This window comes from Burkholderia stagnalis (assembly GCF_039848545.1).
GTDB lineage: Bacteria > Pseudomonadota > Gammaproteobacteria > Burkholderiales > Burkholderiaceae > Burkholderia > Burkholderia stagnalis.
In genome coordinates this window covers 1349308-1573601 of record NZ_CP156685.1, presented here as the reverse complement: position 1 = coordinate 1573601, position 224294 = coordinate 1349308, and the positions used below count along the sequence as shown (strand labels likewise).

Here is a 224294-nt window from a genome sequence, read left to right as displayed (position 1 = left end):
GCGATGCAGCATGCGGTGAAGATCGACCTGCCGCACGCAAGCAGCCAGCCGGTCGAAGACAAGCCGCAAACAGTCGATGTCGCGATCCAGGGCGACGGCTCGATCCTGTGGGACGATCACGCGGTCACGCGCGAACAGCTGCAGGCACGCATCGCCGAGGCCGCGCAACGCAAGCCGCAACCCGAGTTGCACCTGCGCGCGGACCGCAAGGTGGCGTACGAGCGGGTTGCCGAAGTGATGTCGGATGCGCAGGCCGGCGGCCTGACGAAGCTCGGCTTCGTGACTGAGCCGAAGGCGAAAGCGAAGTAACGCGCGCCAGAACGCACACAAAGTAAAAGGCCTTCATCGCCAGATGAAGGCCTTTTTTCATGCGCACGCGGGCGCCTTCGGGCGGCGGGCTCTTCGGCGGTATCGGTTGCGCCTCGAGCAACGCAAATGCGGCTACCGTGGTCTGCACGGACTGCGCTTTCTGCCCTATCTGGCTCGCAACATATGCGGCCACCGTACTCCGCTCAGAACATCCTTCGCGAAATGGGATTCCAATATAGGCCCGCCCGCCCGCGCATTCAAGGCTTCCCCGATTGAAACTTGCGATTGCAGGCGACGCTTCAATGACAAAACAAATTTGCAGTACTTGAAGGTCCGTGATCAGTCGGCCGATGCGCCTTCGGCCGCCTCTTTCTTCGCGCGTTCCGGGCAGCCCGGCTGCTGGTATTCGCCATGGTCGAGCTTCTCGACCAGATAGTCGACGAACGCACGCACCGCCGGCGGCATCCCCTGGCGCGACACGAACACCGCATACAGTTGCGGCACCGGCAGCGTCCAGCCCGGCATCACCGGCGACAGCTGCCCGGCGCGCAGCGCGTTGCCGTACATCATCTCCGGCAGCGCGGCGATCCCGAGGCCGTCGAGCACCGCCTCGCGGATCGTCATCAGGTCGGCGGTCACGAGGCGCGGATCGTGTTCGTGCACATGGCGCGTGCCGTCCGGTGCGATCAGGTTGAACACGTGGCGGCCGTCGACGCTCGGCGTGTCGAGCGTCTCGAAATGGGCGAGGTCGTCCGGCACGAGCGGCGGCGCATTCTGGCTCAGCAGGCTCGGCGCGCCGACCAGCATCTGCTCGGTGCGCCACAGCGGCCGCACGACGATGTTCGCGTTTTGCGGCGGCTCGGAGCGCACGCGCAGCGCGACGTCGATCGAGTCCTCGAACAGGTCGATCACACGGTTCGTCACACGAATGTGGACCTTCACTTCCGGGTAGCGGTGCAGGAATTCGGGCAGGATGCGCGACAGCATCGTCTGCGACAGCGTGACCGGCACGCTGACCCGCACGGAGCCGCGCGGCGATGCGCGCAGTTGCTGCACCGCGTTCATCGCGGCCTGCGCTTCGGCCAGCATCGCCTGGCAATGCTGGTAGAACAGTTCCCCCGCCTCGGTCAGCGCGAGCTTGCGGGTCGAGCGCTGCAGCAGCCGCACGCCGAGCGCCGCCTCGAGCTCCGTCAGGCGCCGCGACAGGCGCGATTTCGAGATCCCCAGCACGCGTTCGGCAGCCGAGAAGCCGCCATGCTCGACGACCTGCGAGAAGTACATCAGGTCGTTCAGGTTATGTGCATCGATATTCATGTCATCGTTCCATCTGCAGAACAATCCATTGCGAACTGCAGCGAATTAATCGGTAAATCGCCCAATATAATAGCCGCATGTTTCAAAAATGACGCTATTCCAATTTTTCGAGGGCCCCCGCATGACGATCGCTCGCTCGCTTGACCGCACGTATCCCGCGCTTCGCACGACCGAAGGCGGCGGTTTCGTGGTCCATCGTCCGTTTCCGACCCGACTGCTGATGGACTTCGATCCGTTCCTGCTGCTCGACGAGATGGGCCCGGTCGACTACGGCCCGGGCGAAGCCAAGGGCGCCCCCGATCATCCGCACCGCGGCTTCGAGACCGTGACCTACGTGCTCGACGGGCGCTTTCGGCACCGCGATTCCGCCGGTCATGCAGGCGCGCTGGGCCCCGGCGACGTGCAATGGATGACGGCCGGCGCCGGCGTCGTGCACAGCGAGATGCCGGATCCGGCCTTCGCGCGCACCGGCGGCCGCTCGCACGGCTTCCAGCTATGGGTCAACCTGCCGCGCCGCGACAAGATGATCGCGCCGCGCTACCAGGAGATCACCGCCGATCGCATCCCGACCGCGACGTCGCCGGACGGCCGTGCACGCGTCCGGGTGATCGCCGGCGAGGCATTCGGCGTCAAGGCGGCCATCGAGACGCGCACGCCGATCCTCTACCAGCATTTCACGCTCGAGCCGGGCGCGACGGTCACGCAGCCGGTGCCGGCCGGCTATCGCGTATTCGCGTATCCGATCGCGGGCACCGGCCTCTACGGACCGGACCGGCAGGCGATCGACGCGCGCCACATGGTCATCTATCGGTGCGACGGCGACACAGTCGCGTTCTCCGCCGGCGCGGACCCGCTCGACCTGCTGCTGATTGGCGGCGTGCCGCTCAACGAGCCGGTCGTGCGCTACGGCCCCTTCGTGATGAGCACCGAGGACGAGATCCGGCAGGCCGTGGCCGACTACCAGAGCGGACGCATGGGCCGCATTGCATCCTGACCGTGTCGATTCGGGTGCACGGGTGCCGCGAACGCGCCGGATTTACGTCACAATAAGTTCTTGAACCATGTGGCACCCGCCACCACCAGGAACCCGTCCCCTTGAACTTCGAACACCTGATCCAGATCAACGCCGACGATCCGGCCGTGCCAACCCTGACCCGCGAGCAGCTCTGGGAAGGTCTTGTGCTGCGCGCCGAGCAGCCGCAGCTGTTCGTGATCGGCCTCGACAGCTGCGTCGTCCACGAGCGCACCGACACCACGCTCGAGCGCGAACTGCACTACGGCAGCGCAACCGTGCGCGACCGCGTGACGTTCACGCCGAACCACCAGGTCCGCTACGACATTCACGCGGCGGACGGCGAAATCGGCGGCACGCTGACGATGACGATCGAGGAACGCGACGACCAAGAGCTGTTCCTGCGCTTCGAGTACCGCACGACGCTCGCCGTCAGCAACGACACCGAGGATGCGCGACAGACCCACGAGATCGTCAAGGAAGCGTATCGCACGTCGGATATCGATACCGTGAGGCTGATCCGCGAATACGCGCAAGGCCGCAAGGATCCCGATCCGCTGCACTGACGGCAACGGCGGCCGGCCTCGGCCGCCATTTGATTCAAGCTATCGGTATGTCGATTTCGATCGATAAAGAGTCTTAGTAAATGGGAATGGTTATCATTTAGAATTCATTCCATCGTATCGACATTGACCGATCAACCGAATGACCGACATCACGCGCCAGACCACGCTGACCTTGCGCCGTAGCACCGGCGCCCCAGGCGTCAGCCGCCAGAAAACGGCAGCGGTCACGACGCCGGCGAAGCCCGCCAGCGCAAGCCGCGACTCAGGCACGCGCGTCGTCAGCAGCGATGCGTTGTTGCAGGGCCGTAGCCACGTCAGCATCGCGCACAATGGGGAAACCTATCAGTTGCGCGCCACGCGGCTCGGCAAGTTGATTCTGACGAAGTAGTCCGTTGTACAGGGTATTGTGGGGACCACCTCCCTGAGAGGTGTTGGGCATTAGCCAGCGTAACGGCTTGCACGCGAGATCTAGACCCCTTCGTGCAAACACACTCAAGCAGCCGTTGCAGCAAGCCAAGCCACTTTTTTGGTTCTCGCAGCAAGAAAAAAAGCGACACGTCGAATGACGTGTCGCTTTTTCATTTCATCGATCCGCTCATTCGCGAAGGTTCATCGCGAGAGCCGGAACAGCGTCAGGCCCTCGCCCGCTTCAGAAGCCCCAGAACATCAGCCACCACGCGCTGTCGATGACGGCCAGCCCCGCGACGAACCACGCGAATGCCGCCATGCGACGCGGCCAGCCCGCATAACGGCCGGCCACCTGCCACGCGAGCCAGGCGCTCCATGCATTCGCGCCGATCAGGATCGCAATGCGCACGCCTGCGACCCAGCCGAGCGGTACATGCTCCGCGCGCAACAGCGACACCGTGGTCGCCGACAGGCCGAGAAACACGCCCGCGCCGGCGATCGGGATCAACGACTGCGCGAGATGGTGCAGACGGACGCGATCGAAGCGGCCGAGCATCAGCGTCGCGCCGGCCAGCAGCACGAGCAGCGCCGTGCCGTACACGAGCCCGGTGCCGACGATGTAGCTGACGATCAGCCCGCCGTCGAGCCACGAGAACACGTCGTTGCGGTCCGGATAATGTGTGAGCAGGATCCACGGCGCATTGGTCTCGAGCGGCCACGTGATGTCGCGATCGATCAGCCAGCCCGCGAGCCATTGCTTGATCTGCACGAACCACGGGCTGACGGTCCAGTGGAACGCGCCGATCGCGACGCCGAGCAGGCCGTACAGGATCAGCGCGGTGTCCCACGGGTTCGCCTTCTGCGCGCCGAGCGTCACGACTTCGTCGGACGGCGAGCGCCACGACAGCGAGATCGCGTCGCGATGCCCGCTGCAGCGGCCGCACATATGGCAGTCCGCCGCGCCCTTCATGTTGCGCAACGGCACGAGCGGCGCGCAGTTGATCGGAATCACGCGATGGCCGTGCTCGCCGTTCTTGTACGAACGGCGCCACGCGTCCTCGTCGACCTTGTAGCGCATCGGCGCGAGCCGCGCGAGCAGCCCGAACACCCCATTGACCGGGCACAGGTACTTGCACCACACGCGCTTCTCGCGGCCGTACAGCACGCCGATCACGATCGCGCCGACGGTCGAGCCGCCGAGCACGAACAGCACCGCGAGCGGGTACTGGTACACGCTGACCATCTGCCCGTAGATCGTCGTGATCCCGAACGCGACGAACGGCCAGCCGCCCCACCGTATCCAGCGCGGGATCGCGCCGCCGCGGCCGAACTTGCTCGCGTATTCGGTGAGCGCGCCTTCCGGACACAGCACGCCGCACCAGACGCGGCCGAGCATCACCATCGACAGCAGCACGAACGGCCACCAGATGCCCCAGAACGCGAACTGCGCGATGAGCGTGAGGTTGCTCCACAGATGGGCGGAATCGTCCGGCAGCGGCAGGATCGCCGGCACGAGAATCAGAAACGCATAAACGGCCACGACGCCCCACTGGATGCCGCGAATCAGCCCGCCGTGGCGCTGCATCCATTGGCCGGCCTGGGCGAGCCAGCCCGCTTTTGCGCCGGCGACGGTACTCATGCGGCGCGCCCTGCGGCAACGGCCGGGCGCCGGCTCGCGCGCTTGAGCAGCAGCCAGACCACCGCCCAGTACACCGCGTACGCGATCAGGTTCATCAGCGCCGGATGCGCGCGATAGCCGGTGAGCGTCGCGACGAGCGAACCGAAGGTGCCGGAGTCGTCGAGGATCGCCGACGTATCCCACACCTGCGAGATGCCGAGCGGCAGGATTTCCTTGTCGATCAGCTTGTCGACGCCCGTCTGGAACAGGCCCGCGCCGAGAAACAGCAGCATCACTTCGGTGACGCGGAAGAAATGCCGCCACGAGAAGTACTTGCCGCCGAGCTGCAGCAGATAGAACGTCAGGAACGCGAGGCCGAGGCCGATGATGACGGCGAGCATCTGGCCGCCGTCCACATGGCCCGACTGGCCGAAGCCGAGACCGTACAGGAAAATCACCGTCTCGCTGCCCTCGCGCGCGATCGCGAGCGCGACCAGCACCGCGACGCCCCACCAGTTCGAATCGCGCGTGCTCTGCTGCAGCGACTGTTCCATGTCGCGCTTCAGCGTGCGTCCGTGCTGGCGCATCCACAGCACCATCTGCACGATCAGCACGCACGCGATCAACACCATCGCCGTCTGGAAATAATCCTGCGCGTCGCCGGACAGCACTTCGGTGAACCCGACGAGCGCGGCGCCGAGCCCGACGGCCATCAGCAACCCGGCCGCGACGCCGGTCCACAGATAGGGAATGCCGCGACGGGCGTCGTCGTCGCCGTTCTTCAGCCACGCATAGAGAATGCCGACGACGAGCAGCGCCTCGACGCTCTCCCGCCAGACGATGAACAAGATCTGACCCATTGAACCCTCCTGACGCGCGGGACATCAGCCCCCGCACGCAGACAAAACCGCATTACTTCGCGACGATCACGCCCTGCGCCTGCTGGTGGAAATCGTCGAAAAACTTGTATTCACCCGGCGAAAGCGGCGCGACCACGACGAACGAGTCGGCGCCCGGTGCGAGCACCTTCTCCTTGCGCAGCTGCACGCTCTCGAATTCGGCGGCACCCTTGCCGGTGTTCCTGATCTCGATCTTGAAGCGCTGGCCGGCCGGCACCTCGATACGGGCGGGATTCAGCTTGCCGTCCGCCATCTCGAGCTTGAACGTCGGCAGATCGGCGGCCTGCGCGGCGCCGGCGAGCAGCAGCGCGGCGGCCGCGGCGACGAATTTCTGGGGGAATTTCATTCTTGGTTCTCTACGACGACGGCGCGCCCGAGGCGCGCCGTCCGTTATGCCACCGATCAGTAACCGCCCTTCTTGCCGATGCCGGCGAACGGGAAGTCGTACTCGAGCGTGACGGGCTTGAACCACGCGCCCACGCCGGTTTCCTTGTCGACGTGACGGCCGAACGCCATGTGGCCCGTCTGCATCGGCTGCTTGACCGTCATCGTCAGGTGGTACTTGCCCGGGCCGTTCAGCTTCACGTTGTCGCCGTAGTGCGGGCCGTCGCTCGCGACCATGCCCATCAGGTCGCCTTCCGCCTTCCACTTCGCGTCGCCCTGCTTCGTCAGCTTGTAGGTGACCTGCAGGTACGGCATCCAGTCGCCTTCGGCGAAGCCGGTCGGGTTGTTCTTGACCGCGTGGATGTCGGCTTCGAGGTGGATGTCCGAATCCGATGCCTTGCGCATCATCCCTTCCGGTTCCATCGTGATCGGCTGCAGGTACACCGCGCCGATTTCCATTCCGCCCTGGATCTGCTGCTTGCCGATCGGATATTCGGCGGCGGATGCCGACATGGCGGCCAGCGCCGCCGCTACCGCAACCGACGTGCGGATGAACGAAGAACCCAACATGGACACTCCTTGTTTTTCTCTGACAGAAGCACGGCCGTCCCACGGAACGGTCGCCGATGAACACTAACGCGACGAAGAACGTTAATGCGAACTATTCTCAATTCTCGCGAAGTGTAGCACCGAACGCGCCACCGGACAAACCGGCAACGGTGCAAAACCCTGATCCGACAAGGCTTACAGGCCGATTACCGGGTGCCTTTGCTCACACTTGGAAAGATTTACCGGCCGCCGCTGATGTGGTCGCCGACGTTCGCACCGAACACGCGCTCGCGCAGCAGCGCGAGCTGGTCGCGCGTCTGGGCCGCCTTCTCGAACTCGAGGTTCTTCGCGTAATCGGCCATCTGCTTCTCGAGGCGCTTGATTTCCTTTGCGAGCTGCTTCTCGGACATGTCCTCGAACTTCGCGCGCTGCTGCGCTTCCTTCAGCTCCGCGCGCGCCTCGTCGGCGTTGTAGACGCCGTCGATGATGTCCTTGATGCGCTTCACCACGCCGCGCGGCGTAATGCCCATCTGCTCGTTGTACGCGATCTGCTTCGCGCGGCGCCGCTCGGTTTCGCCGATCGCACGCTTCATCGACTCGGTCATGTTGTCCGCGTAGAGGATCGCCTTGCCGTTCACGTTGCGCGCCGCGCGGCCGATCGTCTGGATCAGCGAGCGCTCGGCGCGCAGGAAGCCTTCCTTGTCCGCGTCGAGGATCGCGACGAGCGACACTTCGGGGATGTCGAGCCCTTCGCGCAGCAGGTTGATCCCGACCAGCACGTCGAAGGTGCCGAGCCGCAGGTCGCGGATGATCTCGACGCGCTCGACGGTGTCGATGTCGCTGTGCAGGTAGCGCACCTTCACGCCGTGATCGGCGAGAAACTCGGTGAGCTGCTCGGCCATCCGCTTCGTCAGCACGGTGATCAGCACGCGCTCCCCGGCCTTCACGCGCGCGTTGATCTCGGTCAGCACGTCGTCGACCTGCGAGCTGGCCGGCCGCACTTCGATTTCCGGATCGACGAGCCCGGTCGGGCGCACGACCTGCTCCGCGATCTGTCCGGTCACGCGCTTTTCGTAGTCGGCCGGCGTGGCCGACACGAAGATCACCTGGCGCATCTTGCGCTCGAATTCGTGGAACTTGAGCGGCCGGTTGTCCAGCGCCGACGGCAGCCGGAAGCCGTAGTTGACGAGGTTCTCCTTGCGCGCGCGGTCGCCGTTGTACATGCCGTTCAGCTGGCCGATCAGCACGTGCGACTCGTCGAGCAGCATCAGCGCGTCGGGCGGCAGGTAATCGACGAGGGTCGGCGGCGGCTCGCCCGGCGCCGCGCCGGAAAAGTGCCGCGAGTAGTTCTCGATGCCCTTGCAGAAACCGAGCTCCTGCAGCATCTCGAGATCGAAGCGGGTGCGCTGCTCGAGGCGCTGCGCCTCGACGAGCTTGCTGTCGCCGTAGAAGAACTCGAGGCGCTCGCGCAGCTCGTCCTTGATCGTCTCGACCGCGCGCATCACGGTGTCGCGCGGCGTCACGTAGTGCGACGACGGATACACGGTGAAGCGCGGGATCTTCTGCCGTACGCGGCCCGTCAGCGGGTCGAACAGCTGCAGCGTGTCGACTTCGTCGTCGAACAGCTCGACGCGCACCGCCATCTCCGCATGCTCGGCCGGGAAGATGTCGATCGTGTCGCCGCGCACGCGGAACGTGCCGCGCTGGAAATCCTGCTCGTTGCGCGTGTACTGCATCGCGATCAGCCGCGCGATCACGTCGCGCTGGCCGAGCTTGTCGCCCGTGCGCAGCGTCAGGATCATCTGGTGGTATTCGGACGGGTTGCCGATACCGTAGATCGCCGACACCGTCGCGACGATCACCACGTCGCGGCGCTCCATCAGGCTCTTCGTCGCCGACAGCCGCATCTGCTCGATGTGCTCGTTGATCGACGAGTCCTTCTCGATGAACAGGTCGCGCTGCGGCACGTAAGCCTCGGGCTGGTAGTAGTCGTAGTACGAGACGAAGTACTCGACCGCATTGCGCGGGAAGAACTCGCGGAATTCGGCGTAGAGCTGCGCGGCGAGCGTCTTGTTCGGCGCGAACACGATGGCCGGGCGGCCGAGCCGCGCGATCGTGTTCGCCATCGTGTAGGTCTTGCCCGAGCCGGTCACGCCGAGCAGCGTCTGGAACGCGAGGCCGTCCTCGATGCCCTCGACGAGCGTCGCGATCGCGGTCGGCTGGTCGCCGGCGGGTGGATACGGCTGGTACAGCTGGAAAGGCGACCCTTCGAAGGTCACGAATTTCGATTCGTCGAGCGCGTCGCCGACTGCGGCGTGATGTTCGGACATGGAATGCGGCCGGGGCGAAAACAAAAGGCCATTCTAGCGCTTCGCGGCCGCCCGGACTGCTGTCCGCTCCTGACGCCCGGTCGCCGCCGGAAATCGTGGCGCGGCACATCGCCATGCGAAAAACTCGCGCGGATTCGCTACAATGACGAACTGCTGCGCTTTCGGCGTCATGCCTGTCCGCGCGCGGCCTGCCGCGCCCGCCCCGCCTGAAGAAAGCCTGACCCTCTTTTCACTACTGCCGAACCATCATGTCGCTCTTCTCCGCTGTCCAGCTTGCTCCCCGCGACCCGATCCTGGGCCTGAACGAAGCCTTCAACGCCGATACCCGTCCGACCAAGGTCAATCTCGGCGTCGGCGTGTACACGAACGAGGAAGGCAAGATTCCGCTGCTGCGCGCGGTCCGTGAGGCGGAGAAAGTGCGTGTCGACGCGGGCCTGCCGCGCGGCTACCTGCCGATCGACGGCATCGCCGCATACGACGCCGCCGTGCAGAAGCTGCTGCTCGGCAACGATTCGCCGCTGATCGCGGCGGGCCGCGTGGTCACGGCCCAGGCGCTGGGCGGCACGGGCGCGCTGAAGATCGGCGCGGATTTCCTGCGCACGGTGAACCCGAACGTGAAGGTCGCGATCAGCGATCCGAGCTGGGAAAACCACCGCGCGCTGTTCGAAGCGGCCGGCTTCGAAGTCGTCGCGTACCCGTACTACGACGCGCAGACCAACGGCGTGAACTTCGAAGGCATGCTGTCGGCGCTGAACGGCTATGAGCCGGGCACGATCGTCGTGCTGCACGCGTGCTGCCACAACCCGACCGGCGTGGATCTCACGGACGCGCAATGGCAGCAGGTCGTCGACGTCGTCAAGGCGCGCAACCTCGTGCCGTTCCTCGACATCGCATACCAGGGCTTCGGCGAAAACATCGAGGCCGATGCGGCCGCCGTGCGCCTGTTCGCCGCAGCGGACCTGAATGCATTCGTGTCGTCGTCGTTCTCGAAGTCGTTCTCGCTGTACGGCGAGCGCGTCGGCGCGCTGTCGATCATCACGTCGAGCAAGGACGAAGCCACGCGCGTGCTGTCGCAGCTCAAGCGCGTGATCCGTACGAACTACTCGAACCCGCCGACGCATGGCGGCGCCGTGGTCGCGGCCGTGCTCGCATCGCCGGAACTGCACGCCTCGTGGGTGCAGGAACTCGGCGAAATGCGCGATCGCATCCGCGCGATGCGCAACGGCCTCGTCGAGCGCCTGAAGGCGAGCGGCGTCGATCGCGACTTCAGCTTCATCAATGCACAGCGCGGGATGTTCTCGTACTCGGGCCTGACGTCGGCGCAAGTCGACCGCCTGCGCGACGAGTTCGGCATCTACGCGGTCGGCACGGGCCGGATCTGCGTCGCCGCGCTGAACACGCGCAACCTCGACGTGGTCGCCAACGCGGTCGCCGCCGTCCTGAAGTAATGGGTCGGCATGGGGGCGGCATCGCCTGGTGCTCCCCCGCCGATGTGAAAAACGCGCTCCGTGGAGCGCGTTTTTTTATGTCGCCAATGCAGCGCGTCTCGGCAACGGGCACGGCTTCACTGCATGAACCAGCCGTGGCTGACGACGAACGACTGGCCGGTCAGCGCGGCGCTCGGGAACGCGGACAGGAACAGCACCGTCTGCGCGACGTCCTCGACGGTCGTGAACACGCCGTCGACGGTGTTGCCGAGCATCACCTTCTTCACCACGTCCTCTTCGCTGATGCCGAGCTCCTTCGCCTGCTCCGGAATCTGCTTGTCCACCAGCGGCGTGCGCACGAAGCCCGGACACACGACGTGCGAGCGCACGTTGTGCTTCGCGCCTTCCTTCGCCAGCACGCGCGCGAGGCCCAGCAGCCCGTGCTTCGCCGTCACGTACGCGGACTTCAGCGGCGACGCCTCGTGCGAGTGCACCGAGCCCATGTAGATCACGACGCCGCCGCGATCGTCCTTGTACATGTGCTTGAGCGCGGCCTTCGTCGTCAGGAACGCGCCGTCGACGTGGATCGCCTGCATCTTCTTCCAGTCCGAGAACGCATAGTTCTCGATCGGGTTCACGATCTGGATGCCCGCGTTCGACACGAGGATGTCGACCGAGCCGAACGTTTCGGCGACCTTGTCGATGCCGCTGTTGACGGCTTCCTCGCTGGTCACGTCCATCGCGACGCCGATCGCCTTGCCGCCTGCCTGCTTGATCGCTTCTGCGACGGCGTTCGCGCCCTCCTGGTTCAGGTCGGCGATCGCGACCGCCGCGCCCGCCTTTGCCAGTACCAGCGCGATTTCCTTGCCGATGCCGCTTGCGGCGCCCGTCACCACCGCCACCTTGCCGTTCAAATCCGTTGCCATGCACGTCTCCTTCGATCTCTGGTCAATTGAGCGCCGGTCCGCCGCGTGGGCGCGCGATCTCCGGCGGGCAAGCCGCTATTGTGCATGATCCGCTTGCGCCATTCGCTCCTGAAACGTCTAAGCTTAAGGTCGAACCAGCCACGCGGGAGACATGCATGCACTATCGACGGCTCGGCCGCTCCGGCCTGCAGATCAGCGAGCTCTCGCTCGGGTCATGGGTTACGTACGGCAACCAGGTCGACCGGCGCGTGGCGCGCGAATGTCTCGCGGCCGCGCGCGACGCCGGCGTCAATTTCTTCGACAATGCCGAAGTCTATGCGGGCGGCAAGTCCGAGGACATCATGGGACACGCGATCAAGTCGCTCGGCTGGCCGCGCGTCAGCTATATCGTGTCGACCAAGTTCTTCTGGGGGCTTGCCGAAGCGCCGAACCAGTACCACACGCTGAACCGGAAATACCTGCTCAACGCGATCGACGGGTCGCTGCAGCGGCTGCAACTCGAGTATGTCGACCTCGTCTATTGCCATCGCCCCGATCCGCACACGCCGATCGAAGAGACCGTGTGGGCGATGAGCGACATGATCGCGCGCGGCAAGGCGCTGTACTGGGGCACGTCGGAATGGAGCGCGGACGAGATCCGTGCTGCATGCGAAATCGCCGAGCGGCACCACCTGCGCAAACCGGTCGTCGAGCAGCCGCAATACAACCTGTTTCACCGCACGCGGGTCGAACAGGAATACGCGCGGCTCTACGACGACTACGGCCTCGGCCTGACGACGTGGAGCCCGCTGGCGTCGGGCCTGCTGACCGGCAAGTACCGGCACGGCGTCCCGCCCGGCAGCCGCGCCGAAGTCCAGGGCTACGACTGGCTGCGCGAGCGACTGACCGACCCGGTCCGAAACGATATCGTCGACAAGCTCGGCGGGATTGCCGCCGAACTCGGCTGCACCGTCGGCCAGCTGGCGATTGCATGGGTGCTGACCAATCCTCGCGTGAGTTCGGTCATCACCGGTGCGTCCCGGATCGAGCAGATCGACGACAACATGCGTGCCCTCGATGTCGTCGCGAAGTTGTCGCCGGACGTCAAACAGCATATCGAGGATCTGGTCGGCACCGCGTACGAATAGGGCGATTGCCGGCCACTCGCGTACAATACGCGGCCGCGTCGGCGCCCGGCTTGCCGGCCGCGCCCGCCCGACAGGCTTTCACCGATTCACCCTCCGTTCCAGGCAGCCCGCCATGCTCAGTTATCGTCACGGTTTTCACGCAGGCAACCACGCGGACGTGCTCAAGCACGCCGTCGTCGTCCAGCTGCTTCGCTACCTGAACAAGAAAGACAAGTCGTACTGGTATATCGACACGCATGCGGGCGCCGGCGTGTATTCGCTGCGCGAAGGCTATGCGGCGAAAACCTCGGAGTTCGACACGGGCATCGGCAAACTGTGGAATGCCGAGAAGCTGCCGTCGGTGCTGGCCGACTATCTCGACGAAGTCCGCGCACTGAACGACGACGGCGAATTGCGCTACTACCCGGGCTCGCCGTATCTCGCATGGCGGTTGATGCGCGAACAGGACCGGATGCGGCTGTTCGAGATGCACAGCACCGAAATCGATGTGCTGCGCCACAATTTCCGCGACGCCGGCCGGCGCGCGATGATCTTTTCGGGCGACGGATTCGAGGGCATCAAGGCGCTGCTGCCACCGGCGCCCCGACGCGCGCTCGTGCTGATCGACCCTTCCTACGAGGACAAGAAGGATTACGCGCGGACGGTGACATGCGTGACGGAATGCCTGAAGCGTTTCGCGACCGGCTGCTATGCGATCTGGTATCCGCAGGTGGCGCGCGCGGAATCGGAGCGGTTTCCCGAGCAGTTGAAACGGCTGCAACCGGGCAACTGGCTGCACCTGACGCTAACCGTGTCGAATCCGCCGGCAGACGGACTCGGTCTCTATGGCAGCGGGATGTTCATTCTGAATCCGCCCTACACGCTGGCGCAGGACATGAGGGAGACGCTGCCCTACCTCGTGGAAGCGCTCGGTCAGGACGGCGGCGCCCGATGCGGAATCGAGCACCGCGGAAACTGAGGATCGCCCCGATCGCTTAGGGCTGCCGCGGCTGCAACAGCGGGCGCGGCTGACCGGCCGGTGGTGCCGGCCATGTCGGAACCTGGATGTAAGGCGCGACAAACACCGGCACGGACGAATTCGGCGTCTGCTCGACCGGCGTTCGCATGGTTGCCGGCGCGACGATCGGTTCGCGCGACAATGGCGCGGTCTGCAGGAGCAGCCCGCCCTTTCCGTCCTGGATGCCTCGCTGTGTGTCGAGAATCAACGGCTGAGATGCCGTCGCCGCGTAGCCGGCCAGCGCGTGAACGAGCAACGCTCCGGCCAAACCCGCACGCATGCGTGAAACGCCCTGCACATCGATACGCAAGCGCATGATTTTGCCCTTCTGGTAAAAAATCAGGCCCATACCATAACGCCAAGTGGCCGGCTCTGCCAGAGCCCGACGCGCAAAAAACAAAGCCCCGTCAATACGGGGCTTGCTTTTTTTATCGGCGCCATCGGCGCCTGCCGGCGCTGCCGGTTACAGCGAGTAGCCGTTGGTCTCGAGCGAGCGGATGCGCTGCTCGAGCTGGACGACGTCCGACGACGTCGCGAGGTAGGCTTCACGGCGCTCACGCTCTGCGGATTCGAACCAGGTGCTCAGCTTTTCAACGATATAGGCGATCATGATGTTCTCCAAGGAAGGGGCGACCCCTGGCGAAACGGTGTTCAGGGATTTCCCGTATAGGGTTATCCCGAATTATAGCGATGCCCCATCAAGATGCCAGTGAAATGCTTGCATGGATGCCATTCCAAATTGGAATAGTTCATCAGACAGCTCACGCAACCCTCTGATTTCATTGACATCTCGAAATCTCGTCCGTTGACCCACTCGAAGGTGCGCACTATTCTGGTTCGGAGACGGGGTCGGCAAGACGCGCCAAGATCGGGCATTCCGGCCGGCCGTCGCCGTGACAATGTGCAGCCAGGTCTGCGAGGGTATCGCGCATGTCGGTCAATTCGGCGATGCGCTTATCAAGTTCGGCCACATGCTCGAGCGCGATCGACTTCACTTCCGCGCTGGCGCGGGACCGGTCCTGCCAGAGCATCAGCAGCTTGCGAATATCTTCGACAAGAAAGCCGAGGCGCCGGGCCTGGCGGATGAAGCGCAGCACATGAATTTCGTCTGCGCCGTAGATCCGGTAGCCGGCGTCGCTACGTTTGGCCGGCGTCAGCAGTCCAACCTGTTCGTAGTACCGGATCATTTTCGTGCTGACTCCGGATTCGCGCGAGGCATCACCAATGTTCATTCAACGCCCTCTCGTCGAGTACTGATTTCCGATGTACGGACTGCCGTGCGGGACGTTCTTCGACCGCATGTCGATCGTATCAAATCGTGCCCGCGCGTTCCGGACTCGATCACGTTTCCGTGCCGCAAATGCAAAAACCCCCGCCGGTTAGGCGGGGGTTTCTGGCTTAGGGAGCCTGACGATTACCTACTTTCACACGGGAATCCGCACTATCATCGGCGTAGAGTCGTTTCACGGTCCTGTTCGGGATGGGAAGGGGTGGGACCGACTCGCTATGGTCATCAGGCAAAGAGGGTTGTCGCGCGGCTTCGCAGCGCGACCAATCCGGGAAGAAGCAGTAATCTTGGTTGGGTTGTGAGTTGTACTCACACACATACGCGGTACTTCAACCGCAGTACGTCGAGTGCCTCGCACTCGACGCTCGATATCCGTAAGCGCTGAAGCGCTAACGGCTATCGAGACAGACTTGTTATAGGATCAAGCCTTACGGGCAATTAGTATCAGTTAGCTGAACGCATTACTGCGCTTACACACCTGACCTATCAACGTCCTGGTCTCGAACGACCCTTCAAGGAGGTCAAGCCTCCAGGGATATCTCATCTTAAGGCGAGTTTCCCGCTTAGATGCTTTCAGCGGTTATCTCTTCCGAACATAGCTACCCGGCGATGCGACTGGCGTCACAACCGGTACACCAGAGGTTCGTCCACTCCGGTCCTCTCGTACTAGGAGCAGCCCCCTTCAAATATCCAACGCCCACGGCAGATAGGGACCAAACTGTCTCACGACGTTTTAAACCCAGCTCACGTACCTCTTTAAATGGCGAACAGCCATACCCTTGGGACCGGCTACAGCCCCAGGATGAGATGAGCCGACATCGAGGTGTGCCAAACACCGCCGTCGATATGAACTCTTGGGCGGTATCAGCCTGTTATCCCCAGAGTACCTTTTATCCGTTGAGCGATGGCCCTTCCATACAGAACCACCGGATCACTATGACCTGCTTTCGCACCTGCTCGACTTGTCGGTCTCGCAGTTAAGCACGCTTATGCCATTGCACTATCAGCACGATTTCCGACCGTACCTAGCGTACCTTCGTACTCCTCCGTTACGCTTTGGGAGGAGACCGCCCCAGTCAAACTGCCTACCATGCACTGTCCCCGACCCGGATCACGGGCCAAGGTTAGAACCTCAAACAAACCAGGGTGGTATTTCAAGGACGGCTCCACCGAAACTAGCGTTCCGGTTTCATAGCCTCCCACCTATCCTACACAGATCGGTTCAAAGTCCAATGCAAAGCTACAGTAAAGGTTCATGGGGTCTTTCCGTCTAGCCGCGGGTAGATTGCATCATCACAAACACTTCAACTTCGCTGAAGGAGATCACTTCAACTTCGCTGGTCTCGGGAGGAGACAGTGTGGCCATCGTTACGCCATTCGTGCAGGTCGGAACTTACCCGACAAGGAATTTCGCTACCTTAGGACCGTTATAGTTACGGCCGCCGTTTACCGGGACTTCAATCAAGAGCTTGCACCCCATCATTTAATCTTCCGGCACCGGGCAGGCGTCACACCCTATACGTCCACTTTCGTGTTTGCAGAGTGCTGTGTTTTTATTAAACAGTCGCAGCCACCAGTTTATTGCAACCCCTTCACCCTCCTGGCGCAGGCCAGTCAAGCTACAAGGGCGTACCTTATCCCGAAGTTACGGTACCAATTTGCCGAGTTCCTTCTCCCGAGTTCTCTCAAGCGCCTTAGAATACTCATCTCGCCCACCTGTGTCGGTTTGCGGTACGGTCACTGTTAAACTGAAGCTTAGAGGCTTTTCTTGGAACCACTTCCAATTGCTTCGCTTCCTAAGAAGCTCGCGCCACACCCTTGAATCCTGCGCCCGGATTTGCCTAAGCGCCTTCTCCAATGCAGCGACCGGGACTTCCAACACCCGGACAACCTTCCGCGATCCGTCCCCCCCATCGCATTTAACAATGGTGCAGGAATATTGACCTGCTTCCCATCAGCTACGCATTTCTGCCTCGCCTTAGGGGCCGACTCACCCTACGCCGATGAACGTTGCGTAGGAAACCTTGGGCTTACGGCGAGGGGGCCTTTCACCCCCTTTATCGCTACTCATGTCAGCATTCGCACTTCCGATACCTCCAGCACCCTTTACAAGGCACCTTCGCAGGCTTACGGAACGCTCTCCTACCATGCGTGCAAGCACGCATCCGCAGCTTCGGTATATAGCTTAGCCCCGTTACATCTTCCGCGCAGGACGACTCGATCAGTGAGCTATTACGCTTTCTTTAAAGGGTGGCTGCTTCTAAGCCAACCTCCTGACTGTTTTAGCCTTCCCACTTCGTTTCCCACTTAGCTATATTTGGGGACCTTAGCTGGCGGTCTGGGTTGTTTCCCTCTTGACACCGGACGTTAGCACCCGATGTCTGTCTCCCGTGATTGCACTCTTCGGTATTCGGAGTTTGCTATGGCGGGGTAATCTGCAATAGACCCCCCAACCATGACAGTGCTCTACCCCCGAAGGTGAGACACGAGGCACTACCTAAATAGTTTTCGGAGAGAACCAGCTATTTCCAGGTTTGTTTAGCCTTTCACCCCTATCCACAGCTCATCCCCTAACTTTTCAACGTTAGTGGGTTCGGACCTCCAGTACGTGTTACCGCACCTTCATCCTGGCCATGGATAGATCACCTGGTTTCGGGTCTACGCCCAGCAACTGAACGCCCTATTCGGACTCGCTTTCGCTACGCCTGCCCTATATGGTTAAGCTTGCTACTGAACGTAAGTCGCTGACCCATTATACAAAAGGTACGCCGTCACCCCTTACGAGGCTCCGACTGTTTGTATGCATGCGGTTTCAGGATCTATTTCACTCCCCTCCCGGGGTTCTTTTCGCCTTTCCCTCACGGTACTGGTTCACTATCGGTCGATCACGAGTATTTAGCCTTGGAGGATGGTCCCCCCATCTTCAGACAGGATTTCACGTGTCCCGCCCTACTTGTCGTACACCTAGTTCTTTCATACTGTTTTCGCCTACAGGGCTATCACCTGCTATGGCCGCACTTTCCAGAGCGTTCGGCTAACAATACAAATAAAGAGTACAAGGCTCATCCCATTTCGCTCGCCACTACTTTGGGAATCTCGGTTGATTTCTTTTCCTGCGGTTACTTAGATGTTTCAGTTCACCGCGTTCGCTTCACTAGACCTATGTATTCAGTCTAGGATGACCCAAAAGGGCCGGGTTTCCCCATTCGGACATCTACGGATCAAAGCTCGTTTGCCAGCTCCCCGTAGCTTTTCGCAGGCTACCGCGTCCTTCATCGCCTGTGATCGCCAAGGCATCCACCACATGCACTTGTTCGCTTGACCCTATAACGAGTCTGTCTCATCGACAGCCGCTACAGGTTGAGTTCTCGCGTTGTGCCGTATTCCAATTGAGCCGAACGTTAAGTTCGAATCATCTTGAGATACATCGATACAATCACAACCCGGATAGTTTCCACGTCCATCTCAAGACGCTTCCGCTATCCAAATTACTTACTTCTTCCAGATTGTTAAAGAACGACAGCCGATATGGTGTTACTCATATCACTCTGACTGGCTCAATCGCCAATGCGTAATATTCGATTTTGTTCTCTCGAACCCCATCAAACATTATCCATTGGGCTCCCTTCGGGAGTGAGATGCTCGTAAGCGCTGAAGCGCTAACGATCATCGCAATTGGTGGAGGCAGACGGGATCGAACCGACGACCCCCTGCTTGCAAAGCAGGTGCTCTCCCAGCTGAGCTATGCCCCCATGTACAGAGACTTCCTCAGGTATGTTCCGCCAGACAATTGGTGGGTCTGGTTGGATTCGAACCAACGACCCCCGCCTTATCAAGACGGTGCTCTAACCGACTGAGCTACAGACCCCTGAGTCTGTCTTAATTTACAGCCGATAAGCGTGAGCGCTCAACTTTGCGAATAGCTCTGGAAAGGAGGTGATCCAGCCGCACCTTCCGATACGGCTACCTTGTTACGACTTCACCCCAGTCATGAATCCTACCGTGGTGACCGTCCTCCTTGCGGTTAGACTAGCCACTTCTGGTAAAACCCACTCCCATGGTGTGACGGGCGGTGTGTACAAGACCCGGGAACGTATTCACCGCGGCATGCTGATCCGCGATTACTAGCGATTCCAGCTTCATGCACTCGAGTTGCAGAGTGCAATCCGGACTACGATCGGTTTTCTGGGATTAGCTCCCCCTCGCGGGTTGGCAACCCTCTGTTCCGACCATTGTATGACGTGTGAAGCCCTACCCATAAGGGCCATGAGGACTTGACGTCATCCCCACCTTCCTCCGGTTTGTCACCGGCAGTCTCCCTAGAGTGCTCTTGCGTAGCAACTAAGGACAAGGGTTGCGCTCGTTGCGGGACTTAACCCAACATCTCACGACACGAGCTGACGACAGCCATGCAGCACCTGTGTATCGGTTCTCTTTCGAGCACTCCCGCCTCTCGGCAGGATTCCGACCATGTCAAGGGTAGGTAAGGTTTTTCGCGTTGCATCGAATTAATCCACATCATCCACCGCTTGTGCGGGTCCCCGTCAATTCCTTTGAGTTTTAATCTTGCGACCGTACTCCCCAGGCGGTCAACTTCACGCGTTAGCTACGTTACTAAGGAAATGAATCCCCAACAACTAGTTGACATCGTTTAGGGCGTGGACTACCAGGGTATCTAATCCTGTTTGCTCCCCACGCTTTCGTGCATGAGCGTCAGTATTGGCCCAGGGGGCTGCCTTCGCCATCGGTATTCCTCCACATCTCTACGCATTTCACTGCTACACGTGGAATTCTACCCCCCTCTGCCATACTCTAGCCTGCCAGTCACCAATGCAGTTCCCAGGTTGAGCCGGGGATTTCACATCGGTCTTAGCAAACCGCCTGCGCACGCTTTACGCCCAGTAATTCCGATTAACGCTCGCACCCTACGTATTACCGCGGCTGCTGGCACGTAGTTAGCCGGCGCTTATTCTTCCGGTACCGTCATCCCCCGGCCATATTAGGACCAAGGATTTCTTTCCGGACAAAAGTGCTTTACAACCCGAAGGCCTTCTTCACACACGCGGCATTGCTGGATCAGGCTTTCGCCCATTGTCCAAAATTCCCCACTGCTGCCTCCCGTAGGAGTCTGGGCCGTGTCTCAGTCCCAGTGTGGCTGGTCGTCCTCTCAGACCAGCTACTGATCGTCGCCTTGGTAGGCCTTTACCCCACCAACTAGCTAATCAGCCATCGGCCAACCCTATAGCGCGAGGCCCGAAGGTCCCCCGCTTTCATCCTTAGATCGTATGCGGTATTAATCCGGCTTTCGCCGGGCTATCCCCCACTACAGGACATGTTCCGATGTATTACTCACCCGTTCGCCACTCGCCACCAGGTGCAAGCACCCGTGCTGCCGTTCGACTTGCATGTGTAAGGCATGCCGCCAGCGTTCAATCTGAGCCAGGATCAAACTCTTCAGTTCAAACCTGTTACTGTTTTCGGTTCCGTTAAGAACCGGTCGCTCACTCAAAGCTGACAGGTATATGAATTGCTTCATAAACCTGACTTACTTTAGTGTGAGACTCTTGATACTTTTGCTATCCGATCCGAGGATCGGTTCGCTGCCATCAAGCGCCCACACTTATCGGCTGTTAATTTTTAAAGAACGTTTCTGCGAGAAATTCTTCTTTCTCAGCAGCGCTGCGTTGTCAGCAGCAGAGAAACGAGATTATGAACACTGTTTCGCAGTTCGTCAACAACTTTTTTAACTACTTCGTTGCGACTGCGGGGTTCATCTTCCTGCGCCGGCCGGGCGCCCTACAGGCATCCGACCAACTCCGCTTCCCCCTTCCGCGCTGCGTTGCCGTTAGCGCGAAAGAGGCGTGATTCTAGGCACCTCCCACGAGATGCGCAAGGGGTTTGATGCACTTTTTTTCCTGCCCATCGATTCCACCGTGCAACCCTACCGCGCAGCGAGGCCGCTTATGGCGCAAAGAACGGACTAGAATGTGAGGTTCTTCGCCCCTTTCTATACGAATTTAATATGCGCCAGCGAATCGCCAAACGTCTCCCCCCTGATGCCGACAAACTGGTCGGCCTGTCGCTTGCGCTCTTCGCCTCCGGCAGCCGCATCGAGGATCGCTTCTGGGAAGCGAAGCTCGACGCGCTGCTCGCCAAGATCGTTCGCAATGGCAACCAGACCACGCTCGACGCGGCACTCGATCATCTTCAGCAAAACCATCCCGACGCGTACGGTGCGCTCGCCGACATGGCCGAGACCCACAGCGAGTCGATGGTGATCGAACACGACGGCAAGCCCTATGACGCGCTGCTGATCGCCGTGCCCGTGCTGGCCTGGACGCGCTACATGATCCCGTCGGGCCCACTGAAGACCGACACCGCCGACGCGCTGCGCGCGCATCTGCAGGCGCACGTGCTCGCGAACGACACGCTCGTCGGGCTGGCGCCGTTCCTCTATAGCATCGACCAGTTGCCGCGGCATCACGTCGAAACCTATCGGCTCGCCCAGCAGCTCGCGCACGCCGCGCTCGGCCAGCATGCCGCCAAGCTCAGCTTCGGCGACCTGCCCGAGACTTCGCCGATCCTGGCCGATCCGCGCTTCCTGCTGGCCGTCGTGGCCGCACCGGCAGGCGCCCCGCTGTTCCGCTGGCAGGAAGAAGAACACGGATCCCGGATCGAGCGCGGCCAGTGCCTCGAACAATGGACTGCGCAAGGCGGCCCGAACCTCGCCATCGCGCTGCCAGGCTGCGAATTCGAGTGCCTGCTTCCGGACGCGTACTATTCCGCATGCCGCGATGCCGACGAACGCATTCGCCCGCACACCGTCCGAACGGCCATCCGTTATCTATTCGACACACTTGGTGCAGCGCCGCAGGAACTGCGCGCCGTGGTCGCGGGCTTCGGCGAACGCCGCATCGACGAGTACCGCGTCGGCTTCACGCGGCGCGGCAACAACGACGTGATTTACGGCGTCGTCTGGCCGCTCTACGGCCGCGAAAACGGCGACGTGGCAATCGACAATGCCGCGCTCGAAGGCGACTTGCCGATCGAGGGGCCGCTCGAGGAAATCGTCAGTCTGCTCAAGGAATGCGGCGTGACGGACATCCGCCGGCACGCGGGCCGCTTCGAACCGGAATACTGCGACGACTGCGGTGTACCGCTGTATGCAGACCCGCTCGGCGAGATCGTCCACGCCGAAATGCCGGAGGATGCGTCGCCCTCACAACCGCACTTCCACTGACGAATATCGGCCGAATAACCGTTCGTCGAAAGCCGCTCCCGGTTGCCGCCGGGGCGGCTTTTTTTACGTCCCAAAAACTTTCTGACTTTTCCTAAGCCTTTCGGCCAAGCAGACATCGTGTAAGGTATTTGTCATGATCTGGCTCAAGGCATAACGCCGGTAGCTCATTGTGCAACCCCCTTACGGAGGAAGATTATGCGGTTCCTGGTGTTAAGTTCAGACGCGGAGCGGCGTGACGGGCTGAAGGCTTTGTTGCGACAGATCGATCGCCACGCCGGGTACAACGATGCGCCCGACAGCTTCCAGGCCCGCCAGTTGCTGCGCAGCGAGCATTTCGACCTGATCGCGATCGACTGGCAGGACGTCGGTCGGCTCAGCGAGCTCCAGGCGCTTTGCAGCGCCTGTGCGCCGTCACCGGCCGCGGTCCTGATCGACGAGGCCACGCCGGAGGTGGTCCGTCGGCTCTTCAATTACGGCGTCGCTGGCGTAATCCCCCGCGCCACGCGGCCACATTTGATCGTCCGCGCGCTCGAACTGGTGCTGCTCGGCGGGCACTACGTCCCTCCGATCGCCCTCAACCTGCAGCCGGCGCCGGTCACGGCTCGGCAAGACGCTCACTTCCAGGCCCTCGCCGGCAAGATCCCCCGCCGCCCGGCAGCCCGGCTCCTGTCACCGCGACAGGCGCAGATCATGCGCTTCGTTCACATGGGCAGCACCAACAAGATGATCGCGCGCACGCTCGGCATCAGCGAAGGCACGGTGAAGATCCATCTCGCCAGCATCTTCCAGCAACTCGGGGCAGCCAATCGCGCCGCCGCGGTCGCGATCTACAACGGCTGGCTGTCGCCACACCTCGAAGTCCTGCTGGCGCCGCGCGACAGCGCGCGCAAGCCGGCGCTGGGCGAGCGCGGGCCGCTCCCGCTACGCGCCGTGCGCGACGACCGCAAATACCCGCCGCCGGCCGCCAACGACGGCTTGCGCAACACACTGCACGCCGCCGAACCGCCTGCCCGCTACCGGCGCGATCGCTAGCCGGACAGTCTCGCAATCGCGACGATCGGCGCGTACGGATTCCCACCTTTGATGTTCAACGAGTAATATGAACGCATGGGTTTTCTCTTCACACCGCTTCCGCTATGGGTTGGCGTCGGTGGCTGGATCGCCGCCGCGATCCTGCTCGCGCTGGCGATCTGGAAGCGGCCGTTCGTCCGGCTTCAGGACGCGACACTCCAGCACGTCTGGCTCGCGCTCGTCACGGCGATCACGGTGCTGTGGGCATCGAACGCATGGCTCGAAGACGGGCTCGTCATGCACCTGCTCGGCGCGACCTTGCTCGTCACATTATTCGACTGGACTCTCGCGCTGATCGCGATGGGCGCCGTGACGGTGGTGGCCGCGATCATCTTCGACGCGCCGTGGCACGGCATCGGGCTGACCTATCTGGTCTATGGCGCGTTGCCCGTCGCCGTGTCGTCGCTGCTGCAGCGCGCCGCGATCGCGTGGCTGCCGCACAATCTGTCGTCGTTCATCATCGGCCAGGGCTTCATTTCGCCGGCGATCGCGATCGTCACGGTCGCCGCGGCCGCGGCCGGCGTGCAGCTCGCACTTGCGGACGGCATGCCCGTCGTCATCCCGTCCGGCTATCTGTGGAACACGGCCCTGCTCGCGCTCGGCGAAGCGTGGTTCACCGGCATGGCGACGGCGTTGATCGCCGTCTATCGCCCGGCCTGGGTCACGACCTTTGACGTCCGCCGTTACCGCCTCGGCGGACCGCGCGCGTGAGTGCGCCGGTTGCACTGTCCCGCGCGTGCGTCGCCACTTCGCATCTGCGACGCAGGAGAGGGCGCCGTCTACTGTCGCGCAACTTTTTTGCGCTAAGATTGAACTCCTGATCTTCATCGGGCATCTATACGTGCCCGATGTCTCATTCGCTCCTCACCAATAACCAGATGGACAGCTCACCCGCCTCGCTCCGGATTCTCAGAGCGTTCGGCAAGCTGGCAGCCTGTGTCACGGGTCTGTCGCTTGCGCTTCCGGCGCCGGTTCTCGCGGACCTCCTCGACCAGCGCTCCGAACTGATCAGCAAATTCGTCAACGACATGCACGCCGACCCGCTTGTCGCGGACTGCGCGGCGCACGGCAGTTTCATCGCCAGCACATCGAGCGCGTTCGATCGCGTCGACTTCCCGCCCAACGCGTTCGAAAGCGGCAATGCAGTGGTCACGCCGTGGAACGACGCGTTCGACCAGGGCAAGCAGCGCGTCAAGGTCGACAACATCGTCACCGTCGAAGGGCTCGGCATCCGCAACGGCGGCGGCGAACCGGCGCCGCTGAAATTCCGCTGCGGCTACGTCGGCCAGCAGATGCTCGCGTTCAGCTGGAACGATCCGGTCCCGCCGCTGAAGCCGCGTGTCGAGCGGCCCGCGCCGACGACGAAGAAATTCAAGGGCAAGACGTCCGCGAAAGGCAAGGCCAAGGCGAAATCTTCGAGCCGCACCGGCAAGAAAGCCGTCGCAACGAAGAAATCCACGACCCAGAAGAAGGCCGTGAAGAAGAAATCGACGGCGAAGAAGTCCTGACGCGCCGCGCGACGACGCCAGACGCAAAAAAGCCGGGGCATCCAGCGATGGCCCGGCTTTTTCTTTCCCCGCGGATCCGTGCTTACGCGAACGTCTCGACGTGCCGCAGGATCGCCGCCAGCATCGCCGCGCCGAGCGCAGCACTGCGTTCGCCGCTCCAGCCGACGCGCTCGTCGGGCAGGTTCGCGTTGTCCTTGAACGGCATCTCGAGCGTCAGCGACAGGCAGCCGAACCGATGCCCGATGTACTTGGACGCAAGCTTGAGCGCGTCCTCCTTGTACTTGCTCGCCGCGTAGCCGTGCTCGTCCTGGAAGTCGGGGCTCGCCACCTTGAACGCGTCGATGAACGCCGCCTGCTCCTTGCCCTGCTGCTCGGTGAAGCTCGGCAGCATTTCCGAGCCCGCGACGAATACGTACGGCAAATCCTCGTCGCCGTGGACGTCGAAGAACAGGTCGCAGCCGATCGCATGGATCGCGTCACGCACGACCAGCACCTCGGGGCTGCGCGCGGCATCCGGCTCCATCCATTCGCGATTCAGGTTCGCGCCGGCGGCATTGGTCCGAAGGTTGCCGTGCACGCTGCCGTCCGGATTCATGTTCGGCACGATGTAGAACGTTGCGTGGTCGTAGAGCTTGCGCGCGACCGGATCGCCGGCCCAGTCGCCCCATCCGGCAAGGCGCTTGACGAGCCCTTCGACGAACCACTCGGCCATCGTCTCGCCCGGATGCTGGCGCGCGATGATCCACACCTTCTTCTTCGGCGCATCGTCCGTGTCGGGCGCACCGAGCGTCAGCAGCGACATCGGCCGCCCTTCGACGGTCCGGCCGAGCTCGGTCACGCTCGCCTGCGGCAATTGCTGAACCGCACCAAGGAACGCCGCATGACGCTCCTCCGAATACGGCTCGAAATACGCGTAGTAGATGCTGTCGAACTCGGGCGTATGGTCGATCGTCATCGTCTTGCCGTCGAAAGTCGTCGGCACGCGGAACCAGTCGACCCGGTCGTAGCTCGCGACCGCATGGTAGTTGCGCCAGCCCGACGGGTATGCGCACTCGGCCGCGTTCTCGAACGTCATCACGCACCGCTCGCCGCGCGCGCCCGTCACGCGGTAGTAGAACCACTGAGCGAATTCGGCCTGGTTGTCGCCGCGCACGCGCAGACGGATCGCGTCCGGCTGCTCGCACGACACGACGTCGATCGCGCCGGCGTCGAAATTACTGGTGATCGAAAGGGTCATCGTTTCTCCTGTCCCATGCAAAGCCACGCCGTCGGTCTCGTGAACCGCAGGCCGGTCACTCGCCGATTCGCCGGCGATATACGTAGGTCGAATCGTTCGACGCTGCTTCGTCGAACGCATAGCCTTCCACCGCAAACGCCTTCAGCGCCAGCGGCTCGGCGACGCGGTGCTCCACGATATAGCGCGCCATCAGGCCGCGTGCGCGCTTCGCGTGGAAGCTGATGATCTTGTAGCGGCCGCCCTTCCAGTCCTCGAACACCGGCGTGACGACCGGGGCAGCCAGTTGCTTCGGCCTGACCGACTTGAAATACTCGGTCGACGCGCAATTGATCAACACGCGCGACGCGCCGCTGCGTGCTTCCAGCTGTTCGTTCAGCGCGCGGGTGATCCGGTCGCCCCAGAACGCATACAGATCCTTGCCGCGGGCGTTCGCGAAACGCGTGCCCATCTCGAGCCGGTACGGCTGCAGCAGGTCGAGCGGACGCAGCAGCCCGTACAGGCCCGACAGCACGCGCACATGCTGCTGCGCGTAATCGAGATCCGCCGCCGACAGCGACTTCGCGTCGAATCCCTCGTAGACGTCGCCGTTGAATGCGAGCACCGCCTGCTTCGCGTTCGCCGGCGAAAAGGTGCGCGACCAGTCGGCGTAACGCTGGAAGTTCAGGCGCGCGAGCGGATCGGAAATGTCCATCAGCGTCGCGATGTCCTGCGGCGACAACCTGCGCAGGCCGTCGATCAATTCCGACGCATCGTCGACGAACGCCGGCTCGGTATAAGCCTGGACATGAGCGGGGGTGTCGTAGTCGAGGGATTTCGCGGGGGAGAGAACGATTATCATAGAGGCTCGCTGGCACGCCGTGCCGAGCGGTCAGACGAAAACCACCGATTGTAACGAATGCCCAGCTCCCTCGCCCCGCGTGCAGAATGCCGCGTCGTGCTCGATTCGAATGTCTGGATCGACATTCTCGTCTTCGACGATCCCGCCACACGCCCGATCCGCGCCGCACTGGAACGCGGCGCCCTCGTCGCGCTGATCGACGGGCGCTGCCTGACCGAGCTCGAACACGTGCTCGACTATCCGCAATTCCAGGCGCGCGCGGTCGACAAGGCCGCCGCACTCGAAATCGTCGCGCGCCTCACGCAACGGGTCGAACCACCGCCTGTCGCGGCCGACGCGCCGCCGCTGCCGAAATGCAAGGATCGCGACGACCAGAAATTTCTCGAACTGGCGCGCGCCGCGCAGGCCGAATGGCTCGTGTCGAAGGACCGGGCGCTGCTGAAGCTCGCCAAACGCACCGCACGCGACTTCGGCTTCCGGATCGCCCAGCCCGCGCCGTTCACCGAAGCCTGCGCGCTCGACGCCACGCCGGCCTGACGCGCGCCGCGCCCTTCACTCTCGACAGCCACACCGATGAACGCTCCCTTTGACATGCCTACGACTCCCGCTTTCCCCTCGCGTCTGCCGAACGTCGGCACGACGATCTTCACGGTCATGAGCGCGCTCGCCGCCGAGAAAGGCGCGGTCAACCTCGGCCAGGGCTTTCCGGATTTCGATTGCGATCCGCGCATCGTCGACGCGGTGGCCGCCGCGATGCGCGACGGCCACAACCAGTATCCGCCGATGGCGGGCGTCGCGCCGCTGCGCGATGCGATCGCCGACAAGATCGCGCAGGTGTACGGGCGCCGCTACGATCCGGCGACCGAAATCACGGTGACGGCCGGCGCGACGCAGGCGCTGCTGACCGCGATCCTGTGCGCGGTGCACCCGGGCGACGAGGTGATCGTCGTCGAGCCGACCTACGACAGCTACCTGCCGTCGATCGAACTCGCCGGCGGCAAGCCGGTGTTCGTCACGCTGGAAGCGCCCGACTATGCAATCCCGTTCGATCGCCTCGCGGCTGCGATCACGCCGAAGACGCGCATGATCCTGATCAACACGCCGCACAACCCGACCGGCACCGTGTGGCGCGAGGCGGACATGCGCAAGCTCGAGGAGATCGTGCGCGGCACCAACCTGCTGATCCTGTCGGACGAGGTGTACGAGCACATGGTGTATGACGGCGCGCGCCACGAGAGCGTCGCCCGCTATCCGGAGCTGGCCGCGCGCAGCTTCATCGTGTCGAGCTTCGGCAAGACCTATCACGTGACGGGCTGGAAAGTCGGCTACGTCGCCGCGCCGGCCGCGCTCAGCGCCGAGTTCCGCAAGGTTCACCAATTCAATGTGTTCACGGTGAACACGCCGATGCAGTTCGGGCTTGCCGACTACCTGCGCGACCCGGCGCCGTACCTGACGCTCGCCGGCTTCTACCAGCAGAAGCGCGACTTCTTCCGCGCCGGCCTCGAACGCACGCGCTTCAAGCTGCTGCCTTGCTCCGGCACGTATTTCCAGTGCGTCGACTATTCGGCGATCAGCGACCTGCCTGAGGCGGAATTCTCGAAGTGGCTGACGGCGGAAATCGGCGTCGCGGCGATTCCGGTATCGGCGTTCTATCACGAGCCGCACGAATCGGGCGTCGTGCGCTTCTGCTTTGCGAAGCAGGAAAGCACGCTCGCCACCGCGCTCGAACGGCTCGCGAAGCTGTAAAGGCCACAGCGGGCGGCGTGGCACATCAAGCACGCCGCCGCTCGCTCCCCGCGCACCGCGGGGCCGGCAATGCGCACGCGCGACGGCGCTTATGCTCGCTTGCCGTTCGCCGCAGCCATATATGCCTTGCAGTCCTCCGTGACACGCTTCGCGGCCGGACGCTCCCCGACCAGCTGCGCATGCGCCTTCCAGTCGATGCCCGCGTCGAGCAGGAAATCGTGGCCGAAAATCCTCTTCGTTGCCGAGCCGATGATCGGCAGGTGGATCGATGCGGCGATGTCCGCGAGACCGAACGAATCGCCGAGCACGTAAGGCGAGAAGCGCGTCATCCGCTTGAATGCGCCGATCGCGCGCGGCAGGCGCTTCTCGACGTGCGCCTTCATCCCGTCGCTGACTTTCCCGCCGAAGAACGCCTCGGTGTAGATCTCGCGCGCGGTCCATTCGAGATACAGCTCGAGCGTCTCGACGAGTTCGCGCACCTTCGCGGCCGCGAACGGGTCGGACGGGAAGATCGGTTTCTCGGGATAGCGCGCCGCCAGATATTCGATAATCACCTGCGACTCGAACAGCGCACCCTGCTCGGTCTTCAGAAACGGAATCTTGCCGAGCGGCGTATCGGCGAGCACGGCCGGATCGGTGACCGGCAGGTCGCACGTCGATTCCTCGAAAGGAATGCCGTGCTCGAGCAGGACGAACTTGACCTTGTTGTAATAGTTGGACAACGGAATACCGCACAGCTGTAGCATCGGAGTCTCCTTCCTCGCTTGGACGCGGCCGGAACTACGCCCGGCTCACGGGGATGCGTCGCGCTGAAAAGCACGTTCGTGCTAGTCTAAAACAGTTTCGCGTCCGTCACGACATCCATGCATCCGCAATGACAGCATAGTCCGCCGTCGCTGCAACGGATGCGGGATCGCGGCCGCGCCATCCAATGGAGACACGCTCGCATGAGTGCCGAACTGCTGGCATCCCGCCCGTCCGAGAGCGAATCGACGCTCGTCCTCACGTTGTCCAATCCCGGCGCACGCAACGCGCTGCACCCCGACATGTATGCAGCCGGCATCGAGGCGCTCGCCACCGCCGATCGCGACCCCGCGATTCGCGCCGTGGTGCTCGCCGGTGCGGACCGCTTCTTCTGCGCGGGCGGCAACCTGAACCGGCTGCTCGAGAACCGCGCGAAGGATCCGTCCTACCAGGCCGACAGCGTCGACCTGCTCGGCGCGTGGATCACCGCGATCCGCGCGTCGACGAAGCCGGTCATCGCGGCGGTCGAAGGCGCCGCAGCCGGCGCCGGCTTCTCGCTCGCGCTCGCATGCGACCTGATCGTCGCCGCGCACGACGCGAAGTTCGTGATGTCGTACGCGCGCGTCGGCCTGACGCCGGACGGCGGCGCATCGTGGTTCCTCGCCCGCGCGCTGCCGCGCGCGCTGGCCGCCGAGCTGCTGTTCGACGGCAAGCCCGTGACGGCCGAGCGCCTGCATGCGCTCGGCGTCGTCAACCGGCTCGCCGCGCCCGGCAGCGCGCTCGGCGATGCGCTCGCGTGGGCGGATGCGCTCGCCGGCATCTCGCCGAATGCGCTGACGCGCATCAAGTCGCTGCTCGACGACGCCGTCGCGCAACCGCTCGACGCGCATCTCGTCACCGAACGCAATCACTTCGTCGCCTCGCTGCATCATCCGGATGCGCTCGAAGGGATCACCGCGTTTCTCGAGAAGCGCCCGGCCCATTACAAACGCTAACCCCGCCATGTCACGTTTCGAACTGCCTCGACGCCGCCGCATCTACCTGATGCGGCACGGCGACGTCACCTATTTCGACGATTCGGGACGCGCGATCGATCCCGACCGCGTGCCGCTCAATGCCCGCGGCCGCGACCAGGCGAGCGCCGCCGGGCGCGTGTTCGCCGAGCAGCGCATCCGCTTCGACCGCGTGATCGCGAGCGGCCTGCCTCGCACGCTCGAGACCGCGCAACGCGTGCTCGCGGAAACCGGCCAGCGCATCGACATCGAAGTCGAACCCGCGTGGCGCGAAATCCGCGGCGGGCATCTGTCGGACATTCCGCCCGAGCAGCATCGCGACGCGTTCCTGCGCGTGCTCGACGGCATCGTGCCCGAACACACGCGCTTTCTCGGCGGCGAGACGATCGGCGAACTGATCGACCGCGTGCTGCCGCCGCTCGACGCGCTGCGCGCCGACCGCTCGTGGGACACCGCGCTGCTCGTGCTGCACGGCGGCGTGAACTGCGCGCTGCTGTCGCATGCGACGGTGCCCGGCCAGCGAATCTTCATCGGCCATCTGTCGCAATCGACCGGCTGCATCAACGCGCTCGACGTCGGCGACGATCCGCACGACTGGGTGATCCGCCTGCTCAACTATTCGCCGCCCGAAGCGCTGCACCGGGACACGCGCAACACGACGATGGAAGTGCTGTACCAGCAATACCTGCAGTTCGCGCAACCCTGATCGCCGCAACGGCGCGGAGCAGACACGATGGCGCAACCGAACGATCCCGCGGCACCCCGCACCGACTACGCCGCGTTCGAAGGCACCGCGCCGGTCGGCGAGCGGCAGCGCTTCGATGTCGATGTGCTGTCGCGCTGGCTCGCGGCGCACGTCGACGGCTTCGCGGGCCCGCTCGCCGTCGAGCAGTTCAAGGGCGGCCAGTCGAATCCGACCTTCAAGCTCGTCACACCGTCGCGCAGCTACGTGATGCGCGCGAAGCCCGCGCCCGCCGCGAAGCTGCTGCCGTCCGCGCATGCGATCGAACGCGAATACCGCGTGATGGACGCGCTGGCCGGCACCGACGTCCCGGTCGCGCGGATGCATGCGCTGTGCGACGACGAAAGCGTGATCGGCCGCGCGTTCTACGTGATGGCGTTCGTCGACGGGCGCGTGCTGTGGGATCCGTCGCTGCCCGGCATGTCGCCCGACGCGCGCGCCGCGCACTACGACGAGATGAACCGCGTGATCGCGGCGCTGCACGCGCTCGATCCGGCGGCGATCGGCCTCGCGGACTACGGCAAGCCCGGCAATTACTTCGCACGGCAGATCGGCCGCTGGAGCAAGCAGTATCTCGCGTCGGAAACCGAACCGATCGACGCGATGCATCGGCTGATCGACTGGCTTCCGCAGCACGTGCCGCCCGATAGCGCCGGCGACGGCCGTCCTGCATCGATCGTGCACGGCGACTTCCGCCTCGACAACCTGATCTTCCATCCGGACGAGCCGCGCGTGCTCGCAGTGCTCGACTGGGAACTGTCGACGCTCGGCGATCCGCTCGCGGACTTCGCGTACCACTGCATGACGTGGCACGTCGACCCGCGCCAGTTCCGCGGCATCGCCGGCCTCGACTGGCGCGCGCTCGGCATCCCCGACGAAACGCGTTACGTCGCGCGCTACTGCGAGCGCACGGGCCTGTCGATCCGCGCCGACTGGAATGTCTACCTGGCCTACAACATGTTCCGCATCGCGGCGATCCTGCAGGGCATCATGAAGCGCGTCGTCGACGGCACGGCCTCGAGCGCGCAGGCACTGGATGCGGGCCGGCGCGCCCGGCCGATGGCGGAGCTGGCCTGGCAGTATGCGCAGAAGGTGCGCTGACGCGCGCCCATGCCACCCGACGGCGGCCGCCGGCAGCCTGCGTCGATCCATGCTCTAATGACCGCCTGTCGCGGCGCCCCGGCGGCGCCGCTATCGCGGACGCATTGAAGGAGTTGACGATGATCGACGTCTACAGCTGGGCGACCCCGAACGGTCACAAGGTGCATATCCTGCTCGAGGAAACCGGCCTCGACTATCGCGTGCATCCGATCGATATCGGCGCGGGCGACCAGTTCGAGCCGGACTTCCTGAAGATCAGCCCGAACAACAAGATCCCCGCGATCGTCGATCCGGACGGCCCCGGCGGCAAGCCGATCGCGCTGTTCGAATCGGGCGCGATCCTGATCTATCTCGCGGAGAAAGCCGGCCGGTTCCTGCCGGAAGATCCGGCCGCACGCTATGCGACGCTGCAATGGCTGATGTTCCAGATGGGCGGCATCGGCCCGATGCTCGGGCAGGCGCATCACTTCCGCCTCTATGCGCCGGAGAAGATCGACTATGCGGTCAACCGCTACACGAACGAGGCGCATCGCCTGTACAACGTGATGGACAAGCGGCTTGGCGAAACCGCGTATCTGGCCGGCGACGAGTACACGATCGCGGACATTGCGACGTTCCCGTGGACGCGCTCGTGGCAAAACCAGGGGATCGTGCTCGACGAATTCCCGAACGTGAAACGCTGGCACGAGGCGATCGCCGCGCGGCCGGCGGTGCAGCGCGGCGTCGAGGTGCTGGCGTCGCTGCGCAAGGCGCTGCAGGACGACCGCGCGCGCGAGGTGCTGTTCGGCGCGACGCAGTACGCGAAACATTGAGCGCCCCGCGCGTAGGGCGCTACGTCACGTAACGCCCCGCGCGCCAGCCTGCAACGAACGTCAGAAGTAGTGTCGCGTAATGAATTCCGCTGCGCAGACCGGCAGCGGCTCGCCGGGACGTTCGACCTGCAGCGTCACCGACCACGTCGCCTGCACGCCGCCCTGCCCCGCCGCCGCGGTTTCCTTCACGGCGAACAGCGCGCGCACGCGCGCGCCGACCGGCACCGGCTTCAGGAAACGCACGCGGTTCAGCCCGTAATTCACCCCCATCTTCTGCTCGAAGCGCAACGCATCGCCCATCAGCACGGGAATCAGCGACAGCGTCAGGAAGCCGTGCGCGATCGGGCCGCCGAACGGCGATTCGCGGCGCGCGCGTTCCGGATCGACATGAATCCACTGGTCATCGCCGGTCGCGTCGGCGAACCTGTCGACGCGCGTCTGATCGACGTCGATCCACCCGCTCGCGAGCGGCGCGTCGCCGACGCGCGCCATCAGCGCCTCGGCCGACGCGATCACCGGCAGTGTCGTCTCGCTCACGCGTTGCCTCCGGCCGGATCGCGCAACCCGAAGATCACCTTCGAACGCACCGTGATCACCGTCTCGCCGCCGCCGTTCACGCCGATCCACTCGGTCGTCACGATGCCGCGATCGGGCTTGCTCGCCGACACGCGCTTGTCGTGGATCTTCTGGTACATCGTGATCGTGTCGCCGACGCGCACCGGCTTCAGCCAGCGGATTTCGTCGATGCCCGGCGAGCCCATGCTGGTCGAGCCCGGCAGCACGTTGCGCACCAGCATGCCCATGAACACCGAACAGGTATGCCAGCCGCTCGCGACGAGCCCGCCGAACGGCGACGCTTGCCCCGCCGCCTCATCCAGATGGAACGGCTGCGGGTCGTAGCGCTCCGCAAACGTCTTGATGTCGTCCGCCTCGAACGTGTAGCGGCCGACTTCGGTGGTACTGCCGACTTCCAGATCCTCGTAACTGATGCCCACTCTGTCTCTCCTTGGTATGCGCGTGTGTGCGCGAGTCGCCGCTACGCCGCGTCGGCCTGCATGAAGTCAGGCAGCGCGGCGATGCGGGCGAGATGGTGATCGGTGTCGCCGAGCGTCGTCTCGATGATCGACAGGCGCTTGAACAGATGCGCGGCCGCGACCTCGTTGGTCACGCCCATGCCGCCGTGCAACTGTACCGCCTGCTGGCCGACGAAGCGCGCGGCCTGCCCGACGCGCGCCTTCGCCGCCGACACGGCCTTGCGCCGCGCGTCGGCATCGGGGCTCGCGTAACGCACCGCCGCGAGATAGGTGAGCGAACGCGCCTGCTCCGCGTGGATCAGCATGTCGACCATCCGGTGCTGCAGCGCCTGGAAGCGCGCAATCGGCACGCCGAACTGTTCGCGCGTCTTCGTGTATTCGACGGTCGCGCGGTTCAGTTCGTCGAGCGCGCCGACCGCTTCCGCGCACAGCAGCACGGTCGCGTAATCGGCGATCCGCTCGAGCGCCGCCGCATCGCGCTCGCCGCCCGTCAGCAGGCGCGCGGGCGTGTCGTCGAGCCGGATCGTCGCGGCGCGCTGCCCGTCGATCGTCCGGTAGTCGGCAACCGTCGCGCCCGCCGCGCCGCGTTCGACCGCGAACAGCCCCACCGCGCCGTCGTCGAGCCGCGCGGGCACGATCCACACCTGCGCCTGCGCGCCGTGCTGCACGATCGACTTGACGCCGCTCAGGCGATACGCGCCATCCCGCGCGACGGCGCGTGTGTCGAGCGCGAACAGGTCGTAGCGCGCGTGCGGCTCGTGGAACGCGACCGCCAGGCGCGTGCGCCCCTGCGCGATGCCTTCCAGCAGCGCCGCATCGTCGCCCGTGCCGGAACCGGCCACGCGCAGCGCTTCGACACCGACTGCCGTCGCCCAGTACGGCTCGACGACGAGCGCGCGGCCGAGCGCCTGCAACGCGACCAGCATGTCGACCGCGCCTGCGCCGAAACCGCCCTGCGCTTCCGGCACCGGCAGCGCGGTCAGCCCGAGCTCCGTGAATGCCTGCCATTGCGCGTCCGACACGCCGGCATCGCTGCGCACGATCGCCTGGCGTGTTTCGAAGCCGTACTGCTCGCCGAGATAGCGACCCAGCGCGTCGGCGAACTGCTGCTGCTCATCGGTAAAGGTGAAATCCATCGTTGTCTCCTGTCCCATGCTTCGCGTTCGGATCCCGCGCCACGCTCACAGTCCGAGAATCATCTGCGCGATGATGTTCTTCTGGATCTCGTTCGAGCCGCCGTAGATCGACGTCTTGCGGAAGTTGAAGTAGTACGCGGCGAGCGGCGCGGCATCGTCGTCGCCGGCCACGCTGTGCTCGCGCGCACCTTCGAGGAACGGCACGTCGAACGGCGCCGCGAGCGGGCCGATCGCCTCGAACATCAGCTCGGTCAGCATCTGCTGCACCTCCGTCCCCTTGATCTTCAGCATCGACGCTTCCGGGCCCGGCCCCTTGCCGCTCGTCTCGCGGCTGACGACGCGCAGCACCGTCACCTCGAGCGCCATCAGCTCGACCTCGAGCGCCGCGACCTTCGCGGCGAACACCGGATCGGCGAGCAGCGGCTTGCCGTTCTTCCGCTGGTCGAGCGCGACGCGCTTCAGGAACGCGAGCTCGCGTTTCGAGTTGCCGACGCGCGCAATGCCCGTGCGTTCATGGCCGAGCAGATATTTCGCGTAGGTCCAGCCGCGGTTCTCGTCGCCGACGAGGTTCTCGACCGGCACCTTCACATCCTCGAAGAACACCTCGTTGACTTCGTGATCCTCGTCGAGCGTGATGATCGGCCGCACGGTGATGCCGGGCGTCTTCATGTCGATCAGCAGGAACGAGATGCCCTCCTGCTTCTTCGCGGCGGGATCGGTGCGCACGAGGCAGAACATCATGTCGGCGTGCTGGCCGAGTGTGGTCCAGGTCTTCTGCCCGTTGACGACGTAGTGGTCGCCGTGGCGCTCGGCCCGCGTGCGCAGCGACGCGAGGTCGGAGCCCGAGCCCGGTTCCGAGTAGCCCTGGCACCACCAGTCGGAACCGTCGAGGATGCGCGGGAGGTAGCGGCGCTTTTGCGCGTCGCTGCCGAATTTCATCAGCACCGGCGCGACCATCGACACGCCGAACGGCAGCACGGTCGGCGCGCCGATCCGTGCGCATTCCTCGTCCCAGATGTGCCGCTGCGTTGCGTCCCAGCCCGGGCCGCCGTATTCGACCGGCCAGGCAGGCGCGGACCACCCGCGCTGGCCGAGAATCCGGTGCCAGCTCGCGTAGTCTTCGCGATTCAGTCGTTTGTGATCGAGAACCTTGGCGCGCAGCGCGTGAGGCAGGTTGGCCTCGAGCCAGGCGCGAATGTCGGCGCGGAATGCGTCGTCGGCGGGGGAATAATCCAGATCCATGCGCAGTGTCTCCTGTCGACCAGAGTCAGTGCTTCAGCACTTATTTTGGTCCCATGCAGGGCTCGCCGCGGCCGACCGGCCGGGCGAGGAACACACTGCGCAAGGTTATTGCAGCGGTTCTTTCAGCGCGGCAGGAATCGGCAGCGGCATCACCTCGATGCCTTCTTCGACCAAGGCTTGCGCATCCTCCGGGGTCGTGACGCCCCGAATGCTGCGCGCCGGCGCTTCGTTGTAGTGGATGCGCCGCGCTTCCTCGGCGAAGCGCTCGCCCACGTTCTCGGTCTTCTCCAGCACCTCGCGCAACGCGCGCATCACCTGCGCCTGCAGCGCGCGCGGATCGGCCGGCTTCGCCTGCGTCGCACCCGACAGGTTCAGGCGTGGCGCGGACGGCATGCGGCTGATCTCGGTCGTCCCGCACACTGGGCATTCGACCAGCTTGCGGGACAACTGCGCTTCGAATTCATCCGCGGAAGCGAACCAGCCTTCGAACCGATGACCGTGCGGGCACTGTAAGTCGAGAACCTTCATGCTGAATCAGGGCGTTTGGCGAGTGTAGCGCAAAAAGCGATTTTGTGAACGGTCGTGCTAAAACGAACGCCGGCAGCGTCGCTGTCGTGTCATCGAATTGTAGCGCGGCGTTCCCGCTACCGCTGACGCCCTGCCCTCAGGGCGTCACGACCGGGCCGAGCGGCCACGCGCCGGACAGCGCCTTTTCGAGCCACATCGTGCCGATGATCGTCTTCACGTCGGTGATCTGGCCGGTGCGCACCCATTCGAGCACGTCGGGCAGCGTCGCGGTGAAGGTCTCGAGGAATTCGCCGTCGTCGAGCTTGCGCTCGCCGGCCGTCAGGCCGCGCGCGAGATACAGGTCGATGAATTCGGTCGAATAGGAAATGATCGGATGGATGCGCGTGAGGAACACGTATTCGCGCGCGGTGTAGCCCGTTTCCTCGCGCAGTTCGCGCACCGCGCAGGCGAGTGCGCCCTCTTGCGGATCGAGCTTGCCGGCCGGGTATTCGGCCATCACCTTGCCGATCGGGTAGCGGAACTGGCTTTCCATCAGCACGCGGCCATCGTCGAACAGCGGGATCACCATCACCGCGCCCGGATGCTTCACGTATTCGCGCGTCGCGTGCTTGCCGTCGGGCAGACGCACGGTGTCGCGCTTGAGCTTGAGGAATGCGCCGTCGTAGATCGCCTCGCTTTCGAGGCAGGTTTCGGTCAGTGCGGCGTCGTGATTGGGCAATTCGGCCATCGGCGGCTCCCAGGTTGAGCGCGACGGCCACGGGGTCGGCCCCGAGCCGTCAGCGTCGTTTGACGAGATACTGGAACGTGAAGCCGGGAAACGCGAACACCACGAACAAACTGAACGTGATCGCGTAGAACTGCCAGCCTTGTTCGAAGCGGTTGCCGGCGCGCGATTCGAGCCAGAAACCGAGCGCGCCGACGATGAAGTACAGCACGATCAATTCGCCGATCCGCACCCAGCCGCTCTTCTTCGCCGCACCGAGCGGCACGACGGCGAAGAGCCGCTGGTTGAGGAACGGCAGGTTGGCGCCCGCGAGCGCCAACAGCACGATGAACCAGCCTGCTGCCGACATTACAACGGCAGCGTGTGACGAATTGCCTGCAGGCAGGCCGTCAGCAGCGGGCTCGGGATCAGGCCGAGCACGACCACCGCGACGCCGTTCAGCGCCAGGATCGTGCGCTTGCAGAAATCGCCGGTGATCGGGGTCGTGTCCTGCGGTGCGTCGAAGTACATCAGCTTGACGATGCGCAGGTAGTAGAACGCGCCGAACAGCGACGTGATCACGGCCAGCACGGCCAGCCACGTGAGGCCCGCGTTGACGGTCGCCTCGAGCACCGCGAGCTTCGCGTAGAAGCCGACGGTCGGCGGGATGCCGGCGAGCGAGAACATCATCACCATCATCACGAACGCGAACACCGGGCTGCGCTTGTTGAGGCCCTTGAAGTCGTCGATCGTTTCCGCTTCGAAATCGCGGCGCGCGAGCAGCATCACCACGCCGAACGAACCGAGCGTCGTGATCAGGTAGACGATCGCGTAGAACATCGCCGAGCTGTACGCGCTGGCCGGCGCCGTCGCGTCGCCCTTCACGATGCCCGCGAGCAGGCCGAGCAGCACGAAGCCCATGTTCGAGATCGCCGAATACGCGAGCATCCGCTTGATGTTGCGCTGGACGATACCGGTGATGTTGCCGACGATCAGCGACAGCGCGGCGAGGATCACGAGCGCCGTCTGCCAGTTCTGCGCGAGCGGCAGCAGGCCCATCACCAGGAAGCGCAGGCCCCAGCCGAATGCCGCCACCTTCGGGCCGCCGCCGACGAACAGCGTCATCGCGGTCGGTGCGCCCTGGTAGACGTCCGGCACCCACATGTGGAACGGCACGGCGCCGAGCTTGAATGCGATGCCGGCGACGATGAAGATCACGCCGAACATCAGCACGGCCGCGTCGGTGTTGCCGCCGACCGCCTTGTACACCTCGGCCAGCTCGAGCGAGCCGGTCGCGCCGTAGAGCATCGAGATGCCGTACAGCACGAAGCCCGACGCGAGCGCGCCCAGCACGTAGTACTTCATCGCGGCTTCGCTCGACTGCGACCCGTCGCGGCGCAGCGCGATGATCGCGTACAGCGACAGCGACATCAGCTCGAGGCCGAGGTACAGCGTCAGGAAGTTGTTGCCCGACACCATCACCAGCTGGCCGAGCAGCGAGAACATGCCGAGCAGGAACACGTCGCCGCGGAACAGGTCGCGATCCTCGAGGTACTTGCGCGAATAGACGAGCGAGACCGCGAAGCCGAACGACACGACCGCCTTCATCGTGCTTGCGAACGAATCGACGACGACCATCCGCGAGAAGAAGTAGTACTGCTGCGGGTCGAGCGCCTGCACCGAGAACCACACGCCGGCGATCACCGACGACACCACCGCGATCAGATAGGTCAGGCGGCGGCCGGCGGCGCCGGCGAAAGTGTCGTTCAGCCACGCGATGACGATGGCGGCCATCACCAGCGCATCAGGCAACAGGACATTCATAGGAGCGTTTTGCATGATCTTGATTTCCTCCGCTCGCGATTACTGGGCCAGCGGCAGCTTCGACTGCGCGACGTGGGAGAGGAGGTTTTCCACGGAAACGTGCATCACGTCGGTGAAGGGCTTCGGATACAGGCCCATCAGCATCGTGAACGCGGCCAGCACGGCCAGCATCACGAACTCGCGGCGGTTGATGTCCGAGAGTTTCGCGACGTGATCGTTCGCGACCGCGCCGAAGTACACGCGCTTGTACATCCACAGCGTGTAGGCCGCGCCGAGGATCAGCGTGAACGCCGCGCCGAACGCGATCCAGAAGTTGTACTGGACGGCCGCGAGAATCACCATGAACTCGCCGACGAAACCCGACGTACCCGGCAGGCCGCAGTTGGCCATCGAGAACAGCATCGCGAATGCCGCGAACTTCGGCATCACGTTCACGACGCCGCCGTAATCGGCGATCTCGCGCGAGTGCACGCGGTCGTACAGCACGCCGATGCACAGGAACATCGCGCCCGACACGAAGCCGTGCGAGATCATCTGGATGATCGCGCCTTCGACGCCGAGCTGGTTGAAGATGAAGAAACCGAGCGTGACGAAGCCCATGTGCGCGATCGACGAATACGCGACCAGCTTCTTCATGTCGGCCTGCACCATCGCGACCAGGCCGATGTAGATCACCGCGATCAGCGACAGCGTGATCACGACCGGCGCCAGGAAGTGGCTCGCATCAGGCGTGATCGGCAGCGAGAAGCGCAGGAAACCGTATGCGCCGAGCTTCAGCATGATTGCCGCCAGCACGACCGAGCCTCCCGTCGGCGCTTCCACGTGCGCGTCCGGCAGCCAGGTATGCACCGGCCACATCGGCACCTTCACCGCGAATGCGAGGAAGAAGGCGATGAACAGCAGTATCTGCGGCGTCATCGCGATCTTCGCGTTCTGCCACGTCGCGAGGTCGAACGAATGCGTTTCCGTGTACAGGTAGATCAGCGCGACCAGCATCAGCAGCGAGCCGGCGAGCGTGTACAGGAAGAACTTGAATGCCGCGTACACGCGGTTCGGGCCGCCCCACACGCCGATGATGATGTACATCGGGATCAGGGTCGCCTCGAAGAACACGTAGAACAGCAGGCCGTCGGCCGCCGAGAACACGCCGACCATGATCCCCGACAGGATCAGGAATGCCGCGAGGTACTGCGACACGTGCTCGGTGATCACTTCCCAGCCCGCGATCACGACGATCACGGTGATGAGCGCGGTCAGCACGACGAACCACATCGAGATGCCGTCGACGCCGAGGTGATACGAGATGTTGAAGCGCTCGATCCAGGTCGACTGTTCGACGAACTGCAGCGCGGCCGTGCTCGCGTCGAAGCCGGTGACGAGCGGAATCGTCACGGCCAGGCCGAGCAGCGAGCCGATCAGCGCGAGCCAGCGCGCCGGCCCCGGATTTTTGTCGTTACCGACCGCAAGCACGAGGAGGCCGAAAACGATCGGCAGCCAGATCGCGGTACTGAGAATCGGAAAAGCGTGCATTGTTCTTTGTCCCCCGCCTTATTTGCCGCCGAGCGTTACAAACAGGGTCAGGAGCCCCAGCATGCCGATGATCATGGCGAACGCGTAGTGATAGATGTAACCGGATTGGAGGAAGCGGATCACGCCGGCGAACCATGCGACGAACCGGGCGCTGCCGTTGACGAGGCCGTCGATCACCACGACATCGCCCTCTTTCCACAGGCCGCGGCCGATCGCCACCGAACCGCGGGCAAACACCACCTCGTTGATCTTGTCCATGTAGTACTTGTTGTCGAGCAGCGTGTAGATCGGGCCGAACGCGCGGCGGATCACGGCAGGCAGCTCAGGACGCTTCAGGTACAGGAACCACGCGGTTGCAACGCCGGCGATCGCGAGCCACAACGGCAGCGTCGTCAGCGAGTGCAGGCCCATCGCGGCCCAGCCATGGAATTCCTTGCCCAGCTCTTCGAGGCCCGGGTGGTTTTCACCGATGAAGATCACCTTGTCGAATGCCACGCCATGTTCGAAGAAGCTGCCGTACAGCATCGGGCCGATCGCGATCGCACCGATGATGACCGACGGAATCGCAAGCAGCACGAGCGGCAGCCACACGACCCACGGGGTCTCGTGCGGTTCGTGCGCGTGGTCGTCGTGACCATGGCCGTGGCCGTGATCGTCGTGACCGTGCGCGGCCGCCATGCCCATCGGCGATTCAGGATGCTTCGGCTTGCGGAAACGCTCTTCGCCGTGGAACACGAGGAAGTACATGCGGAACGAGTACAGCGCCGTCACGAACACGCTCGCGACCACTGCGAAGTACGCGAAGCCCGAACCCGCGAGATGCGATTCCTTCACGGCCTCGATGATCGAATCCTTCGAGTAGAAGCCCGAGAAGAACGGCGTGCCGATCAGCGCGAGCGAGCCGAGCAGCGACGTGATCCACGTGATCGGCATGTACTTGCGCAGGCCGCCCATGTTGCGGATGTCCTGGTCGTGGTGCATGCCGATGATCACCGAGCCCGCGCCGAGGAACAGCAGCGCCTTGAAGAACGCGTGCGTCATCAGGTGGAACAGCGCGACCGGGTATGCGGACACGCCGAGCGCGACCGTCATGTAGCCGAGTTGCGACAGCGTCGAATACGCGACCACGCGCTTGATGTCGTTCTGGATGATGCCGAGGAAGCCCATGAACAGCGCCGTGATCGCGCCGATCACCGTGACGAACGACAGCGCGGTGTCCGACAGCTCGAACAGCGGCGACATGCGCGACACCATGAAGATGCCGGCCGTCACCATCGTCGCCGCGTGGATCAGCGCCGAGATCGGGGTCGGGCCTTCCATCGAGTCAGGCAGCCACACGTGCAGCGGGAACTGCGCCGACTTGCCCATCGCGCCGATGAACAGGCAGATGCAGGCCACCGTCAGCAGGCCCCAGTCGGTGCCCGGGAAGTGCAGGCTCGCGAGTTCCGCGCGCTTGGCGAACACTTCGCCGTAGTTCATCGAGCCGGCGAACGCGAGCAGCAGGCCGATGCCGAGCAGGAAGCCGAAGTCACCCACGCGGTTCACGAGGAACGCCTTCATGTTCGCGTAGATCGCGCTCTCACGCGTGAAGTAGAAGCCGATCAGCAGGTACGACACGAGACCCACCGCTTCCCAGCCGAAGAACAGCTGCAGGAAGTTGTTGCTCATCACGAGCATCAGCATCGAGAACGTGAACAGCGAGATGTACGAGAAGAAGCGCTGGTAGCCGTCTTCCTCCGACATGTAGCCGATCGTGTAGATGTGCACCATCAGCGACACGAAGGTCACGACGACCATCATCATCGCCGTCATCGAATCGACGAGGAAGCCGACTTCGAGCTTCAGCGAGCCGACCCGCATCCATTCGTAGATGGTCGCGTTGAAGCTCGCGCCACCCATCACGTCGACGAAGACTTTCGCGGACAGGAGGAACGCGATCATGACGCCGAGGATCGTGATCCGGTGTGCGCCCTTGCGCCCGACTGCGTTCCCGAACAGCCCCGCAATCAGCGAGCCGGCCAGCGGAGCGAGCGGAATCGCCAGCAGCAGGTTTTCATTGAGTGTCGTTGACATAACAGCGTTGCCTGAAATTAACCTTTGAGCTGATCGAGATCCTCGACATTGATCGTGTCGAGCTTACGGAACAGGGTCACCAGAATCGCGAGGCCGATCGCGGCTTCCGCTGCGGCGACCGTCAGCACGAAGAACACGAAGATCTGGCCGTGGATGTCGCCGAGGTAGTGCGAGAACGCGACGAAGTTGGTGTTCACCGCGAGCAGCATCAGTTCGATCGCCATCAGGATGATGATGATGTTGCGACGGTTCAGGAAAATCCCGACGATCGCGATCGCGAACAGGATCGCGCCGAGCACGAGGTAATGAGCAAGACTCAACATGGTTTCCTATCCTCCGCTTAGCCGTTGGCGCCCGTGCCGGATTCGGACTGGGCCGTTTCGGGCTGCGGCTTCTCCGCTTCCATCTTCACGAGGCGCACGCGGTCGTTGCGACGCACCTTGACCTGATCCGACACGCGCTGGCGCTTGCTGTCCTTGCCCTTGCGCTCGGTCAGCGCCACCGCGGCGATGATCGCGACGAGCAGCACGAGGCCCGCGATTTCGAATGCGAAGATGTAATCGGTGTAGATGACCTTGCCGATCAGGCGGGTGTTCGGCCAGGTCGCCATCGCGCCCTGCGCCATCGCGCGCACCGGCGATTCGGTCGCGCCGTAGCCGTGCCACAGCACCAGCGCCGTCTCGACCACGATGATCGCGCCGACGACGGTCGCCATCGGCACGAACTTCTTGAAGTCGCGTCGCAGGAAGTCGATGTTGATGTCCAGCATCATCACGACGAACAGGAACAGCACCATCACGGCGCCCACGTAGACCAGCACCAGCAGGATCGCGAGGAATTCCGCTTCCAGCAGCATCCAGATCGCGGCGGCGTTGAAGAACGCCAGCACAAGGAAAAGCGCAGACGCCACCGGGTTGCGCGAAGTGATCACCTTCAGCCCTGATACCACCAGGAGCAGCGCGAAGATGTAGAAGAGTACGGTCGTGAATTCCATGATTACCGGTTCATCGTTAGGCCATAGTCAGGCGCGGCTTGCGGAACGCTCTCGCGAGCCGCACCCGTCGCGGCGGCGCGGCCCGTTCCTGCCGGGCCGGCACTGCAAACACAATCAACGATACGGCGCGTCGGCAGCCTTCGCCGCGGCGATGTCCTTCTCGTAGCGATCGCCCACCGCGAGCAGCATTTCCTTCGTGAAATACAGGTCGCCGCGCTTCTCGCCGTGGTACTCGAGAATCTGCGTCTCGACGATCGAATCGACCGGGCAGCTCTCTTCGCAGAAACCGCAGAAGATGCACTTCGTCAGGTCGATGTCGTAGCGCGTCGTGCGGCGCGTGTTGTCCGCGCGCGTTTCCGATTCGATCGTGATCGCCATCGCCGGGCACACCGCTTCGCACAGCTTGCATGCGATGCAGCGCTCTTCGCCGTTCTCGTAGCGGCGCAGCGCGTGCAGCCCGCGGAAGCGCGGCGAGATCGGCGTCTTCTCTTCCGGGAACTGCACCGTGAACTTGCGGCGGAACGCGTAACGCCCGGTCAGCGCAAGCCCCTTCAGCAGCTCGGTCAGGAAGAAGGTCTTAAAGAAATGTTGGATTGCCGTCATGATTTCGTCCGACCTTTATTTCCAGATGTTGAGCGGCGACACGATCCAGAAACCGACGACGACCACCCAGATCACGGTCACCGGCAGGAACACCTTCCAGCCCAGACGCATGATCTGGTCGTAGCGGTAACGCGGGAACGTCGCGCGAACCCAGATGAACACCGACAGCAGCGCGAAGACTTTCAGCACGAGCCAGAAGATGCCCGGGATGAACGACAGGAATTCGAACGGTGCATCCCAGCCGCCGAGGAACAGCGTCGCGGCAAGTGCCGAGATCACGATCATGTTGATGTACTCGGCGAGGAAGAACAGCGCGAACGCCATGCCCGAGTAATCGATCATGTGGCCGGCAACGATTTCCGACTCCCCTTCCACCACGTCGAACGGGTGGCGGTTCGTTTCGGCGATGCCCGAGATGAAGTAGACGACGAACGCCGGCAAGAGCGGCAGCCAGTTCCACGACAGGAAGTTGACGCCGTGGCCCGCGAAGAAGCCGTGCTGCTGCGAGCCGACGATTTCCGACAGGTTCAGGCTGCCGGCCGTCATCAGCACGAGCACCAGCGCGAAGCCCATCGAGATTTCGTACGAGACCATCTGTGCCGCCGCGCGCATCGCGCCGAGGAACGCGTACTTCGAGTTCGACGCCCAGCCGGCGAGGATCACCGCGTACACGCCGATCGACGAGATCGCCATCGCGTACAGCAGGCCCGCGTTGACGTTCGCGAGCACCGCTTCAGCCTGGAACGGGATCACCGCCCACACCGCGAACGCCGGCACCACCGTCATGACCGGTGCGATCAGGTACATCCAGCGGCTTGCCGCGGTCGGCTGGATCACTTCCTTGAGCAGCAGCTTCAGCACGTCGGCGATCGGCTGCAGCAGGCCGGCGGGGCCGACGCGGTTCGGGCCGAGACGCACGTGGATCCAGCCGATCAGCTTGCGTTCCCACAGAATCAGGTACGCCACGCACAGCAGGATCACGACGGCGACGACGAGGATGCGCACGAGCGCCCACACCGTCGGCCATGCGACGCCGAGAAGCTGGGCTCCGCCCGAGTTGATCGTATCGAACAAGCTCATTTACGCCTTCTCCACCACCAGTTCACCGGACAGGCTGCCGAGCGCTGCGCCGGCAGGCGTCGCCGCCGACACGCGAACGACCGTCTCCGCAAGATTCTCGTCACGCACGGCCGGCAACTGCACCGCACGCTCGCCCTGGCGCACGCGCACCGCGTCGCCTTCCTTCAAGCCCAGCTTGTCGAACAGCGCGGCAGGCAGGCCGGCGGCGTTCGCCGCCTTCGCCGCGGCCGTCAGGTGCAGCGCACCCGCGCGGCGCACCAGCGCGTCGGCGTGATAGATCGGCACATCGGCGAGACGCTCGAAGCCGCCGTTCGCGGCCGGCGCCGCGCCGCGCACGGGCGCAACCGACGTCTTGTTCGACAGGCGGCCCGCCACGCCGGCTTCGCCGAGCGCCGCGATGCGCACTTCTTCCGCCGTCTCGTATTCGAAGTTCGGCAGGCCGAGCAGGCTGCCCAGCACGCGCAGCACCTTCCAGGCCGGGCGCGTGTCGCCGAGCGGACGCACGACGCCGTTGAAACCCTGCACCGAGCCTTCCGCGTTGACGAACGTGCCGGACGTTTCCGTGAACGGCGCGATCGGCAGCAGCACGTCGGCGTAATCGAGGCCGTGCTTGAACGGCGACATCACGACGACCATCTCCGCCTGGTTCAGCGCGGCCAGCGCCTGCGCCGGCTCGGCGGTGTCGAATTCCGGCTCGACGTTCAGCAGCACGTAGCCCTTGCGCGGCTGCGCGAACGCTTCGCGTGCATTCAGGCCGCCCTCGCCCGGCAGCGCGTCGACGACGTGCGCGCCGACCGTGTTCGCCGCTTCGGTCAGGAAGCCGAACGTCGCGCCGGTGTTGTCGGCGATCCACTGCGCGAGCGCATGCAGCTTCGCGAATTCCGGATGACGGACCGCTGCGTTGCCGAGCAGCACCGCGCGGCGTTCACCGTTCGCGAGCGACTGCGCAACCTGCTGGGCCGCCGGCGATGCGGTAGCGCCTGCCAGCGCGTCCGGCAGCGCGACGCCGCGCAGTTGCGCGACGGCCGCAGCCACGCCGGCCAGCGCGTCGAGCCATGCCGACGGTGCCGCCACGATGCGTTGCGCGGTCGGAATCAGCGCGTCGTCGCCGGTCGCGTGCAGGAAATGGAGCTTCGCGCCGGCCTTCGCGGCCTGGCGCAGGCGTGCGGCGAACAGCGGATGGTCGCGGCGCAGGAACGAGCCCACCACGAACGCGGCGTTCACGTTCGACAGTTCGGCGATCGGCATGCCGAGCCACGGCGCGCCCTGGAGCGGCGCCGAGAAATCGAGCTGACGCAGGCGGAAGTCGACGTTCGGCGTCTTCAGCTCCTTCGCGAGCTGCTTCACCAGGAACAGCTCTTCAGCGGTGCTGTGCGCGCTCGCGAGCATCGCCAGCGCGTTCGCGCCGTGATCCGCGCTGATGCCCTTCAGGCCCTTCGCGACGTATTCGAGCGCGGTCTGCCAGTCGGTTTCGATCCACTGGCCGCCCTGCTTCAGCATCGGCTTGGTCAGGCGCTCGTCGCTGTTGAGGCCTTCGTACGAGAAGCGGTCCTTGTCCGAGATCCAGCATTCGTTGATCGCTTCGTTCTCGAACGGCAGCACGCGCATCACGCGGTTGTTCTTGACCTGCACCACGAGGTTCGCGCCGACGGAATCATGCGGGCTCACCGACTTGCGGCGCGACAGTTCCCACGTGCGGGCGCTGTAGCGGAACGGCTTGCTGGTCAGCGCGCCGACCGGGCACAGGTCGATCATGTTGCCCGACAGCTCGGAATCGACCGTCTTGCCGACGAACGTCGTGATTTCCGAGTGCTCGCCGCGGCCCAGCATGCCGAACTCCATCACGCCGGCGATTTCCTGGCCGAAGCGGACGCAGCGCGTGCAGTGGATGCAGCGCGACATTTCTTCCATCGAGATCAGCGGGCCCACGTTCTTGTGGAACACCACGCGCTTCTCTTCGGAATAGCGCGACGACGACTTGCCGTAGCCGACCGCGAGATCCTGCAGCTGGCATTCGCCGCCCTGATCGCAGATCGGGCAGTCGAGCGGGTGGTTGATGAGGAGGAATTCCATCACCGACTGCTGCGCCTTCACCGCCTTGTCGGACTGGGTGTGGACGATCATGCCGGCCGACACGGGCGTCGCGCAGGCAGGCACGGCCTTCGGCATCTTCTCGACTTCCACGAGACACATCCGGCAGTTGGCCGCAACCGACAGTTTCTTGTGATAGCAGAAGTGAGGAATGTACGTATCCGCCTTGTGCGCAGCCTGGATCACCATGCTGCCTTCGGGCACCTCGACCTTCTTGCCGTCTATTTCAAGTTCAACCATGATGGTGAATGGTCCTTAACCTATTTCCGCTCGTTCGCGCATTCGCCCGACCGTGCGCTCAAATTCCGCAACCGGGTGCTTCGCGTCAGGCCGCCGCCGCGTGCGCGTGGCCGCCGACCATGCAGTGCTTGTGCTCGACGTGGTACGCGAATTCGTCCCAGTAGTGCTTGAGCATCCCCCGCACCGGCATCGCCGCCGCATCGCCGAGCGCGCAGATCGTGCGGCCCATGATGTTCTCGGCAACCGAGTTCAGCAGGTCCAGGTCTTCCTGGCGGCCTTCGCCGTGCTCGATGCGATTCACGACGCGATACAGCCAGCCGGTGCCTTCGCGGCACGGCGTGCACTGGCCGCACGATTCCTCGTAATAGAAGTACGACAGGCGCAGCAGCGAACGCACCATGCAGCGCGTCTCGTCCATCACGATCACCGCGCCGGAGCCGAGCATCGAGCCCGCCTTCGCGATCGAGTCGTAATCGAGATCGGTCTGCATCATGATGTCGCCCGGGATCACCGGCGCCGACGACCCGCCCGGAATCACGGCCTTGATCTTCTTGCCGCCGCGCATTCCGCCGGCGAGCTCCATCAGCGTCGCGAACGGCGTGCCGAGCGGCACTTCATAGTTGCCCGGACGCTCGACGTCGCCCGACACCGAGAAGATCTTCGTGCCGCCGTTGTTCGGCTTGCCGATCTCGAGGTAGTTCTGCGGCCCGATGGACAGCAGGAACGGCACCGCGGCGAACGTCTCGGTGTTGTTGATCGTGGTCGGCTTGCCGTACACGCCGAAGCTCGCCGGGAACGGCGGCTTGAAGCGCGGCTGGCCCTTCTTGCCTTCGAGCGACTCGAGCAGCGCCGTTTCCTCGCCGCAGATGTACGCGCCGTAACCGTGGTGCGCATGCAGCTGGAACGAGAATTCCGAGCCCATGATGTTGTCGCCGAGGAAACCGGCCGCGCGCGCTTCATCCAGCGCTGCCTCGAAGCGTCGATACACTTCGAAGATCTCGCCGTGGATGTAGTTGTAGCCGACGGTGATGCCCATCGCGTAGGCGCCGATGGCCATGCCTTCGATCAGCGCGTGCGGATTCCAGCGCAGGATGTCGCGATCCTTGAACGTGCCCGGCTCGCCTTCGTCCGAGTTGCAGACGAGGTACTTCTGCCCCGGGAACTGGCGCGGCATGAAGCTCCACTTCAGGCCGGTCGGGAAGCCCGCACCGCCGCGGCCACGCAGGCCCGACGCCTTCACGTCGGCGATCACCTGCTCGGGCGGGATCTTTTCTTCGAGAATGCGGCGCAGCTGCTTGTAGCCGCCGCGCGCAACGTAGTCTTCGAGATGCCAGTTCTCGCCGTTCAGACCAGCGAGGATCAGCGGTTTGATGTGACGGTCGTGGAGGGACGTCATTTCGAGAGCTCCTCAAGCAGCTGGTCGATCTTCTCGCGGCTCATGAAGCTGCACATTCTGTGATTGTTCACCAGCAGCACCGGCGCATCGCCGCACGAGCCCATGCATTCGCCTTCCTTCAGCGTGAACTTGCCGTCGGGCGTGGTCTCGCCGAAGCCGATGCCGAGCTTCTGTTTCAGGTAGTCGGCGGTCGCTTCCGCGCCGCCGTGCGGGCCAAGCTGGCACGGCAGGTTCGTGCAGAGCGTGATCTTGTGCTTGCCGACGGGCTTGAGCTCATACATCGTGTAGAACGTCGCGACTTCCTGCACGGCGACGGCCGGCATGCCGAGATAGTCCGCGACGAACTGCATCAGTTCGGGCGACAGCCAGCCGTGCTCTTCCTGAGCGACGGCCAACGCCGACATCACGGCGGACTGTTTCTGATCGGCGGGATACTTCGTCAACGCTCGATCGATTTCCTTCAGGCCTTCAGCTGAGATCATTTTCAGACACGACTCTTTCAATTCCTACCGAACGAACAACCTGCCGCACTGGGGTGCATGACGGCAGACCTGGCGCTCACTGTTGACAGCTTGCGAAGCCGCGCCGGTTCGGCGCGCATCGCGTGTGACTTACGGCTCGCCGCCCGAAGCAAACGGGCGGCGCAACCATCAGCGATCGATTTCGCCGAACACGATGTCCTGCGTACCGATGATCGTGACGGCGTCGGCAATCATGTGGCCGCGCGCCATCTCGTCGAGCGACGCCAGATGCGCGAAGCCCGGTGCGCGGATCTTCAGGCGATACGGCTTGTTCGCGCCGTCCGACACGAGATAGATGCCGAACTCGCCCTTCGGATGTTCGACGGCCGCGTATGCCTCGCCTTCCGGCACGTGAAAACCTTCGGTGAAGAGCTTGAAATGGTGGATCAAGTCCTCCATGTTGGTCTTCATGCCGACGCGCGAAGGAGGCGCAACCTTGTGATTGTCCGTCATCACGGGGCCCGGATTCTTCCGGAGCCACTCAATACATTGTTTCGCGATACGCACGGACTGACGCATTTCCTCGACGCGCACCAGGTAGCGGTCGTAGCAGTCGCCGTTCACGCCGACCGGCACGTCGAAATCCATGCGGTCGTACACTTCGTACGGCTGCTTCTTGCGCAAGTCCCACGCGATGCCCGAGCCGCGCAGCATCGGGCCCGTCAGGCCCATCTGCAGCGCACGCTCCGGGCTGACGACGCCGATCCCGACGAGACGCTGCTTCCAGATCCGGTTGTCGGTCAGCAGCGTTTCGTATTCGTCGACGCACTTCGGGAAGCGCGTGAAGAAATCGTCGATGAAGTCGAGCACCGAGCCGCTGCGCGCTTCGTTCATCCTCGCGAGCGCCTTCTCGTTGCGAATCTTCGACGCCTTGTATTGCGGCATTGCGTCAGGCAGGTCGCGATAGACGCCGCCCGGACGGTAGTACGCCGCGTGCATCCGGGCGCCGGACACCGCTTCGTACACGTCCATCAGGTCTTCGCGCTCGCGGAACGCGTACAGGAACACCGCCATCGCGCCGACGTCGAGCGCATGCGCGCCGATCCACATCAGGTGGTTCAGCACGCGCGTGATTTCGTCGAACAGCACGCGGATGTACTGCGCGCGCTCCGGCACGTCGATGCCGAGCAGCTTCTCGATCGCGAGCACGTAGCCGTGCTCGTTGACCATCATCGACACGTAGTCGAGACGGTCCATGTACGGCACGGACTGGATGAAGGTCTTGGATTCCGCGAGCTTTTCGGTCGCGCGGTGCAGCAGGCCGATGTGCGGATCGGCGCGCTGGATGACTTCGCCGTCGAGCTCGAGCACGAGGCGCAGCACGCCGTGCGCTGCCGGGTGCTGCGGGCCGAAGTTGAGCGTGTAGTTCTTGATGTCTGCCATGACGCCCTCTTAATGTTTCAGACCGCCATAGCGATCCTCGCGGATCACGCGCGGCGTGATTTCGCGCGGCTCGATGGTCACCGGCTGGTAGACGACCCGCTTCTCTTCCGGGTCGTAACGCATTTCGACGTAGCCCGACACCGGGAAGTCCTTGCGGAACGGATGGCCGATGAAGCCGTAGTCGGTCAGGATGCGGCGCAGGTCCGGGTGGCCTTCGAAGACGATGCCGTACAGGTCGAACGCTTCGCGCTCGTACCAGTTCGCGGAGGTCCAGAGGTCGACGACCGACGGCACGATCGGCAGATCGTCGTCCGGCGCGAACACGCGCACGCGCAGGCGCCAGTTGTTCGTCACCGACAGCAGGTGCGACACGGCCGCGAAGCGCGGGCCGTCGTACGCACCGTCGCCGTACGTCTGGTAGTCGATGCCGCACAGGTCGATCAGCTGCTCGAAGCCGAGCGTGCGATCGTCGCGCAGCGTCTTCGCGACTTCGAGGTAATCGCTCGCCTTCACGACGAGCGTCAGTTCACCGATTGCTTCGGTGAGGCTCACCACGCGCGCGCCGAGCGCGGCTTCGAGGTTCGCCTTGAGGGTCTCGATTTTGCTTGCCATATTGAGGGGACGCTCGGGGCTTTATTGACGGGCGATGGTGTTGGTGCGGCGGATCTTCGCCTGCAGCTGGATCACGCCGTAGACCAGCGCCTCGGCTGTCGGCGGACAGCCCGGCACGTAGACGTCGACCGGCACGATCCGGTCGCAGCCGCGGACCACCGAATACGAATAGTGGTAGTAACCGCCGCCGTTCGCGCACGACCCCATCGAGATCACCCAGCGCGGCTCGGCCATCTGGTCGTAGACGCGGCGCAGCGCGGGCGCCATCTTGTTGCACAGCGTGCCGGCGACGATCATCACGTCCGACTGGCGCGGGCTAGGACGGAACACGACCCCGAACCGGTCCAGATCGTAGCGGGCAGCGCCCGCATGCATCATCTCGACGGCGCAACACGCGAGCCCGAACGTCATCGGCCACAGGGAGCCGGTGCGCGTCCAGTTGATCAGCTTGTCAGCCGTGGTGGTGACAAACCCTTCCTTCAAGACCCCTTCGATACTCATTTGCTTTCCACTCCAGACAGGCGGCGAAGCGTGGCCGCCTATGCAAACCGGCGATTAACCCATCACTCCCAGTCGAGGCCGCCTTTCTTCCAGATGTAGGCGAAGCCCAGCAGGAATTCGAGCAGAAAAATCATCATTGCGATGAAACCGGGCCAGCCGATGTCGCGCAGGGCGACGCCCCACGGGAACAGGAACGCGGTCTCGAGATCGAAGATGATGAACAGGATGGCGACGAGGTAGTAGCGCACATCGAACTTCATCCGCGCATCTTCGAAGGCTTCGAAGCCGCACTCGTACGGCGCGTTCTTTTCGACGTCAGGCTTGTTGGGACCGAGAAGCTTGCCGATGCTGACCAGCGCTATACCTAAACCAGTGCCCACGAGGAGGAACAACAAGACGGGGTAATAGGCTGCGAGGTTCAAGGCTATCCTCTATCGGTTGGTTCTGAGCGTCCGGAGAATAACACCATCCGGCGGAAGAGATCATTTCGGACTACCGGCGATCGCAAGACAACCGCAAGCGTACCCCTGAAATGAAAAATGCCAGCCACGTGAAGCGGCTGGCATTGAGTAACTTTGGTGCCGACGGCGAGACTCGAACTCGCACAGCTTTCGCCACTACCCCCTCAAGATAGCGTGTCTACCAATTTCACCACGTCGGCACTGCATGCAACCGGGGTTGTAACTGCTTGTTTCCCGCGAATCGCTTCAAGAATTAAATTCTAACCCGGCCGCAAGATTTGTTCAACGCACAATCGCAAATTTTTTAACTTTTTATTTCGGCACGTCCTGGCCCGGGGCGCTCGCCGCCGAGCCCGCAGCCGCGGAGGCCGCAACGGCCGGCGCGGACGCAGCCGGCGCCGATGCCGGGGCAGTCGCCGCGGCGCCGAGCACGCCGGCGGACGGCTGCGACTTGTACGAACCGAGGTACGTCAGCGCGAGCGTCGCGACGAAGAAGATCGTCGCCAGTATGCCGGTCGTACGCGACAGGAAGTTCGCCGAGCCGGTCGCACCAAACAGGCTGCCCGACGCACCGCTGCCGAATGCCGCGCCCATGTCGGCGCCCTTGCCGTGCTGCAGCAGCACCAGACCAATCACACCGAGCGCAGACAGCACCTGCACCACAATAATCAGCGTTTTCAAATACAGCATCACACTCACCCGAGCTTGTATCGGGCGACCGGCTTGCGCCGGCCGCCGTCATGGTTCAATTCGATCCCGGCCCGCTCAGCGCGCGGCCCGGCAGATCGCCAGAAAGTCTTCTGCCTTCAACGACGCGCCGCCGATCAGGCCGCCGTCGATGTCCGGCTGCGCGAACAGTTCTTCCGCGTTGTCCGGCTTCACGCTGCCGCCGTACAGCACCGACACGTCCGCCGCACCCTTCGCCGCCAGGCGCGCACGCAGGAACGCATGCACGTCCTGCGCCTGCGCCGACGTCGCGCTCCTGCCGGTGCCGATCGCCCAGACGGGCTCGTACGCCACGACGATGCGCGCGGCCTCGTCGGCCGACAGCACGGCCAGCACGGCGTCGAGCTGCGCGCCGACGACCTGCTCGGTCGCGCCCGCCTCACGCTCGTCGAGCGTCTCGCCGACACACACGACCGGCGTCAGGCCGGCAGCCAGCGCACGCTGCGCCTTCGCGGCGACCGTCTCGCTGCTCTCGCCGTGATACGCGCGACGCTCCGAATGGCCGACGAGCGCATAGCGCGCGCCGAACTCGGCCACCATCGCCGCCGCCACTTCGCCGGTGAACGCGCCCTGTTCGTGCGCGGACACATCCTGCGCGCCCCACGCGACCCGGCCGCCGTCGAGCTGACCCTGAACCTGCGCGAGATACGGGAACGGCACGCACACGCCGATCGCCGTTTCCGCCGGCACCGCGCTTGCACCTTGCACCACTTCGTTCAGCAACGCCTGGTTGCCGGCCAGCCGGCCGTGCATCTTCCAGTTGCCGATCACCCGCTTTGTTCTCTGTTTCGACATCGTGTCTGTCTCGTCATCGACGGGCCGAAAACCGGCCGTCAGGTTGGATCTGGCGAAGCAAACCCGCGATTTTACTGCGCACCGCTTGAACCGGTCAAACCGCGCATGTCAAGCACGACCGCATGGCCGCTCACGCGTTTGCGCCCCAATCGAGCACGATCTTGCCGATATGCTCGCCGCTTTCCATCAGCGCATGCGCCTGCGCGGCCTCGGCGGCCGGCAGCACGCGGTAGATCACCGGCCTGATGCGCCCGTCGCCGAGCAGCGGCCACACGCGCGCCTTCAGTTGCGCGGCGATGCGCGCCTTGAACTCGACCGGGCGCGGCCGCAGCGTCGAGCCCGTGACGGTCAGCCGGCGGCGCAGGATCTCGTTCAGGTTGATCTCGGCCTTCGCGCCGCCGAGCAGCGCGATCAGCACGAGGCGGCCGCCGTCGGCGAGCGCGGACAGCTCGCGCGGCACGTACGAACCCGCGACCATGTCGAGGATCACGTCGACGCCGCGATCGTGCGTCAGCGACTTCACGACCTCGACAAAATCCTCCGTCTTGTAGTTGATGGCGCGTTCGGCGCCCAGCGCCTCGCACGCGCGGCACTTGTCGGCATTGCCCGCGGTCGCGAACACGCGATAGCCGAGCGCATGCGCGATCTGGATCGCCGTCACGCCGATGCCGCTCGAACCGCCCTGCACGAGCAGCGTCTCCTGCTCGCCACCCTCGCCCGCGCCGAGCTGCGCGCGGTCGAACACGTTGCTCCACACCGTGAAGAACGTCTCCGGCAGCGACGCGGCCTCGATATCGGTCAGGCCCGCCGGCACCGGCAGGCATTGCGGCAGCGGCGCCACCGCATATTCGGCATAGCCGCCGCCCGCGAGCAGCGCACACACGCGATCGCCGAGCTTCAGGCCGAACGGATTGAGCGCGGGATCCGACAGGTCGCCGCCGACGATCTCGCCCGCGACCTCGAGGCCCGGCAGATCCGATGCGCCCGGCGGCGGCGCATACGCGCCCTTGCGCTGGAACACGTCGGGGCGGTTGACGCCCGATGCCGCCACCTTGATCAGCACTTCGCCGCGCTGCGGCTCGGGGCGCGGGCGTTCCGCGAGCTTCAGCACGTCGGGGGCGCCGAATTCGGTGATTTCGATGGCTTTCATGAGCGTCACTCCAGGATCGGGATGGGATTGCGCGCCCCAGCCCGGTGCATGGGGCGCAGCGCGGGCAGCGCGCGCCCGCTGGTGCGCAACGATCCTACAGAAAAAACGGCCGGCGTGCTGTTCGCAACGCCGGCCGTTCGTACGCCCGTCCGCTTATTGCTGCGGCGGCGTATCCGTGTGCGACGCTGCCGCCGCTTCATTCAGGAGCGCCTTGGCCGACAGGCGCACGCGACCCTTCTCGTCCGTCTGGATCACCTTGACCTTGACCTGCTGGCCTTCCTTCAGGTAGTCGTTGATGTCCTTCACACGCTCGTTGACGATTTCCGAGATGTGCAGCAGGCCGTCCTTGCCCGGCAGCAGGTTCACGATCGCGCCGAAATCGAGCAGCTTCAGCACCGTGCCTTCGTACACCTGGCCGACTTCGATCTCGGCCGTGATGTTCTCGATGCGCTTCTTCGCTTCGGCCATGCCTTCGCTGTTCGTGCTCGCGATCGTCACGACGCCGTCATCCGAGATGTCGATGGTCGTGCCGGTTTCTTCCGTCAGCGCGCGGATCACCGAACCGCCCTTGCCGATCACGTCGCGGATCTTTTCCGGGTTGATCTTGATCGTGATCATGCGCGGCGCGAATTCGGACAGCTGCGTGTTCGCACCCGCGACCGCCGACGTCATCTTGCCGAGGATGTGCATGCGGCCTTCCTTCGCCTGCGCGAGCGCGACCTGCATGATTTCCTTCGTGATGCCCTGGATCTTGATGTCCATCTGCAGCGCGGTCACGCCCTGCTCGGTGCCCGCGACCTTGAAGTCCATGTCGCCGAGGTGATCTTCGTCGCCGAGGATGTCGGTCAGCACCGCGAACTTGTTGCCTTCGAGGATCAGACCCATCGCGATGCCCGCGACGTGCGCCTTCATCGGCACGCCGGCGTCCATCAGCGCGAGGCAGCCGCCGCACACCGATGCCATCGACGACGAACCGTTCGACTCGGTGATTTCCGACACGACGCGGATCGAGTAGCCGAATTCGTCAGCGCTCGGCAGGCACTTGACCAGCGCGCGCTTCGCAAGGCGGCCGTGACCGATTTCGCGGCGCTTCGGCGAGCCGACGCGGCCCGTTTCGCCGGTCGCGAACGGGGGCATGTTGTAGTGGAGCATGAAGCGCTCGCGATATTCGCCTTCGAGAGCGTCGATGATCTGCTCGTCACCCTTGGTGCCGAGCGTCGCGACGACGAGCGCCTGCGTCTCGCCGCGCGTGAACAGCGCCGAGCCGTGGGTGCGCGGCAGCACGCCGGTGCGGATCTCGATCGGGCGCACGGTGCGCGTGTCGCGGCCGTCGATGCGCGGCTCGCCGTTCAGGATCTGCGAACGGACGATCTTCGCCTCGATGTCGAACAGGACGTTGCCGACGGTGGCCTTGTCGGCTGCGACCGTGCCGGCCGCCTGCGCGTCTTCCTCGAGCTTCGCCGAGGTCACCGCGTAGACTTCCTTCAGCTTCGTCGAGCGAGCCTGCTTGTCGCGGAGCTGGTAAGCGGCGAGCAGTTCGTTCTGCGCCAGCTCGGTCACGCGCGCGATCAGCGCCTCGTTCTTCGGCGCCGGCTGCCAGTCCCACTCGGGCTTGCCGCCTTCGCGCACCAGTTCGTGGATCGCGTCGATCGCGACCTGCATCTGCTCGTGGCCGAACACGACCGCGCCCAGCATCACTTCTTCCGACAGCTGGTCCGCTTCCGACTCGACCATCAGCACCGCGCGCTCCGTACCCGCGACGACGAGGTCGAGGCTCGATGCCTTGATCTGGTCACGCGTCGGGTTCAGCACGTAGGCGTTGTCGATGTAGGCCACGCGCGCGGCACCGACCGGGCCGTTGAACGGCAGGCCCGACACGGCGAGCGCAGCCGACGCGCCGATCAGCGCCGGGATGTCCGCCGGGACTTCCGGGTTCACGGACAGCACGTGGATCACGACCTGCACTTCGTTGTAGAAGCCTTCCGGGAACAGCGGGCGCAGCGGACGGTCGATCAGGCGCGACGTCAGCGTCTCGTGCTCCGACGGACGGCCTTCGCGGCGGAAGAAGCCGCCCGGGATCTTGCCGGCCGAGTAGGTCTTCTCGATGTAGTCGACGGTCAGCGGGAAGAAGTCCTGGCCCGGCTTCGCCGACTTCGCGCCGACGACGGTCGCGAGCACGACGGTGTCCTCGACGTCGACGATCACGGCGCCGCTGGCCTGGCGTGCGATTTCACCGGTTTCGAGGCGCACCTTGTGCTGGCCCCACTGGAATTCCTTCACGACCTTGTTGAACATGGACATGGTTGCTCCTTTCGATTCGTTCATAACATTCGCCGCGCCGGCAAACCGTTGCGGCGGCGTCCCGGCCGAATCACCCGGAGCAAGGTGTGTTTTTTATGCCATTCCAGCGTGGCGCTTGCACAGCACCGCGCTGGAATGACACAAATCCCGACTCCGGTATCGACCGTTCGGGCAGCCCGGCGCCAGATGGCCGGCCTGCCCGCGGTGCGCGTGACGCTACGCACCGCGCAAAAACAAAATGCCTGTATCAGCGCACTGACACAGGCATCTTGCTGACGGCAATCGCGCCGCTTACTTACGCAGACCCAGCTTCTCGATCAGCGCGCGGTAACGGTCGGCATCCTTGCCCTTGAGGTAGTCGAGCAGCTTGCGGCGGCGGCTCACCATGCGCAGCAGGCCGCGGCGGCTGTGGTGATCCTTCGCGTGGGTCTTGAAGTGACCCGTCAGTTCCACGATGCGTGCGGTCAGCAGTGCGACCTGCACTTCGGGCGAGCCCGTGTCATTGGTGCCACGTGCGAACTGAGCAACGACTTCCGACTTCTTGATATCTGCGACAGACATGTGATTTCCTTTCTAACTGAACAGGCGGACACGGAAGAATGGCCGTGCCGTGATTTACAACCGGGCCGCATTCTAGCACAACTCGGCGCCGATCCGAACCGCTTTGTCACGGACGCGTCATCGAGCACGTGGACGGCGTGTCCGCCTGTTGCGGCGCGACCGCCAGCACGGTGCGAAAGCCGTAGCCGGACCCTTCGTTGTCGAAGCGCACGCCCGGCGTGCCGGCCTTGTCCATCTCCATCACGTAAAGGGGCTGGATCAGCTGATGATCCTGCGCGCGCATCCGCGACGCGTGGAACCCGTTGTCGAACGACAGCCCCTCGAGCGCACGCGCAACCGCCACCGGGTCCGCCGTGCCGACACGGTTCATCGCCGCCGCGAGCATCTCGATCATCAGGCTCATCCGTAATACCGGATAGTCGTCCTGCGCGGCCGGGAAACGGGTCCGGAACGCGCGGTAGAACGCATCCGATTTTTCACCGCCCGCGTTCGGATGCCAGTCGGCGACCGCCACAACCCGCCCAACGCCCGCGTCGCCCAGCGCCGCCGGCGCGCCGAGGCTGTTGCCGTAGAACGTGTAAAACTTCGCGTTCAACCCCTGCTCGCGCGCGGCCTTCACGAGCAGCGTCAGGTCGTTGCCCCAGTTGCCCGTGACCACCGCGTCCGCGCCGCTCGCGCGGATCTTGGCGACATACGGCGCGAAATCCTTGATGCGCCCGATCGGATGGAATTCGTCGCCGGCCACCGCGACATCCGGCCGGCGGACGGCCAGCGCCTGCCGCGCGAGCGCGCTGACATCGTGGCCGAAGCTGTAGTCCTGGTTCAGCAGGTAGACCTTGTGCAGCGCGCGATCGCGCGCCATCACGTCGGCGAGCGCGGCCATCCGCATCCCCGCGTGCGCGTCGAAGCGGAAGTGCCAGAAGCTGCAGCGCGCGCCCGTCAGCGCCGGGTCGTCGGCCGAGTAATTGAGGAACAGCATCCGGCTGTCCGGGTTGCGGGCGTTCTGCTTGTCGAGCGCCGCGACCAGCGCGGCCGCGACCGCCGAGCTGTTGCCCTGCGCGACGAAGCCGACGTGCCGGTCCGCCGCCGCGCGCAGCTGCACCAGCGCCTCTTCCGGGCTGCCCTTGCTGTCCAGCACGACGAGTTCGAGCGGATGGGCGCCGTCGCGCAGCTTCACGCCGCCGGCGGCGTTGACCCGTTCGACACCGAACCGCAGGTTGCGCTCGACCGCAGCGCCCGCGTTCGCGAACGGGCCCGACATACCCTCGATCAGTGCGATCCGCACCGGCTCGCCGCCCGCGAACGCCGACGAAGCCAGCACCCACCCTGCGCTCCATGCGAGCGCGCAACGCTTCCAGACCTGCATCGGCCCTGCCCCCCGAATCTGCGTGAGAAATCTGCTGAGAAGCGCGGATCATAGGCCCGCCCGCGTCGCGCGGGCAAGCGCCCGCGATCCCGCACCGAATTTTTCAGGATGGCGCGCCGGGACGTGCGGACCGTGATAAAACACGCGTATCCCCCGTGATTTGGAGAAACACATGCGTATTCGTCTCCCGGTGCTGCTCGCCTGCACGGCGGCGCTGTTCGCCGGTTGCGCGCAGCCGTGGCAGCAATATCAGGCCGGCCAGGACCAGTCGGCGATCGTCGCGCGCATGGGGCCGCCGCGCGAAATCTACGACCTGCCCGGCGGCGGCAAGCGCCTGATGTGGCCGACCCAGCCGATGGGCGAGGTCACGGTGGCCGCCGATGTCGACGGTTCGGGCAAGATCGTCAACGTCCGCCAGGTGCTGCAGCCGAACGAGTTCTACCGCGCCGAAATCGGCAAGTGGACCAAGACCGACGTGCTCGTCAATTTCGGCCGCCCGGTCGAGACGTCCTACTTCCCGCTGATGAAGCGCGAGGCGTGGACCTATCGCTACCTCGAGGACAACGTCTGGTACATGATGTACAGCTTCTATTTCGACAGCCAGGGCATCCTGCGGCTCACGCAGAAAACGCCCGACCCGCTGCACGACCCCGACCGCCGCAATCTCTTCTGATCGCGCACCGCGATTCGCTCGCATTTTCGCAATGGCCATTCACCAATTGTTGCGTGAATGGCCATTATTCTTTACCGCCTCGATATTTAGCATCAAAATAACGCGGAAATCTTTTCCGGGTCATCCGCTTTCAATATAGAAAATCCGGAATCCCCCGCCACACATGCCTCCGCATGAAATTGCATTAGTTGCGCACCAAAATGCTTCACACTGGTGCAAATCGTGCACTATCTCGATTTAATTTGAAACAATTTGTTTCGATATGACTTTGACCTAGGGCATACCCCTAATATCACTCAAAATTGAACCTTTCAACTTAGAAAGCATCCTAACCCACCCGTTTCGATGACTTTCATTTGCCATTATCAAAAAGGAGTCCTCATGAATCGCCCCAAGAGCATGCTGGTCGCCAACATCGCCTGGGCCCGCGAAACGCGCGAACGCACGCCCGGCTTCTTCGACGCGCTCGCGCGCGGCCAGAATCCGCGCGTACTGTGGATCGGCTGCTCGGACAGCCGCGTGCCGGCCGAGACCATCACGCATTGCGCGCCCGGCGACCTGTTCGTCCACCGCAACATTGCGAACCTGTTCCAGCCTGACGACGACAACAGCGCCAGCGTGCTCGAGTACGCGGTGCGCGTGCTCGAGGTCGATCACGTGATCGTCTGCGGGCACTACGGCTGCGGCGGCGTACGCGCGTCGCTGCTGCCGCCGCCCGCCGACCTGCCGCACGTCGCGCGCCGCATCGCGCCGCTGTGCGCGCTCGCGCATCGTCATCGCGACACACTCGCCGGGCTCGACGACACGGCTGCCGCCGACCGCCTTGCCGAGCTGAACGTGCTCGAGCAAGTCCGCCAGTTGCGCGCATCGCCCATCGTGCGCGACCGCGAACGGCCGCCGCTCGTGCACGGCTGGATCTTTTCGCTCGCCGACGGCCGCCTCAAGGAGCTCGATTCCGGCTATGCGAAGCCGCCGGCCGACGCGCCCGCCAGGCCTGCCGAGGCCACCGCCCTTGCACCGGCGCTCGGCTGATCGCGCCGCGCCCCCGACACGCCCCAACGGAACCTCACCCCATCATGAACCTGAAAGAGCGCCTGTCCTCCCTGCCGCGCGACATCGTCGCCGGCGTCGTCGTCTTCCTCGTCGCGCTGCCGCTGTGTCTCGGCATCGCCAATGCGTCCGGCGTCGAGCCGTTCGCCGGGCTCGTCTCCGGCATCGTCGGCGGCCTCGTGGTCGCGCTCCTGAGCGGCTCGTCGCTGTCCGTCAGCGGCCCCGCCGCCGGCCTCGTCGTGATCGTCGTCGAAGGCATCGCGCAGCTCGGCAGCTTCTCGGCGTTTCTGCTCGCCGTACTGCTGTCCGGCGTCCTGCAGTTCGGCTTCGGGATGCTGCGTGCCGGCCGCTTCGCCGCCTACGTGCCGTCGCCCGTCATCAAGGGCATGCTCGCGGCGATCGGGCTGCTGCTGATCGTCAAGCAGGTGCCGTTCGCGCTCGGCATCGGCGGCAGCGCCGCGCAGCCGCTCTCCGCGCTGCCCGGCCTGAGCGCCGCGTGGATCGCGGCCGCGATCGCGCTCGCATCGCTCGCGCTGCTGGTCGCGTGGGAGTCGCCCGCGCTGCGCCGCTTTGCGCTGGTGCGCGCGGTGCCGGCGCCGCTCGCGGTCGTCGTGCTCGGCATCGGCGCGACGCTCGCGCTCGACCTGCTGGCGCCTGCGTTCGCACCGGGCGCCGCGCACCGGGTCGCGCTGCCCGAACTCGCGTCGTTTGCCGCCTTCGCCGCGTCGCTGAAACACGCGGAACTCGGCCCCAATTTCGCGCAACTGCTGAATCCGGAGGTCTGGCAGGTCGCGATCACGCTCGCCATCGTCGCCAGCCTCGAAACGCTGCTGAGCCTCGAAGCGGTCGAGCAGATCGACCCGAAGCGCCGGCCGGCCCAGCCGGATCGCGAACTGAAGGCGCAGGGCGTCGGCAACCTCGTCGCGGGTGCGGTGGGCGGGCTGCCGATCACGTCGGTGATCGTGCGCAGCTCGGTCAACGTCAATGCGGGCGCGCAAAGCCGGATGTCGGCGATCGTGCATGGCGTGCTGCTGCTCGTCAGCGTGTTCGCGCTCACCGGCCTCATCAACCTGATCCCGCTCGCGAGCCTCGCGGCGATCCTGATCCACACCGGCTTCAAGCTCGCCAAGCCGGCGCTGTTCCGCTCGGTCGCAAAACAGGGCCCGGCCGCGTTCGCGCCGTTCATCGCGACGATCGCCGGCGTGCTCGCCGTCGACCTGCTGTTCGGCATCGCGCTCGGCATCGCGTGCAGCATCCTCACGGTCGCCGTCGCGAACCTGAGGAGCCCGGTCACGCTCGCGCAGCATGACGACCACTTCCTGCTGTCGTTCCGCAAGGACGTGTCGTTTCTCGGCAAGGTGCAGGTCAAGCATCACCTGCGGCACATTCCCGACCGCGCGGTGGTGATCATCGACGCGACGCGCGCCGACTACATCGACCACGACGTGCTCGAGCTGCTCGACGCGTTCATCGCCGATGCGCCGCGGCGCGGGATCGCGGTCGAATTCCGCCGGCCGTGCCCGCCGCCCCGCCCGGCCGCGCGGCGCTGGCAGTTCCGCGCGCCTGCCGCGGAATGAGCGCGGCATAAAAAACGCCCCGGCGGCCAGGAGCCGCACGGGGCGTTTCAGTGCTGCGCGACGCGCTTACGAGCGCTGCGGATTGAGCTTGTCGTCCTTCGCGTGCAGCTTGTTCAGCGCCGAAATGTACGCTTTGGCGGACGCCGCGACGATGTCCGGATCGGTGCCGACGCCGTTGACGATCCGGCCGCTCTTCGACAGGCGCACCGTCACCTCGCCCTGCGCCTGCGTGCCGGTCGTGATCGCGTTGACCGAATACAGCAGCAGTTCCGAGCCGCTGCCGACTTCGCTTTCGATCGCGTTGAACGTCGCATCGACCGGGCCGTTGCCGCGCGCTTCGCCGGTCGCTTCCTTGCCGTCGACCGAGAACACGACCTTCGCCTCCGGCTGCTCGCCGGTTTCCGAGTGCTGGGCCAGCGACAGGAACTTGTAGTGCTCCTGCTCGTGCGCCTGCGCGGCTTCCTCGGAGACGATCGCGATGATGTCTTCGTCGAAGATCTCCGACTTGCGGTCGGCCAGATCCTTGAAGCGCATGAACGCGGCATTCAGGTCGGCTTCGCTGTCGAGCGCGATGCCGAGCTCCTGCAGGCGCTGCTTGAACGCGTTGCGGCCCGACAGCTTGCCGAGCACGATCTTGTTCGCGGTCCAGCCCACATCTTCCGCACGCATGATCTCGTACGTGTCGCGCGCCTTCAGCACGCCGTCCTGGTGGATGCCCGACGCGTGCGCGAACGCGTTCGCGCCGACCACGGCCTTGTTCGGCTGCACGACGAAGCCGGTGATCTGCGACACGAGCTTCGAGGTCGGCACGATCTGCGTCGTGTCGATGCCGACGTCGAGGCCGAAGTAGTCCTTGCGGGTCTTCACGGCCATCACGATTTCCTCGAGCGACGTGTTGCCCGCGCGCTCGCCGAGACCGTTGATCGTGCACTCGACCTGGCGCGCGCCGCCGATCTTCACGCCGGCGAGCGAGTTCGCGACCGCCATCCCGAGGTCGTTGTGGCAGTGCACCGAGAACACCGCCTTGTCGGAATTCGGAATGCGCTCGCGCAGCGTCTTCACGAGGTTGCCGTACAGTTCCGGCACGCCATAGCCGACCGTGTCGGCGATGTTGATCGTCGTCGCGCCTTCGGCGATCACGGCTTCCAGCACGCGGCACAGGAAATCCATGTCCGAACGGCTGCCGTCCTCCGGCGAGAATTCGACGTTGTCGGTGAACTTGCGCGCGAACCGCACCGCGAGACGCGCCTGCTCGAACACCTGGTCCGGCGTCATCCGCAGCTTCTTCTCCATGTGCAGCGGCGACGTCGCGATGAACGTGTGGATCCGGAAGCTGTTCGCGGGCTTGAGCGCGTCGGCCGCGCGCTGGATGTCCTTGTCGTTCGCGCGCGCCAGCGAGCAGATCGTGCTGTCCTTCACGAGCCCCGCGATCGTGTGGATCGCATCGAAGTCGCCGTTCGAACTGGCGGCGAAGCCGGCCTCGATCACGTCGACCTTCATCCGCTCGAGGTGCTTCGCGATCCGGATCTTCTCTTCCTTCGTCATCGACGCGCCGGGCGACTGCTCGCCGTCACGCAACGTCGTATCGAAAATGATCAGCTTGTCTGTCATGGGGTGCTCCAAGGCTCTTTGTACGGGGGGTCAAACGAAACGAGGTCGCGCCACCGTTGGCGACGCTCAACAACAGACGAGGCTTGACGGAGGGCGAGAACGGTCAGCGCGGCAGGCGCGCTAGCGCTAGCGCTAGCGCGCGTAGCGGCGCACCGGCTAGAAGGAGGGAGAGGCGGGAAAACGCAGTCATGCCGACGACTATAGCGGCATTCCGCAAGCCGCGCAATCGGCGTGCCCCCGGAGCCGCGGCGGAAAAGGGGCAAATCGGGATAGGGGCGGTCAGGCAGCAGCCTGACCGATCCCCTCCCACACCACCCGGCATGCGGGTCCGCACCGGGCGGTTCGAGCAGTTGAGGTTATGAGAGCCGGGGCACCCCGAGCCGGTCGAAGTAGGCCACGGGCATCGCTCGGTTCAGCATCTGATAGCTGTTGCGCCACCAGCAGCGGCTGTTCGCCGCCACCCTGCGCGCATCTTCGGCCGAGGCTCCCATGGCCAGCAACTCCCGATACATCGTCGTGCCACGGCGCCAGTGCTTGAGCTGCATCGCACGCAACCGGTGCCTGATCCACTCGTCGAGTTGACGGAACACCTTGGGCGTTTGTGCCAAGTGGAAGTACGCCTTCCAGCCCGGCACGTAAGCCCTCAATCGCTCCGCTACCTCTGGCAAGTTTCTCCCGCCCCAGCGGCGGGTCAGTTCCCGGATGCGTTGCTTGAAGGTCTTCAGGGTCTTTCGGGCCACCGCACATTTGATCCGGCCGCCCGTACCGCGCCACAGTTCGTAGCCCAGGAACTTGCGACCGGTCGCCTGTGCAACCGCCGTCTTCGCCTCGTTGACCCTCAGGTGAAGTCGGTCGTAGAGCTTGCGCAAACCATTCAGCACCCGTTCGCCCGCGCTGTGACTGCGCACGTACACATTGCAGTCGTCGGCGTAACGCACGAAGTGGTGGCCTCGCTTCTCCAGTTCCCGGTCCACCTCGTCCAGCAGCACATTGGCCAGCAGCGGCGACAGCAGCGGCCCGCCTTGCGGCGTGCCTTCGTGTCGCTCCATGACCACTCCGCCATCCATGATCCCGGCCACGAGGTAGCGCCGAACCAGCCGCAGCACGGCCTTGTCCTCAATGCGCCTCGATAGTCGCTCCATCAGGATGTCGTGATTGACCCGATCGAAGAACTTCTCCAGGTCCACATCGACCACCACCCGGTAGCCGTCCTGTACGTGCCGTTGCGCCATCAGCACCGCGTCACGCGCTCGACGCCCCGGCCGGAAGCCGTAGCTGTGTTCGGAGAAGGTCGGATCAATGATGGGTTGCAAGACTTGCAGCAGGGCTTGCTGGATCAGCCGATCCGTCACCGTCGGAATCCCCAGTTCACGCATCCCGCCACCAGGCTTCGGAATCTGGACTCGCCGCACCGGCGCGGGCCGGTAGCTTCCCTCCAGTAACGCTTCCCGAATCCGGGGCCAGTGCGTCTTCAGGTGTGCCGCCGTCTCGGCAATCGACTTCCCATCCACCCCGGCACTGCCACGATTGGCTTTGACGCGTTTCCACGCCATCACCAGATTCGCTCTCGCGAGCGCCTGCGACAGCAGACTGTCCCGCCCCAAGCCTCCGGTTTCGTGTCGCGCCGTCCGTGCTTCATCACGCCTCGCTTCCGGCTCGGCTTCACCTCGCCATCCCGCGTTGCGCGCTACCTGCGTAGCCTTCTGATGCCCTGCACGTCCGAACGACACGGCCTTCGGCCCTCCTGCTCGTTCAGCCCTTCGCCCTCAACCAGCGGCTACTACGGCCTCTGCTGACTTCTCGCTCCGGCTCGACACCGTCGCCCTTTCAGGCATAAGGCGAGTTCTCCCCAGGTAAGAACGCACTCCTTCATCGCACAACCGCCGCATTTACGCCGCCTCGCCTTGATCACGAGAGCTTCGCGGCTTCATGCCCGCTCGCCCTGCTCAGCAACGCCTTCTATGCGGTTCTTGTCCATCGGCTCGCGATTTACGCTCCACGCTTCCTCCCCACACTCGGTCGCCCTCATGCAGTTGCGCTTCGCTTCATTTGCCGTGACCAGCTTATGGCGGGACTTCCACCCGCAGGAGTGCGCCCATGCTGGGCGCACATAAAAACGGCGGCCCGCGGGCCGCCGTTTCGGATCGTATCGCGCGTCAGTGCTCGCGCTGCGACGAGCGCGCCGGGTTCGGGCGCCCGCGCACCGCCATATAGGCCCAGAACGCGTATCCGGACAGCCCGTACAGCACGAACAGGCAGAACAGCATCAGCGGCGGGTCGGACGACACCAGCACGAACGCGACGACGACCAGCAGCGTCGCCGCGAACGGCACGCGGTGGCGCACGTCGAGCGCCTTGCCGCTGTAGAACGGCGCGTTCGACACCATCGTGACGCCTGCATAGATGGTCAGCACGAACGCGACCCACGGCAGCCAGCCGAGCTTCATCGGCACGCGGTTGTCGGTGGCGAGCCACACGAAACCGGCGATCAGCGCAGCCGCCGCCGGGCTCGGCAGCCCCTGGAAGAAGCGCTTGTCGACGACGCCGATGTTCGCGTTGAAGCGCGCGAGGCGCAGCGCGGCGCCCGAGCAATAGACGAACGCGGCGAGCCAGCCCCAGCGGCCGAGATCCTTCAACACCCACTCGTACATCACGAGTGCCGGCGCGACGCCGAACGACACCATGTCCGACAGGCTGTCGAACTGCTCGCCGAACGCGCTTTGCGTGTGCGTCATGCGCGCGACCCGCCCGTCCATCCCGTCGAGCACCATCGCGGCGAAGATCGCGATCGCGGCGATCTCGAACCGCACGTTCATCGCCTGCACCACCGCGAAGAACCCGCAGAACAGCGCGGCCGTTGTGAACGCGTTCGGCAGCAGGTAGATGCCGCGCGTCCTCAGGAACTGCCGGCGCTTGACGCGGCGGCTCTCGACGATCGGCGCCGGATCCGGCGCGACCGATTTGTTGCGGCGGAACGGCCGCGCGGCGCCGTTGCGCGGCCTGCGCGGTTTGAATGCGGCCATCGTGCGCCCCGTCGCTTATTGTTCCAGTTCGGCGAGGATCGTCGACGACGCGTAGACCTTCTCGCCGATCGACACCTTCGCGCGGCTGCCGAGCGGCAGGTACACGTCGACGCGCGAACCGAAGCGGATGAAGCCGTAGCGCTGGCCGCGCGACAGCGGCTCGCCGGCGCGCACGTAGCACAGGATGCGGCGTGCGACGAGGCCCGCGATCTGCACCGCGGTGACCGTCTTGCCGCTCGCCGTCTGGATCACGACCGCGTTGCGCTCGTTCTCGGTCGACGCCTTGTCGATCGCCGCGTTCAGGAACGCGCCCGGGAAATACTCGACCTTGGTCACGGCGCCGTCCACCGGCGAACGCTGCGAGTGGACGTTGAAGACATTCATGAACACGCTGATCTTCAGCGCTTCGCGGTTCGCGTAAGGATCCTGCGCGGTCTCGACCGCGACGATGCGGCCGTCGGCCGGGCACAGCACCGCGTTCGGCTGCGCCGGGATCGGGCGCTGCGGATCGCGGAAGAACTGGACGACGAAAACGACCAGCAGCCAGAACGGCCACGCGAAGCCGAAGCCCCCGACGGCATGGATCAACAGCGCGATGACGGCTGCAATCGCGATGAACGGCCAGCCTTCGCGCGCGATGATCGGATGAGGATAGTTCATGGATTCGTTCTGTGTTCGGTGAATTGCAAAGCCCGTAGGATAGCAAAAGCCGCCCGGGGCACTGCTGCCTTCGGGCGGCTTTTTGATGCCGACCCTCCACTCGAAGGGCCGGAACAGCACGCGGTGCTTAGTTCTTCGTCTGGTCGACGAGCTTGTTCTTCGCGATCCACGGCATCATCGCGCGCAGCTTCGCGCCGACCTGCTCGATCTGGTGCTCGGCCGTCAGGCGGCGGCGCGACTGCAGCGTCGGGGCGCCGGCCTTGTTCTCGAGAATGAAGCTCTTTGCGTACTCGCCGGTCTGGATGTCGGTCAGGCACTGCTTCATCGCCTTCTTCGTCTCTTCCGTCACGACGCGCGGGCCCGTCACGTACTCGCCGTATTCGGCGTTGTTCGAGATCGAGTAGTTCATGTTCGCGATGCCGCCTTCGTAGATCAGGTCGACGATCAGCTTCAGCTCGTGCAGGCACTCGAAGTACGCCATTTCCGGCGCGTAGCCTGCCTCGACCAGCGTCTCGAAGCCGGCCTTGATCAGCTCGACGGTACCGCCGCACAGCACGGCCTGCTCGCCGAACAGGTCGGTTTCCGTCTCTTCACGGAAGTTGGTCTCGATGATGCCCGCACGGCCGCCGCCGTTCGCTGCCGCGTACGACAGCGCGATATCGCGCGCCGCGCCCGACTTGTTTTGCGCAACCGCGATCAGGTGCGGCACGCCGCCACCCTGCGAGTACGTGCCGCGCACCGTGTGGCCCGGCGCCTTCGGCGCGATCATGATCACGTCGAGGTCGGCGCGCGGGATCACCGCGCCGTAGTGGACGTTGAAGCCGTGCGCGAATGCCAGCGCCGCGCCCTGCTTGATGTTCTCGTGCACTTCCTTCGCGTACACGTCGGCGATCTGCTCGTCCGGCAGCAGCATCATCACGACGTCGGCGCCCTTCACGGCTTCCGCGACTTCCTTGACCGCGAGGCCGGCGTTCTCGGCCTTGCTCCACGACGCGCCGCCCTTGCGCAGGCCGACCGTCACGTTCACGCCGCTGTCCTTCAGGTTCAGCGCGTGGGCGTGGCCTTGCGAGCCGTAGCCGATGATCGTGACTTGCTTGCCCTTGATGAGGGAGAGGTCGGCGTCTTTGTCGTAGAAAACGTTCATGATGGGTTCCTTCGCTAATTCAAAAATTCAACAATTCGTTCGGATTGGGTACTGCGGGCCGGGACATGACGGCGCACCCGGCGTGCCTTTCGGCATCACACCTTCAGGATGCGCTCGCCGCGTCCGATGCCGGAGCTGCCGGTGCGCACGGTCTCGAGGATCGCGCCCGCGTCCAGCCCCTGGATGAATGCGTCGAGCTTGTCGCTCGCGCCCGTCAATTCGATCGTGTAGGTCTTTTCGGTCACGTCGATGATGCGGCCGCGGAAAATGTCCGCCATCCGCTTCATCTCTTCGCGCTCCTTGCCCACTGCACGGACCTTGATCAGCATCAGCTCGCGTTCGATGTGTGCACCGTCGGTCAGGTCCACCACTTTCACCACCTCGATCAGGCGGTTCAGATGCTTCGTGATCTGTTCGATCACGTCGTCGGAGCCAATGGAAACGATGGTGAGCCGCGACAGCGATTGGTCTTCGGTCGGCGCCACCGTCAAGGTTTCGATGTTGTAGCCGCGTGCGGAAAACAGACCGACCACGCGCGACAGCGCGCCCGGTTCGTTTTCCAGCAGGACGGAAATGATGTGTCTCATGTTCGCTTCTTCCAGAATGTGTCCGTGTCGATTCACTCGCGCCGCGCGCCGCCGCGGGCCGCGCCGCCCTTTGTGAAGGCGGCCGCCTGCGGCCGGGCGCGCGTCGCGCCGTTACAGATCTTCCGATCCGAGCAGCATCTCGGTGATGCCCTTGCCGGCCTGGACCATCGGCCAGACGTTTTCGGTCGGATCGGTCTGGAAGTCGAGAAACACGGTGCGGTCCTTCAGGCGCAATGCTTCCTTCAGCGCCGGCTCCACATCCGAGGTTTTTTCGATCCGCATGCCGACATGGCCGTACGCTTCGGCGAGCTTCACGAAATCGGGCAGCGCATCCATGTACGAATGCGAATAGCGCTTGCTGTATTCGATCTGCTGCCACTGGCGGACCATGCCGAGGTAGCGGTTGTTCAGTGAAATGATCTTGACGGGCGTGTCGTACTGCAGGCAGGTCGACAGCTCCTGGATACACATCTGGATCGAGCCTTCGCCCGTGATGCACAGCACGTCGTCGTCGGGGTGCGCCATCTTGACGCCCATCGCCGCCGGCAGGCCGAAGCCCATCGTGCCGAGGCCGCCCGAGTTGATCCAGCGGCGCGGCTTGTTGAAGCGGTAGAACTGCGCGGCCCACATCTGGTGCTGGCCGACGTCGGAACACACGAACGCATTGCCGTCCGTCAGCTCCCACGCCTTCTCGACCACGTACTGCGGCTTGATGATCTCGCTTTCGCGGTCGTATTTCAGGCAATCCTTCGCGCGCCAGCTTTCGATGTCCTTCCACCATTGCGCGAGCGCCTCGGTGTCCGGGCCGTGCTCGGCCGTCTGCAGCTGCTCGATCAGTTCCTTCAGCACTTCCTTCACGTCGCCGACGATCGGGATGTCGACCTTCACGCGCTTCGAGATCGACGACGGGTCGATGTCGATGTGGATGATCTTGCGCGGCCGCGACGCGAAGTGCGCCGGATCGCCGATCACGCGGTCGTCGAAGCGGGCGCCGATCGCGATCAGCACGTCGCAGTGCTGCATCGCCATGTTCGCTTCGTAGGTGCCGTGCATGCCGAGCATGCCGAGGAATTTCTTGTCCGACGCGCGATAGCCGCCGAGGCCCATCAGCGTGTTGGTGACCGGGTAGCCGAGCAGGTCCGCGAACTGGTTCAGCTCGCGCGACGCGTCGGCGAGGATGATGCCGCCGCCGGTGTAGATGTACGGGCGCTTCGCGGTCAGCAGCAGCGACACCGCCTTGCGGATCTGGCCCGAATGGCCTTTCGTGACCGGGTTGTACGAACGCAGCGACACGCTCTTGACGGGCTCGTACTGGCACGGCGTCTTCGAGATGTCCTTCGGGATGTCGATCAGCACCGGGCCCGGGCGGCCGGTGCGGGCGATGTAGAACGCCTTCTTGACGGTTTCCGCGAGCTCGCGCACATCCTTCACGAGGAAGTTGTGCTTCACGCACGGACGCGTGATGCCGACCGTATCGCATTCCTGGAACGCGTCCTGGCCGATCGCGGCAGTCGGCACCTGGCCGCTGATCACGACCATCGGGATCGAATCCATGTAGGCCGTCGCGATGCCGGTCACCGCGTTGGTGACGCCGGGGCCGGACGTCACGAGACAGACGCCGACGTTGCCGGTGGAGCGCGCATACGCATCGGCTGCGTGCACGGCCGCCTGTTCATGGCGCACCAGCACGTGCTGGATCTTGTCCTGCTTGTAAAGCTCGTCGTAGATATAGAGTACCGAGCCGCCGGGGTAGCCCCAGATGAATTCGACTTTCTCGTCGGCCAGTGCCTTCATGAGCACGGTGGCGCCAATCGAGTCGCTATCGGGAGGGGAAAGGGGTTCCGACGTGGAGAATTCCGCGCTGGGCATGTTCATTTTGACCTTTCGAATTTTCGGCAAAAAATTGATCGGGTGCTCTCTGCCGGGCTTGTGGCTCGGGTTCAAGCGGCGCGTCCAGTTGAAGGGCGGGCTTCTTGGGCCAGCCTCAATTGAGACCATCACTTATGTTGCGAACGGACGACGATAGCCGGTCGGGCGAGCGCCGTCAAGCAAAATGTCCCGCAGTGCATCATCGCCGCCCGCGGGCCGCCCCGCGCCGCGGTTCGCGCGCAACGCGCCGGCCCCAACCCGGTGCCAAGCTGCGCGAAAATTTGTTAGCATCCGCGGGTTTTACGACATTTTTCGACCCTCTTCACGCCGCAGTCCGCAGCGCATACCTTCACGGAATGGCATCAGACAAGGAACTCGCCGACTTTCTGGCGGGCGTCGAAAGGCGCGCGTTCAAGCAGGCTGCGTACGCAGTGCGGGACGATGACGCGTCGCTCGACATCGTGCAGGACGCGATGATCAAGCTGGCGGAGAAATACGGCGACCGCCCGGCCGCGGAACTGCCGCTGCTGTTCCAGCGGATCCTGCAGAACGCGATCCACGACTGGTTCCGCCGGCAGAAGGTCCGCAACACCTGGGTCACGCTGTTTTCGTCGCTGAACAATACGGACGACGAAGACTTCGACCCCCTCGAGACGCTCGAATCGGCGGACCAATCGCCGGGCGTCGAGAGCAGCGAGCACCGCCTCGAGCGGGAACAGGTTCTGGCCCTGATCGACGAAGAAATCCAGAAACTTCCGGCGCGTCAACGGGAAGCGTTCCTGATGCGTTATTGGGAAGATATGGATGTCGCCGAGACTGCCGCCGCAATGGGGTGCTCCGAAGGCAGCGTCAAGACGCACTGCTCGCGAGCCACCCACACCCTGGCGCAAGCGCTCAAGGCCAAAGGAATCACGCTATGAGCTCCGCTCCCTCGAATCGAGAACACGAATTCGCGCTGAAGGTGCGCCGCGCGCTGGACGAGCGCGCTGCCGCGCTGCCGGCCGCGACCACCGACCGGCTGGCGGCCGCCCGCCAGGCCGCGCTCGCGCGCAAGAAGCCCGAGCCGGTGGCGGCGCCGGTGCTCGTGCCCGCATTTGCCGGCGCGGCCGGCGGCTATGCCCCGCCGCGCATGTCCCCGCACCCGCCGGCCTCGTTCGCGCGCCGCCTGCTGCGCGCATGGCCGCTCGCGCTGCTGCTCGCCGGCCTGGTCGGCATCGCGTACTGGGAAGACATGCAGCGCACCGCCGAGCTCGCCGACATCGACGCGGCGATGCTCAGCGACGACCTGCCGCTCAACGCGTATCTCGATCACGGGTTCAACGCGTATCTTTCGCACGCCCATTAAACAACACGAGGGGATCGCACGGGTGAGTCAGAAACGCGGCCTGGCCGTATTCTTCGGATGCGTGATCGCGATCGCCGTCGCCTATGTCGCCACCTATTCGCGCTTTCACCCGCAGCCTGAAGCCGTCGCCGTCGCGACCAGCGCGCCCGCGCTCGCGTCGGCCGCGATCGCGCTGACCGCCGATCTCGCACCCCTGCCGGCTGCCGCCGGCCCGCTCGCATGGGCGCGCCTGACGCCCGCGCAGCACGTCGCGCTCGCGCCGTTCGCCGGCCAGTGGGATTCGTTCAGCGACGCCCGCAAGCGCAAATGGCTGAAGATCGCCGCCCGTTACCCGAAGATGACGCCCGACGCGCAGAAGCGCCTGCAGGAGCGCATGACCGAATGGGTCGGGATGACGCCCGAGCAGCGCCGCGTCGCGCGCGAGAACTACCAGACCGCGAAGGACCTGTCCGCCCAAGCCCGCGAGCGCGCGTGGAAGGCCTACCAGCAGTTGCCCGAGGAACAGAAGGAACGCCTCGCGGCCGCCGAGCGCCGCCGCCGGCCGACCGTCGTCAGCGCACCGCCGACCGGCAAGGCCGATCGCGACGTGCGCCGCCTCGTCAACGCGCACGACCATTCGGCCAGCGCGCCCGGCACCGCGCTCGTGCAGCAGCAGCCCGCGTCGAGCGGCGCCGCCGCGCCGCCGGCCGTCGCGTCGGCCACCGCGGGCGCAGCCCCGGCGCCGGCCGCACCGACGCCCGTGTCGCCCGCCGACGCGCCGTCGCTGTTCAAGGGCTCCTGAGCGGCCGTGCCGCACGCGAGCGCGCCCCTGCCCACCCCGCCGTCCGTCCGGCGGCGTCTCGCCGCGCTGCTCTACGAAGGCGTGCTGCTGTTCGGCGTCGTGTTCTTCGCCGGCCTCGCATTCAGCCTCGCGCTGCAGCAGCGCAACGGCCTTGCCCATCACAACCTGCTCGCCGCGTGGATCGCGCTCGTGGTCGGCGCGTATTTCGTCTGGTTCTGGACCCACGGCGGCCAGACGCTGCCGATGAAGACGTGGCGCCTGCGGATCGAGTCGGCCAGCGGCCGGCCGCTGCGCGCGGGCCATGCGCTCGTCCGCTATGCGCTCGGCTGGCTGTGGTTCCTGCCGCCGCTCGCGCTGCATCCGCTCGCCGGCCTGTCCGTGCCCGTCACGCTGGCGCTCACCGGCGCGTGGATCGCCGCCTGGGCCGCCGCGGCGCGGCTGCATCCGGCCCGCCAGTTCCCGCACGACCGCCTCGCGCGCACCCGCGTCGTCGCGCTGCCGCGCTGAGGGCCGAGCGCCGCGCCGATGCCGCGTCCGGGCCGCCCTGAGCCGCCCTGAGCCGGTCGCCCGATCGCGCCGGAAAATTCATCCGTGAACGCACCCGGCACGCCGTAATAAGAACATCTTGTGACTGTCACTGCACAGTCACGCCCGCATGGCGGAATGCCGGTAATGTCAACCGGCGCGAGTCATGCATGGGCCAGAAAACGTCCGCGACCTCCCTGTTCCGTCACCCGCTCGGCGCACGCGCCGCCACCGCTTTCCTGTCCGGTTCGGCCACGGCCGACGCCCTTGCCGCGCAAGAGCCGCCCGGCGCGTCCGCCAGGCAGCGCGACGACCACGAACCGTCCGCCCATCGCTACCGCACCATCTGGCTGTCCGACATCCATCTCGGCTCGAGCGGCTGCCAGGCCAGCTACCTGCTCGACTTCCTGCGCCACCACGAATCGGAATACCTGTACCTCGTCGGCGACATCATCGACGGCTGGCAGCTGAAGAAAGGCTGGTACTGGCCGCAGGCGCACAACGACGTCGTGCAGAAGATCCTGCGCAAGGCGCGCAAGGGCACGCAGGTCGTCTACATCCCCGGCAACCACGACGAAGGCGCGCGACAGTTCTGCGACCTCGCGTTCGGCGACATCCAGGTGCGCGGCGAGGCGTTCCATACGACGCTCGCAGGCAAACGTTTGTGGATCGTGCACGGCGACCTGTTCGACGGCGTGATCCAGCACGCGAAATGGCTCGCGTACCTCGGCGACACGCTCTATACGCTGATCCTCGTGCTGAACCGCTGGTTCAACCGGATCCGCAGCCGCCTCGGCTTCCAGTACTGGTCGCTGTCGCAATACCTGAAGCACCAGGTGAAGAACGCGGTCAACTTCATCTCGCAGTTCGAGACCGTGATGACCGACGAGGCGCGCCGCCGCGGCTGCGACGGCGTTGTGTGCGGCCACATCCACAAGGCGGAGATCCGCGACATCGACGGCGTGCTGTACTGCAACGACGGCGACTGGGTCGAAAGCCTGTCCGCACTCGTCGAAACGATGGAAGGCGAACTGAAAGTCGTCTACTGGACGGTGATGCGCACGCCGCCCGAAACCGCCTCGCGCAAGACCAAGGCCACCGCCTGACCCCCGCCACTGCTTGGCACTCTCTTACAGGACACATGCCGCGATGAAGATCATGATCGTCACCGACGCGTGGGAACCGCAGGTCAACGGCGTCGTGCGCACGCTGAAGAGCACGTCCCGCGAACTCACCGCGCTCGGCCACCGCGTCGAGCTGCTGACGCCGCTCGAGTTCCGCACGGTGCCCTGCCCGACCTACCCGGAAATCCGCCTGTCGATCCTGCCGTACCGCAAGCTGCGCGCAAGGATCGACGCGTTCGCGCCCGACGCGCTGCACATCGCGACCGAAGGCCCGCTCGGCCTCGCCGCGCGCCGCTATGCGCGCGCGCGCAAGCTGCCGTTCACGACCGCGTATCACACGCGCTTCCCCGAATACGTGCAGGCGCGCTTCGGCATTCCGCTCACCGCGACCTATCGCTTCCTGCGCTGGTTCCACGGCCCGTCGCGCGCGGTGATGGCGCCCACGCCGGTCGTGCGGGACGACCTCGAGAAATTCGGCTTCACGAACGTCGTGCTGTGGACACGCGGCGTGGATCTCGATATCTTCCGGCCCATGGAATCCAAGGTCCTCAACACCGTCCGGCCGATCTTCCTGTACGTCGGGCGGGTCGCGATCGAGAAGAACGTCGAGGCGTTCCTGCGGCTCGACCTGCCCGGCTCGAAGTGGGTCGCGGGCGAAGGCCCGGCGCTCGCGGAGCTGAAGTCGCGCTACCCGGAAGCGAACTATCTCGGCGTGCTGTCGCAGGCCGAGCTCGCGAAGGTGTACGCGGCCGCCGACGTGTTCGTGTTCCCGAGCCGCACCGACACCTTCGGGCTCGTGCTGCTCGAGGCGCTCGCGTGCGGCACGCCGGTCGCCGCGTATCCGGTCACCGGCCCGATCGACGTGCTCGGCGACGGCAGCGCAGGCGCGATGCACGAGGACCTTCAGGAAGCCTGCCTCGAAGCGCTGAAGATCGAGCGCGCGACCGCCCGCGAATGGGCGGAGCGCTTCTCGTGGCGCGCCGCGTCCGAGCAGTTCGCGTCGCATCTGCAGCCGCTGCCGAGGGACGCCTACACGACCGCCGAAGGTGCCGCCGTTTGAAAAGAGACCCGCACGACCACGCTCCCCCACCCTCCGCCCGAGCCCATCGGCACCGGCCGTTCGACGAAGACGAGCCGGCGGGCGCCGACACGCCCGCCGATGCGCAGGCGCACGAACCGCTCGGCACCGACGATCCGCTCGCGCCGCTGCCGCCGAACCCGTACAAGGGCAACCGCGGCCTCACGCGCGCGTGGTACGCGCTCAAGCATTCGCTGAACGGCTTCCGGGTCGCGATCCGCGAGGAGAGCGCGTTCCGCCAGGAACTGACGCTCGCCGCGCTGTTGCTGCCGATCGGCGCGTTTGCGCCGGTGCCGGCCGCATCGCGCGCGCTGCTGATCGCGTCGGTGCTGCTGGTGCTGATCGTCGAGCTGCTGAACTCGAGCCTCGAGGCCGCGATCGACCGCATCTCGCTCGAGCGCCACGAGCTGTCGAAACGTGCGAAGGATCTCGGCAGCGCGGCCGTCACGGTCGCGCTGTTCGCGTGCGTGACGACCTGGGGCTTCGTGCTCGGCCCGGTCGTCGCGGGCTGGCTCGGCTTCTAGCCACACGGCGCGTCGCGATGCCGCGTGCCGCGGCGCAACATCGCGGGGCAGACCCTCCGGATCACGAAATGCACCGGGCCGGCGTCACCGCGGTTTATAATCGTCCGCCAGACTTATAACAGCAACCCGCGCCGGACGAATCACGCAGCATCGATTGCAGCGCCTGCCAGTCCGGCACACACAGGGCCGGACGACATGGAAGCGAAACCTCCCCGCCGCACCCGAGAACGGATTCTCGAGCTGTCGTTGAAACTCTTCAACGAGATCGGCGAACCGAACGTCACCACCACGACGATCGCCGAGGAAATGGAAATCAGCCCAGGCAACCTGTACTACCATTTCCGCAATAAAGACGACATCATCAACAGCATCTTCGCGCAGTTCGAGCAGGCGATCGAAAAGCGCCTGCGCTTTCCCGAAGATCACCGTCCGACGATCGACGAAACATGGTCGTACCTGCAGTACATGGCCGACTTCATGTGGACGTACCGCTTCCTCTATCGCGACCTGAACGACCTGCTCGCGCGCAACCGTACGCTCGAGACGCACTTCAAGCAGATCATCAGCCACAAGGTGCGCTTCGCGCGCGAGATGTGCGAACTGCTCGTATCCGATGCCGAGATGGTCGCGACGCCCGCCGAGATCGCAGTGATCGCCACCAACATGGCCGTGATCTCGACCTACTGGCTGTCGTACCAGTACGTGATGCACCCGCGCAAGTACAACGACCAGGACGCGATCCGCGAGGAGCTGCACCAGGTCAGCATGCACGTGATCTCCGTGATGGCGCCGTACCTGCGCGGCCGCTCGCGGCAACTGTTCGACGATCTCGTGTCCGGCAAGCTGCCCAAGCGTGAATTCGCCGACTACCTGCCGCCGCGCGACGGATCGACGCGCGCCGCCGCTGCGCTGGCCGCCGCAAAGGACGCGAAGCAATGAAGGCAGTCTGCGTTTATTGCGGGTCGTCGCCCGGCGTACGGCCGGTGTATGCCGACGCCGCGCGCGCCTTTGGCCGCGCGCTCGTCGAGGCGGGCCTCACGCTCGTCTACGGCGGCGGCCGCGTCGGGCTGATGGGCACGATCGCCGATGAAGTGATGGCGGCCGGCGGCCGCGCGGTCGGCGTGATTCCCGAACTGCTCGTCGACAAGGAAGTCGGCCACACGGGCCTGTCGGAGCTGCATGTCGTGCCCGACATGCACCACCGCAAGAAGATGATGGCCGACCTCGCCGACGCGTTCGTCGCGATGCCCGGCGGCGCCGGCACGCTCGAGGAATTCTTCGAGGTCTACACGTGGGCGCAGCTCGGCTACCACCGCAAGCCCGTCGCGCTCTACAACATCGATTCGTTCTACGATCCGCTGATCACGCTGCTCCAGCATACGGTCGACGAGGGCTTCATGCGCCCCGCGTACTTCGACGCGCTCTGCATCGACGCCGACCCGGCCGCGCTGATCGAGCGGCTGCGCCGCTACCAGCCGCCCGCGCGCGACAAGTGGGCACCCGACGAAACGGAATGACCCGCGGCATGGCCCGCGGAACGACCGGAAACCCCGCACGATGACCGCACCGTCCGAACGCAAAGTCGTCCTCATCACCGGCGCGAGCCGCGGCATCGGCCGCGCGAGCGCCGTGCTCGCGGCCGCACGCGGCTGGGATGTCGGCATCAACTACGCGCGCGACGCGGCCGCGGCCGAGGTGACCGCCGCCGCCGTGCGCGATGCCGGCGGCCGCGCGTGCGTCGTGGCGGGCGACGTGTCGAGCGAAGCGGACGTCGTCGCGATGTTCGACACGGTCGCCGCCGCGTTCGGCCGGCTCGACGCGCTCGTCAACAACGCGGGTATCGTCGCGCCATCCCTACCGCTCGCCGACATGCCGGTCGACCGGCTGCGGCGGGTGTTCGACATCAACGTGCTCGGCGCGTACCTGTGCGCGCGCGAGGCCGCGCGCCGGCTGTCGACCGATCGCGGCGGCCGCGGCGGCGCGATCGTCAACGTGTCGTCGATCGCGTCGCGGCTCGGCTCGCCGAACGAATACGTCGACTATGCGGGCTCGAAGGGCGCGGTCGATTCGCTGACGATCGGCCTCGCGAAGGAACTGGGCCCGCACGGCGTGCGGGTGAACGCCGTGCGGCCGGGCCTGATCGAGACCGACATCCACGCAAGCGGCGGCCAGCCGGGACGGGCCGCCCGGCTCGGCGCGCAGACCCCGATCGGCCGGGCGGGCGACGCGCAGGAAGTCGCCGAGGCGATCGTCTGGCTGCTCGGCGATGCCGCGTCGTACACGACGGGCGCCCTGCTCGACGTCGGCGGCGGCCGGTAACCCGCCCGCGCGGCGCGCAGCTGTTGCATTTTCGCGACACCACCCAAACGCGCCACAAATCTCCACACTGCGTCCACATTTTTCGTAAACGACCGTAACAAATTCGTGATCTACTAGCGGCCGTGCAGACAGTCGGCGCCGCCGGCTGTCCGTTGCCGCCCGCGTGCGGCGCCTATCGGCCGGGCCCATGTCGCCCGGCCGGCCCGAACAGAGATCTTTTCCATGCAGGGAACCGCAGCGCCCCGCCGGCGACGCACGTCCGCGTCCGCCCCGGCCCAGCACGTCCATCCGTCCGGCGACACCGAGCGCTCCCCCGCCCTCCAGGCCAGCGGCGCACCCGCCGCGACCGGCGCCGGCACCCGCGCGCCCGCGCGGGGCAGGGTTGCCCGGACCGGCTGGCGCGCGTGGCTGCTGGTCGCCGCCGTGTTCTGCGCGTACCTGCTGCCCGGCGTGCTCGGCCACGATCCGTGGAAACAGGACGAAACCTATACGTTCGGCATCATCCAGCACATGCTCGAAACCGGCGACTGGGTCGTACCGACCAACGCCGGCGCGCCGTTCATGGAAAAGCCGCCGCTCTATGCGTGGGTCGCGACGAGCCTCGCGTGGCTGCTGCAGCGGGTGATGCCGCTGCACGACGCGGCCCGGCTCGCGAGCGCGCTGTTCGCGGCGCTCGGTTTCGCGTTCACCGCGCGCGCGGCACGCGTCGCGAGCGGCGCGGCCAGCTGGTTCGATGCGCGCGTCATCGGGCCCGTCGCGCTGTGCGCGAGCACCCTCGTGGTGGTCAAGCACGTGCACGACATGATGACCGACGTCGCGCTGTTCGCCGGCGCGGCGATCGCGTTCTGCGGCCTGCTCGAACTCGTCATGCAGCACCTCGAGCGCGCTCGGCGTGCGCAGCTCGGCCTGCCGGACCAGCCGCAGCACCGCCTCGCCGCGCCGATGTTCGGCGCCGGCGTCGGCATCGCGCTGATGACGAAGGGCCTGTTCGTGCCGCTCGTGTTCGCGGCCACGCTCGTCGCCGTGCTGGTGCTCTACCCCGCGTGCCGCACCCGTGCGTTCGCACGCGCGCTCGGCATCGCCGCGCTCGTGTTCGCGCCGTTCGCGATCATCTGGCCGACCGCGCTGTTCCTGCGCTCGGAGACGCTGTTCCTCGCGTGGTTCTGGGACAACAACGTCGGCCGCTTCTTCGGCTTCTCGGTGCCGCAGCTCGGCGCCGAAAACGACAAGCCGCTGTTCATCCTGCGCGCGTTCCTGACGGTCGGATTCCCGGTCGTGCCGCTCGCGATCGTCGCGCTCGCGCGCGGCGCATGGCGCGACTGGCGCACGCCGCGCGTCGCGCTGCCGGTCGTGTTCGCCACGGTCGGGCTGACGGTGCTGCAGGTATCCGCGACGTCGCGCCAGCTCTATATCCTGCCGTTCATCGCACCGCTCGCGCTGGTCGCCGCGCAGGCGATCTGCCGCCTGCCGCGCGCGCTGCACGTCGGCTGGGATTACCTGGCCCGCGCGCTGTTCGGCAGCGTCGCGGTGCTCGCGTGGGCGATCTGGTCGGTGATGGCCGATCCGGCCGCGTCGCGCGCGCGCCTCGCGCCGCTCGGCCGCTGGCTGCCGCTCGACTGGACGATGCCGCTCGAGCCGGGCCTCGTGCTCGGCGCGCTCGCGCTGACGATCGGCTGGCTGTGGCTGCTGCCGACGCTGCGCACGACGGGCCGCTGGCGCGGCGCGCTGTCGTGGGCCGCGGGCGCGATCGTCGCGTGGGGCCTCGTCTACACGCTGCTGCTGCCGTGGCTCGACGTCGCGAAGAGCTACCGCTCGGTGTACGAGGACCTGAACGCGCATCTCGCGGCGGAGTGGAACGCGGGCGACTGCATGGCGAGCCTGCCCGGCTTCGGCGAATCGGAAGCGCCGATGCTGTACTACTTCTCGCGCATCCTGCATGAACCCGTCGAAGAGCCGCAGCAGACGCGCTGCACGTGGATGATCGTCCAGGGCGTGCGCTCCGTCGAGCAGTCGCCGGGCGCCGAATGGAAGCTGTTCTGGTCGGGCGCCCGCCCGGGCGACGACGGCGAGATGCTGCGCGTCTACGTGCGTACGCCCGAGCAGCACTTGCAGTAACCCGCAGCGGCATGGCGCGCCGTCGGCCGACGCGCGCGCCCCGCCCGCCCCTGCCTTGCGCCGGCCGGAACGGCCGACACACGCTTCCCGACGCTCAGAACGACGAACCCGGCTCGCGCAGGAACGCGGCCTCGTCGTCGGTCGACACGCGCCCGAGAATCGCGTTCCGGTGCGGGAACCGGCCGAAGCGCTCGATCACGGCCGCGTGCCGCAGCGCGAAATCGTGATACCCGGCGCACCCCGCCTCCGCCCGGATGCCTTCGCAAAGACGCACGGCCTCGCGCTGGCTGTCCGGCGACTCGTCGTGCTCGAACGGCAAATATGCAAAGACGCGGTGATGGCCGCTCGGCAGCAGCGCGTCCCCGCCCGACGCGACGAGGTCACGGGCGACCGCGAGCGCCTTCGGATCGGCGGCGAACGCGCGCGGCGTGCCGCGATGGATGTTGCGCGAGAACTGGTCGAGCACGACGATCAGTGCAAGCGCGCCCTGCGCGGAGCTCGCCCAGTGGTCGCAGCCGCCGTCGCACGCCGCATCGAGCAGCGCGCTGTAGCGCTCGCGCAGCTGCGCATCGAGCGCCGCGCCGCCGTTGAACCACATCTTGCGCGCGTGGCCGAACTCGGCCGAGCCGGGCGCACCGAACCAGAATTCCAGCACGTCGCGGGCGCGCGGATCGAGCGCCGTACGATCGTTGTCGGGGGGATTCACCGTCATGCAAGCTCCAGGACGACGCGCCGCGTGCGTGCGCTCTTCTTCTCAAGTTTCGCGACCCGCAGGCCGCCGATTTCCGACGTGTTGCGCACGTGCGTGCCGCCGCACGGCTGCAGGTCGACGCCGTCGATCCGCAGCAGCCGCACGCGGCCGAGGCCCATCGGCGGCTTCACGCTCATCGTGCGCACGAGCTCGGGCCGCTCGGCCATCTCGTCGTCGGTGATCCATTCGGTCGTGACGGGGTGCGCGCCGGCGATCAGCGCCGCGAGCCGCCGCTCGACGTCGTCGCGGTCGATCGGCTCGGCCGTCGCGAAATCGAGCCGCACGTAATCGGCCGTCACGCTGCAGCCGTCGACCGGATACGGCAGCACCGCGCACATCAGGTGCGCCGCCGTATGCAGGCGCATGTGCCGGTAGCGGCGCGTCCAGTCGATCTCGGCAAGCACGCGCGCGCCGGGCGCGAGCGCCGCGAGCCCGGCCTCCTGCCCCGGCGCCGGCAGGTGCGCCGCGTCGTCGGGCGTCGCGCCGTCGAACTTCGCCTTGCGGGTATCGGCGATCGCGATCGCCGTGCCGTCCGGCAGCGTCAGCGCGCCGCAGTCGCCGGCCTGGCCGCCGCCGAGCGGATAGAACACCGTGCGGTCGAGCCGGATGCCGTCGTCGCCGACCGCAGTGACGACCGCTTCACAACGGGTCAGGTAGGCGTCGTCCCGAAACAGCGCATGGGTTGTCATGAGCAGGCCTCGTCGTGATGGGGATCGATCAGTGTCGCGCGATGCGCCGCACCGGCCCAGACGCACTTCGGCGCGCATCCGGGCGGCGGCGTACCGGCCGATCAACCGGGCCGGTTGCGCATCCAGTCGGCGGTGTCGTAGAACGAGTGCATCAGCCGCTCGCGCAGCGGCTCCGGCAGGCCGACGTCCTCCATCGCCCACGCCATGCAGCGCAGCCACTGGTCGCGCTCGACCGACGCGATCGGGAACGGCAGGTGCCGCGCGCGCAGGCGCGGATGGCCGAAGCGGTCGATATAGTGATCGGGCCCGCCGAGCCAGCCGCACAGAAACCAGAACAGCTTGTCGCGCGAACCGTCGAGCGAGGCCGGGTGCAGCGCGCGGATCTGCGCGAATTCCGGCTCGAGGTCCATCAGGTCGTAGAAGCGGTCCACCATCTCGCGCACGCGGGCTTCGCCGCCCACGAGCTCGAACGCCGTCGGCTGGGACGGCGCGTCGTCATTCACATCGGTCATACGGATAATCGGGAATCAGGATATTCAGGGCCGGGCGACGCTCACGCGTCGCGCAGCGACTGCAGCGCGGGGCGCCGCAGCACATTATGCAGGCTGAGCCAGCCGGCCGCACCCGCGCATGCGACACCGGCCGCGATGCCGGCCGGCACGAGCCACGGGTCGACCGCCAGCTTGAAATCGAACACGCGCGCGGCGAGCACCCAGCCGACCGCGATCGCGCCCGCCGCCGCGAGCCCGCCGGCCAGCACGCCGACCACGAGGAATTCGGCGCGCTGCACCGCGCCCACCTGTGCGCGCGACGCGCCGAGCGCGCGCAGCAGCGCGGCCTCCCGCACGCGCTCGTCGCGCGACCCGGCGAGCGCCGTGTACAGCACCAGCACGCCGGCCGCGAGCGTGAAAGCGAACAGGAATTGCACCGCGCCGATCACCTGCACCATCATCCGCTGCAGTTGCGCGAGGATCGGCGCGACGTCGATCGCGGTCAGGTTCGGATAGCGCGCGATCAGCGGATCGAGCAGCGCCGCGCGCTCGGCCGGCAAGTGGAAGCTCGTCAGGTAGATCGCGGGGAAATCCTTCAGCGCCGCGGGCGGCATCAGCACGAAGAAGTTGACGCGGAACGTGCCCCAGTCGAGCTTGCGCACGCTCGTGACCGGCGCCTCCACCGACAGGCCCGTCACGTCGAAGCGCAGCACGTCGCCGGGCTTCACGTTCAGCAACTGCGCCAGGCCCGATTCGATCGAGATCTGCGGCGCGCTCGCCGTGCCGAACCAGTCGCCGGCCGTGATCCGGTTGTCGGGCGGCAGCTCGGTCGTATAGGACAGGTTGAACTCGCGATCGACCAGCCGTCGCGCGTCGTCGTTCTGGTACGCGTCCGGATTCACCGGCTTGCCGTTGATCGCGACGAGGCGGCCGCGCACCATCGGCGCGGGCACCGCGTCGCGCACGCCGTGCGCGGCGAGATACGCGGCGACGTCCGCGCGCTGGTCGGGCTGGATGTCGATCAGGAACTGGTTCGGCGCGTCGGGCGGCGTCGACTGCCGCCAGCCGGCAACGAGATCGTTGCGGGTGATCGCAATCAGCAGCAGGCACATCAGGCCGAGCGCGAGCGCGGTGATCTGCAGCGCGCTCGCGGTGCCGCGCCGGTGCAGCGACGCGAGCGCGTAGCGCCAGCCGAGGCCCGCCGCGACCCGCCCGTTGCGCACCGCGCGCGCCGCCGCGAACAGCGCGAGCCGGGCGATCAGCGCGAAACCGAGCAGCGCGCCCGCGAAGCCGCCCGCAACGATCAGCCCGAGTTTCAGGTTGCCCGCGGCCGCGACCAGCAGCCCCGCGAACAGCACGATGCCGCCCGCGTACGCGGCCCACGCGATGCGCGCCGCGTCGCCCCACTCGCGCCGCAGCACGCGCACCGGCGGCACGCGCGTGAGCGGCGCGAGCGGCGGCAGCGCGAAGCCGAGCAGCAGCACCAGCGCCGCGCCGACGCCGATGGCGGCCGGCCACAGCGTCGGCGGCGGCAGCGCGACCTCGATCAGGCTGCCGAGCGCCGCGAGCAGCACCCAATGGCCGGCGTAGCCGAGCGCCGCGCCCGCCACGCCGCCCGCCATGCCGATCCCGATGAATTCGAGCGCGAACAGCGCGCCGAGCGTGCGGCGGCTGACACCGAGGCAGCGCATCGTCGCGCAGCCGTCGAGATGGCGCCGCATGTAGCGCTGCGCGGCCATCGCGATCGCGACCGCCGCGAGCAGCGCAGTCAGCAGCGCGACCAGCGTGAGGAAATGACGCGCGCGGTCGAGCGTCTGCCGCACCTGCGGCTGGCCCTCCTGCAGCGATTCGAGGCCGACGCCGCGCAGCTTGCCGCCGTCGACGCGCGCGTGCGCATACGCCTCGAACCGCGCGACCGCCGGCTCGCTGCCGGCCACCAGCAGCCGGTACGTGACGCGGCTGCCGTAGCCGGTCAGCCCGGTCGCCGCCAGCTCGTCGGCGCGCATCATCAGCCGCGGCGAGAAATTGACGAACGAGAAGCCGCGATCGAGCTCGCGCACGATCGACGCCGCGACCGTGAACGTGCGCAGCCCGACGCGCACGGTGTCGCCGGCCTTCAGGTGCAATGCATCGAGCAGCGCCGGATCGGCCCAGACCGTGCCGGGCGCCGGAATCGCCGTCGCCTTGACGGCGGGCGCCCCGCCGGCCGGCGCGATCTCGACCGCGCCGCGCAGCGGATAGCCCGGCGACACGGCCTTCACGGCCGCGAGCCGCGCGGGCGGCGCATCGCCGGTCGCCTCGCCGACGGTCGAGCCGATCATGCTGGGAAAGATGGCCGTGGTCGCGGTGCGCAGCCCGAGCGCGCGGGCCTCGCGGTCGAAGGACGCATCGACGGGGCGATCGCCGCGCACGACGAAATCGGCGCCGAGCATCTGGCGCGCGTCGCGCTCGAGCCCCTGGCGCAGCCGGTCGGCGAGAAAGCCGACGCTCGTCAGCGCCGCGACGGCCAGCACCAGCGCGAGCACGAGCAGCGTCAGCTCGCCCGCGCGCCAGTCGCGCCCGGTCATGCGCACGGCCTGCCGGACGAGGTCACGCCAGCCGAAGCGCCCGGCGTGCGCCGGGCCGCCGGCGCCGGGCCGCGCCACGGTGGGCGCCGTCAATCCCGCTTCCCGGCCGAATTGAGCCGCGACACCATGTGGTTCGCCATCCCGCGGAAGCCGCCCGACACGCCGCGCCACAAGCGCGGCAGCGCCCACGCCGAGCATGCGACGAAGGCCGCCAGCAGCAGCAGGAACAGCACCGGCACGAAGAACGCGAGCGCGAGCCCGCCGAACACGAGGCCGTCCTCGGTCGACGATGCGATCCAGTTCGAGATCGGCTCGGGAGACAGGTTGATGAGCGCGCGCGTGCCGGCCTTCGTCACGTGCGCGGCGCCCGCGAGCGAGCCGCCCGCGAGGCCGGCGACCGCGAGCACGGTCGGATCCGCATGGCCGAGCGCGCCGGCGGCGAGCACGGCGCCGGCGGGAATGCGGATGAAGGTCTGCACGGCATCCCACAGCGAATCGAAGGCGGGAATCTTGTCGGCAAGGAACTCGGCGATCGCCAGCACGGCCGCGGCGCCGATCACCCACGGCGACGTGAGGATGGCGAGCGTGTCGGGCAGATGGAGCCAGCCGGCGCGCGCCAGCACGCCGGCGATCAGCACCGTCAGGTACAGTCGCAGGCCGCTCGCCCACGCCAGCCCCGCGCCGAGCGAAATGGCTTCGATCATGGCCCTCTCCTTGCACTTTCCGTGCGCTTGCCGATCGATCAGGATGGCCTGCCGCGCGGCGCGTGGCGGCCGGCGGCGCATGCCGTGTCGCGCGCGGCGCGACGGCATTCAGGCTCGAATGCGTTCCATTATAGACAGGCTCGCCGCGCGTCCGGCGCAAATCCGTCTGCGGAGAACCCCGATGCGGACAACCCTCAGGCGGCCGACGACAGCTTGAGCCCGACCAGCCCCGCGACGATCAGCGACGCGCTGGCGATGCGGGCGACGGTCAGCGCCTCGCCCATCATCACGATGCCGAACACGAACGCGCCCACCGCGCCGATGCCGGTCCAGACCGCGTACGCGGTGCCGAGCGGCAGCTGGCGCATCGCGACCGCCAGCAGCCCGAAGCTGGCCAGCGCCGTCACGATCGTGAACACCGACGGCCAGAGCCGGGTGAACCCGTCCGACGATTTGAGGCCGGCCGCCCAGGCCACTTCCAGCAAACCGGCAATCAACAACCATACCCACGCCATCCCGAACGACTCCATGGATCAGATGGGGCCGTCCCCGTTGAATCGAATGACCCGGGGCCGTCCCCGGGCCGGGCGAGTATAGCAAGGGGCCGCGGGCCCGCCGCGCGCTCACTTCGACACGCGTTTGGGCGCGGCCGTGCCGACGCAGCGATCGTCGCGGTACAGCGCCCATTCCTCGCACACGCGGCCGTCCTTGAACACGCACATGCCGACGTCGCCGCCCGGCGTGTTGCGCAGCACGTGGCGTCCGCCGAGCTTCGCGCAGTTCACCGACGCAGGGTTGGCCATCGCCGTCTTCTGCGACGGCTGCTGCCCGGGCGGCAGCGGTTGGGCGCACACGCCGGACGCGGCGAGCGCCAGTACACCGGAGAGAGCCAGACGGACAAGCATCGCATCCTCCTCGTTCGGTTCGCGGAACGGCCAGCATAGCGGGGAATTCGCGACAGGTGTCGACGATCGGGGGACGGTTCGCGCTCCCCCGCCCGGCGCGGCGCTCAGGCCGCGCCGACCAGCCGGTAGCCGACGCCCGTCTCGGTGACGATGTACTCGGGCTGCGCCGGATCGCGCTCGAGCTTCTGGCGCAGGTGCGCCATGTAGATGCGCAGGTAGTGATGGCTCTCGACGTGCGACGGCCCCCACACGTCGCGCAGCAGCTGGCGGTGCGTCAGCACGCGGCCCGCGTGGCGCACGAGCGTCGCGAGCAGCCGGTATTCGAGCGGCGTCAGGTGCACGATCTCGCCGTCGCGCCACACCTGGCGCATCGCGAGATCGACGGTCACGGTGCCGAAGCTCACCTTCGGCGACTCGCTCGCGCCGCCCAGGTTGCGCCGCCGCAGTTGCGCGCGGATCCGCGCGCGCAGCTCGGACACGCCGAACGGCTTGGTCAGGTAGTCGTCCGCGCCGGCATCGAGCGCGGCGACCTTCTCGTCCTCCTGCGTGCGCGCGGACAGCACGATCACGGGCACCTCGGACCAGCCGCGCAGCTCGCGGATCACGTCGAGGCCGTCGGTGTCCGGCAGGCCGAGATCGACGATCACGAGATCGGGCTTGCGGGTCGCCGCGTCGATCAGCCCCTGCTTGCCGGTCTCGGCCTCGAACACGGCGATGTCCTCGTCCTCGAGCGCGGCGCGCACGAAACGGCGGATCTGTTTTTCGTCCTCGATCAGGACGACGGTCAGGCTCGGTTCACTCATGGTCTTGCGGTGGCTCGGATGATGACGGCGCGTGCAGCGCCTCGGCTTCGTCGTCGGATACGGCGGGCGCCGCGGGCGGCGTCTCGACCGGCAGCGTGAACCAGAAACGCGCGCCCGTCACGCGGCCGTCGGGCGCGGTGCGGTTGAGCGCGCCGATTCTACCGCCGTGCGCCTCGACGATCGCGCGGCAGATCGCGAGCCCGAGGCCGATGCCGGGCGTCGCCGATTCCTTCTCGCCGCGCGTGAACTTGTCGAAGATGCGGGTCTGCATGCCGGGCGGCAGGCCGGGGCCGTGATCGTCGACGTGCACGCGCACGAACGGCTGCCCGTCCTCGGTCACGCGTTCCGCGCCGATCTCGATCGGCGTATCGGGCGGCGTGTATTTCGCGGCGTTCTCGAACAGGTTGGTGAACAGGCGCTCCATCAGCACCGCGTCCATCTGCAGCAGCGGCAGGTCGAGCGGCAGCGCGACGCGCGCCGGATGGCGCGCGAGCACGCGCTTGCACGCGGCGAGCGCCGCGCCGACGGTTTCCTCGAGCAGCGACCACTGGCGCTTCAGCTGCAGGCTGCCGGCCTGCAGCCGCGCCATGTCGAGCAGGTTGGTGACGATGCCCGTCATCCGCAGCGCCTCGTCGTGGATCGCCTCGACGAGCTCGTCCTCGCGCGGCCCGTGCCGCGGGGCCGCCGCGTCGCCGTGCAGCGCGGCCGCGCGCGCGTTCGCGAGCATCGACGAGAAGCCGACGATCGTCGTGAGCGGCGTGCGCAGGTCGTGCGAGATCGCCGACAGCAGCGAGTTGCGCAGCCGCTCCGACTCCATGCTGACCAGCGCGTCGCGCGCGATCTCGACGTAATGCACGCGCTCGAGCGCCAGCGCGATCTGCGCGGCGAACGCGTCGAGCATCCGCTGCTGCTCGGGCACCTCGAGCTCGCGCGGCTCCCGCGACGCGACCGCCAGCACGCCGCGCGTGCGCATCGGCGCCTTCAGCGGCAGGTACAGCGCGGCCGTCGCCGGCAGCGTGTCGGTGCCGTGGCCGGCCGGCTTCTGCTGGTCGTACACCCACTGGCCGACGTCGCTGTCGAGATCGGCGCCCGTCAGCGTGACGGACGCGTCGGGCTCCTCGATCTTCTGCTGCACCTTGTCCGCGCTGTCCGGCAGCAGGATCGCGACGCGCGCGCGGAACACCTCGCCCACGTGCCGGCTGCCGATCTCGACGATCTGCTCGGTGGTCAGCGCCGCGCCGAGCTCGCGCGCCATCGCGTAGATCGCGCCCGTGCGGCGCTCGCGCCGCTGCGCGACGTCCGCCGCGCGGGTCAGGCTCGACGTCAGGTGGCTGATCACGAGCGACGTCAGCAGCATCCCGAAGAACGTCAGCAGGTACTGCGTATCGCTGACCGAGAACGACATGCGCGGCGGCACGAAGAAGAAGTCGAACGCGGCCACCGACAGGAACGACTGCACGACGCCCGGCCCGCGCCCGAGGCGCACCGCCGAGAACACGACGCCGAGCAGGTACAGCATCACCAGGTTGGTCAGGTCGAGCCGGTCGTGCACCGCGCTCGCGATCACCGTGATCGCCGCGCAGATCGCGGCCGCATACAGGTAATGCCGCGGCGGCGACCGGTGGCCGCCGAGATGCGCGAACGCGTCGCGCCAGTCGCGCGCACGCGCGTCGAGCGGCGCGGCGCGCACCTCGTCGCTCGCGGACGCGCGAATCAGCATCAGGTCGACGTCGCCCGCGCGTTCGGCCAGCTTCTCGCCGAACGGCCGCGCGAACCAACGCGCGAGCCCGGTCTTCTGCGACCCGCCCGCGACGACCTTCGACACGTTGCGCACCTTCGCATAGCCGATCAGCGCGGCCACCGCATCGCTGCCGGCGAGCGTGGCCGTCTCCGCGCCGAGCTCGGCGGCGAGCTTCAGCGCGTCGAGCGTGCGCACGCGCTGCGCGTCGGGCAGGCGCTGCAGCCGCGGCGTCTCGACGTAGACGGCGATCCAGTCGGCCTTCAGGCTCGCGGCGAGCCGCGCGGCCGCGCGCACCAGCGTGGGCGCCTCCGGCCCCGGCCCGACGCATACCAGCAGCCGCTCGCGCGCCTGCCAGATGCGCTGGATCGAGCGGTCAGCGCGGTATTCGCGCATCTGCGCGTCGACGCGGTCGGCGGTGCGCCGCAGCGCCAGCTCGCGCAGCGCGATCAGGTTGCCCTTCCGGAAGAAGTTGCGCACCGCGCGCTCGGCCTGCTGCGCGAGGTAGACCTTGCCGTCGCGCATCCGCTCGAGCAGCTCCTCGGCCGGCAGGTCGACGAGCGTCACCTCGTCGGCCGCGTCGAACACGCGGTCGGGCACCGTCTCCCACACGCGGATGCCGGTGATCGCGCCGACCACGTCGTTCAGGCTGTCGAGGTGCTGCACGTTGACCGTCGTATAGACGTCGATGCCCGCATCGAGCAGTTCGTAGACATCCTGCCAGCGCTTCAGGTGGCGCGCGCCCTGCACGTTCGAGTGCGCGAGCTCGTCGACGAGGATCAGCCCCGGCGCGCGCGCAAGCGCGGCATCGAGATCGAACTCGGCGAGCGTGCGGCCGCGGTAGTCGATCCGCGCGAGCGGCAGCACCTCGAGGCCGTCGAGCAGCGCGGCGGTCTCGCCGCGGCCGTGGGTCTCGACGATGCCGACGACGACGTCGACGCCGTCCTGCCTGCGCTGGCGCGCGGCCTGCAGCATCGCGTAGGTCTTGCCGACGCCGGCGGAGGCGCCGAAGAAGATCTTGAGCTGGCCGCGCCGCTGCTTTTCTTCGTCACGCTGCAGCTTGTCGAGGAGTTGGTCGGGATCGGGACGGTTCATGCGTCAAAAGGAAGGCAAAACGCGTGGTACGGCGCGTGTACGAGCATTGTTGATCCAAATCGCCACAAAAGGCAAAGACGGCGCAAGCGCCGTCGGGCAGACGCGCGTACGGCGCGAAGCGCGCCGCGCCGCGCCGTACGCGGGAGCGGCTTCCGCACGCGGTGCGTCAGTGCGCCGCCTGCGCCGCATCGAGCGCGAGATTGAGCTTCAGCACGTTCACGCGCGGCTCGCCGAGCACGCCGAACTGGCGAGCGCTCGTGTTCGCGGCAACCAGCTGCGCGACCGCGTCGGGCGACAGCCCGCGCGCCTTCGCGACCCGCTCGACCTGATAGGCCGCCGCGGCCGGCGTGATCTCCGGATCGAGCCCGCTCGCGGACGCGGTCACGAGGTCGACCGGCACCGGCTTCGACAGGTCGGTGCCCGCGTCGCGCAGCGCGGCGATGCGCGCCTTCACCTGGTCGGCGAGCGACGGGTTCAGCGGGCCGAGGTTCGAGCCGCCGGAGCCGCTCGCGTTGTACGGCATCGGCGACGTGGCCGACAGCCGGCCCCAGAAATACTTCGGCGCATCGAACGGCTGGCCGATCAGCGCGGAGCCGACGACCTTGCCGTCCTTTTCGATCAGGCTGCCGTTCGCCTGCGACGGGAATACGACCTGGCCGAACACGGTCATCACGGCCGGATACGCGAGCCCGGTGACGGCGGTCAGCACGACGAAGAGCACGACGAGCGGACGAATCAACGTTTTCATGATGGTTCCTTCGAGACCTCAGGCCCAGCCGAGCGCGGCGAGCGTCATGTCGATCAGCTTGATGAACGGAAACGGCAGCAGCACGCCGCCGAGGCCGTACACCAGCAGGTTGCGGCGCAGCAGCGACGCGGCGCCGAGCGGCCGGTACGTGACGCCCTTCAGCGCGAGCGGGATCAGCGCGACGATGATCAATGCGTTGAAGATCACCGCCGACAGGATCGCCGACGCCGGCGAGCTCAGGTGCATGATGTCGAGCACCTTCAGCTGCGGATAGGTCGTCACGAACGCGGCCGGAATGATCGCGAAATACTTCGCGATGTCGTTCGCGATCGAGAACGTGGTCAGCGAGCCGCGCGTCATCAGCATCTGCTTGCCGATCTCGACGATCTCGATCAGCTTGGTCGGGTTCGAATCGAGGTCGACCATGTTGCCGGCTTCCTTCGCCGCCTGCGTGCCGCTGTTCATCGCGACCGCGACGTCCGCCTGCGCGAGCGCCGGCGCGTCGTTGGTGCCGTCGCCCGTCATCGCGACGAGCCGGCCGGCCGCCTGGTGCTCGCGGATCGTCGCGAGCTTCGCCTCCGGCGTCGCTTCCGCGAGGAAATCGTCGACCCCGGCTTCCGCCGCGATCGCCGCAGCCGTCAGCCGGTTGTCGCCCGTCACCATCACGGTCTTGATGCCCATCTTGCGCAGTTCCGCGAAGCGCTCCTTGATGCCGCCCTTCACGATGTCCTTCAGCTCGATCACGCCGAGCGCGCGCGCGACGCCGTCGCGCCGTTCGGCCACCACGAGCGGCGTGCTGCCGCGGCGCGCGACGTCGTCGACCGCGCGGCGCATTTCGTCCGGGAAGCGGCCGCCGTGAGCCTCGACATAGTGCTTGATCGCGTCGGCCGCGCCCTTGCGGATCTCGCGGCCCGGCAGGTCGACGCCGCTCATCCGCGTCTGCGCGGAGAAGCTCAGGAACGTCGCATGCAGGTGCCCCATGTCGCGCTGGCGGATGTTGAAGCGTTCCTTCGCGAGCACCACGATGCTGCGGCCTTCCGGCGTCTCGTCGGCCAGCGACGACAGCTGCGCCGCATCGGCGAGCGCCTCCTCCGTCACGCCCGGCGCGGGCACGAACGTCGACGCCTGGCGGTTGCCGAGCGTGATCGTGCCGGTCTTGTCGAGCAGCAGCACGTCGACGTCGCCGGCCGCTTCCACCGCGCGGCCCGAGGTCGCGATCACGTTCGCCTGCATCATTCGGCTCATCCCCGCCACGCCGATCGCGGACAGCAGCCCGCCGATCGTCGTCGGGATCAGGCACACGAGCAGCGCGACGAGCGCGGTGATCGTCACCACGTGGCCGGCCTTCATCGCCTCCACCGAGAACTGCGAGAACGGCAGCAGCGTCGCGGTCGCGAGCAGCATCACGATGGTCAGCGCGACGAGCAGGATCGTCAGCGCGATCTCGTTCGGCGTCTTCTTGCGCTTCGCGCCTTCGACCATCGCGATCATCCGGTCGAGGAACGCCTCGCCGGGGTTCGCGGTGACCTTCACGACGATCCAGTCGGACAGCACGCGCGTGCCGCCCGTCACCGACGAGAAGTCGCCGCCCGACTCGCGGATCACCGGCGCGGATTCGCCGGTGATCGCCGATTCGTCGACCGACGCGACGCCGTCCACCACCTCGCCGTCGGCCGGGATCACGTCGCCGGCCTCGACCAGCACGATGTCGCCGCGGCGAAGATCGGTCGCGGTGGTAATGCGGATCGGCGATTTCGGATGCGGCTCGTTCAGCTTCTTGGCCATCACGTCCTTCTTCGCGCTGCGCAGCGACGCGGCCTGCGCCTTTGAGCGGCCCTCGGCGAGCGCCTCCGCGAAGTTCGCGAACAGCACCGTGAACCACAGCCACAGCGCGACCGCGAGGATGAAGCCCGCGGGCGCCTCGGCCTGGCCGGAGAGCGCGGCGATCCACAGGATCGTGGTCAGGATGCTGCCGACGTACACGCAGAACATCACCGGGTTGCGGAACTGCGTGCGCGGCGTGAGTTTCTTGAACGCATCCACGATCGCCGGGCGCAGGAGCGCCGGGTCGAACATGGAGCGTGTTGCGGAATGTTGAGTCATGGCGATCTCTTCAATGCCTTTTGTTTGCCGGCGCGCCGCTCAGGCGCCCAACCACATCATCAGATGCTCGACGCCGGGCCCGAGCGCGAGCGCGGGCACGTAGGTCAGCGCGCCCACCAGCAGCACCGTGCCGAGCAGCAGCACGACGAACAGCGGGCCGTGCGTCGGCAGCGTGCCGCTCGTCGCGGCGATGCGCTTCTTCGCGGCGAGCGAACCCGCGATCGCGAGCACCGGCACGATCGTGCCGAAGCGGCCGAACCACATCGCGATCGCCGTCATCCAGTTGTAGAACGGCGTACCGACCGTCAGCCCGGCGAACGCGCTGCCGTTGTTGTTCGCGGCGGAGCTGAACGCGTACAGGATTTCCGAGAAGCCGTGCGGGCCCGGGTTCAGGATGCCGGCCCTGCCCGCCTCCGCGAGCACCGCGATCGACGCGCCGACCAGCACCAGCAGCGGCGTGAGCAGCACGACGATCGACACCATCTTCATCTCGTACGCCTCGATCTTCTTGCCGACGTACTCGGGCGTGCGGCCGATCATCAGGCCGGCGACGAACACCGCGAGCAGCGCGAACACGAGCATCCCGTAGAGGCCCGAGCCGACCCCGCCGTAGATCACCTCGCCGAGCTGCATCAGCAGCATCGGCACGAGGCCGCCGAGCGGCGTCAGCGAATCGTGCATCGTGTCGACCGCGCCGCACGACGCCGCCGTGGTCGCGACCGTGAAGATGCCGGTCTGCGCGATGCCGAAGCGGGTTTCCTTGCCTTCCATGTTGCCGCCCGACTGCAGCGCGTTCGCCGACTGGTCGACGTGCAGCGCGGCGAGCGTCGGGTTGCCGGCCTGCTCGGCGCTCACCTCGACGCCGATCGCGAGCGTGAACGCGACCGTCATCGCCGCGAGCACCGCAATGCCCTGCCGGCGGTCGCCGATCATGCGGCCGAACACGAGGCACAGTGCGGCCGGGATGATCAGGATCGCGAAGATCTGCACGAAGTTCGCGAACGGCGTCGGGTTCTCGTACGGGTGCGCGGAGTTCGCGTTGAAGAAGCCGCCGCCGTTGGTGCCGAGCATCTTGATCGCTTCCTGCGACGCGACCGGGCCCATCGCGAGCGTCTGCTTCGTGAGCGGCGTGGGCACCGTCACCGGGTTGCCCTTGTCGTCCTTCACGGGGCTGCCCTGCGCGTCGAGCTTCGGCGCGGCGTAGGTGCTCGCCTGCAGCACCGGCACGTCCTGGTACGCCTGCATGTTCTGGATCACGCCCTGGCTCATCAGCAGCGCGGCGACGAGCGCCGCCATCGGCACGAGCACGTACAGCGTGACGCGCGTGAGGTCGACCCAGAAGTTGCCGATGGTCTGCGCGGTGTGCCGCGCGAAGCCGCGGATCAGCGCGATCACGACGACGATGCCGGTCGCCGCCGACAGGAAGTTCTGCACGGTCAGGCCGAGCATCTGCGTCAGGTAGCTGACCGTCTGCTCGGGCGTGTAGTCCTGCCAGTTCGTGTTGGTGACGAAGCTGACGGCCGTGTTGAACGCGCCGTCGACGGTCATCGCGCCGAACTGCTGCGGGTTGCCGGGCAGGAAACCCTGCAGGCGCAGCAGGCCGTAGAGGAACAGCGCGCCGAGCGCGTTGAACGCGATCGTCGCGACCGCGTATTGCTTCCAGCTCATCTCGCGCCCGGCGTCGACGCCGGCGACGCGGTAAAGCGCGCGCTCGAGCGGCCCGAACACGCGCACGACGCGCGCGCTGCCGTCCATCACCGCCGTCAGGTAGCGCGCGACCGGCACGGCCGCCGCCAGCAGGACGACGATGAACAGCGCCGTCTGAAACAGGTTGTTCGCGTTCATTCGATGTCCTCCGCGCGCAGCAGCGCATAGACGAGATACGCGAACAGCAAGGCGGTCGATGCACCCGCCAACCACAGCATCCAGGTCATGCCCGCCCCCCGCGGCCGTATTGCGCCAGCTTCTCGCAACCGGCGATCAAGCCGGCGATCAGGGCCGTGAACAGCACCAGCGCGCCGATGAAAACCGCATCCATTGTTGTGTTCTCCGTCGTCGAAATCAGACGACTAGAACCTTATTGGAACGCGCGTAAAGGACGGGTCAAAGGTCCGCGGGCGGGTGTAAAAAACGCGTAAACGAAAAAAGGGCGGCACCGCGCCGCCCTTCGGTGTCGCCCACCGGCGGAGCGCGTTCAGGGCACGAGGATCGTCGAGCCGGTGGTCTTGCGCGCCTCGAGATCGGCGTGCGCGCGCGCGACTTCCGCGAGCGGATAGCGCTGGTTGATGCTGGTCTTCACCTTGCCCGACTGGATCACGTCGAACAGCTCGGCGGCGGCCGCTTCGAGGTCGGCACGCTTCGCGATGTAGGAGAACAGCGTCGGCCGCGTGAAGAACAGCGAGCCGCGCGACGAGAATTCCTTCGAGTCGATCGGCGGCAGCGGGCCGGACGCATTGCCGAAGCTGACGAACAGCCCGAGCGGCGCGAGGCTGTCGAGCGAGCCGATGTACGTATCCTTGCCGATCGAGTCGTAGACCACCGGCAGCAGCGCGTCGTTCGTGATCGCCCGCACGCGTTCCGTGAAGTTCTCGCGCGTATAGACGATCGGGTGATCGCAGCCGTGCGCCTTCGCGATCTCGGCCTTCTCGTCGGAGCTGACCGTGCCGATCACGGTCGCGCCGAGCTCCTTCGCCCACTGGCACACGAGCAGGCCGACGCCGCCGGCCGCCGCATGGATCAGGATCGTGTCGCCGGCCTTGACCGGGTACGTGCGGCGCAGCAGGTAGTGCGCGGTCAGGCCCTGCAGCATCACCGACGCCGCTTCGTCGTAGCCGATGCCGTCCGGCAGCTTGACGAGGCGCTCGGCGGGCAGCACGCGCTCCTGCGCGTACGCGCCGGGCGACGACCACACGTAGGCGACGCGGTCGCCCGGCTTGAACGCGGTCACGTCGTCGCCCACCGCCGTCACCTCGCCGGCCGCCTCCATCCCGAGCCCGCCGGGCAGCGGCTGCGGATAGAGCCCGGTGCGGAAATACACGTCGATGTAGTTGAGCCCGACCGCATGCTGCTTGACGCGGACCTGGCCCGCCTGCGGCTCGGCGACTTCGACGTCGACCCACTTCATGACTTCCGGGCCGCCCGCCTGGTCGTATCGGATTGCTTTCGGCATCGTTTCGCTCCTCGTTTCGTGTTCGTTCAGTCAGGAAAAAACCGGGATTCGACGATGCACGGCGCCTCGGACCGGCGGGAAACCGGGCGCGCCGCGTGCATCGCGCCGCCCGATTCTCGCGCGTCGCGGCGATCCGCGCATTGCCCTGCCGCCAGCAGGGACAATCGGGCCGCCCGCGCGCCGCTCAGTCCGCCAGCTTCCGCGCGAGGTCGTCGAGCAGCATCCGCGCGGTCGCGACGTTGGTCGCGCACGGCACGTTGTGCACGTCGCATGCGCGCACCAGCGCGGTGATGTCCGGGTCGTGCGGCTGCGCGGTCATCGGGTCGCGCATGAACACGACGATGTCGACCCGGCCCTCGGCCAGCTCCGCGCCGATCTGCAGGTCGCCGCCGAGCGGCCCGGACAGCTTGCGCTCGACCTCCAGGCCATGCGCGGCGGCGATGCGGCCGCCCGTCGTGCCGGTCGCGACCAGCCGGCAGTGCGCGAGCGTCGCGCGGTATTCGCCCGCCAGCGCGACGATCTCGTCCTTCTTCGCGTCGTGCGCAATCAGTGCGATGCGGGGGGTGCTCATCTCCAGTCCTTTGTCGTTCGGTTTGTTGTCGTGGGGTCATTGCGCGGGCGCCGCGCCCGTCAGAACGTGCCCGGGTATGCGCCGCCGTCGAGCAGCCAGTTCTGCCCGGTGATGTAGCCGGCGTGCACGCTGCACAGGAACGCGCAGGCGGCGCCGAACTCCTCGCGCGTGCCGAGCCGCGCCGCCGGGATCGCCTTCACGCGCCGCGCGCGCACTTCGTCGAGCGTCGCGCCCTGCTCCTTCGCGCTGGCGGCAAGCGTCGTCGCGATGCGGTCGGTGTCGAACAGCCCGGGCAGCAGGTTGTTGACGGTCACGTTGTGCGCGGCGATCCGGCGCGCGAGCCCCGCGACGAAGCCGGTCAGCCCGGAACGCGCGCCGTTCGACAGCGCGAGCACGTCGATCGGCGCCTTCACCGCCGAGCTCGTGATGTTGACGATGCGGCCGAAGCGGCGCGCGATCATCCCGTCGACGGTCGCGCGGATCAGCTCGATCGGGGTCAGCATGTTCGACTCGAGCGCGCGGATCCAGTCGTCGTGCGAGAAATCGCGGAAGTCGCCCGGCGGCGGGCCGCCCGCATTCGTCACGAGAATGTCCGGCTGCGGGCACGCGGCGAGCGCGGCCGCGCGCCCGTCCGGCGTCGTGATGTCGCAGGCTACTGCGGTGACGGACACGCCCGACGCCCGGCGGATCGCGTCGGCCGTCGCCTCCAGCGTGTCGCGCGTGCGCGCGGCGATCACGAGATTCACGCCCTCGGCGGCCAGCGCTTCCGCACAGCCGCGCCCGAGGCCCTTGCTTGCCGCGCACACGAGCGCGGTCTTCCCTGCGATGCCGAGATCCATTTTTTCGATATCCGTGGTGGCGTCGCGCCGCCCGGCGGCGCGCGGGTTGTCGACGAGACGTCGATAATATCCGGATCGCGCGAGCCGTCTTGGTAAACTTGCGTCCGTGCGCGCAGCCGGGCCCGCCGCCCGCCTGCCACCTTCGATCCCCTTTTGCCCCTGGGCGCCCCGTCATGAAACAGGACAGCCGTTTCCCGAATCTTTTCATCCTCGATCACCCGCTGATCCAGCACAAGCTGACCCACATGCGCGACAAGGACACGTCGACGCGCACGTTCCGCGAGCTGCTGCGCGAGATCACGCTGCTGATGGGTTACGAGATCACCCGCAACCTGCCGATCACGACCAAGCGGGTCGAAACCCCGCTCGTCGAGATCGACGCGCCGGTGATCGCCGGCAAGAAGCTCGCGATCGTGCCGGTGCTGCGCGCGGGCGTCGGGATGTCGGACGGCCTGCTCGACCTGGTGCCGTCGGCGCGCGTCGGCCATATCGGCGTGTACCGCGCGGACGACCACCGCCCGGTCGAGTACCTGGTGCGCCTGCCGGACCTCGAGGACCGGATCTTCATCCTGTGCGACCCGATGGTCGCGACCGGCTACTCGGCCGTGCATGCGGTCGACGTGCTGAAGCGCCGCAACGTGCCGGCCGCGAACATCATGTTCGTCGCGCTGGTCGCCGCGCCGGAAGGCGTGCAGGTGTTCCAGGACGCGCATCCGGACGTGAAGCTGTACGTCGCGTCGCTCGATTCGCATCTGAACGAGCACGCGTACATCGTGCCGGGCCTCGGCGACGCGGGCGACCGCCTGTTCGGCACCAAGAACTGACGGGCCGGCCATCCGGGGGCCGGCCTTCCGGGGGGGCGGCGATCGGGGGCCAGCCACCCGGGTACGGGCGTTCCGGCGCCTGATCCCGGCCATTCGGCCATGCGCGACGGGCCCGAGCGGACGCCCGCCGCGTGATAAAATCTCGATCCACTCGACACGCGCGGCCCCGCGGCTTCATGCCCGCCCCAGCGGCCGCCGATTCAACGACACATTGGCTTAAACGCCCGCGCACGCGCCCGGGCGACGGAGAAACGTATGGCTGGTCACTCGAAATGGGCCAACATCAAGCATAAGAAAGCTGCGGCCGACGCGAAGCGCGGCAAGATCTGGACGCGCCTGATCAAGGAAATCCAGGTGGCGGCGCGCCTCGGCGGCGGCGACATCGGCTCGAACCCGCGCCTGCGTCTCGCGGTCGACAAGGCGGCCGACGCGAACATGCCGAAGGACAACGTCAAGCGCGCGATCGATCGCGGCGTCGGCGGCGCGGACGGCGCGAACTACGAGGAAATCCGCTACGAAGGCTACGGCATCGGCGGCGCGGCGATCATCGTCGACACGCTGACCGACAACCGCACCCGCACGGTCGCGGAAGTGCGCCACGCGTTCTCGAAGTTCGGCGGCAACATGGGCACCGACGGTTCGGTCGCGTTCATGTTCGATCACGTCGGCCAGTTCCTGTTCGCGCCGGGCACCTCGGAAGACGCGCTGATGGAAGCCGCGCTCGAGGCGGGCGCGAACGACGTCAACACGAACGAAGACGGCTCGATCGAAGTGCTGTGCGACTGGCAGGAATTCACCAAGGTGAAGGACACGCTCGAGGCCGGCGGCTTCAAGGCGGAGCTCGCCGAAGTGACGATGAAGCCGCAGAACGAAGTCGAATTCACCGGCGACGACGCGGCGAAGATGCAGAAGCTCCTGGACGCGCTCGAGAACCTCGACGACGTGCAGGACGTGTACACGAACGCCGTCGTCATCGAGGAATGAGATGCCTGCCGCCGTGCTCCGTTCGCGGCGGCGGCTCGACCGATATCGCGGCCGGCGCGCCTGAGCGTGCCGGCCGCCCTGTTTTCTAGTCTGCGGGGAATCCCATGAAACTACTCGTCGTCGGTTCCGGCGGTCGCGAACATGCGCTCGCGTGGAAGCTCGCGCAGTCGCCGCGCGTCCAGATGGTCTACGTCGCGCCCGGCAATGGCGGCACGGCGCAGGACGAGCGCCTGAAGAATGTCGACATCACGTCGCTCGACGCGCTCGCCGACTTCGCGGAAAGCGAAGGCGTCGCGTTCACGCTCGTCGGCCCGGAAGCGCCGCTCGCGGCCGGCATCGTCAACCTGTTCCGCGCGCGCGGCCTGAAGGTGTTCGGCCCGACCCGCGAAGCGGCGCAGCTCGAAAGCTCGAAGGATTTCGCGAAGGCGTTCATGAAGCGCCACGGGATCCCGACCGCCGACTACGAAACCTTCTCCGACGCGGCCGCCGCGCATGCGTACATCGACGCGAAAGGCGCGCCGATCGTCGTGAAGGCCGACGGCCTCGCGGCCGGCAAGGGCGTCGTGGTCGCGATGTCGCTGGAAGAAGCGCATGCGGCCGTCGACATGATGCTGTCGGGCAACAAGCTCGGCGATGCCGGCGCGCGCGTCGTGATCGAGGAATTCCTCGACGGCGAGGAGGCGAGCTTCATCGTGATGGTCGACGGCAAGCACGCGCTTGCGCTGGCTTCCAGCCAGGACCACAAGCGCCTGCTCGACGAGGACCGCGGCCCGAACACGGGCGGCATGGGCGCGTATTCGCCCGCGCCGATCGTCACGCCGCAGATGCACGCGCGCGTGATGCGCGAGATCATCATGCCGACCGTGCGCGGCATGGAGAAGGACGGCATCCGCTTCACGGGCTTCCTGTACGCGGGCCTGATGATCGACAAGGACGGCAACCCGCGCACGCTCGAGTTCAACTGCCGGATGGGCGACCCCGAGACGCAGCCGATCATGGCGCGCCTGAAGAGCGATTTCTCGAAGGTCGTCGAGCAGGCGATCGCGGGCACGCTCGACACGGTCGAGCTCGACTGGGACCGCCGCACCGCGCTCGGCGTCGTGCTGGCCGCGCATGGCTATCCGGACGCGCCGCGCAAGGGCGACCGCATCAACGGCATCCCGGCCGAGACCGAGCAGGCCGTCACGTTCCACGCGGGCACGACGCTCGACGGCGACAAGCTGACGACGTCGGGCGGCCGCGTGCTGTGCGTGGTCGGCCTCGCCGATTCGGTGCGCGAAGCGCAGCAGCATGCGTACGAAGCGATCAACCAGATCAATTTCGAAGGCATGCAGTACCGCCGCGACATCGGCTACCGCGCGCTCAACCGCAAGAGCGCGTGACGGTGGCACCGGGCGCGCCGCAAGGCTGCGCGCCCTCTCCTCTGCCGGGGTTCGTTAGAATGCCCGGCAGATGCCTTTTTAATGCGCCCCGTTCCGACGGGGCACCCAGTCCAGACATGACCGATTCGACCTACGACGTGACGCGGGTGCGCGCGTACCTCCAAGGCCTGCAGACGCGCATCGCCGACGCGCTCGGCGCACTCGACGGCACGCCGCTCGCGACCGACGCGTGGCAGCGCGGGCCGGCCGAGCGCCTGCGCGGCGGCGGCTGCACGCGCATCCTCGAGGACGGCAACGTGTTCGAGCGCGCGGGCATCGGCTTTTCCGACGTCGCGGGCGACGCGCTGCCGCCGTCGGCGAGCGCGGCGCGCCCGCAGCTCGCGGGCCGCGGTTTCGAGGCGCTCGGCGTGTCGCTCGTGCTGCACCCGCGCAACCCGTACTGCCCGACCGTGCACATGAACGTGCGGATGCTGATCGCCACCAAGCCCGGCGAGGAGCCGGTGTTCTGGTTCGGCGGCGGCATGGATCTGACACCGATTTACGGCTTCGAGGACGACGCGCGGCACTTCCACCAGACCTGCAAGGACGCGCTCGACCCGTTCGGCGCGGCGCTGTATCCGCGTTTCAAGACGTGGTGCGACGAGTATTTCTTCCTCAAGCACCGCAACGAGGCGCGCGGCATCGGCGGGATCTTCTTCGACGACTTCTCGGAGCCCGGCTTCGAGCGTTCGTTCGAGATGATGCAAAGCGTCGGCGACGCGTTCCTCGCGGCCTACCTGCCGATCGTCGAGCGCCGCCGCGATACGCCGTACGGCGAGCGCGAGCGGGCGTTCCAGGGCTACCGCCGTGGCCGCTACGTCGAGTTCAACCTGGTGTTCGACCGCGGCACGCTGTTCGGGCTGCAGAGCGGCGGCCGGACCGAATCGATCCTGATGTCGATGCCGCCCGTCGCGAACTGGCGCTACAACTGGCAGCCCGAGCCGGGCACGCCCGAAGCGCGCCTGTATAGCGACTTCATCGTGCCGCGCGACTGGGTCTGAACCCCGCGCCACCGCAACGAAAGGACCTGTTCTGGACCACACCACCCGCCCCGCCCCGCTGCCGCGCCGTATTGGCCTGCTGGGCGGCACGTTCGACCCGATCCACGACGGCCATCTCGCGCTCGCGAGCCGCTTCGCCGACGTGCTCGGCCTGACCGAGCTCCTGCTGCTGCCCGCCGGGCAGCCGTACCAGAAGCGCGACGTGTCGGCCGCCGAGCATCGCCTCGCGATGACGCGCGCGGCCGCGCAGTCGCTCGTGCTGCCCGGCGTGACGGTCGGCGTCGCGAACGACGAGATCGAGCATGCGGGGCCGACCTACACGGTCGACACGCTGGCGCGCTGGCGCGAACGGGTCGGCCCGGGCGCGTCGCTGTCGCTGCTGATCGGCGCGGACCAGCTGGTGCGCCTCGACACCTGGCGCGACTGGCGGCGGCTGTTCGACTACGCGCACATCTGCGTATCGACCCGCCCCGGGTTCGATCTTGCCGCGGCGCCGCAGGCGGTCGCGCAGGAAGTCGCCGCGCGGCAGGCATCCGCCGACGTGCTGATGGCGACGCCGGCCGGCCGCCTGCTGATCGACACGACGCTTGCGTTCGACATCGCCGCGACCGACATCCGCGCGCACCTGCGCGAGTGCATCGCGCGCCGCGCGCAGGTGCCCGACGCATCGGCCGAGCACGTGCCGGCCGCCGTCTGGGCCTATATTCTTCAACATCGTCTTTACCATTCCTGATTCCATGGATATCCGCAAACTGCAGCGCGTGATCGTCGACGCCCTCGAAGACATCAAGGCGCAAGACATCAAAGTCTTCAACACGAGCCACCTCACCGAGCTGTTCGACCGCGTGATCGTCGCGTCCGGCACGTCGAACCGCCAGACCAAGGCGCTCGCATCGAGCGTGCGCGAGAAGGTCAAGGAAGCCGGCGGCGACGTCGTCAGCTCCGAAGGCGAGGACACCGGCGAATGGGTGCTGGTCGACTGCGGCGACGCGGTCGTGCACATCCTGCAGCCCGCGCTGCGCCAGTACTACAACCTCGAGGAAATCTGGGGCGACAAGCCGGTGCGGATGAAGCTCGGCGGCGGCAAGGGCCCGAACGGCGCGGCCACCGCCAGCGACGACGACGAGGACGAGGAAGACGCGCCGGCCGCGCGCCCGGCGCGCAAGACGCCCGCCCGCCGCCGCTGATTCGTCACGCATCGTTCCGATGAAGCTGTTCATCCTCGCGGTCGGCCACAAGATGCCCGGCTGGATCGCATCGGGCTTCGACGAATACGCGAAGCGGATGCCGCCCGAGCTGCGCATCGAGCTGCGCGAGATCAAGCCCGAGCTGCGCTCCGGCGGGCGCAGCGCCGAAAGCGTGATGGCCGCCGAGCGGCAGAAGATCGAGGCCGCGCTGCCGAAGGGCGCGCGGATCGTCGCGCTCGACGAGCGCGGCCGCGACTGGACCACGATGCAGCTCGCGCAGGCGCTGCCCGGCTGGCAGCAGGACGGCCGCGACGTGGCGTTCGTGATCGGCGGCGCCGACGGGCTCGATCCGGAACTCAAGGCGCGCGCCGACCTGCTGCTGCGCATCTCCAGCATGACGCTGCCGCACGGGATGGTGCGGGTGCTGCTCGCCGAACAGCTTTACCGGGCGTGGAGCATCACGCAGAATCACCCCTATCACCGCGCATGACGCGTCGTCCTCGCGACGCGCGCGCCGCGCGCCCCACGAGATAACGACACCATGCCGTCCAGCATCGCCCCCGAACTTTTCCCGATCCTCTATCTCGCTTCGCAAAGCCCGCGCCGCCAGGAGCTGCTGCAGCAGATCGGCGTGCGCTTCGAACTGCTGCTGCCCCGCCCCGACGAGGACGCCGAAGCGCTCGAAGCCGAGCGCCCGGGCGAAACCGCCGACGACTACGTGCTGCGCGTGACCGTCGCAAAGGCCGAGGCCGCGCGTGCGCGCCTCGCCGCGAGCGGCAAGCCGGCCGCGCCGCTGCTCGTCGCCGACACCACCGTGACGATCGACGGCGCGATCCTCGGCAAGCCCGCCGATCCGGCCGATGCGCTCGCGATGCTCACCCGCCTCGCGGGGCGCGAGCACGAAGTGCTGACCGCGGTCGCGGTGATCGATGCGGGCGGCGCGCTGCTGCCGCCTGCGCTGTCGCGCTCGTCGGTACGCTTCTCGGCCGCGCCGCGCGACGCGTTCGCGCGCTACGTCGAGACCGGCGAGCCGTTCGGCAAGGCCGGCGCGTACGCGATCCAGGGGCGCGCGGCCGAGTTCGTCGAGCAAATCGCCGGTTCCCATTCAGGTATCATGGGTCTGCCCCTTTTTGAGACTGCCGCGCTGCTGCGCGCCGCGCGCGTCGACTTCTGAATCCCGCCATGAACGAAGAAATCCTGATCAACCTCACGCCGCAGGAAACACGCGTCGCACTCGTCCAGCAAGGCGCGGTGCAGGAGCTTCACGTCGAACGCACGCTGTCGCGCGGGCGGGTCGGCAACATCTATCTCGGCAAGGTCGTGCGCGTGCTGCCCGGCATGCAGTCGGCGTTCATCGACATCGGCCTCGAGCGCGCGGCATTCCTGCACGTCGCCGACATCTGGCAGCCGCGCCTCGCCGGCGATCCGCAGGCGAGCGCGCCGCACCAGCCGATCGAGAAGACGGTGTTCGAAGGCCAGACACTGATGGTGCAGGTGATCAAGGACCCGATCGGCACCAAGGGCGCGCGGCTGTCGACGCAGGTGAGCATCGCGGGCCGCACGCTCGTCTATTTGCCGCAGGAGCCGCACATCGGCATCTCGCAGAAGATCGAGAGCGAGGCCGAGCGCGAAGCCGTGCGCGCGCGCCTGACCGCGGTGATCCCGCCCGACGAGAAAGGCGGCTACATCGTGCGCACGATCGCCGAGGATGCGACTTCCGACGAACTGGCCGGCGACGTCACCTACCTGCGCAAGACCTGGGCGACGATCGTCGCGCAGGCGCAGCGGCTGCCGGCGACGAGCCTGCTGTACCAGGATCTCGACCTCGCGCAGCGCGTGCTGCGCGATTTCGCGAACGACGACACCACGCGCATCCAGGTCGATTCTCGCGAGACCTACCAGCGCCTGTCGGAATTCGCGGCCGAGTTCACGCCGGCGGTGAGCCCGAAGCTGCACCACTACACCGGCGAGCGGCCGCTGTTCGACCTGTACAGCATCGAGACGGAAATCCAGCGCGCGCTGTCGCGGCGGGTCGACCTGAAGTCGGGCGGCTACCTGATGATCGACCAGACCGAGGCGATGACGACGATCGACGTGAATACGGGCGGCTACGTCGGCGCGCGCAATTTCGACGACACGATCTTCAAGACCAACCTCGAGGCCGCGCACACGATCGCGCGGCAGCTGCGGCTGCGCAACCTCGGCGGGATCATCATCATCGACTTCATCGACATGGAGAACGCCGAGCATCGCGACGCGGTGCTGTCCGAGCTGAAGAAGGCGCTCTCGCGCGACCGCACGCGCGTGACCGTCAACGGCTTCTCGCAGCTCGGGCTCGTCGAGATGACCCGCAAGCGCACCCGCGAATCGCTCGCCCATGTGCTGTGCGAGCCGTGCCCGACGTGCCAGGGCAAGGGCCAGGTGAAGACGTCGCGCACCGTCTGCTACGACATCCTGCGCGAGATCCTGCGCGAGTCGCGCCAGTTCAACCCGCGCGAGTTCCGCGTGATCGCCGCGCAGCAGGTGATCGACCTGTTCCTCGACGAGGAATCGCAGCATCTCGCGATGCTGATCGACTTCATCGGCAAGCCGGTGTCGCTGCAGGTCGAGTCGAACCTGAGCCAGGAGCAGTACGACATCGTGCTGATGTGACGCACGGCGCACGATGCCCTGTCGACACCCCGCCCGCGAGGGTTGGTTACAATGCCGCGCTGAGTCCGAACACGGGTAACCGCGCCATGAAGTCCATCATCGCCTCAACCTTCGTCGCCGCGCTCGCGTTTGCGAGCGTGCCGGCAACGGCCGAAACGTCGACCGCCGGCGACGCATCGCAGCCATCGTGCGCGATCGCGACCGTCACCGGCGTCGGCGGATCCGTGCAAAGCCTGCGCGAATACCTCGCGACCCCGGAAAAGTACCGCTACCTCGCCGACCATCCGCTCGACTGCAAGGTCTCCGAAGACAGCCGCACGTCCGGCTGCACCGGCCTCACGTATCTTCGGCACGAGCGGGTCAGCGTGTACGACGACGGCGACGACCAGACGATGGTCGTGGTCGCGCGCGTGGAGCTCGACCGGGGTACGTACCCCGCGATCATCTCTGTGCCCAGAAAGGATGTGCAGTGCGTGAAGTGAACGCACGCGATCCAGCCGCACGAAACCCCTTTTCCCACCCCATTTGTCAGGCACCATGAGCAAACAACACAACCGCCGCCAGCGCAAGAAACTCCACATCGGCGAATTCCAGGAACTCGCCTTCAACGCCACCGCGCACTATCGCACCGAGCTGAGCGACCTCGAGCGCGGCGAGCTGATCGATGCGTTCATCGATTTCGTCGAGGCGCACGGGCTGCTGACCGTCGCATCCGCGGACGAAGGCATCGGCGCGTACGTGATCTCCGGCGCGCCGCGCGGCACGACCACCGACGCCGACCGCGAAGCAGTGCGCGGATGGCTCACGGCCCGGCCGGAACTCACCAACGTCGAAATCGGCGACTTCACGGACGCCTGGTACCCGGAAGCCTGAGTCGCCGCACCCGCGCGTCGCGGCTCGACGCGCGGCTGGCCCGCTGCGGTTCGGGCGTCACGACGTCCGTGCCCAAGTGGCGCAGCGCCCCGGCCGCCCGCCCCCGCGACCCTTTGTCACACGCCATTTCCCGCTGCCGGCGCGCGCCGCCCGCCTACGCTCGTCGGCCTTCCCCGCGAGACACGTTAAACTCTCCCCTCGCGTGGTGCGCCGCCCGCACCCGCCATCCATCGCCAGCCGCGTGCCCCGTGGCCCGCCCCGACCCATGGAGTGAGTTTCAATGAGCGGCGGTATTCCGCTTCCCGTGTCCCGCAAATCCTTCCCGTCCGCGACGGTCCTGCCGATCCTCGCCGCCACGCTGCTGTCCGGCTGCGGGCTGCTGCCGGTGCAGAATCCGCCCGCGCCGATCAGCGAAGCGCTCGTCGAGCCGGTCGAGGAAACCGCCGGCGAACCGCTGACGATGCCGCCCGTGCCCGCGCCGCTCCAGCCGGAGACGGAGGCGCCGAAGAAGCCGCATCGCGAAGCCGTGCGGCCGAAGCCCGCCCCGCGTCCGGAAACGCCGCCGCCCGCGGCGCCCGCGCCGGCGCCGCTGGTCGCGACGCGCCCGCTCGACCGCACCCGGATCCACGCGCTGCTCGACAGCGAAGTGGCGCGGCGCAACGGCAAGGTGATCGGCCATGCGATCGACATGGTGACCGACGCGAGCGGCAGGCCGCGGGAGATGATCGTCAACCTGCAGGGCTTCATGGGCGTCGGCGACCGCAAGGTCAGCTTCCCGTGGAACGTGTTCCGCTTCACGCCGGGCGGCAAGAACGAGCCGATCGTGCTCGACGTGCCGTCGGGCGAACTGCCGCCCGCCGCACGCCCGAAGACGGTGCCGCTGTCCGGCTCGCCGGCCGCGTCGCCGGCGACGCGCCTGCCCGTGCTCGACAGCGACGTCGAACGGCCGAACGGCACGAAGATCGGCCGCGTCGTCGACGTGCTGATCGATCGCGACGCACAGCCGCAGGCGGTCGTGCTCGACCTCGGCGGGCTCGTCAACACGGATCGCCGCTCGATCGCCGCGAACTGGGCCGCGCTGCGCTTCGTCACGCGCGACAAGGCGCTGCGCCCGCAGCTCGACCTGAACGACGCGCAGATCAAGGCAGCGCCGCCCTATGCGGCCGACAAGCCGGTCGTCGCGGTCTCGCCGCCGGCCGCCGCCGCGCCGGCCTCGTCAGCGAGTGCCACGCGATGACGATCCACCAAACCGTCAGTGCGCGCAGCCTGCGTGCCCTCGACTGGCTCAACTTCTTCGTGGCAAACGTTCAAACCGGTTTCGGCCCGTTCATCGCGTCGTACCTCGCGTCGCACAAGTGGACGCAGGGCGAGATCGGTCTGGTGCTGTCGATCGGCACGATCAGCGCGATGGTGAGCCAGGTGCCCGGCGGCGCAGCCGTCGACGCGCTGAGGAACAAGAAAGGCGCGGCCGCGTGGGCGATCGCGGCGATCATCCTGTCGGCGGTGCTGCTCGCGTCGAGCCCGACGATCGTGCCGGTGATCGCGGCCGAGGTGTTCCACGGCTTCGCGAGCTGCATGCTGGTGCCGGCGATGGCGGCGATCTCGTTCTCGCTGGTCGGCCGCGCGGACCTCGGCGACCGGCTCGGCCGCAATGCGCGCTGGGCGTCGATCGGCAGCGCGGTCGCGGCGGGCCTGATGGGCCTCACCGGCGAATACTTCTCCGCGCGCGCGGTGTTCTGGCTGACGGCCGCGCTCGCGCTGCCGGCGCTGTTCGCGCTCGCGATGATCCAGCCGACCCACACGGTGATCCCGCATGTCGGCGCCAAACGCGACGACAGCGAAGGCGAGGAGCGCGAAACGCTGCTCGAGCTGCTGCGCGACCGGCGCATGCTGATCTTCGCCGCGTGCGTGGTGCTGTTCCACCTGTCGAATGCGGCGATGCTCAACCTGGCCGCCGGCGAAGTCACGGCCGGCATGGGCGAGAACGTGCAGCTCGTGATCGCCGCGTGCATCATCGTGCCGCAGGCGATCGTCGCGATGCTGTCGCCGTGGGTGGGCCGCTCCGCCCAGCGCTGGGGGCGCCGGCCGATCCTGCTGCTCGGCTTCTCCGCGCTGCCGGTGCGCGCGCTGCTGTTCGCGGGCGTGAGCAGCCCGTACCTGCTCGTGCCGGTGCAGATGCTCGACGGCATCAGCGCCGCCGTGTTCGGCGTGATGCTGCCGCTGATCGCCGCGGACGTCGCGGGCGGCAAGGGCCGCTACAACCTGTGCATCGGGCTGTTCGGCCTGGCGGCCGGGATCGGCGCGACGTTCAGCACGGCCGTGGCCGGCTACATCGCCGACCATTTCGGCAATGCGGTCAGCTTCTTCGGGCTTGCCGCCGCCGGCGCGCTCGCGGTGCTGCTCGTGTGGCTCGCGATGCCGGAAACGCGCGTCGACAACGGCGACGACCCGGCTGAAGCGCCCGCCGCCGCCGCGCCCGGACAGGCGCGCTGACCGGGCCTCGCGCCCCCTCACCCGCTTCATGGCAGCAACACGATGAATACGCTCAGGACCCTCGACGAAACCCGGCAGCAGATCCAGCAATCGATCTTCGATCTGTTCAAGGGGCTGTCGCTGCGCGAGCGGCTCGCGCAAGGCGGGCTGATGGCGCTGCAGGCCGTCTGCGGCGCCTGCCTCGCGTACGGCATCGGCCGCGCGCTGCATACCGAGCAGGCCGTCTGGGCCGCGATCACCGCGATCGCGGTCACCCAGCACAACTACTCCGACACGATGTCGCTGTCGCGCGACCAGTTCGTCGGCGCGATGGTCGGCGGCGTGCTCGGCTTTGCGGGCGCCGCGCTCGGCGGCGGCCATCTGGTCGCCTATGCGCTCGCCGTCGCGATCGTGATCGTGTGCTGCTGGTGCCTGAACGTCGGCAGCGCGGCGCGGCTCGGCGGCGTCACCGCGACGATCGTGATGCTGTTTCCGGGCAGCGGCCCGCTATGGGACATTCCGCTCGTGCGGCTCGGTGAAGTGACGCTCGGCACGGTGTGCGCGCTGGCGGTGTGCTGGGGGATGTCGCGGATCGAGCGGCGCTGGTTCCGGCGCCGGTAACGGCACGCGGGCGCCGTGCGCGGGCCCGGCGCGGTGGGGCCGCGCCGGATGGATCACGGTTCTGCGACGGTTCGCCGCGATTCCGCTTACGGCCCGATCCGCAGGACGATGCCGGTCGGGATCGCGACGAGCAGGTAGTCGCTGCCGATGCCGACCCAGTGATAGCCGCGCGGCGGCGGCGTCAGGCGATACGCGCGCCAGTCGTCGACCACGTACTGGCGATCGCGGAATTCGTCGGGCAGCCGGTCGCCCTTGTGCCACTCGCGGCGCGGCTGGTCCGCCCAGCGCGGCGGCACGTCCTCGGCGCGGCCGGGGCCTTTGTGCATGCCGTGCTTGTCGTGGCCGTACGCATGGCCGTGGCCATGGCCGTGCCCCTCGTCGTCCGGTTGCGCGCTCGCGAGCGCCGGCGCCGCCAATACGGCCGTCATGAGCAGAGAAGCGAGAATCGGGTGCTGTCTTGCCATCGTCCACCTCCCGTCGAGCCGCCGGCGCCGGGATGACGCCGCGGCCGCACAAGGCTAACACACGTCGCGGCGCACGCCGGCCGGGCGGCTTTGCGCGCGGGGCAGCGGGTATACTCTCGCTCACCTTCGATCCGTACGATTTTTCATGGCTGAACCTACGCTCGGCGTCGCCATCATCGCCCACAACGCGGCCCGCCGGCTCGCGCAATGCCTGGACGCGCTCGCCTTCGCGGACGACATCGTCGTCGTCGACGGCGGCAGCACCGACGACACCGTCGAGATCGCCCGCGCGCATGGCGCCCGCGTGATCGTCGCCGCCGACTGGCCGGGCTTCGGGCCGCAGAAGAATCGCGCGCTCGCGGCGCTGTCGACCGACTGGGTGCTGTCGATCGATACCGACGAAGTCGTGTCGGACGAACTCGCCGCGGCGATCCGCGCGGCGATCCGCGCACCGCAGGCCGACGTTTATGCGATCGATCGCCTGTCGGCGTTCTGCGGCCGCTGGGTGCACCACAGCGGCTGGTATCCGGACTGGATCCCGCGGCTGTTCCGGCGCGGCGCCGCCCGCTTCTCGGACGACCTCGTCCACGAACGGCTGGTGTTCGACAGCCGCGCCGCGCGGCTCGACGGCAAGCTGCTTCATTATTCGTACGACGACATCGAAGCGGTGCTGCGCAAGCTCGACGCGTATTCGAGCGCCGGCGCGCGGCAGCGCCGTGCGGCCGGCGAGCGCGCGACGGTCGGCAAGGCCATCCGGCGGGGATTGTGGGCGTTCGTGCGGACCTACGTGCTGCGGCGCGGGTTTCTCGACGGGCGGGCGGGACTGATGATCGCGGTATTCAACGCGGAGACGGTGTACTACCGCTTCCTGAAGCTCGCGCACGACGACACGCCCGCGTCCTAGGCCGACACTGCGGCCACCGCAGCCAGTGGCGCGCCGGGATTACGCGCCGCCGCGCGGCAACGCAGACACGTCGATGATCGATTCGCGCGGCGCCTCGACGGCCGGGCGGCCTTCGACGAGCGCCGCTGCGACGGCAATCACACGCTGCGCGGAAAGCTCCGTCAGGCAGCGGCTCCAGCTTTCGAGATGACGGTCGCAGCCTTCGAGCTTGCACGGCACGCAATCGCCTTCGCCCTGCATCAGGTAGACGTTGCCGCGCTGCGCCGAGCCGCGCAGCGGCCACGGCTCGTCGTGCGCGGGCCAGTTGGCGGGCCACGGCCCCCAGCGAACCGGGTTGGACGGCCCGAACAGCGCGAGCGTCGGCGTGCCGCACGCAGCGGCGACATGGGTCGCGCCGGTGTCCGGCCCCACGAACAGCCGCGCGCGGCGAATCAGCTCGGCCGTCTCCCCGAACGTCAGGCGTCCGACGAAATTCGCGACCGGCTCGCCCGCCGCCGCCACGATCCGCTGCGCATACTCGATCTCCGCGGCGCCCGGCCCGCCGCTCAGCGCGACGTCGAAACCGCTCGCGCGCGCCCAACGGATCAGGTCGGCCCAGCCGTCTTCACGCCACTGCTTGTAGCGGAACATCGGCGACGGATGCAGCACGACGTGCGGCCGCGTGCGCGACAGCGCGGACGGCCCGTACAGCAGCGCGTCGAATCGCGCGATGCGCGCCGGATCGGTGCCGATGCCCGGTGCGACCACTTCCGCGCAAGGCGTCACGCCCAGCGCTTCGGCAATCGCGAGACTGCTCGTCACCGTGTGGACGTCGCCGTGCCGGTTCAGCGCGATGCCGTCCAGCATGAAGCGCGTCAGCCGCGTGACCCGCTCCGGATCGACGAGCCCGACGCGCCGGCGCCCGGCGAACCACGTGTAGAAACGGGCCCGATCCGAGCTGATCGCCGCGCACGCGAGGTCGTAGCGGCGCCAGAGGCGGGCCGCGTCGGCGAACCGCTCGCGCGGCTTCGCGCGCTGCGCGACGACGATCACGCGGCGGATGTCGGGATTGTGCTCGAGCACGCCCTCGGTGCCGCGAAACACGACCATGTCGATCTGCGCGTCGGGCCACTGCCGCTTCAGCGAGCGGACCAGCGGCGTCGTCAGCAGCACGTCGCCGATTCTGCGGGTGCAGGCGACCAGGATGCTGCGCGGCGGCGTAGCGAGCGTAAGGGAAGCGGTCACGGCGGGTATCGGCGAGGAAGAGCGGGCCATTTTAGCGAAATCGCGTTGCGCGAACCATGCGAGCGGCTCAGCGCGCAGCCGCGAGCAGGCCATCGGCGAGCGCGGCGAACCGCCGGTTCGCGGCCGGCACGTCGAAGGTCGCGATCCGCGCCGCCGCATTGGGCGCGAGCGCCGCGCGCACGGCCCCGTCGGTTACGAGGCGTTCCAGCGCGGCCGACATGGCGTCGACGTCGCCGACCGGCACGAGCATGCCCGCGCGGCCGCCGTCGAGCATGTCGCGCGGGCCGGTCGGGCAGTCGGCCGCGAGGACCGGCGTGCCGAGCGCCATTGCTTCGCCGAGCACCATCGGTGCGCCTTCGTAGCGGCTGCTCAGCACCAGCGCTTCGGCGACGCGAACGTACGGGAACGGATTCGCGCAGTAGCCGACGAAGTGCACGGCATCTCTAATCCGCAATTGGTCCGCGAGCTGCTCGAGCGCCGTGCGATCCGGCCCGTCGCCGAGCAGCACGAGATCCGCGGCGTCCGGCCGGCGCGCACGCCATTGCGCATACGCGCGCAGCAGCGTGCGGTGATCCTTCTGCCCTTCGTCGAGCCGCGCCACCGACACGACGAAGCGTTCGGCCGGGCGCTCGAACGGCGCCGTCGCGCGCCGCCGGATCGCGTCGATGTCGATCACGTTCGGCAGTTCGACGATCCGCACGCCGGAGCCGGCGAACATCTTCTCGGCCTCCTGCCGCATCGCGGCCGTCAGCACCGCGATCGCGGCGTAGCGCGCGTACTGGCGCGTGCGGCGCGCCATGTACGCATCGCCCTTGTGGCCGAAGCGCGCGACGAAGCTGTAATGGCTGACGCCGAGCCACGGCGCCGTGCCGCGGCCGGCGATTCGCCGCAGCGAGAAATCGAAGTCGCAGACGAGGTCGTAACCGGCGGCGAGCTGCAGGAAGCGGCGCGCGACGAGCGGGCGGATCACCGCATGCGTCGTCAGCTTGTGCAGCAGCTTCTCGCCGAACCGCAGGCGGCGGCTGCGCTCGAGCTGGTGCAGCGCGTGCGACCAGCGTGAGGTTGCGAGCACGTGAACCGGCACGTCGGCCGGAATCGCGCCGCTGCGCCGCAGCGCGTCCAGATCGGCGGTCGGAAACGCGACCGACAGCGCAGGCGCGATCACCCGCCGGTCGAGCGCGTTCAGCCACGCGACCAGCGCGGTTTCGGTGCCGCCGCGGCCGAAGTCGTCGATATGGAACAGCACGCGCACCGGCTTGCCGTTGGCAGTGTGCGCGGCTGCGGCGGCACGCGTCAGGACGTCGTTCATGTCAGTTCGCTTTCCATTGCGCGCGGGGCATCCCGGCGTGGCGTTCACCGTAGCCCAACACCAGCCCCGCGAACGACCAGAACGCGAGCATCGTCGTCCGCCACATGAAATCGTCCACCACGTTCTTGGTGATCATACCGGCGACGAGCGCGACGCCGCCGGCGGCAATCCACGGGTTGCTGTGCCGCAGGCGCCAGAAGGCGATCACAAGCGCCAGCAGCAGCCACGCATGCAGGAACAGGCCGATCCAGCCGGTCTGCAGCCAGGTGTTGAGAAAGAGATTGTGCGCGTGCGTCAACGCCTGCGGCTCGAGTTCGAGCAAATCACGCGGCATCACGCTGCGGTACGCCATCCCCGGCAGCGGCTTGCCGAAGCCGATGCCCGTCCATGCATGCTGGCGTCCCTGGTCGCCGTAGAACTTCCACAGCTTCGGCCGCGTGTCCGACGACAGCGTATCGCCGAGCGCAGTCATGCCGGACGGCACGTAAATAGGGAGGCCCGCCACCGAGATGTCGCGCGAGCTGGCGAGGGGCGGCGGCGCGTCGTGATAGCGCAGTCGCGCGCTCAGCTCGAGCGTGCCGACCGCGCCGGCGCCGAGCACGGCCACCGCCAGCGCCGCCAGCAGCAAATGGCGGCGGTACAGTGGATACAGACCGGCCAGCAGCGTGATCGCGGCGGCCGGCCAAAAAAAACGATTGAGGGTCGCCAGGCCGACCAGCACGCACAGCACGAGACCTGCGCCGCCGACCCAGCGCCAGTTGCGCTTCGGCACCAGGAACGCACAGAACAGCGCCATCGCGAACACCATCAGCGAACTGGTATGGCCGACCCGCGCATAGAAGCGAACCGGAAACGTCTCCGGCGTCGGCGGCTGCAGGCGGCCCCAGTAGAGCACGCTGATCACAGCCAGCAGCGCGCACGCGAGCCACACGGCCAGCGTGACGCGCTCCGGGCGCTCGACGCGCGTGCCGAACAGCCAGAAGCCCCAGAACGTCAGCAGCGGATACAGGACCTCGTCGAGCCAGGCATGCATGCTGACGCCCGGGAACGCCGACCAGCGCACCGACGCGAGGGTCCAGGCCGCCCACCCGGCGATCGGGACGAACAGCGGCCAGCGGAACGGCGCCGGGCGCGTGGGCGAGAAAACGGCCGCCACGAGTGCGATGGCGACGAGCGCCAGACCGTTGTTCACGAACGCCGCCATGTGCCCGAACATGACCGCGAACATCACGACCGGGCAGCCGATCCACAGGAGACGCTCGATACGCGCCGAGGTAACAGTCATCGAACTTGCACCAGTACTTGTTGAAGTGCGTCGCGCACCGCGTCCACCGTCAACGCGCTCATGCATGCCGCCGTGCCTTCATGCCAGGCAACGCACGTCGTCGCGTTCCGATCGCAGCGCCGGATCCATCGGACGTGGCGCTGGAAAATATAGGGCTGGTCGCGGCACGGCATGTCGGCGATCGTGAGCGCGACGAACGGGACGTCGCGCCAGTAGCGGCCGGCGCCGTGCACGACCGCGCTGCCGGGCCCGAACAGCGCGACGGTCGGCACGCCGATGAGCCGCGCGAGATGCGCGACGCCCGTATCGGGGCAGACGATCGCCTGCGCACCTGCATACAGATGCCACAGATCCGCGAGACCGAGCTGGCCCGCGAAGTTCGGCTGTCCGTCGCGCGGGCCGATCGCGTCGATCAGGTCGACCTCGCTCTTGCCGCCGCTCCAGACCGGCAGGTAGCCGGCTGCCTCCACGTCGGCCGCGAGCGCGCGCCAGCGTTCGAGCGGCCAGCGCTTGACCGCCGTGCTCGCGCCGGGATGCAGCACCACATACGGCCGCTCGCGCAGCGACGCGGGCAGCGCGGCCGCGGCGGGCGGCGCCGGCCAGTCGTCCGGCCGATACGCGCGCGGTGGCGAGCCGTCGACGAGATCCGCAATCAGGTCGCCCCACGCGGTCGGCACATCGGGATAAGGGCGCGCCTCGTCGACGGGCCAGTTCTTCCACGCGGGGGCGTCGCCGGCATGCGCGACGATCCAGCGGCAGCCGGCGCCAAGCGCGAGCCAGCTGTGACGATTGTCCGCCGCCACGATGCCGAGGTCGTACGGCCCCGACGCCAGCAGCCGCCGCACCGATGCGGGGTCGCGGGGATCGAACGCGAACGCGTGCACGCCAAACGGCTCGCGCGCGAACAGCGGCGCGATCGCCTTCGGACAGGCGAGCACGATCCGCGCGGCCGGATACTGCTCGCGCAATTTCGCGAGCAGCGGCGTGAGCAGCAGCGTATCGCCGAGCAGCAGATGATGTGCGACGAGAATGCTCGCGGGCCGTTGCGGCTTGCGTCGCAACGGCTTGAACAGCAATCTCGGCAGAGCCCGCGCGAAGATGTGGATACGTCCGGGAAAACGGCTCATCGGTTCAACGGCAGGCAGTCTCGACGCGGGGATTCGCTGTGCGCATTGGCCCAACGAACGGCCACGTCGTCATGCGAACTCTCCATATGATCGTATTAATTGAGCTGGGATGAGCGTGCGTGGAGCGCCATGCGCCCCGGTCCGCGCGCCCGGACACGCGTCGCGCAACCGTCCTTCGGCTGACGCAGGCCGCCGGGTCGCGGGCCGCAAGAGTATACCATCGCGCCCCTTCCACTCCGGGGGCCGAAAGCGCGCCGTCAGGCCGGAGCCGGCGCCGCCCGTCGGCCGCTAGGCCGGCGTGCGTTCATGGATCTCGCGGGCGAGCGCCAGCAACTGTTCGACATGGTGGCCGACGCCCGGATCGTAGCCCACCGCGCCCTGCGCGACGGCCGCGCGGTCGCCGCCTCCGCTCGCACGCGAGCGGGCCACCGCGGCCGCGATGGCTGCGCGCAACGACGCGACGTCGTTCGGGGTGAACGCGAGCTTCGCATGATCCGCGATCGCGTCGTGACAGCCGAGCGTCGTCGGCAGGATGACCGGCGTGCCGCACATCACGGATTCGATGCCGACCAGCCCGAACGGCTCGTACCTCGATGCGAGGATCGTGTAGTCGGCTGCACGGTAGCCATCCTCGATGTCCTTCACATAGCCGATGTAGCGCAGTTGCGACGACGTCCGCTCCGGCGGCCGGCCGGCGACCGCCACCACCACCGATGCGTCGACGCCTTCGCGCAGCGCCGCCTCGATCAACGGCAGGCCCTTGCGCGCGTGGCTGCTCGACGGAAACAGCAGCACGATGTCACGCTCGCCGAAGCCGAAGCGGCGCCGCAGCGCCGCGCGGGCCGCGTCATCGACCGGCGAGAAGCGCTGCGCGTCGACCGGCGGGTACAGCATGCGGATCTTCGCGTCGTCGACCGCGTACAGCGTACGCAGCTCGTCGCGCATCATCGGCGAATGCGCGACGACGTAGCGCGCCGCCGCGTACTGCCTGCTCTCCAGCGCGATCTGCCGCCGGTCGAAGAACGTCGGCGTGCGGCCGATCGCGCGCAGGAAGCCGCGGTGCGTGCCGCCGCAGATCGCGATGTCGGAACAGTCGACGCGGTTGCAGCCGATCAGCACGTCGACGCCCGCCGCGCGGCGGGCGGCGCGCAGCCGCCACGCGAACCAGCCATCGCGCAATTTGCCGGGGAGGAACGACACGTCGATGCGGTGCGGCTCGACGAGCCGCGCCTCCGGAATCGTCGTATCGATCTTGCGTGCGAAAAACGCGGGCGTGATGCCCGCATCCGCGATGCCGCGCGCGAGATCGATCGCATAGCGCTCGAGGCCGCCGCCATGCTTCAGCGCGTTGCCGGAAAGGCCGATCTTCATCATCGCGCGCGGGCCATCGAATCAACGGGACGCCGCATGTTCAACCGGCCTCCTGCTGGAACTGGATCCGGTGCAGGTGCGCATACAGGCCGTCGCGGTCGAGCAGCTCCGCGTGGCTGCCGCTCTCGACGATGCGGCCGCCGTCCATCACGAGGATCCGGTCCGCGCGCTCGATCGTCGACAGGCGGTGCGCGATCACGAGCGTCGTGCGCCCCTTCATCAATGTCTCGAGCGCGGCCTGGACGTGGCGCTCGGATTCCGAATCGAGCGCCGACGTGGCCTCGTCGAGAATCAGGATCGGCGCATCCTTGTAGATCGCCCGCGCGATCGCGAGGCGTTGCCGCTGGCCGCCCGACAGGCGCATGCCGTTGTCGCCGACCAGCGTGTCGAGGCCTTCCGGCATCGCCTCGACCGTGCTCAGCAGGTTGGCCGCGCGCAACGCGGCGATCACGCGCTCGCGGTCCGGCGTCTCGCCGTACGCGACGTTGCTCGCGATCGTGTCGTTGAACAACACCACGTCCTGGCTCACCATCGCGATCTGGCTGCGCAGGTCGTGCAGCCGGTATTCCGGCAGCGCGACGCCGTCGACCAGGATCTTGCCGCTCGTCGGGTCGAAAAAGCGCGGCAGCAGGTTGACGAGCGTGGTCTTGCCGCTGCCCGACGGCCCGGCCAGCGCGACCATCTCGCCGGGCGCGACGTCGAACGTCACGCGATCGAGCGTCGGCTTGCCGGACGACGTGCCGTACGCGAACGACACGTCGCGGAACTCGACCCGGCCGGTCGCGCGGGCGAGCGGCTTGCCGCCGCCTTCCGGCTCGCGCGGCTCGTCGATCAGGCCGAAGATCAGCTCGGCGGCCGTCATGCCGCGCTGCAGCGGCTGGTTGACGTCCATCAGGTGCTTGAGCGGCGAGATGATCAGCAGCATCGCGGTGACGAACGCGACGAAACCGCCCACCGTCGTCTGGTCGTTCGCGGACTGCACGACGGCGATCGTCAGCACGACCGCGAGCGCGATCGACGCGAGGAACTGCGTGATCGGCTGCGCGAGGCCACCGGATACGATCATCCGCATCGAATAGCCGCGCAGGCGCCGGCTCAGCGTGTTGAAGCGGTCGATCTCGTACTGCTCGCCGTTGTGGATCTTCACGACCTTGTAGCCGCCGACCGTCTCCTCGACGATGTACGCGAGCTGGTTCGTGAGCGTCTGGTGTTCGCGGTTCAGGCGGCGCAGCCGGCGGTTGATCTTGCCGACGACCCAGCCGATGCACGGCAGCAGCACCGCGACGATCAGCGTCAGGCGCCAGTTCAGGTAGAACAGGTAGCCGAGCAGGAACAGGACCGTCAGCGAATCGCGCACGAGCGTGATCATCACGCCCATCAGCACGTTGAGCACCTGGTTGACTTCGAACACGATCGCGTTGATCACCGTGCTCGCGGTCTCGCGCTGGAAGAACGACACGCCGGTGTGGATCATCCGCTCGAACATCTCGATGCGCAGCTGGAGCAGGATCCGGTTCGACACGTATTGCAGCAGATAGCCGGACGCATACTGCGCAATCGCCCGCACGAGCGCGAGGCCGACGACCGCGAGCGGCACGTACAGCTTCGCGCTCACGTCGCCCTTCGCGCCGAAGCCGCGATCGAGCAGCGGCTTCAGCAGCGCCGGGATCCCCGCCTCGGTGCCGGCGACGGCGGCCATCGCCAGCACGCCCGCGAGCAGCACCCACAGGAGCGGCTTCACGTAGGGCCACAGACGGCGCGCGACGACCACGGGCGACGACGCGTCCTGTCCGCCTATGGGTTTGCTAAGAGTAGGCTTGACGCTCAAGATGTCCTCAAACGGATACGGATCCGGATTTCAGTAAACGATTTCGACCGCACTGCTGGCGAACGCCGCGCGCAGTTCCGCGAGCAGGGTATCGCTCGGCTTCACGCGCCACGCATCGCCGAGGCGCATCTCGCCTTGCGCGCGCGCATTGCTGTAGTGGATCTGGACCGCGAGGCCGTTCGGCAGCGGCGGCGCGGGCCGGCGGCCGCCGTCGCGCCCGCCGCCGCGCGGCGCGGGGGCATCGGCCGCGCTCGCCGCGGCCGGATCATCCTTCGACACGTGCGGCTCGAGCACCCGCCGCAACACGGCAGCATCGGCATTGCCGTTCATCGTCAGCCGCACGGCCTGCGCATAGCGGCTGCGCGCGCGCTCGAGGTCCATCACGGTATCGGCCGTGAAGCGGATCCCGCCCGTGAACGCATCGTTGCGCGCCTGCCCCTGCACGATCAGCAGCTCGTCTTCCTTGAACAACGCCTTGTTGGCCTCGAACTGCTCGTTGAAGATCGTGATTTCGCACTGGCCCGTGCCGTCGTCGAGCAGCGCGATCAGCATCTTGCCGCGCTGGGTCATCTGCGTGCGCAGCGACGCGATCACGCCCGCGACGAGCTTGTCGCGCCCTTCCTTCAGTTCGCCGACCTTCTGCCGCGCGAAGCGGCGCACCTCGTCGCGATACGCGTCGAACAGGTGGCCCGACAGGTAGAAGCCGAGCGCGCCCTTCTCTTCCTGCAGACGGCGCTTGTCATCCCACGCCGGCTCGTCGACGAGCGCATGCGCATGCGGCGACTCGGCGCCCATGTCGAACAGGCCGGCCTGCATCGCGTTCGCCTCGGCCTGGTCGGCCGCTTCCATCGCGAGCGGCACCGACGCGAGCAGCTGCGCGCGGTTCGCGGTCAGCGAATCGAACGCGCCGGCGCGGATCAGCGCCTCGATCGTGCGGCGGTTCACCATCCGCCGGTCGATCCGCTCGCAGAAGTCGAACAGGTCGGTGAACGGCTTCTCCTCGCGCGCGCGCAGGATTTCCTCGATCGCGTTCTGGCCGCTGCCCTTCACCGCGCCGAGCCCGTAGCGGATCGTGCGCGAACGCTTGCCGTCCGCTTCGGCGACCGGCTCGAAGCGATAGTGCGACTGGTTGATGTCCGGCGGCAGCACGACGAGGTTGTTCACGACGCAGTCGTCGAACAGGATCTTCACCTTGTCGGTGTCGTCCATCGCGAGCGTCATGTTGGCCGCCATGAATTCGGCGGGATGGTGCGCCTTCAGCCACGCGGTGTAGTACGCGAGCAGCGCATAGGCGGCCGCGTGCGACTTGTTGAAGCCGTAGCCCGCGAACTTCTCCATCAGGTCGAAGATCTCGTCGGACTTCTCGCGCGACAGGCCGTTCTTCGCCGCGCCCTCGGCGAAGATCTCGCGGTGCTTGGCCATCTCCTCGGGCTTCTTCTTGCCCATCGCGCGGCGCAGCAAGTCCGCGCCGCCGAGCGAGTAGCCGCCGATGATCTGCGCCATCTGCATCACCTGCTCCTGATAGACCATGATGCCGTAGGTCTCTTTCAGGACGGGTTCGACGCGCGGATCGGGGTACTCGACCTTCTCGCGGCCGTGCTTGCGCGCGCAGAAGCTCGGGATCAGGTCCATCGGGCCCGGACGATACAACGACACGAGCGCGATGATGTCCTCGAAGCGGTCGGGCTGCGCATCCTTCAGCATGCCCTGCATGCCGCGGCTTTCCAGCTGGAACACGGCGACCGTGTTGGCCTTCTTGAGGATCTGGAACGACGTGGGATCGTCGAGCGGCACCTGCGCGAGCGACCAGTCGGCCTTCGACGGATCGAGGCGGCGGATGTAGCGCTCGGCCCAGTCGAGAATCGTCAGCGTGGTGAGGCCCAGAAAGTCGAACTTCACGAGGCCGACCGCTTCGACGTCGTCCTTGTCGTACTGGCTGACCACGCCGCCGTCGTCGCCCTGCGTGTAGAGCGGGCAGAAATCGGTCAGCTTGCCGGGCGCGATCAGCACGCCGCCCGCGTGCATCCCGACGTTGCGCGTGAGGCCTTCGACGCGCTGCGCGAGGTCGAGCAGCTGATGAACCTCGTCCTCGTGGTCGTAGCGCTCCTGGAGCTGCGGCTCCTCCTTCATCGCGTCGGCGATCGTCACGTGCTTGCCCGGCTTGAACGGGATCAGCTTCGCGACGCCGTCGGTGAACATGTAGCCGAGGTCGAGCACGCGGCCGATGTCGCGCACGGCCGCCTTCGCGGCCATCGTGCCGAAGGTGGCGATCTGCGACACGGCATCCGCGCCGTACTTCTCCTTCACGTACTGGATCACGCGATCGCGGCCGTGCTGGCAGAAGTCGATGTCGAAGTCGGGCATCGACACCCGCTCCGGGTTCAGGAAGCGCTCGAACAGCAGGTTGTAGCGCAGCGGGTCGAGATCGGTGATGCCGAGCGCGTACGCGACGAGCGACCCGGCGCCCGAACCCCGCCCGGGGCCGACCGGCACGCCGTTGTTCTTCGCCCAGTTGATGAAGTCCGCGACGATCAGGAAGTAGCCCGGAAAGCCCATCTTCGTGATGGTCCCGCACTCGAATTCGAGCCGCTGGTAGTACGTGCCGCGCTGTGCATCGCGCTCGGCGGCGTCCGGATAGAGCTGCTCGAGGCGCTTTTCGAGGCCTTCCTTCGACAGCTGGATCAGGTAGTCGTCGAGCGACATGCCGTCCGGCGTCGGGAACAGCGGCAGCTTCGGCTTGCCGAGCTCGAGGGTCAGGTTGCAGCGCTTCGCGATCTCGACCGTGTTCGCGACCGCGGAAGGCAGATCCGCGAACAGCGCGACCATGTCGTCCTGCGTGCGGAAATACTGGTCGGTCGTGAAGCGCTTCTGGCGCCGCGGGTTCGCGAGGATGTCGCCCTCCGAGATGCACACGCGCGCCTCGTGCGCGGTGAAATCGTCGTCGGTCATGAACTGCGTCGGATGCGTCGCGACGACCGGCAGCTTCAGCGCCGCGGCAAGCGTCGCCGCCTGCTGGATATACGCCTCGGCGCCCGGCTGGCCGTAGCGCTGCAGTTCGATGTAGAAGCCGCCCGGGAACACCTTCGCCCAGCGCGCCGCGTGCCGGCGCGCCGCTTCCTCGTTGCCGGCCGCGAGCGCGAGGCCGATGTCGCCCTGCTGCGCGCCCGACAGCGCGAGCAGGCCCTGCGAAAGCTCGCCGTCGAGCCAGCTCGCGTCGAGCTCCGCGCGGCCGCGATACTGGTTCGTGAGCCACGCCTTCGACAGCAGCTCGCAGAGATTCAGGTAGCCGCGCTTGTCCTTGACGAGCAGCAGCAGCCGCGACGGCTTGTCGCGATCGTCCGGATTGGCGATCCAGACGTCGCAGCCGGCGATCGGCTTGATGCCCTTGCCGCGGGCTTCCTGGTAGAAACGGACGAGACCGAATGCGTTGCCGAGATCGGTCAGGGCGAGCGCGCCCTGACCGTCCGCGGCCGCGGCCTTGACGACGTCGTCGAGGCGCACGATGCCGTCGGCAATCGAGAATTCGGAGTGAACGCGAAGATGGACGAAGCGGGGATCTGACATGGGCGCTATTGTAGCCGCCCCGCCGCGCCGGCTGCCCAAAAAACCCCGCATTGGCCGTTCGGCCGGGGTGCGCGACCCTGGGCCGCGCCGTTGGCCGTTCGGCCGGCTGCCTTCCCGGGCACGGTTTGCGGGATAATACGGGTTTTCGAATCTTCCGCCCGGCTTCGCACCCTTTTTTGCGGGCCGCCGTGCGCGCCGTCGCACGGCCGCGGCCGTTCTCTCGTCGGATCACCATGAGTATCGTCAATCTCGCCGCCTACCACTTCGTGTCGCTCGACGCGACCGAACAATGGCGCCCGCTCGTCACCGCCCGCTGCAACGAACTCGGCCTGCGCGGCACGATCCTGCTCGCGCCGGAAGGCATCAACCTGTTCATCGCCGGCCCGCGCGACGCGGCCGACGCGTTCATCGCATACATCCGCCACGATCCGCTGTTCGAGGGCAAGTTCGCGACGCTGCAGTTCAAGGAAAGCCTGTCGGATTCGCAGCCGTTCCGCCGCATGCTCGTGCGCCTGAAGCGCGAGATCATCACGATGAAGAAGCCCGCGATCAAGCCCGAGCTCGGCCGCGCGCCGTCCGTCGACGCGCACACGCTGAAGGCCTGGCTCGACCGTGGTCACGACGACGCGGGCCGCCCGGTCGTGATGCTCGACACGCGCAACGCGTTCGAGGTCGACGTCGGCACGTTCGACAATGCGCTCGACTACCGGATCGACAAGTTCAGCGAGTTCCCGGCCGTCATCGAAGCGAACCGCGCGGACCTCGAAGGCAAGACGATCGTGTCGTTCTGCACGGGCGGCATTCGTTGCGAGAAGGCGGCGATTCACATGAAGGACGTCGGCATCGACAACGTGTACCAGCTCGAAGGCGGCATCCTCAAGTATTTCGAGGAAGTCGGCGGCGCGCACTACCACGGCGACTGCTTCGTGTTCGACTACCGCACCGCGCTGAACCCGCAGCTCGAACCGACCGAGAACGTCACCTGCTTCGCGTGCCGCGCGGTCGTGACGCCCGAGCAGCAGCAATCGCCGAGCTACGTGGCAGGCCAGTCCTGCCCGGCCTGCGCGAACGCCGCCAGCGCGGCGTAAGCACGCCGGGCGCGCGCCGATGACCGGCTATCGCGGCCGCTTCGCGCCGTCGCCGACCGGGCCGCTGCATTTCGGCTCGCTGGTCGGCGCGCTCGCGAGCTGGCTCGACGCGCGCGCCCAGCGTGGCGCGTGGCTCGTGCGCATTGAGGACATCGACGGGCCGCGCACGGTGCCCGGCGCGGCCGAGGCCATCCTCGCGACGCTCGCGCATTTCGGCATGACGCCGGACGAGCCGCCCGTCTGGCAGAGCGCGCGCGAGGCCGACTACGCGGCCGCGCTCGAGCGGCTGAAGGCGACCGGGCTCGTCTATCCATGCGGCTGCACGCGCAAGGAGATCGCCGATTCGCTGCGCGCCGCGCACGAGCGCCACACGACGCTCGCCTACCCGGGCACCTGCCGCGCGGGCCTGCACGGCAAGCCCGCGCGCGCGTGGCGGCTGCGCGTGCCGGACGGCGACGCCGCGATCGTCACGTTCGACGATCGCTGGCAGCACATCCAATCGCAGAATCTCGCGACCGAAGTCGGCGACTTCGTGCTGAAACGCGCCGACGGCCTGTGGGCGTACCAGCTCGCGGTGGTGGTCGACGATGCCGACGCCGGCATCACGCATGTCGTGCGCGGCGCCGACCTGCTCGACTCGACCGCGCGCCAGATCTACCTGCAGCGCTGCCTCGGCGTGCCGACGCCGTCGTATCTGCACGTGCCGGTAGTCGTCGATGCGCATGGCGAGAAACTCAGCAAGCAGACCGGCGCGACCGCGCTCGAACGCGACGATCCGCTCCCCGCGCTGAAGGCCGCGGCGGCACACCTGGGCCTCGCGCCGGACGGCGGCGAGCTGCCGGGCACGACGCTCGATGCGTTCTACGCGGCAGCGACGGCCGCGTGGGCGCGGCGCTTCGGGCCGCAGGCCGGCTAAGCGCCCGATCGGTCCTCCACCAAACAAAAAACGGGTGCATGCGTATCGCATGCACCCGTTTTGCGTCGCGGCGGCCGGAACTGCTTACGCCGACGGCTTGCGCGGCATTCCGAACCCGCCGAGCAGCGCGGCCACCTGCCGCTTCGGTCCCTTCTTCTCCGGCTGCGCGTGCGACGACTCTTCAGGCCGCTTCGTCGACGCCGACGGCTCGTACGGCTTCAGGAAGAACTCGTCGATCGGCGCCTCGTGGCGGCGGTGATGCCCGCGCTCGGCGCCCGCCGGGCGGCGGCCCGCCGCACCGCGATGCTCGTCGCGCTCGCGACGGCCGCCGCGTTCGCCGCCGCGCTCACCACCACGGTCGCCGCCACGCTCGTCATGGCGATGCCGCGCCGGCTTGTCGATCGACAGCGTCTGCATCTCGAGCGGCCGCTTGATCAGCTTCTCGATGTCGGCGAGCTGCTTGCGCTCGTTCGGGCTGCACAGCGACAGCGCATCGCCGGTCGCACCCGCGCGGCCGGTACGGCCGATCCGGTGCACGTAGTCTTCCGCGCTGAACGGCAGGTCGAAGTTGATCACGGCCGGCAGTTCGGCGATGTCGAGGCCGCGCGCGGCCACGTCGGTCGCAACCAGCGCCTCGATCTCGCCGCGCTTGAATGCGTCGAGCGCCTGCATCCGCTCGATCTGCGTCTTGTCGCCGTGAATCGCCGACGCGACCACGCCGTCGCGCTCGAGATTGCGCGCGAGCCGGCTCGCGCCGATCTTGCTGTTGCAGAACACGATCACCTGCTTGAGGCCGCGATCGCGCAGCAGCTGCACGACGGCCGCCTGCTTGTCGCCCTCGGCGACGTCGTAGACGATCTGCGTGACGTTCGCGTTCGTCGAGTTGCTGCGCGCGACCTCGATCGTCTGCGGGTTGCGCAGGTAGGTCGACGCGAGCTTCTTGATTTCCGGCGAGAAGGTGGCCGAGAACAGCAGCGTCTGGCGCTCCTTCGGCAGCAGGTTCAGGATGCGCTGCAGATCGGGCAGGAAGCCCATGTCGAGCATCCGGTCGGCCTCGTCGAGCACGAGGATCTGCACCTGGCCGAGGTTCGCCGTCTTCTGCTGCACGTGGTCGAGCAGGCGGCCCGGCGTCGCGATCAGGATCTCGACGCCGCGGCGCAGCTCGGCCATCTGCGGGTTCATGTCGACGCCGCCGAACACCACCGCGCTGCGCAGCGGCGTGTGCTTCGCGTACGCGTGCACGTTCGCGGCGACCTGGTCGGCAAGTTCGCGGGTCGGCGTGAGGATCAGCGCGCGCACCGGGTGGCGCGCGGGCGATGCGCTCGTGTTGGCCTGCGGCAGCAGGCGCTGGATGATCGGCAGCGAGAAACTCGCGGTCTTGCCGGTGCCTGTTTGCGCGGCGCCCATGACGTCGCGGCCGGCGAGCACGACCGGAATGGCCTGCGCCTGGATCGGCGTCGGCGTCGTGTAGCCCTGCTCCGCAATGGCTTTCAGGATATCGGCGGCAAGGCCGAATTGATCGAAGGTTGCGTCGACAGGCTTGGCGACAGAATCGGACATGGTGGCGTTTCGCTCAAAAGGCGCGGCGGGGACATCACGCGTCAGCTCGGCCCGGCGGGCCGCTGCGCAAATCTCTCATTTCGGAAGTAGACGGAGCCGCGGCGCGCCGCGCGGCGCCGCTCTGGCGCGATGGGCAATCAGGGCCCCGGGCCGTGCGGACTCCGGCCGGCGCGAATGCCGGCGGAAAGGGCCGTATTGTAGCACCGTGCGGCGTCACGTCCGTGACAGCCCTTGCGCGGCGGCCGCACACGGGTTGCAAGCGGGTCGCGACCATGCGGCCGCGCGGCGCGCCGCCGCCCCGGGGCCAGGCGCGTGCGATGCCCGGACGCCGAGGCCGGCAGCCGCTCCCGCGACTCAACCCTTCTTCTTTTTCTTCGTCTCGACCTGCACGCAGTCGGACAGCAGCGGCGGCGCCTTCTCGTCGGCGATCTCGTCGCGCAGCGTCCCTTCCCTGCCCTTCGTCCACCACGTATAGCGGCCGGCCTGATAGCGGACACCGGACGCCGACACGGTGTCGACGAACAGCAGCCGCTGGCCGTTGACCGGCACGAGCGCGAAGCTCTGGCCGTTGCCGGCGAGCCAGTACGACACGCGCACCGGCTGCTTCTGGTTGGCGCACTGGTAGACGGCCGTCTGGCGCGCGTCGGCGTCGATTTCCTCGACGGTCAGCTGCGCGGCGTGCGCGACGGAAACGGTCAGGCCGGCCAGCGCGAGCGTGGCGAGAGTTTGGCGAATCATGCAGGTCCTCTTCCGAGACGGGGGGTGGAAGCGCGCCCGGCCCGGGCGCGCGGGTCGTCATGGCCCGGGGATCGACGGCGCCCGCGCGCGAGACGAATCGCGGAGCGGGCATCGGCATCACGCGCGCCTGCCGGTTGCCGGTCAGCGCGCCGAAACGGGCTTCACGGCCGCGGCGGCCCGCTTCGCGCGGGCGCGGGCTTCGTCGACGTCGGCGCCGGTCGCGAGCGCGACGCCCATGCGCCGCTTCGCGAAACTTTCCGGCTTGCCGAACAGCCGCAGGTCGGCGCCCGGCACCGCCAGCGCGTCGCGCACGCCCTCGAACGCGATGCCGCGTTCGTCGAGCCCGCCGTAGATCACCGCCGACGCCGCCGGCGAGCCGAGCGTCGGATCGACCGGCAGGCCGAGGATCGCGCGCGCATGCAGCTCGAACTCCGACTGGCGCTGCGACGCGAGCGTGACGAGGCCCGTGTCGTGCGGCCGCGGGCTCACTTCGGAGAACCAGACCTCGTCGCCGCGCACGAACAGCTCGACGCCGAACAGCCCGCGCCCGCCGAGCGCCTCGGTCACCTTGTGCGCGATCTCGCGCGAGCGCGCGAGCGCCGCCGCGGACATCGGCTGCGGCTGCCACGACTCGACGTAGTCGCCCGCGACCTGCACGTGGCCGACCGGCTCGCAGAAATAGGTGCGCGTGTCGCCGCCGGCCGGATCGATCGCGCGGACCGTGAGCTGCGTGATCTCGTAGTCGAAATCCACGAACCCCTCGACGATCACGCGGCCGTGATTCACGCGCCCGCCCGCCATCGCGTACTGCCACGCGGGCTCGACGTCCGCCTCGCTGCGCACCACCGACTGCCCCTTGCCCGACGACGACATCACCGGCTTCACGACGCACGGCATGCCGATCTTCGCGACGGCCGCCGCGAATTCGTCGAACGACTGCGCGAACGCATACGGCGAAGTCGGCAGGCCCAGTTCCTCGGCGGCAAGCCGGCGGATGCCTTCGCGGTTCATCGTGAGCTGCGTCGCGCGCGCGGTCGGGATCACCTCGGCGACGCCCGCCGCCTCGATCGCCGCGAGCGCGTCGGTCGCGATCGCCTCGATCTCGGGGACGATCAGGTGCGGCCGCTCGGCCTCGACGAGCGCGCGCAGCGCGGCGGCGTCCGTCATGTCGATCACGTGCGCGCGATGCGCGACCTGGTGGCCGGGCGCGTCCGGATAGCGGTCGACCGCGATCACCTCGACGCCGAGCCGCTGCAACGCGATGATGACTTCCTTGCCGAGTTCGCCGGCGCCGAGCAGCATGACGCGCGTGGCCGAAGGCGAAAGCGGCGTACCGAGCCGCTGACCGATCTGCATGTGATTTCCCGCTTCTGGTTGGAGGTCGAAAACGACTGCGATGTTAACATGCGCATCGGCGCCGATTCGACCGGCCGCGACGCGCCGCGAACGATTTCGCGCATGCATGGTCGCCTCGCCTGACGCGCGGCGAGTGCGTTACTCTTACGCCTTGTTCAGAATCTGATGAGGATCGAGGCACATGTCCCACCCGACCGCAGCCGCACGCACGCGCATCCGCCTGTTTCACCCGCTGCGCGCGCCGCTCTGCGCATTGACGCTTGCCACGCTTCTCGCCGCCTGCTCGATGCCGATCCATTCCGACGCCGACGCGCGTTCGCCCGATCCGTTCAACCCCGCCGCCGTGCAGCTGCTCGACGACACGAGCTGGGAGCTCACCGGCTGGCAGAACGCCGACGGCACGCCGCGCGCGATCCCGCACGGCGACAACGGCGAGCCGCTCAAGCTCGTGCTGTCCACCGAATCCGGCCAGCGCCGCGCGTCCGGCTTTTCCGGCTGCAACCGCTACATGGGCACCTACGACATCAAGAACGGCGTGCTCGGCTTCGGCCCGCTCGCCGGCACGCGGATGGCCTGCACCGGCACGCTCGGCGGCCAGCTCGAGCGCGCGTACCTCGACGCGCTCGCGCACGTCGCGAAGGCCGGCGTGCAGATGCGCTCGCCGCAGCAGCTGCTGATCGTCACCGACAGCGGCGCGACGCTGACCTTCACGCGCCGCGGCCCGTAACGTGCCCGTGCGGGACACGGCCGGCTGACCGCGTCCCGCCGCGCACGCGCAGCGCGCGGCGTCGCGCTTGATCGTCTTTTAAAGTCTGCTACCCCGTCAGCCGTTAAACTCGGCGGGTCGCGCGCTTCGCGCTCCCCGCCCCATTCCCGTTTCAAAGCATGCACACGGTTGTCCTCGGCTGGTTCGGCGTCTCCGCCGTCTGGTTCATCCCCCTCATCTGGCGTCTCGCGAAAGCGATGCTGCCCGGCGGCGACGGCGTCGCCGGCCGCGGCTCGATCCGGCTCTGGCTCGGCTTCGCTTGCGTGTTCGTCGCGAGCTGCACGCTGACGAGCGTGTTCGCCGGCGCCGACACCAATGCGCTCGGCCACGCGCTGTCGGCCGGCTTCGAGCGCGTGCTCGGCCGGATCGGCACGCCGCTCGCGATGGTCGTGCTGTTTTTCGCGGGCCTGCCGTGGCTGACCGGCATCGGCTGGCAGCGCGTCGCCGCGTGGCTCGATACGTCGTTCGGGCTCAAGCTGGCGCGCGACGCCGACGACGATGCCCGCGGCGTCGCCGACCTGCCGCGCAGCGCGCTGCATCGCGACGACGAGCGCCGCGTGCGCCGCGCCGGCGACGTCCAGCCGACCAGCGCGCATACCGTCAATTCGATGGCGCCCCGGCAGAACGGCCGGTTTTCGCGCCCGACGCTGTGGAAGCCCGACCCGCAGGCGCGGCCGAAGCCGCGCGGCCAGGGGGTGGCCCGGCCGCATGCGGAACCGGTCGCGCCGTCGGGCTGGCTGAAGCCCACGACGCCGTTCCGGCCGGCCGCGACGTCCGCGACATCTGCGGCGGGCGCCGCTACGGCCGCCGGTGCGGCTGGCGCCGCCGTTTCGGCACGCCCCGCGGCAGGCGCGCCGTCGCCGCGCCCCGCTCCAGCCCCAATTTCACCGATTGCACTCGAACCGGCCCGCACGCGGCCGGCGCCGGCCGCGCCCGCGCGGTCGGCCGATGCGCTCAGGCAGCCGGTCGCGCCGCGCGCAACCGTGCCGCCCCGGCCGACCGGTGCGGCGCCGGCGCGGCCGCTGTCGCGCCCGGCCGCCGGAACGGCATCGACGCCGGTTCCGCCCGCCCTGCCCCGCCAGCGCCCCGCCGCGCCTGCGCGCGCGCCGCTTTATGCGTGGAACGAGAAGCCCGCGGCGCCGATCACGCCCGCGCCGAGCGTCCACGAGACCTTGCGTTCGATCGAGGCCAGCACCGCCCAGTGGGCGTCGCTGGCCGGCACGTTGCCGGTCGACGCCGCGCGCGCGGCAGCCCCGCTGGCTGGCGCAGCCGCGGTGGCGGCAGGCGCCGCAGCCGCCACTTGGCCTGCGGCATCGGGCAGGCCGGCTTCCGAGTCGCGTGGCACCGAGGTTGAGGAAATCGGCAGCGTGGCCGACGCTCACGCCGCGACGATGCGCGAGGACGACGCAATCGTGCTGCCCGCGTTCATGCCGGTCGATGACGGTGCATGGATGCCGGATGCGCACTCGGGCGCGAATGGTGCGAATGTCCCGGCAATACCGGAACCCGAGACGCCGGCGGGCGCTCCGCAGGACGTGATTGCGGCCGCCATGCCGGCTTCGCCGACGCGCGCCGACGAAACCGACGAAACCGACGTAGCCGACGTAGCCGACGTAGCCGACGTAGCCGACGCAGCCGACGCAGCCGACGCAGCCGACGCAGCCGACGCAGCAATCACGCTCGAGTCGAAAGACAGCGGTCAAGACGTCGCCGATCCGGTCGAAGTCCACCCCGTGTCGCCCGCCGACACGGCGATCGACCTCGCCCCGTGGGAAGACATCGCCGAGCCGCAAACGGCCGCCGACATCGCTGTCGATGCGCCCGTGACCGAAACGACGCCGGCCGCGCCGCATGCGTTGGCCGTCGAGTGGCCGGTCGCCGGTGACGACACGGCCGCGCCGGCCAGCGTTTCCGTCCCCGAAAACGCCACGGTCGCACGCGACGCAGACACGCTGCGTCCGCCGGTTTCCGGAACAGATGCCGCCGCCCCGTCCGACTTGACGACCAATGCGTCCCCGGTCGAGCAGGATGCGATCGACGCACCGCCTGCCGCGACGCTGGCCACGGCCGCCCCCGCCGCGGACGCATTCGCAGGCACGCCGCGGTTCGCTGCGCCGTCGCCCGGCGACGTGACGTCGATTGCGAAGCCGGCAACGGCGATCGTCGACGCGAACTTCGTCGCGCCGGTGGCAACACCACCGGTTGCGCCGGCAAACGTTACCGGCGAGATTGCGTCGAGTACATCGAGCGCAACCGCATCTGTCGTTGCGTCGCCCGCTGTGTCGATGGCTGCGGCAGAGACGACGGCAGCGCCCGCACGCGCCTCCGCCATCGCGCCCGCGCCCGCGCCCGCGCCCGCGCCAACAGGCGCATGGTGGTCCATCAACACCGGCACTGCCAGCGCGACCGTTGGAGAATCCGTTGCATCCGAGTCCGCCGTGCCCGCGAGCCTGGATCAGGTGACCGATACGGCCAATACCAGTACCGGCGCTCCGACTTCCGCAACCATCGAACCACCGGCGATTGCAGCGGATTCGACCGCTGCCCCGACCACGCCCGTGCCGTCGACGCCTGCCGCAGCAGCGGATGCCGTGCACGACACCACGACACGGGACGTTCCATCGCCGGATGCAGAGGATGCGTCGCCCGCAGTGGAACCCGCGATAGCGCCGGCAACCAGCGCGACGGCCCTCGGCTCGGTACTTGCCTCGCTCCCTGCCGCTTCGGCCACGACGCTGCCCGCATCGACGTTCGTTGCACCGCAGGCTGCTGCAGCGGTAGCGCCTGCGCCGACCACCGTTCAGGCGCCCGCGTCGACCTTCGCGTCCTCCTGGTCGATTGCAACGCCAGCGCCTGCCGCCCACGCGACCGCAATGCCCGGCGCAGCGGCGCAGCCGCACGCGCCGGCGACGACCGCCGCGCACGCGCCGACGTCCATTGCCTCCTTTACGCAGACGTCCACCATACCGGTTGACGTCGTCGCACCCGCGACGACCACTGCCGTGGCGAGCCCGGTTGCGCCGGCCGTCGCAAGCACCGACGCTGCCGTTTGCGCGCCGACCGTGGCCCAGACGCCGCCCGTGGCGCCCGTCACGCCGGCCGCTACCTTGGCCGCCCCGCTGCCCTCCGCCGCGATCCCCGGGACGGCAGAACGCACTAGCGAGACCGCGGCGAACACCGCTCAAGCCGTGGCGGCGGCCTCCGCCCTTACCGACGGCGCAACGCCGCCCGCGACACCGACCGCCCCGCTGCCCTCCGCCGCGATCCCCGGCACGGCAGAACGCACTACCGAGGCTACGGCGAACACCGCTCAAGCCGTGGCGGTAACCTCCGCCATTGCCGACGGCGCAACGCCACCCGCGACACCGACCGCCCCGCTGCCCTCCGTCATGATCTCCGGGACGGCAGAACGCACTACCGAGACTACGGCGAACCCTGCTCAAGCCGTGGCGGTAACCTCCGCCATTGCCGACGGCGCAACGCCACCCGCGACACCGACCGCCCCGGTGCCTTCCGTCATGATCCCCGGCACGGTTGCGCCCGTTACCGCGCAACCGGCGCCAGACGCGCCTGCCGTACCGGCCATCGACGCCGGCGCCGCCCCCGCGACACCGGCTGCGCCCGCCGACGCCCCGCCCCCCCGCCCTCCGCGGCCGAACGCGTTCGAATTCCACGCGCCCGCGTCCTTCAACGTCGAGCTGCCGACGCTCGACCTGCTCGAGCCGGCGTCCGACGACATCGAGACGATCAGCGAGGAACACCTAGCGCAGACCGGCCTGGTGATCGAACAGCGCCTGCAGGAATTCAAGGTGCCGGTGACGGTCGTCGGCGCCTCCGCCGGCCCGGTGATCACGCGGTTCGAGATCGAGCCCGCGCTCGGCGTGCGCGGCAGCCAGATCGTCGGCCTGATGAAGGACCTGTCGCGCGGCCTCGGCCTCACGTCGATCCGCGTCGTCGAGACGATTCCCGGCAAGACCTGCATGGGCCTCGAGCTGCCGAACGCGAAGCGCCAGATGATCCGCCTGTCCGAGATCCTCGCGTCGCGCCAGTACCAGCATTCGGCGTCGCAGCTGACGATCGCGATGGGCAAGGACATCATCGGCAACCCGGTCGTCACCGATCTCGCGAAGGCGCCGCACATGCTGGTCGCCGGCACCACCGGTTCGGGCAAGTCGGTCGCGATCAACGCGATGATCCTGTCGCTGCTGTACAAGGCGACGCCCGACGAAGTGCGGCTCATCATGATCGACCCGAAGATGCTCGAGCTGTCGGTCTACGAAGGCATTCCGCACCTGCTCGCGCCGGTCGTCACCGACATGAAGCTCGCGGCGAACGCACTCAACTGGTGCGTCGGCGAGATGGAGAAGCGCTACCGGCTGATGTCGGCCGTCGGCGTGCGCAACCTCGCGGGCTTCAACCAGAAGATCCGCGACGCCGAGGCGAAGGAAAAGAAGATCGGCAACCCGTTCTCGCTGACGCCGGAAGACCCCGAGCCGCTGTCGACGCTGCCGCTGATCGTCGTCGTGATCGACGAGCTCGCCGACCTGATGATGGTCGCCGGCAAGAAGATCGAGGAGCTGATCGCCCGCCTCGCGCAGAAGGCGCGCGCGGCCGGCATCCACCTGATCCTCGCGACGCAGCGGCCGTCGGTCGACGTGATCACCGGCCTCATCAAGGCGAACATCCCGACGCGCGTGGCGTTCCAGGTGTCGTCGAAGATCGACTCGCGCACGATCCTCGACCAGATGGGCGCCGAATCGCTGCTCGGCCAGGGCGACATGCTGTTCCTGCCGCCCGGCACCGGCTATCCGCAGCGCGTGCACGGCGCGTTCGTCGCCGACGAGGAAGTGCACCGCATCGTCGAATACCTGAAGCAGTTCGGCGAGCCGCAGTACGAGGAAGGGATTCTCGACGGCCCGACGTCCGAGGGCGCGGCGCAGGACCTGTTCGGCGACGCGCCGGACGCCGAGGCGGACCCGCTGTACGACGAGGCGGTCGCGTTCGTCGTGCGCACGCGGCGCGCATCGATCTCGTCGGTGCAGCGGCAGTTGCGGATCGGCTACAACCGCGCCGCGCGGCTCGTCGAGCAGATGGAAGCGGCCGGGCTCGTGTCGCCGATGGGCATCAACGGCAGCCGCGAGGTGCTGGTGCCGGCCGCCGCGGATTGAGCGGCGGGCCAGCCGGCCTCATCCTCCACAAACGCGAAGGGCGCTGCATCGGCAGCGCCCTTCGCACATCCGCGGCGTCGATCCCCGCTTTACAGCGCCGGCACCAGCTTGAAGTCGACCGGCTTGCCGACCGCGACCTTCTGCGGATTCGCGTCGAGCCTGCCGGTTTCGACATCGCGCTTGAACACGTAGAACGTGTCGCTGTCCTGGTTGCCGACGATCAGCCACTTGCCGGTCGGATCGATCAGGAACTCGCGCGGCGTCCTGCCGAGGCTCGACTGCCGGCCGACCGTCTTCAGCCGGCCGTCCGCCGGGTTCACCGCGTAGATCACGATCTCGTTCGCGTCGCCGCGGTTGCTCGCATAGAGGAACCGGCCGTCCGGCGACAGGTGGATCGCCGCGCCGCCGACCTTGCCCTTGAAGCCCGGCGCGGCCATCGGCACGGTCTGCACCGGCGTCAGCTTGCCGTCCTGGTAGCCGAACACCTCGACCGCCGCGTTCAGCTCGCTCGTCACGTACGCATGGCGGCCGTTCGCGCCGAACACCATGTGGCGCGGGCCCGAACCGGTCTTCACCGGCGTGTAGCGCGTGTCGGTCGGGCTGATCAGCCCGCGGCTGCCGTCCACCGTGTAGCGGTAGCCGAAGATCTTGTCCGCGCCGAGATCCTGCACGAACAGGTAGCGCCCGTCCGGCGAGAACGCCGTCGAGTGCACGTGCGCGCCGTCCTGGCGGCCCTTCACGGGCCCGCTGCCTTCGTGGTGCACGGCCAGCGCGGCCGGGCTCACCGCGCCGTCGTCGCGCAGCGGGAACACCGCGAAGCTGCCGCCCGGGTTCGCCGCGACCGAGTAGTTCGCGCCCACGAGGTACTTGCCGTCCGGCGACAGGCTCAGGTGGCACGGGTCGTTCCCTTCCGACGACACGCGGTCGATGAACGTGAGCGCGCCCGTCTTCGCGTCGAAGCGGAACGCGCTGATGCCGCCGCGCTGGTCGGCCGGCCCGTTGTCGCCGGGCAGCTCGTTGACCGCGTACACGGTGCGGCCGTCGCGGCTCGGCAACAGGTACGACGGATTGACCGTCTTCGCCGACGACAGCGGCGCGACGCTGCCCGTCTTCGTGTCGAAGCGGTACACGTAGATGCCGTCGCTGCCGCCATCGGTGTAGGTGCCGACGAGCAGGTTGTAGACGCCGTCGGCCGGAGCCTGCGCGGGCTGTTGCGCAAACGCATGCGTCGCGGATAAGGAGAGCACGATCGCGAAACCTTTCATCCAGTGAGCGAACCTACGCGGAAACCCTCGAGTCGAAGCGCGCGCGTCGCCGGCGCGAAAACGGTTGGGCATTGAATCCTCCTTGCATCGAGCCGCTTCAAGTGTTGATATGTGACGAAACGCCGGCCGTACGCGTTTCGCCGCCCGGCCGAGTATACGGGCCGCCGCGTCCGGGCGTGAAGCCCGCGGCGGCGCCGTCCGCCATGTGAACTCGCAACCAGGATTGCCGCCCATGCCTGCCCTGATCGAAGACTACGCCCTCGTCGGCGACGGCCACACGGCCGCGCTGATCGCGAAAGACGGCTCCGTCGACTGGCTGTGCTGGCCCCGCTTCGATTCGGGCGCCTGTTTCGCGGCCCTCGTCGGCACCCCCGAGCATGGCCGCTGGCTGCTCGCGCCGGCCGCCGACGCCGCGATCACGCACGCGACGCGCCGCTATCGCGGCGACACGCTGATACTCGAAACCGATTACGAGAGCGCCGACGGCGCCGTCACCGTGATCGACTTCATGCCGCCCGGCAACGGCTGGTCGGAGCTCGTGCGGATCGTCGTCGGCCGGCACGGCACGATGAAGATGCGCATGGAGCTGGTGTTGCGCTTCGACTACGGTTTCTCGATTCCGTGGGTCACGCAGCTGTCGCGCGAGGACGGCGTGAAGGCAATCGCGGGGCCCGACACCGTCGTGCTGCGCACGAGCGTGCCGCTCACCGGCAAGAACCTGCACACGCTCGCCGAATTCACGGTGAGCGCCGACGAACGCGTGCCGTTCTCGCTCGGCTATGCGCCGTCGCACCTGCGCCTGCCGCCCGCGCGCGACCCGCTGTCGATGCTCGCGCGCACCGAGAACTACTGGCTCGAATGGTCGGGGCGCTGCCAGGTGCAGGGCCGCTACGCGGCCGCGGTGCGCCGCTCGCTGATCACGCTGAAGGCGCTCGCGTACGAGCCGACGGGCGGGATCGTCGCGGCGCCGACCACGTCGCTGCCCGAGAAGATCGGCGGCAACCGCAACTGGGACTACCGCTACTGCTGGCTGCGCGACGCGACGATCACGCTGCTCGCGCTGATGCGCGGCGGCCACTACGACGAGGCGCGCGCGTGGCGCACCTGGCTCGGCCGCGTGATGGCCGGCTCGCCCGAGCAGATCCAGATCATGTACGGCATCGCCGGCGAGCGCCGGCTGCCCGAAATGGAGCTCGACTGGCTGCCCGGGTATCAGGATTCGAAGCCGGTGCGGATCGGCAACGGCGCCGCGAACCAGCTGCAGCTCGACGTGTTCGGCGAAGTGATGGCGGCGCTGCACCTCGCGCGGGTGGGCGGCCTGCAGGCCGACGACACGGTATGGTCGGTGCAGTGCACGCTGCTCGACCATCTCGAGAAGATCTGGCAGGAGCCCGACGAAGGCATCTGGGAAACGCGCGGCGGCCGCCGCCATTTCACGTTTTCGAAGGTAATGGCGTGGGTCGCGTTCGACCGCGCGATCAAGTCTGCGGAAATGTTCCGCCTGCCGGGCGCGCTCGAGCGCTGGCGCGCGCTGCGCGACCGCATCCACGCGGACGTCTGCGCTAACGCGTGGCATGAAGGCAAGCAGGCGTTCGCGCAGAGCTACGGCAGCGACGAACTCGACGCGAGCGTGCTGCTGATGCCGCTGCTCGGCTTCCTGCCGCCCGACGATCCGCGCATCGCCGGCACGGTCGACGCGATCGAGCGCGAATTGCTGCACGACGGCCTCGTGCTGCGCTACCGCACGTCCGAGTACGACGACGGCCTGCCGCCCGGCGAAGGCACGTTTCTCGCGTGCAGCTTCTGGCTCGTCGACAACTACGCGCTGCTCGGCCGGATCGACGAGGCGCATCGGCTGTTCAGCCGGCTGCTGTCGCTGTCGAACGACCTCGGGCTGCTCGCCGAGGAATACGACCCGGTCGACGGGCGCCTCGTCGGCAACTTCCCGCAGGCGTTCTCGCATGTCGCGCTCGTGCACACCGCGATGAACCTGATGCACCACGAGGAAGCGATGGCGCGCGCGGCCGGCCAGCCCACGGCGGCCATGGCCACCGGGCGCTGAACCCGGGCGGCCGCGCCTTCGTCATGGAACGTCAAATCGCAAAAAATTCATGAAAAATCAGGGAAATGTTGCATTGCACCACCCTACTTTGTCCGATATGATCGACGGCGATTGAGCGGCCGCGTCGAGCGGCCGCCGCGCAGCATGGCCGATCCCTGACCCACACGGCGCGCCGCGACGCCCGACGCCGCCCTCGCGCACCGTCCCCCCACGCGGGAGTTGTTTGCATGCTTTACCAACTGCATGAATTCCAGCGGGCGATGCTGAGCCCGCTCACGGCCTGGGCCCAGGCCGCGTCGAAATCGTTCGCGAACCCGTCCAGCCCGTTCTCGCTGATGCCCGGCGCGACGCGCATGGCCGCCGCGTACGAATTGCTGTACCGGCTCGGCAAGGATTACGAGAAGCCCGAGTTCAACCTGCACCAGATCGTCAAGGACGGCCACAACATCCCGATCGTCGAGCAGACGATCGTCGAGAAGCCGTTCTGCCGGCTGCTGCGCTTCAAGCGCTACTCGGACGACGCCGACGCCGTCACGCAGCTCAAGGACGAGCCGGTCGTGCTGGTCTGCGCGCCGCTGTCGGGCCACCACTCGACGCTGCTGCGCGACACGGTGCGCACGCTGCTGCAGGATCACAAGGTCTACATCACCGACTGGATCGACGCGCGGATGGTGCCGGTCGAGGTCGGCCCGTTCCACCTGCACGACTACATCGCGTACATCCAGGAGTTCATCCGCCACATCGGCGCGCGCAACCTGCACGTGATCTCGGTGTGCCAGCCGACGGTGCCGGTGCTCGCGGCGATCTCGCTGATGGCGAGCCGCGGCGAGGACACGCCGCTCACGATGACGATGATGGGCGGCCCGATCGATGCGCGCCGCAGCCCGACGTCGGTGAACTCGCTCGCGACCCAGCACTCCACCGCGTGGTTCGAGAACAACGTGATCCACACGGTGCCCGCGAACTACCCGGGCGAAGGCCGCCAGGTCTATCCGGGCTTCCTGCAGCACGCGGGCTTCGTCGCAATGAACCCGGAACGCCACGCGCAATCGCACTGGGATTTCTACCAAAGCCTGCTGCGCGGCGACGAGGACGACGCCGAGGCGCACCGCTCGTTCTACGACGAATACAACGCGGTGCTCGACATGGCCGCCGAGTACTACCTGGAGACGATCCGCATCGTGTTCCAGGAATTCCGCCTCGCCGAAGGCACGTGGGAAGTCGCCGGCGAGCTCGTGCGCCCGCAGGACATCAAGCACACCGCGCTGATGACGATCGAGGGCGAACTCGACGATATTTCCGGCAGCGGCCAGACCCACGTCGCACACGAGCTGTGCACGGGCATCCCGCAGGACCATCGCCGCAACCTGACCGCGGAGAAATGCGGCCACTACGGGATCTTCTCGGGCCGCCGCTGGCGCACGATCATCTACCCGCAGTTGCGCGACTTCATCCGCGAGCACGCGCCGGAGCCGAAAAACGGCGCCGCGAAGGATCGCCCGGATGCGCCGGCGGCCGCGAAGCTCGCCGCCGTGCCGACCACACCGGCCGCGCCGGCCAAGACGGCTACCGCAAAACGCGCGCGCACGAAGGCGCCCGCCGCAGCTGCACCGGCCGCACCGGCGAAAGCCGCCGCCGTGAAGCGCAGCGCCGCGCGCGCGAAACCGGCCCGCGCCCGCAAGGCCGCCTGACGCGCCGCGCGCCCAACGAAAAACGCCGCCATGCGTGAAGCACGGCGGCGTTTTTTCATCCGGCGGCCCGCGGCCGGCGCTCAGCGCCGCAGCAGGTACGCGAGCAGCACCTCGGTGTTCATCCTGACCATCTCCGCGCGCTCGTCGGGCTGGGTGAAGTCGCGGCCGAGCGTCGCCGCGAGCGTGAAGCGGTTGGATACGATGTAGTAGCCGAGCCCCGACAGGGTCACGTAGAAGCGCAGCGGATCGACGTCGGTGCGGAACAGCCCGGCCTTCTGGCCGCGCGTGAGCACGTTGCCGAGCATCGCGACGATCGGCGAGATCATTTCGCGAATCCGCGACGACTTGTGCAGGTAGCGGGCCTCGTGCAGGTTTTCGTTGTTGATGAGCCGCAGCAGCTCGGGATGGTCGCGATAATAGTCCCACACGAAATGCGCGAGCCGCGTGATCGCCTCGACCGGCGCGACACCGTCCAGGTCGAGCACGCGTTCGGCGTCGGTCAACGCGGAAAACGCATGTTCGAGCACCGCGGTGAACAGTTGCTCCTTGCTGCCGAAGTAGTAATAGAGCATGCGCTCGTTGGTTTCCGCCCGGCGCGCGATCTGGTCGACGCGCGCGCCAAACAAGCCCCCACTCGCGAATTCCTCGGCCGCTGCCATCAGGATGCGGCGACGGGTGCCTTCAGGATCTCTTTTGATTTTTGGCTGATTCATGGTGGCGTGTTTTGCTATGTGAGCCGCGTCATCCGGATCGGTCGCCACGCCGCGTCTGCGTTGGCGACCCTCGAACGGGCACGCCGCGCACGGCGTCCCTCCTGCTGCGCCCCTGCAAAAAGCGCTTCGATTATGCGCACAGACGCCGTCAAGCGCAATGCGGGAAATCGGCGATAATCGTGATTTGGCAAACCTTTCCGGCCGCGCCCGCCGCGGCCGAGAGACATTCGGCGCATCGGCGCCCGCTGTCACCGTGACCGATTCCAAGACACTCGCAGATCGCATCGAAGATCTGCTTCCCCAGACTCAATGCACGAAGTGCGGCTATGAAGGCTGCCGCCCGTATGCCGACGCGATCGCCGCCGGCGACGCGAACTACAACCAGTGCCCACCGGGCGGCGCCGAAGGCGTCGCGCGCCTCGCGCGCCTGCTCGGCAAGCCGGTGATCCCGCTGAACCCGGTCAACGGCGAAGAACGCCCGCGCCCCGTCGCGGTGATCGACGAAAGCCTCTGCATCGGCTGCACGCTGTGCATGCAGGCTTGCCCGGTCGACGCGATCGTCGGCGCACCGAAGCAGATGCACACGGTGATCGCCTCGCTCTGCACCGGCTGCGATCTTTGCGTGCCGCCCTGCCCGGTCGACTGCATCGCGATGGTGCCCGTCACGGGCGAGCACACCGGCTGGGACGCATGGACCCAGGCGCAGGCCGACGCCGCCCGCGAACGCCACGACCGCCGCCTCGCGCGCGAGCGCCGCGAACGCGAAGCGGCCGAGGCGCGCGCGGCCGCGCGCCGCTCGGCGAGCGCCACGGCCCAGCCGGCCGCCGCGCAGCCCGATGCCGCGAGCGATGCCGACGCGAAGAAACGCGCGATCATCGCCGCCGCGCTCGAACGCGCGCGCAAGAAGAAGGAAGAACTCGCCGCGCAGGGCGACGCGCCGAAGAATACCGACGGCGTGAGCGCCGCCGTCCAGGCGCAGATCGATGCGGCCGAGGCGCGCCGCAAGCGGCTTGCCGAACAGCAGGCGCAGGACACCGGCGCAGCGGCGCCCGAACCCGATGACGGCCCGCCGGCGCCGTCCGACAAGACACCACGATGAACGCCAGCAAACGACGCGCGATCTTCGAAACGCTGCAGAGCCTCAATCCGAATCCGACCACCGAGCTCGAATACTCGACGCCGTTCGAACTGCTGATCGCGGTGCTGCTGTCCGCGCAGGCCACCGACGTGTCGGTCAACAAGGCAATGCGCAAGATGTTCCCGGTCGCGAACACGCCGCGACAAATTGTCGCGCTCGGCGAGGAAGGTGTCGCCGAGTACATCAAGACGATCGGGCTCTACCGCACCAAGGCGAAGAACGTGGTCGCCACGTGCCGGATCCTGCTCGAGCAGTACGGCGGCGAGGTGCCGGCCGATCGCGAGGCGCTCGAGAGCCTGCCGGGCGTCGGCCGCAAGACCGCGAACGTCGTGCTCAACACCGCGTTCGGGCATCCGACGATCGCGGTCGACACGCACATCTTCCGCGTCGCGAACCGCACCGGCCTCGCGCCCGGCAAGGACGTGCGGGCCGTCGAAGCCGCGCTCGAGAAGTTCACGCCGAAGGAATACCTGCAGGACGCGCATCACTGGCTGATCCTGCACGGCCGCTACGTGTGCAAGGCGCGCAAGCCCGAATGCTGGCACTGCGCGATCGAGCCGCTGTGCGAGTTCAGGCCGAAGACGCCGCCGCCGGCCGATTGATTCGCCGCGCCGGGCATCGTGCCGGCCGGGTGGATTACGCGTTGGACGTCGCCGTCGCGTCGTCGGCCGCGGCGCCGCCTGCCCGCACGAGCGCCAGCACCGCCGCGAGGATCGCCGCGCCGCCGGCCCACTGCAGCGGCGACAGCGCTTCGCCGAACAGCAGCGCCGCGAGCGCGACGGTCACGACCGGCTCGAGCGTCGACAGCATCGACGTGCGCGCCGCGCCGAGCCGTTCGAGCCCCGCGAAGAACGCGATCATCGCGGCCACCGTCGACACCAGCGCGATCGCCAGCATCGTCGCCCAGCCGCCCGCCGTCGCGGGCCAGTGCGGCGGCGCGCCGAGCACCGTGCTGCGCGCCACGGCGATCAGCACGAGCATCCCGGTTGCCGACACGCAGATGATCGCGGTCGTCGCGAGCGGGTCGATCCCGCGCGTCGCCCGGGTGCCGGCGACGATGTACAGCGAATAGATCACCGCGGCCGCGAGCGCCAGCGCGATGCCGAGCGGCTCGCCGTGCCCGCCGCCGACCATCAGCGCCGAACCCGCGACGCACAGCACGAGCGCGACGACCTTGGCGCGCGTGAGCCGCTCGCCGAGCCACCACGCGGCGAGCAGCGTGACGAACGCCGGATACAGGTACAGCAGCAGCGCAACGAGGCTCGCCTGCGCGTGCTGCAGCGCGCTGAAGTAGCAGAACGACTGGCCGACGTAGCCGAGCGCGCCCATCGCGACGAGCGGCGCGAGCGCCCGGCCGCGCGGCCATGCGACGCCCCGGTGCCGGGCGATCGCGGCCAGCACCGCGCCGCCGATCGCGAAGCGCACGATCAGCAGGCCGAGCACGTCGACGCCGCCCGCATACGCGTAGCGGCCGAAGATCGCCATCGCGCCGAACGCAGCGGCGGACAACGCGACGTAGAGCGCGCCCTGCAGGGCGCCGGACGGTGAGCGGGCGGTGACGGTCATGGCAACACGAATGCGGTGGAATGGGGTGAAGCGACGGATGTCGCAGGAGTGTATCGGCGGCGCGGCACGCGGCCCAGCCCGCGCTTACCCGCAAGCGCCGCCGCCCCCCGCCGCCAGCACCGTCCGCCGACCCGGCGTACAATGCGCGACGCGGCATGAGGCCGCGAGAATCCCGACGTTCCCCACCATGTTCAATCCGAGCCGCGACGACGTGCGTCGCTTTTTCATCGACACCTGGCGCAAGCAGCGCGCCGGCGAAATCCTGACCCCGCTGGAAGCGATCGCGGCCGACTGGATCGTCGAACACCCCGAATACCACGCCGAACTCGAGGACGCCGACGGCGCGGCCACGCGCAACTATGCGCCCGAGGAAGGCCGCACCAACCCGTTCCTGCACCTGTCGATGCACCTCGCGATCAGCGAGCAGCTGTCGATCGACCAGCCGCCGGGGATCCGCGCCGCGCACGACAAGCTGGCGGCCAGGCTCGACTCGACGCACGACGCGCAGCACGCGATCATGGAATGCCTCGGCGAGACGATCTGGGAAGCCCAGCGCACCAACACGCCGCCGGACACCGACGCGTACCTGCAGCGCATCCTGCGCCGCGCGTCGCGCGACTGAGCCGGGCGCCGGCCGCGCGCGGACAAAAAAATACCCCGCCTCGGCGGGGTATCTTGCGCAGCCCGGGCCCGCACGGGCCCGCGACGCTTACTTCTTGAACACCAGGTCGCCCTTCAGCGACTCGATGTAGGCCGCGATGTCCTTCATGTCGCTGACCGACAGGTTCTGCACCTGCGCCTGCATGATCGCGTTGTTGCGGCCGAGCAGCGGGTTCGCCACGCCCATCTGGTACTGGCGCATCGCCCAGACGAGGTAGTCGGCGTGCTGGCCGGCGAGGCGCGGATACTCGGCGTTGATCGGCTGGTTCATCTTTGCGCCGTGGCAGGCCGCGCAGTTGTGCGACTCGACCAGCTCCTTGCCCTTCGTCAGGTCGGCCGCGTGCGCGCTGCCGATCGCGAGGCCGGCGGCGAACGCGATCGCCGCCGCCGTCTTGAATGCGTTGTTCATGAATGCTCCTATCCCGCGTGTGAGATCAGCAAGCGGCGCTTACTTGTAGGGATTGTCTTTCGTGTCGGCCTTCTGCACGGCGTAGTAGGCCGCCAGATCGGCGATGTCCTGATCCGTCAGCGAGCCGGCGATCGCGTTCATCGACGGGAAGTGACGATCCTTCTTGCGGTAGGCTTGCAGCGCATTCGCGAGGTATTGCTCGTTCTGGCCGCCGAGGACCGGCACCCGGTAGACCTCCGGATAGGCCGTGCGGTAGCCGTCGATGCCGTGGCAGCCGATGCACATGGCGGCCTTGCTCGCCCCGTCCTTCGGGTTGCCGACCACACCGGCCGCCTGCGCGCTGCCCGCGAGCGCCACGAGCGCTGCGACAACAACGTGTTTGCCGACGAATTTGTTCATAGCTCTTGTAACCTAGCTTGAGGGGAAACTGGCGCCAAAGCGGCAACGGCCCGCGCCGTTTTGCTTATCGGGTCGCCACGCAGGCCAAAAAAACGGCCAGATTGTACCGCGACGGCGGGGAATGCGTCCATACAGCTTCCCGGCCCGCCCCGCCGCGGCCCAGCAACGATACGCGGCCGCCGGCGAAGCCGACAGCCCTTCTGACTTATACTGGGATTTTTTCGCGAACGGGAAGAGCGCCGCCATGCGTTTCGAAGGGTCCTCGCACTACGTCGCCACCGACGATCTGAAGCTCGCGGTCAACGCCGCGCTGACGCTGCAACGCCCGCTCCTGATCAAGGGCGAACCCGGCACCGGCAAGACCATGCTCGCCGAGGAAGTGGCCGCCGCGCTCGGCATGCCGCTGCTGCAGTGGCACATCAAGTCGACCACGAAGGCGCAGCAGGGCCTGTACGAATACGACGCCGTGTCGCGGCTGCGCGACTCGCAGCTCGGCGACGAACGCGTGAAGGACATCGCGAACTACATCGTGAAGGGCGTGCTGTGGCAGGCGTTCGACGCCGAGCAGCCGACCGTCCTGCTGATCGACGAGATCGACAAGGCCGACATCGAATTCCCGAACGACCTGCTGCGCGAGCTCGACCGGATGGAATTCCACGTGTACGAGACCCGCCAGACGGTGCGCGCGAAGCACCGCCCGCTCGTGATCATCACGTCGAACAACGAGAAGGAGCTGCCCGACGCGTTCCTGCGCCGCTGCTTCTTCCACTACATCCAGTTCCCCGACGCGTCGACGATGCAGAAGATCGTCGCGGTGCACTACCCGAACATCCGCGAGGAGCTGCTGCACGCGGCGCTCGAGAGCTTCTTCGAGCTGCGCGGCGTGTCGGGCCTGAAGAAGAAGCCGTCGACGTCCGAGCTGCTCGACTGGCTGAAGCTGCTGCTCGCCGAGAACATTCCGCCGGAATCGCTGCGCGGCACCGATCGCAAGCAGATCGTGCCGCCGCTCGTGGGCGCGCTGCTGAAGAACGAACAGGACCTGAGCCTGTTCGAGCGGCTCGTCTACATGAACCAGCGCAACCGGTAAGCGCACAACCCGCAAAGGCCCGGCCATGCTGCTCAATTTCTTCTACGCGCTGCGCGCAGCGAAGCTGCCCGTCTCGGTGAAGGAATACCTGACGCTGCTCGAATCGCTGAAGGCCGGGCTGATCGCGCCGTCGATCGACGCGTTCTACTACCTCGCGCGCATGACGCTCGTGAAGGACGAGCAATACTTCGACAAGTTCGACCAGGCGTTCGGCGCGTACTTCCACGGCGTGTCCGCGCTGCCGGCCGACGCGTTCGACGTCCCGCTCGACTGGCTCGAGAAACGGCTCGAGCGCGAGCTGTCGCCGGAGGAAAAGGCGCAGATCGAAGCGATGGGCGGGCTCGACAAGCTGATGGCGCGCCTGAAGGAACTGCTCGACGAGCAGAAGGAGCGGCACGAAGGCGGCAACAAGTGGATCGGCACCGGCGGCACGTCGCCGTTCGGGCACGGCGGCTACAACCCGGAAGGCATCCGCATCGGCGGGCCGTCGAACGGCAACCGCACCGCGGTCAAGGTGTGGGAAGCGCGCGCGTTCCGCGACTACGACGATTCGGTCGAGATCGGCACGCGCAACATCAAGGTGGCGCTGCGGCGGCTGCGCCGCTTCGCGCGCGAAGGCGCGGCCGAGGAGCTCGACCTGCCCGGCACGATCCGCAGCACCGCCGCGAACGCGGGCTGGCTCGACCTGCGGATGGTGCCCGAGCGCCACAACAACGTGAAGGTGCTGATGCTGCTCGACGTCGGCGGCTCGATGGACGACCACATCAAGCGCACCGAAGAGCTGTTCTCCGCCGCGAAGGCCGAATTCAAGCACCTCGAGTTCTTCTACTTCCACAATTGCGTGTACGACCACCTGTGGAAGAACAACCGCCGCCGCCACGCGGAGCGCACCGCGACCTGGGACGTGCTCCACAAGTTCACGCCCGACTACAAGCTGATCTTCGTCGGCGATGCGACGATGAGCCCGTACGAAGTGCTGCAGCCGGGCGGCTCGGTCGAATACAACAACCCCGAGGCCGGCGCGGTATGGCTGCGGCGGCTCGCCGACCAGTTCCCCCATCACGCGTGGCTGAACCCCGAGCCCGAGCGACTATGGGAATACCGCCAGTCGGTCGCGGTGATCCGCGACCTGCTCGGCCAGCGCATGTATCCGCTCACGCTCGCGGGCCTCGAAACCGCGATGCGCGCACTCAGCAAATAACACCTGACGGCGGCCCCGCCCTCGCGGGCCGCGTTCCCCCGGAGTCACCATGAACCCGCCATCCGTCGCGGACACGGGCCGCGCGAGCGGCCGTTTTTTCTCGGATACCTCGGTATCCGCGCTCGTCGCCGGTTTCGTCGCGATGATGACCGGCTACACGAGCTCGCTCGTGCTGATGTTCCAGGCCGGCCGCGCCGCGCACCTGAGCGACGCGCAGATCTCGTCGTGGATCTGGGCGCTGTCGATCGGCATGGCGGTGACGACGATCGGCCTGTCGCTGCGCTTTCGCGCGCCCGTCGTCGTCGCGTGGTCGACGCCCGGCGCCGCGCTGCTGGTCGCGTCGCTGCCCGGCGTGCCGTATGCCGAGGCGATCGGCGCGTTCATCGTCTGCGCGCTGCTACTGACCGCGGTCGGCGTGAGCGGCCTGTTCGACACGCTGATGCGCCGGATTCCCGCCGGCATCGCCGCCGCGCTGCTCGCCGGCATCCTGTTCGAGATCGGCATCGAGATCTTCCGCGCCGCGCAGCACCAGACCGCGCTCGTGCTCGCGATGTTCTTCACGTACCTGATCGTCAAGCGCGCGGCGCCGCGCTATGCGATCGTCACGACGCTCGCCGTCGGCACCGTGGCCGCCGGCATGCTCGGCCTGCTCGACTTCAGCCGGTTCCACGTCGCGTTCGCGAAGCCGGTGTTCACGGTCCCGGCGTTCTCGATCGCGTCGATCGTCAGCATCGGCATTCCGCTGTTCGTGGTCGCGATGGCGTCGCAGAACGTGCCGGGCATCGCGGTGCTGCGCGCGGACGGCTACCCGACGCCGTCGTCGCCGCTGATCGCGACGACCGGCCTCGCGTCGCTCGTGCTCGCGCCGTTCGGCTCGCACGGCGTGAACCTCGCGGCGATCACCGCCGCGATCTGCACCGGCCCCGAGGCGCACGAGGATCGCGCGAAGCGCTATACGGCCGCGGTGTGGTGCGGCACGTTCTACCTGGTTGCCGGGATTTTCGGCGCGACGATCGCCGCGCTGTTCGCCGCGCTGCCGAAGGCGCTCGTCGTGTCGGTCGCCGCGCTCGCGCTGTTCGGCTCGATCATGAGCGGCCTCGCGAACGCGATGCAGGACGCGAAGCAGCGCGAGGCCGCGCTCGTCACGTTCATGGTCACCGCGTCGGGCCTCACGCTGCTGTCGATCGGCTCGGCGTTCTGGGGGCTCGTCGCGGGGGTCGTCACCCAGGTGATCCTCAACGCGCGCCGCCCGGCATGACGCCCGGGCGCGCGCGTCGCGGTGGGCGCAAACAGCATTCCCGCACGATCGTCCGCCGTGCGAAACATGCGCGACGCGAATCGGGCCTAGAATAACGGATCGGAAGCGGCGCCCCGCGCGCCGCTTCGCTTCGCCGCCGCGCACGCGCGGCCCGTGGGAACCCCGGCGCATCGCGCCCTCTTCTCGAATCGCCATGACTACCGCACTCGACCAGCTCAAGCAGTACACCACCGTCGTCGCCGACACGGGCGATTTCCAGCAGCTCGCGCAATACAAGCCGCAGGACGCGACCACGAACCCGTCGCTGATCCTGAAGGCCGTGCAGAAGGATGCGTACAAGCCGATCCTCGAAAAAACCGTCCGCGATCACCGCAACGAAAGCACCGACTTCATCATCGACCGCCTGCTGATCGCATTCGGCACCGAGATCCTGAAGCTGATCCCGGGCCGCGTGTCGACCGAGGTCGACGCGCGCCTGTCGTTCGACGCACAGCGCTCCGTCGATAAGGCGCACGAACTGATCAAGCTCTACGAAGCCGCCGGCATCGGCCGCGAGCGCATCCTGATCAAGCTCGCGTCGACGTGGGAAGGCATCCGCGCGGCCGAGGTGCTGCAGAAGGAAGGGATCAAGTGCAACATGACCCTGCTTTTCTCGCTGGTGCAGGCCGCCGCGTGCGCGGAAGCCGGCGCGCAGCTGATCTCGCCGTTCGTCGGCCGCATCTACGACTGGTACAAGAAGCAGGCCGGCGCCGAGTGGGATGAAGCGACGAACGGCGGCGCGAACGATCCGGGCGTGCAGTCGGTGCGCCGCATCTACACGTACTACAAGACCTTCGGCTATGGCACCGAGGTGATGGGCGCGAGCTTCCGCACGACGAGCCAGATCGTCGAGCTCGCCGGCTGCGACCTGCTGACCATCAGCCCCGATTTGCTGCAGAAGCTGCAGGACAGCAACGAGACGGTCGCGCGCAAGCTGTCGCCGGAAACCCTCACGGACGCGCCGGCCGCGCGTGTAGCAATCGATGAGCCTGCCTTCCGCTTCCAGCTGAACGACGACGCGATGGCGACCGAGAAGCTCGCCGAAGGCATCCGCACGTTCGCCGCCGATGCGGTGAAGCTCGAGAAGCTGATCGACGCGCTGCGCTGACGCGTCAGCGGCTGGCAGCAGCGCTGTCAGCTGACGACAGCAGCCACGCCGGAAACGGCCGCGAACCGCGTGTTCGCGGCCGTTTTATTTTTCATGCCTCGGTCAACCTCGCGCACTACAATCCACGTCACGGGCGCGTCGGCCGCTTCCCGATGCGCCCTTCCCGTTCAACAGGAGACAGACGATGCGAGTCGAACCGTATTTGACTTTCTACGGACAGGCCGAAGCAGCACTTCAGTTCTACGAAAAAGCACTCGGCGCGAAGACGATGTTCAAGATGCATTTCAAGGACGCGCCGCCGAACCCCGAGCACCCTGTCACGCCCGAGATGGCGGACAAGATCATGCATGCGAGCTTCACGATCGGCGAGTCGACGATCATGTGCTCGGACGGCGATTGCCGCAATACGGGCGGTACGCACACCGGCTATTCGCTGTCGCTGAACCCGTCGACCGTCGACGAAGGCAAGAAGCTGTTCGACGCGCTCGCCGACGGCGGCGAGGTGACGATGCCGTTCGGGAAGACCTTCTGGGCGCTCGGTTTCGGAATGCTGAAGGACCGCTTCGGCATCCAGTGGATGGTCAACGTCGAGGATCTGTCGCAGCGCGACGAGCTCGCGCAGCGCGCAAAGGGCTGACGAGAAAAACCGCCCACCACCTTCCGGTGGCGGGCGGTTTTGTTTTTGCGCGCACGCAGCGCGTCAGCCTTCGACGACGTCCAGATAATCCTCCGGCCGCGTGCGGTCTTCCGCATGCGACATGCCCATCACGCGCACCAGCACGCTGACGACGATCGCGACGACGAGGTTCACGACCAGCGACCACACCGCCGCATACCCGGGAATCGCATAGCCGAACAGGTGGATCGTGAAGATCGAGCTCGCGAGCTTCAGCGAGGCCGCCATCCACGTGCCGCACACGATGCCCGCGGCCCAGCCGGCCAGCAGGCCGCGATAGTCGAGCATGCGCGTGTAGAGGCCGAGCACGATCGCGGGCAGCGTCTGGATGATCCAGATGCCGCCGAGCAGCTGCAGCTGGATCGCATAGGTCAGCGGCAGCCCGAGGATGAATGCGACCGCCCCCACCTTCACGATCAGCGACACGAGCTTCGCGACGTGCGTCTCCTGCTCGTGCGTCATGTTGCGATTGACGAACTCGCGGTGGATGTTGCGCGTGTACAGGTTCGCGGCCGCGATCGACATGATCGCCGCCGGCACCAGCGCACCGATGCCGATCGCCGCGAACGCGATGCCGACGAACCACGACGGGAAATACTCGAGGAACAGCGCGGGCACCGCGAAGTTCGGGCCGAACGCCTTGAAGTACGGCGCGTACTGCGGCATGTCCTTCACGCCCGACGCGAGCGCCATGTAGCCGAGCAGCGCGAGCAGGCCGAGCACGAACGAGTACGCGGGCAGCATCGCCATGTTGCGGCGGATCGAGTTGCCCGACGACGACGACAGGATCGCCGTGACCGAATGCGGATACAGGAACAGCGCGAGCGCCGAGCCGATCGCGAGCGTCGCGTATGCGCTGAAGCCGTTCAGACTTGCGGCGTCCGGCGCCTTCAGCAGCAGCTTCGCGGGCGGCACATGGCCGAAGATCTGGCCGAAGCCGCCGAGCTTCGCCGGAATCACGATGACTGCCGCGGCGATCGTGATGTAGATCAGGATGTCCTTCACGATCGCGATCATCGCGGGCGCGCGCAGGCCCGACGTGTACGTGTATGCGGCGAGGATCGCGAACGCGATGATCAGCGGCAGGTCGCCGACGAAGCCGGTCGTGTCGAAGCCGAGCGCGCCGATCACGACCTCGATGCCGACGAGCTGCAGCGCGATGTACGGCATCGTCGCGAGGATGCCCGTCACCGCGATCGCGAGCGCGAGCATCCGGCTGCCGTAGCGCGCGTTGACGAAGTCGGCGGACGTCACGTAGCCGTGCCGCTTCGCGATGCTCCACAGCTTCGGGAACACCACGAACGCGAACGGATAGATCAGGATGGTGTACGGCAGTGCGAAGAAACCCATCGCGCCCGCGCCGAACACCAGCGCCGGCACCGCGACGAACGTGTACGCGGTGTACAGGTCGCCGCCGAGCAGGAACCACGTGACGACGGTGCCGAAGCGGCGGCCGCCGAGGCCCCATTCGTCGAGATGCGCGAGATCGCCGCGCCGCCAGTTCGCGGCGAGAAAGCCGATGATCGTGACGCCGATGAACAGCAGGACGAAGACGAAGGTAGCGGCAAGATTCATCGACCGTCTCCTTGCGTGCCGCCTGCCTTCCACGCGTTCTTGGTCTTGAAGTAGACGAGCGCGGTGATCACCGCGCTAATGAAAACCCACAGCAGCTGATACCAGTAGAAGAACGGAAAGCCGAACCATTGCGGATCGACCTTGTTGTACGACGGCACCCAGACCATCGCGATCAGCGGCAGCACCAGCAGCCAGAGCCAGCGCTTGGCGGCCCGGTTGGCGTCGGCATCGTGAGCCATGACGTCTCCTCATCATTCCCGGTTGTCGGTTTTCTTGAACGGGTACGGCGGCGAGAGGAGCGGCGAAACGGGTAAGCTGCGGCTCCCCTGGCTTCGCGCCAGTATAGGAGCCGCAAGCGGCCGGTCAAGCAGGGACGAACCCGAGGTGATCCGTCCCCGCCGAGCGGTTGCGCCGGCATGCTGCCGGCGCATGAAGCGTCAGATGGCGAACGCGGCCGCGCGCGGCGCAACCGACGCTTTCAAAGCTTTCACCCACTTGCGCGCGGGCAGCTTCAGCGTGTCCTCGATCAGCGCCGCGCGCGCGTCGAGCTGCGCGAACGGCACGTCGAGCGCGGGGCCCGAGAATGCGAGCGCGATCCGGTTGCCGTCGTGCACTTCGGGCAGCGCGATCACGCGGTTGTCGAACGCCGTGTTCAGGTGCTTCATGTTGCGCACGAAGCTCGGATGGTCGCCGAACAGGTTGATCGTCGCGATGCCCGCGTCGGCGAGGCAGCCGCGCACCGCGCGGTAGAACGCGACGCTGTCGAGCACCGGGCCGCGCGCGGTGGCGTCGTACAGGTCGATCTGCAGCGCGCCGATGGTGCCGCGGTTGGCCGGTTCGTTGACGAAATCCCACGCGTCGGCTTCGTGCACGGCGAGGCGCGCGTCGTCGGGCGGCAGCGCGAACATCGTGTGCGCGGCGACGATCACGGCCGGGTTCAGCTCGACGGCCTCGACCTTCGCCTGCGGCAGGAAGCGGTGCGCGAACTTGGTCAAGGCGCCCGTGCCGAGCCCGAGCTGCACGACGCGCTCGGGGGTTTCGAGGAACAGCAGCCACGCCATCATCTGCTGCGCGTATTCGAGCTCGATGTGCAGCGGCTTGGAAATCCGCATCGCACCCTGCACCCATTCGGTGCCGAAGTGCAGAAAGCGCACGCCGCCCTCTTCGGAGAACGTAACGGGCGCGAAGCGCGGCTTGCGCGGCGCTTCGAGCACGGGCACGTCGTCGTGTTCGTCGATGTCGGTGCGGCGCTTCACGCGCGGCGGCCGGAGTTTCGCGGAGCCGTTGTACGCGGACGGTTCGTCGCGCTTGAATGCGCGCGCCTCGGCGGACGCGCGCTTGATCAGTCGGGTCATGGATGAATCTCGCAGGGGTGAGGCGGGTTTTGCGGACGAGAGGATAGCATTGGTGCGAGGCGGCGAGCTGCCGAACGCTTCCGGAATCGCAACACTCGAATCGCCGCCGTTCACCTGCCGCAAAGTCCATCCATCGATGCCATTTCTGCGGAAACTGATCATTCCGTTCGGTGCAGCCGGCTATGTTGCGTTGTTCGGGATCGACGACAGCCGAACGGTAACGATCCTCGCAGTACGTCGACAGAGAGAAAGCAACTACCACTGACGACGGGAGGATCGCATGGACCCGAACTCGAAGACGATCTGGTTCCCGGCCAAGCGCTACGGGTGGGGATGGGGTTTGCCGGTCACCTGGCAAAGCTGGGGGGCGCTGCTTCTGTACATGCTCGGACTCGTCGCGAGCGTGTGGCTTCTGCCGCCGAACCGGGTGCCATATGCGTTCGGCGCGTGCGTTGCGGAGTTGTCCGCCGCGCTGATTGCCATTTGCTCGGTGAAAGGCGAGAAACCGGGATGGAAATGGGGCGACGGCGATCGAAACTGAGTGGCGTCGCTCACCCGCCGCGCGATTCAAGATTTGCGATTCCGTGCCGATATTTCCGAACGGAGGCCAAATCGAATTCCACCAGACAAAACCTCACGCTTATATCCGCCGATCGCGCGCCGGGCGACATTGCTTTACACGTCCCCGTGTAAGCCGACTTTAGCAATCAAAGGTAATTCAAATATGCCCAACGTTGTCCGTACAGTCGGCCTGATCGTGCCGATCGTGTTATTGAGCGCGTGTTCGATGATCGCTCCGCCGTATTCCCCCGCTGTCGACAATATTCAGTCGCTCAAGAATGCCACGACCGCGCACGCGAAAATCGGCGCGTTCGAATCCCGCCCGGATACCACCAATCGGTACCCGGTCCCCCTGCGCGCAAACCTGATGAAGTCCCCGGTCGGGGATTCGTTCGGCGCCTATCTTGCCGACGCGATGACGAAGGAATTGCAGATGGCCGGCAAGCTTTCCGCGCAAAGCGATGTCGAGATCAAGGCGACGCTACTGGAAAACGACATCGACGTCGGCATGGCCACCGGCGCCGCGAGACTGTCGGCGCGCTTCATCGTGATGCGCGCCGGCGCAGTGCGCTACGACCAGGTCAAATCCGCGCACACGCAATGGGATTCGGCGTTCGCGGCAATGATTGCCGTACCGAAAGCACGCGAAGAATATCCGCTCGCCGTGCAAAAGCTGCTCGGCGAGCTATATGCCGATCCCGCCTTCCTCGAGGCAATTCAATAACGTTATCAACCACACCACGAGAGACCAAGCACAATGGCATTGATTCGAATGATTGCAGCAGCAGCCGTGGTCGCGGCATTATCCGGCTGTGCGCACGAAATTTCGCTGACCGGCGACGCGAGCAAGATTCCGGCTCTGTCGACCTCGCCACTCGACAAGACAGTGGGTCTTGTCATCACGGATGATCAGTTGTCGCGGGAAGTGATTACGCCCGGCGGCGGCGGCGACAAGGTGAGCTATCGCCCGTACCACGACCTCGAATTGCCGATTTACGTCGGTCTCGGCCACGTATTCAAGAATGTGACCAAGCTCAAGAGTGCGCCGGACGCGGCAACGATTCAGGCCAAGCATCTCGATTACGTGATCACGCCGACGATCAAGACGACGTCGTCGTCCCCCAGCCCCTTCACGTGGCCGCCCACGGACTTCTCGGTCACGCTCGCCTGCACCGTGGCGGACCCGAGCGGCCAGACCGTTGTCACCGCGGACGTGACGGGTACCGGCCACGCGGAGTTCAGTGAATTCAAGCGCAACTTCGGCCTGGCCGGGCAGCTTGCAACGGCCGATGCGGTGTCCAAGCTGCAATCCGCGCTGGCAAAGGCACCCGAATTGCAAAAGTAGAGTTGCAGGAACGGCGCGGCTGAAACGACCGACGGTTCGGTCGCGCCGCGGTCAGCCGCGGATTCCTTGCCAGAAGACGAGCTTCTGCTCGAACGAAAGCATCGCATTCGCCGGGCTCGACGAAGGCAGCACCAGCGTCTCATATCCCGCCGCGCCGATCACTTCCGCAAACCGCCCCGCCGTCTTGCCGTTGAAACACACCCTCTTCAGCAGCGGCGCATGCTCGCGCAACGAATCGAAGTCATTCGGCTTCGCATGGCGAATCGCCGAATCGAGACTGCCTTCGCGATGGCACGCGGCGAGCACGTCCCAGATGCCGATGCCATGTGTGAGCACGCGTTCGAGCCGCGCGTCATACGCGAGTTCGTGCAGCGCCGGCTCGCCCAGCACCGTACCCAGCAACCGCCAGAACTGATTGCGCGGATGCGCGTAATACTGCGCCGCATCGAGCGACGCCTCGCCGGGAAAGCTGCCGAGGATCATCGTATGCGTGTCCGGCCCCACGACCGGCGGAAAGCCTTGCAGCATCACGCGCCCTCGACCGATCCGCCCGGGCGCGGCCCGTCGCCATACGCATCGATATGCCGCCACAGCGCGGGCAGCATGCATTCGGTCACCATCAGCGGCGCACCGTGCCGCTGGAACACCGAGCGCCGCGCGGCGAACGCATGCGGCGCCCGGGCGCCGGCAAGCGCGTGCGTCGCGAGCGCATACAGCGGATGGCCGGCGATCACGCGCCGGCTGACGAGCGTCGAGCGCTCGACCTGCGGATCGCTGTACAGCAGCTCGGCGAGCGGCCGCGTGCGCAGCCGCCGTATCGCCTGCCAGATCCCCTTGCTCGCGGCGAGCGGCGCGATGCTGTGCGCGGCGATGTACGGCGTACCGTCGACCGACAGGATCACCTCGCGCACCCACATCGGCGCGCGCGGCGCGCTGGCGAGCGCCGCATGCTCGTCGAACCACGGGCAGTCGACCGCCTCGCGGGTCACGCGCACCGTCACGCGGCCGAGCCGCGCGAGGTGCGCGGTCAGCGAGCCGCCGCGCGTCAGCCAGTCGCGCTGGTCGAGCGTGCAGCCGGGCCGGGGCGTCTCGCGCCAGCCCGCCCGGGCGCCGTCGAATCGCATCCGCGCAGTCACGCGGTGCGCGACAGCAGCAGCGCGTTGGTCCGCTTCACGAAGCTGGCTGGATCGTCGAGCGTGCCGCCTTCAGCCAGCAGCGCCTGGTCGAACAGCAGGTGGCACCAGTCGCCGAAGTCGGCGCTGTCTGCGCTCAGCTGCTTCACGAGCGCGTGCTCGGGGTTGATCTCGAGGATCGGCTGCATCGCCGGCGCGTTCTGGCCGGCCGCCTTCAGCATCCGCTGCAGGTAGCCGCTCATGTCGTTGTCGTCCGCGACAAGGCACGACGGCGAATCGGTCAGGCGGAACGTGACGCGCACGTCCTTCACCTTGTCGCCAAGCGCTTCCTTCATCTTGTCGACCACCGGCTTGATCGCCTCGCCCGCCTCGTCCTGCGCCTTCTTCTCGTCGTCGTTCAGCGCGCCGAGATCGAGGTCGCCGCGCGCGACGCTCGCGAGCGGCTTGCCGTCGAAGTCATGCAGGAACGACAGCATCCACTCGTCGACGCGGTCGGTCAGCAGCAGCACCTCGACGCCCTTCTTGCGGAACACCTCGAGGTGCGGGCTGTTCTTCGCGGCCTGCCATGCATCGCCGGTCACGTAGTAGATCTTGCTCTGCTCGGGCTTCATGCGCGCGACGTAGTCGGCGAGCGACACGTCCTGCGCGTCGCTGTCGCCGTGCGTCGACGCAAAGCGCAGCAGCTTCGCGATGCGTTCGCGGTTCGCGTGATCCTCGCCGAGGCCTTCCTTCAGCACCTGGCCGAACGCGCGCCAGAACGTCGCGAACTTCTCCTTGCCGGCATCGTCCTCGGCGTTCGCGAGCTCTTCGAGCATCGACAGCACGCGCTTGGTCACGCCTTCGCGGATCGCCTTCACGTCGCGGCTTTCCTGCAGGATCTCGCGCGACACGTTGAGCGGCAGGTCCGCCGAATCGACCACGCCCTTCACGAAGCGCAGGTACTGCGGCAGCAGCTGCTCGGCGTCGTCCATGATGAACACGCGCTTCACGTACAGCTTCAGGCCGCCGCGGTAGTCGCGGTTCCACAGGTCGAACGGCGCGTGCGACGGCACGAACAGCAGCTGCGTGTATTCGCTGCGGCCCTCGACGCGGTTGTGCGTCCACGCGAGCGGATCCTGGTGGTCGTGCGCGATGTGCTGGTAGAACTGCTGGTACTGCTCGTCGGTGATGTCGCTCTTCGAGCGGGTCCACAGCGCGCTCGCCTGGTTGACGGTCTCGTCCTCGTCCTTCAGGACCATCTCGCCCTTTTCCTGATCCCACTCTTCCTTCTGCATCAGGATCGGCAGCGCGATGTGATCCGAGTATTTCTGGACGATCGACTTCAGACGGTGCGACGACAGCAGCTCGTCCTCGCCCTCGCGCAGGTGCAGCGTGATCGTCGTGCCGCGCTGCGCGCGCTCGATCGCGTCGACCGTGAAGTCGCCCTCGCCCGCGCTTTCCCAGCGCACGCCTTCGCTTGCCGGCAGGCCCGCGCGGCGGGTCTCGACGCTGATCTTGTCCGCGACGATGAAGCCCGAGTAGAAGCCGACGCCGAACTGGCCGATCAGCGCCGCGTCCTTCTGCTGGTCGCCGGACAGCTTCGAGAAGAATTCCTTGGTGCCCGAGCGCGCGATCGTGCCGAGGTTCGCGATCGCCTCGTCGCGGCTCATGCCGATGCCGTTGTCTTCGATGGTGATCGTGCGCGCGGCCTTGTCGTAGCCGATGCGGATGCGCAGGTTCGGATCGTTCTCGTAGAGCGCGTTGTTCGCGAGCGCCTCGAAGCGCAGCTTGTCAGCCGCGTCCGACGCGTTCGACACCAGTTCGCGCAGGAAGATTTCCTTGTTGCTGTAAAGCGAATGAATCATCAGGTGGAGGAGCTGCTTGACCTCTGCCTGAAAGCTCATCGTTTCGTGTGCCATGGATGCGGTTTCCTCTTACTTGAACTTGAATGGTGTGAGCCCGGTGCCCGGCGCGCGGCACCGGGCGGGCAATGCGCGCCTATCTGGGGACGGCCGACGCGATTTCAAGGGCCGCGGGTGGGCGGCGCGGCGTCACGACGCCCGCCGCGCGACCGATTCCAGATACCGCGACAAAAACGCCGGCAGCGCCGGATCGCCGCAGTTCGCGATATTGAACCGCGTCCACGTCGACGGCGACTGCTGCGGCGAGAACAGGCTGCCCGGCGTCAGCAGGAAGCCTTCCTCGTGCGCGGCCGCCGCGAGTGCGTCCGAATCGACGCCCGTGTCGGCCCACAGGAACATCCCCGCGGCAGGCGCCGTGAACAGGCGCAGGCCCGTGCGCTCGAGCATCCGCGCGGTCTTGTCGCGCACGCCGTCGAGCCGCGCGCGCAGCCGCTCGACGTGGCGCCGGTAATGCCCTTCGGTCAGGATCTTGTACAGCACGCGCTCGTTGAGCTCGGGCGTCGTCATGCCCACCAGCATCTTCTGGTCGGTGATCGCCTTCGCGATCTCCGGCGCGCACGCGACGTAGCCGACCCGCAGGTTCGCCGCGAGCGTCTTCGAATAGCTGCCGAGGTAGATCACGCGCTTGAGCTGGTCGAGGCTCGCGAGCCGCGTCGCCGGATAGCTCGGCGGGCACAGGTCGCCGTACACGTCGTCCTCGACGACGAGGAAATCGTACGCCTCCGCGAGCTTGAGGATCCGGAACGCCTGCGCGGCCGACAGCGACGTGCCGGTCGGGTTCTGCAGCACCGAGTTGACCACGAGCATCTTCGGCCGCCACATCTGCACGAGCGTCTCGAGCGCGTCGAGATCGGGGCCGTCCGGCGTGTACGGCATGCCGACGAGCTGCGCGCCCTGCGCGGCGAAGCGGCCGAACATCTGGAACCACGCCGGATCGCCGACGATCACCGCGTCGCCCGGGCGCACGTAGATCCGCGAAATCAGGTCGATCGCCTGCGTGATGCCCGACACGAGCACGAGCTGGTCGGGCGTCACGCCGATCTCGACTTCGGCGAGCCGCGTCTGCAATTGCTGGCGCAGCGGCAGGAAGCCCTGCGCGGTGCCGAAGCCGAGCATCTGCGCGCCGGCCTGCCGCCCGAGCGCGCGCAGCGCGCCGGTGATCAGCTCGCCGTCGAGCCAGCGGCCCGGCAGGTAGCCGAGCCCCGGCCCCTTTTCCGGGCTGACGGTGTGCAGCATGTTGCGCAGCAGCCAGACGACGTCGATCGTGTTGTGCACGGGCGCCGCCTCCGCGCCGCGCGCGCCCGGCTCGACCGGCTGCGGGCCGGCCACGCGCTCGCGCACGTAGAAGCCCGAGCCGCGCCGCGAATCCAGGTAGCCCTGCGCGACGAGGCGCTCGTAGGCCTCGACGACGGTGAAACGCGACACGCTCTTGTCGAGCGCGAGCTTGCGGATCGACGGCATCCGCATGCCGGGCCGGAACACGCGCTCGTCGATGCGGCGCCGCGCCCACTGGACCAGCTGATCGACCAGCGTGAGCGTGGCGGAATCGTGCGGGGCGGGAATCTGCGCGAGTGGGACGATGGACATGAAGGTCGCTCCAACTGTACCGAAGGGTATCGCGGCGATTGTACCGTTACTGTGCCGGTCCGCACGATTACAGTGGATCGCATCGGGCACTGCGTGCCAGCCGCGTACCGGCCGTTTCCCCCGCCAGGCAACGCGCAGCGGCCGGCACCCGCACGGGATCGCCGGCCGCTCGCCCACCATTACACTTGCGTTTGTTTCGACGTTCATGGCAGCCCGTCCCGTGACACTCGACCATCCGGTCATCGCCGCGCGACCGCCGAACATCGATACACGGATCCACGTTACGGAGACACCCTCGTCATGAATTCGCGCGAAACCCGGGGCATGCTGCTCGGCCTCATCGGCGTGATGATCTTCAGCCTGACGCTGCCGATGACGCGCATCGTCGTCACCGAGCTGCATCCGCTGCTCAACGGGCTCGGCCGCGCGCTCGCGGCCGCGGTGCCCGCCGGCCTGCTGCTGTGGTGGCGCCGCGAGCCGCTGCCGACCCGCGCGCAGCTGAAGGGCCTCGCGGTCGTGTCGGCCGGCGTGATCGTCGCGTACCCGGTGTTCTCGGCGTGGTCGATGAAGACCGTGCCCGCGTCGCACGGCGCGGTCGTCAACGGGCTGCAGCCGCTGTTCGTCGCGCTGTACGCGGCCTGGCTGTCGCACGAACGGCCGTCGAAGGCGTTCTGGGTCAGCGCGGTGGCAGGCAGCGCGCTTGTGATCGCGTACGCGTTGCGCGACGGCGGCGGCACGCTCCAGGCAGGCGACGCGCTGATGCTGGTCGCGGTCGGCGTCGGGGCGCTCGGCTACGCGGAAGGCGCGCGCCTCGCGCGCCAGATGGGCGGCTGGCAGGTCATCTGCTGGGCGCTGGTCGTCTCCGCGCCGTTCCTCGTGCTGCCGGTCGGCTGGCTCGCCTGGGCGCACCACGCCGCGCACCCGGGCCCGCTCGCGCTGCGCACCGTGCTCGCGTTCAGCTACGTGACCCTGTTTTCGCAGTTCATCGGCTTCTTCGCGTGGTACGCGGGCCTCGCGCTGGGCGGCACCGCGCGCGTCGGCCAGGTGCAGCTGCTGCAGATCTTCTTCACGATCGCATTTTCGGCGCTGCTGTTCGGCGAGACGGTCGCGCCGTCGACGTGGCTGTTCGCCGCCGCCGTGATCGCGACCGTGATGCTGGGCCGGCGCGCCGCGGTCGCCGTGGCGCCCCGACCCGCTCGCGCTGGCTGAAATGGTGAGCCATAATGTTCATTTTGCCGACCCGGCCGCACTCGACCGTTCGCGTTTACCCGGCCTATCCGGCCGCATCCGACCGACCGTGTTCGACCGACTTTCCTGACTGACCCGACTATCCGAACGAGGAGACTATGAATCCGAGCGACCTGCATCCGCCGCACTGGCAACTTTCCGAACGCGCCCGCAAGCTCACGAGCTCTGCGATCCGCGAGATCCTGAAGGTCACGGAGCGTCCCGAGGTCATCTCGTTCGCCGGCGGCCTGCCCGCGCCCGCCACGTTCCCGGCCGAGCGCATGCGCGCCGCCGCCGACCGCGTGCTGCGCGATGCGCCCGCCGCCGCACTGCAGTACAGCGCGACCGAAGGCTACCTGCCGCTGCGCGAGTGGATCGCCGAGCGCTACAACGTGCGCGTGTCGCAGGTGCTGATCACGACCGGCTCGCAGCAGGCGCTCGACCTGCTCGGCAAGGCGCTCGTCGATCCGGGCAGCCCCGTCCTCGTCGAAACCCCGACCTACCTCGGCGCGCTGCAGTCGTTCTCGCTGTACGAGCCGCACTACGTGCAGGTGCCGACCGACGAGCAGGGCCTGCTGCCGGAAAGCCTCACGCCCGAACTGACCCAAGGCGCGCGCCTGCTGTACGCGCAGCCGAACTTCCAGAACCCGACCGGCCGCCGCATGCCCGTCGAGCGCCGCCGCGCGCTCGCCGCGTTCGCGCAGTCGAGCCCGTTCCCGGTGCTGGAAGACGATCCGTACGGCGCGCTCAACTACCAGGGCGAGCCGCTGCCGACCATGCTGTCGATGGCGCCCGACCACATCGTGCACCTCGGCACGTTCTCGAAGGTGCTCGCGCCGGGCCTGCGGATCGGCTACATCATTGCCCCCGAGGAACTGCACTTCAAGCTCGTGCAGGCGAAGCAGGCAACCGACCTGCACACGCCGACGCTCACGCAGCGCATCGCGCACGAAGTGATCAAGGACGGCTTCCTCGACGAGCACATCCCGACCATCCGCCAGCTGTACGGCGCGCAATGCGACGCGATGCACGCCGCGCTCGAGCGCCACATGCCGGAAGGCGTGACGTGGAGCCGCCCGGAAGGCGGCATGTTCATCTGGGTGAAGCTGCCGCAGCAGATCGACAGCATGAAGCTGCTCGCGGACGCGGTCGACAACCACGTCGCCTTCGTGCCCGGCGCGCCGTTCTTCGCGAACGATCCGCAGCAGAACACGCTGCGCCTGTCGTTCGTGACGGTGCCGCCCGAGAAGATCGAGGAAGGCGTCGCGCGCCTCGGCAAGCTGCTGCGCGAGCGTCTCTGATCGTCCCCTTTCCTTTAATGACTTGTTGCGAGGAATCGAACGCATGGCCAACGTCTACGACAAACTGAAATCGCTCGGCATCGAGCTGCCGACCGCCGGCGCCCCCGCCGCCGCCTACGTGATGAGCGCGCAAAGCGGCAACACGGTCTACCTGTCCGGCCACATCGCGAAGAAGGACGGCAAGGTCTGGGCCGGCAAGCTCGGCGCCGACCTCACCACCGAGGACGGCAAGGCGGCCGCGCGCGCGATCGCGATCGACCTGCTCGCGACGCTGCACGCGCATACGGGCGACCTGAACAAGGTCACCCGCATCGTCAAGCTGATGAGCCTCGTCAACTCGACGCTCGAGTTCACCGAGCAGCACCTGGTGACGAACGGCGCATCCGAGCTGATCGCAGAGGTGTTCGGCGATGCGGGCAAGCATGCGCGCTCGGCGTTCGGCGTCGCGCAGATCCCGCTCGGCGCGTGCGTCGAGATCGAGCTGATCGCCGAAGTCGCGTAACGCGAGCCGCCGGATGCCCGTTCGCTTCAAGCAGGTCGACGTCTTCACGTCAGTGCCGTTCAAGGGCAATCCGCTCGCGGTCGTGTTCGACGCCGATGCACTCGGCGACGACGACATGATCGCGATCGCCCGCTGGACCAATCTGTCGGAAACGGCGTTCCTGTGCGCGCCGACCGATCCCGCCGCCGACTACCGGGTGCGGATCTTCACGCCGGGCGGCGAACTGCCGTTCGCCGGCCACCCGACGCTCGGGGCCGCGCACGCGTTTCTCGACGGCGGCGGCGTGCCGCGCGCGCCGGGCCGGCTGGTCCAGCAGTGCGGCGTCGGGCTGGTCGAGTTGCGCAAGCAGGCCGACGGCTGGGCGTTCGCGGCGCCGCCCGCGCGGGTCACGCCGGTCGCCCGCGCGGACTATGCAGAACTCGAGGCGACGCTGCGCAGCCCGGCGCTCGACCTGAGCGCCGAACCGTGCGCGGTCGACAACGGCGCGCCGTGGCTCGTCGTGCGGATGCAGTCGGCCGACGCGTGTCTCGGCCTCGCGCCCGACCTGGCGGCGCTCGGCGCGCTGACGCACCGCTACGGCGCGCACGGCCTCGCGGTCTACGCGCCGCATCCGCCGGGCGGCCCGGCAACGTTCGAAATCCGCTGCCTGATGACGGGCGACGGCTTCGGCGTCGGCGAAGATCCGGTCACCGGCAGCGCGAACGCCGCGGTGGCCGGGCTGCTGACCCGCCAGCAACGGCGCCCCGGCCTGTCGTACACGGCCCGCCAGGGCACGGCCATCGGCCGCGACGGGCGCATCTCCGTCAATTACGACGGCGACACCATCTGGATCGGCGGCCCCGCCGTCACGGTCGTGGACGGCACCTTCCATGGGACGGCCGTCCGCGGGGCGTCCGAGCACCCTACCGTCTGATATTTCGCGGCGCGCCATGCGCGCCGCGCATCCCGGCGCTATGCTTACCCAGCTATCGCAAAAACGATCCAGCCAGTAATATCGGGCCTAATCCGTCGCCTGGGGGTCTGTGCACACATGCGCATTCCGCAGATGAACAGCCTCTGACGCGACCCCAATATTCAGCCATCCTGCTGGATGGCGCACGCGAGCCAGGACGCCGCACCCTTCGATGAGCTCCGCCCGGTCATCCCATTCGCCGTCGACGCGACCGCTGCGCACGCCGCGCAAATCGCGCCGCCGGGCGCTGTTCGCCATCCCGCTGCTCGGGATGCTGGCGCTCGCCCTGCTGTGGGCCGTGATCGTCGCGCGGATGTCGGTCGAGAAGGACAGCGCGTTCAAGGAAGCGGCGGCCTCCGCGGCGATCCTGTCGTCGGCGCTCGAACAGCACACCGTCAAGGCGATCCACCAGGTCGACCAGATCACGCGCTTCGTCAAGTTCGAATTCGAGAAGTCGCCGGCGAACTTCAACCTCGCGAGCGCCGTCGAGAAAGGCGTCGTGCCGAGCGACACGCTGATCCAGGTGTCGCTCGTCAACGCGAAGGGCATCCTGTTCGCGAACACCGCCGATCGCCATCCGCAGCCGATCGACCTGTCCGACCGCGAGCACTTCAAGGTTCACGTGAAGCGCAACGAGGACCAGCTCTATATCAGCAAGCCCGTGCTCGGCCGCGTGTCCGGCCACTGGACGCTGCAGATGACGCGCCGCCTGAACAATCCGGACGGCAGTTTCGCGGGCGTCGTGGTCGTGTCCGAGGATCCGAGCTACTTCACGAACGACTTCTACAACAACGCGGCGATCGGCAAGGAAGGCGTGATCGCGGTCGTCTCCGACGCGGGCGCGGTGCTCGCGCGGCGCACCGGCTCGGTCAACAACGCGCCGGGCGCGTTCTCGGCGTCCGGCGTCTACCCGCTCGCCGAGCGGGTGTCGGGCACGATCGTCGATCCGATCGATGGCGTGACGCGCATCGTGTCGTACCGCCATCTCGACGGCTACCCGCTCGCGGTGATGGTCGGCCTGTCGCAGGCCGAGGAATTCGCCGACTACAACCACACGCGCAACGTCTACCTGCTGATGACGAGCTTCATCACGCTCGCGATGCTCGCGTTCTTCGGCGTCGCGACGGGGCTCATCGGCAAGCTGCTCGGCCGCGAGCGCGAGATGACCCAGCTCGCCGAATACGACCTGCTCACCGGCCTCGCGAACCGCTACGCGACGCTGCGCGGGCTGCGCAACGACGTGTCGATGCCGTCGAGCCTGTCGCGGCTCGGCCTGTTGTTCATCGACCTCGACAATTTCAAGACCGTGAACGATACGCTCGGCCACAACGCCGGCGACATCGTGCTGCAGATGACGGCATCGCGCCTGTCCGATGCGGTCGGCGACGAAGGCGCGCTCGCGCGCATCGGCGGCGACGAGTTCGTCGTCGTGATGAAGGGCGACGACGTCGAGCGGCGCGCGGTGCGGCTCGCCGAGGTGATCATCCGGATGTTCGGCGAGCCGTTCGACGTGCGCGGCAGCTCGTTCGTGCTGCACGCGAGCATCGGCATCGCGCTGCACACGGTCGCGAACGAAAGCGAGATCGACCTGCTGAAGAAGGCCGACCTCGCGATGTACAGCGCCAAGGACGCCGGCAAGAACTGCTACCAGTTCTACGCGCCGCACCTGTCGCACCGCGCCGACCACCTGATGCGCTGGGAGCAGCAGCTGCGCGTCGCGCTGGCCGAAGGGCAGCTGTTCCTCGCGTACCAGCCGAAGATCGACCTCACGCACCGCCACATCACCGGCTTCGAGGCGCTCGCGCGCTGGGATCACCCGGAGCACGGGATCATCTCCGCGAACGAGTTCATTTCGATCGCCGAATCGACGGGCCTCATCGTGCCGATCGGCGATTTCGTGATCCGCACCGCATGCGAGCAGATCGCGCGCTGGCGCGACGACGGGCACGATACGCTCACGCTCGCCGTCAACATCTCGCCCGTGCAGTTCTGGCGCGGCGACCTGATCGAGACGATCTCGCGCACGCTGCAGGAAACCGGCATCGAGGCCGGCCGCCTCGAGCTCGAGATCACCGAGACCGCGATGATGGAATACCCGGAGCTCGTCTCCGAGAAGATCGTCGCGCTCAAGAAGCTCGGCATCCGCATCGCGCTCGACGATTTCGGCACCGGCTACTCGTCGCTGTCTTACCTGCACCGCTTCTCCGTCGACACGCTGAAGGTCGACCGCTCGTTCGTGCAGGCGATTCCGAACGACCGCAGCGTCTGCGTGATGGTGTCGTCGATCGTGCATCTCGCACGCTCGCTCGGGCTGACCGTCGTCGTCGAGGGCACCGAGACCGAGGAGCAGGTCGCGTGGCTGTCGGCGCTCGGCGAGATCGAGGCGCAGGGCTTCCTGTTCTCGCGCCCCGTGCCCGCCGACGCGATACCCGCGCTGCTCGCCCGCTTCGGCGTGCGCGGCGACCATGCGCGCGTCGTCCCGCACCGCGCGACGGGCAGCGCCGGCGCCTGAACGGCGGCGCCGACCGGTTTGTTTCGTTCACCGATCGGCTGTTTATATAGTGTTTTCGCGCATGGCAGCGCCGCGCGTTGCGTCGGACAATGCGCAAGGCAGCTATGACCATGGCCCGCACCTCCCATATAACAGGGGCCGTTTGCGCGAGCGGGGGCCCGCGCCCGAAACAAGCCATGATGAGCGTCGAAGTCGAAGCCGCACCGCGCGTGGAGCAGGAATCCCTGTGGACCTTGTTCAAGGTCGTCACGGGCATCTCCGCTGTGTCCTGGGGCGGGCTCGCCATGATGGCGCAGCTCGAGCGCCACTATGTCGAGCGCATGCAGCGCATCGAGCCGCGTGCGTTCGGCGATCTCGTCGCGCTGGCCTGGCTCGTGCCGGGCCCCGTCGGCTGCAACGTGGCGGTGCAGGTCGGCCAGACGCTGCACGGCCGCGCCGGCGCCTGGATCGCCGGCTTCGCGAGCGTGCTGCCGTTCTTCGTGATGATGACGCTGTTCGCGATCTTCTATCGCACGCCGTTCGTCCGCTCCCTCGCCGCGCCCGTGATGCTCCACCACTTCAGCATGGTGCTGGCCGCGCTGATCGGCGTCACCTGGGTCAAGCAGCTGCGCACGCTCGTGCGCGCGCGGCTCGAGCAGGCGATCGCCGCGCTGTCGACGATTCTGCTCGCTTTCGCGCATAGTCCCGCGTCGTTCGTCGTGATTCTGTTCGCCGCGTTTGCAGCGGGCTGGCTGACCGGGCCGTCACAGGACGACACGGTCAACTTCACGCTGTCGCGGCGCGACCGCAAGCTGCTCGTCGTGCTCGCGGTGTTCGTCGTGCTGTTCGCATTGCCGCTTCCGGGCGGGTATCAGGCGCTGCTGTGGCCGCGGCTCGCGGGCGCCGGCATGACGCTGTTCGGCGGCGGCTTTTCCGCGCTGCCGGTGCTGAAGGCGCTGTTCGTGTCGCCCGAGACCGGCATCTCCGATCACGACTTCACGCTCGCGTTCGCGCTGTCGCCGGTGTCGCCGGGGCCGCTCCTGAACGTCGTGCCGTTCCTCGGCTACCTGACCGACGGCTGGCGCGGCGCCCTGCTCGCCACGGCCGCGCTGTTCATTCCGTCCGGCTGCCTGGTCGTGTTCGCGCAGCGCCACCTGTTCAGGCTCAAGCGCCATTCGCGCTTCGAGCACGGGATGCGGCTGCTGCGCGCGGCAACTACCGGATTCCTCGTCGTCGCCGTCGTGAAGATCCTGCACCGCGAGCCGGCCGACCCCGTCTACTGGTTCACCGGCGTGTTCGCAACGCTCTGTTTCGCGCGCTTCAAGGTGCCCGTGTTCGCGGTGTACGGCGCGGTCGCGATCGCGTGCGGCGCGTGGCTCTGGGCCGCCGCGCACTGAGCGCGGCGCTCAGGCCGCGACGCGCCGCGCCAGCCGGCGCGCCCGCAGGTGGTCATACGCGAGGTTGAAGCAGAACGTGTAGGGCAGGAAGAACAGCACGATGCCGAGGTCGAGCAGCAGCGCCTCGAGCAGGCCGACGCCGAGCCACCATGCGGCGAGCGGCACCACCATCGCGACGAGCCCCAGCTCGAACGCGACCGCATGCACGATCCGCATGCCGAGGTTGCGCACCCAGCCGAAACGCCGTTCGAGCCGGTCGAACAGCGTGTTGAACGTCATGTTCCACGCCATCGCGATCAGCGACACCATCACCGTCAGCGCGCCGACGTGCGACACCGGCATGTCGAGCAGCCACGCGCCGACCGGCGCGCACAGCGCGATCGCGACCAGTTCGAACGTCAGCGCATGCACGAGCCGTTCCGTCACCGTTTTATTGGGATGTTTCATCTCAAACCTCCGATCCAGTGTCATCCATGGCCGCCATTCTGATCGGTTGAACCGCGCCAATCCAATTGGTTATCATCGGTTTTTCCGATTGAACGACACCCGGAGCCCTGGATGCGCCACGCCCCCGAAGCCTTGCTCGCGTTCGCCGAAGCCGCGCTGCTCGGCTCCTTCACCGCCGCCGCGCGCAAGCTCGGCAAGCGCCAGTCGACGATCTCCGAGGCGATCGCGAACCTCGAGATCGATCTCGGCGTGCAGCTGTTCGACCGCTCGACGCGCACGCCGACGCTGACCGACGCCGGGCGTGCGCTGCTGCCGCAGGTGCAGCGCGCGCTGGACGCCGGCGCGGCGATCGACCGCGCCGCCGCGCGGTTCGCGCGCGGCGAGGAGGCGCGGCTGACCTTCGTCGTGTCCGATACCTACCAGTCGCAACGCTACGAACAGACGCTGACCGCGCTCGCGCGGCGCTTCCCGGCGCTGGAACTCGAATGCCAGATCGCCGAGCACGAGGACGTGCTCGACCTGATCCGGCAAGGCCGCGCGCAGATCGGGCTGATGGCCGCGCGCGCGACCTACCCGGCCGACATCGGCGCGGCGACGATCGCGGAGGAATCGGAGATCGGCCTGTTCGTCGGGCGCACGCACCCGCTCGCGGCCTGCGGCGACGCCGAGGTGCCGCACGCGGCGCTGCGCGACGCGCGCGAGCTGCGGCTCAACACGTACGCGACGCCGGAAGGCCAGGGCCCGGGCGGCGAAAGCGGCCCGCTCGTCGCCGGCACGCAACGCTGGTCGGCGCCGAGCTACCTGATGCTGCTGGAGATGGCGGTGCTGGGGTTCGGATGGACGGAGCTGCCCCGCTGGATGGTCGAGCACTTCGCGCGCGACCGGCTCTGCGAGCTGCGCGCACGCGGCTGGCCGCGCCGGGTGCGGGTCGATGCGGTGTGGTCGCGCAACCGGCCGCTCGGCCCGGCCGGCGCGTGGCTGCTCGATGCGATGCTGGCCGACTGAGTGGCCGGCCCAGTGGCCAACCGAGCCGCGCGCGGCGCGCGGCCGATGATCAGAAGCCGCGCGACAGCACGGCCGCGCCGACCGTGACGACGCCGAGCACGATGTTGACGACGACGAGCAGGCGCACCGCGTTCACCGCGCGTGCGCCGTCCGGCCAGTTCTGCGCCTGCACCGCGCGGCGGATGCGCGGGAACAGCGCGAAGCGCACGTGGCCGAAGATCAGCATCATCACGACGCCGAGGCCCGCCATCGCGTGCAGCGCCCAGGTCGCATGCGCGCCGCCGAACTGCATCAGCAGGAAGCCGCCGGTGAGCAGGATCACGATCACCGAGCCGGCGACCCAGTTGAAAAAGCGGCCGAACACGCCTTCGATCAGCGGCAGCCGCAGTTGCGGCGACAGGTCGGACAGCGCGGGCCGCAGGCAGAAATTCGCGAACACCATGCCGCCCACCCACACGGCGACGGCCAGCAGATGAAGAAACAGCGCGACGGCGATGGCGTGGGACATGTCGGGAATCCTGTTCTGTTATGAGTTGAATGCGGCAAACCGGCCGGGCACCCGGCGCGCCCGGCATCAAGCGACGTTCGACAGGCATGCCCCCGCGCGGTTCAGGCCGGTGGCGGAATTTCACAATATTTTGCAAATGCCGGATGACGATCCGACGCGCCCCGATGAAAAAAGGCCGCACGCCCGCCGAAGCGGCCGTGCGGCCCGGGGTGCCGCGACGATGCGTGCTCAGCCGAGCAGCGGACGCAGCTCGGTGACGACCTTGAGCTTCGTGTCCGGCGTGCGGCCCTTGCGCGCGCGCTTGCCAACGTGCGGCGCGAGCGCCGCGTACGACATCGTCTCGTCCATCGCCTTGCCGCCGCGGCCGGTGCCGATCAGCACCACGCCGGCCGGATCGATCGCGAGCGCCTGCACGAGCGTTTCCTTGCCCTCGAGGGCCATCAGGATCACGCCGCGGCCGCCGCCCGACAGCGTCTTCATCTCGTCCATGCCGAACACCAGCAGCCGCCCGTCGCTCGACAGGCACGCGACCTGTTTCGCGTTCGACAGCACCGGCATCGGCGCGAGCGGCGCCGCGCCGTCGTCGATCGTCATGAACGCCTTGCCGGCCTTCACGCGGCTCACCATGTCGCCGACCTTCGCGAGGAAGCCGAAGCCGTTGCTCGACGCGAGCAGCAGCTGCTGGTCGGCCGACGCCGCGTAGTAGTGCATCAGGTGCGTGCCGGATTCGAGCTCGACCAGCGACGTGACGGGCACGCCGTCGCCGCGGCCGCCCGGCAGCACCGACACGTCCACCGAGTACACGCGGCCGCGGCTGCCCCATGCGATCAGGCGATCCGGCGTGCGGCACTGGAACGCCGCATACAGGCTGTCGCCCGCCTTGAACGAGAAGCCGGCCGGGTCGAGCCCGTGGCCCTTCAGCGCGCGCACCCAGCCCTTCTGCGACACGACGACCGTCACCGGCTCGTCGACCACCTTCGCCTCGAACGTCGCGCGCTTCTCCTGCTGGATCAGCGTGCGGCGCTCGTCGCCGTACTGCTTCGCGTCGGCCTCGATCTCCTTGATCATCAGCCGCTTCATCGCGCTTTCGTTCGCGAGCAGTTCCTCGAGCTTCGCCTTCTCGTCGCGCAGCGCCTCGAGTTCCTTCTCGATCTTGATCTTCTCGAGCCGCGCGAGCTGGCGCAGGCGGATTTCGAGGATGTCCTCGGCCTGGCGCTCGGAGAGGCCGAACGCGCTCATCAGCGCGGCCTTCGGCTCGTCCGACTCGCGGATGATGCGGATCACCTCGTCGATGTTCAGGAAGACGATCATCCGGCCTTCGAGGATGTGGATCCGGTCGTCTACCTTGCCGAGACGGTGGCGACAGCGGCGCGTCATCGTCAGCTGGCGGAACTTCACCCACTCGTCGAGGATCGTCAGCAGCCCCTTCTGGCCCGGCCGGCCGTCGGCGCCGATCATCACGAGGTTCAGCGTCGCGTTCGATTCGAGGCTCGTGTGCGCGAGCAGCGAATTGACGAACTCCGTCTGGTCGATCGTGCGCGACTTCGGCTCGAACACGAGCCGCACCGGCGCTTCCTTGCCCGACTCGTCGCGCACCGCGTCGAGCAGGTCGAGCATCGTCTTCTTCGTGTTGAGCTGCTCGGGCGTCAGCGTCTTCTTGCCGAGCTTCAGCTTCGGGTTGGTCAGCTCCTCGATTTCCTCGAGCACCTTCTGGCCCGACGTGCTCGGCGGCAGCTCGGTGACGACGAGCTGCCACTGGCCGCGCGCGAGATCCTCGATCTTCCAGCGCGCGCGCACCTTCAGGCTGCCGCGGCCCGATTCGTAGGCCGCCGAGATTTCCGCGTCGCTCGAGATGATCTGGCCGCCGCCCGGGAAGTCCGGGCCCGGAATCAGCCCCATCAGCTCCGCGTGCGTGAGCTTCGGGTGGCGGATCATCGCGACCGCGGCCGCCGCGACTTCGCGCAGGTTGTGCGACGGGATTTCCGTCGCGAGGCCGACCGCGATGCCCGACGCGCCGTTCAGCAGCACGAACGGCAGGCGGCCCGGCAGCAGCTTCGGCTCCTCGAACGAGCCGTCGTAGTTCGGCATGAAGTCGACCGTGCCCTGGTCGATCTCGTCGAGCAGCAGCTTCGCGATCGGCGTGAGCCGCGCTTCCGTGTAACGCATCGCCGCCGCGCCGTCGCCGTCGCGCGAGCCGAAGTTGCCCTGCCCGTCGATCAGCGGATAGCGCAGCGAGAAGTCCTGCGCGAGACGCACGAGCGCGTCGTAGGCGGACTGGTCGCCGTGCGGATGGTATTTGCCGAGCACGTCGCCGACGACACGCGCGGACTTCACCGGCTTCGCGTCGGGGCCGAGGCCCATTTCGTTCATCGCGAACAGGATGCGGCGCTGCACCGGCTTCTGGCCGTCGCAGACGTCCGGCAGCGCACGGCCCTTCACGACGCTGACCGCGTAGCTGAGGTAGGCCTGCTCCGCGTAGTTGCCGAGCGTCAGCGTGTCGCCCGCGGGCGCGTCCGGCTCGGGAAAGAGATCGGGAGTGTTGTCGTCCATCTGAATTCCGTATTCTTGGGTGGCGCAAGTCAGGACCGGGCGTCATGCCCGGCCGCGCTCAAATATCCGCTTCGACTTCGTTGCCCTTTTCCTCGAGCCAGCCGCGCCGTGCGGCCGCCTCGCCCTTGCCCATCAGCATCGTCATGCGCGCGACCGTCGTCTCGTAGTCGAGATCGCCGAGCAGCACCGGCATCAGGCGGCGGGTATCGGGGTTCATCGTCGTGTCCCACAGCTGCTCGGCGCTCATTTCGCCGAGACCCTTGAAGCGGCTGATGCTCCACTGGGTCTCGCGCACGCCGTCCTTGCGCAGCTTGTCGAGGATCGCCTCCAGCTCGCCTTCGTCGAGCGCGTAGAGCTTCTGCGCGGCCTTCTTGCCGCGCGCCGGCGCGTCGACGCGGAACAGCGGCGGCCGCGCGACGCACACGTGGCCGCGCTCGATCAGCTGCGGGAAATGCTTGAAGAACAGCGTGAGCAGCAGCACCTGGATGTGCGAGCCGTCGACGTCCGCGTCCGACAGGATGCAGATCTTGCCGTAGCGCAGGTTCGACAGGTCGACGCTGTCGTCGGGGCTGTGCGGATCGACGCCGATCGCCACCGAGATGTCGTGCACCTCGTTGTTCGCGAACAGGCGGTCGCGCTCGGTTTCCCACGTGTTCAGCACCTTGCCGCGCAGCGGCAGGATCGCCTGGTATTCCTTGTCGCGGCCCATCTTCGCGGAGCCGCCCGCCGAGTCGCCCTCGACGAGGAACAGCTCGTTGCGCGCGATGTCCTCGGTCTCGCAGTCGGTCAGCTTGCCGGGCAGCACCGCGACGCCCGAGCTCTTGCGCTTCTCGACCTTCTGGCCGGCGCGGGTGCGCGCCTGCGCCTGCTTGATCACCAGCTCGGCGAGCTTCTTGCCGTGTTCGACGTGCTGGTTCAGCCACAGCTCGAGCGCCGGGCGCGAGAACGACGATACGAGCTTCACCGCGTCGCGGCTGTTCAGGCGTTCCTTGATCTGGCCTTGGAACTGCGGATCGAGCACCTTCGCGGACAGCACGAACGACACGCGCGCGAACACGTCTTCCGCGAGCAGCTTCACGCCCTTCGGCTGCAGGTTGTGCAGCTCGACGAAGCTCTTCACCGCCTGGTAGAGGCCGTCGCGCAGCCCCGATTCGTGGGTGCCGCCCGCCGGCGTCGGGATCAGGTTCACGTACGACTCGCGCACGAGCGAACCTTCCTCGCTCCAGGCGACGACCCACGACGCGCCTTCGCCCTCGGCGAACGTATCGTCGCCCGAGCGCGAATCGGCGAAGCGCTCGCCTTCGAACAGCGGGATCAGCAGCTCGCTGCCGTTCATCTCGTCGAGCAGGTAGCCGCGCAGGCCGTCCTCGTATTTCCAGGCCTGGCGCTCGCCGCTCTTCTCGTTGACGAGCACGACCTCGACGCCCGGCAGCAGCACGGCCTTCGAGCGCAGCAGGCGCTGCAGCTCGCCGAGCGGCAGGTTCGGCGAATCGAAGTATTTCGGGTTCGGCCACACCTGCACGCGCGTGCCGGACTTCTTCTCGCCGCGGCCCGCGCCCTGGGTCGCGAGCGGCTTCACGACGTCGCCTTCGGCGAAGCCGAGCTCGGCGATCTTGCCGTCGCGCCAGACCGTCACGTCGAGACGCGTCGCGAGCGCGTTCGTCACCGACACGCCGACGCCGTGCAGGCCGCCCGAGAACGTATAGGCGCCGCCCGCGGCCTTGTCGAACTTGCCGCCCGCGTGCAGGCGCGTGAACACGATCTCGACGACCGGCACGCCTTCTTCCGGGTGCATGCCGAACGGAATACCGCGGCCGTCGTCCTCGACGGACACGGAATGATCCGCATGCAGCGTGACGGTGATCTGCTTGCCGTAGCCGCCGAGCGCCTCGTCGGACGCGTTGTCGATGACTTCCTGGATGATGTGCAGCGGATTCTCGGTACGGGTGTACATGCCGGGCCGCTGCTTGACCGGCTCGAGACCCTTGAGCACCTTGATCGATGCTTCGCTGTAGGCCGCGCTGGGCTTCTTCGTTGACATAGACGCTGACTGAGTTCGTCGTTCATCGGGACGTTGTCCACACCGCGTGTGGATAACGTCGTGGACAAAACGTTGAGTTCCGTAAAAAAGCGAATCGAAACAATGGTGTGCTTGGACTGCTCCGAAAGCGGGCGCGCGGCGCACGCCGCGAGAACCCGAAACGGGCCGTATTCTACTGGTTCCGCGCGACGGGCCATCGCACGAAAAGCGTGCGGGGCCCGGCGCCGCGGCGCGCCGCCCGGCGGGCGGCCGCCCCGCGTCACGGCTTGCGCTTCGCCTCGAGCGTTTCCCAGCGTTCGAGCGCGGCGAGCAATTCGTCGTCGATCGCCGCGAACCGCTCGGTCAGGCGCGTGCCTTCCTGCGGATCCTTCGCGAAAATCGAGCCGTCGTCGAGCTGCGCGCCGATCGTCTTCTGCTCTTCCTCGAGCGCGGCGATCCGCTCGGGCAGGCCGTCGAGTTCGCGCTGCTCGTTGAACGACAGCTTCACGGTGCGCTGCGCGTTGCGGCCCGCGGCGCTCTTCGCCGGCTCGTCCTTGACGGGCGCCGCGTCCTTCGCGGCCCGCTTTGCGGCTTCCTGTTGCGCGAGCTGCTGCGAGCGCTCGCTCTGGATCTGCCAGTCGGTGAAACCGCCGACGTATTCGCGCCACCGGCCTTCGCCTTCCGAGGCGATCACCGACGTCGCGACGTTGTCGAGGAACGCGCGGTCGTGGCTGACGAGCAGCACGGTGCCGTCGTAGTCGGCCAGCAGTTCCTCGAGCAGCTCGAGCGTCGGGATGTCGAGGTCGTTGGTCGGTTCGTCGAGCACCAGCACGTTCGCGGGGCGCGCGAACAGCCGCGCGAGCAGCAGCCGGTTGCGCTCGCCGCCCGACAGCGACTTCACCGGCGAACGCGCGCGTTCCGGCGCGAACAGGAAGTCGCCGAGATAGCTCATCACGTGCTTGCGCACGCCGCCGATCTCGACCCATTCGCTGCCGGGGCTGATCGTGTCCGCCAGGCTCTTCTCCTGATCGAGCTGCGCGCGCATCTGGTCGAAGTAAGCGACCTGCAGGTTGGTGCCGGTGCGCACCGTGCCTTCATCGGGCTTCAGCTCGCCGAGGATCAGCTTGAGCAGCGTGGTCTTGCCCGCGCCGTTCGGGCCGACGAAGCCGATCTTGTCGCCGCGCATCACGGTGGTGGAGAAGCGGTCGACCACCGCGCGGCCGTCGTAACGCTTCGTCACGTCGGTCAGCTCGGCGACGATCTTGCCGGACTTCTCGCCCTGTGCGACGTCGAGCTTCACGTTGCCCTGCGCGTTGCGGCGCTCCGCGCGTTCGTTGCGCATCTGCACGAGCCGTGCGATACGGCCGACGCTGCGCGTGCGGCGCGCCTCGACGCCCTTGCGGATCCACACTTCTTCCTGCGCGAGCAGCTTGTCGAACTTCTCGTTCTCGACGCGCTCGACTTCGAGCTGCTGCGCCTTGCGGGTCTGGTACGCGGAGAAATTGCCCGGATACGACAGCAGGCGGCCGCGATCGAGCTCGACGATGCGGGTGGCGACGCGGTCGAGGAACGCGCGGTCGTGCGTGATGAACAGCAGGCCCGCGCGCTGCGCGACGAGCAGTTCTTCCAGCCAGCGGATGCCGTCGAAATCGAGGTGGTTGGTCGGCTCGTCGAGCAGCAGCACGTCGGGTTGCAGCACGAGCGCGCGGGCCAGCGCGACGCGCTTCTGCATCCCGCCGGACAGCGCGTCGACCTGGGCGTCGCCGTCGAGGCCGATCTGCGCAAGCGTCATCGACACGCGCGTGCGCCAGTTCCACGCGTCGTGCGCATCGAGCGACGACTGCAGCGCGTTCATCCGTGCCAGCAGCGCATCGTGCTCGGCGCCTTCCGGCGTTTCCGCGAGGCGGTGGGCGATCGTGTCGTATTCGCCGAGCAGCTCGCGCGTGTGGGTCAGGCCGGACGCAACCGCGTCGAACACGGTCGCGCCGGCTTCGAATTCGGGCTCCTGCGGCACATAGACGGTGACGAGCTCCTGCTGGCGCGTGACGAGGCCGTCATCCGGCCGGGCGAGGCCCGCGACAATCTTCAGCAGCGACGACTTGCCCGCGCCGTTGCGGCCGATCAGGCCGACGCGCTCGCCGGCCTCGAGCGAGAAATCCGCGTGATCGAGCAACGCGACGTGACCGAACGCGAGTTGCGCGCCGGTAATGGAATAAAGCGACATGGGGAAGACGGCGAAGTGAAGTCGGAAGCGCTCATTGTACCGGTGGCGGACGCCGCCACCGGTATGGCCGAATGGATGATGCCGCGAGAGCGGCCGTGCGGCCCGGTTGCGGCCCGCCACGCGCGGGCGGCGGCCACCGGAGCGGGCGCGCACCCCGCGCACGGACGGCCTGGCCGCCCGCGCGGGTGCGCCTGCCCGGGTGCGCCCGCTTACTTCGCGTTGACGATGATGGTCTGGCTCACTTCGGGGCCGTACGAGCGGTGCGCGCCGTCGCCGAACTGCAGCGTCAGCGTATGCCGGCCCGGCGGAAGCATGATCTCGGTTTCGGTCTGGGCCTTGCCGAAGTGCAGCGAATGTTCGCCCGCGGGAATCACCTCGCCCTTCGGGATCGGCCGGCCGTCGATCAGCAGGTGGTGATGGCCGGTGTTCGGCGTCATGTCGCCGGCCGGCCGAAGCTGCAGGCCTTCCAGACCGAACTTCACGTGCACCGGGTTCGACACCGTCGCGCCGTCCGTCGGCTCGACGAAATACACACGGCCCTCGGCCCGCGCGATCGTCGACACGGCCATCGCCGCCACGCACACCGCACCCGCGATCCACTTTCTGTTCAGCATCGGTTTCTCCTTATGATTGGACAGCCCGGGAAGCATACACCGCACGCATGGCGCACGGGTTCCGGTTGCATTGTTCGTGATGCGCACGTTTAAAACGACGTTGCGGCCGAGTTCGGCGAAATTCCGGTACCATTGCGCCTTTCGTCCGCCGGCCGGGCCGCGGACGGCATTACCCTGATTCCATTTTCCTGAGCGCGACATGAGCGAAGTGACCGAATACCAGAGCTGGGTCTGCCTGATTTGCGGGTGGGTCTACAACGAGGCGGAAGGCCTGCCGGACGAGGGCATCGCGCCCGGCACGCGGTTCGCGGACATTCCCGCCGACTGGCGCTGCCCGCTGTGCGACGTCGCCAAGGAAGACTTCGTCGTCGTCGATTTCTGATCGGCTGATCGCGCGCCGCGCAACGCGGCGCGCCAGCATCGGTGCGCATTCCGTCCGCCGATGCCAATGCGCGTTTGCTATACTCTGCGCGCTGTCCACACCGCTGCCCGGCTTGCGTTGCACGCGAGATGCCGGGTCGGCAGGCTCCCCGTAGTTCAATGGATAGAACAAGCGCCTCCTAAGCGCTAGATACAGGTTCGATTCCTGTCGGGGGGACCAGTCATCGCCGCGCGCCAGTCATCAGCGCTGCCCGCTTCACTCGATACACATCCACTGCGCTGCATCCATACGCATGACGGCATGCAGCCCGCGCCGGCATCGCACGTCCGCGACACCGGCGCAACACACCCCACCGCGTTACTGCCTCACCGCCTGCTTCACATCCGCCGACGCACGCCACACGCGATACCGCACCTCGAACCCCTCCGGCACGTACACGACCACCGGCAGCCGGCTGTTATAGCGCAGCAGCCGATCGTCACCACGCACCTGCACGAACCGTTCGCGCGGCGCCTGGCCCGGGCAGGCCATCAGCGTCGACGCCGGCCCCTTCACGTCCGACAGCCGGTAGTACGTATACCCCCAGCCCTGCACCGTCTCCGCGCTCAGCTCGCCGCCGAACCACTGCTGGTTGCAGTCGGTCTGCAGCGTCTTGCCGATCATCAGCTCGACGCGCGCGTCGGCTTCGTCGGCGAGCGCGGGCAGCGCGATCACCGCGCGCTGCTGGCCGGCAGCGGCCTTCGGGAACATCTTGATCGACTCGGCCGACACCGCCGTCTCCGACGTCGGCCCGGCCGCGCAAGCGGCGGCGGTCGTCACACACACGGCGGCCAGTGCGGCCCGGATCGCGAATTTCATCGATGTGCTCCTGGAAAACAAATGGCCCCGGATGCTAACACTTTCATCATCCGACCTTTCGTCGCTGTAATTTAGCGTCACAATTGCTGCCAGATGCGCGGCGTTCCGCCACATATGATGCGATCCAACGGAGAACGCCATGATCAAGCTCATCACCCTCGCCACCACCACCGCCGTCGCCACGCTGCTGACGGGCTGCGTCGTCGGCCCGGACGCCGGGTACGGCTACGGGCAGCAGACCTACTATTCGGACCCCGGCTATGCGTACGGCCCGTCGTATGCCCCGCTGTACGGCACGGTCAACGTCTGGGGCGGCGGCGGCCGCGACCACGACTGGGATCGCCGCGACTACCGCCGCGGCGATCGCGACTGGCGACACGACCGCAATTGGGGCGACCGTAACTGGGGCGGCGACCGCAACGGCGGCGATCGTCACTGGGGCGATCGCGGCAATGGCAATGGCAATGGCAACGGCTGGGGTCACGGCAACAACGGCAACCGTTCGAACGAAGGCAACCGCGGCAATCGCGGGGACCGCGACTGGCGCAGCGGCCAGGTCGACAACTATCGCGGAAACGGCCACTCGCACTGACGCAATTGCAACCGTTTGTATCCGGCGCGATCGGCTATCCCCTGCGCGCATGACGCTGCGGCGACCCGCAAACGAAGAAGGCCCCCGCTTGATGCGAGGGCCTTCTGCTTTCTGCTTCCGCTTCTCCGGCGCGGGCAGCTCGGCCGCTCACGCGCACATGACCACGCTTACCACCCGCCCGGCTGCGCGTAACCGTAGCCGCCCGGCGCCGGCGCGCCGCACACATACGCGCGCTGATAGCGGTCGTAGCAATAGCGGGGCTGCGCGGCATAACCATCGTCGTCCTGGTACTGCGCCTGCTGGTAGCCCGGCGCATACGCGGGCGGCTGGTACGCCGGCGCCTGGTAGTACGTCGGCGGCTGATAGGCCGGCGCCTGATACACGGGCGCCTGGTACGCAACCGGCGAATTCAGCGCGGACGTCACGATCGCGCCCAGCACGGCGCCGCCGATCAGCGCGCCGATCACGGCACCGCCGTCGCGGCCATGCGCGGACGCCGGCCCCGCGACGGCCAGCGAACCTGCGAGTACACACACTGCTGCGATCTTCTTCATGATGGACTCCCACGCGAAGTGGTACGGGATGCGATGCATTGTGGCGGCAAGCCGCCGTAATAGATGCAGCAAGTGGTAACGCGCAATTACGGCCGCCCGGCTAACCGGCCGAACCGCGCGCCCGGCCGCCGTGCTAGGATTTTCCGACCAAGGAGACGCCTGCATGCAGCCGGAAACCGCCCGCCGCTTCGATACCGAATTCGCGCCGCGCATCGCGCGTGCGATCGCCGCCTTCTTCGCCGACCACGTCCAGACCGAAGTCGTCCCGTACGCCGGGCACGGTCACCCGACGCAAGTCCGCATTCACAGCGCGCCGCACGAACACGTGAGCGGCTTCGCGCATCCGCTGAATCTCGAGCTGACCTGGGATACCGACGAGATCGAACAGCTGATGGCGCCGCACGGGATGCAACGCTTCGAGCACTACCTCGAAGCGCTGCCGCGCAAGCTGGCCGCGTGGCAAGGCGCGCGCGACATCGATCTCGCGTCGCGCACGCAAGCCGATCCGCTCGTGCGGCTCGGCGGCCTCGACTTCGAAGGTTGATCACGCGCGCCGCGTCGGCGACGCGTTTTCCGGCCCGGTGATACACTCGCCCGGCTTGTGCCCGCGGGCCCACGCGAGCGCGCCGCCGGCGCGCGCAACCTGTCGAATAATCCCCACCAGCAGGCCCGACGGCCGAGTTCCGACCGCGGGCCGACACGTCCCCGCCATGAATCCCGATACCGGCCTGCCGCTTCCGCAACGCTACTGGGCGATCGTCTGCGTCGCCCTGGGCATCACGCTCGCCGTGCTCGACGGCGCGATCGCGAACGTCGCGCTGCCGACCATCGCACGCGACCTGCACGCGTCCGACGCGGCCTCGATCTGGATCGTCAACGCGTACCAGCTCGCCGTCACGATCACGCTGCTGCCGCTCGCGTCGCTCGGCGAGCGCATCGGCTACCGGCGCATCTACATCGCAGGCCTTGCGCTGTTCACGGCCGCCTCGCTCGGCTGCGCGCTCGCGACGTCGCTGCCGACGCTCGCGGTAATGCGCGTGATCCAGGGCTTCGGCGCGTCGGGCATCATGAGCGTCAACGCGGCGCTCGTGCGGATGATCTATCCGTCGTCGATGCTCGGGCGCGGGCTGTCGATCAACGCGATGGTGGTCGCGCTGTCGTCGGCGGTCGGGCCGACGGTCGCGTCCGCGGTGCTGGCGGTCGCGCCGTGGCCGTGGCTGTTCGCGATCAACGTGCCGATCGGCATCGCCGCAGTGCTCGGCAGCCTGCGCGCGCTGCCCGCCAACCCGCTGCACGACGCGCCGTACGACATCCCGAGCGCGCTGATGAACGCCTGCGTGTTCGGGCTGCTGATCATGTCCGTCGACGGGCTCGGCCACGGCGAGCGCGGCGTGCTCGTCGCCGCGGAGCTGGCGGTGGCGTTCGTCGTCGGCTATTTCTTCGTGAAGCGCCAGCTGTCGCAGCCCGCGCCGCTGTTGCCGGTCGACCTGATGCGCATCCCGGTGTTCGCGCTGTCGATCTGCACGTCGATCGCGTCGTTCACGTCACAGATGCTCGCGTTCGTCGCGCTGCCGTTCTGGCTGCAGCACTCGCTCGGCTTCTCGCAAGTGCAGACCGGCCTCTACATGACACCGTGGCCGCTCGTGATCGTCGTGGCCGCGCCGCTCGCCGGCGTGCTGTCCGACCGCTACTCGGCCGGCGTGCTCGGCGGCATCGGGCTCGCGCTGTTCGCGGCGGGCCTGCTGTCGCTCGCGACGATCGGCGCGCATCCGGGCACCGGCGACATCGTGTGGCGGATGGCGCTGTGCGGCGCGGGCTTCGGGCTGTTCCAGTCGCCGAACAATCGTGCGATGCTGTCGTCGGCGCCGCGCGAGCGCGCCGGCGGCGCGGGCGGCATGCTCAGCACCGCGCGGCTGACCGGGCAGACGCTCGGCGCGGCGCTCGTCGCGCTGATCTTCGGGATCGCGCCCGAACACGGCCCGACGATCGCGCTTTACGTCGCCGCCGCATTCGCGGCCGCCGCCGCCGTCGTCAGCACGCTGCGCATTGCGGCACCGCAGCCAAACGCGTCGGCCTGAGCGCCCCGCCGGCAAGCGTCCCGCGCTTCAGGCCGCATCGAGCGCGTCCAGCACGAAGCGCATGCGCGCCTTCACGCTCGCACGCGGCAGCTCGACCAGCCGATAGCCGTACGACGCATAGCAGTCGACCATCGCTTCGTAGGTGCGCACCGCTTCGTCGAAGTCCTGCCGTCGCTCGGTGTCCTGCGTATAGATCTCCGGCCAGGGCGGCGCGATGAACACGCGCCGGTGATAGCGGAAGCGCCGCGCGGCGGCCTCCGCGTGCGCGGGCACCGCGAGCCCCGACAGGCGCAGGTAGCCGATCACGTCCGGCACGCCGCGGTCGAAGAACACCGGCCCGCGCGCGTGACGCGCGAGGTGGTGCGAGCGCATCTCCCAGCTCAGCATCAGCTCGGCGAACGCGGCCGGGTCGCGCCACGGCAGCGCGCGGCCGTCAACCGCCATCTGATCCTGGATCACCCCGCGCCCCGCTTCCTGCGAACGCGCGAAACCGGCGCGCTCGAGCGCGTCGATCAGCGTGCTCTTGCCCGAGCCGGGCCCGCCGGTCACGACGAAGAAGCGCCGCGCGGCGTCGTCGGCCCGGTCGTTCGCGCCGGGCTCGCGCAGCGGCACGGGCTCAGACATGCGCCGCCCGCCGGCCTGCGCGCCGCGTCACCGAGGCGGCCGTCGCGACGCTGCGCAGATCGGCGAGGAACGTATCGCGCCAGACCGACAGGTCGTTCGCGCGCAGCCGCGCGAGGTTCTCGTCGTGGCGCGCCTGCCGCTCGGCGAGCGGCATCGACAGCGCGCGCTCGAGCGCCTCGGCCATCTGCGACAGGTCGTACGGATTGACGAGCAGCGCGCCCGGCAGCTCGGCCGCCGCGCCCGCGAACTCGGACAGCACGAGCACGCCCGGGTCGGCCGGATCCTGCGATGCGACGTACTCCTTCGCAACGAGGTTCATCCCGTCGCGCAGCGGCGTCACATAGCCGACCTGCGACATCCGGAAGAACGCCATCAGCAGGTTGCGCTCGTACTTGCGGTTCAGATACTGGATCGGCGTCCAGTCGAGCTGCGAGAAGCGTCCGTTGATGCGGCCCGCCTCGCCTTCGAGCGTCTCGCGGATATGCTGATAGGTCTGCACGTCGGAGCGCGTCGGCGGCGCGATCTGCACGAGCGACACGCGGCCCTGCCAGCCAGGCGCGTTCGCGAGCATCCGCTCGAACGCCTGGAAGCGCTCGACGAGCCCCTTCGAGTAATCGAGCCGGTCGACGCTCATCACCAGCTTGCGCTCGCCGAGCGACTCGCGCAGCATCTTCACGGGCTTGCGCGCGCCGTACTGCACCGCGGCCTGCGCGATCGCGTCCGGGTACACGCCGATCGGATACGCGGCCACCTTCACGACCCGCCCGTGCGCATGCAGCATCCCGTCGTCGCTCGACGCGCCGATGCCGCGCCGCTCGATGTAGTCGACGAACGCCTGCTTGTCGGCTTCTGTCTGGAAGCCGGCGACGTCGTACGCGCACATGAACTTCACGAGCTCGTCGTGCGGCGGCACGATGCGCAGCATGTCGGGTGAAGGAAACGGGATGTGCAGGAAGAAGCCGATCGGGTTCTTCACGCCGAGCTCGCGCAGGCAGTGCGCGAACGGCAGCAGGTGATAGTCGTGCACCCAGATGATGTCGTCGGGCTGCAGCAGCGCGGCGAGCTGCTTCGCGAGCGCGCCGTTTACGCGCAGGTAGCCCGCGTATTCCTGGCGGTCGAAGCGCGCGAGATCGCCGCGATAGTGGAACACGGGCCACAGCGTCGCATTCGAAAAGCCGCGGTAGTACTGATCGTAGTCGCGCCGGGTCAGGCCGACCGTCGCGTAGGTGACGTTGCCGTCGCGCCGGATCTCGGGCGCGTCCGGCGCGCCGGCGATCTCGCCGTTCCAGCCGAACCAGATGCCGCCGGTTTCCTTGAGTGCATCCATCACCCCGACCGCGAGGCCGCCCGCGCTCGGGCGCGAGTCCTCGCCGATGGCGACACGGTTCGATACCACGATCAATCTGCTCATGCGGCTCCCCCTTCTTGATTCGAATGGCCGGCGCGCGCGACGCGCGCCGGGACAGGCGCGGCAGCTCGGGCGCTGCCGCGTGGCGGTTCAGACGTGGAAATGCGACGGCGTGCGAGTGCGGCGGAATGCGGCGAGGACGACGTCACGCGTCCTGTTCCTGGCCGAGGTCGCGTTGATAGTCGAGCCCTTCCGGGCGGGTTCCGCCCTGGTTGTGATCGCCGTCGTGCGGCGCCGTGGCGGGCGCGCCGGCGGGCGGCGCGGAAGGTGCGTCGGGGCGCGGCCGCGAGCGGCCGGCGCCCGCATCGGGCGATGACTGCGCAGGCCGCCGCGAACGGCGCATGGCTGGGTGTCTCATGGGCAAAACGGCGCGCGGCCGTCGTCGAAACATTCCATATCAAAACAGTCTAGGCACGAACCTCGCACCCCAAGGTAACAATTGCCTTCAATTTGTAACGTTTCGACCCTTCGTCGATCTTCTGCCGGACAATGGCGCCGCGCGCGCACGCGAGGCCGCCGCCGCCGATTTGTCAAAGCTTTGCAGTTTTCCTATGACAATTGAGAAACAATGGCACGGCATGAGCGCACGCATGCATCGACGCTCACCCAGACAGGACTCGCACTCAGGGATGAACCTCCGTTTCGAACTGCCACGCCGGGCCATGCCGGCGCGCATCGTGCTGGCCGCGGCCGCCGCGGCCGCCCTGCTGTCCGGCTGCAATTCGCTGTACAGCGAAGGCGCGACAGCCGGCGCCGGCATCGCGGGCGCCGCGATCGCCTCCAAGGTCACCAACAACGCCGCCGTCGCGACGGGCATCGGCCTCGGCGCGGTTGCCGGCGCGCGCGCGGGCGTCCAGTACACGCAGCGCGTCGCGCACCGCTATACGCAGGCGCAGATCGCGACGGCGGCCGGGCCGCTCGACGTCGGCGGCGTCGCGCCGTGGACCACCAACCATTCGTTCCCGATCGAGGACGACGAGCACGGCCGCGTAACGGTCAGCCGGATGATCAGCATCGGCCCGCTCGACTGCAAGGAAATCGTCTTCTCGGTCGATACGCCGGCGAAACCCGATGCCGCCGCGCAATCGGCGTTCTACGTCGCGACCATCTGCCGCGACGGCCCGCAGTGGAAATGGGCGTCTGCCGAGCCGGCGACCGAACGCTGGGGCGCGCTGCAATGAGCGTCGCGCTCCGCCTTGCGTGGCTCGGCGCGCTGTGCGCGGCCGGCGCCGCCCTGTCCGGCTGCAGCTCGGTCGGTGCGGCGAGCGGCGCGCTCGCGGGCGCGGCGACCGGCCTCGTCACCGCGAACCCGGCCGTCGGCGTCGGGGTCGGCATCGCCGTGCAGGCGGCCACCGACGAGGCCGTGAAGCGCACGATGAAACAGCTCCATCAGAACCAGCAGGACGCGATCGCGCAGACGGCCGGCGGCCTCGCGGTCGGTGAAGTGAAAGCGTGGAAGGTGAAGAACACGATTCCGCTCGAGAACGGCGAAGGCGAAGTGCGGGTCACACGCGCGTATTCGACCGCGCTCGCGCTGTGCAAGGAATTCGCATTCTCGATGAAGGACGGCAACAAGGCCGACTGGTATTTCGCGAGCGCGTGCCAGCAGGGCCCGCGCTGGAAGTGGGCATCGGCCGAGGCGGCCGTCGCCCGCTGGGGCAACCTGCAGTAACGGCAACGCGGCGGGCCGCGCCTCGCGCGCGGCGCCCGCCGCTGCCGGGCCAGGCGGCCCGCTCCGTCGCTCAGGACTCGACGTCATGATCCAAGAATTAAACCAGAGGCGCCGCGATCGATCTTCCGTTCTCGGCACGCGACAACGCAAAAACGAGCTTTACCGCCTGCGCCCTGCCGCTTGACGCGCGGCTGACGGGACACGTGTCGCACCACCGCCCGCAAGCTGGCGGATTCCCTGGTTTGCCGCGCCCCCAAAACGGCTGCATGCCTCCATTGTCTCAGATCGACACCATTTCGAAGTCCTCCTTGCCGACACCGCATTCCGGACACTTCCAGGCGGCCGGAATGTCTTCCCAGCGCGTTCCCGGCGCAATGCCGTCGTCCGGCGCACCGTCTTCTTCCGAATAAATCCAGCCGCACACCAGACACATCAGCGTGCGCATCTTTACTGCAGTCGTGCTCATTCCGCCAGCTCCCCAGAATTCGACGTATGTCGCGTCACAAATTCGCGCACCTGCTCGCGCACCTTCGCATCCGACAGAATCCGCCCATGCCCCGTGCCTGGCGCCGGCGACAGCGTCGCTTCCGGCAGGCTCGCCACCACCCGCTGCGCTTCGCAGTACGGCACGACCGGATCGGCCGGGTCGTGCACCACCAGCACCGGCACATTGATCGACGCGCCTCGCGCCGGAATGTCCCAGTGGCTCACCGGCACGCCATTGCGCGCCAGCAGTTCCGTATAGACGCGCTCGACCACCGGACGCGGCAATGCCACGTCGCTCGACCAGCGCTCCAGCACCTCGGTCAGGGCGCTGGTCGGCGCGATCAGGACGATGCAGCGCAACGGCGCGCGACGCGCGTGTTCCGCCAATGCCGAGATCGCCGCGATCGAGCCGAGCGAATGCGCGATCACCACTTGCGCGCCTTCGATCGCATCCAGCACCGCGCCCGTCGCCCGGGTGAACTGCGTCATCGTCGTGTGCTTGCCCGGCGAGATCCCGTGCGCGGGCGCGTCAAACGCCGCCACCGAGAAACCCAGCGTCTGCATCGGCTTCACGAAGCTCAGCATGCTGCTGCTGTCGGTGCCCCACCCGTGCACAAGCAGCGCCCGCGACGCGCCACCCGCCCAGTAATACGCCCGGTCGATATCCGGATTGCCCTTGATCGACGTCACCTTCGCGCCGAGCGGTACGCGATCGCTGACAGGCAGCCCGTAGCCGCGCGTGAAGCCGAACGCGTCAGCCGCGCGCCGTCCCGCGGCGCGTGGCGCGAAGACGTTCAGCACCTGGTACGCGCGATGGCTGAGCCGCATGCCCAGCGATGGCGCGCGCGCCGTCTGCCGCGCGATCGGCGAGACGTCGGAAAGATCCGCGGCCGCCATCACCGGCCCTCCGTCGCGGCCGCCGCCGCATGCGCGCCGACCGGCACCTGCTCCCGGGACAGGCTCCGGTAGTAGCCCGACTCGGTATCGTAGAAGTGGCAGTGACGGATCACGTACCACAGCTCGCCGAACGTGAAGTCCTTCTCCCGGATCATCCCCGGAAACGCTTCCTTGAGCGCCGCCTGCGCCTTCGGCAGGTTGTAGAACGGCACGATCGGCGCGACGTGGTGCGCGGTGTGCACCGAGATGTTGTGCGTCAGGAAGTGCAGCCACTTCGGATACCGGTAGTCGGTCGTCACCAGCAGGCGGCTCGCGTTCGGCGTCCAGTGCTGCGACGGCAGGAACGGGATGTCATCCGACGTATGGTGCATCAGCGTCGTCGCGCTGAACCATGCGTGAATCGCGAGCCACGGCGCGACGAAATACAGGAACAGGCCCGTCACGCCGGTGAAATGGATCAGCGCCGCGAAGTAGACCACCGATACGATCAGCACGAACCCGATCGAGCGCCTCACGTCGCGCCGCATCTCGCGCTTCGGGTAGAAGCCGGGACGGAAGCCCGATTCCTTCCAGTAGCTCACCGTGCCCGCCCAGAACAGCCATTTGCGCGTGCCCGCGTATTCGAGGCGCTTGAGCAGCGGCATGCGGTCATACAACTGCGCGGGAATCGGGCGCCAGTCCGTGTCCATCTCCAGGTTGTTCGTGTTCGCGTGGTGCAGGTTGTGCGTGTGCTTCCAGGCGTAGAACGGATACAGCAGCGGCAGCAGCGAGAGATGCCCGATCACCAGGTTGAAGGGCCGCGAGCGCGAGAACGAGTTGTGCCCGCAGTCGTGCGCGATGCAGTGCAACCCCCAGCCACCCAGGCCGGCGATCAGCCACAGCGGGAGATAGAAAAGCCAGTGCGGCGCGTACGCGATGCCGACGAGCGCGCCGATATACACCGCATAGCTGACCACGAAACCGAGCACGCCGCGCCACGCGCGCGGCTCGTACAGCGATTTAGGGATCGCGTCGGCAAGCCGCACACCCTCGATTGCCTTCGATTTCTGCAGAAATTCCTCGAAACGCGCGGGCGGCGCGCTCGGAACGGTGTAAGTGTTCGCCATGTCGATCTCCCGATCACGTAGCCTGCAGGCCAAGCTCGGTCGCGAGGTGTCGCGCGAGTTCGTCGATGCTGCCGTGTTCGAACAGCAGCGCCGGAGACAGCCGATTCTCGACGACCTTCTCCAGATCGCCCGACACCTGCACCGCGACGATCGAATCGAGGCCGTATTCGTCGAAACGCTTGGCAGGATCGATGGCGGCGCGATCCACCTTCAACTGCCTGGCGAGCCGGTCGACAAGCCAGTTGCGGATCGACGCTTCCGTCAGCGGGCCAACGTCGGCGGCCGCGGCTTTCTTGCGGCCGAACAGGCCGCCCAGGATTCCAGCTTGAGACATTGTGCATACCCCTTTATACGAGAGAGACGAAAGAAACCACGACGAAAGTTTTCAATGCGGTTGCTTGGCGAGCTTGCGGATCGCCGCGGGCTCCGGCGAGCGCAGATCCCACACGACGCCCCCCTTGCCGAGTGTCCAGAGCACCCATGCGCTGAGATCCGGCTCGTACCACTTCACCGAATGGCGGTACGACGCGGGGAACGCGTGGTGGTTGTTCTGCAGGCCTTCGCCGAACGTGAGCACGGCGACCGGCCAGTTGTTCGCGCTGTTGTCGTCGGTCTTGAATGGCCGTCCGCCGAACATGTGGCAGACCGAGCCAACGCACCAGGCCGCCTGATTCGCCAGGAAAATCCGTGCGAAGCCGCCGAACAGCAGGCCGTTCCACGCGCCGTGCCAGGAGCCGCTCGCGACGCCGCCGATCGCTGCGGGCAGCACGAGGCCCAGCACGATCCACCATGCGTAGGTGCGGTGATAGAAGAACAGACGGCGATCGCGCAGCACGTCAGGGGCGAAGAAAGTCCAGCCCGACGTGTCCGGGGCCAGCATCCACGGCATGTGCGCATACCAGAGGCCCCGCAGCTTCGCGAACAGGCCCGTGCCGGCCAGGTTCGGCGAATGCGGATCGCCCTTCTGGTCGCTGTACAGATGATGGCGGCGGTGCGTCGTCACCCAGAACATGATCGGCCCTTGCGCCGCCATCGAACCGCAGATCAGCAACAGCCCCTCGAACCATTTCGAAGTGCGAAACGTCTTGTGCGCGAGATACCGGTGGAAACCCATCGTGATCCCGCCCATGTGCAGAAAATAGAACACCGCGAACAACACCAGGTCGGTGACGGCGAACTCACCCAGCACGAGTTGGCGCACCGCCAGCGCAAACCCGGCGAGTGGCACCAGCATCACGGCCAGTGCGGTGTAGCGTTTGACGCGCGCGCCGCTGCCTTGCAACGGCGAAACACCAGGGATCTGCCCGTCGGCGGCCGACAGCCCGCCGGCGGCAGTCACGCCGGGTGCAACCTGAGTCGACGAAGTCATGGAGGTCTCCAAGCGCTGATAAAAGAGTTAAGACGAAGTTGAGGGGTCGTGCGCACGACGCTTTGGGGCATAGCGCACCTCCGTGACAAGACCCAGCGCATCGAGCAGGCGGATGAACCAGGCGGACGGATCAAGCTGCCAGAACGCGTGATCGTTGTTGGCGTAGGCCGGCTGAGCGTGATGGTTGTTGTGCCACGCGCCGCCCACCGACACGATCGCCAGCAATCCGAAGTTTCTGCTGTGGTCGCGCGTCACGTGCGGCCGGGTACCGATCGTATGGCAAAGCGAGTTGACCGCCCAGGTCGACTGGTCGAGCAGGAAAATCCGCGCGAGGCCGCCCCACAGGAAGCCGCCCGTGGCCCCGACCAGGGCCTGCCCGGCGGGCGCAAGCAGTGCGCCTGCGAGTGCCGGAATTGCCAGGCCGAGCATGACCCACCAGCCGTACCGCAGGTTGAGATTGACGATCAGGCGGTCGCGCAGCAGATCGGCCACATAGGCGCTCCAGTTCTCGCGGCGCACCGTGAACAGCCAGCCCACGTGGCCGTGCCAGAAGCCCGCGAACCGGCTCAGCTTGCCGTGCCGGTTCGCGCGCGGGCGCGGCGAATGCGGATCGCCGTCCTGATCGGTGAACGCGTGGTGCATCCGGTGCGTGGCGGCCCAGAACAGAATCGGGCCCTGGGCGGCCATGCTGCCGAGCACGCCAAGCAGCACGGTGACGACCGGGCGGCCCTTGAATGCACGGTGAGAGAAATATCGGTGCATGCCGGTTTCGACACCAATCGCGGTCGAGAAATACATCACCACCAGCAGCACGAAATCGGTTGCGCGCACTCCATACATCCACGTATAGGCAATCGCCAGAGCGAAGCCAAGCGCGGGAAGCCCCACGGTCAGATAGGCAAGCCGGCGGGCTCGCACGTCGGTGTCGGCCTTCGCCGCGGGAGAGGCTTCCGGGGTGTATGAAGACAAAGAATCCGCTTTCGCCATGACTGGCTCCGAAGAAAGACAACGAGAGTGAAAACGACAATGCACGTTGTGTATTGCTTACGGGCTCGCCTTCAGCTCGCTCAGACTGCCTTGCAGGAACGCCTGCTTGCACGCTTGCCGGCGTACCTTGCCGCTCGTGGTGAGTGGAATCGCGCCGATCGGACACAGATGCACCACCGCGGGCGAAACGCCGTGGTCGCACGTGACGGCTCGCGTGATCGCCGCGCGCACCTCGCGCATTTGTTCGTGATTCAGACGGCGCGTGCGCTTGAGTTCCGCAACGATGATGAGCGACTCCTGCTGATCGTCGTTGATCGAAAACGCCACCACGCCGTTTGTGCGGATCGTCTCATGCGCCAGTTGCGCCGATCCCTCGATGTCGTTCGGATACAGGTTGCGCCCCGCGAAGATCACGACATCCTTGATCCGCCCCGTCACGAACAGTTCGCCGCGGTGCAGGAAACCGAGGTCGCCCGTGCGCAGGTAGCGCGACGGATCGCCCTTGCCATCGCCGATCGTCGCCGCGAAGACATCGTCACTGTCGGACCGGTTCAGATAGCCGGCCGCGACGTTCGGGCCGGAGAACCAGATTTCGCCGATGACCCGCTCCGGCAGCACGCGCTTCGTCGCGGGATCGACGATCAGTAGTTGATGGCCCGCCGCCACCGGCCCGCAGCCGACCAGCGTGGCGTGTCCGTGCACGTCCGATTCCGAGTTGCGCGGCTTGCACAGGCCGCGCGCGAGCGCATCCCTGTCGACGTCGATCAGCGTGATCGGCAAACGGCCCACTTTGCCGGATACATACAGTGTTGCCTCCGCCATGCCGTAGCATGGCACCACGGCGCGGCGCTCGAAGCCATGTCGGCCGAAGCGCTCGAAGAAACGCTCGAGCGTGGCGAAACTCACCGGCTCCGCTCCGCAGAACACGTGCTGCAAGGAGCTCAGATCGAGCGTGGCTGCTTCTTCTTCGCTGACGTTGTCGACGCACAGATCGAACGCGAAATTCGGCGCGACGCTCGTTGTCACCCGATAGTCGGTGATCGCCTTGAGCCAGCGATACGGACGCTGGACGAAATGCTGCGGCGACAGGATCACGAGCGGAAAGCCGCTGAACACCGAGAGCAGCAGTGCGCCCATCAGCCCCATATCGTGATACGGCGGCAACCAGGTGCAGCCGACACGATCCGGATCATCGCCGAGCCGTTCGGCGATCACCGCGCAGTTGCTGACGAGATTCGCGTGCGTAACGACGACCCCCTTGGGCTCGCCCGTCGATCCCGACGTGTACTGGAGCAACGCGGGCCGCTCCAGATTGACATCCTTCGCAATCATGCTCCGGATGTCATGCGTACATGCACCGATATCGCTAAAGGAACTCTCGTCCACCGTCAGCAAGACAGGCGTCGCGCGCTGGCCAGAATAGAGATTATCGAGATGCTGTTGCAGCGAGCCGTGCAGTTTGCCGGCGATCACCACGTCGGGATGCGCGTCGCGGCAAATCGACCCGAAGCGCGCGACCGCGCGGGAACCTGCGGGCGGAAACGACGGCACGGCGGTGGCGCCCGCCAGCAGGATGCCGAACAGCGCGGCGACATAGTTCAGGCCGGGTTCGAGCAGCAGCAGTACGCGCCGTTCGTGCAGCGGGTACTGCAGCACCAGGTTGCGCACGTGGACGGCAGCGGCGGCGAACTGGCGATAGGACCAGCTCACGACATCGTCCTCGCCGTCGCGCAGGAAGTGGAATGCGATCTGCTCCGGCGTACGGTCGGCGCGCTCGCAAAGAATATCGAGCAGGGACAAAGCACTGCATTCCGCCTGCAGCGTCGGGATGTGGGGGCCGTTCATATCTCTATATCTCTCTATCCAATCAGGAGCGGAATCGCCCCATCGCCCGACTCGAAGTACGACGCATCGGGAAACGAGATCGTTCGTGCTTGCATACGCGCTTGAAACAGTGAGACGACGGACCAAAGGCACATCGCCATTGCCATGACCTTCACTTGCTGCGAATCCTCTCGGTGGTCGAGAGACTTGCCATTCCCCGCGGCGCCTGGCGACCAACCCAAAGGCTCGGTGTTGTGGGGCTCGTCGTCGGCGCGGCTTTTTCGCGCGCCTCCGTAGAGGATCATCGAGTCGCCGCAGACGATGGAGCGGGATGTCGATCGTCGGCGCCGCGCGGCTCGAGCCGCCTGAACGCTCCTGGAGTCGCCACACTCATTGCCGGAACACTCAACGAATTGCAGCGAGCCTGCTCACTATCCGCCGGAAGGCATCGTTAAAGATCGCGGTACAAAGCCCATTCAATTAACTGCTTTGCAGTTCGCCTTGCTCCAGCTGATTGAAATTCATCGCCGCCGCAGGATTGGCTTCCATTCCACCCAATTTCCTTAAAATCGCTCGCGCAGCGAGGCCTCCCTTATCGGTTACCAGATGAACGACGGATGTGCGATCACTCCAGTTCCGCTGCACTTCTTCACATATCGCTATATCCTCATCGACCGTCCGCACGATTTGCTGGGCAATTATTTCACTCAATTTATCGTTGCCGATATCAAAATCGCGGTACAGTCCGGTCCACATGTGGCAGGTTGATTCGGTTTCCGGAGTAAACAGGCCGAAGGTACGCGTTTTGATTACCAGGTCACTCTTCACGTTCGGCAGCGTCACCGTGGTCTCGATCCATGTATGGCCCACTGGACGAAAGACAGAATCCTGAACGCGATCCATGGTGTCCGACTTGAGGATTGCCTTAAACAAGGGCGAACAGGCTTCACCCGGCATCACGCGCCGAATTCGCACCTCATCCCCCTTCACGAGCATCTCCGTGCTGGCCGCCGTAACAGCCTCCGACGCAACGGTGTTGGGATGCACGAATAACACATGCGACGCATCCAGAAAATTATCCACACCGAGTCGATAATCCGTTTTCGCGTGCATATAAAACATGGTGCCGGCATGCGAATCGGATTCAATATCGGACAACTCCGGAATATCCGGGAGTTTCCCAGCGGGTTCCTTCCCGATCCAGATCCACACAAATCCATGATTTTCCGCAACCGTATAGGATTGCAGATGAGCGCGCTGGGGAACGACTGCCTGACTCGGAATATGGACGCACGTACCTTGTGCCGAAAACTCCATGCCGTGATAGGGGCACTGAATGTTGCCTTCAATGACCCGACCTTTGGACAATGGCGCCTGACGATGGGGACATCGATCCGGCAATGCCGCGATTTGACCACCGTGGGTTCGGTAGAACACTATCTGCTCGGCGCAAATGGTACGACCAAGCGGCTTTTCCTCTATTTCTTTTGAAAGAGCCGCTATGTACCATTGATTTTGCAAGAACATGCTATCCCCTCGATTTTAATCTCGACAACACAAGAATTCCATCTCCACGGGCGCGCCTGCGCAAAACTCCGGAAATCTCGCCCGCCGCACCAACCCATCCCTTATATTTGTTTTACTGATTTGCGGTACTAATTGACCGAACGCAGACCTTGGCCTGCGAAACAGCCAATTAACAGCTTACAAAAATCATCGCGAAGCTCGATATTTCAGCGGCGGAGATTGGCGACTATCGAGATATTGTGTTATACGCGCTCGATGAGCGTCGCAATACCTTGGCCTCCGCCAATACACATCGAGATCAATGCGGTCGATTTACCCCTGCGCTCCAGTTCATCAAGCGCCGTTCCAATTAGGATGGCCCCGGTGGCTCCCAGCGGATGACCTAAGGCAATAGATCCACCATTGACGTTTACGCGCGCCGGATCAATTTCGAGCTGGCGAATCGCTTGCAGCACGACTGCAGCGAAAGCCTCGTTAATCTCCCAAAGATCAATATCATTCGGGTGCATGCCGGCCATCCTCAATGCCTTCCGACTAGCCAATGCAGGCGCCGTGAGCATAATCAATGGCTCGCTCCCGACCGTGGCAACCGCACGGATACGGGCAAGTGGCTTCAATCCGTGAGCTTTTACGTAGTCCTCGGATGCAATTGCCACAGCTGCAGCGCCATCAACGATGCCACTGGAATTGCCAGCCGTATGAATATGCCGAATCGTCCCCGCCTGGGGATATGCGGCAACGGCAATTTGGTCAAGGGTTTCACCATTCGGACCGGCAGCCTGGCGGCCCAATGCTTCGAAGGACGGCTGCAATGCCGCCAGCCCTTGTGCTGTCGTATCCGGACGGGGAAACTCGTCTCGGGTCAGCAGCAATTCTCCCGTGAACGGGTCACTAACAGGGACGAGCGAACGATTGAACCGACCTTCGTTGATCGCGACCGCGGCATTTTCCTGAGAGCGCAGCGCCCACGCGTCGACATCTTCCCGACTAAAGCCTTCCAGCGTAGCGATCAGATCGGCGCTAATTCCCTGAGGGACTTGAAAAACGCGCTCGCGCAGCTTGATATTGCCGGCATCTTGGCCACCACCATCCGCTCCGAGACCAAACTGCGACATGCTTTCCACGCCGCCCGCAACGACGAGCTGCTGTGCACCGGATGCAACCCCCATCGCCGCAAAGTTGACAGCCTGAAGCCCTGATCCGCAGAATCGATTAAGCGATACGCCCCCGATCTCTTGTGGCCACCCCGCAGCCAACACGGAATTCCGCGCAATATTCGCGCCTTGCGCGCCGATCTGGGACACTGCGCCGACCACTGCGTCATCGACATCGCGCACATCGAAATCAGATCTCTTGGGCAACTCCCTGAGAACGCTCGCCAGTAGCTCTTGCGGATGCACGCCCGTCAATGCGCCTTTGCCAATTTTGCCTTTTCCGCGTGGCGTGCGCGCCGCACCGACAATGTAGCTGTTCGCAATCAATTCATCGCTCCGTTAATTGAATTTCAGAACTCTCAATTGCTCACCCGAGCCGAGATGCGCGCCATCCGGCGCCCAAGCGTCTAGGCGTTCCAGCAGCCAGCCGTCATGTCGGCAGATGTCGGTGCGGGCGCGCAGTAACACCCACGGTGAGGAAGCCGCACTCAAACCGTTGCCTGGTGTCACCGTGAGCGCGACAGTAGGGATCGCGACCGGACTATTGAATACCGCTGAATAAGAAGGTGCGAGTGCATCCATGAGCACGATCAGCCGCTTGTCATCCGGCGGAAGATCATCATCGACCAGGCGAATCCACGCGACCAGTTCAGGCTCGGCGCCTCCCATGTATGGCCGGGCGCTGCCCACTGGCCGGATTTCGGTATGTCGCGCAAACGGCACGAATTCAGGCGGAACGGTGAATATCGGGCACTCGAATGCCGGCGGTACGGCTGGCATCTCAGGTGACATGGATTTCACGCCTTTCATTACATCCTGCGTATTTGAGACGGAAAATATTGCACTAGCCGAAACAGCTACATTTTCGCCGTCAAACGCATGCGCGCCCAGCCACGACACATTTTTTCCCACACCCTGTTCTGACACATTCAGTTTGAATGGCTCTCGCAGCGAACGGCGAAATTGCCCCGATACCTGCTGCAGAATGCGTCCTTCCGACCTGCGTTGCATAGCGGCTGTCATGAGACTCAATGCCAAACCGCCATGAATGCCGCCCCACCCCCACCAGGATTGGTCCAGCCCGATTAGCGCTTCAGGCTGTGATGCGTCCCAAAGCTGCGCGACGGTTGCTCTTAGGTCAAAAGATTCCAAACTTCGACTCCCTAGTTGAACTCAATCCAGGATGGCGTCGGCCCGCTTCGCTAGACCTGGTTTGCGGCCGATTTGAAAGGCCTAAACCTCTCAAGCTAATGCCGATGTATTCGACGGAAAAGCGCCGTTAAGAGCGTTGCGTTTAGAACATTCTATTGTTGCGCCGGAATCGGAACAGTCGTTAGACTACCCTAGACCTGTTCAGAAATTCGCTCCGAAATACTCGTAACCATTCGCGGTAGCTACACATCGGTAGCCAAAGAGGGCATATGAAAGGACGACCGAGGGCCCGGATCACATTGACGGATCAGGAGCTAATTCAATTAAAAGCACTCGCGGAAAGCGACGAGGTGACGCCGTCTGTCGCGTTGAGGTCGAAAATTGTTTTGGCTTGCGCCGATACGGCGGATAACAAGGTCGTCGCGGACAAGCACGGCGTCAACGAACGAACAGTGAGAAAATGGCAGGCGCGCTTCAACAGCGAACGCATCGCTGGTTTGTACGATGCGCCGAGGCCAGGAGCCCCCCGCACGATTGACGACGAGCGTATTGTTCAGGTGAAGGCCTTGGCCTCGAGATCCGGCACCGTGCGGCCGAGCATGGCGCAGATCGCGCGTGCTTCTGGAATCTCCAGATCGACGGTCGCACGCATAAGAAATTCGATCGACAGTAAAGTTGCATCCCCCGCGGTAACGCCGAGTATCGAAATATTGAAGATCAGGCGTTTGGCCAAGATTGTTGGCGTATACGCCGATCACCATGTCAAGATCGTTGTTATTGCAATCGACGAATCGCTGAACTCGGACTTCCGTATCGACATAGCCGGCGATTTGGATATCGAGGTATCCGGCAATGACCAGCTTCTGGAGCAAACGCTTAATGCTTTGCTCATCGAGATCAAAAGAATCAATTTATCGTTAGCCCCGGCCGAGACGGACAAGTCCGTGGCCGACTTCGTCGATGTCATGTGCCGCAGCGCACATGCATCGGAGCTGCATGTGTTCATCATCGGAGACGCCGTCGATTTGACCGCCTTGGTATCGGCACGTCAACAAGAGAACCCCAAAAGCAAGGTGCATGGACTGCGCGACGACATACAACTCGGTCGCCGCATGGCGGACGCAGTGTACGGGCGATCGCTTGCCGGCCATTCGCTGAGTGCACGGATGATGCCGCGCAGCCTTATGCGGGCCCTCGCGACGTACCTGGAAGGTGAAGCGAGTACAAGCGTGCACGGGTTCTTCTGCTGGATTCAAACCCGCGACGAACCGACGGAGCACGGCGCCTCCCGGCTGACCGCACCAGCAGCTGGAATCCATGCGCCGATCCTCGAAGACATCACGGGCAGCGGAGGGCCTGTCGATAAATTGGTGCTGGCGTTCGACATGGCGCCTATTGGCTTGCTAGTGACAAGCCGTCGGATCATCGAGGCTTGCAACCACGCGTTCAGCGCAATGTTTGGCTACGACAGGCATGCGCTCATTGGCAGCTCGCTTGAAGCGCTCTATCCATCGCCGGAAGAATTTCTACGTCATGGCCGCCGCATATTTGTTGCGTTGAGCGACACCGACATCTACTCCGACGAGCGGATCATGCGGCGGATCGATAACACGCTGTTCTGGTGTCGTGTCTCAGGCCGCGCGCTCAAGCGCGGTGACCCACATGCCGCAGCGGTGTGGACATGCGAGGATATTTCGACAAGCCGTCGCATTTCGGTCGATCTAACGACACGAGAACGGGAAATCGCTCACCTTATCGTACGAGGGAAAAGCACCAAGCATATCGCCAAGGAACTCCTTATTAGTCCTCGAACGGTGGAGGCGCATCGCGCCAGGCTAATGCGGAAGTACGGCGTGCGAGGTGCCGGGGAATTGATGTCACATTTGATTGGTGCACTTACGACAAAGACGTAAGCGACTCGCGAGGGCCGTGGATATTTGACGGGCAGGCGCAGAGGAAGGCGGCACCATGCCGCGCGCGGACATCGCGATGACCTTGGCGTCGAACCCGGTGAAGCGCCGCTCGCCTTTGGCAATCAGCACCGGATCGAACGTCCCTTCGCGGTCGCGCGAAATCTCGACGTCGAGCAGGTCGTCGTCGGGCGCGACGCGCTTGCGGCTCGCGCCAGGGCGATGGTTGGCGCTGCCAGCCGGCTTGGCCCCTCCTTCCGTTAGCCGTGCCGCGGTAAAACCTTGCTTTGCCATCCTCGCCTGCAGGCAGGCACGATATCGGCAAATTGCGCGAACACAAAGGCATCCAGGCCAACGCAAAAACGTGAATCTCGCGAGCCAATCCTTTGATTCAATTAGATTTCCTCATATCGACGGATGCCGATCCATGCGCATCCGTTCGTGGTCTTCAGGACTCGACGTCCTCGAGACTGAAGATCTCGGTCTGGTCGTTGTACGAGAAGATCTCGCCGTAGCGGCCCCAGTCGATCACCGCGTCGAGCGTCTCCTCGGCGGCGCCGTCCGACAGGGAATCCTCGAGCTCCTGCTCGAAGCGCACGCGCGGCGCGCGATGGCCCGGACGCTCGTTGAGCACCTTCTTGATCCGCGCCGCGAGCGGCACGTGCTTCAGCAGGTGATCCGCGAACATCAGCTTGCGCTCCTGCGTGCCGAATTCCGCGAACACGCGCCCCGGCGGCGTCAGGAACACGTCCCCTTCCCGCACGTCGGCGAAACCGAGGTACTGCAGCACTTCGGCGATCGGGAACAGGTCGTCCACCTCCAGATGCAGCGTGCGCGCGATTTCCGGCATGTCCGCGCGGCCGTGGTACGGCGGCGCGGCGAGCGTCTCGATCAGGCCGGCCATCAGGTTGGTCGACACCTGCGGCAGCCAGCTGCCGAGTTCGAGCCCCTTCTTGGTCGCCTCGCCGATCTGGCGGGCCGTCATCTTCGCGTAGATGTCGTCGACGAGCCGGCGGAACGCCGGGTCGAGACGGTTGCGCGGGTGCTTGAACGGCACCTTGATCTCGGCGATCACGCGGCCCGGGTTCGACGACAGCACGAGGATCCGGTCGCACATGAACACGGCTTCCTCGATGTTGTGCGTGACGATCAGCACCGACTTGATCGGCATGCGGCCTTGCGTCCACAGGTCGAGCAGGTCGGTACGCAGCGTCTCGGCGGTCAGCACGTCGAGCGCCGAGAACGGTTCGTCCATCAGCAGGATCGTCGGATCGACGACGAGCGCGCGCGCGAAGCCCACGCGCTGGCGCATGCCGCCCGACAGCTCGCGCGGATACGCGTTCTCGAAGCCGTCGAGACCGATCAGGTCGATCGCCGCGAGCGCGCGTTCGCGCCGCTCGCGCGCGCCGACGCCGAGCGCCTCGAGGCCCGCTTCCACGTTCTGCAGCACGGTGAGCCACGGGAACAGCGCGAAGGTCTGGAACACCATCGCGACGCCTTCGGCCGGGCCGCGCAGCGGCTTGCCGAGATAGGTGACCTCGCCGCCCGTCGGTTCGATCAGGCCGGCGATGATGCGCAGCAGCGTCGACTTGCCCGAGCCGGAACGGCCGAGCAGCCCGACGATCTCGCCTTCGCGCAGCGACAGGTTCGCGCCGTCGAGCACGAGCAGTTCGCCCTGCGTCTTGTTGAAGCCGCGGCTGACGTCGTCGACGCGCAGGATTTCGTCACCGAGTTTCGGCGGCATCGGCTGCGTCTGAACGGGGGCGTTTACAGCATTCGGATTGTGCATCGCGTTTCGCTCTCAATCAGTTTCAGTCAAGTCGCAGCTTCGATTCGGCATACGCATACAGCGGGCGCCACAGCAGGCGGTTGAACAGGGTCACGAACAGGGACATCACGGTGATGCCCATGATGATCTTCGGAAAATCGCCGGCGGCGGTGGTCTGCGCGATATAGGCGCCGAGGCCGTGCGCCTCGATCTTGGTGCTGCCCCACTGCACTGCTTCCGACACGATGCTCGCGTTCCACGCGCCGCCCGACGCAGTGATCGCGCCCGTCACGTAATACGGGAAGATGCCCGGCAGGATCGCCTGGCGCCACCACTGCCAGCCGCGGATGCGGAAGTTCGTCGCCGCCTCGCGATAATCGTTCGGATAGGAGGTTGCGCCGGCAATCACGTTGAACAGGATATACCACTGGGTGCCGAGCACGATCAGCGGCGACAGCCAGATGTCGGGATTCAGGTGGAAGTGCGCGATCAGGATCACGAACACCGGGAACAGCAGGTTCGCCGGGAACGCGGCCAGGAACTGCGCGAGCGGCTGCATCTTCTCGGCGAGCGCCGGGCGCAGCCCGATCCACACGCCGATCGGCACCCAGATCACCGACGCGATCGCGATCAGCACCACCACCCGCAGCAGCGTGATGAGCCCCAGAGTGAACACGTGGCCGACCTCGGCCATCGTCACGCCGGTCGCCACGAAGCTGACCACGCGCCAGACGACGTAGGCCGTGCCGACCAGCACGAGGATCGCCCACGCGATATCGGCGGCGAACGACGCCTTCCTCTCGACGCGCGGCAGCGTGAAGCGCACCGAGCCCGACACCGGCAGGCGCAGCGGAATCCGCGCGGCCTTCGCGAAGAACCAGCCGGCCGGCACCAGCAACTGGTGGATCAGCCGCGTGCGGCGCACGAGGTCGAGCAGCCACGATTCGGGCGCGTTGCCGGAGCTCGTGGTTTCCATCCGGAACTTGTCGGCCCACGCGACGAGCGGGCGGAACAGCAGCTGGTCGTACGCGAGGATCACGACGGTCATCGCGAGAATCACCCAGCCGATCGCGCCGAGGTTCTTGTCGCCGATCGCCTGCGCGAGATACGCACCGATGCCCGGCAGCGTGATCGTGTGGTTGCCGACCGTGATCGCCTCCGACGCGACCACGAAGAACCAGCCGCCCGACATCGACATCATCATGTTCCAGATCAGGCCCGGCATCGAGAACGGCACCTCGAGCTTCCAGAAGCGCTGCCACGACGTCAGGTGGAAGCCGCGCGACACTTCGTCGAGATCGCGCGGCACCGTGCGCAGCGACTGGTAGAAGCTGAACGTCATGTTCCACGCCTGGCTCGTGAAGATCGCGAAGATCGCGGCCAGCTCGGCGCCGAGCACGCGGCTCGGGAACAGCGCGAGGAAGAACGTCACCGTAAACGAGATGTAGCCGAGCACCGGCACCGACTGCAGGATGTCGAGGATCGGCACGAGCACCATCCCGGCGCGGCGGCTCTTCGCGGCGAGCGTGCCGTATACGAGCGTGAACGCGAGCGACGCGACCATCGCGGCGAGCATCCGCAGCGTCGTGCGCAGCGCGTACTCGGGCAGGTTCGACGGATCGAGCGAGATCTTCTGCGTCTGCAGGGTCGCGATCGGCGCCATCGTTTCGTGGAAACCGACGACCGCCATCGCGATCAGGCAGATGATCAGCGGAAAGGCGATGAAATCCCACCGGTTCGGCAGGACGCGCCACGCGGACGCATTGGCGATCCGGTTCGGATCGAATCCGATGATGGCCATCAGGCGCGCTCCCCGGTTAGGCCGAACGAATTGATGTTTGAGGCCGGCAGACGATGTTGATTCATGGCAAGGCGCGCGGGCGCGGTAATTCGTTCTGACTCGCTTAGTAAGGCGGACGCAAGGCGCCGCACGTGCACGCTGCGCCGCCGTGCACAGGTTCCGGTCGAGCCGGCCTGCGACGGCACGACACTACTACAACCTGCATTTCAGGCACAACCTTCCGGATCGGTACGATGGAACCGTCTGCGGCAGCGGACGAATCGGGCCCGGAGCGGGCTGGCGGCGGACGGATCGGCGCGGACACGCCATCGCGCCGCGCACCGGCGCTCGACGTGCAGGCCCGAATTATGCCGCGATCCGGCGCGGCCGTGAACCCGCCCGCCGCCCGGCCGGCGAAACCGTGCGCCCGGTCAGGCGCCGAACCAGCCTAAGCGGGTATGATCGGGGCTGGCCCCTATAGGGATTGATCGACGAGCGGGAGGAAGGGAATGGCAGGAAACTTGGTGATCGTCTGCCGCGATCAGGATGCCGACGCGTTTTACGAGCTGATGCAGGAATACGGTTCGTTCCAGACGCGGCTGTCGTCGACGGCCTGGTACCTGAACATGAATATCGTGCCGGAATCGCTGCAGGAGGAAATCCTCGAGCGCCTCGGCCGGTATACGACTGTGTACATCTTCGAGGCCACCAGCGTGACCTACAACACGATCGACAGCAACGCCGCCGAGACGCTCGGCACGCTGTTCGGCGAATGACGCGCCGCGCGGCGGCCGGCCTCGCCGGCGCCGCGCGCCCCGCTCACGCGGCCTGCGCGTGCACTTCGTCCTTCGGCACCGCGTCGAACGGGAATTGCATCTCGACGCGCAGGCCGCCCTCCGGCCGATTGCCGATCTCGCACGTGCCGCCCAGCCGCAATACCAGCCGCTCGACGATCGCCAGGCCGAGGCCGCTGTGCCCGTTGCCGCCGCGCGCCGGGTCGAGGCGCACGAACGGGCGCGCGGCAGCCGCGAGATCGCGCGGCGCGATGCCGCCGCCGTGGTCGCTCACGGCCAGCACGTAGCCGGTCGCGGTGCGCTCGGTTTCCACGATGACGGGCGGCGCGCCGTACGCGTGCGCGTTGTCGAGCAGGTTCGACAGGATCCGGTCGAGCGTCGCGGTCGGCAGCCGGAAGCCCGGATCCGCCGCGAGACGGGTTTCGACCGCCGGCGCGTTCGGCGCGACCGCGCGATAGGTGCGCGCGACCCGCTCGCAGGCCTGGTCGACCGGCACCGGCTCGCTGCGGTCGCTGCCGCCGTGCGCGAACACGAGGAACTGGTCGACGATGTGCGACATCGAGTCGACATCGCGCACGACGCCGTCGCGCAGCCGCGCATCGTCCATCATCTCCGCGCGCAGGCGCATCCGCGCCAGCGGCGTGCGCAGGTCGTGCGCGACGCCGGCCAGCATCACCGCGCGGTCGTTCTCGGTGCGCGACACCTGCTCCACCATCTGGTTGAAGCCGCGCGTGAGCTGGCGCAGCTCGCGCGGGCCGCGCTCGCGCACCGGCGGCACCGGCTGGCCGCGGCCGAAGCGGGCAACCGCGCGCGCGAGCGAGCGCAGCGGCTGCTGCAGCTGCCATGCCGCGAACAGCGCGGCGACCACGCCGGCCGAAAAGATCGTCCCGAGCCAGATCAGCATCCGGTCGAGCGAGCGCGGCGGCCGCAGCGGCTGCACCGGCACGACGATCCAGTTTCTGTCGCTCGGCTCCTTGACCCACAGCACGGGCGGATGGCCGGGCGTGCCGATCTCGACCCGCGTGCCGGCCGGCATCCGGTCGCTCACGTCGTCGCGGAAGCGCTTGAGCGGCGGCGGCAGCTTGTCGTCCGGCGCCGGCACGTCCGGGCTGTCGGGCGGAACGAGCCGCACGCGCGACGGCAGCGGCTGGTCCGGCGTGCGGGCGACGTGCTGGCGCACCGCGTCGACCAGGAACGCAGCCTCCTCGACCGCGTAGCGCGTCTGCATCTGGTTGCGCTCGAGCCGCATCGCGAAATACCACGCGAAGTGCGACAGCAGCAGCACCCCGACGACCAGCAGCGCCAGCCGCCCGAACAGCGAATCAATGGGCTTGCGCATGGGCCTCGCCGTCGGGCACGAACACGTAGCCGCGCCCGCGCACCGTCTGGATGAAGCGCGGCGTCGACGGATCCGACTCGAGGATGCGGCGCAGGCGCCACACCTGGACGTCGATGCCGCGGTCGGTGCCGTCGTATTCGGGGCCGTGCAGCAGCTCGAGCAGCCGCTCGCGCGTGAGCGTGCGCAGCGCGTGGTTCACGAAGATCTTCAGCAGCGCGAATTCGCTGCTCGACAGCGTCGCCGGCTTGCCGTCCACCGACAGCGTGCGCGCCTGGAAATCGAGCACGAAGCGGCCGAACGCGTACGGCTCGCGCTGTTCGGGCGCGGCGGCCGACGGCGTCGCGCGGCGGCGCCGCAGCACCGCCTGGATGCGCGCGAGCAGCTCGCGCGGGTTGAACGGCTTGCCGAGGTAGTCGTCCGCGCCGAGTTCGAGCCCGACGATGCGGTCGACATCGTCGGCGCGCGCGGTCAGCATGATCACGGGGATGTCGTCGCCGGCCGCGCGCAGTTGCCGCAGCGCAGTGAGGCCGTCCACGCCCGGCATCATCAGGTCCAGCACGATCAGGTCGGGGCGCTCGCGCTCGAGACGCTTCTCGAGCGTCGCCGCGTCATGCAGCACGGACACTTCCATGCCCTGGCGAACGAGGTAGTCGCGCAACAGGTCGCGCAGTTCTTGGTCGTCGTCGACGATGAGGATCTGGGTAGTCATGGCTCGAAGTTTACCGCGCAAGCGCAGCCGCAAAGAACGATACAAAGGGATGAAAGGGTTACTGCGGATTACCGCGCAAGGGAACTGTAATGCGCGGTAAACCCGCCGACGGCCGCCGTAACACCCGCCGCCGGACGCGCCGCTAACCTCCGTCTTACCGGATGCGGCCCCGTGCTCCCGCTCGCTGCCGCATCGCCGGACCCTTTCGAACAGGAGTTTCTGAAATGTATAAGAAGACATCCCGGGTGGCCATGGCCGCCGCTACCGTGCTCGCTCTCGCATTCGGCGCCGCCCATGCGGCCCCGCCGGCCGACGCGCCGCCGCCCGGCGGCCCGGGCATGCACCCGATGCACGAACACGGCGGCGGCCCGTTCGGCGCGATCCTGCGCCTGCACGACCAGCTGAAGCTTACGGCCGCCCAGGAGCAGCAGTGGCAGGCCGCGGTCAACACGATGAAGCAGAACCGCGACGCGATGCACAAGGGGCACGAGCAGATGCGCGAGCAGTTCAAGGCGCAGCAGAACCAGCCGATCCTCGACCTGAACGCGATGCACGCGGCGCGCCAGCAGGCCGAGCAGCAGAACGCGCAGTTGCGCGAGCAGACGTCGGCCGCCTGGCTCGCGTTCTACAACGGCCTGAACGACCAGCAGAAGACGACGGTCAGCACCGCGATCAAGCAGCAGTACGCGCGGATGGAGCAGCGCCGCGAGAAGATGAAGGAGCGCTGGGAACAACACCGCCAGGCCGGCAAGGCCGCATCGGCGCCGGCGCAGTAAGCCGGCGGGCCCGCCGCGCGTCCCGGCGCGGCGGGCATGCGGACGCGCCCCGGCGGCCGTGCGGAGGCGCCCCCGTTATGCTCTTCACGCCCCGATAATCGGGGTTTTGGCCAGCCTGGCCCGGCATGATTTCCGCCTCGTTCAGGCGAGATCGAACAGCAGCACCTCGGCGTCCCGGCCGTGCGCGAGCGCGACCGCTTCCACTCCGGCGATCCGCGCGCCGTCGCCGCTGTCCAACGGCTCGCCGTTGACCTCCACCGCGCCGCGCGCAACATGCACATATACCCGGCGGCCCGCCGGCACGTCGAGCACCGCCCGCTCGTCGCCGTCGATCAGCCCCGCGTGGATCCGCGCGTCCGCGCGCATCGACACCGAACCGTCCTGCCCGTCCGGCGACGCGATCAGGCGCAGCCGGCCGCGCTTCTCGTGCGCCGCGAAGTGCTTTTCCTCGTAGCCCGGCCGGCCGCCCGGCGCGGTCGGCAGCAGCCAGATCTGCAGCAGATGCAGCGGCCGGTCGCGCGACGCGTTGGTTTCGCTGTGCACGACGCCCGTGCCGGCGCTCATCCGCTGCACGTCCCCGGGCCGGATGATCGACCCGTTGCCCATGCTGTCGCGGTGCGCGAGCGCGCCGTCGAGCACATACGTGACGATCTCCATGTCGCGGTGCGGATGCATGCCGAAACCGCGGGTCGGCGCGATCCGGTCGTCGTTCAGCACGCGCAGCGCGCCGAACTGGCGGTGCGCGTCGTCGCGATAGTCGGCGAACGAGAAGCTGTGGCGGGATTCGAGCCAGCCATGATTGGCATAGCCGCGATCGGCGGCGCGGCGGATCTGGAACATGGAGCGCTCCGTGCGATGTTTTCGAGATGCCGCCAATGTAGGAGTTTGCCGGAATCGCAACAATCCACCCGCGCGCACCGCATCGTTGCACGCCTGGAACCAATTCCAGGCCGATTCGTTGCGACTTCAACGACCGCCGCAACGGCGAACGCGTTCCGGGCCTGCTGCGTGGTCCGCCGCCAACGGAATCGCGCGCAAGCGTGCCGGAGCGCTGCCGGGGTAGCGCGTTCGGGTAAAATACCGCGCTTTTGGCGCCCGCCCGTGCGGCGGTTGCCGCCGCCAGGCCGCCGAACGCGAATTTTGGCTATCTAGAATACGGCGCGGCGCACGGCCCGACAGGCCCGGCGCACCGCCCCGGAATCTCAGTATCAAAGGATGGAAATGAAGAAGGCCGCCCTGTGCGCCGCCCTCGCCCTCGTGGCGGGCAGCGCCTTCGCGAAGGAGTGGAAGACCGTGCGGATCGGCGTCGACGCCAGCTACCCGCCGTTCGAATCGACCGCGCCGAGCGGCGAGATCGTCGGTTTCGACGTCGATCTCACCAAGGAAATCTGCAAGCGAATCAATGTCAAATGCGTGTGGGTGGCGCAGGATCTCGACGGAATCATCCCGGCGCTCAAGGCGAAGAAGTACGACATCATCGTGTCGTCGCTGACCGTGACGGACAAGCGCCGCGAGCAGATCGACTTCTCCGCCAAGGTGTACGACGCGCCCGCGCGCATGATCGCGAAGACCGGCTCGCCGCTGCTGCCGACCGTCGCGTCGCTGAAAGGCAAGCGCGTCGGCGTCGAGCAGGGTTCGACGCAGGAAACCTACGCGAAGGCGTACTGGGAACCCCAGGGCGTGACGGTCGTTCCGTACCAGAACCAGGACCAGGTCTACGCCGATCTCGGCTCGGGCCGCCTCGACGCAACGCTGCAGGACGAGCTGCAGGCCGACTACGGCTTCCTGCGCACGCCGCGCGGCAAGGGCTTTGCGTTCGCCGGGCCGGAAGTGAAGGATCCGAAGACGATCGGCGACGGCACCGCGATCGGCCTGCGCAAGGAGGACACCGACCTGAAGCTCAAGATCAACCAGGCGCTGGCCGACATGCACAAGGACGGCACGTACGACCGTCTGTCGCACAAGTATTTCGCGTTCAGCGTCTACTCCGCCCGCTGAGCGCCGGAGCAGAATAGGCAGTCAAACCACGCGCCGCCCGCACCCTCGCCCGCCGCCACCCGCGGCCGGCGAGCCCGGCGCCCCCGCCGGGGCGGACGGTCATGATACGCACGGGGCGTTCCGCGCAGGATGCGGGGCGCGTCTTTCGCGGCGCACCGGGTGCGCCGTCAAGGACCACATATGTTTCTTCAAGGTTACGGCCCGCTGATCCTCGCAGGCACCTGGCAAACCGTCAAACTGGCGGTGCTCTCGCTCGCGCTGTCGTTCCTCCTGGGCCTCCTCGGCGCGGGCGCGAAGCTGTCCCGCAACCGCGTCACGAACGGCATCGGCACCGTCTACACGACGCTGATCCGCGGCGTGCCCGACCTCGTGCTGATGCTGCTGCTGTTCTACAGCATCCAGATCTGGCTGAACCAGCTGACCGACCTCGCGGGCTGGGACCAGATCGACATCGACCCGTTCCTCGCCGGCGTGCTCGTGCTCGGCTTCATCTACGGCGCATACTTCACCGAAACCTTCCGCGGTGCGTTCCTGTCGGTGCCGCGCGGCCAGCTCGAGGCCGGCAGCGCGTACGGGATGACCAACTGGCAGGTGTTCTCGCGCATCATGTTTCCGCAGATGATGCGCTTCGCGCTGCCGGGCATCGGCAACAACTGGCAGGTGCTCGTGAAATCCACCGCGCTGGTGTCGATCATCGGCCTCGCCGATGTCGTGAAGGCGTCGCAGGACGCCGGCAAGGGCACGCTGCGGTTCTTCTTCTTCACGCTGATCGCGGGGGCGGTCTACCTGGCCATCACGACGATCTCGAACTTCGTGCTGATGTGGCTTGAAAAGCGCTATTCGACCGGCGTTCGCAAGGCAGACCTATGATCGACCTCATCCAAGAATACTGGCGCAACTATCTCTTCACCGACGGCTATCGCGTCACCGGCGTCGCGATCACGCTGTGGCTGCTCGTCGTGTCGATCGGGATCGGCTTCTGCCTGTCGGTGCCGCTCGCGGTCGCGCGCGTGTCGAAGAAGAAATGGCTGTCGGGCGCGGTGTGGCTCTACACGTACGTGTTCCGCGGCACGCCGCTCTACGTGCAATTGCTGCTGTGCTACACGGGCCTCTACAGCCTGCAGGCCGTGCGCGGCACGCCGATGCTCGACGCGTTCTTCCGCGAAGGAATGAACTGCACGCTGCTCGCGTTCACGCTGAACACCTGCGCGTACACGACCGAGATCTTCGCGGGCGCGATCAAGGCGACCACCTACGGCGAGATCGAGGCCGCGCGCGCGTACGGCATGTCGACCTTCACGATGTACCGCCGCGTGATCCTGCCGTCGGCGCTGCGCCGCGCGCTGCCGCTGTACAGCAACGAGGTGATCCTGATGCTGCACGCGACGACGGTGGCATTCACCGCGACCGTGCCGGACATCCTGAAGATCGCGCGCGACGTCAACTCGGCGACCTACATGTCGTTCCATGCGTTCGGCATCGCCGCACTGCTCTACCTCGCGATCTCGTTCACGCTCGTGTGGCTGTTCCGCCAGGCCGAGCGCCGCTGGCTCGCGTATCTGCGCCCGCAAGGCAAGTAAGTTTCCGCAGGACTATTGATGAATTCCCAGACTCAGAAGCTTTTCGTCGACGATCTCCACAAGCGGTACGGCAGCAACGAAGTGCTCAAGGGCGTGTCCCTGAAGGCGAACGCGGGCGACGTGATCAGCGTGATCGGCTCGTCCGGCTCCGGCAAGAGCACGATGCTCCGCTGCATCAACTTCCTCGAGCAGCCGAACGCGGGCCGCATCGTCGTCGACGGCGAGGAAGTGCGCACCGTGCCCGACAAGACCGGCGCGCTGCGCGCCGCCGAGCCGAAGCAGCTGCAGCGCGTGCGCACCAAGCTCGCGATGGTGTTCCAGCACTTCAACCTGTGGTCGCACATGAACGTGCTCGAGAACGTGATGGAAGCGCCCGTCAACGTGCTGAAGCTGAGCAAGCGCGAAGCCGAGGAGCGCGCGCGCGAATATCTCGAGAAGGTCGGCCTCGCGCCGCGCGTCGAGAAGCAGTATCCGTCGCATCTGTCGGGCGGCCAGCAGCAGCGCGTCGCGATCGCGCGGGCGCTGGCGATGCATCCGGACGTGATGCTGTTCGACGAGCCGACCTCCGCGCTCGATCCGGAACTCGTCGGCGAAGTGCTGAAGGTGATGCAGAAGCTGGCCGAGGAAGGGCGCACGATGATCGTCGTCACGCACGAGATGGGTTTCGCGCGCAACGTGTCGAATCATGTGATGTTCCTGCACCAGGGGCGCGTCGAAGAGGAAGGCGTGCCGTCCGACGTGTTCGCGAACCCGAAGAGCGAGCGCCTGCGCCAGTTCCTGTCGGGCAGCCTCAAGTAAGCCGCAACGGCTCACGCCGTCGTGCAAACGGGCGCCTCGCGGCGCCCGTTTTCGTTTGCCTTATGCGCCAGCCGCAGGTAACGCGTCGGCAGGCGCGGCGTCGGCGAACGCGCGCAATGCGTCGCCCGCGAGCCGGTAGCGCACCCATTCACTTTGCGGCGCCGCGCCGACGCGCTCGTAGAAGCGGATCGCCGGCTCGTTCCAGTCGAGCACGCTCCACTCGAAGCGCCCGCAGCCCGTGTCGACCGCGATCCGCGCGAGGGCCCTCAGCAAGCGCAGGCCGGCCCCCGCGCCACGAAAGCGCGGCGATACGTACAGATCCTCCAGGTACAGCCCCTGCCGGCCGAGCCACGTCGAGTACGACAGGAAATACACCGCGAAGCCCGCCGGCTCGCCGTCGACCTCGCAGATCAGCGCGCGCGCCGGCGACGCGTCGCCGAACAGGCTGCGCTCGATCGATTCGACGGTCGCGACCACCTGATCCTCGGCTTTCTCGTAGATCGCCAGCTCGGTAATGAAGCGCAGGATCTGCGGCGCGTCGGCGACGCTGGCGGAACGGATGTCGATATGCATGTAAAGGGCCCTCCCCGGCCGGATGATGCAGGCTGCGGCGCCGCGCGTTTCGCGCTGGTTCGCGCTGGTTCGCGCTGGTTCACGCTGGTTCGCGCTGGCGCCGATGAAGACGTCATGCTACGTTCGTCGTGCCACTGCAGGAAGTGCAGTTTCTTCATCCCGAACTGAACATGATGCATCCCGACCTGCGTCGCCTCGACCTGAACCTGCTGCTCGTCTTCGACGCGCTGTACCGCCACCGCTCGGTCGCCGCGGCCGCGCACGAGCTGGCGATGAGCCCGTCCGCGCTGAGCCACGCGCTTGCGCGGCTGCGCGCGGCGATCGGCGACGCGCTGTTCGTGCGGCTCGGCAACGAGATGCAGCCGACCGTGCGCGCCGACGACATCGCGGCCTGGGCCGGCGACGCGCTCGACGCGATGTCGAAGGGGCTCGCGCGGGCCCGCCGCTTCGACCCCGCACAGAGCGAGCGCACCTTCGTGTTCGCGGCGACCGACTACACCGCGTTCGCGGTGCTGCCCGCGCTGATCGCGCGAATCCAGCATGTCGCGCCGCAGCTGCGGCTGCGCGTCGTCCACTCCGACCGCAGGATCTCGACCGACGAACTCGCGGCCGGCCGCATCGATTTCGCGCTCGGCTATCACGAGGACACCGCGGCCGACACGCCGGGCATCGAGGAATTCGACTGGTTCTCCGACGACTACGTCGTGATCGCGAGCGCCAGCCATCCGTCGATCCACCGGCGCCTCACGCTCGAGCAGTACCTCGCGGCGCGGCACGTGGTCGTCACGCCGTGGAACGAGACGCGCGGCGTGGTCGACTACGTGCTCGACCGCCTCGGGCTCGCGCGGCAGGTCGCTGTGCAGCTGCCGACGGTGCTCGCCGCGCCGTTCATCATCGCGGAATCGGGCCTGCTGATGACCGTGCCGAACCGGGCCGCGCAGGCGCTGCGCCACGCCGCGCCGATCCATATCTTTCCGGCGCCGTTCGAGATCCCGCGCTACGCGGTGAAGATCTATTCGCATGCGAAGCACGCGCGCACCGACGCGCATCGCTGGCTCCGCGCGCAACTGCTCGAAGCGCGGCTGGACGGCGCGTAGCGCCCGCGCGCCGATGCGTTACGCAGGGTGGCGCGGCGCGCGCCATCATGACGAATTCCTGACCAATCAACCGCTTACGCCTCCGCCCCAATTGCGTCAATAGTGGCAATCCTTGACGCATCTTTCCGCAAACCGTGTCTCCCTTGGCGCTCAAGGCTTTGCCGTCGATCCGGCGGGCTCGCGCGCACCGCCGCGGATCGTGTTGCATGGCAATTTGGCGACATGTGTTAGTCAAACAACGATTTCAATCGCCACAAAATTGTATTTTTGCTAAATTAGTAACCAAAGTAGCAAAACGAAGTTCGTGAAATGTAGTTTAGCTTCACGACAACAAGGAGACCCCGCGATGCCGACCCGGCTGCGCGGGCCCGCTCAACGGCAATCCCGTCCGTGTATGCCCGCGTGTCACGCCTGACCGGCCGCGCACGAGGTCTCCCTGGTTATCCCGCTTTTGCCCGACGCTCGCCGCGCCGGGCATCTCGTGCAGTTCTGGGTTGACTTTTTGACAGGGTATGGAGGAGATGATGAAGAAAGCTTTGGTCGCCGCAGCGCTGATGGCTGCAGGAGTGGCAGCGCACGCGCAAAGCAGCGTCACGCTGTACGGCCGTCTCGATGCCGGCATCGAGTACATGAACGGGATGCAGAACGGCTCCCGCTGGCGCGCGGAAAGCGGCGACTGGGGCACGAGCCTGTGGGGCCTGAAGGGCTCCGAGGACATCGGCGGCGGCAACAAGGTGGTCTTCAAGCTCGAAGGCAGCTTCGACACGATGAGCGGCGCGGGCCCGGGCGCCGGCAGCCTCTGGAATCGCTGGGCGACGATCGGTGTCGCGAACGACAAGTACGGCACGCTGCTGTTCGGCCGCGAACTGGCGATCGCGAACGGCGTGTGGGACTTCGACCCGTTCGGCCAGTCGGCCTGGTCGACGGCGTCGCTGGTGCGCGGCCGCAACTGGAACAAGACCAGCAACAACATTTCGTATCAGTCGCCGCAGCTCTACGGCTTCGACTTCTACGGCCAGTTCGCGCTGTCGAACTCGACGAGGTTCAACGGCAACACCGACCCGAAGCAGGATGGCCGGGCTGCGGGCGCACAGATCACCTACACGAACGCGCTGTTCCAGCTGCGCGGCATCTACGACGAAGTGCGTGACGCGAACGGCCGGTTCTCCGACGTTTACCGCTACTCGCGCGAATACTTCTTCGGCGCGAACATGTTCCTCGGCCAGTTCAAGCTGCAGGCGGCCTATCAGGCATCGCGCGCCGACGGCGCGGGCACGCCGGCCGGCAATGTCGGCGTAACGGCCACCGACCAGGTCTGGGGCGGCGTGACGTGGCAAGCCACCCCGGCCGCCGCGCTGATCGCTGCCGTGTATCACGTGAACACGAACCACGGCGGCGGCAACGCGAACATCTACACGCTCGGCGGCACGTACAACCTGTCGAAGCGCACGCTGCTCGACTTCCAGGTCGCGACGGCCCGCAACAGCAAGAGCGCGAACTTCGGCCTGAACGCGAACAATGCGGGCACCGACGTCGCGAGCGGCAACCCGCGGCTCGGCGGCAGCCAGACCGGCTTCTACGCCGGCATCCAGCACCTGTTCTGATCGGGGCGACCCTCACTCAACAACGCAATTCGATTACGTTTTCCACGCTGCTGCGAGAGGCGCGTATCGGTGCGGTACCCGGCAGGGTATCGCACCGTTTTTTATGGGTGCGTGCGCAGGCGGCGTCAGACCGCCGCTTCGTTTTCCTCGCCGGTGCGAATGCGGATCACCCGCTCGACGTCCGACACGAAGATCTTGCCGTCGCCGATCTTGCCGGTGCGCGCGGCGCCGATCACCGCGTCGATCACCTGGTCGACCTGCCCTTCCGCGACCACCACCTCGATCTTCATCTTCGGCAGGAAGTCGACGACGTATTCCGCGCCGCGATACAGCTCGGTATGCCCCTTCTGGCGGCCGAAGCCCTTCACCTCGGTCACGGTCAGGCCCGTCAGGCCGACCTCGGCGAGCGCCTCGCGGACTTCGTCCAGCTTGAACGGCTTGATGATGGCGGTGATGCGTTTCATGGTGGTTGTCCCTCAATGCTCGTTTGGATGAAAACCCGTGGGCCCGATTCTACGCCGCGCGCGGCTCAATCGAGGCGCTCGGTGAAGCGTGACGTGATCGGGTAGCGCCAGTCGCGGCCGAACGCGCGATGCGTGACGCGGATGCCGATCGGCGCCTGGCGGCGCTTGTATTCGTTGATCTTGATGAGCCGGGTGACGCGCGCCACGTCGGCCTCGGCATAGCCGGCCGCGACGATCTCGGCGAGCGGGCGGTCCTCCTCCATGTACATCCGCATGATCGCGTCGAGCACGTCGTACGGCGGCAGGCTGTCCTGGTCGGTCTGGTTCTCGCGCAGCTCGGCGGACGGCGCGCGCGTGAGGATCCGCTCGGGGATGATGTCGCGGGTGCCGTAGTCGGCCGCCGCGTTGCGGTAGTGGCAGAGCCGGTAGACGAGCGTCTTCGCGATGTCCTTGATCACCGCGAAGCCGCCGGCCATGTCGCCGTACAGCGTGCAGTAGCCGACCGCCATCTCGCTCTTGTTGCCGGTCGTCAGCACGATCGAGCCGAACTTGTTCGACAGCGCCATCAGCAGCGTGCCGCGGATGCGCGCCTGGATGTTCTCCTCGGTCGCGTCCTCGGCGAGGCCCGCGAAATCGCCCGCGAGCGCCGCGCGGAACGCGTCGAACATCGGCGCGATCGCGATCTCGTCGTAGCGCACGCCGACGCGCCGCGCCATCTCGGCCGCGTCGGTCGTCGAAATGTCGGCCGTGAAGCGCGACGGCATCATCACCGCGCGCACCCGCTCGGGGCCGAGCGCGTCGCACGCGATCGCGAGCACCAGCGCGGAATCGACGCCGCCCGACAGGCCGATGATCGCGCCCGGGAAGCCGTTCTTGCCGATGTAGTCGCGCACGCCCATCACGAGCGCGCGATACACCTGCGCCTCCAGCGGCAGTTCCGGCGCGATCGCGCCGGGCAGCGGCCGCGCGCCGTCGAAGGCGACGATCGCGTGCCCTTCCTCGAACTGCGGCATCTTCGCGACCAGCTCGCCCGCGGCGTCGAGCACGAACGAGCCGCCGTCGAACACGAGCTCGTCCTGCGCGCCGACGAGGTTCACGTACACCATCGGCAGCCCCGTCTCGCGGATGCGCGCGCGCAGGATGTCGATGCGCACCGCTTCCTTGTTCATGTGATACGGGGAGCCGTTCGGGATCAGCAGCACCTGCGCGCCGGCCGCCTTCGCGATCTGCGCGGCCGACGCGTGCCATGCGTCCTCGCAGATCACCACGCCGTACTTCACGCCGTTCAGCTCGAACACGAACGGCTCGGCGTCGGTCGCGAAATAGCGCTTCTCGTCGAACACCTCGGCGTTCGGCAGGTCCTGCTTGCGATAGGTGCCGACGATCTCGCCGCCGACGATCAGCGACGCCGCGTTGTAGGTATCGGACGGCGGCACGCCGCGCTCGATCGGGCGGTTTGCATTACCATCGACGCCTGGCCCGCCCGCGTCGCACGCCCGCAACGGATGGCCGACCAGCACCGCGAGCCCGTCGAACGCCTTCAGCTCGGCAGCGAGCTCGGCGAGCGCCGTGGCCGACGCCGCGTAGAACGCGGGACGCAGCAGCAGGTCTTCGGGCGGATAGCCGGACAGCGCGAGTTCGGGTGCGATCATCAACTGCGCACCATCGTTGTGCGCGGCGCGCGCGGCCGCGACGATCCGCGCGACATTGCCGGCGAAATCGCCGACGGTGACGTTGATTTGAGCGAGTGCGATACGGGTCATCATGACGGGATCGGCGCTGCCACGAGGCGCGCCATGAACGGCTGACGAAATCGTCCCGGGCGCCTGCCGCCGCTGGCGGCGCGCATCCGGCGACATCCAACGGTACGGATTCACACGGTTGAAACACGAACGCATCGATTATCGCACGGGCATCCTGTCGTCCCCGGCCGAGGTGCCGGCCGACGAATGGAACGCGCTGCTCGCCCGCGACCCGCACCCGACGCCGTTCCTGCGCCACGAGTTCCTCGACGCGCTGCACGTCGCGCGCTGCGCGGTCGACGAGACCGGCTGGTCGCCGCGCTTCGTCACGCTGACCGACGAGCGCACGGGCCGGCTCGCGGCCGCCACGCCCGTCTACCTGAAGAGCCATTCGTACGGCGAATACGTGTTCGACTGGGCATGGGCGGACGCGTACCAGCGCAATGGCGTGCCGTATTACCCGAAGCTGCTGTGCGCGGTGCCGTTCACGCCGGTGCAGGGCGCGCGGCTGCTCGCCGTCGACGACGCGGCGCGCCGCCGCCTCGCGGCGACGCTGCTCGCGCTCGCCGAGCAGAGCGACGTGTCGTCGCTGCACGTGCTGTTCCCGACCGAGCCCGAGGCGCAGCTGTTCGACTCGATGGGGATGATGCTGCGCCAGGGCGTGCAGTTCCACTGGGTCAACGACGGCTATCGCAGCTTCGACGATTTCCTCGGCACGCTCGAGCAGAAGAAGCGCAAGAACATCCGCGCCGAACGCCGCAAGGTGCGCGACGCGGGCGTGACGTTCCGGCGCCTCACCGGCGACGCGATCGGCGATGCCGACTGGCGCTTCTTCTCGCGCTGCTACCGGCAGACCTATCGCGAGCACTATTCGAGCCCGTACCTGAACCTCGACTTCTTCCGCGCGATCGGCGCGACGATGCCGGAGAACCTGCTGCTCGTGATCGCGGAAGCCGACGGCAAGCCGATCGCGAGCGCGCTCGCGGTCTACCAGCGCGACGCGCAGGGCGGCGGCACGCTGTACGGCCGCTACTGGGGCGCGCTCGAGCACGTGCCGTGCCTGCACTTCGAAACCGCGTACTACCAGCTGCTCGAGTTCTGCATCGACGCGGGGCTCGACACGTTCGAAGGCGGCGCGCAGGGCGAGCACAAGCTCGCGCGCGGCTTCCTGCCGACCGTCACGCATTCCGCGCACTGGCTCGCGCATCCGGCGTTCTCGGACGCGGTGTCGCGCTTCCTCGAACGCGAGACGGATCATATCCACGCGTATGTCGACGAGCTGCGCGACCACGATCCGTTCAAGCGCGGCGCGGATTAGCGCGCGACGCGCGCGTTTTCTGAGACACTGGCGCCTTCGCCGCACTCCGCCGCATTTCGCTGCCCCGTCATGTCCTGGTTCCTGTATCTGATCGAATGCGCCGACGGCAGCGTCTACACCGGCATCACGACCGATGTCGCCGCGCGCTTCGACGAACACGCGGCCGGCAAAGGCGCGCGCTACACGCGCTCGCGCAAGCCGCGCGCGGTGCTCGCGTCGTTCCCGCTCGCCGACCGCTCGAGCGCGTCGCGCGCCGAGTATTGGGTCAAGCAGTTGAGCCCGAAGCAGAAGCGCGAGCTGGCCGCGGGCATGCGGACGCTCGAGTCGGTGCTGCCGGTCGTGGTCGAGGTCGACGCGGGCACGGAGGAAGCGGCCGAGACGGCCAGCGGAGCGCGCAAGCGCGCGAACGGCGGCACGCGGGCGGCTGGAGCGCGTCGCAAGCGGGCCGCGGTTGCGGATGCGATGGCGGAGGACGCGCCTGTCGCCGTGACGGCCGGGACGGACAGTTCGAACGATGTGTTGCCGAAACGCGGCCGTACTCCGGCAAAGGCCTCGCCGACACCCGCGAACAAGGCTGCGAAGGCCGCGACGAAAAAGATCGCGGCGCCCGCCGGCGCAGCAGCGAGCTCGAACGCCGCCGCGCCGAAACGCAGCCGTGCCGCGGCAATCACCTCATCGCCCGTTGCGAGTCCGGCCATCAAGACCAGGTCGACACGTCGGCCGGCATCGAAGAAAAACGACGCAGCGAGCCCGGTCGCCACGGCACCATCCCCCGCCTCCGCACCGAAGACGAAGAAAACCGCCCGCACAAAACAAAACCGCGCGGCCTCCTGAGGAGACACGCGCGGTTGCGCATCGAACGGACCGGCCGTGTCGGCCGGCGCGCCGCTTACTTCTTGTAGTTCGCGGCGCCGTCGGTGATTTCCTTGTGCGCGGCGTCGATGCCGGCCCAGCCCTCGACCTTCACCCACTTGCCCTTCTCGAGCGCCTTGTACTGCTCGAAGAAGTGCTTGATCTGATCCTTCAGGTACTCGGGCACGTCGTCGATCGACTTCAGGTTCGCCGTCATCGGGCAGACCTTGTCGTGCGGCACCGCGACCAGCTTCGCGTCGACGCCCGACTCGTCGGTCATCTGCAGCATGCCCAGCGCGCGCGAACGCACGATCGAGCCGGCCAGCAGCGGGAACGGCGTGATCACCAGCACGTCGACCGGGTCGCCGTCACCCGACAGCGTCTGCGGGATGTAGCCGTAGTTCACCGGGTAGCGCATGCCCGTGCCGATGAAGCGGTCGACGACGAGGAGGCCCAGCTCCTTGTCCGCTTCGTACTTCACCGGGTCGCTTTGCGCGGGAATCTCGATGATGACGTTGAAATCTTGCGGCAAGTCCTTGCCGGCCGGAACATGGTTGAAGCTCATGAGCGTTCTCTGTTGGTCGAAGGGAATTCGGGACAGGGCACGCCGCGGGCGACGCACGCACCGCCGGCATGTCCGGAAAGAATGCGCCATTATAGCCAATCGACCGGTGGCGTCCGGATGACGAACGGCGCGATAATCGCGCTGATCGTCCGGCCGTCGAACAACACGCAGCATTGCACGGGAGCGGAGCGGGCCCCAGGATGCACGCTCCGATCAATCGCGAAGCATGGGCAGGCACCGGCGCAGAAGCGCCGCGCCCGCCCGCAGTGACAGGAGCAGGCATGGAAGAGGCGAAGCATTTCATCGCGGGCGAGTGGACCCTTCCCGCGCAACTGGAAACGATCCCGGTCATCGATCCGTCCGACGGCCAGCCGTTCGCGGCCATCGCGCGCGGCTCCGCCGCCGACGTCGAGCGCGCGGTGGCCGCGGCCCGCGACGCGTTCTCGGGCGCATGGGGCGCCGCGAGCGCCGCCGAGCGCGGCCGCGTGCTGCAACGGCTGTCGGCGCTCGTCATGGCCCACCTGGAAGAACTCGCCGCGCTCGAGGCGCGCGACACCGGCAAGCCGCTGCGGCAGGCGCGCGCCGACGCCGCCGCGCTCGCGCGCTACTTCGAGTTCTACGCGGGCGCCGCCGACAAGCTGCACGGCGAAACCCTCCCCTATCAGGCCGGCTACATGGTGCTGACGGTGCGCGAGCCGCACGGCGTCACCGGCCACATCGTGCCGTGGAACTACCCGATGCAGATCTTCGGGCGCAGCGTCGGCGCGGCGCTCGCGGCCGGCAACGCGTGCGTCGTCAAGCCGGCCGAGGATGCGTGCCTGTCGGTGCTGCGCGTCGCGACGCTGGCCGCCGAAGCGGGGCTGCCGGCCGGCGCGCTCAACATCGTCACCGGCTACGGCCACGAGGCGGGCGCGGCGCTCGCCCGCCATCCGGACGTCAATCACATCTCGTTTACCGGCTCGCCCGCGACCGGCAAGCTCGTCGCGCAGATGGCCGCGGAGAACCACGTGCCCGTCACGCTCGAACTCGGCGGCAAGTCGCCGCAGATCGTGTTCGCGGACGCCGATCTCGACGCCGCGCTGCCGGTGCTCGTCAACGCGATCGTGCAGAACGGCGGGCAGACCTGCTCGGCCGGCAGCCGCGTGCTGGTCGAGCGCGCGGTGTACGAGCCGCTCGTCGACCGGCTCGCGACCGCGTTCAACGCGCTGAAGGTCGGCCCGAGCCGCGCGGATCTCGACTGCGGCCCGCTGATCAACGCGAAGCAGCAGCAGCGCGTATGGGATTTCCTGTCCGACGCGCAGCACGACGGCATCCCGATGGCCGCGCACGGCCAGGTCGTGCCGGACGCGCCCGAAACCGGCTTCTACCAGGCGCCCGCCTTGCTGCGCGACGTGCCGCCGACGCACCGGCTCGCGCAGGAAGAGGTGTTCGGCCCGGTGCTCGCCGCGATGCGCTTCGCCGACGAGGACGAGGCGGTCGCACTCGCGAACGGCACGCCGTACGGGCTGGCCGCGGGCGTGTGGACGCGCGACGGCGCGCGCCAGCTGCGCCTCGCGCGGCGCATCCGCGCGGGCCAGGTGTTCGTCAACAACTACGGCGCGGGCGGCGGCGTCGAGCTGCCGTTCGGCGGCATCGGCCACTCGGGCCACGGCCGCGAGAAGGGCTTCGAGGCGCTGTACGGCTTCACGGTGCTCAAGACCATCGCGATCCGGCACGGCTGATTGCGCGGCGGCCGTACACGGCCGCCCGGCGAAACATGACGGCAACCCTCACACAAGGAGACACACCATGCGGTTGAGCGGCAAGACGGCGATCGTCACGGGCGGCGGCTCGGGCTTCGGCGAAGGCATCGCGAAGACGTACGCGCGCGAGGGCGCGAACGTCGTCGTCAACGACCTGAACGGCGCGGCGGCCGAGCGCGTCGCCAGCGAGATCGCGCTCGCGGGCGGCAAGGCGATCGCGGTGGCCGGCGACGTGTCGAAAGGCGACGACTGGCGCGCGCTGCTCGCCGCCGCGCTCGACGATTTCCACGCGGTGCAGATCGTCGTCAACAACGCCGGCACCACGCACCGCAACAAGCCCGTGCTGGACGTGACCGAGGCGGAGTTCGACCGCGTCTACGCGGTCAACATGAAGAGCCTCTACTGGTGCGTGCAGACGCTCGTGCCGTACTTCCGCGCGCAAGGCGGCGGCGTGTTCGTGAACGTCGCGTCGACGGCCGGCGTGCGGCCGCGCCCGGGCCTCGTCTGGTACAACAGCACCAAGGGCGCGATGATCACCGCGAGCAAGTCGCTCGCCGCCGAGCTCGGCGCGGACCGCATCCGCGTGAACTGCATCAACCCGGTGCTTGGCGAGACCGCGCTGATGACCGAGTTCATGGGCTGCGAGGACACCCCGGAAAACCGCCAACGCTTTCTCGCGACGATCCCGCTCGGCCGCTTCTCGACGCCGCAGGACATCGCGAACGCGGCGCTCTACCTCGCGTCGGACGAAGCGGAGTTCATCACCGGCGTGTGCCTCGAGGTCGACGGCGGGCGCTGCATCTAGAGCCAATTCACGCCAATTCACGCCAATAACGGGCCCTGAACGCACGGGGCCCGCATCACACGAACGACAGGAGACAAACATGGCAACGTCGACGCATTCGCTGCCGGGCTCGTCCGGCGCATTCGAGGAGGCGACCTACCGCAAGGTCTCGTGGCGGCTCACGCCGCTCCTGCTGCTGTGCTACGTGGTCGCGTATCTCGACCGCGTGAACGTCGGGTTCGCGAAGCTGCAGATGGCCAGCGACCTGAACCTCAGCGACACCGTGTACGGCCTCGGCGCCGGCATCTTCTTCTTCGGCTACTTCCTGTTCGAGGTGCCGAGCAACATCATCCTGCACAGGGTCGGCGCGCGGCTGTGGATCGCGCGCATCATGGCGACCTGGGGCGTGATCTCGATCCTGACGATGTTCGTCACGACGCCCACGATGTTCTACGTGATGCGCTTCCTGCTCGGCGTGGCCGAGGCGGGCTTCTTTCCCGGCGTGATCCTCTACTTGACCTACTGGTATCCCGCGCACCGGCGCGGCCGGATGACGACCTTCTTCATGACGGCCGTCGCACTGTCCGGCGTGATCGGCGGGCCGATCTCGGGCTTCATCCTGAAGGCGTTCGACGGGGTGAGCGGCTGGCACGGCTGGCAGTGGCTGTTCCTGCTCGAAGGCATCCCGTCGGTGCTGGCCGGCGTGCTGGTGTTCTTTGCGCTCGACGACCGGATCGCGAAGGCGAGCTGGCTGACCGACGAAGAAAAGGCGCTGCTCGCCCGCAACGTCGACGCGGAGGAAGCGGTCAAGGAGGACCCGTCGCTCGGCGCCGTGATGTCGAGCCCGCGCGTGTGGCTGATGGCGCTGATCTACTTCTCGTTCGTGATGGGGCTCTACGGCGTCGGCTTCTGGCTGCCGACGATCATCAAGGCGACCGGCGTCACCGACGCGTTCGCGATCGGCCTGCTGTCGGCGATTCCGTACGCGGCCGCGGTGGTCGCGATGGTGCTGATCGCGCGCAGCGCCGACAAGCGCCGCGAACGGCGCTGGCACCTGGCGATCCCTGCCGCGTTCGGCGCGCTCGGGCTCGTGCTGTCGGTGCTCTGGGCGCACGAAACCGCACTCGCGATGCTCGGCCTTACGCTCGCGACGATGGGCATCCTCACCACGCTGCCGCTGTTCTGGAGCCTGCCGACCGCCTTCCTCGGCGGCACGGCGGCCGCGGCCGGCATCGCGATGATCAACTCGATCGGCAACCTCGCGGGCTTCCTGAGCCCGTACCTGATGGGCTGGCTCAAGCAGGCGACCGGCGCGAACGACGCCGGCATGTACATGCTCGCCGGGTTCCTCGTGCTCGGCGGCCTGCTCGCGCTGTCGGTGCCGAAGCGGCTGGTCGACCGCTAACGCACGCGGCACGGCGACGCGCGGCGCCCGCAAAAAAACACCCCGGGCGCCATCCGGCGGCCGGGGTGTGTCGTCCTTGTGTCGTGCCGCCGGCGCGCCGGCCGCGAGCCGCGTCAGACCACGGTGATCGCGAGCGCGCTTTCGCGGTAGTGCTTCGCCGCCTTGTCGGTTTCGCCGAGATGCTCGAACAGGCGCGCGAGCGCACGATGCGCGCGCACCTTGAGCGCCTCGTTGTCGGCGAGCTTCAGCGCCGCCTCGAGGAACGACTGCGCCTTGCCCCACAGCTGCTGCTGCTGGCAGAGGCGGCCGAGCGCGAACAGCAGGTCGGCATCTTCCGGATGATCCTTCTTCCAGCCTTCCGCCTTCTGGATCAGCGGCAGCGCGTCGCCGCCGGCGGTATCCGGATAGCGGCGCAGCAGGCGCGCGTCCCAGTTGTGCGCGAGCGCCTCCTCGACGATGCGGCGCGCTTCCGGCCGGCGTTCGAGCGACACGAGCAGATCGGCCGCCTGATCGGCGAGGCGCGGCGACTGCCGCTCGGCGGCCGACAGCGACTGCCACACTTCGAGCAGCGCGTCCGGATCGTGACGGCGCTCGCGCAGCAGGTTCTCGGCCGCCTGCTGACGCAGCCGCACGGCCGCGGCCGGATGCAGCGCCTCGCGCTTCTCGAGCGCCTTCGCGAGCTTCAGCACCTCGGCCCAGTTCTTCAGCTGCTGCTGCGCGCGCAGCGCGACCTGCTGCGCGTGAATGCGCTTGCCGCCCGCCTGCATCTCGGCGAGCGCGGCGAGCGCGCCGTCGGCATCGCGCCCATCCGCGCGCATGTCGGCGGCGGCGAGCAGGCGCGCATCCTGCCACTCGGGCGCGCCGACCTTCGACAGCCAGTCGTCGCGGCGTGCGTATTCGTGCATGCGGTGCGCGGCGGTGGCCGCGACGAGGCTCGCGGCGCCCTGGTTCGCGTCGATCGACAGCGCGTCGCGCGCGGCCTTCTCGGCGCGCGAGAAACGGCCCGCGTACAGGTTCGCGATCGCGTCGCGCAGCGATGCCTGCGCCTTCTCGTTGCGCGCGCGGGCGCGATACGCGGCGACCCGCTGCGGCATGCGCCAGATGTTGCGCACGATGCGCAGCAGCGCATACACGACGATGAACAGCACGATGATTGCGAACACGGCCAGGTTCAGCGACAGGTCGACCCGGTACGGCGGATACACGAGCAGCACCTGCCCGGTGTCGAAACGGCCGACGGTGGCCAGCGCCGCGGCGATCGCGAACAGGATCGCGAGCCAGACGATTCCTCTGAGCGTCATCGTTACCCCCGGCTCTTGAACTGCTGAACGGCGTTCAGGCTGGTGTTCAGGTTCGGCACCGCGACCGCGAGCGACGCGCCGTCGACCTGCTTCAGCAGATCCTCGACGGTCTGCGTGTCCTTCGCCGCCCGGTCGAAATACTTCGCCAGCGACGCCTGCGCGGCGTGCAGGTCGGCCTTCATCGCGGCGTCGTTGCGCGCGAGCAGCGACAGCCGCGCGGTCAGCAGGCGCAGCTTCACGTTCTCGCGCACGAAGTAGCCCTGCTCGGGCGACGCGAGCATCGCGTCCGCGTTGTCGATGCGGCGCACCTGCACGAGGCCCTTCAGCTGCTCGCCGATGCCGGCCGAGAAGCCGTGCCACCACGTCTTCCAGCGCGGCTCGCCGGCCGCGTCGGCCGCCTTCGCGGCGTCCGCCGGCGCGGGCGCCTTCGGCGCCGCGTGCGGCACGATCGCCTCGCCGGCGAGCGGCAGCGCGTCGACCTTCGCGATCGCGTCGTCGAGCTTGATCGCGAGGCCCGTGAGATCCGCGGACGGCGCGGCCTTCAGCTTCTCGATGTCCTGCGCGAGCGCCTTGCGCACCGTGACGGCCTGCGCGCTCTGCGACGCCGCGAGGCGTGCGTCGGCATTCTGCAGCGCGATCAGCGCGAGCTGCGTGTTGCCGGTGAGCTGCAGCTGCTGGCTCGCGCTCGACAGCATCTGGTCGACTTCCTCGAGCATCCATGCGTCGCGGTTGCGCGCGAGATCCTGGTATTGCTGCTGCAGCGCCTGCTGCGCGTTCTGTGCGTCGGCGAGCTTGCCGTCGAGCTGTGCGAGCTGCGTGT

At 67.1% G+C, this 224294-nt stretch carries 209 protein-coding genes, 4 tRNA genes, 3 rRNA genes and 2 pseudogenes (2 of these 218 only partly in view); 93 read left to right on the top strand and 125 right to left on the bottom strand.

The features are described 5' to 3' along the window. Positions 1–309 carry the 3' portion of an ExbD/TolR family protein gene (locus tag ABFO07_RS07495; protein ID WP_059567681.1) on the top strand. Its footprint begins 120 nt before the window's first position, so 309 of the gene's 429 nt are visible here — the last part of the coding sequence; its start codon lies beyond the left edge, outside the window; the stop codon is at positions 307–309. 339 nt (positions 310–648) lie between these two features. Here ABFO07_RS07495 and ABFO07_RS07490 read toward each other — a convergent pair whose 3' ends face one another. After that, positions 649–1623: a LysR family transcriptional regulator gene (locus ABFO07_RS07490; protein WP_059809814.1), complete on the bottom strand. Its 975-nt coding sequence runs from the start codon at positions 1621–1623 to the stop codon at positions 649–651. Between the two features lie 121 nt (positions 1624–1744). Here ABFO07_RS07490 and ABFO07_RS07485 point away from each other — a divergent pair, with 121 nt between their 5' ends. From ABFO07_RS07485 to hemP, 3 genes are all read left to right on the top strand, one after another. Then, positions 1745–2617, top strand: coding sequence for a pirin family protein (locus ABFO07_RS07485; protein WP_347468587.1), 873 nt, complete (start codon positions 1745–1747; stop codon positions 2615–2617). A gap of 101 nt (positions 2618–2718) precedes the next feature. Further along, on the top strand, positions 2719–3201 hold the full coding sequence (locus ABFO07_RS07480; RefSeq protein WP_059567686.1) for an SRPBCC family protein: 483 nt from the start codon (positions 2719–2721) through the stop codon (positions 3199–3201). Between the two features lie 139 nt (positions 3202–3340). Then, positions 3341–3589, top strand: a complete 249-nt coding sequence (gene hemP / locus ABFO07_RS07475; protein ID WP_059809818.1) for a hemin uptake protein HemP — start codon at positions 3341–3343, stop codon at positions 3587–3589. Between the two features lie 261 nt (positions 3590–3850). Here the strand turns inward: hemP and ABFO07_RS07470 are convergent, their stop codons facing one another. The 5 genes from ABFO07_RS07470 to uvrB all read right to left on the bottom strand — a co-directional run bounded on the left by ABFO07_RS07470 (position 3851) and on the right by uvrB (position 9389). After that, a complete protein-coding gene (locus ABFO07_RS07470; protein ID WP_059567690.1) occupies positions 3851–5248 on the bottom strand; it encodes a 4Fe-4S binding protein in 1398 nt (465 codons plus the stop codon). Beyond that, positions 5245–6087, bottom strand: coding sequence for an FTR1 family iron permease (locus ABFO07_RS07465; protein ID WP_059567692.1), 843 nt, complete (start codon positions 6085–6087; stop codon positions 5245–5247). Before ABFO07_RS07465 ends, ABFO07_RS07470 begins: the two co-directional genes overlap by 4 nt. A 52-nt stretch (positions 6088–6139) precedes the next feature. Further along, complete coding sequence (locus ABFO07_RS07460) at positions 6140–6472, bottom strand: cupredoxin domain-containing protein (protein ID WP_010090024.1); 333 nt, start codon at positions 6470–6472, stop codon at positions 6140–6142. 56 nt (positions 6473–6528) lie between these two features. After that, positions 6529–7080 (bottom strand): iron transporter, encoded by a 552-nt coding sequence (locus ABFO07_RS07455; RefSeq protein WP_059878808.1) that lies wholly within the window; start codon positions 7078–7080, stop codon positions 6529–6531. Positions 7081–7298: 218 nt separating this feature from the next. Then, positions 7299–9389 carry an excinuclease ABC subunit UvrB gene (gene uvrB / locus ABFO07_RS07450; protein ID WP_059567696.1) on the bottom strand — a complete coding sequence of 697 codons (2091 nt, stop codon included), beginning with the start codon at positions 9387–9389 and terminating at the stop codon, positions 7299–7301. 248 nt (positions 9390–9637) lie between these two features. Between uvrB and ABFO07_RS07445 the strand changes: the two genes are divergently transcribed. Next, entirely contained in the window at positions 9638–10837 is a 1200-nt protein-coding gene (locus tag ABFO07_RS07445; RefSeq protein WP_059567698.1) for an amino acid aminotransferase, read from the top strand. Between the two features lie 116 nt (positions 10838–10953). Here the strand turns inward: ABFO07_RS07445 and ABFO07_RS07440 are convergent, their stop codons facing one another. Beyond that, positions 10954–11742, bottom strand: a complete 789-nt coding sequence (locus tag ABFO07_RS07440) for a 3-hydroxybutyrate dehydrogenase (protein ID WP_069236538.1) — start codon at positions 11740–11742, stop codon at positions 10954–10956. Between the two features lie 155 nt (positions 11743–11897). Between ABFO07_RS07440 and ABFO07_RS07435 the strand changes: the two genes are divergently transcribed. Together ABFO07_RS07435 and ABFO07_RS07430 are read left to right on the top strand one after the other, a co-directional pair. After that, complete coding sequence (locus ABFO07_RS07435) at positions 11898–12869, top strand: potassium channel beta subunit family protein (protein WP_059907695.1); 972 nt, start codon at positions 11898–11900, stop codon at positions 12867–12869. A 112-nt stretch (positions 12870–12981) separates the two neighbouring features. Then, complete coding sequence (locus ABFO07_RS07430) at positions 12982–13827, top strand: 23S rRNA (adenine(2030)-N(6))-methyltransferase RlmJ (RefSeq protein ID WP_059987660.1); 846 nt, start codon at positions 12982–12984, stop codon at positions 13825–13827. A 16-nt stretch (positions 13828–13843) separates the two neighbouring features. Here the strand turns inward: ABFO07_RS07430 and ABFO07_RS07425 are convergent, their stop codons facing one another. The 8 genes from ABFO07_RS07425 to ABFO07_RS07390 all read right to left on the bottom strand — a co-directional run bounded on the left by ABFO07_RS07425 (position 13844) and on the right by ABFO07_RS07390 (position 20615). After that, positions 13844–14215, bottom strand: coding sequence for a hypothetical protein (locus tag ABFO07_RS07425; RefSeq protein ID WP_059563510.1), 372 nt, complete (start codon positions 14213–14215; stop codon positions 13844–13846). A gap of 114 nt (positions 14216–14329) precedes the next feature. Continuing rightward, positions 14330–14476, bottom strand: a complete 147-nt coding sequence (locus tag ABFO07_RS07420) for a DUF3563 family protein (protein ID WP_081059564.1) — start codon at positions 14474–14476, stop codon at positions 14330–14332. A 217-nt stretch (positions 14477–14693) separates the two neighbouring features. Next, positions 14694–15098 carry a Cu(I)-responsive transcriptional regulator gene (gene cueR / locus ABFO07_RS07415; protein ID WP_059563509.1) on the bottom strand — a complete coding sequence of 135 codons (405 nt, stop codon included), beginning with the start codon at positions 15096–15098 and terminating at the stop codon, positions 14694–14696. Positions 15099–15271: 173 nt separating this feature from the next. Further along, positions 15272–15384 (bottom strand): 5S ribosomal RNA (gene rrf / locus ABFO07_RS07410). 187 nt (positions 15385–15571) lie between these two features. Next, positions 15572–18478 (bottom strand): 23S ribosomal RNA (locus ABFO07_RS07405). Between the two features lie 352 nt (positions 18479–18830). After that, positions 18831–18906: transfer RNA gene (locus tag ABFO07_RS07400), tRNA-Ala, on the bottom strand. Positions 18907–18945: 39 nt separating this feature from the next. Beyond that, positions 18946–19022, bottom strand: a tRNA-Ile gene (locus tag ABFO07_RS07395). Positions 19023–19083: 61 nt separating this feature from the next. Then, positions 19084–20615: ribosomal RNA gene (locus ABFO07_RS07390) — 16S ribosomal RNA — on the bottom strand. The 16S, 23S and 5S rRNA genes sit together here with 2 tRNA genes alongside, the layout of an rRNA operon. Positions 20616–21176: 561 nt before the next feature. Here ABFO07_RS07390 and ABFO07_RS07385 point away from each other — a divergent pair. The 4 genes from ABFO07_RS07385 (at position 21177) to ABFO07_RS07370 (ending at position 24973) form a co-directional block, all read left to right on the top strand. Then, positions 21177–22394, top strand: coding sequence for a DUF2863 family protein (locus tag ABFO07_RS07385; protein ID WP_059883887.1), 1218 nt, complete (start codon positions 21177–21179; stop codon positions 22392–22394). Between the two features lie 195 nt (positions 22395–22589). Then, on the top strand, positions 22590–23426 hold the full coding sequence (locus tag ABFO07_RS07380; RefSeq protein ID WP_059922570.1) for a response regulator transcription factor: 837 nt from the start codon (positions 22590–22592) through the stop codon (positions 23424–23426). A gap of 75 nt (positions 23427–23501) precedes the next feature. Next, the gene (locus ABFO07_RS07375) at positions 23502–24176 is read left to right on the top strand and encodes an energy-coupling factor ABC transporter permease (protein ID WP_059802015.1); all 675 of its coding nucleotides are present in this window, start codon (positions 23502–23504) and stop codon (positions 24174–24176) included. A 137-nt stretch (positions 24177–24313) separates the two neighbouring features. After that, positions 24314–24973, top strand: coding sequence for a BspC domain-containing protein (locus ABFO07_RS07370; protein WP_060148807.1), 660 nt, complete (start codon positions 24314–24316; stop codon positions 24971–24973). Positions 24974–25055: 82 nt separating this feature from the next. Here the strand turns inward: ABFO07_RS07370 and ABFO07_RS07365 are convergent, their stop codons facing one another. Together ABFO07_RS07365 and yaaA are read right to left on the bottom strand one after the other, a co-directional pair. Then, positions 25056–26210 (bottom strand): M14 family metallopeptidase, encoded by a 1155-nt coding sequence (locus ABFO07_RS07365; protein ID WP_060271190.1) that lies wholly within the window; start codon positions 26208–26210, stop codon positions 25056–25058. A 55-nt stretch (positions 26211–26265) separates the two neighbouring features. Beyond that, on the bottom strand, positions 26266–27048 hold the full coding sequence (gene yaaA / locus ABFO07_RS07360) for a peroxide stress protein YaaA (RefSeq protein ID WP_059566237.1): 783 nt from the start codon (positions 27046–27048) through the stop codon (positions 26266–26268). Positions 27049–27105: 57 nt separating this feature from the next. Here yaaA and ABFO07_RS07355 point away from each other — a divergent pair, with 57 nt between their 5' ends. Both ABFO07_RS07355 and ABFO07_RS07350 read left to right on the top strand, forming a co-directional pair. Continuing rightward, positions 27106–27585, top strand: a complete 480-nt coding sequence (locus ABFO07_RS07355) for a putative toxin-antitoxin system toxin component, PIN family (RefSeq protein WP_059958142.1) — start codon at positions 27106–27108, stop codon at positions 27583–27585. A gap of 36 nt (positions 27586–27621) precedes the next feature. Next, positions 27622–28794: a pyridoxal phosphate-dependent aminotransferase gene (locus ABFO07_RS07350; protein ID WP_059883892.1), complete on the top strand. Its 1173-nt coding sequence runs from the start codon at positions 27622–27624 to the stop codon at positions 28792–28794. 89 nt (positions 28795–28883) lie between these two features. Here the strand turns inward: ABFO07_RS07350 and ABFO07_RS07345 are convergent, their stop codons facing one another. Then, entirely contained in the window at positions 28884–29540 is a 657-nt protein-coding gene (locus ABFO07_RS07345; protein WP_059566240.1) for a glutathione S-transferase, read from the bottom strand. A 201-nt stretch (positions 29541–29741) separates the two neighbouring features. On the opposite strand from ABFO07_RS07345, the gene ABFO07_RS07340 reads away from it, so the two are divergent. From ABFO07_RS07340 to ABFO07_RS07325, 4 genes are all read left to right on the top strand, one after another. Next, positions 29742–30533, top strand: coding sequence for an oxepin-CoA hydrolase, alternative type (locus ABFO07_RS07340; protein ID WP_059566241.1), 792 nt, complete (start codon positions 29742–29744; stop codon positions 30531–30533). A 7-nt stretch (positions 30534–30540) separates the two neighbouring features. Beyond that, a complete protein-coding gene (locus tag ABFO07_RS07335; RefSeq protein WP_059802010.1) occupies positions 30541–31257 on the top strand; it encodes a histidine phosphatase family protein in 717 nt (238 codons plus the stop codon). A gap of 27 nt (positions 31258–31284) precedes the next feature. Beyond that, a complete protein-coding gene (locus tag ABFO07_RS07330; RefSeq protein WP_060015106.1) occupies positions 31285–32394 on the top strand; it encodes a phosphotransferase in 1110 nt (369 codons plus the stop codon). A gap of 119 nt (positions 32395–32513) precedes the next feature. Beyond that, positions 32514–33206 (top strand): glutathione binding-like protein, encoded by a 693-nt coding sequence (locus ABFO07_RS07325; protein ID WP_059996139.1) that lies wholly within the window; start codon positions 32514–32516, stop codon positions 33204–33206. A gap of 60 nt (positions 33207–33266) precedes the next feature. On the opposite strand, the gene ABFO07_RS07320 is transcribed toward ABFO07_RS07325, so the two are convergent. From ABFO07_RS07320 to ABFO07_RS07185, 28 genes are all read right to left on the bottom strand, one after another. Continuing rightward, a complete protein-coding gene (locus tag ABFO07_RS07320) occupies positions 33267–33698 on the bottom strand; it encodes a MaoC family dehydratase (protein WP_155628616.1) in 432 nt (143 codons plus the stop codon). Positions 33699–33739: 41 nt separating this feature from the next. Beyond that, entirely contained in the window at positions 33740–34201 is a 462-nt protein-coding gene (locus tag ABFO07_RS07315) for a MaoC family dehydratase (RefSeq protein WP_059566245.1), read from the bottom strand. Positions 34202–34242: 41 nt separating this feature from the next. Further along, positions 34243–35376 carry an acyl-CoA dehydrogenase family protein gene (locus tag ABFO07_RS07310; protein ID WP_059802002.1) on the bottom strand — a complete coding sequence of 378 codons (1134 nt, stop codon included), beginning with the start codon at positions 35374–35376 and terminating at the stop codon, positions 34243–34245. A gap of 45 nt (positions 35377–35421) precedes the next feature. Continuing rightward, a complete protein-coding gene (locus ABFO07_RS07305; RefSeq protein WP_059985427.1) occupies positions 35422–36618 on the bottom strand; it encodes an acyl-CoA dehydrogenase family protein in 1197 nt (398 codons plus the stop codon). A gap of 105 nt (positions 36619–36723) precedes the next feature. Continuing rightward, positions 36724–37146, bottom strand: coding sequence for a DUF1178 family protein (locus tag ABFO07_RS07300; RefSeq protein WP_059566248.1), 423 nt, complete (start codon positions 37144–37146; stop codon positions 36724–36726). A 136-nt stretch (positions 37147–37282) separates the two neighbouring features. Beyond that, positions 37283–37873, bottom strand: a complete 591-nt coding sequence (locus ABFO07_RS07295; protein ID WP_026044554.1) for an NUDIX domain-containing protein — start codon at positions 37871–37873, stop codon at positions 37283–37285. A 49-nt stretch (positions 37874–37922) separates the two neighbouring features. Further along, positions 37923–38219, bottom strand: coding sequence for a DUF2818 family protein (locus ABFO07_RS07290; RefSeq protein ID WP_017331612.1), 297 nt, complete (start codon positions 38217–38219; stop codon positions 37923–37925). After that, positions 38219–39673 carry an NADH-quinone oxidoreductase subunit NuoN gene (gene nuoN, locus ABFO07_RS07285; protein WP_059566249.1) on the bottom strand — a complete coding sequence of 485 codons (1455 nt, stop codon included), beginning with the start codon at positions 39671–39673 and terminating at the stop codon, positions 38219–38221. The genes ABFO07_RS07290 and nuoN overlap by 1 nt, the downstream gene beginning before the upstream one ends. Positions 39674–39712: 39 nt before the next feature. Beyond that, a complete protein-coding gene (locus ABFO07_RS07280) occupies positions 39713–41203 on the bottom strand; it encodes an NADH-quinone oxidoreductase subunit M (protein WP_059566250.1) in 1491 nt (496 codons plus the stop codon). Positions 41204–41221: 18 nt separating this feature from the next. Next, entirely contained in the window at positions 41222–43276 is a 2055-nt protein-coding gene (gene nuoL / locus ABFO07_RS07275; RefSeq protein ID WP_059566251.1) for an NADH-quinone oxidoreductase subunit L, read from the bottom strand. Between the two features lie 17 nt (positions 43277–43293). Next, positions 43294–43599, bottom strand: coding sequence for an NADH-quinone oxidoreductase subunit NuoK (gene nuoK / locus ABFO07_RS07270; RefSeq protein ID WP_026044555.1), 306 nt, complete (start codon positions 43597–43599; stop codon positions 43294–43296). A gap of 17 nt (positions 43600–43616) precedes the next feature. Then, positions 43617–44270: an NADH-quinone oxidoreductase subunit J gene (locus tag ABFO07_RS07265; RefSeq protein ID WP_059566252.1), complete on the bottom strand. Its 654-nt coding sequence runs from the start codon at positions 44268–44270 to the stop codon at positions 43617–43619. 114 nt (positions 44271–44384) lie between these two features. Continuing rightward, entirely contained in the window at positions 44385–44873 is a 489-nt protein-coding gene (gene nuoI / locus ABFO07_RS07260; protein ID WP_010091199.1) for an NADH-quinone oxidoreductase subunit NuoI, read from the bottom strand. Between the two features lie 15 nt (positions 44874–44888). Then, entirely contained in the window at positions 44889–45953 is a 1065-nt protein-coding gene (gene nuoH / locus ABFO07_RS07255; RefSeq protein ID WP_059566253.1) for an NADH-quinone oxidoreductase subunit NuoH, read from the bottom strand. Then, positions 45954–48284: an NADH-quinone oxidoreductase subunit NuoG gene (gene nuoG / locus ABFO07_RS07250; protein WP_059566254.1), complete on the bottom strand. Its 2331-nt coding sequence runs from the start codon at positions 48282–48284 to the stop codon at positions 45954–45956. It lies immediately after the preceding gene. Positions 48285–48369: 85 nt separating this feature from the next. Continuing rightward, positions 48370–49680, bottom strand: coding sequence for an NADH-quinone oxidoreductase subunit NuoF (nuoF, locus tag ABFO07_RS07245; RefSeq protein ID WP_006478267.1), 1311 nt, complete (start codon positions 49678–49680; stop codon positions 48370–48372). Then, positions 49677–50162 carry an NADH-quinone oxidoreductase subunit NuoE gene (nuoE, locus tag ABFO07_RS07240; RefSeq protein ID WP_006478266.1) on the bottom strand — a complete coding sequence of 162 codons (486 nt, stop codon included), beginning with the start codon at positions 50160–50162 and terminating at the stop codon, positions 49677–49679. The genes nuoF and nuoE overlap by 4 nt, the downstream gene beginning before the upstream one ends. Before the next feature lie 168 nt (positions 50163–50330). Then, positions 50331–51584 (bottom strand): NADH-quinone oxidoreductase subunit D, encoded by a 1254-nt coding sequence (locus ABFO07_RS07235; protein ID WP_059566256.1) that lies wholly within the window; start codon positions 51582–51584, stop codon positions 50331–50333. Between the two features lie 9 nt (positions 51585–51593). Further along, complete coding sequence (locus ABFO07_RS07230) at positions 51594–52196, bottom strand: NADH-quinone oxidoreductase subunit C (RefSeq protein ID WP_059566257.1); 603 nt, start codon at positions 52194–52196, stop codon at positions 51594–51596. A 21-nt stretch (positions 52197–52217) separates the two neighbouring features. Then, complete coding sequence (locus ABFO07_RS07225; protein WP_006398799.1) at positions 52218–52697, bottom strand: NuoB/complex I 20 kDa subunit family protein; 480 nt, start codon at positions 52695–52697, stop codon at positions 52218–52220. A gap of 62 nt (positions 52698–52759) precedes the next feature. Then, the gene (locus ABFO07_RS07220; RefSeq protein ID WP_006398798.1) at positions 52760–53119 is read right to left on the bottom strand and encodes an NADH-quinone oxidoreductase subunit A; all 360 of its coding nucleotides are present in this window, start codon (positions 53117–53119) and stop codon (positions 52760–52762) included. A gap of 154 nt (positions 53120–53273) precedes the next feature. Then, a tRNA-Leu gene (locus tag ABFO07_RS07215) sits at positions 53274–53358 on the bottom strand. Between the two features lie 112 nt (positions 53359–53470). Beyond that, entirely contained in the window at positions 53471–53848 is a 378-nt protein-coding gene (gene secG / locus ABFO07_RS07210; RefSeq protein WP_059906445.1) for a preprotein translocase subunit SecG, read from the bottom strand. A gap of 75 nt (positions 53849–53923) precedes the next feature. Next, positions 53924–54679, bottom strand: a complete 756-nt coding sequence (gene tpiA / locus ABFO07_RS07205) for a triose-phosphate isomerase (protein ID WP_059566259.1) — start codon at positions 54677–54679, stop codon at positions 53924–53926. Between the two features lie 130 nt (positions 54680–54809). Continuing rightward, positions 54810–55829 (bottom strand): NAD(P)H-quinone oxidoreductase, encoded by a 1020-nt coding sequence (locus ABFO07_RS07200; RefSeq protein WP_347468586.1) that lies wholly within the window; start codon positions 55827–55829, stop codon positions 54810–54812. 153 nt (positions 55830–55982) lie between these two features. After that, complete coding sequence (pnp, locus tag ABFO07_RS07195) at positions 55983–58130, bottom strand: polyribonucleotide nucleotidyltransferase (protein WP_060351432.1); 2148 nt, start codon at positions 58128–58130, stop codon at positions 55983–55985. Between the two features lie 291 nt (positions 58131–58421). Continuing rightward, complete coding sequence (gene rpsO / locus ABFO07_RS07190) at positions 58422–58691, bottom strand: 30S ribosomal protein S15 (protein ID WP_006398792.1); 270 nt, start codon at positions 58689–58691, stop codon at positions 58422–58424. A 106-nt stretch (positions 58692–58797) separates the two neighbouring features. Beyond that, positions 58798–60057: a branched-chain amino acid ABC transporter substrate-binding protein gene (locus ABFO07_RS07185; RefSeq protein ID WP_347468585.1), complete on the bottom strand. Its 1260-nt coding sequence runs from the start codon at positions 60055–60057 to the stop codon at positions 58798–58800. 172 nt (positions 60058–60229) lie between these two features. On the opposite strand from ABFO07_RS07185, the gene ABFO07_RS07180 reads away from it, so the two are divergent. The 3 genes from ABFO07_RS07180 (at position 60230) to ABFO07_RS07170 (ending at position 63357) form a co-directional block, all read left to right on the top strand. Further along, the gene (locus ABFO07_RS07180; protein WP_059566262.1) at positions 60230–60730 is read left to right on the top strand and encodes a hypothetical protein; all 501 of its coding nucleotides are present in this window, start codon (positions 60230–60232) and stop codon (positions 60728–60730) included. Between the two features lie 381 nt (positions 60731–61111). Continuing rightward, positions 61112–61762, top strand: a complete 651-nt coding sequence (locus ABFO07_RS07175; protein WP_059883904.1) for a carbonic anhydrase — start codon at positions 61112–61114, stop codon at positions 61760–61762. A gap of 44 nt (positions 61763–61806) precedes the next feature. Beyond that, positions 61807–63357 (top strand): SulP family inorganic anion transporter, encoded by a 1551-nt coding sequence (locus ABFO07_RS07170; RefSeq protein WP_059883905.1) that lies wholly within the window; start codon positions 61807–61809, stop codon positions 63355–63357. 66 nt (positions 63358–63423) lie between these two features. On the opposite strand, the gene ABFO07_RS07165 is transcribed toward ABFO07_RS07170, so the two are convergent. From ABFO07_RS07165 to ABFO07_RS07135, 7 genes are all read right to left on the bottom strand, one after another. Further along, positions 63424–64968 carry a 2-isopropylmalate synthase gene (locus ABFO07_RS07165; protein ID WP_059566265.1) on the bottom strand — a complete coding sequence of 515 codons (1545 nt, stop codon included), beginning with the start codon at positions 64966–64968 and terminating at the stop codon, positions 63424–63426. A gap of 356 nt (positions 64969–65324) precedes the next feature. Further along, positions 65325–66698: a group II intron reverse transcriptase/maturase gene (gene ltrA / locus ABFO07_RS07160; protein WP_430733053.1), complete on the bottom strand. Its 1374-nt coding sequence runs from the start codon at positions 66696–66698 to the stop codon at positions 65325–65327. 426 nt (positions 66699–67124) lie between these two features. Further along, positions 67125–67991 carry a CDP-diacylglycerol--serine O-phosphatidyltransferase gene (gene pssA, locus ABFO07_RS07155; protein ID WP_059801993.1) on the bottom strand — a complete coding sequence of 289 codons (867 nt, stop codon included), beginning with the start codon at positions 67989–67991 and terminating at the stop codon, positions 67125–67127. 15 nt (positions 67992–68006) lie between these two features. Next, a complete protein-coding gene (locus tag ABFO07_RS07150; RefSeq protein ID WP_059566267.1) occupies positions 68007–68651 on the bottom strand; it encodes a phosphatidylserine decarboxylase in 645 nt (214 codons plus the stop codon). Positions 68652–68778: 127 nt separating this feature from the next. After that, entirely contained in the window at positions 68779–69795 is a 1017-nt protein-coding gene (gene ilvC, locus ABFO07_RS07145; protein WP_059566268.1) for a ketol-acid reductoisomerase, read from the bottom strand. A gap of 95 nt (positions 69796–69890) precedes the next feature. Continuing rightward, complete coding sequence (gene ilvN / locus ABFO07_RS07140) at positions 69891–70382, bottom strand: acetolactate synthase small subunit (protein ID WP_011352712.1); 492 nt, start codon at positions 70380–70382, stop codon at positions 69891–69893. A gap of 111 nt (positions 70383–70493) precedes the next feature. Further along, complete coding sequence (locus ABFO07_RS07135; RefSeq protein WP_026044560.1) at positions 70494–72257, bottom strand: acetolactate synthase 3 catalytic subunit; 1764 nt, start codon at positions 72255–72257, stop codon at positions 70494–70496. A gap of 350 nt (positions 72258–72607) precedes the next feature. Here ABFO07_RS07135 and ABFO07_RS07130 point away from each other — a divergent pair, with 350 nt between their 5' ends. From ABFO07_RS07130 to ABFO07_RS07080, 11 genes are all read left to right on the top strand, one after another. Beyond that, a complete protein-coding gene (locus ABFO07_RS07130; protein WP_017331637.1) occupies positions 72608–73171 on the top strand; it encodes an RNA polymerase sigma factor in 564 nt (187 codons plus the stop codon). Continuing rightward, on the top strand, positions 73168–73596 hold the full coding sequence (locus ABFO07_RS07125; RefSeq protein ID WP_059566269.1) for a DUF3619 family protein: 429 nt from the start codon (positions 73168–73170) through the stop codon (positions 73594–73596). Before ABFO07_RS07130 ends, ABFO07_RS07125 begins: the two co-directional genes overlap by 4 nt. 22 nt (positions 73597–73618) lie before the next feature. Then, positions 73619–74377 carry a DUF3106 domain-containing protein gene (locus tag ABFO07_RS07120; protein ID WP_059566270.1) on the top strand — a complete coding sequence of 253 codons (759 nt, stop codon included), beginning with the start codon at positions 73619–73621 and terminating at the stop codon, positions 74375–74377. Between the two features lie 6 nt (positions 74378–74383). Beyond that, positions 74384–74884, top strand: a complete 501-nt coding sequence (locus tag ABFO07_RS07115; RefSeq protein ID WP_059883907.1) for an RDD family protein — start codon at positions 74384–74386, stop codon at positions 74882–74884. Positions 74885–75072: 188 nt separating this feature from the next. Beyond that, positions 75073–76008: a UDP-2,3-diacylglucosamine diphosphatase gene (locus ABFO07_RS07110; RefSeq protein WP_059801985.1), complete on the top strand. Its 936-nt coding sequence runs from the start codon at positions 75073–75075 to the stop codon at positions 76006–76008. A gap of 43 nt (positions 76009–76051) precedes the next feature. Further along, complete coding sequence (locus tag ABFO07_RS07105; RefSeq protein WP_059566273.1) at positions 76052–77086, top strand: glycosyltransferase family 4 protein; 1035 nt, start codon at positions 76052–76054, stop codon at positions 77084–77086. Further along, positions 77083–77628 carry a diacylglycerol kinase gene (locus ABFO07_RS07100; RefSeq protein WP_059566274.1) on the top strand — a complete coding sequence of 182 codons (546 nt, stop codon included), beginning with the start codon at positions 77083–77085 and terminating at the stop codon, positions 77626–77628. Before ABFO07_RS07105 ends, ABFO07_RS07100 begins: the two co-directional genes overlap by 4 nt. A gap of 195 nt (positions 77629–77823) precedes the next feature. Then, entirely contained in the window at positions 77824–78567 is a 744-nt protein-coding gene (locus tag ABFO07_RS07095; protein WP_059801984.1) for a TetR/AcrR family transcriptional regulator, read from the top strand. Next, positions 78564–79145 (top strand): TIGR00730 family Rossman fold protein, encoded by a 582-nt coding sequence (locus ABFO07_RS07090; protein ID WP_059801982.1) that lies wholly within the window; start codon positions 78564–78566, stop codon positions 79143–79145. The genes ABFO07_RS07095 and ABFO07_RS07090 overlap by 4 nt, the downstream gene beginning before the upstream one ends. Before the next feature lie 40 nt (positions 79146–79185). After that, positions 79186–79947 carry an SDR family oxidoreductase gene (locus ABFO07_RS07085; RefSeq protein ID WP_059801980.1) on the top strand — a complete coding sequence of 254 codons (762 nt, stop codon included), beginning with the start codon at positions 79186–79188 and terminating at the stop codon, positions 79945–79947. A 222-nt stretch (positions 79948–80169) separates the two neighbouring features. After that, positions 80170–82062 carry an ArnT family glycosyltransferase gene (locus tag ABFO07_RS07080; protein WP_347468583.1) on the top strand — a complete coding sequence of 631 codons (1893 nt, stop codon included), beginning with the start codon at positions 80170–80172 and terminating at the stop codon, positions 82060–82062. Between the two features lie 94 nt (positions 82063–82156). On the opposite strand, the gene ABFO07_RS07075 is transcribed toward ABFO07_RS07080, so the two are convergent. The 16 genes from ABFO07_RS07075 to ABFO07_RS07000 all read right to left on the bottom strand — a co-directional run bounded on the left by ABFO07_RS07075 (position 82157) and on the right by ABFO07_RS07000 (position 99235). Beyond that, entirely contained in the window at positions 82157–82774 is a 618-nt protein-coding gene (locus ABFO07_RS07075; protein WP_059801975.1) for a DUF924 family protein, read from the bottom strand. Further along, a complete protein-coding gene (locus tag ABFO07_RS07070) occupies positions 82771–83502 on the bottom strand; it encodes an alanyl-tRNA editing protein (RefSeq protein ID WP_059566280.1) in 732 nt (243 codons plus the stop codon). The genes ABFO07_RS07075 and ABFO07_RS07070 overlap by 4 nt, the downstream gene beginning before the upstream one ends. A 101-nt stretch (positions 83503–83603) precedes the next feature. Then, positions 83604–84014, bottom strand: a complete 411-nt coding sequence (locus tag ABFO07_RS07065) for a group II truncated hemoglobin (RefSeq protein ID WP_017331548.1) — start codon at positions 84012–84014, stop codon at positions 83604–83606. A 41-nt stretch (positions 84015–84055) separates the two neighbouring features. After that, entirely contained in the window at positions 84056–86653 is a 2598-nt protein-coding gene (locus ABFO07_RS07060; RefSeq protein WP_060014484.1) for an ABC transporter permease, read from the bottom strand. Next, complete coding sequence (locus ABFO07_RS07055) at positions 86650–87264, bottom strand: DUF4126 domain-containing protein (RefSeq protein WP_347468582.1); 615 nt, start codon at positions 87262–87264, stop codon at positions 86650–86652. The genes ABFO07_RS07060 and ABFO07_RS07055 overlap by 4 nt, the downstream gene beginning before the upstream one ends. A 194-nt stretch (positions 87265–87458) precedes the next feature. Continuing rightward, a complete protein-coding gene (sugE, locus tag ABFO07_RS07050) occupies positions 87459–87779 on the bottom strand; it encodes a quaternary ammonium compound efflux SMR transporter SugE (protein WP_059802019.1) in 321 nt (106 codons plus the stop codon). 108 nt (positions 87780–87887) lie between these two features. Next, positions 87888–88169 carry a putative hemolysin gene (locus tag ABFO07_RS07045; RefSeq protein ID WP_059801970.1) on the bottom strand — a complete coding sequence of 94 codons (282 nt, stop codon included), beginning with the start codon at positions 88167–88169 and terminating at the stop codon, positions 87888–87890. A 104-nt stretch (positions 88170–88273) separates the two neighbouring features. After that, the gene (gene kdpE, locus ABFO07_RS07040) at positions 88274–88972 is read right to left on the bottom strand and encodes a two-component system response regulator KdpE (RefSeq protein ID WP_059566283.1); all 699 of its coding nucleotides are present in this window, start codon (positions 88970–88972) and stop codon (positions 88274–88276) included. After that, positions 88965–91805 (bottom strand): DUF4118 domain-containing protein, encoded by a 2841-nt coding sequence (locus ABFO07_RS07035; RefSeq protein WP_347468581.1) that lies wholly within the window; start codon positions 91803–91805, stop codon positions 88965–88967. The genes kdpE and ABFO07_RS07035 overlap by 8 nt, the downstream gene beginning before the upstream one ends. Before the next feature lie 166 nt (positions 91806–91971). Next, a complete protein-coding gene (gene kdpC / locus ABFO07_RS07030) occupies positions 91972–92553 on the bottom strand; it encodes a potassium-transporting ATPase subunit KdpC (RefSeq protein WP_059906435.1) in 582 nt (193 codons plus the stop codon). 18 nt (positions 92554–92571) lie between these two features. Then, entirely contained in the window at positions 92572–94656 is a 2085-nt protein-coding gene (gene kdpB / locus ABFO07_RS07025) for a potassium-transporting ATPase subunit KdpB (RefSeq protein ID WP_060014482.1), read from the bottom strand. Positions 94657–94695: 39 nt separating this feature from the next. Then, on the bottom strand, positions 94696–96501 hold the full coding sequence (kdpA, locus tag ABFO07_RS07020) for a potassium-transporting ATPase subunit KdpA (RefSeq protein ID WP_060014480.1): 1806 nt from the start codon (positions 96499–96501) through the stop codon (positions 94696–94698). Next, positions 96498–96590, bottom strand: a complete 93-nt coding sequence (kdpF, locus tag ABFO07_RS07015) for a K(+)-transporting ATPase subunit F (RefSeq protein WP_017331558.1) — start codon at positions 96588–96590, stop codon at positions 96498–96500. The genes kdpA and kdpF overlap by 4 nt, the downstream gene beginning before the upstream one ends. A gap of 260 nt (positions 96591–96850) precedes the next feature. Then, on the bottom strand, positions 96851–97825 hold the full coding sequence (locus ABFO07_RS07010) for a quinone oxidoreductase family protein (protein ID WP_059958172.1): 975 nt from the start codon (positions 97823–97825) through the stop codon (positions 96851–96853). A 184-nt stretch (positions 97826–98009) separates the two neighbouring features. Further along, positions 98010–98396 (bottom strand): methylglyoxal synthase, encoded by a 387-nt coding sequence (locus ABFO07_RS07005; RefSeq protein WP_059883914.1) that lies wholly within the window; start codon positions 98394–98396, stop codon positions 98010–98012. A gap of 59 nt (positions 98397–98455) precedes the next feature. Then, positions 98456–99235: an SDR family oxidoreductase gene (locus tag ABFO07_RS07000; RefSeq protein ID WP_059883915.1), complete on the bottom strand. Its 780-nt coding sequence runs from the start codon at positions 99233–99235 to the stop codon at positions 98456–98458. Between the two features lie 173 nt (positions 99236–99408). Here ABFO07_RS07000 and upp point away from each other — a divergent pair, with 173 nt between their 5' ends. The 14 genes from upp to ABFO07_RS06930 all read left to right on the top strand — a co-directional run bounded on the left by upp (position 99409) and on the right by ABFO07_RS06930 (position 111270). Further along, positions 99409–100059, top strand: a complete 651-nt coding sequence (upp, locus tag ABFO07_RS06995) for a uracil phosphoribosyltransferase (RefSeq protein ID WP_010091140.1) — start codon at positions 99409–99411, stop codon at positions 100057–100059. A gap of 255 nt (positions 100060–100314) precedes the next feature. Further along, positions 100315–101043, top strand: a complete 729-nt coding sequence (locus ABFO07_RS06990) for a YebC/PmpR family DNA-binding transcriptional regulator (protein WP_017331564.1) — start codon at positions 100315–100317, stop codon at positions 101041–101043. A gap of 104 nt (positions 101044–101147) precedes the next feature. Further along, positions 101148–102425: a phosphoribosylamine--glycine ligase gene (gene purD / locus ABFO07_RS06985; RefSeq protein WP_059883917.1), complete on the top strand. Its 1278-nt coding sequence runs from the start codon at positions 101148–101150 to the stop codon at positions 102423–102425. A 116-nt stretch (positions 102426–102541) separates the two neighbouring features. Further along, positions 102542–103465 carry an oxygen-dependent coproporphyrinogen oxidase gene (gene hemF, locus ABFO07_RS06980; protein ID WP_059566293.1) on the top strand — a complete coding sequence of 308 codons (924 nt, stop codon included), beginning with the start codon at positions 102542–102544 and terminating at the stop codon, positions 103463–103465. Further along, positions 103431–104198, top strand: coding sequence for a nicotinate-nucleotide adenylyltransferase (locus ABFO07_RS06975; RefSeq protein ID WP_430733056.1), 768 nt, complete (start codon positions 103431–103433; stop codon positions 104196–104198). The genes hemF and ABFO07_RS06975 overlap by 35 nt, the downstream gene beginning before the upstream one ends. A 4-nt stretch (positions 104199–104202) precedes the next feature. Further along, a complete protein-coding gene (rsfS, locus tag ABFO07_RS06970; protein ID WP_059566295.1) occupies positions 104203–104652 on the top strand; it encodes a ribosome silencing factor in 450 nt (149 codons plus the stop codon). 19 nt (positions 104653–104671) lie between these two features. Beyond that, the gene (rlmH, locus tag ABFO07_RS06965; RefSeq protein WP_059566296.1) at positions 104672–105142 is read left to right on the top strand and encodes a 23S rRNA (pseudouridine(1915)-N(3))-methyltransferase RlmH; all 471 of its coding nucleotides are present in this window, start codon (positions 104672–104674) and stop codon (positions 105140–105142) included. A 51-nt stretch (positions 105143–105193) separates the two neighbouring features. Then, positions 105194–105826, top strand: a complete 633-nt coding sequence (locus tag ABFO07_RS06960; RefSeq protein ID WP_059801954.1) for a Maf family protein — start codon at positions 105194–105196, stop codon at positions 105824–105826. An 8-nt stretch (positions 105827–105834) separates the two neighbouring features. After that, positions 105835–107304, top strand: a complete 1470-nt coding sequence (gene rng / locus ABFO07_RS06955; RefSeq protein WP_059906429.1) for a ribonuclease G — start codon at positions 105835–105837, stop codon at positions 107302–107304. Continuing rightward, entirely contained in the window at positions 107301–107786 is a 486-nt protein-coding gene (locus ABFO07_RS06950; RefSeq protein WP_375861832.1) for a hypothetical protein, read from the top strand. Before rng ends, ABFO07_RS06950 begins: the two co-directional genes overlap by 4 nt. 55 nt (positions 107787–107841) lie before the next feature. Further along, positions 107842–108177, top strand: a complete 336-nt coding sequence (locus ABFO07_RS06945) for a YggL family protein (RefSeq protein ID WP_059566300.1) — start codon at positions 107842–107844, stop codon at positions 108175–108177. A gap of 280 nt (positions 108178–108457) precedes the next feature. Continuing rightward, on the top strand, positions 108458–109414 hold the full coding sequence (locus ABFO07_RS06940; protein ID WP_059566301.1) for a PRC-barrel domain-containing protein: 957 nt from the start codon (positions 108458–108460) through the stop codon (positions 109412–109414). After that, positions 109411–110670 carry an MFS transporter gene (locus tag ABFO07_RS06935; RefSeq protein WP_059566302.1) on the top strand — a complete coding sequence of 420 codons (1260 nt, stop codon included), beginning with the start codon at positions 109411–109413 and terminating at the stop codon, positions 110668–110670. The genes ABFO07_RS06940 and ABFO07_RS06935 overlap by 4 nt, the downstream gene beginning before the upstream one ends. A gap of 42 nt (positions 110671–110712) precedes the next feature. Then, positions 110713–111270, top strand: coding sequence for an FUSC family protein (locus tag ABFO07_RS06930; protein ID WP_059566303.1), 558 nt, complete (start codon positions 110713–110715; stop codon positions 111268–111270). A gap of 86 nt (positions 111271–111356) precedes the next feature. On the opposite strand, the gene ABFO07_RS06925 is transcribed toward ABFO07_RS06930, so the two are convergent. Further along, entirely contained in the window at positions 111357–111734 is a 378-nt protein-coding gene (locus tag ABFO07_RS06925; protein WP_059958185.1) for an RcnB family protein, read from the bottom strand. A 145-nt stretch (positions 111735–111879) separates the two neighbouring features. On the opposite strand from ABFO07_RS06925, the gene ABFO07_RS06920 reads away from it, so the two are divergent. Continuing rightward, positions 111880–112638 carry a glycosyltransferase family 2 protein gene (locus tag ABFO07_RS06920; protein WP_059906427.1) on the top strand — a complete coding sequence of 253 codons (759 nt, stop codon included), beginning with the start codon at positions 111880–111882 and terminating at the stop codon, positions 112636–112638. A gap of 39 nt (positions 112639–112677) precedes the next feature. On the opposite strand, the gene ABFO07_RS06915 is transcribed toward ABFO07_RS06920, so the two are convergent. From ABFO07_RS06915 to dnaE, 7 genes are all read right to left on the bottom strand, one after another. Next, the gene (locus ABFO07_RS06915) at positions 112678–113892 is read right to left on the bottom strand and encodes a glycosyltransferase family 9 protein (RefSeq protein WP_059922729.1); all 1215 of its coding nucleotides are present in this window, start codon (positions 113890–113892) and stop codon (positions 112678–112680) included. Between the two features lie 37 nt (positions 113893–113929). After that, positions 113930–115171 (bottom strand): glycosyltransferase, encoded by a 1242-nt coding sequence (locus ABFO07_RS06910; RefSeq protein ID WP_060160245.1) that lies wholly within the window; start codon positions 115169–115171, stop codon positions 113930–113932. A 1-nt stretch (position 115172) separates the two neighbouring features. Further along, a complete protein-coding gene (locus ABFO07_RS06905) occupies positions 115173–116456 on the bottom strand; it encodes an O-antigen ligase family protein (protein WP_060014470.1) in 1284 nt (427 codons plus the stop codon). Continuing rightward, positions 116453–117583 (bottom strand): glycosyltransferase family 9 protein, encoded by a 1131-nt coding sequence (locus ABFO07_RS06900; RefSeq protein ID WP_059566309.1) that lies wholly within the window; start codon positions 117581–117583, stop codon positions 116453–116455. Before ABFO07_RS06900 ends, ABFO07_RS06905 begins: the two co-directional genes overlap by 4 nt. Positions 117584–117871: 288 nt before the next feature. Further along, positions 117872–118954, bottom strand: coding sequence for a glycosyltransferase family 4 protein (locus ABFO07_RS06895; RefSeq protein WP_059906457.1), 1083 nt, complete (start codon positions 118952–118954; stop codon positions 117872–117874). 40 nt (positions 118955–118994) lie between these two features. Then, complete coding sequence (gene msbA / locus ABFO07_RS06890; RefSeq protein ID WP_059883928.1) at positions 118995–120782, bottom strand: lipid A export permease/ATP-binding protein MsbA; 1788 nt, start codon at positions 120780–120782, stop codon at positions 118995–118997. Positions 120783–120812: 30 nt separating this feature from the next. Next, the gene (dnaE, locus tag ABFO07_RS06885; protein ID WP_059883929.1) at positions 120813–124346 is read right to left on the bottom strand and encodes a DNA polymerase III subunit alpha; all 3534 of its coding nucleotides are present in this window, start codon (positions 124344–124346) and stop codon (positions 120813–120815) included. A 233-nt stretch (positions 124347–124579) separates the two neighbouring features. On the opposite strand from dnaE, the gene ABFO07_RS06880 reads away from it, so the two are divergent. Both ABFO07_RS06880 and gluQRS read left to right on the top strand, forming a co-directional pair. Next, positions 124580–125434 carry a sulfurtransferase gene (locus tag ABFO07_RS06880; protein ID WP_059566312.1) on the top strand — a complete coding sequence of 285 codons (855 nt, stop codon included), beginning with the start codon at positions 124580–124582 and terminating at the stop codon, positions 125432–125434. Positions 125435–125453: 19 nt separating this feature from the next. After that, positions 125454–126350, top strand: a complete 897-nt coding sequence (gluQRS, locus tag ABFO07_RS06875; protein ID WP_059801929.1) for a tRNA glutamyl-Q(34) synthetase GluQRS — start codon at positions 125454–125456, stop codon at positions 126348–126350. A gap of 84 nt (positions 126351–126434) precedes the next feature. Here the strand turns inward: gluQRS and ABFO07_RS06870 are convergent, their stop codons facing one another. The 3 genes from ABFO07_RS06870 to purT all read right to left on the bottom strand — a co-directional run bounded on the left by ABFO07_RS06870 (position 126435) and on the right by purT (position 130004). Then, on the bottom strand, positions 126435–127910 hold the full coding sequence (locus tag ABFO07_RS06870; RefSeq protein ID WP_059906423.1) for a DEAD/DEAH box helicase: 1476 nt from the start codon (positions 127908–127910) through the stop codon (positions 126435–126437). A 354-nt stretch (positions 127911–128264) separates the two neighbouring features. Continuing rightward, entirely contained in the window at positions 128265–128648 is a 384-nt protein-coding gene (locus tag ABFO07_RS06865) for an MliC family protein (protein WP_059566315.1), read from the bottom strand. A gap of 141 nt (positions 128649–128789) precedes the next feature. Continuing rightward, positions 128790–130004, bottom strand: coding sequence for a formate-dependent phosphoribosylglycinamide formyltransferase (gene purT / locus ABFO07_RS06860; RefSeq protein ID WP_060362402.1), 1215 nt, complete (start codon positions 130002–130004; stop codon positions 128790–128792). A gap of 181 nt (positions 130005–130185) precedes the next feature. On the opposite strand from purT, the gene ABFO07_RS06855 reads away from it, so the two are divergent. Next, positions 130186–130731: an META domain-containing protein gene (locus ABFO07_RS06855; protein ID WP_059566317.1), complete on the top strand. Its 546-nt coding sequence runs from the start codon at positions 130186–130188 to the stop codon at positions 130729–130731. Between the two features lie 158 nt (positions 130732–130889). Then, the gene (locus ABFO07_RS06850) at positions 130890–135938 is read left to right on the top strand and encodes a DNA translocase FtsK (RefSeq protein ID WP_347468580.1); all 5049 of its coding nucleotides are present in this window, start codon (positions 130890–130892) and stop codon (positions 135936–135938) included. Positions 135939–136027: 89 nt separating this feature from the next. Here the strand turns inward: ABFO07_RS06850 and ABFO07_RS06845 are convergent, their stop codons facing one another. After that, entirely contained in the window at positions 136028–137203 is a 1176-nt protein-coding gene (locus ABFO07_RS06845; protein WP_347468646.1) for a lactonase family protein, read from the bottom strand. Positions 137204–137435: 232 nt separating this feature from the next. Between ABFO07_RS06845 and ABFO07_RS06840 the strand changes: the two genes are divergently transcribed. Continuing rightward, a complete protein-coding gene (locus ABFO07_RS06840; RefSeq protein WP_059883936.1) occupies positions 137436–139265 on the top strand; it encodes a glycoside hydrolase family 15 protein in 1830 nt (609 codons plus the stop codon). A 227-nt stretch (positions 139266–139492) separates the two neighbouring features. Continuing rightward, positions 139493–140956, top strand: coding sequence for a polyhydroxyalkanoate depolymerase (locus ABFO07_RS06835; protein WP_060149726.1), 1464 nt, complete (start codon positions 139493–139495; stop codon positions 140954–140956). Positions 140957–141036: 80 nt separating this feature from the next. Here ABFO07_RS06835 and ABFO07_RS06830 read toward each other — a convergent pair whose 3' ends face one another. Further along, positions 141037–141669 carry a TetR family transcriptional regulator gene (locus ABFO07_RS06830; protein ID WP_059566322.1) on the bottom strand — a complete coding sequence of 211 codons (633 nt, stop codon included), beginning with the start codon at positions 141667–141669 and terminating at the stop codon, positions 141037–141039. Between the two features lie 157 nt (positions 141670–141826). Here ABFO07_RS06830 and rsxB point away from each other — a divergent pair, with 157 nt between their 5' ends. Continuing rightward, entirely contained in the window at positions 141827–142768 is a 942-nt protein-coding gene (rsxB, locus tag ABFO07_RS06825; protein WP_059906418.1) for an electron transport complex subunit RsxB, read from the top strand. Then, positions 142765–143409: an endonuclease III gene (gene nth / locus ABFO07_RS06820; RefSeq protein ID WP_059566324.1), complete on the top strand. Its 645-nt coding sequence runs from the start codon at positions 142765–142767 to the stop codon at positions 143407–143409. Before rsxB ends, nth begins: the two co-directional genes overlap by 4 nt. A gap of 34 nt (positions 143410–143443) precedes the next feature. On the opposite strand, the gene ABFO07_RS06815 is transcribed toward nth, so the two are convergent. Beyond that, a complete protein-coding gene (locus tag ABFO07_RS06815) occupies positions 143444–144373 on the bottom strand; it encodes a DMT family transporter (protein WP_347468579.1) in 930 nt (309 codons plus the stop codon). Between the two features lie 187 nt (positions 144374–144560). Here ABFO07_RS06815 and ABFO07_RS06810 point away from each other — a divergent pair, with 187 nt between their 5' ends. Continuing rightward, positions 144561–144995 carry a DUF1841 family protein gene (locus tag ABFO07_RS06810; RefSeq protein WP_059566326.1) on the top strand — a complete coding sequence of 145 codons (435 nt, stop codon included), beginning with the start codon at positions 144561–144563 and terminating at the stop codon, positions 144993–144995. Positions 144996–145082: 87 nt separating this feature from the next. Here ABFO07_RS06810 and ABFO07_RS06805 read toward each other — a convergent pair whose 3' ends face one another. Both ABFO07_RS06805 and ABFO07_RS06800 read right to left on the bottom strand, forming a co-directional pair. Continuing rightward, on the bottom strand, positions 145083–145442 hold the full coding sequence (locus tag ABFO07_RS06805) for a c-type cytochrome (protein ID WP_059958213.1): 360 nt from the start codon (positions 145440–145442) through the stop codon (positions 145083–145085). 39 nt (positions 145443–145481) lie between these two features. Beyond that, positions 145482–145841: a c-type cytochrome gene (locus ABFO07_RS06800; RefSeq protein WP_059566328.1), complete on the bottom strand. Its 360-nt coding sequence runs from the start codon at positions 145839–145841 to the stop codon at positions 145482–145484. A gap of 244 nt (positions 145842–146085) precedes the next feature. On the opposite strand from ABFO07_RS06800, the gene ABFO07_RS06795 reads away from it, so the two are divergent. The 5 genes from ABFO07_RS06795 to ABFO07_RS06775 all read left to right on the top strand — a co-directional run bounded on the left by ABFO07_RS06795 (position 146086) and on the right by ABFO07_RS06775 (position 151171). Further along, positions 146086–146928 (top strand): AAA family ATPase, encoded by an 843-nt coding sequence (locus ABFO07_RS06795; protein ID WP_059566329.1) that lies wholly within the window; start codon positions 146086–146088, stop codon positions 146926–146928. Between the two features lie 25 nt (positions 146929–146953). After that, on the top strand, positions 146954–148129 hold the full coding sequence (locus tag ABFO07_RS06790; protein WP_059801911.1) for a vWA domain-containing protein: 1176 nt from the start codon (positions 146954–146956) through the stop codon (positions 148127–148129). 49 nt (positions 148130–148178) lie between these two features. Further along, on the top strand, positions 148179–149387 hold the full coding sequence (locus tag ABFO07_RS06785; protein WP_124482180.1) for a benzoate/H(+) symporter BenE family transporter: 1209 nt from the start codon (positions 148179–148181) through the stop codon (positions 149385–149387). Positions 149388–149580: 193 nt separating this feature from the next. Continuing rightward, positions 149581–150534: a transaldolase gene (gene tal, locus ABFO07_RS06780; protein WP_059801907.1), complete on the top strand. Its 954-nt coding sequence runs from the start codon at positions 149581–149583 to the stop codon at positions 150532–150534. A 184-nt stretch (positions 150535–150718) separates the two neighbouring features. Beyond that, on the top strand, positions 150719–151171 hold the full coding sequence (locus ABFO07_RS06775) for a VOC family protein (RefSeq protein WP_059891835.1): 453 nt from the start codon (positions 150719–150721) through the stop codon (positions 151169–151171). Positions 151172–151234: 63 nt separating this feature from the next. Here the strand turns inward: ABFO07_RS06775 and mctP are convergent, their stop codons facing one another. The 3 genes from mctP to ABFO07_RS06760 all read right to left on the bottom strand — a co-directional run bounded on the left by mctP (position 151235) and on the right by ABFO07_RS06760 (position 154140). Then, positions 151235–152785, bottom strand: coding sequence for a monocarboxylate uptake permease MctP (gene mctP / locus ABFO07_RS06770; protein ID WP_060292351.1), 1551 nt, complete (start codon positions 152783–152785; stop codon positions 151235–151237). Next, on the bottom strand, positions 152782–153024 hold the full coding sequence (locus tag ABFO07_RS06765) for a DUF3311 domain-containing protein (RefSeq protein WP_059566335.1): 243 nt from the start codon (positions 153022–153024) through the stop codon (positions 152782–152784). The genes mctP and ABFO07_RS06765 overlap by 4 nt, the downstream gene beginning before the upstream one ends. A gap of 198 nt (positions 153025–153222) precedes the next feature. Continuing rightward, entirely contained in the window at positions 153223–154140 is a 918-nt protein-coding gene (locus ABFO07_RS06760; RefSeq protein WP_059566336.1) for a hypothetical protein, read from the bottom strand. Here ABFO07_RS06760 and ABFO07_RS06755 point away from each other — a divergent pair. The 4 genes from ABFO07_RS06755 to ABFO07_RS06740 all read left to right on the top strand — a co-directional run bounded on the left by ABFO07_RS06755 (position 154139) and on the right by ABFO07_RS06740 (position 156046). Beyond that, positions 154139–154405: a type II toxin-antitoxin system RelE/ParE family toxin gene (locus ABFO07_RS06755; RefSeq protein ID WP_347468578.1), complete on the top strand. Its 267-nt coding sequence runs from the start codon at positions 154139–154141 to the stop codon at positions 154403–154405. The genes ABFO07_RS06760 and ABFO07_RS06755 overlap by 2 nt on opposite strands. 15 nt (positions 154406–154420) lie before the next feature. Continuing rightward, positions 154421–154681 carry a hypothetical protein gene (locus tag ABFO07_RS06750; protein ID WP_059883944.1) on the top strand — a complete coding sequence of 87 codons (261 nt, stop codon included), beginning with the start codon at positions 154421–154423 and terminating at the stop codon, positions 154679–154681. A gap of 183 nt (positions 154682–154864) precedes the next feature. Next, entirely contained in the window at positions 154865–155425 is a 561-nt protein-coding gene (locus ABFO07_RS06745) for a hypothetical protein (protein WP_059906412.1), read from the top strand. Positions 155426–155458: 33 nt separating this feature from the next. Then, positions 155459–156046: a hypothetical protein gene (locus ABFO07_RS06740; protein WP_059883946.1), complete on the top strand. Its 588-nt coding sequence runs from the start codon at positions 155459–155461 to the stop codon at positions 156044–156046. Between the two features lie 51 nt (positions 156047–156097). On the opposite strand, the gene ABFO07_RS06735 is transcribed toward ABFO07_RS06740, so the two are convergent. From ABFO07_RS06735 to ABFO07_RS06720, 4 genes are all read right to left on the bottom strand, one after another. Continuing rightward, positions 156098–156574 (bottom strand): DNA-deoxyinosine glycosylase, encoded by a 477-nt coding sequence (locus tag ABFO07_RS06735; protein WP_059883947.1) that lies wholly within the window; start codon positions 156572–156574, stop codon positions 156098–156100. Continuing rightward, complete coding sequence (locus tag ABFO07_RS06730; protein ID WP_347468577.1) at positions 156574–157170, bottom strand: chorismate--pyruvate lyase family protein; 597 nt, start codon at positions 157168–157170, stop codon at positions 156574–156576. Before ABFO07_RS06730 ends, ABFO07_RS06735 begins: the two co-directional genes overlap by 1 nt. A gap of 8 nt (positions 157171–157178) precedes the next feature. Continuing rightward, positions 157179–159077: a molecular chaperone HtpG gene (gene htpG / locus ABFO07_RS06725; protein ID WP_059566340.1), complete on the bottom strand. Its 1899-nt coding sequence runs from the start codon at positions 159075–159077 to the stop codon at positions 157179–157181. A gap of 132 nt (positions 159078–159209) precedes the next feature. Further along, on the bottom strand, positions 159210–160667 hold the full coding sequence (locus ABFO07_RS06720; protein ID WP_060149723.1) for a PLP-dependent aminotransferase family protein: 1458 nt from the start codon (positions 160665–160667) through the stop codon (positions 159210–159212). Between the two features lie 300 nt (positions 160668–160967). Between ABFO07_RS06720 and ABFO07_RS06715 the strand changes: the two genes are divergently transcribed. The 6 genes from ABFO07_RS06715 to ABFO07_RS06690 all read left to right on the top strand — a co-directional run bounded on the left by ABFO07_RS06715 (position 160968) and on the right by ABFO07_RS06690 (position 168537). Continuing rightward, positions 160968–161876: a DMT family transporter gene (locus ABFO07_RS06715; protein ID WP_124490121.1), complete on the top strand. Its 909-nt coding sequence runs from the start codon at positions 160968–160970 to the stop codon at positions 161874–161876. A 137-nt stretch (positions 161877–162013) separates the two neighbouring features. Continuing rightward, positions 162014–163195, top strand: a complete 1182-nt coding sequence (locus ABFO07_RS06710) for a PLP-dependent aminotransferase family protein (protein WP_059801900.1) — start codon at positions 162014–162016, stop codon at positions 163193–163195. A gap of 34 nt (positions 163196–163229) precedes the next feature. Further along, positions 163230–163697 (top strand): RidA family protein, encoded by a 468-nt coding sequence (locus ABFO07_RS06705; protein WP_375782225.1) that lies wholly within the window; start codon positions 163230–163232, stop codon positions 163695–163697. 13 nt (positions 163698–163710) lie between these two features. Then, complete coding sequence (locus ABFO07_RS06700) at positions 163711–164610, top strand: PhzF family phenazine biosynthesis protein (protein ID WP_059566344.1); 900 nt, start codon at positions 163711–163713, stop codon at positions 164608–164610. 211 nt (positions 164611–164821) lie between these two features. Then, positions 164822–167161, top strand: coding sequence for a bifunctional diguanylate cyclase/phosphodiesterase (locus ABFO07_RS06695; protein ID WP_347468576.1), 2340 nt, complete (start codon positions 164822–164824; stop codon positions 167159–167161). Positions 167162–167337: 176 nt separating this feature from the next. Beyond that, entirely contained in the window at positions 167338–168537 is a 1200-nt protein-coding gene (locus ABFO07_RS06690; RefSeq protein WP_059922657.1) for a chromate transporter, read from the top strand. A gap of 9 nt (positions 168538–168546) precedes the next feature. Here ABFO07_RS06690 and ABFO07_RS06685 read toward each other — a convergent pair whose 3' ends face one another. Further along, on the bottom strand, positions 168547–168984 hold the full coding sequence (locus tag ABFO07_RS06685; protein WP_059566347.1) for a multidrug/biocide efflux PACE transporter: 438 nt from the start codon (positions 168982–168984) through the stop codon (positions 168547–168549). Positions 168985–169095: 111 nt separating this feature from the next. On the opposite strand from ABFO07_RS06685, the gene ABFO07_RS06680 reads away from it, so the two are divergent. Next, positions 169096–169989: a LysR family transcriptional regulator gene (locus tag ABFO07_RS06680; protein ID WP_347468575.1), complete on the top strand. Its 894-nt coding sequence runs from the start codon at positions 169096–169098 to the stop codon at positions 169987–169989. A gap of 49 nt (positions 169990–170038) precedes the next feature. Here ABFO07_RS06680 and ABFO07_RS06675 read toward each other — a convergent pair whose 3' ends face one another. The 5 genes from ABFO07_RS06675 to ABFO07_RS06655 form a co-directional block, all read right to left on the bottom strand. Next, positions 170039–170497 carry a CopD family protein gene (locus ABFO07_RS06675; RefSeq protein ID WP_017331527.1) on the bottom strand — a complete coding sequence of 153 codons (459 nt, stop codon included), beginning with the start codon at positions 170495–170497 and terminating at the stop codon, positions 170039–170041. Positions 170498–170725: 228 nt separating this feature from the next. Continuing rightward, positions 170726–173047 carry a DNA topoisomerase IV subunit A gene (parC, locus tag ABFO07_RS06670; RefSeq protein ID WP_347468574.1) on the bottom strand — a complete coding sequence of 774 codons (2322 nt, stop codon included), beginning with the start codon at positions 173045–173047 and terminating at the stop codon, positions 170726–170728. A gap of 58 nt (positions 173048–173105) precedes the next feature. Continuing rightward, positions 173106–175088, bottom strand: coding sequence for a DNA topoisomerase IV subunit B (gene parE, locus ABFO07_RS06665; protein WP_059883954.1), 1983 nt, complete (start codon positions 175086–175088; stop codon positions 173106–173108). Positions 175089–175347: 259 nt separating this feature from the next. Beyond that, positions 175348–177291: an ATP-binding cassette domain-containing protein gene (locus tag ABFO07_RS06660; protein ID WP_059801889.1), complete on the bottom strand. Its 1944-nt coding sequence runs from the start codon at positions 177289–177291 to the stop codon at positions 175348–175350. Positions 177292–177500: 209 nt separating this feature from the next. After that, positions 177501–177905: a DUF4399 domain-containing protein gene (locus ABFO07_RS06655; RefSeq protein ID WP_059883956.1), complete on the bottom strand. Its 405-nt coding sequence runs from the start codon at positions 177903–177905 to the stop codon at positions 177501–177503. A gap of 199 nt (positions 177906–178104) precedes the next feature. On the opposite strand from ABFO07_RS06655, the gene ABFO07_RS06650 reads away from it, so the two are divergent. Continuing rightward, positions 178105–178287: a rubredoxin gene (locus ABFO07_RS06650; protein ID WP_017331532.1), complete on the top strand. Its 183-nt coding sequence runs from the start codon at positions 178105–178107 to the stop codon at positions 178285–178287. Between the two features lie 144 nt (positions 178288–178431). Next, positions 178432–178506: transfer RNA gene (locus tag ABFO07_RS06645), tRNA-Arg, on the top strand. Between the two features lie 138 nt (positions 178507–178644). On the opposite strand, the gene eco is transcribed toward ABFO07_RS06645, so the two are convergent. Beyond that, positions 178645–179145 carry a serine protease inhibitor ecotin gene (eco, locus tag ABFO07_RS06640; RefSeq protein ID WP_059883957.1) on the bottom strand — a complete coding sequence of 167 codons (501 nt, stop codon included), beginning with the start codon at positions 179143–179145 and terminating at the stop codon, positions 178645–178647. 139 nt (positions 179146–179284) lie between these two features. Between eco and ABFO07_RS06635 the strand changes: the two genes are divergently transcribed. Then, positions 179285–179737 (top strand): hypothetical protein, encoded by a 453-nt coding sequence (locus ABFO07_RS06635; protein WP_059810756.1) that lies wholly within the window; start codon positions 179285–179287, stop codon positions 179735–179737. 167 nt (positions 179738–179904) lie between these two features. Here the strand turns inward: ABFO07_RS06635 and ABFO07_RS06630 are convergent, their stop codons facing one another. Next, entirely contained in the window at positions 179905–180330 is a 426-nt protein-coding gene (locus ABFO07_RS06630) for a hypothetical protein (RefSeq protein ID WP_063897976.1), read from the bottom strand. A 124-nt stretch (positions 180331–180454) separates the two neighbouring features. On the opposite strand from ABFO07_RS06630, the gene ABFO07_RS06625 reads away from it, so the two are divergent. Together ABFO07_RS06625 and ABFO07_RS06620 are read left to right on the top strand one after the other, a co-directional pair. Beyond that, positions 180455–180835, top strand: a complete 381-nt coding sequence (locus ABFO07_RS06625) for a DUF5594 family protein (RefSeq protein ID WP_059564496.1) — start codon at positions 180455–180457, stop codon at positions 180833–180835. Positions 180836–181001: 166 nt separating this feature from the next. Continuing rightward, positions 181002–182369, top strand: a complete 1368-nt coding sequence (locus ABFO07_RS06620; protein WP_059810755.1) for an MFS transporter — start codon at positions 181002–181004, stop codon at positions 182367–182369. Positions 182370–182396: 27 nt separating this feature from the next. Here ABFO07_RS06620 and ABFO07_RS06615 read toward each other — a convergent pair whose 3' ends face one another. From ABFO07_RS06615 to ABFO07_RS06605, 3 genes are all read right to left on the bottom strand, one after another. After that, on the bottom strand, positions 182397–182993 hold the full coding sequence (locus ABFO07_RS06615) for an AAA family ATPase (RefSeq protein ID WP_059810754.1): 597 nt from the start codon (positions 182991–182993) through the stop codon (positions 182397–182399). After that, positions 182986–184404 (bottom strand): alpha,alpha-trehalose-phosphate synthase (UDP-forming), encoded by a 1419-nt coding sequence (otsA, locus tag ABFO07_RS06610; RefSeq protein WP_124490126.1) that lies wholly within the window; start codon positions 184402–184404, stop codon positions 182986–182988. The genes ABFO07_RS06615 and otsA overlap by 8 nt, the downstream gene beginning before the upstream one ends. Positions 184405–184546: 142 nt before the next feature. After that, entirely contained in the window at positions 184547–184744 is a 198-nt protein-coding gene (locus ABFO07_RS06605; protein WP_059810752.1) for a hypothetical protein, read from the bottom strand. A 286-nt stretch (positions 184745–185030) separates the two neighbouring features. Here ABFO07_RS06605 and ABFO07_RS06600 point away from each other — a divergent pair, with 286 nt between their 5' ends. Both ABFO07_RS06600 and ABFO07_RS06595 read left to right on the top strand, forming a co-directional pair. Then, positions 185031–185582, top strand: coding sequence for a hypothetical protein (locus ABFO07_RS06600; RefSeq protein WP_059564491.1), 552 nt, complete (start codon positions 185031–185033; stop codon positions 185580–185582). After that, positions 185579–186073 carry a hypothetical protein gene (locus tag ABFO07_RS06595; protein WP_347468571.1) on the top strand — a complete coding sequence of 165 codons (495 nt, stop codon included), beginning with the start codon at positions 185579–185581 and terminating at the stop codon, positions 186071–186073. The genes ABFO07_RS06600 and ABFO07_RS06595 overlap by 4 nt, the downstream gene beginning before the upstream one ends. 280 nt (positions 186074–186353) lie before the next feature. Here ABFO07_RS06595 and ABFO07_RS06590 read toward each other — a convergent pair whose 3' ends face one another. The 10 genes from ABFO07_RS06590 to ABFO07_RS06545 form a co-directional block, all read right to left on the bottom strand. Beyond that, on the bottom strand, positions 186354–186539 hold the full coding sequence (locus tag ABFO07_RS06590; protein WP_059564489.1) for a rubredoxin: 186 nt from the start codon (positions 186537–186539) through the stop codon (positions 186354–186356). Then, the gene (locus ABFO07_RS06585; protein ID WP_347468569.1) at positions 186536–187456 is read right to left on the bottom strand and encodes an alpha/beta fold hydrolase; all 921 of its coding nucleotides are present in this window, start codon (positions 187454–187456) and stop codon (positions 186536–186538) included. Before ABFO07_RS06585 ends, ABFO07_RS06590 begins: the two co-directional genes overlap by 4 nt. After that, positions 187456–188562 carry a fatty acid desaturase gene (locus tag ABFO07_RS06580; RefSeq protein ID WP_059810749.1) on the bottom strand — a complete coding sequence of 369 codons (1107 nt, stop codon included), beginning with the start codon at positions 188560–188562 and terminating at the stop codon, positions 187456–187458. Before ABFO07_RS06580 ends, ABFO07_RS06585 begins: the two co-directional genes overlap by 1 nt. Positions 188563–188575: 13 nt before the next feature. Further along, positions 188576–188896: an acyl carrier protein gene (locus ABFO07_RS06575; RefSeq protein ID WP_059564486.1), complete on the bottom strand. Its 321-nt coding sequence runs from the start codon at positions 188894–188896 to the stop codon at positions 188576–188578. 51 nt (positions 188897–188947) lie between these two features. Then, positions 188948–189931, bottom strand: a complete 984-nt coding sequence (locus ABFO07_RS06570; RefSeq protein ID WP_059564485.1) for an acyl-CoA desaturase — start codon at positions 189929–189931, stop codon at positions 188948–188950. 27 nt (positions 189932–189958) lie between these two features. Continuing rightward, a complete protein-coding gene (locus ABFO07_RS06565) occupies positions 189959–190918 on the bottom strand; it encodes an acyl-CoA desaturase (RefSeq protein WP_059883964.1) in 960 nt (319 codons plus the stop codon). 57 nt (positions 190919–190975) lie between these two features. Continuing rightward, entirely contained in the window at positions 190976–192889 is a 1914-nt protein-coding gene (locus tag ABFO07_RS06560; protein ID WP_230954326.1) for a fatty acyl-AMP ligase, read from the bottom strand. Between the two features lie 333 nt (positions 192890–193222). Beyond that, a complete protein-coding gene (locus ABFO07_RS06555) occupies positions 193223–194269 on the bottom strand; it encodes an aromatic ring-hydroxylating dioxygenase subunit alpha (RefSeq protein ID WP_081063219.1) in 1047 nt (348 codons plus the stop codon). 242 nt (positions 194270–194511) lie between these two features. Further along, entirely contained in the window at positions 194512–195747 is a 1236-nt protein-coding gene (locus ABFO07_RS06550; RefSeq protein WP_060160321.1) for an acetyl-CoA C-acetyltransferase, read from the bottom strand. A gap of 15 nt (positions 195748–195762) precedes the next feature. Continuing rightward, on the bottom strand, positions 195763–196575 hold the full coding sequence (locus ABFO07_RS06545; RefSeq protein WP_347468567.1) for an acyl-CoA thioesterase domain-containing protein: 813 nt from the start codon (positions 196573–196575) through the stop codon (positions 195763–195765). A gap of 269 nt (positions 196576–196844) precedes the next feature. Between ABFO07_RS06545 and ABFO07_RS06540 the strand changes: the two are divergent. Then, positions 196845–197216, top strand: a pseudogene (locus tag ABFO07_RS06540) (helix-turn-helix domain-containing protein); the annotation flags it as partial. Between the two features lie 744 nt (positions 197217–197960). Then, positions 197961–198488 carry a PAS and helix-turn-helix domain-containing protein gene (locus tag ABFO07_RS06535; RefSeq protein WP_059810763.1) on the top strand — a complete coding sequence of 176 codons (528 nt, stop codon included), beginning with the start codon at positions 197961–197963 and terminating at the stop codon, positions 198486–198488. A gap of 54 nt (positions 198489–198542) precedes the next feature. Here the strand turns inward: ABFO07_RS06535 and ABFO07_RS06530 are convergent. The 3 genes and pseudogenes from ABFO07_RS06530 to ABFO07_RS06520 form a co-directional block, all read right to left on the bottom strand. Then, positions 198543–198740, bottom strand: a pseudogene (locus ABFO07_RS06530) (transposase); the annotation flags it as partial. 193 nt (positions 198741–198933) lie between these two features. Next, on the bottom strand, positions 198934–200274 hold the full coding sequence (locus tag ABFO07_RS06525; RefSeq protein WP_059564481.1) for an ABC transporter ATP-binding protein: 1341 nt from the start codon (positions 200272–200274) through the stop codon (positions 198934–198936). A 22-nt stretch (positions 200275–200296) separates the two neighbouring features. Beyond that, positions 200297–202054 carry an ABC transporter permease gene (locus ABFO07_RS06520; RefSeq protein ID WP_060017507.1) on the bottom strand — a complete coding sequence of 586 codons (1758 nt, stop codon included), beginning with the start codon at positions 202052–202054 and terminating at the stop codon, positions 200297–200299. Between the two features lie 488 nt (positions 202055–202542). Here ABFO07_RS06520 and ABFO07_RS06515 point away from each other — a divergent pair, with 488 nt between their 5' ends. Further along, positions 202543–202809: a hypothetical protein gene (locus ABFO07_RS06515; protein ID WP_014896379.1), complete on the top strand. Its 267-nt coding sequence runs from the start codon at positions 202543–202545 to the stop codon at positions 202807–202809. 43 nt (positions 202810–202852) lie between these two features. Here ABFO07_RS06515 and ABFO07_RS06510 read toward each other — a convergent pair whose 3' ends face one another. Beyond that, a complete protein-coding gene (locus ABFO07_RS06510; protein WP_059564479.1) occupies positions 202853–204166 on the bottom strand; it encodes an ATP-binding protein in 1314 nt (437 codons plus the stop codon). Beyond that, positions 204150–204875 (bottom strand): response regulator, encoded by a 726-nt coding sequence (locus ABFO07_RS06505; protein WP_059564478.1) that lies wholly within the window; start codon positions 204873–204875, stop codon positions 204150–204152. The genes ABFO07_RS06510 and ABFO07_RS06505 overlap by 17 nt, the downstream gene beginning before the upstream one ends. A gap of 224 nt (positions 204876–205099) precedes the next feature. Between ABFO07_RS06505 and ABFO07_RS06500 the strand changes: the two genes are divergently transcribed. After that, complete coding sequence (locus tag ABFO07_RS06500) at positions 205100–205651, top strand: periplasmic heavy metal sensor (RefSeq protein WP_059564477.1); 552 nt, start codon at positions 205100–205102, stop codon at positions 205649–205651. A gap of 141 nt (positions 205652–205792) precedes the next feature. On the opposite strand, the gene ABFO07_RS06495 is transcribed toward ABFO07_RS06500, so the two are convergent. Beyond that, positions 205793–206491: a pirin family protein gene (locus ABFO07_RS06495; protein WP_059891850.1), complete on the bottom strand. Its 699-nt coding sequence runs from the start codon at positions 206489–206491 to the stop codon at positions 205793–205795. 381 nt (positions 206492–206872) lie between these two features. On the opposite strand from ABFO07_RS06495, the gene ABFO07_RS06490 reads away from it, so the two are divergent. The 4 genes from ABFO07_RS06490 (at position 206873) to ABFO07_RS06475 (ending at position 210027) form a co-directional block, all read left to right on the top strand. Continuing rightward, entirely contained in the window at positions 206873–207649 is a 777-nt protein-coding gene (locus ABFO07_RS06490) for an ABC transporter substrate-binding protein (RefSeq protein WP_060017563.1), read from the top strand. 180 nt (positions 207650–207829) lie between these two features. Beyond that, a complete protein-coding gene (locus ABFO07_RS06485; RefSeq protein ID WP_017333842.1) occupies positions 207830–208519 on the top strand; it encodes an ABC transporter permease in 690 nt (229 codons plus the stop codon). Beyond that, positions 208516–209229 carry an ABC transporter permease gene (locus ABFO07_RS06480; protein ID WP_059564475.1) on the top strand — a complete coding sequence of 238 codons (714 nt, stop codon included), beginning with the start codon at positions 208516–208518 and terminating at the stop codon, positions 209227–209229. Before ABFO07_RS06485 ends, ABFO07_RS06480 begins: the two co-directional genes overlap by 4 nt. A gap of 18 nt (positions 209230–209247) precedes the next feature. After that, a complete protein-coding gene (locus tag ABFO07_RS06475) occupies positions 209248–210027 on the top strand; it encodes an ABC transporter ATP-binding protein (protein WP_017333844.1) in 780 nt (259 codons plus the stop codon). 60 nt (positions 210028–210087) lie between these two features. Here ABFO07_RS06475 and ABFO07_RS06470 read toward each other — a convergent pair whose 3' ends face one another. After that, entirely contained in the window at positions 210088–210600 is a 513-nt protein-coding gene (locus tag ABFO07_RS06470) for a GNAT family N-acetyltransferase (protein ID WP_059564474.1), read from the bottom strand. 170 nt (positions 210601–210770) lie between these two features. On the opposite strand from ABFO07_RS06470, the gene ABFO07_RS06465 reads away from it, so the two are divergent. Both ABFO07_RS06465 and ABFO07_RS06460 read left to right on the top strand, forming a co-directional pair. Beyond that, on the top strand, positions 210771–211697 hold the full coding sequence (locus ABFO07_RS06465) for a LysR family transcriptional regulator (protein WP_347468566.1): 927 nt from the start codon (positions 210771–210773) through the stop codon (positions 211695–211697). A 512-nt stretch (positions 211698–212209) separates the two neighbouring features. Then, complete coding sequence (locus ABFO07_RS06460; RefSeq protein WP_124482255.1) at positions 212210–213301, top strand: porin; 1092 nt, start codon at positions 212210–212212, stop codon at positions 213299–213301. Positions 213302–213426: 125 nt separating this feature from the next. Here the strand turns inward: ABFO07_RS06460 and ABFO07_RS06455 are convergent, their stop codons facing one another. Together ABFO07_RS06455 and ABFO07_RS06450 are read right to left on the bottom strand one after the other, a co-directional pair. Continuing rightward, positions 213427–213765 (bottom strand): P-II family nitrogen regulator, encoded by a 339-nt coding sequence (locus ABFO07_RS06455; RefSeq protein WP_017333848.1) that lies wholly within the window; start codon positions 213763–213765, stop codon positions 213427–213429. A gap of 65 nt (positions 213766–213830) precedes the next feature. Continuing rightward, complete coding sequence (locus ABFO07_RS06450; protein WP_347468565.1) at positions 213831–215531, bottom strand: NAD+ synthase; 1701 nt, start codon at positions 215529–215531, stop codon at positions 213831–213833. Positions 215532–215646: 115 nt separating this feature from the next. Between ABFO07_RS06450 and ABFO07_RS06445 the strand changes: the two genes are divergently transcribed. Together ABFO07_RS06445 and ABFO07_RS06440 are read left to right on the top strand one after the other, a co-directional pair. Beyond that, positions 215647–216825 carry a GNAT family N-acetyltransferase gene (locus ABFO07_RS06445; protein ID WP_060149714.1) on the top strand — a complete coding sequence of 393 codons (1179 nt, stop codon included), beginning with the start codon at positions 215647–215649 and terminating at the stop codon, positions 216823–216825. 69 nt (positions 216826–216894) lie between these two features. Further along, positions 216895–217659, top strand: coding sequence for a GIY-YIG nuclease family protein (locus tag ABFO07_RS06440; protein ID WP_059564471.1), 765 nt, complete (start codon positions 216895–216897; stop codon positions 217657–217659). A 55-nt stretch (positions 217660–217714) separates the two neighbouring features. On the opposite strand, the gene ppa is transcribed toward ABFO07_RS06440, so the two are convergent. Next, complete coding sequence (ppa, locus tag ABFO07_RS06435) at positions 217715–218242, bottom strand: inorganic diphosphatase (RefSeq protein ID WP_010091037.1); 528 nt, start codon at positions 218240–218242, stop codon at positions 217715–217717. A gap of 281 nt (positions 218243–218523) precedes the next feature. Here ppa and ABFO07_RS06430 point away from each other — a divergent pair, with 281 nt between their 5' ends. The 3 genes from ABFO07_RS06430 to ABFO07_RS06420 all read left to right on the top strand — a co-directional run bounded on the left by ABFO07_RS06430 (position 218524) and on the right by ABFO07_RS06420 (position 222173). Beyond that, positions 218524–219963, top strand: coding sequence for an aldehyde dehydrogenase family protein (locus tag ABFO07_RS06430; protein ID WP_059810743.1), 1440 nt, complete (start codon positions 218524–218526; stop codon positions 219961–219963). Between the two features lie 67 nt (positions 219964–220030). Further along, on the top strand, positions 220031–220789 hold the full coding sequence (locus ABFO07_RS06425; protein ID WP_059564469.1) for an SDR family oxidoreductase: 759 nt from the start codon (positions 220031–220033) through the stop codon (positions 220787–220789). 79 nt (positions 220790–220868) lie between these two features. Further along, positions 220869–222173 (top strand): MFS transporter, encoded by a 1305-nt coding sequence (locus tag ABFO07_RS06420; protein ID WP_059891853.1) that lies wholly within the window; start codon positions 220869–220871, stop codon positions 222171–222173. 113 nt (positions 222174–222286) lie between these two features. Here the strand turns inward: ABFO07_RS06420 and ABFO07_RS06415 are convergent, their stop codons facing one another. Both ABFO07_RS06415 and hemDX read right to left on the bottom strand, forming a co-directional pair. Further along, positions 222287–223474 carry a heme biosynthesis protein HemY gene (locus ABFO07_RS06415; protein WP_059564467.1) on the bottom strand — a complete coding sequence of 396 codons (1188 nt, stop codon included), beginning with the start codon at positions 223472–223474 and terminating at the stop codon, positions 222287–222289. Positions 223475–223476: 2 nt separating this feature from the next. Next, on the bottom strand, positions 223477–224294 hold the final stretch of the coding sequence (gene hemDX, locus ABFO07_RS06410) for a fused uroporphyrinogen-III synthase HemD/membrane protein HemX (RefSeq protein WP_347468564.1). Its footprint extends 1159 nt past the window's final position; the window shows 818 of its 1977 coding nt (coding positions 1160–1977); its start codon lies beyond the right edge, outside the window; the stop codon is at positions 223477–223479.

What these genes read in the sequence shown, in the direction of transcription:
- kdpE (WP_059566283.1), bottom strand. Translation starts at nt 88,972, where the DNA reads ATGAGTGAACCGAGCCTGACCGTCGTCCTGATCGAGGACGAAAAACAG.
- ABFO07_RS06605 (WP_059810752.1), bottom strand. Translation starts at nt 184,744, where the DNA reads ATGCGCCGTTCGCGGCGGCCTGCGCAGTCATCGCCCGATGCGGGCGCC.
- ABFO07_RS06600 (WP_059564491.1), top strand. Translation starts at nt 185,031, where the DNA reads ATGAACCTCCGTTTCGAACTGCCACGCCGGGCCATGCCGGCGCGCATC.
- ABFO07_RS06520 (WP_060017507.1), bottom strand. Translation starts at nt 202,054, where the DNA reads ATGGCCATCATCGGATTCGATCCGAACCGGATCGCCAATGCGTCCGCG.
- ABFO07_RS07005 (WP_059883914.1), bottom strand. Translation starts at nt 98,396, where the DNA reads ATGAGCACCCCCCGCATCGCACTGATTGCGCACGACGCGAAGAAGGAC.
- ABFO07_RS06450 (WP_347468565.1), bottom strand. Translation starts at nt 215,531, where the DNA reads ATGATGACCCGTATCGCACTCGCTCAAATCAACGTCACCGTCGGCGAT.
- ABFO07_RS07090 (WP_059801982.1), top strand. Translation starts at nt 78,564, where the DNA reads ATGAAGGCAGTCTGCGTTTATTGCGGGTCGTCGCCCGGCGTACGGCCG.
- ABFO07_RS07080 (WP_347468583.1), top strand. Translation starts at nt 80,170, where the DNA reads ATGCAGGGAACCGCAGCGCCCCGCCGGCGACGCACGTCCGCGTCCGCC.
- ABFO07_RS06465 (WP_347468566.1), top strand. Translation starts at nt 210,771, where the DNA reads ATGATGCATCCCGACCTGCGTCGCCTCGACCTGAACCTGCTGCTCGTC.
- ABFO07_RS06695 (WP_347468576.1), top strand. Translation starts at nt 164,822, where the DNA reads ATGAGCTCCGCCCGGTCATCCCATTCGCCGTCGACGCGACCGCTGCGC.
- ABFO07_RS06830 (WP_059566322.1), bottom strand. Translation starts at nt 141,669, where the DNA reads ATGAATCAGCCAAAAATCAAAAGAGATCCTGAAGGCACCCGTCGCCGC.
- ABFO07_RS07110 (WP_059801985.1), top strand. Translation starts at nt 75,073, where the DNA reads ATGGGCCAGAAAACGTCCGCGACCTCCCTGTTCCGTCACCCGCTCGGC.
- rlmH (WP_059566296.1), top strand. Translation starts at nt 104,672, where the DNA reads ATGAAGCTGTTCATCCTCGCGGTCGGCCACAAGATGCCCGGCTGGATC.
- ilvN (WP_011352712.1), bottom strand. Translation starts at nt 70,382, where the DNA reads ATGAGACACATCATTTCCGTCCTGCTGGAAAACGAACCGGGCGCGCTG.
- ABFO07_RS07130 (WP_017331637.1), top strand. Translation starts at nt 72,608, where the DNA reads ATGGCATCAGACAAGGAACTCGCCGACTTTCTGGCGGGCGTCGAAAGG.
- ABFO07_RS07460 (WP_010090024.1), bottom strand. Translation starts at nt 6,472, where the DNA reads ATGAAATTCCCCCAGAAATTCGTCGCCGCGGCCGCCGCGCTGCTGCTC.
- ABFO07_RS06790 (WP_059801911.1), top strand. Translation starts at nt 146,954, where the DNA reads ATGCTGCTCAATTTCTTCTACGCGCTGCGCGCAGCGAAGCTGCCCGTC.
- ABFO07_RS07425 (WP_059563510.1), bottom strand. Translation starts at nt 14,215, where the DNA reads ATGGGCCTGATTTTTTACCAGAAGGGCAAAATCATGCGCTTGCGTATC.
- cueR (WP_059563509.1), bottom strand. Translation starts at nt 15,098, where the DNA reads ATGAACATTGGTGATGCCTCGCGCGAATCCGGAGTCAGCACGAAAATG.
- pssA (WP_059801993.1), bottom strand. Translation starts at nt 67,991, where the DNA reads ATGGCCGCATTCAAACCGCGCAGGCCGCGCAACGGCGCCGCGCGGCCG.
- ABFO07_RS06910 (WP_060160245.1), bottom strand. Translation starts at nt 115,171, where the DNA reads ATGAACGACGTCCTGACGCGTGCCGCCGCAGCCGCGCACACTGCCAAC.
- ABFO07_RS07340 (WP_059566241.1), top strand. Translation starts at nt 29,742, where the DNA reads ATGAGTGCCGAACTGCTGGCATCCCGCCCGTCCGAGAGCGAATCGACG.
- sugE (WP_059802019.1), bottom strand. Translation starts at nt 87,779, where the DNA reads ATGGCGTGGGTATGGTTGTTGATTGCCGGTTTGCTGGAAGTGGCCTGG.
- ABFO07_RS06675 (WP_017331527.1), bottom strand. Translation starts at nt 170,497, where the DNA reads ATGTCCCACGCCATCGCCGTCGCGCTGTTTCTTCATCTGCTGGCCGTC.
- ABFO07_RS06510 (WP_059564479.1), bottom strand. Translation starts at nt 204,166, where the DNA reads ATGCGCAAGCCCATTGATTCGCTGTTCGGGCGGCTGGCGCTGCTGGTC.
- rng (WP_059906429.1), top strand. Translation starts at nt 105,835, where the DNA reads ATGAACGAAGAAATCCTGATCAACCTCACGCCGCAGGAAACACGCGTC.
- ABFO07_RS07125 (WP_059566269.1), top strand. Translation starts at nt 73,168, where the DNA reads ATGAGCTCCGCTCCCTCGAATCGAGAACACGAATTCGCGCTGAAGGTG.
- ABFO07_RS06420 (WP_059891853.1), top strand. Translation starts at nt 220,869, where the DNA reads ATGGCAACGTCGACGCATTCGCTGCCGGGCTCGTCCGGCGCATTCGAG.
- ABFO07_RS07355 (WP_059958142.1), top strand. Translation starts at nt 27,106, where the DNA reads ATGCCCAGCTCCCTCGCCCCGCGTGCAGAATGCCGCGTCGTGCTCGAT.
- tal (WP_059801907.1), top strand. Translation starts at nt 149,581, where the DNA reads ATGACTACCGCACTCGACCAGCTCAAGCAGTACACCACCGTCGTCGCC.
- ABFO07_RS06710 (WP_059801900.1), top strand. Translation starts at nt 162,014, where the DNA reads ATGAATCCGAGCGACCTGCATCCGCCGCACTGGCAACTTTCCGAACGC.
- pnp (WP_060351432.1), bottom strand. Translation starts at nt 58,130, where the DNA reads ATGTCCATGTTCAACAAGGTCGTGAAGGAATTCCAGTGGGGCCAGCAC.
- ABFO07_RS07385 (WP_059883887.1), top strand. Translation starts at nt 21,177, where the DNA reads ATGCGCCAGCGAATCGCCAAACGTCTCCCCCCTGATGCCGACAAACTG.
- ABFO07_RS07135 (WP_026044560.1), bottom strand. Translation starts at nt 72,257, where the DNA reads ATGAACATGCCCAGCGCGGAATTCTCCACGTCGGAACCCCTTTCCCCT.
- ABFO07_RS06900 (WP_059566309.1), bottom strand. Translation starts at nt 117,583, where the DNA reads ATGAGCCGTTTTCCCGGACGTATCCACATCTTCGCGCGGGCTCTGCCG.
- ABFO07_RS06880 (WP_059566312.1), top strand. Translation starts at nt 124,580, where the DNA reads ATGAGTATCGTCAATCTCGCCGCCTACCACTTCGTGTCGCTCGACGCG.
- ABFO07_RS07455 (WP_059878808.1), bottom strand. Translation starts at nt 7,080, where the DNA reads ATGTTGGGTTCTTCGTTCATCCGCACGTCGGTTGCGGTAGCGGCGGCG.
- ABFO07_RS06660 (WP_059801889.1), bottom strand. Translation starts at nt 177,291, where the DNA reads ATGTCGCTTTATTCCATTACCGGCGCGCAACTCGCGTTCGGTCACGTC.
- ABFO07_RS07485 (WP_347468587.1), top strand. Translation starts at nt 1,745, where the DNA reads ATGACGATCGCTCGCTCGCTTGACCGCACGTATCCCGCGCTTCGCACG.
- ABFO07_RS07010 (WP_059958172.1), bottom strand. Translation starts at nt 97,825, where the DNA reads ATGCCGAAAGCAATCCGATACGACCAGGCGGGCGGCCCGGAAGTCATG.
- ABFO07_RS06570 (WP_059564485.1), bottom strand. Translation starts at nt 189,931, where the DNA reads ATGACTTCGTCGACTCAGGTTGCACCCGGCGTGACTGCCGCCGGCGGG.
- ABFO07_RS06745 (WP_059906412.1), top strand. Translation starts at nt 154,865, where the DNA reads ATGCCCAACGTTGTCCGTACAGTCGGCCTGATCGTGCCGATCGTGTTA.
- ABFO07_RS06585 (WP_347468569.1), bottom strand. Translation starts at nt 187,456, where the DNA reads ATGGCGGCCGCGGATCTTTCCGACGTCTCGCCGATCGCGCGGCAGACG.
- ABFO07_RS07265 (WP_059566252.1), bottom strand. Translation starts at nt 44,270, where the DNA reads ATGGAATTCACGACCGTACTCTTCTACATCTTCGCGCTGCTCCTGGTG.
- ABFO07_RS06505 (WP_059564478.1), bottom strand. Translation starts at nt 204,875, where the DNA reads ATGACTACCCAGATCCTCATCGTCGACGACGACCAAGAACTGCGCGAC.
- ABFO07_RS06730 (WP_347468577.1), bottom strand. Translation starts at nt 157,170, where the DNA reads ATGCGATTCGACGGCGCCCGGGCGGGCTGGCGCGAGACGCCCCGGCCC.
- ABFO07_RS06920 (WP_059906427.1), top strand. Translation starts at nt 111,880, where the DNA reads ATGGCTGAACCTACGCTCGGCGTCGCCATCATCGCCCACAACGCGGCC.
- ABFO07_RS06810 (WP_059566326.1), top strand. Translation starts at nt 144,561, where the DNA reads ATGTTCAATCCGAGCCGCGACGACGTGCGTCGCTTTTTCATCGACACC.
- ABFO07_RS06480 (WP_059564475.1), top strand. Translation starts at nt 208,516, where the DNA reads ATGATCGACCTCATCCAAGAATACTGGCGCAACTATCTCTTCACCGAC.
- ABFO07_RS06650 (WP_017331532.1), top strand. Translation starts at nt 178,105, where the DNA reads ATGAGCGAAGTGACCGAATACCAGAGCTGGGTCTGCCTGATTTGCGGG.
- ABFO07_RS06565 (WP_059883964.1), bottom strand. Translation starts at nt 190,918, where the DNA reads ATGGCGAAAGCGGATTCTTTGTCTTCATACACCCCGGAAGCCTCTCCC.
- hemF (WP_059566293.1), top strand. Translation starts at nt 102,542, where the DNA reads ATGACCGATTCGACCTACGACGTGACGCGGGTGCGCGCGTACCTCCAA.
- ABFO07_RS06755 (WP_347468578.1), top strand. Translation starts at nt 154,139, where the DNA reads ATGGATGAATCTCGCAGGGGTGAGGCGGGTTTTGCGGACGAGAGGATA.
- nuoG (WP_059566254.1), bottom strand. Translation starts at nt 48,284, where the DNA reads ATGGTTGAACTTGAAATAGACGGCAAGAAGGTCGAGGTGCCCGAAGGC.
- htpG (WP_059566340.1), bottom strand. Translation starts at nt 159,077, where the DNA reads ATGGCACACGAAACGATGAGCTTTCAGGCAGAGGTCAAGCAGCTCCTC.
- ABFO07_RS06500 (WP_059564477.1), top strand. Translation starts at nt 205,100, where the DNA reads ATGTATAAGAAGACATCCCGGGTGGCCATGGCCGCCGCTACCGTGCTC.
- ABFO07_RS06685 (WP_059566347.1), bottom strand. Translation starts at nt 168,984, where the DNA reads ATGAAACATCCCAATAAAACGGTGACGGAACGGCTCGTGCATGCGCTG.
- ABFO07_RS07075 (WP_059801975.1), bottom strand. Translation starts at nt 82,774, where the DNA reads ATGACGGTGAATCCCCCCGACAACGATCGTACGGCGCTCGATCCGCGC.
- ABFO07_RS06690 (WP_059922657.1), top strand. Translation starts at nt 167,338, where the DNA reads ATGATGAGCGTCGAAGTCGAAGCCGCACCGCGCGTGGAGCAGGAATCC.
- ABFO07_RS06615 (WP_059810754.1), bottom strand. Translation starts at nt 182,993, where the DNA reads ATGTCTGAGCCCGTGCCGCTGCGCGAGCCCGGCGCGAACGACCGGGCC.
- ABFO07_RS07295 (WP_026044554.1), bottom strand. Translation starts at nt 37,873, where the DNA reads ATGGCCGAATTGCCCAATCACGACGCCGCACTGACCGAAACCTGCCTC.
- parC (WP_347468574.1), bottom strand. Translation starts at nt 173,047, where the DNA reads ATGGACGACAACACTCCCGATCTCTTTCCCGAGCCGGACGCGCCCGCG.
- ABFO07_RS06930 (WP_059566303.1), top strand. Translation starts at nt 110,713, where the DNA reads ATGAATACGCTCAGGACCCTCGACGAAACCCGGCAGCAGATCCAGCAA.
- ilvC (WP_059566268.1), bottom strand. Translation starts at nt 69,795, where the DNA reads ATGAACGTTTTCTACGACAAAGACGCCGACCTCTCCCTCATCAAGGGC.
- ABFO07_RS06945 (WP_059566300.1), top strand. Translation starts at nt 107,842, where the DNA reads ATGAGCAAACAACACAACCGCCGCCAGCGCAAGAAACTCCACATCGGC.
- ABFO07_RS06855 (WP_059566317.1), top strand. Translation starts at nt 130,186, where the DNA reads ATGTCCCACCCGACCGCAGCCGCACGCACGCGCATCCGCCTGTTTCAC.
- ABFO07_RS06935 (WP_059566302.1), top strand. Translation starts at nt 109,411, where the DNA reads ATGACGATCCACCAAACCGTCAGTGCGCGCAGCCTGCGTGCCCTCGAC.
- ABFO07_RS06940 (WP_059566301.1), top strand. Translation starts at nt 108,458, where the DNA reads ATGAGCGGCGGTATTCCGCTTCCCGTGTCCCGCAAATCCTTCCCGTCC.
- ABFO07_RS07345 (WP_059566240.1), bottom strand. Translation starts at nt 29,540, where the DNA reads ATGCTACAGCTGTGCGGTATTCCGTTGTCCAACTATTACAACAAGGTC.
- ABFO07_RS07430 (WP_059987660.1), top strand. Translation starts at nt 12,982, where the DNA reads ATGCTCAGTTATCGTCACGGTTTTCACGCAGGCAACCACGCGGACGTG.
- nuoL (WP_059566251.1), bottom strand. Translation starts at nt 43,276, where the DNA reads ATGTCAACGACACTCAATGAAAACCTGCTGCTGGCGATTCCGCTCGCT.
- ABFO07_RS06630 (WP_063897976.1), bottom strand. Translation starts at nt 180,330, where the DNA reads ATGCATCGCATCCCGTACCACTTCGCGTGGGAGTCCATCATGAAGAAG.
- ABFO07_RS06895 (WP_059906457.1), bottom strand. Translation starts at nt 118,954, where the DNA reads ATGAAGATCGGCCTTTCCGGCAACGCGCTGAAGCATGGCGGCGGCCTC.
- ABFO07_RS06715 (WP_124490121.1), top strand. Translation starts at nt 160,968, where the DNA reads ATGAATTCGCGCGAAACCCGGGGCATGCTGCTCGGCCTCATCGGCGTG.
- ABFO07_RS06905 (WP_060014470.1), bottom strand. Translation starts at nt 116,456, where the DNA reads ATGACTGTTACCTCGGCGCGTATCGAGCGTCTCCTGTGGATCGGCTGC.
- ABFO07_RS06655 (WP_059883956.1), bottom strand. Translation starts at nt 177,905, where the DNA reads ATGCTGAACAGAAAGTGGATCGCGGGTGCGGTGTGCGTGGCGGCGATG.
- ABFO07_RS07280 (WP_059566250.1), bottom strand. Translation starts at nt 41,203, where the DNA reads ATGCACGCTTTTCCGATTCTCAGTACCGCGATCTGGCTGCCGATCGTT.
- rpsO (WP_006398792.1), bottom strand. Translation starts at nt 58,691, where the DNA reads ATGTCTGTCGCAGATATCAAGAAGTCGGAAGTCGTTGCTCAGTTCGCA.
- ABFO07_RS06680 (WP_347468575.1), top strand. Translation starts at nt 169,096, where the DNA reads ATGCGCCACGCCCCCGAAGCCTTGCTCGCGTTCGCCGAAGCCGCGCTG.
- ABFO07_RS06750 (WP_059883944.1), top strand. Translation starts at nt 154,421, where the DNA reads ATGGACCCGAACTCGAAGACGATCTGGTTCCCGGCCAAGCGCTACGGG.
- ABFO07_RS07420 (WP_081059564.1), bottom strand. Translation starts at nt 14,476, where the DNA reads ATGATCGCCTATATCGTTGAAAAGCTGAGCACCTGGTTCGAATCCGCA.
- ABFO07_RS07235 (WP_059566256.1), bottom strand. Translation starts at nt 51,584, where the DNA reads ATGGCAGACATCAAGAACTACACGCTCAACTTCGGCCCGCAGCACCCG.
- ABFO07_RS06460 (WP_124482255.1), top strand. Translation starts at nt 212,210, where the DNA reads ATGGAGGAGATGATGAAGAAAGCTTTGGTCGCCGCAGCGCTGATGGCT.
- ABFO07_RS06865 (WP_059566315.1), bottom strand. Translation starts at nt 128,648, where the DNA reads ATGATTCGCCAAACTCTCGCCACGCTCGCGCTGGCCGGCCTGACCGTT.
- ABFO07_RS07230 (WP_059566257.1), bottom strand. Translation starts at nt 52,196, where the DNA reads ATGGCAAGCAAAATCGAGACCCTCAAGGCGAACCTCGAAGCCGCGCTC.
- dnaE (WP_059883929.1), bottom strand. Translation starts at nt 124,346, where the DNA reads ATGTCAGATCCCCGCTTCGTCCATCTTCGCGTTCACTCCGAATTCTCG.
- ABFO07_RS06870 (WP_059906423.1), bottom strand. Translation starts at nt 127,910, where the DNA reads ATGTCCGATTCTGTCGCCAAGCCTGTCGACGCAACCTTCGATCAATTC.
- ABFO07_RS06785 (WP_124482180.1), top strand. Translation starts at nt 148,179, where the DNA reads ATGAACCCGCCATCCGTCGCGGACACGGGCCGCGCGAGCGGCCGTTTT.
- ABFO07_RS06960 (WP_059801954.1), top strand. Translation starts at nt 105,194, where the DNA reads ATGCCGTCCAGCATCGCCCCCGAACTTTTCCCGATCCTCTATCTCGCT.
- ABFO07_RS06700 (WP_059566344.1), top strand. Translation starts at nt 163,711, where the DNA reads ATGCCCGTTCGCTTCAAGCAGGTCGACGTCTTCACGTCAGTGCCGTTC.
- ABFO07_RS06425 (WP_059564469.1), top strand. Translation starts at nt 220,031, where the DNA reads ATGCGGTTGAGCGGCAAGACGGCGATCGTCACGGGCGGCGGCTCGGGC.
- ABFO07_RS07300 (WP_059566248.1), bottom strand. Translation starts at nt 37,146, where the DNA reads ATGAAGGTTCTCGACTTACAGTGCCCGCACGGTCATCGGTTCGAAGGC.
- ABFO07_RS06580 (WP_059810749.1), bottom strand. Translation starts at nt 188,562, where the DNA reads ATGGCGAACACTTACACCGTTCCGAGCGCGCCGCCCGCGCGTTTCGAG.
- ABFO07_RS07150 (WP_059566267.1), bottom strand. Translation starts at nt 68,651, where the DNA reads ATGAACTATCCTCATCCGATCATCGCGCGCGAAGGCTGGCCGTTCATC.
- ABFO07_RS07175 (WP_059883904.1), top strand. Translation starts at nt 61,112, where the DNA reads ATGAATCGCCCCAAGAGCATGCTGGTCGCCAACATCGCCTGGGCCCGC.
- nuoH (WP_059566253.1), bottom strand. Translation starts at nt 45,953, where the DNA reads ATGAGCTTGTTCGATACGATCAACTCGGGCGGAGCCCAGCTTCTCGGC.
- ABFO07_RS07465 (WP_059567692.1), bottom strand. Translation starts at nt 6,087, where the DNA reads ATGGGTCAGATCTTGTTCATCGTCTGGCGGGAGAGCGTCGAGGCGCTG.
- ABFO07_RS07085 (WP_059801980.1), top strand. Translation starts at nt 79,186, where the DNA reads ATGACCGCACCGTCCGAACGCAAAGTCGTCCTCATCACCGGCGCGAGC.
- ABFO07_RS06840 (WP_059883936.1), top strand. Translation starts at nt 137,436, where the DNA reads ATGCCTGCCCTGATCGAAGACTACGCCCTCGTCGGCGACGGCCACACG.
- ABFO07_RS06515 (WP_014896379.1), top strand. Translation starts at nt 202,543, where the DNA reads ATGGCAGGAAACTTGGTGATCGTCTGCCGCGATCAGGATGCCGACGCG.
- nth (WP_059566324.1), top strand. Translation starts at nt 142,765, where the DNA reads ATGAACGCCAGCAAACGACGCGCGATCTTCGAAACGCTGCAGAGCCTC.
- ABFO07_RS07185 (WP_347468585.1), bottom strand. Translation starts at nt 60,057, where the DNA reads ATGCAGGTCTGGAAGCGTTGCGCGCTCGCATGGAGCGCAGGGTGGGTG.
- ABFO07_RS07170 (WP_059883905.1), top strand. Translation starts at nt 61,807, where the DNA reads ATGAACCTGAAAGAGCGCCTGTCCTCCCTGCCGCGCGACATCGTCGCC.
- purT (WP_060362402.1), bottom strand. Translation starts at nt 130,004, where the DNA reads ATGCAGATCGGTCAGCGGCTCGGTACGCCGCTTTCGCCTTCGGCCACG.
- nuoK (WP_026044555.1), bottom strand. Translation starts at nt 43,599, where the DNA reads ATGTTGAGTCTTGCTCATTACCTCGTGCTCGGCGCGATCCTGTTCGCG.
- nuoE (WP_006478266.1), bottom strand. Translation starts at nt 50,162, where the DNA reads ATGATCTCAGCTGAAGGCCTGAAGGAAATCGATCGAGCGTTGACGAAG.
- ABFO07_RS06470 (WP_059564474.1), bottom strand. Translation starts at nt 210,600, where the DNA reads ATGCATATCGACATCCGTTCCGCCAGCGTCGCCGACGCGCCGCAGATC.
- ABFO07_RS06805 (WP_059958213.1), bottom strand. Translation starts at nt 145,442, where the DNA reads ATGAACAACGCATTCAAGACGGCGGCGGCGATCGCGTTCGCCGCCGGC.
- ABFO07_RS06595 (WP_347468571.1), top strand. Translation starts at nt 185,579, where the DNA reads ATGAGCGTCGCGCTCCGCCTTGCGTGGCTCGGCGCGCTGTGCGCGGCC.
- ABFO07_RS06455 (WP_017333848.1), bottom strand. Translation starts at nt 213,765, where the DNA reads ATGAAACGCATCACCGCCATCATCAAGCCGTTCAAGCTGGACGAAGTC.
- ABFO07_RS06535 (WP_059810763.1), top strand. Translation starts at nt 197,961, where the DNA reads ATGGCGCCTATTGGCTTGCTAGTGACAAGCCGTCGGATCATCGAGGCT.
- ABFO07_RS06775 (WP_059891835.1), top strand. Translation starts at nt 150,719, where the DNA reads ATGCGAGTCGAACCGTATTTGACTTTCTACGGACAGGCCGAAGCAGCA.
- yaaA (WP_059566237.1), bottom strand. Translation starts at nt 27,048, where the DNA reads ATGATAATCGTTCTCTCCCCCGCGAAATCCCTCGACTACGACACCCCC.
- ABFO07_RS06625 (WP_059564496.1), top strand. Translation starts at nt 180,455, where the DNA reads ATGCAGCCGGAAACCGCCCGCCGCTTCGATACCGAATTCGCGCCGCGC.
- ABFO07_RS06815 (WP_347468579.1), bottom strand. Translation starts at nt 144,373, where the DNA reads ATGACCGTCACCGCCCGCTCACCGTCCGGCGCCCTGCAGGGCGCGCTC.
- ABFO07_RS07225 (WP_006398799.1), bottom strand. Translation starts at nt 52,697, where the DNA reads ATGAGTATCGAAGGGGTCTTGAAGGAAGGGTTTGTCACCACCACGGCT.
- ABFO07_RS07310 (WP_059802002.1), bottom strand. Translation starts at nt 35,376, where the DNA reads ATGGATTTCACCTTTACCGATGAGCAGCAGCAGTTCGCCGACGCGCTG.
- ABFO07_RS07200 (WP_347468586.1), bottom strand. Translation starts at nt 55,829, where the DNA reads ATGAAAGCCATCGAAATCACCGAATTCGGCGCCCCCGACGTGCTGAAG.
- rsxB (WP_059906418.1), top strand. Translation starts at nt 141,827, where the DNA reads ATGCGGGAAATCGGCGATAATCGTGATTTGGCAAACCTTTCCGGCCGC.
- ABFO07_RS07375 (WP_059802015.1), top strand. Translation starts at nt 23,502, where the DNA reads ATGGGTTTTCTCTTCACACCGCTTCCGCTATGGGTTGGCGTCGGTGGC.
- ABFO07_RS07095 (WP_059801984.1), top strand. Translation starts at nt 77,824, where the DNA reads ATGGAAGCGAAACCTCCCCGCCGCACCCGAGAACGGATTCTCGAGCTG.
- parE (WP_059883954.1), bottom strand. Translation starts at nt 175,088, where the DNA reads ATGTCAACGAAGAAGCCCAGCGCGGCCTACAGCGAAGCATCGATCAAG.
- ABFO07_RS07305 (WP_059985427.1), bottom strand. Translation starts at nt 36,618, where the DNA reads ATGGATCTGGATTATTCCCCCGCCGACGACGCATTCCGCGCCGACATT.
- ABFO07_RS06795 (WP_059566329.1), top strand. Translation starts at nt 146,086, where the DNA reads ATGCGTTTCGAAGGGTCCTCGCACTACGTCGCCACCGACGATCTGAAG.
- secG (WP_059906445.1), bottom strand. Translation starts at nt 53,848, where the DNA reads ATGCTGTATTTGAAAACGCTGATTATTGTGGTGCAGGTGCTGTCTGCG.
- ABFO07_RS07365 (WP_060271190.1), bottom strand. Translation starts at nt 26,210, where the DNA reads ATGACCCTTTCGATCACCAGTAATTTCGACGCCGGCGCGATCGACGTC.
- ABFO07_RS06490 (WP_060017563.1), top strand. Translation starts at nt 206,873, where the DNA reads ATGAAGAAGGCCGCCCTGTGCGCCGCCCTCGCCCTCGTGGCGGGCAGC.
- ABFO07_RS06495 (WP_059891850.1), bottom strand. Translation starts at nt 206,491, where the DNA reads ATGTTCCAGATCCGCCGCGCCGCCGATCGCGGCTATGCCAATCATGGC.
- ABFO07_RS07350 (WP_059883892.1), top strand. Translation starts at nt 27,622, where the DNA reads ATGAACGCTCCCTTTGACATGCCTACGACTCCCGCTTTCCCCTCGCGT.
- ABFO07_RS07070 (WP_059566280.1), bottom strand. Translation starts at nt 83,502, where the DNA reads ATGACAACCCATGCGCTGTTTCGGGACGACGCCTACCTGACCCGTTGT.
- nuoF (WP_006478267.1), bottom strand. Translation starts at nt 49,680, where the DNA reads ATGACGTCCCTCCACGACCGTCACATCAAACCGCTGATCCTCGCTGGT.
- ABFO07_RS06525 (WP_059564481.1), bottom strand. Translation starts at nt 200,274, where the DNA reads ATGCACAATCCGAATGCTGTAAACGCCCCCGTTCAGACGCAGCCGATG.
- ABFO07_RS06555 (WP_081063219.1), bottom strand. Translation starts at nt 194,269, where the DNA reads ATGTTCTTGCAAAATCAATGGTACATAGCGGCTCTTTCAAAAGAAATA.
- ABFO07_RS07445 (WP_059567698.1), top strand. Translation starts at nt 9,638, where the DNA reads ATGTCGCTCTTCTCCGCTGTCCAGCTTGCTCCCCGCGACCCGATCCTG.
- ABFO07_RS07180 (WP_059566262.1), top strand. Translation starts at nt 60,230, where the DNA reads ATGCGTATTCGTCTCCCGGTGCTGCTCGCCTGCACGGCGGCGCTGTTC.
- ABFO07_RS06440 (WP_059564471.1), top strand. Translation starts at nt 216,895, where the DNA reads ATGTCCTGGTTCCTGTATCTGATCGAATGCGCCGACGGCAGCGTCTAC.
- ABFO07_RS07035 (WP_347468581.1), bottom strand. Translation starts at nt 91,805, where the DNA reads ATGAACCGTCCCGATCCCGACCAACTCCTCGACAAGCTGCAGCGTGAC.
- ABFO07_RS07045 (WP_059801970.1), bottom strand. Translation starts at nt 88,169, where the DNA reads ATGCTTGTCCGTCTGGCTCTCTCCGGTGTACTGGCGCTCGCCGCGTCC.
- kdpC (WP_059906435.1), bottom strand. Translation starts at nt 92,553, where the DNA reads ATGAAAACGTTGATTCGTCCGCTCGTCGTGCTCTTCGTCGTGCTGACC.
- ABFO07_RS06620 (WP_059810755.1), top strand. Translation starts at nt 181,002, where the DNA reads ATGAATCCCGATACCGGCCTGCCGCTTCCGCAACGCTACTGGGCGATC.
- ABFO07_RS07325 (WP_059996139.1), top strand. Translation starts at nt 32,514, where the DNA reads ATGATCGACGTCTACAGCTGGGCGACCCCGAACGGTCACAAGGTGCAT.
- kdpA (WP_060014480.1), bottom strand. Translation starts at nt 96,501, where the DNA reads ATGAACGCGAACAACCTGTTTCAGACGGCGCTGTTCATCGTCGTCCTG.
- upp (WP_010091140.1), top strand. Translation starts at nt 99,409, where the DNA reads ATGAAACAGGACAGCCGTTTCCCGAATCTTTTCATCCTCGATCACCCG.
- ABFO07_RS07065 (WP_017331548.1), bottom strand. Translation starts at nt 84,014, where the DNA reads ATGACCGATGTGAATGACGACGCGCCGTCCCAGCCGACGGCGTTCGAG.
- mctP (WP_060292351.1), bottom strand. Translation starts at nt 152,785, where the DNA reads ATGAATCTTGCCGCTACCTTCGTCTTCGTCCTGCTGTTCATCGGCGTC.
- ABFO07_RS07165 (WP_059566265.1), bottom strand. Translation starts at nt 64,968, where the DNA reads ATGACAGACAAGCTGATCATTTTCGATACGACGTTGCGTGACGGCGAG.
- ABFO07_RS07335 (WP_059802010.1), top strand. Translation starts at nt 30,541, where the DNA reads ATGTCACGTTTCGAACTGCCTCGACGCCGCCGCATCTACCTGATGCGG.
- ABFO07_RS07490 (WP_059809814.1), bottom strand. Translation starts at nt 1,623, where the DNA reads ATGAATATCGATGCACATAACCTGAACGACCTGATGTACTTCTCGCAG.
- rsfS (WP_059566295.1), top strand. Translation starts at nt 104,203, where the DNA reads ATGGATATCCGCAAACTGCAGCGCGTGATCGTCGACGCCCTCGAAGAC.
- ABFO07_RS06415 (WP_059564467.1), bottom strand. Translation starts at nt 223,474, where the DNA reads ATGACGCTCAGAGGAATCGTCTGGCTCGCGATCCTGTTCGCGATCGCC.
- ABFO07_RS06850 (WP_347468580.1), top strand. Translation starts at nt 130,890, where the DNA reads ATGCACACGGTTGTCCTCGGCTGGTTCGGCGTCTCCGCCGTCTGGTTC.
- ABFO07_RS07330 (WP_060015106.1), top strand. Translation starts at nt 31,285, where the DNA reads ATGGCGCAACCGAACGATCCCGCGGCACCCCGCACCGACTACGCCGCG.
- purD (WP_059883917.1), top strand. Translation starts at nt 101,148, where the DNA reads ATGAAACTACTCGTCGTCGGTTCCGGCGGTCGCGAACATGCGCTCGCG.
- ppa (WP_010091037.1), bottom strand. Translation starts at nt 218,242, where the DNA reads ATGAGCTTCAACCATGTTCCGGCCGGCAAGGACTTGCCGCAAGATTTC.
- ABFO07_RS06990 (WP_017331564.1), top strand. Translation starts at nt 100,315, where the DNA reads ATGGCTGGTCACTCGAAATGGGCCAACATCAAGCATAAGAAAGCTGCG.
- ABFO07_RS07290 (WP_017331612.1), bottom strand. Translation starts at nt 38,219, where the DNA reads ATGTCGGCAGCAGGCTGGTTCATCGTGCTGTTGGCGCTCGCGGGCGCC.
- ABFO07_RS06575 (WP_059564486.1), bottom strand. Translation starts at nt 188,896, where the DNA reads ATGTCTCAAGCTGGAATCCTGGGCGGCCTGTTCGGCCGCAAGAAAGCC.
- ABFO07_RS07435 (WP_059907695.1), top strand. Translation starts at nt 11,898, where the DNA reads ATGCACTATCGACGGCTCGGCCGCTCCGGCCTGCAGATCAGCGAGCTC.
- gluQRS (WP_059801929.1), top strand. Translation starts at nt 125,454, where the DNA reads ATGACCGGCTATCGCGGCCGCTTCGCGCCGTCGCCGACCGGGCCGCTG.
- ABFO07_RS06925 (WP_059958185.1), bottom strand. Translation starts at nt 111,734, where the DNA reads ATGGCAAGACAGCACCCGATTCTCGCTTCTCTGCTCATGACGGCCGTA.
- ABFO07_RS07370 (WP_060148807.1), top strand. Translation starts at nt 24,314, where the DNA reads ATGTCTCATTCGCTCCTCACCAATAACCAGATGGACAGCTCACCCGCC.
- eco (WP_059883957.1), bottom strand. Translation starts at nt 179,145, where the DNA reads ATGAAATTCGCGATCCGGGCCGCACTGGCCGCCGTGTGTGTGACGACC.
- ABFO07_RS06485 (WP_017333842.1), top strand. Translation starts at nt 207,830, where the DNA reads ATGTTTCTTCAAGGTTACGGCCCGCTGATCCTCGCAGGCACCTGGCAA.
- kdpF (WP_017331558.1), bottom strand. Translation starts at nt 96,590, where the DNA reads ATGACCTGGATGCTGTGGTTGGCGGGTGCATCGACCGCCTTGCTGTTC.
- hemP (WP_059809818.1), top strand. Translation starts at nt 3,341, where the DNA reads ATGACCGACATCACGCGCCAGACCACGCTGACCTTGCGCCGTAGCACC.
- ABFO07_RS07380 (WP_059922570.1), top strand. Translation starts at nt 22,590, where the DNA reads ATGCGGTTCCTGGTGTTAAGTTCAGACGCGGAGCGGCGTGACGGGCTG.
- uvrB (WP_059567696.1), bottom strand. Translation starts at nt 9,389, where the DNA reads ATGTCCGAACATCACGCCGCAGTCGGCGACGCGCTCGACGAATCGAAA.
- ABFO07_RS07105 (WP_059566273.1), top strand. Translation starts at nt 76,052, where the DNA reads ATGAAGATCATGATCGTCACCGACGCGTGGGAACCGCAGGTCAACGGC.
- ABFO07_RS06835 (WP_060149726.1), top strand. Translation starts at nt 139,493, where the DNA reads ATGCTTTACCAACTGCATGAATTCCAGCGGGCGATGCTGAGCCCGCTC.
- ABFO07_RS06475 (WP_017333844.1), top strand. Translation starts at nt 209,248, where the DNA reads ATGAATTCCCAGACTCAGAAGCTTTTCGTCGACGATCTCCACAAGCGG.
- ABFO07_RS06735 (WP_059883947.1), bottom strand. Translation starts at nt 156,574, where the DNA reads ATGCTGCAAGGCTTTCCGCCGGTCGTGGGGCCGGACACGCATACGATG.
- ABFO07_RS07000 (WP_059883915.1), bottom strand. Translation starts at nt 99,235, where the DNA reads ATGGATCTCGGCATCGCAGGGAAGACCGCGCTCGTGTGCGCGGCAAGC.
- nuoI (WP_010091199.1), bottom strand. Translation starts at nt 44,873, where the DNA reads ATGACGGCAATCCAACATTTCTTTAAGACCTTCTTCCTGACCGAGCTG.
- ABFO07_RS06800 (WP_059566328.1), bottom strand. Translation starts at nt 145,841, where the DNA reads ATGAACAAATTCGTCGGCAAACACGTTGTTGTCGCAGCGCTCGTGGCG.
- ABFO07_RS06720 (WP_060149723.1), bottom strand. Translation starts at nt 160,667, where the DNA reads ATGTCCATCGTCCCACTCGCGCAGATTCCCGCCCCGCACGATTCCGCC.
- ABFO07_RS06430 (WP_059810743.1), top strand. Translation starts at nt 218,524, where the DNA reads ATGGAAGAGGCGAAGCATTTCATCGCGGGCGAGTGGACCCTTCCCGCG.
- ABFO07_RS07320 (WP_155628616.1), bottom strand. Translation starts at nt 33,698, where the DNA reads ATGGCGCGCGTCGGCGACGCGCCGCTCGCGAGCGGGTGGATCGACGTC.
- ABFO07_RS06765 (WP_059566335.1), bottom strand. Translation starts at nt 153,024, where the DNA reads ATGGCTCACGATGCCGACGCCAACCGGGCCGCCAAGCGCTGGCTCTGG.
- ABFO07_RS06760 (WP_059566336.1), bottom strand. Translation starts at nt 154,140, where the DNA reads ATGACCCGACTGATCAAGCGCGCGTCCGCCGAGGCGCGCGCATTCAAG.
- ABFO07_RS06635 (WP_059810756.1), top strand. Translation starts at nt 179,285, where the DNA reads ATGATCAAGCTCATCACCCTCGCCACCACCACCGCCGTCGCCACGCTG.
- ABFO07_RS06740 (WP_059883946.1), top strand. Translation starts at nt 155,459, where the DNA reads ATGGCATTGATTCGAATGATTGCAGCAGCAGCCGTGGTCGCGGCATTA.
- ABFO07_RS07440 (WP_069236538.1), bottom strand. Translation starts at nt 11,742, where the DNA reads ATGGCAACGGATTTGAACGGCAAGGTGGCGGTGGTGACGGGCGCCGCA.
- otsA (WP_124490126.1), bottom strand. Translation starts at nt 184,404, where the DNA reads ATGAGCAGATTGATCGTGGTATCGAACCGTGTCGCCATCGGCGAGGAC.
- tpiA (WP_059566259.1), bottom strand. Translation starts at nt 54,679, where the DNA reads ATGTCGAAACAGAGAACAAAGCGGGTGATCGGCAACTGGAAGATGCAC.
- kdpB (WP_060014482.1), bottom strand. Translation starts at nt 94,656, where the DNA reads ATGACTCAACATTCCGCAACACGCTCCATGTTCGACCCGGCGCTCCTG.
- nuoN (WP_059566249.1), bottom strand. Translation starts at nt 39,673, where the DNA reads ATGAATGTCCTGTTGCCTGATGCGCTGGTGATGGCCGCCATCGTCATC.
- ABFO07_RS06915 (WP_059922729.1), bottom strand. Translation starts at nt 113,892, where the DNA reads ATGGCCCGCTCTTCCTCGCCGATACCCGCCGTGACCGCTTCCCTTACG.
- ABFO07_RS07055 (WP_347468582.1), bottom strand. Translation starts at nt 87,264, where the DNA reads ATGATCGAAGCCATTTCGCTCGGCGCGGGGCTGGCGTGGGCGAGCGGC.
- ABFO07_RS06845 (WP_347468646.1), bottom strand. Translation starts at nt 137,203, where the DNA reads ATGAAAGGTTTCGCGATCGTGCTCTCCTTATCCGCGACGCATGCGTTT.
- ABFO07_RS07470 (WP_059567690.1), bottom strand. Translation starts at nt 5,248, where the DNA reads ATGAGTACCGTCGCCGGCGCAAAAGCGGGCTGGCTCGCCCAGGCCGGC.
- ABFO07_RS06590 (WP_059564489.1), bottom strand. Translation starts at nt 186,539, where the DNA reads ATGAGCACGACTGCAGTAAAGATGCGCACGCTGATGTGTCTGGTGTGC.